This is a genomic window from Paenibacillus sp. MAH-35 (assembly GCF_058135425.1).
The window spans coordinates 1-230,686 of sequence record NZ_JBYUPU010000004.1; the positions used below are offsets into that span (position 1 = coordinate 1).

The 230,686-nt window shown below is 56.4% G+C and carries 180 protein-coding genes, 1 pseudogene, 3 riboswitches and 1 other annotated feature (1 of these 185 cut by a window edge); of the genes and pseudogenes, 115 read left to right on the top strand and 66 right to left on the bottom strand.

Features of this window, described 5'->3' with window-relative positions:
* Positions 1–390 precede the first annotated feature (390 nt).
* The gene (locus tag AC3Y2E_RS04945; protein WP_379207783.1) at positions 391–1,563 is read right to left on the bottom strand and encodes a MalY/PatB family protein; all 1,173 of its coding nucleotides are present in this window, start codon (positions 1,561–1,563) and stop codon (positions 391–393) included.
* Between the two features lie 47 nt (positions 1,564–1,610).
* Positions 1,611–2,267 (bottom strand): GntR family transcriptional regulator, encoded by a 657-nt coding sequence (locus tag AC3Y2E_RS04950; protein ID WP_379207786.1) that lies wholly within the window; start codon positions 2,265–2,267, stop codon positions 1,611–1,613.
* A 235-nt stretch (positions 2,268–2,502) separates the two neighbouring features.
* Between AC3Y2E_RS04950 and ilvD the strand changes: the two genes are divergently transcribed.
* The 7 genes from ilvD to AC3Y2E_RS04985 all read left to right on the top strand — a co-directional run bounded on the left by ilvD (position 2,503) and on the right by AC3Y2E_RS04985 (position 12,922).
* Positions 2,503–4,239: a dihydroxy-acid dehydratase gene (gene ilvD, locus AC3Y2E_RS04955; protein WP_379207788.1), complete on the top strand. Its 1,737-nt coding sequence runs from the start codon at positions 2,503–2,505 to the stop codon at positions 4,237–4,239.
* A gap of 13 nt (positions 4,240–4,252) precedes the next feature.
* Entirely contained in the window at positions 4,253–5,791 is a 1,539-nt protein-coding gene (locus AC3Y2E_RS04960; RefSeq protein WP_379207790.1) for a M81 family metallopeptidase, read from the top strand.
* Positions 5,775–6,539: an SDR family NAD(P)-dependent oxidoreductase gene (locus AC3Y2E_RS04965; protein ID WP_379207792.1), complete on the top strand. Its 765-nt coding sequence runs from the start codon at positions 5,775–5,777 to the stop codon at positions 6,537–6,539. Before AC3Y2E_RS04960 ends, AC3Y2E_RS04965 begins: the two co-directional genes overlap by 17 nt.
* Positions 6,540–6,576: 37 nt before the next feature.
* Positions 6,577–8,322, top strand: a complete 1,746-nt coding sequence (locus AC3Y2E_RS04970; protein WP_379207794.1) for a glycoside hydrolase family 20 protein — start codon at positions 6,577–6,579, stop codon at positions 8,320–8,322.
* A gap of 392 nt (positions 8,323–8,714) precedes the next feature.
* The gene (locus AC3Y2E_RS04975) at positions 8,715–10,613 is read left to right on the top strand and encodes a PAS domain S-box protein (RefSeq protein ID WP_379207796.1); all 1,899 of its coding nucleotides are present in this window, start codon (positions 8,715–8,717) and stop codon (positions 10,611–10,613) included.
* Positions 10,614–10,707: 94 nt separating this feature from the next.
* Positions 10,708–11,454, top strand: coding sequence for a type I methionyl aminopeptidase (map, locus tag AC3Y2E_RS04980; RefSeq protein ID WP_332074547.1), 747 nt, complete (start codon positions 10,708–10,710; stop codon positions 11,452–11,454).
* Positions 11,455–11,683: 229 nt separating this feature from the next.
* A complete protein-coding gene (locus tag AC3Y2E_RS04985) occupies positions 11,684–12,922 on the top strand; it encodes an ArnT family glycosyltransferase (protein WP_379207799.1) in 1,239 nt (412 codons plus the stop codon).
* An 87-nt stretch (positions 12,923–13,009) separates the two neighbouring features.
* On the opposite strand, the gene AC3Y2E_RS04990 is transcribed toward AC3Y2E_RS04985, so the two are convergent.
* The 4 genes from AC3Y2E_RS04990 to AC3Y2E_RS05005 all read right to left on the bottom strand — a co-directional run bounded on the left by AC3Y2E_RS04990 (position 13,010) and on the right by AC3Y2E_RS05005 (position 15,368).
* On the bottom strand, positions 13,010–13,540 hold the full coding sequence (locus tag AC3Y2E_RS04990) for a glutathione peroxidase (RefSeq protein ID WP_379207801.1): 531 nt from the start codon (positions 13,538–13,540) through the stop codon (positions 13,010–13,012).
* Between the two features lie 3 nt (positions 13,541–13,543).
* On the bottom strand, positions 13,544–13,993 hold the full coding sequence (locus tag AC3Y2E_RS04995) for a MarR family winged helix-turn-helix transcriptional regulator (protein WP_379207804.1): 450 nt from the start codon (positions 13,991–13,993) through the stop codon (positions 13,544–13,546).
* Positions 13,994–14,202: 209 nt separating this feature from the next.
* Positions 14,203–14,931, bottom strand: a complete 729-nt coding sequence (gene gpmA / locus AC3Y2E_RS05000) for a 2,3-diphosphoglycerate-dependent phosphoglycerate mutase (protein ID WP_379207806.1) — start codon at positions 14,929–14,931, stop codon at positions 14,203–14,205.
* A gap of 131 nt (positions 14,932–15,062) precedes the next feature.
* Positions 15,063–15,368: an antibiotic biosynthesis monooxygenase gene (locus tag AC3Y2E_RS05005; protein WP_379207808.1), complete on the bottom strand. Its 306-nt coding sequence runs from the start codon at positions 15,366–15,368 to the stop codon at positions 15,063–15,065.
* A gap of 241 nt (positions 15,369–15,609) precedes the next feature.
* Between AC3Y2E_RS05005 and AC3Y2E_RS05010 the strand changes: the two genes are divergently transcribed.
* Together AC3Y2E_RS05010 and AC3Y2E_RS05015 are read left to right on the top strand one after the other, a co-directional pair.
* On the top strand, positions 15,610–15,993 hold the full coding sequence (locus AC3Y2E_RS05010) for an NUDIX domain-containing protein (RefSeq protein WP_379207810.1): 384 nt from the start codon (positions 15,610–15,612) through the stop codon (positions 15,991–15,993).
* A 35-nt stretch (positions 15,994–16,028) separates the two neighbouring features.
* Entirely contained in the window at positions 16,029–16,766 is a 738-nt protein-coding gene (locus tag AC3Y2E_RS05015) for a spermidine synthase (RefSeq protein WP_379207812.1), read from the top strand.
* Between the two features lie 560 nt (positions 16,767–17,326).
* On the opposite strand, the gene AC3Y2E_RS05020 is transcribed toward AC3Y2E_RS05015, so the two are convergent.
* Together AC3Y2E_RS05020 and AC3Y2E_RS05025 are read right to left on the bottom strand one after the other, a co-directional pair.
* Positions 17,327–18,334 carry an LLM class flavin-dependent oxidoreductase gene (locus AC3Y2E_RS05020; protein WP_379207815.1) on the bottom strand — a complete coding sequence of 336 codons (1,008 nt, stop codon included), beginning with the start codon at positions 18,332–18,334 and terminating at the stop codon, positions 17,327–17,329.
* A 24-nt stretch (positions 18,335–18,358) separates the two neighbouring features.
* Complete coding sequence (locus AC3Y2E_RS05025) at positions 18,359–19,096, bottom strand: DsbA family oxidoreductase (protein ID WP_379207817.1); 738 nt, start codon at positions 19,094–19,096, stop codon at positions 18,359–18,361.
* Positions 19,097–19,556: 460 nt separating this feature from the next.
* Here AC3Y2E_RS05025 and AC3Y2E_RS05030 point away from each other — a divergent pair, with 460 nt between their 5' ends.
* The 3 genes from AC3Y2E_RS05030 to AC3Y2E_RS05040 all read left to right on the top strand — a co-directional run bounded on the left by AC3Y2E_RS05030 (position 19,557) and on the right by AC3Y2E_RS05040 (position 23,215).
* Positions 19,557–20,396, top strand: coding sequence for a helix-turn-helix domain-containing protein (locus AC3Y2E_RS05030; RefSeq protein ID WP_379207819.1), 840 nt, complete (start codon positions 19,557–19,559; stop codon positions 20,394–20,396).
* Positions 20,397–20,508: 112 nt separating this feature from the next.
* Positions 20,509–21,357 carry an FAD-dependent oxidoreductase gene (locus tag AC3Y2E_RS05035; RefSeq protein ID WP_379207821.1) on the top strand — a complete coding sequence of 283 codons (849 nt, stop codon included), beginning with the start codon at positions 20,509–20,511 and terminating at the stop codon, positions 21,355–21,357.
* Positions 21,335–23,215 (top strand): FAD-dependent oxidoreductase, encoded by a 1,881-nt coding sequence (locus AC3Y2E_RS05040; RefSeq protein WP_379207823.1) that lies wholly within the window; start codon positions 21,335–21,337, stop codon positions 23,213–23,215. The genes AC3Y2E_RS05035 and AC3Y2E_RS05040 overlap by 23 nt, the downstream gene beginning before the upstream one ends.
* 457 nt (positions 23,216–23,672) lie before the next feature.
* Here AC3Y2E_RS05040 and AC3Y2E_RS05045 read toward each other — a convergent pair whose 3' ends face one another.
* Complete coding sequence (locus AC3Y2E_RS05045; protein WP_379207825.1) at positions 23,673–25,016, bottom strand: ABC transporter substrate-binding protein; 1,344 nt, start codon at positions 25,014–25,016, stop codon at positions 23,673–23,675.
* A gap of 423 nt (positions 25,017–25,439) precedes the next feature.
* Positions 25,440–25,611: riboswitch (cyclic di-AMP (ydaO/yuaA leader) on the top strand.
* 325 nt (positions 25,612–25,936) lie between these two features.
* Here AC3Y2E_RS05045 and gdhA point away from each other — a divergent pair.
* Positions 25,937–27,307 (top strand): NADP-specific glutamate dehydrogenase, encoded by a 1,371-nt coding sequence (gene gdhA, locus AC3Y2E_RS05050; protein ID WP_190931186.1) that lies wholly within the window; start codon positions 25,937–25,939, stop codon positions 27,305–27,307.
* Between the two features lie 113 nt (positions 27,308–27,420).
* On the opposite strand, the gene gltC is transcribed toward gdhA, so the two are convergent.
* Positions 27,421–28,329, bottom strand: coding sequence for a glutamate biosynthesis transcriptional regulator GltC (gltC, locus tag AC3Y2E_RS05055; RefSeq protein ID WP_379207827.1), 909 nt, complete (start codon positions 28,327–28,329; stop codon positions 27,421–27,423).
* Positions 28,330–28,632: 303 nt separating this feature from the next.
* On the opposite strand from gltC, the gene AC3Y2E_RS05060 reads away from it, so the two are divergent.
* From AC3Y2E_RS05060 to AC3Y2E_RS05070, 3 genes are all read left to right on the top strand, one after another.
* A complete protein-coding gene (locus AC3Y2E_RS05060; protein WP_379207829.1) occupies positions 28,633–30,243 on the top strand; it encodes a glycoside hydrolase family 26 protein in 1,611 nt (536 codons plus the stop codon).
* A 143-nt stretch (positions 30,244–30,386) separates the two neighbouring features.
* On the top strand, positions 30,387–31,781 hold the full coding sequence (locus AC3Y2E_RS05065) for an MFS transporter (RefSeq protein ID WP_379207832.1): 1,395 nt from the start codon (positions 30,387–30,389) through the stop codon (positions 31,779–31,781).
* Positions 31,782–31,970: 189 nt separating this feature from the next.
* On the top strand, positions 31,971–32,783 hold the full coding sequence (locus AC3Y2E_RS05070; RefSeq protein ID WP_379207834.1) for an SDR family oxidoreductase: 813 nt from the start codon (positions 31,971–31,973) through the stop codon (positions 32,781–32,783).
* Positions 32,784–33,272: 489 nt separating this feature from the next.
* On the opposite strand, the gene AC3Y2E_RS05075 is transcribed toward AC3Y2E_RS05070, so the two are convergent.
* Positions 33,273–34,562, bottom strand: a complete 1,290-nt coding sequence (locus AC3Y2E_RS05075; protein ID WP_379207836.1) for an aspartate aminotransferase family protein — start codon at positions 34,560–34,562, stop codon at positions 33,273–33,275.
* 269 nt (positions 34,563–34,831) lie between these two features.
* On the opposite strand from AC3Y2E_RS05075, the gene AC3Y2E_RS05080 reads away from it, so the two are divergent.
* Genes AC3Y2E_RS05080 through AC3Y2E_RS05090 form a run of 3 tightly spaced genes read left to right on the top strand, consistent with a single transcriptional unit; the run spans position 34,832 to position 37,651 of the window.
* Positions 34,832–35,596, top strand: a complete 765-nt coding sequence (locus tag AC3Y2E_RS05080; RefSeq protein ID WP_379207838.1) for an SDR family NAD(P)-dependent oxidoreductase — start codon at positions 34,832–34,834, stop codon at positions 35,594–35,596.
* Positions 35,597–35,622: 26 nt separating this feature from the next.
* The gene (locus AC3Y2E_RS05085) at positions 35,623–36,435 is read left to right on the top strand and encodes an IclR family transcriptional regulator (RefSeq protein WP_379207841.1); all 813 of its coding nucleotides are present in this window, start codon (positions 35,623–35,625) and stop codon (positions 36,433–36,435) included.
* 55 nt (positions 36,436–36,490) lie between these two features.
* Complete coding sequence (locus AC3Y2E_RS05090; RefSeq protein ID WP_379207843.1) at positions 36,491–37,651, top strand: Gfo/Idh/MocA family protein; 1,161 nt, start codon at positions 36,491–36,493, stop codon at positions 37,649–37,651.
* Between the two features lie 143 nt (positions 37,652–37,794).
* Here AC3Y2E_RS05090 and AC3Y2E_RS05095 read toward each other — a convergent pair whose 3' ends face one another.
* Both AC3Y2E_RS05095 and AC3Y2E_RS05100 read right to left on the bottom strand, forming a co-directional pair.
* Positions 37,795–38,253, bottom strand: coding sequence for a hypothetical protein (locus tag AC3Y2E_RS05095; RefSeq protein ID WP_379207845.1), 459 nt, complete (start codon positions 38,251–38,253; stop codon positions 37,795–37,797).
* A 92-nt stretch (positions 38,254–38,345) separates the two neighbouring features.
* Positions 38,346–38,573 carry a hypothetical protein gene (locus AC3Y2E_RS05100; protein ID WP_379207847.1) on the bottom strand — a complete coding sequence of 76 codons (228 nt, stop codon included), beginning with the start codon at positions 38,571–38,573 and terminating at the stop codon, positions 38,346–38,348.
* Positions 38,574–38,736: 163 nt separating this feature from the next.
* Here AC3Y2E_RS05100 and AC3Y2E_RS05105 point away from each other — a divergent pair, with 163 nt between their 5' ends.
* From AC3Y2E_RS05105 to AC3Y2E_RS05135, 7 genes are all read left to right on the top strand, one after another.
* Positions 38,737–39,465, top strand: a complete 729-nt coding sequence (locus AC3Y2E_RS05105; protein ID WP_379207849.1) for a hypothetical protein — start codon at positions 38,737–38,739, stop codon at positions 39,463–39,465.
* A 186-nt stretch (positions 39,466–39,651) separates the two neighbouring features.
* Entirely contained in the window at positions 39,652–40,527 is an 876-nt protein-coding gene (locus tag AC3Y2E_RS05110; RefSeq protein WP_379207851.1) for a DUF4261 domain-containing protein, read from the top strand.
* Complete coding sequence (locus AC3Y2E_RS05115; protein WP_379207853.1) at positions 40,524–41,828, top strand: WD40 repeat domain-containing protein; 1,305 nt, start codon at positions 40,524–40,526, stop codon at positions 41,826–41,828. Before AC3Y2E_RS05110 ends, AC3Y2E_RS05115 begins: the two co-directional genes overlap by 4 nt.
* Positions 41,829–42,106: 278 nt before the next feature.
* Positions 42,107–42,325 (top strand): hypothetical protein, encoded by a 219-nt coding sequence (locus AC3Y2E_RS05120; RefSeq protein ID WP_379207855.1) that lies wholly within the window; start codon positions 42,107–42,109, stop codon positions 42,323–42,325.
* Between the two features lie 43 nt (positions 42,326–42,368).
* Positions 42,369–42,815 (top strand): GNAT family N-acetyltransferase, encoded by a 447-nt coding sequence (locus AC3Y2E_RS05125; protein ID WP_379207857.1) that lies wholly within the window; start codon positions 42,369–42,371, stop codon positions 42,813–42,815.
* Between the two features lie 244 nt (positions 42,816–43,059).
* The gene (locus AC3Y2E_RS05130) at positions 43,060–43,980 is read left to right on the top strand and encodes a prenyltransferase (RefSeq protein WP_379207860.1); all 921 of its coding nucleotides are present in this window, start codon (positions 43,060–43,062) and stop codon (positions 43,978–43,980) included.
* Positions 43,981–44,014: 34 nt separating this feature from the next.
* Positions 44,015–44,743 (top strand): DUF6081 family protein, encoded by a 729-nt coding sequence (locus AC3Y2E_RS05135; protein ID WP_379207862.1) that lies wholly within the window; start codon positions 44,015–44,017, stop codon positions 44,741–44,743.
* Between the two features lie 95 nt (positions 44,744–44,838).
* Here the strand turns inward: AC3Y2E_RS05135 and AC3Y2E_RS05140 are convergent, their stop codons facing one another.
* Positions 44,839–45,573: a ZIP family metal transporter gene (locus AC3Y2E_RS05140; RefSeq protein WP_379207864.1), complete on the bottom strand. Its 735-nt coding sequence runs from the start codon at positions 45,571–45,573 to the stop codon at positions 44,839–44,841.
* 143 nt (positions 45,574–45,716) lie between these two features.
* Between AC3Y2E_RS05140 and AC3Y2E_RS05145 the strand changes: the two genes are divergently transcribed.
* Positions 45,717–46,826, top strand: coding sequence for a stalk domain-containing protein (locus tag AC3Y2E_RS05145; RefSeq protein WP_379207866.1), 1,110 nt, complete (start codon positions 45,717–45,719; stop codon positions 46,824–46,826).
* 163 nt (positions 46,827–46,989) lie between these two features.
* Positions 46,990–48,399 carry an extracellular solute-binding protein gene (locus AC3Y2E_RS05150; RefSeq protein ID WP_379207868.1) on the top strand — a complete coding sequence of 470 codons (1,410 nt, stop codon included), beginning with the start codon at positions 46,990–46,992 and terminating at the stop codon, positions 48,397–48,399.
* 889 nt (positions 48,400–49,288) lie between these two features.
* Here AC3Y2E_RS05150 and AC3Y2E_RS05155 read toward each other — a convergent pair.
* Complete coding sequence (locus AC3Y2E_RS05155) at positions 49,289–49,771, bottom strand: YfbM family protein (protein WP_379208309.1); 483 nt, start codon at positions 49,769–49,771, stop codon at positions 49,289–49,291.
* Between the two features lie 913 nt (positions 49,772–50,684).
* On the opposite strand from AC3Y2E_RS05155, the gene AC3Y2E_RS05160 reads away from it, so the two are divergent.
* From AC3Y2E_RS05160 to AC3Y2E_RS05175, 4 genes are all read left to right on the top strand, one after another.
* On the top strand, positions 50,685–52,001 hold the full coding sequence (locus AC3Y2E_RS05160) for an ABC transporter substrate-binding protein (protein ID WP_379207871.1): 1,317 nt from the start codon (positions 50,685–50,687) through the stop codon (positions 51,999–52,001).
* Positions 52,002–52,197: 196 nt separating this feature from the next.
* Positions 52,198–53,211 carry a Gfo/Idh/MocA family protein gene (locus tag AC3Y2E_RS05165; RefSeq protein WP_379207873.1) on the top strand — a complete coding sequence of 338 codons (1,014 nt, stop codon included), beginning with the start codon at positions 52,198–52,200 and terminating at the stop codon, positions 53,209–53,211.
* A 58-nt stretch (positions 53,212–53,269) separates the two neighbouring features.
* Complete coding sequence (locus AC3Y2E_RS05170; protein ID WP_379207875.1) at positions 53,270–53,470, top strand: hypothetical protein; 201 nt, start codon at positions 53,270–53,272, stop codon at positions 53,468–53,470.
* A 134-nt stretch (positions 53,471–53,604) separates the two neighbouring features.
* On the top strand, positions 53,605–54,135 hold the full coding sequence (locus AC3Y2E_RS05175) for a P-loop nucleotide/nucleoside kinase family protein (protein ID WP_379207877.1): 531 nt from the start codon (positions 53,605–53,607) through the stop codon (positions 54,133–54,135).
* A gap of 10 nt (positions 54,136–54,145) precedes the next feature.
* Here the strand turns inward: AC3Y2E_RS05175 and AC3Y2E_RS05180 are convergent, their stop codons facing one another.
* Positions 54,146–54,388, bottom strand: a complete 243-nt coding sequence (locus tag AC3Y2E_RS05180) for a hypothetical protein (RefSeq protein WP_190931154.1) — start codon at positions 54,386–54,388, stop codon at positions 54,146–54,148.
* 312 nt (positions 54,389–54,700) lie between these two features.
* Here AC3Y2E_RS05180 and AC3Y2E_RS05185 point away from each other — a divergent pair, with 312 nt between their 5' ends.
* Positions 54,701–56,851, top strand: a complete 2,151-nt coding sequence (locus tag AC3Y2E_RS05185; protein ID WP_379207880.1) for a transglycosylase domain-containing protein — start codon at positions 54,701–54,703, stop codon at positions 56,849–56,851.
* A 66-nt stretch (positions 56,852–56,917) separates the two neighbouring features.
* Here the strand turns inward: AC3Y2E_RS05185 and AC3Y2E_RS05190 are convergent, their stop codons facing one another.
* From AC3Y2E_RS05190 to AC3Y2E_RS05200, 3 genes are all read right to left on the bottom strand, one after another.
* Positions 56,918–57,325: an HNH endonuclease gene (locus AC3Y2E_RS05190; protein ID WP_332074512.1), complete on the bottom strand. Its 408-nt coding sequence runs from the start codon at positions 57,323–57,325 to the stop codon at positions 56,918–56,920.
* A 359-nt stretch (positions 57,326–57,684) separates the two neighbouring features.
* Positions 57,685–58,686 carry an HD domain-containing phosphohydrolase gene (locus tag AC3Y2E_RS05195; RefSeq protein WP_379207883.1) on the bottom strand — a complete coding sequence of 334 codons (1,002 nt, stop codon included), beginning with the start codon at positions 58,684–58,686 and terminating at the stop codon, positions 57,685–57,687.
* Entirely contained in the window at positions 58,683–59,609 is a 927-nt protein-coding gene (locus AC3Y2E_RS05200; protein WP_332074510.1) for a sensor domain-containing diguanylate cyclase, read from the bottom strand. Before AC3Y2E_RS05200 ends, AC3Y2E_RS05195 begins: the two co-directional genes overlap by 4 nt.
* 225 nt (positions 59,610–59,834) lie before the next feature.
* Here AC3Y2E_RS05200 and AC3Y2E_RS05205 point away from each other — a divergent pair, with 225 nt between their 5' ends.
* Entirely contained in the window at positions 59,835–63,542 is a 3,708-nt protein-coding gene (locus AC3Y2E_RS05205; protein ID WP_379207886.1) for a heparinase II/III domain-containing protein, read from the top strand.
* Positions 63,543–63,663: 121 nt separating this feature from the next.
* Here the strand turns inward: AC3Y2E_RS05205 and AC3Y2E_RS05210 are convergent, their stop codons facing one another.
* The 4 genes from AC3Y2E_RS05210 to AC3Y2E_RS05225 all read right to left on the bottom strand — a co-directional run bounded on the left by AC3Y2E_RS05210 (position 63,664) and on the right by AC3Y2E_RS05225 (position 68,635).
* Complete coding sequence (locus AC3Y2E_RS05210; RefSeq protein ID WP_332074508.1) at positions 63,664–64,812, bottom strand: Ger(x)C family spore germination protein; 1,149 nt, start codon at positions 64,810–64,812, stop codon at positions 63,664–63,666.
* Entirely contained in the window at positions 64,809–66,296 is a 1,488-nt protein-coding gene (locus AC3Y2E_RS05215) for a spore germination protein (protein ID WP_332074507.1), read from the bottom strand. The genes AC3Y2E_RS05210 and AC3Y2E_RS05215 overlap by 4 nt, the downstream gene beginning before the upstream one ends.
* Positions 66,277–67,386, bottom strand: coding sequence for a GerAB/ArcD/ProY family transporter (locus AC3Y2E_RS05220; RefSeq protein WP_332074506.1), 1,110 nt, complete (start codon positions 67,384–67,386; stop codon positions 66,277–66,279). Before AC3Y2E_RS05220 ends, AC3Y2E_RS05215 begins: the two co-directional genes overlap by 20 nt.
* A 172-nt stretch (positions 67,387–67,558) precedes the next feature.
* On the bottom strand, positions 67,559–68,635 hold the full coding sequence (locus tag AC3Y2E_RS05225) for a YVTN family beta-propeller repeat protein (protein ID WP_332074505.1): 1,077 nt from the start codon (positions 68,633–68,635) through the stop codon (positions 67,559–67,561).
* A gap of 122 nt (positions 68,636–68,757) precedes the next feature.
* On the opposite strand from AC3Y2E_RS05225, the gene AC3Y2E_RS05230 reads away from it, so the two are divergent.
* From AC3Y2E_RS05230 to AC3Y2E_RS05260, 7 genes are all read left to right on the top strand, one after another.
* On the top strand, positions 68,758–69,723 hold the full coding sequence (locus AC3Y2E_RS05230) for a sulfurtransferase (RefSeq protein ID WP_332074504.1): 966 nt from the start codon (positions 68,758–68,760) through the stop codon (positions 69,721–69,723).
* Between the two features lie 12 nt (positions 69,724–69,735).
* On the top strand, positions 69,736–70,131 hold the full coding sequence (locus AC3Y2E_RS05235; RefSeq protein ID WP_379207888.1) for a rhodanese-like domain-containing protein: 396 nt from the start codon (positions 69,736–69,738) through the stop codon (positions 70,129–70,131).
* Entirely contained in the window at positions 70,128–70,388 is a 261-nt protein-coding gene (locus tag AC3Y2E_RS05240; protein ID WP_332074502.1) for a sulfurtransferase TusA family protein, read from the top strand. The genes AC3Y2E_RS05235 and AC3Y2E_RS05240 overlap by 4 nt, the downstream gene beginning before the upstream one ends.
* 23 nt (positions 70,389–70,411) lie before the next feature.
* Positions 70,412–71,530, top strand: a complete 1,119-nt coding sequence (locus AC3Y2E_RS05245; protein ID WP_379207889.1) for a YeeE/YedE family protein — start codon at positions 70,412–70,414, stop codon at positions 71,528–71,530.
* A gap of 219 nt (positions 71,531–71,749) precedes the next feature.
* Entirely contained in the window at positions 71,750–72,670 is a 921-nt protein-coding gene (locus AC3Y2E_RS05250) for an ArsR/SmtB family transcription factor (protein ID WP_379207890.1), read from the top strand.
* A 415-nt stretch (positions 72,671–73,085) separates the two neighbouring features.
* Positions 73,086–73,997: a glycoside hydrolase family 43 protein gene (locus tag AC3Y2E_RS05255; protein WP_379207891.1), complete on the top strand. Its 912-nt coding sequence runs from the start codon at positions 73,086–73,088 to the stop codon at positions 73,995–73,997.
* A 918-nt stretch (positions 73,998–74,915) separates the two neighbouring features.
* Positions 74,916–76,259: an ABC transporter substrate-binding protein gene (locus tag AC3Y2E_RS05260; RefSeq protein WP_379207892.1), complete on the top strand. Its 1,344-nt coding sequence runs from the start codon at positions 74,916–74,918 to the stop codon at positions 76,257–76,259.
* Positions 76,260–76,541: 282 nt separating this feature from the next.
* On the opposite strand, the gene AC3Y2E_RS05265 is transcribed toward AC3Y2E_RS05260, so the two are convergent.
* Together AC3Y2E_RS05265 and AC3Y2E_RS05270 are read right to left on the bottom strand one after the other, a co-directional pair.
* Positions 76,542–76,757: a substrate-binding domain-containing protein gene (locus AC3Y2E_RS05265; RefSeq protein ID WP_379208312.1), complete on the bottom strand. Its 216-nt coding sequence runs from the start codon at positions 76,755–76,757 to the stop codon at positions 76,542–76,544.
* A 330-nt stretch (positions 76,758–77,087) separates the two neighbouring features.
* Positions 77,088–79,397, bottom strand: a complete 2,310-nt coding sequence (locus tag AC3Y2E_RS05270) for a helix-turn-helix domain-containing protein (protein ID WP_379207893.1) — start codon at positions 79,395–79,397, stop codon at positions 77,088–77,090.
* Between the two features lie 197 nt (positions 79,398–79,594).
* On the opposite strand from AC3Y2E_RS05270, the gene AC3Y2E_RS05275 reads away from it, so the two are divergent.
* The 7 genes from AC3Y2E_RS05275 (at position 79,595) to AC3Y2E_RS05305 (ending at position 93,887) form a co-directional block, all read left to right on the top strand.
* The gene (locus AC3Y2E_RS05275) at positions 79,595–80,572 is read left to right on the top strand and encodes an ABC transporter permease (RefSeq protein WP_332074485.1); all 978 of its coding nucleotides are present in this window, start codon (positions 79,595–79,597) and stop codon (positions 80,570–80,572) included.
* A 95-nt stretch (positions 80,573–80,667) separates the two neighbouring features.
* The gene (locus tag AC3Y2E_RS05280) at positions 80,668–81,534 is read left to right on the top strand and encodes a carbohydrate ABC transporter permease (protein WP_379207895.1); all 867 of its coding nucleotides are present in this window, start codon (positions 80,668–80,670) and stop codon (positions 81,532–81,534) included.
* A gap of 82 nt (positions 81,535–81,616) precedes the next feature.
* Positions 81,617–83,143, top strand: coding sequence for an extracellular solute-binding protein (locus tag AC3Y2E_RS05285; RefSeq protein ID WP_379207897.1), 1,527 nt, complete (start codon positions 81,617–81,619; stop codon positions 83,141–83,143).
* Between the two features lie 995 nt (positions 83,144–84,138).
* Complete coding sequence (locus AC3Y2E_RS05290; RefSeq protein ID WP_379207899.1) at positions 84,139–84,696, top strand: GNAT family N-acetyltransferase; 558 nt, start codon at positions 84,139–84,141, stop codon at positions 84,694–84,696.
* 54 nt (positions 84,697–84,750) lie between these two features.
* Entirely contained in the window at positions 84,751–85,671 is a 921-nt protein-coding gene (locus tag AC3Y2E_RS05295; protein ID WP_379207901.1) for a DinB family protein, read from the top strand.
* Between the two features lie 322 nt (positions 85,672–85,993).
* Positions 85,994–87,358, top strand: coding sequence for an extracellular solute-binding protein (locus tag AC3Y2E_RS05300; protein WP_379207904.1), 1,365 nt, complete (start codon positions 85,994–85,996; stop codon positions 87,356–87,358).
* A 1,231-nt stretch (positions 87,359–88,589) separates the two neighbouring features.
* Positions 88,590–93,887: an S-layer homology domain-containing protein gene (locus AC3Y2E_RS05305; RefSeq protein WP_379207906.1), complete on the top strand. Its 5,298-nt coding sequence runs from the start codon at positions 88,590–88,592 to the stop codon at positions 93,885–93,887.
* A gap of 349 nt (positions 93,888–94,236) precedes the next feature.
* On the opposite strand, the gene AC3Y2E_RS05310 is transcribed toward AC3Y2E_RS05305, so the two are convergent.
* Together AC3Y2E_RS05310 and AC3Y2E_RS05315 are read right to left on the bottom strand one after the other, a co-directional pair.
* Positions 94,237–96,066, bottom strand: coding sequence for an ABC transporter ATP-binding protein (locus AC3Y2E_RS05310; RefSeq protein WP_379207909.1), 1,830 nt, complete (start codon positions 96,064–96,066; stop codon positions 94,237–94,239).
* Positions 96,047–97,804 carry an ABC transporter ATP-binding protein gene (locus AC3Y2E_RS05315; protein WP_379207911.1) on the bottom strand — a complete coding sequence of 586 codons (1,758 nt, stop codon included), beginning with the start codon at positions 97,802–97,804 and terminating at the stop codon, positions 96,047–96,049. The genes AC3Y2E_RS05310 and AC3Y2E_RS05315 overlap by 20 nt, the downstream gene beginning before the upstream one ends.
* 419 nt (positions 97,805–98,223) lie before the next feature.
* Between AC3Y2E_RS05315 and AC3Y2E_RS05320 the strand changes: the two genes are divergently transcribed.
* Positions 98,224–99,000 (top strand): ABC transporter ATP-binding protein, encoded by a 777-nt coding sequence (locus tag AC3Y2E_RS05320; protein WP_379207913.1) that lies wholly within the window; start codon positions 98,224–98,226, stop codon positions 98,998–99,000.
* A 268-nt stretch (positions 99,001–99,268) separates the two neighbouring features.
* Positions 99,269–100,510, top strand: a complete 1,242-nt coding sequence (locus AC3Y2E_RS05325; protein WP_379207915.1) for a Gfo/Idh/MocA family protein — start codon at positions 99,269–99,271, stop codon at positions 100,508–100,510.
* A gap of 143 nt (positions 100,511–100,653) precedes the next feature.
* Here the strand turns inward: AC3Y2E_RS05325 and AC3Y2E_RS05330 are convergent, their stop codons facing one another.
* Positions 100,654–101,736 (bottom strand): aliphatic sulfonate ABC transporter substrate-binding protein, encoded by a 1,083-nt coding sequence (locus AC3Y2E_RS05330; protein ID WP_379207917.1) that lies wholly within the window; start codon positions 101,734–101,736, stop codon positions 100,654–100,656.
* 545 nt (positions 101,737–102,281) lie between these two features.
* On the opposite strand from AC3Y2E_RS05330, the gene AC3Y2E_RS05335 reads away from it, so the two are divergent.
* The 4 genes from AC3Y2E_RS05335 (at position 102,282) to AC3Y2E_RS05350 (ending at position 106,420) form a co-directional block, all read left to right on the top strand.
* Positions 102,282–103,475 (top strand): LLM class flavin-dependent oxidoreductase, encoded by a 1,194-nt coding sequence (locus tag AC3Y2E_RS05335; RefSeq protein ID WP_379207919.1) that lies wholly within the window; start codon positions 102,282–102,284, stop codon positions 103,473–103,475.
* 28 nt (positions 103,476–103,503) lie between these two features.
* A complete protein-coding gene (locus AC3Y2E_RS05340; RefSeq protein WP_379207921.1) occupies positions 103,504–104,355 on the top strand; it encodes an ABC transporter permease in 852 nt (283 codons plus the stop codon).
* Between the two features lie 183 nt (positions 104,356–104,538).
* Positions 104,539–105,621, top strand: a complete 1,083-nt coding sequence (locus tag AC3Y2E_RS05345; RefSeq protein WP_379207923.1) for a glycoside hydrolase family 172 protein — start codon at positions 104,539–104,541, stop codon at positions 105,619–105,621.
* A gap of 220 nt (positions 105,622–105,841) precedes the next feature.
* Positions 105,842–106,420: an NUDIX domain-containing protein gene (locus AC3Y2E_RS05350; RefSeq protein ID WP_379207926.1), complete on the top strand. Its 579-nt coding sequence runs from the start codon at positions 105,842–105,844 to the stop codon at positions 106,418–106,420.
* Positions 106,421–106,483: 63 nt separating this feature from the next.
* Here AC3Y2E_RS05350 and AC3Y2E_RS05355 read toward each other — a convergent pair whose 3' ends face one another.
* Positions 106,484–107,401 carry an AraC family transcriptional regulator gene (locus AC3Y2E_RS05355; RefSeq protein ID WP_379208314.1) on the bottom strand — a complete coding sequence of 306 codons (918 nt, stop codon included), beginning with the start codon at positions 107,399–107,401 and terminating at the stop codon, positions 106,484–106,486.
* A gap of 293 nt (positions 107,402–107,694) precedes the next feature.
* Here AC3Y2E_RS05355 and AC3Y2E_RS05360 point away from each other — a divergent pair, with 293 nt between their 5' ends.
* Together AC3Y2E_RS05360 and AC3Y2E_RS05365 are read left to right on the top strand one after the other, a co-directional pair.
* Positions 107,695–108,714: a Gfo/Idh/MocA family protein gene (locus AC3Y2E_RS05360; protein ID WP_379207928.1), complete on the top strand. Its 1,020-nt coding sequence runs from the start codon at positions 107,695–107,697 to the stop codon at positions 108,712–108,714.
* A 32-nt stretch (positions 108,715–108,746) separates the two neighbouring features.
* Positions 108,747–109,718 carry a Gfo/Idh/MocA family protein gene (locus AC3Y2E_RS05365; RefSeq protein WP_379207930.1) on the top strand — a complete coding sequence of 324 codons (972 nt, stop codon included), beginning with the start codon at positions 108,747–108,749 and terminating at the stop codon, positions 109,716–109,718.
* Positions 109,719–110,312: 594 nt separating this feature from the next.
* Here AC3Y2E_RS05365 and queF read toward each other — a convergent pair.
* The 5 genes from queF to AC3Y2E_RS05390 all read right to left on the bottom strand — a co-directional run bounded on the left by queF (position 110,313) and on the right by AC3Y2E_RS05390 (position 115,283).
* Positions 110,313–110,810, bottom strand: coding sequence for a preQ(1) synthase (gene queF, locus AC3Y2E_RS05370; protein WP_379207932.1), 498 nt, complete (start codon positions 110,808–110,810; stop codon positions 110,313–110,315).
* A 12-nt stretch (positions 110,811–110,822) separates the two neighbouring features.
* The gene (gene queE, locus AC3Y2E_RS05375; RefSeq protein WP_379207934.1) at positions 110,823–111,572 is read right to left on the bottom strand and encodes a 7-carboxy-7-deazaguanine synthase QueE; all 750 of its coding nucleotides are present in this window, start codon (positions 111,570–111,572) and stop codon (positions 110,823–110,825) included.
* Positions 111,565–112,008 (bottom strand): 6-carboxytetrahydropterin synthase QueD, encoded by a 444-nt coding sequence (queD, locus tag AC3Y2E_RS05380; RefSeq protein ID WP_379207936.1) that lies wholly within the window; start codon positions 112,006–112,008, stop codon positions 111,565–111,567. Before queD ends, queE begins: the two co-directional genes overlap by 8 nt.
* Positions 112,005–112,673 (bottom strand): 7-cyano-7-deazaguanine synthase QueC, encoded by a 669-nt coding sequence (queC, locus tag AC3Y2E_RS05385; protein WP_379207938.1) that lies wholly within the window; start codon positions 112,671–112,673, stop codon positions 112,005–112,007. The genes queD and queC overlap by 4 nt, the downstream gene beginning before the upstream one ends.
* A 133-nt stretch (positions 112,674–112,806) precedes the next feature.
* A riboswitch (PreQ1 riboswitch) is annotated at positions 112,807–112,850 on the bottom strand.
* A 333-nt stretch (positions 112,851–113,183) separates the two neighbouring features.
* Positions 113,184–115,283 carry an AMP-binding protein gene (locus tag AC3Y2E_RS05390; RefSeq protein ID WP_379207940.1) on the bottom strand — a complete coding sequence of 700 codons (2,100 nt, stop codon included), beginning with the start codon at positions 115,281–115,283 and terminating at the stop codon, positions 113,184–113,186.
* A gap of 450 nt (positions 115,284–115,733) precedes the next feature.
* Between AC3Y2E_RS05390 and AC3Y2E_RS05395 the strand changes: the two genes are divergently transcribed.
* Positions 115,734–116,474 (top strand): hypothetical protein, encoded by a 741-nt coding sequence (locus AC3Y2E_RS05395; protein WP_379207942.1) that lies wholly within the window; start codon positions 115,734–115,736, stop codon positions 116,472–116,474.
* Positions 116,475–116,649: 175 nt separating this feature from the next.
* Here AC3Y2E_RS05395 and AC3Y2E_RS05400 read toward each other — a convergent pair whose 3' ends face one another.
* The 3 genes from AC3Y2E_RS05400 to tdh all read right to left on the bottom strand — a co-directional run bounded on the left by AC3Y2E_RS05400 (position 116,650) and on the right by tdh (position 120,016).
* Positions 116,650–117,462 (bottom strand): class I SAM-dependent methyltransferase, encoded by an 813-nt coding sequence (locus AC3Y2E_RS05400; protein WP_379207944.1) that lies wholly within the window; start codon positions 117,460–117,462, stop codon positions 116,650–116,652.
* Between the two features lie 291 nt (positions 117,463–117,753).
* On the bottom strand, positions 117,754–118,941 hold the full coding sequence (locus AC3Y2E_RS05405; RefSeq protein ID WP_379207946.1) for a glycine C-acetyltransferase: 1,188 nt from the start codon (positions 118,939–118,941) through the stop codon (positions 117,754–117,756).
* 31 nt (positions 118,942–118,972) lie between these two features.
* Positions 118,973–120,016: an L-threonine 3-dehydrogenase gene (gene tdh, locus AC3Y2E_RS05410; RefSeq protein WP_379207949.1), complete on the bottom strand. Its 1,044-nt coding sequence runs from the start codon at positions 120,014–120,016 to the stop codon at positions 118,973–118,975.
* 152 nt (positions 120,017–120,168) lie between these two features.
* Here tdh and AC3Y2E_RS05415 point away from each other — a divergent pair, with 152 nt between their 5' ends.
* The 4 genes from AC3Y2E_RS05415 (at position 120,169) to AC3Y2E_RS05430 (ending at position 126,816) form a co-directional block, all read left to right on the top strand.
* Positions 120,169–120,723, top strand: coding sequence for a helix-turn-helix domain-containing protein (locus AC3Y2E_RS05415; protein ID WP_332074461.1), 555 nt, complete (start codon positions 120,169–120,171; stop codon positions 120,721–120,723).
* A gap of 502 nt (positions 120,724–121,225) precedes the next feature.
* Positions 121,226–121,485: a binding site (T-box leader), on the top strand.
* Positions 121,486–121,540: 55 nt separating this feature from the next.
* On the top strand, positions 121,541–123,202 hold the full coding sequence (locus AC3Y2E_RS05420; RefSeq protein ID WP_379207952.1) for a glutamate--tRNA ligase: 1,662 nt from the start codon (positions 121,541–121,543) through the stop codon (positions 123,200–123,202).
* 161 nt (positions 123,203–123,363) lie between these two features.
* Positions 123,364–125,913 (top strand): PEP/pyruvate-binding domain-containing protein, encoded by a 2,550-nt coding sequence (locus tag AC3Y2E_RS05425; protein WP_379207954.1) that lies wholly within the window; start codon positions 123,364–123,366, stop codon positions 125,911–125,913.
* 39 nt (positions 125,914–125,952) lie between these two features.
* Entirely contained in the window at positions 125,953–126,816 is an 864-nt protein-coding gene (locus tag AC3Y2E_RS05430; RefSeq protein WP_379207957.1) for a tetratricopeptide repeat protein, read from the top strand.
* A 67-nt stretch (positions 126,817–126,883) separates the two neighbouring features.
* Here the strand turns inward: AC3Y2E_RS05430 and AC3Y2E_RS05435 are convergent, their stop codons facing one another.
* The gene (locus tag AC3Y2E_RS05435) at positions 126,884–128,395 is read right to left on the bottom strand and encodes a diguanylate cyclase domain-containing protein (RefSeq protein WP_379207959.1); all 1,512 of its coding nucleotides are present in this window, start codon (positions 128,393–128,395) and stop codon (positions 126,884–126,886) included.
* 234 nt (positions 128,396–128,629) lie between these two features.
* Positions 128,630–130,186, bottom strand: coding sequence for an ABC-F family ATP-binding cassette domain-containing protein (locus AC3Y2E_RS05440; RefSeq protein ID WP_379207961.1), 1,557 nt, complete (start codon positions 130,184–130,186; stop codon positions 128,630–128,632).
* Between the two features lie 401 nt (positions 130,187–130,587).
* Here AC3Y2E_RS05440 and AC3Y2E_RS05445 point away from each other — a divergent pair, with 401 nt between their 5' ends.
* The 4 genes from AC3Y2E_RS05445 to AC3Y2E_RS05460 all read left to right on the top strand — a co-directional run bounded on the left by AC3Y2E_RS05445 (position 130,588) and on the right by AC3Y2E_RS05460 (position 134,959).
* Positions 130,588–130,794: a hypothetical protein gene (locus AC3Y2E_RS05445; protein WP_190930651.1), complete on the top strand. Its 207-nt coding sequence runs from the start codon at positions 130,588–130,590 to the stop codon at positions 130,792–130,794.
* A gap of 136 nt (positions 130,795–130,930) precedes the next feature.
* Entirely contained in the window at positions 130,931–131,623 is a 693-nt protein-coding gene (locus tag AC3Y2E_RS05450) for a response regulator transcription factor (protein ID WP_379207964.1), read from the top strand.
* 37 nt (positions 131,624–131,660) lie between these two features.
* On the top strand, positions 131,661–132,758 hold the full coding sequence (locus tag AC3Y2E_RS05455) for a sensor histidine kinase (RefSeq protein ID WP_379207966.1): 1,098 nt from the start codon (positions 131,661–131,663) through the stop codon (positions 132,756–132,758).
* A gap of 251 nt (positions 132,759–133,009) precedes the next feature.
* Positions 133,010–134,959 carry an FAD-dependent oxidoreductase gene (locus tag AC3Y2E_RS05460; protein ID WP_379207968.1) on the top strand — a complete coding sequence of 650 codons (1,950 nt, stop codon included), beginning with the start codon at positions 133,010–133,012 and terminating at the stop codon, positions 134,957–134,959.
* A 338-nt stretch (positions 134,960–135,297) separates the two neighbouring features.
* Here the strand turns inward: AC3Y2E_RS05460 and AC3Y2E_RS05465 are convergent, their stop codons facing one another.
* The 4 genes from AC3Y2E_RS05465 to AC3Y2E_RS05480 form a co-directional block, all read right to left on the bottom strand.
* On the bottom strand, positions 135,298–136,128 hold the full coding sequence (locus AC3Y2E_RS05465) for a sugar phosphate isomerase/epimerase family protein (RefSeq protein WP_379207970.1): 831 nt from the start codon (positions 136,126–136,128) through the stop codon (positions 135,298–135,300).
* Between the two features lie 21 nt (positions 136,129–136,149).
* Positions 136,150–137,139 (bottom strand): Gfo/Idh/MocA family protein, encoded by a 990-nt coding sequence (locus tag AC3Y2E_RS05470; RefSeq protein ID WP_190930646.1) that lies wholly within the window; start codon positions 137,137–137,139, stop codon positions 136,150–136,152.
* Between the two features lie 133 nt (positions 137,140–137,272).
* On the bottom strand, positions 137,273–138,088 hold the full coding sequence (locus tag AC3Y2E_RS05475) for a helix-turn-helix domain-containing protein (RefSeq protein WP_379207973.1): 816 nt from the start codon (positions 138,086–138,088) through the stop codon (positions 137,273–137,275).
* A gap of 54 nt (positions 138,089–138,142) precedes the next feature.
* On the bottom strand, positions 138,143–140,068 hold the full coding sequence (locus tag AC3Y2E_RS05480; protein ID WP_379207975.1) for an ABC-F family ATP-binding cassette domain-containing protein: 1,926 nt from the start codon (positions 140,066–140,068) through the stop codon (positions 138,143–138,145).
* 169 nt (positions 140,069–140,237) lie between these two features.
* Between AC3Y2E_RS05480 and AC3Y2E_RS05485 the strand changes: the two genes are divergently transcribed.
* The 4 genes from AC3Y2E_RS05485 to AC3Y2E_RS05500 all read left to right on the top strand — a co-directional run bounded on the left by AC3Y2E_RS05485 (position 140,238) and on the right by AC3Y2E_RS05500 (position 143,598).
* Entirely contained in the window at positions 140,238–141,401 is a 1,164-nt protein-coding gene (locus AC3Y2E_RS05485) for an MFS transporter (protein WP_379207977.1), read from the top strand.
* Positions 141,402–141,802: 401 nt separating this feature from the next.
* A complete protein-coding gene (locus AC3Y2E_RS05490; protein ID WP_379207980.1) occupies positions 141,803–142,834 on the top strand; it encodes an aromatic acid exporter family protein in 1,032 nt (343 codons plus the stop codon).
* 100 nt (positions 142,835–142,934) lie between these two features.
* A riboswitch (cyclic di-GMP riboswitch) is annotated at positions 142,935–143,018 on the top strand.
* A 166-nt stretch (positions 143,019–143,184) separates the two neighbouring features.
* Positions 143,185–143,358 (top strand): hypothetical protein, encoded by a 174-nt coding sequence (locus tag AC3Y2E_RS05495; RefSeq protein ID WP_190930641.1) that lies wholly within the window; start codon positions 143,185–143,187, stop codon positions 143,356–143,358.
* 12 nt (positions 143,359–143,370) lie between these two features.
* Entirely contained in the window at positions 143,371–143,598 is a 228-nt protein-coding gene (locus AC3Y2E_RS05500; protein ID WP_379207982.1) for a hypothetical protein, read from the top strand.
* Between the two features lie 887 nt (positions 143,599–144,485).
* On the opposite strand, the gene nagZ is transcribed toward AC3Y2E_RS05500, so the two are convergent.
* Positions 144,486–145,724: a beta-N-acetylhexosaminidase gene (gene nagZ / locus AC3Y2E_RS05505; protein ID WP_379207984.1), complete on the bottom strand. Its 1,239-nt coding sequence runs from the start codon at positions 145,722–145,724 to the stop codon at positions 144,486–144,488.
* Between the two features lie 303 nt (positions 145,725–146,027).
* Between nagZ and AC3Y2E_RS05510 the strand changes: the two genes are divergently transcribed.
* The 20 genes from AC3Y2E_RS05510 to AC3Y2E_RS05605 all read left to right on the top strand — a co-directional run bounded on the left by AC3Y2E_RS05510 (position 146,028) and on the right by AC3Y2E_RS05605 (position 175,104).
* Positions 146,028–147,584, top strand: coding sequence for a DUF4127 family protein (locus AC3Y2E_RS05510; protein WP_379207986.1), 1,557 nt, complete (start codon positions 146,028–146,030; stop codon positions 147,582–147,584).
* Between the two features lie 807 nt (positions 147,585–148,391).
* Positions 148,392–149,102, top strand: coding sequence for a gamma-glutamyl-gamma-aminobutyrate hydrolase family protein (locus AC3Y2E_RS05515; RefSeq protein ID WP_379207988.1), 711 nt, complete (start codon positions 148,392–148,394; stop codon positions 149,100–149,102).
* 84 nt (positions 149,103–149,186) lie between these two features.
* Positions 149,187–150,530, top strand: coding sequence for an RNA polymerase factor sigma-54 (rpoN, locus tag AC3Y2E_RS05520; protein WP_379207990.1), 1,344 nt, complete (start codon positions 149,187–149,189; stop codon positions 150,528–150,530).
* Between the two features lie 39 nt (positions 150,531–150,569).
* Positions 150,570–152,798 (top strand): ATP-binding protein, encoded by a 2,229-nt coding sequence (locus tag AC3Y2E_RS05525; protein WP_379207992.1) that lies wholly within the window; start codon positions 150,570–150,572, stop codon positions 152,796–152,798.
* 276 nt (positions 152,799–153,074) lie between these two features.
* Positions 153,075–153,626 carry a Pvc16 family protein gene (locus tag AC3Y2E_RS05530; protein ID WP_379208316.1) on the top strand — a complete coding sequence of 184 codons (552 nt, stop codon included), beginning with the start codon at positions 153,075–153,077 and terminating at the stop codon, positions 153,624–153,626.
* Positions 153,627–153,637: 11 nt separating this feature from the next.
* Positions 153,638–154,438: a hypothetical protein gene (locus AC3Y2E_RS05535; RefSeq protein WP_379207994.1), complete on the top strand. Its 801-nt coding sequence runs from the start codon at positions 153,638–153,640 to the stop codon at positions 154,436–154,438.
* Positions 154,439–154,571: 133 nt separating this feature from the next.
* Positions 154,572–156,320 carry a phage tail sheath family protein gene (locus tag AC3Y2E_RS05540; protein ID WP_379207996.1) on the top strand — a complete coding sequence of 583 codons (1,749 nt, stop codon included), beginning with the start codon at positions 154,572–154,574 and terminating at the stop codon, positions 156,318–156,320.
* Positions 156,321–156,377: 57 nt separating this feature from the next.
* Positions 156,378–156,812, top strand: a complete 435-nt coding sequence (locus tag AC3Y2E_RS05545; protein ID WP_190930632.1) for a phage tail protein — start codon at positions 156,378–156,380, stop codon at positions 156,810–156,812.
* Between the two features lie 91 nt (positions 156,813–156,903).
* Positions 156,904–157,281, top strand: coding sequence for a phage tail assembly protein (locus tag AC3Y2E_RS05550; protein WP_190930631.1), 378 nt, complete (start codon positions 156,904–156,906; stop codon positions 157,279–157,281).
* 20 nt (positions 157,282–157,301) lie between these two features.
* Entirely contained in the window at positions 157,302–157,481 is a 180-nt protein-coding gene (locus tag AC3Y2E_RS05555; RefSeq protein ID WP_332075653.1) for a DUF6760 family protein, read from the top strand.
* 5 nt (positions 157,482–157,486) lie between these two features.
* A complete protein-coding gene (locus tag AC3Y2E_RS05560; RefSeq protein WP_379207999.1) occupies positions 157,487–157,933 on the top strand; it encodes a phage tail protein in 447 nt (148 codons plus the stop codon).
* Positions 157,934–157,956: 23 nt separating this feature from the next.
* Positions 157,957–162,879, top strand: a complete 4,923-nt coding sequence (locus AC3Y2E_RS05565) for a hypothetical protein (protein WP_379208001.1) — start codon at positions 157,957–157,959, stop codon at positions 162,877–162,879.
* A 60-nt stretch (positions 162,880–162,939) separates the two neighbouring features.
* Complete coding sequence (locus AC3Y2E_RS05570) at positions 162,940–163,566, top strand: CIS tube protein (RefSeq protein ID WP_223836914.1); 627 nt, start codon at positions 162,940–162,942, stop codon at positions 163,564–163,566.
* Positions 163,567–163,569: 3 nt separating this feature from the next.
* Positions 163,570–164,661, top strand: a complete 1,092-nt coding sequence (locus tag AC3Y2E_RS05575; RefSeq protein WP_379208004.1) for a phage late control D family protein — start codon at positions 163,570–163,572, stop codon at positions 164,659–164,661.
* Positions 164,658–165,374: a phage baseplate assembly protein V gene (locus AC3Y2E_RS05580; protein WP_190930627.1), complete on the top strand. Its 717-nt coding sequence runs from the start codon at positions 164,658–164,660 to the stop codon at positions 165,372–165,374. Before AC3Y2E_RS05575 ends, AC3Y2E_RS05580 begins: the two co-directional genes overlap by 4 nt.
* 52 nt (positions 165,375–165,426) lie before the next feature.
* The gene (locus AC3Y2E_RS05585) at positions 165,427–165,828 is read left to right on the top strand and encodes a GPW/gp25 family protein (protein WP_190930626.1); all 402 of its coding nucleotides are present in this window, start codon (positions 165,427–165,429) and stop codon (positions 165,826–165,828) included.
* 57 nt (positions 165,829–165,885) lie between these two features.
* Positions 165,886–168,954, top strand: coding sequence for a baseplate J/gp47 family protein (locus AC3Y2E_RS05590; RefSeq protein ID WP_379208007.1), 3,069 nt, complete (start codon positions 165,886–165,888; stop codon positions 168,952–168,954).
* Positions 168,955–169,003: 49 nt separating this feature from the next.
* Positions 169,004–171,241, top strand: a complete 2,238-nt coding sequence (locus AC3Y2E_RS05595) for a putative baseplate assembly protein (RefSeq protein WP_379208009.1) — start codon at positions 169,004–169,006, stop codon at positions 171,239–171,241.
* Positions 171,242–171,295: 54 nt separating this feature from the next.
* A complete protein-coding gene (locus tag AC3Y2E_RS05600) occupies positions 171,296–173,401 on the top strand; it encodes a phage tail protein (protein WP_379208011.1) in 2,106 nt (701 codons plus the stop codon).
* A gap of 20 nt (positions 173,402–173,421) precedes the next feature.
* Positions 173,422–175,104, top strand: coding sequence for a hypothetical protein (locus AC3Y2E_RS05605; protein ID WP_379208013.1), 1,683 nt, complete (start codon positions 173,422–173,424; stop codon positions 175,102–175,104).
* Positions 175,105–175,241: 137 nt separating this feature from the next.
* On the opposite strand, the gene AC3Y2E_RS05610 is transcribed toward AC3Y2E_RS05605, so the two are convergent.
* Together AC3Y2E_RS05610 and AC3Y2E_RS05615 are read right to left on the bottom strand one after the other, a co-directional pair.
* A complete protein-coding gene (locus AC3Y2E_RS05610) occupies positions 175,242–176,915 on the bottom strand; it encodes an MORN repeat-containing protein (RefSeq protein ID WP_379208015.1) in 1,674 nt (557 codons plus the stop codon).
* Between the two features lie 25 nt (positions 176,916–176,940).
* Positions 176,941–177,327 carry a DUF4280 domain-containing protein gene (locus tag AC3Y2E_RS05615; protein ID WP_190930620.1) on the bottom strand — a complete coding sequence of 129 codons (387 nt, stop codon included), beginning with the start codon at positions 177,325–177,327 and terminating at the stop codon, positions 176,941–176,943.
* A gap of 267 nt (positions 177,328–177,594) precedes the next feature.
* Here AC3Y2E_RS05615 and AC3Y2E_RS05620 point away from each other — a divergent pair, with 267 nt between their 5' ends.
* From AC3Y2E_RS05620 to AC3Y2E_RS05660, 9 genes are all read left to right on the top strand, one after another.
* Positions 177,595–180,768 carry a stalk domain-containing protein gene (locus AC3Y2E_RS05620; RefSeq protein WP_379208319.1) on the top strand — a complete coding sequence of 1,058 codons (3,174 nt, stop codon included), beginning with the start codon at positions 177,595–177,597 and terminating at the stop codon, positions 180,766–180,768.
* Between the two features lie 37 nt (positions 180,769–180,805).
* Positions 180,806–183,565 carry a HAMP domain-containing protein gene (locus tag AC3Y2E_RS05625; RefSeq protein ID WP_379208018.1) on the top strand — a complete coding sequence of 920 codons (2,760 nt, stop codon included), beginning with the start codon at positions 180,806–180,808 and terminating at the stop codon, positions 183,563–183,565.
* Positions 183,566–183,589: 24 nt separating this feature from the next.
* Positions 183,590–184,120, top strand: a complete 531-nt coding sequence (locus AC3Y2E_RS05630; protein ID WP_379208020.1) for a GNAT family N-acetyltransferase — start codon at positions 183,590–183,592, stop codon at positions 184,118–184,120.
* Positions 184,121–184,163: 43 nt separating this feature from the next.
* The gene (locus tag AC3Y2E_RS05635; protein ID WP_379208022.1) at positions 184,164–187,214 is read left to right on the top strand and encodes a HEAT repeat domain-containing protein; all 3,051 of its coding nucleotides are present in this window, start codon (positions 184,164–184,166) and stop codon (positions 187,212–187,214) included.
* A gap of 38 nt (positions 187,215–187,252) precedes the next feature.
* Entirely contained in the window at positions 187,253–187,708 is a 456-nt protein-coding gene (locus AC3Y2E_RS05640) for an ATP-binding protein (protein ID WP_379208025.1), read from the top strand.
* Positions 187,695–188,033, top strand: a complete 339-nt coding sequence (locus tag AC3Y2E_RS05645) for an STAS domain-containing protein (protein WP_379208027.1) — start codon at positions 187,695–187,697, stop codon at positions 188,031–188,033. Before AC3Y2E_RS05640 ends, AC3Y2E_RS05645 begins: the two co-directional genes overlap by 14 nt.
* A gap of 93 nt (positions 188,034–188,126) precedes the next feature.
* Positions 188,127–189,581 carry a PP2C family protein-serine/threonine phosphatase gene (locus AC3Y2E_RS05650; protein WP_379208029.1) on the top strand — a complete coding sequence of 485 codons (1,455 nt, stop codon included), beginning with the start codon at positions 188,127–188,129 and terminating at the stop codon, positions 189,579–189,581.
* A gap of 131 nt (positions 189,582–189,712) precedes the next feature.
* A complete protein-coding gene (locus tag AC3Y2E_RS05655) occupies positions 189,713–190,705 on the top strand; it encodes an eCIS core domain-containing protein (RefSeq protein WP_379208031.1) in 993 nt (330 codons plus the stop codon).
* 323 nt (positions 190,706–191,028) lie between these two features.
* A complete protein-coding gene (locus tag AC3Y2E_RS05660; protein ID WP_317891274.1) occupies positions 191,029–191,310 on the top strand; it encodes a DUF7667 family protein in 282 nt (93 codons plus the stop codon).
* A gap of 662 nt (positions 191,311–191,972) precedes the next feature.
* Here the strand turns inward: AC3Y2E_RS05660 and AC3Y2E_RS05665 are convergent.
* The 5 genes and pseudogenes from AC3Y2E_RS05665 to AC3Y2E_RS05685 form a co-directional block, all read right to left on the bottom strand.
* Positions 191,973–192,470 carry a cell shape determination protein CcmA gene (locus AC3Y2E_RS05665; protein ID WP_379208331.1) on the bottom strand — a complete coding sequence of 166 codons (498 nt, stop codon included), beginning with the start codon at positions 192,468–192,470 and terminating at the stop codon, positions 191,973–191,975.
* Positions 192,471–192,687: 217 nt separating this feature from the next.
* Positions 192,688–192,894, bottom strand: a pseudogene (gene cap37, locus AC3Y2E_RS05670) (transcriptional regulator Cap37); the annotation flags it as partial.
* A gap of 804 nt (positions 192,895–193,698) precedes the next feature.
* A complete protein-coding gene (locus tag AC3Y2E_RS05675; RefSeq protein WP_379208034.1) occupies positions 193,699–194,136 on the bottom strand; it encodes an NUDIX hydrolase in 438 nt (145 codons plus the stop codon).
* A gap of 22 nt (positions 194,137–194,158) precedes the next feature.
* Positions 194,159–195,136, bottom strand: coding sequence for a YpdA family putative bacillithiol disulfide reductase (locus AC3Y2E_RS05680; RefSeq protein WP_379208036.1), 978 nt, complete (start codon positions 195,134–195,136; stop codon positions 194,159–194,161).
* Positions 195,137–195,402: 266 nt separating this feature from the next.
* Positions 195,403–195,837 (bottom strand): helix-turn-helix transcriptional regulator, encoded by a 435-nt coding sequence (locus tag AC3Y2E_RS05685; protein WP_379208039.1) that lies wholly within the window; start codon positions 195,835–195,837, stop codon positions 195,403–195,405.
* Between the two features lie 27 nt (positions 195,838–195,864).
* On the opposite strand from AC3Y2E_RS05685, the gene AC3Y2E_RS05690 reads away from it, so the two are divergent.
* The 3 genes from AC3Y2E_RS05690 (at position 195,865) to AC3Y2E_RS05700 (ending at position 198,963) form a co-directional block, all read left to right on the top strand.
* Positions 195,865–196,668 carry a type 2 periplasmic-binding domain-containing protein gene (locus tag AC3Y2E_RS05690; protein ID WP_379208042.1) on the top strand — a complete coding sequence of 268 codons (804 nt, stop codon included), beginning with the start codon at positions 195,865–195,867 and terminating at the stop codon, positions 196,666–196,668.
* A gap of 127 nt (positions 196,669–196,795) precedes the next feature.
* A complete protein-coding gene (locus tag AC3Y2E_RS05695) occupies positions 196,796–197,869 on the top strand; it encodes a Gfo/Idh/MocA family protein (RefSeq protein ID WP_379208044.1) in 1,074 nt (357 codons plus the stop codon).
* Positions 197,870–198,096: 227 nt separating this feature from the next.
* Positions 198,097–198,963 (top strand): DUF695 domain-containing protein, encoded by an 867-nt coding sequence (locus tag AC3Y2E_RS05700; protein ID WP_379208046.1) that lies wholly within the window; start codon positions 198,097–198,099, stop codon positions 198,961–198,963.
* 81 nt (positions 198,964–199,044) lie between these two features.
* Here AC3Y2E_RS05700 and AC3Y2E_RS05705 read toward each other — a convergent pair whose 3' ends face one another.
* Positions 199,045–200,289, bottom strand: coding sequence for an NAD(P)/FAD-dependent oxidoreductase (locus AC3Y2E_RS05705; protein ID WP_379208048.1), 1,245 nt, complete (start codon positions 200,287–200,289; stop codon positions 199,045–199,047).
* A 172-nt stretch (positions 200,290–200,461) separates the two neighbouring features.
* Here AC3Y2E_RS05705 and AC3Y2E_RS05710 point away from each other — a divergent pair, with 172 nt between their 5' ends.
* Positions 200,462–201,049 carry a histidine phosphatase family protein gene (locus tag AC3Y2E_RS05710; protein ID WP_379208050.1) on the top strand — a complete coding sequence of 196 codons (588 nt, stop codon included), beginning with the start codon at positions 200,462–200,464 and terminating at the stop codon, positions 201,047–201,049.
* A gap of 79 nt (positions 201,050–201,128) precedes the next feature.
* Here AC3Y2E_RS05710 and AC3Y2E_RS05715 read toward each other — a convergent pair whose 3' ends face one another.
* Positions 201,129–201,638: a peptidase inhibitor family I36 protein gene (locus tag AC3Y2E_RS05715; RefSeq protein ID WP_379208052.1), complete on the bottom strand. Its 510-nt coding sequence runs from the start codon at positions 201,636–201,638 to the stop codon at positions 201,129–201,131.
* Between the two features lie 150 nt (positions 201,639–201,788).
* Between AC3Y2E_RS05715 and AC3Y2E_RS05720 the strand changes: the two genes are divergently transcribed.
* A complete protein-coding gene (locus AC3Y2E_RS05720; RefSeq protein ID WP_379208055.1) occupies positions 201,789–203,264 on the top strand; it encodes a PstS family phosphate ABC transporter substrate-binding protein in 1,476 nt (491 codons plus the stop codon).
* A gap of 435 nt (positions 203,265–203,699) precedes the next feature.
* On the opposite strand, the gene AC3Y2E_RS05725 is transcribed toward AC3Y2E_RS05720, so the two are convergent.
* Positions 203,700–204,710, bottom strand: coding sequence for a LacI family DNA-binding transcriptional regulator (locus AC3Y2E_RS05725; protein WP_379208057.1), 1,011 nt, complete (start codon positions 204,708–204,710; stop codon positions 203,700–203,702).
* A gap of 153 nt (positions 204,711–204,863) precedes the next feature.
* Here AC3Y2E_RS05725 and AC3Y2E_RS05730 point away from each other — a divergent pair, with 153 nt between their 5' ends.
* The 9 genes from AC3Y2E_RS05730 to AC3Y2E_RS05770 all read left to right on the top strand — a co-directional run bounded on the left by AC3Y2E_RS05730 (position 204,864) and on the right by AC3Y2E_RS05770 (position 210,710).
* A complete protein-coding gene (locus AC3Y2E_RS05730) occupies positions 204,864–205,190 on the top strand; it encodes a UxaA family hydrolase (protein ID WP_379208060.1) in 327 nt (108 codons plus the stop codon).
* The gene (locus AC3Y2E_RS05735) at positions 205,187–206,353 is read left to right on the top strand and encodes a UxaA family hydrolase (RefSeq protein WP_379208062.1); all 1,167 of its coding nucleotides are present in this window, start codon (positions 205,187–205,189) and stop codon (positions 206,351–206,353) included. Before AC3Y2E_RS05730 ends, AC3Y2E_RS05735 begins: the two co-directional genes overlap by 4 nt.
* A gap of 52 nt (positions 206,354–206,405) precedes the next feature.
* Positions 206,406–207,200, top strand: coding sequence for an SDR family NAD(P)-dependent oxidoreductase (locus AC3Y2E_RS05740; protein WP_379208065.1), 795 nt, complete (start codon positions 206,406–206,408; stop codon positions 207,198–207,200).
* 13 nt (positions 207,201–207,213) lie between these two features.
* Positions 207,214–207,876 (top strand): cyclase family protein, encoded by a 663-nt coding sequence (locus AC3Y2E_RS05745; protein WP_379208067.1) that lies wholly within the window; start codon positions 207,214–207,216, stop codon positions 207,874–207,876.
* 2 nt (positions 207,877–207,878) lie between these two features.
* Positions 207,879–208,094, top strand: coding sequence for a hypothetical protein (locus tag AC3Y2E_RS05750; protein ID WP_379208069.1), 216 nt, complete (start codon positions 207,879–207,881; stop codon positions 208,092–208,094).
* The gene (gene rbsD, locus AC3Y2E_RS05755) at positions 208,091–208,477 is read left to right on the top strand and encodes a D-ribose pyranase (RefSeq protein ID WP_379208072.1); all 387 of its coding nucleotides are present in this window, start codon (positions 208,091–208,093) and stop codon (positions 208,475–208,477) included. Before AC3Y2E_RS05750 ends, rbsD begins: the two co-directional genes overlap by 4 nt.
* 33 nt (positions 208,478–208,510) lie before the next feature.
* Complete coding sequence (locus AC3Y2E_RS05760) at positions 208,511–209,284, top strand: SDR family NAD(P)-dependent oxidoreductase (protein ID WP_379208074.1); 774 nt, start codon at positions 208,511–208,513, stop codon at positions 209,282–209,284.
* 215 nt (positions 209,285–209,499) lie between these two features.
* Positions 209,500–209,868 carry a hypothetical protein gene (locus AC3Y2E_RS05765; RefSeq protein WP_379208076.1) on the top strand — a complete coding sequence of 123 codons (369 nt, stop codon included), beginning with the start codon at positions 209,500–209,502 and terminating at the stop codon, positions 209,866–209,868.
* Positions 209,869–210,068: 200 nt separating this feature from the next.
* Positions 210,069–210,710 carry an SGNH/GDSL hydrolase family protein gene (locus AC3Y2E_RS05770; protein ID WP_379208079.1) on the top strand — a complete coding sequence of 214 codons (642 nt, stop codon included), beginning with the start codon at positions 210,069–210,071 and terminating at the stop codon, positions 210,708–210,710.
* 971 nt (positions 210,711–211,681) lie between these two features.
* Here the strand turns inward: AC3Y2E_RS05770 and AC3Y2E_RS05775 are convergent.
* From AC3Y2E_RS05775 to AC3Y2E_RS05800, 6 genes are all read right to left on the bottom strand, one after another.
* Positions 211,682–212,587 carry a fumarylacetoacetate hydrolase family protein gene (locus AC3Y2E_RS05775; protein WP_379208081.1) on the bottom strand — a complete coding sequence of 302 codons (906 nt, stop codon included), beginning with the start codon at positions 212,585–212,587 and terminating at the stop codon, positions 211,682–211,684.
* Between the two features lie 23 nt (positions 212,588–212,610).
* Positions 212,611–213,441: a LutC/YkgG family protein gene (locus AC3Y2E_RS05780; RefSeq protein ID WP_379208083.1), complete on the bottom strand. Its 831-nt coding sequence runs from the start codon at positions 213,439–213,441 to the stop codon at positions 212,611–212,613.
* Positions 213,438–215,000 (bottom strand): LutB/LldF family L-lactate oxidation iron-sulfur protein, encoded by a 1,563-nt coding sequence (locus AC3Y2E_RS05785; RefSeq protein ID WP_379208086.1) that lies wholly within the window; start codon positions 214,998–215,000, stop codon positions 213,438–213,440. The genes AC3Y2E_RS05780 and AC3Y2E_RS05785 overlap by 4 nt, the downstream gene beginning before the upstream one ends.
* On the bottom strand, positions 214,997–215,728 hold the full coding sequence (locus AC3Y2E_RS05790; protein WP_379208088.1) for a (Fe-S)-binding protein: 732 nt from the start codon (positions 215,726–215,728) through the stop codon (positions 214,997–214,999). Before AC3Y2E_RS05790 ends, AC3Y2E_RS05785 begins: the two co-directional genes overlap by 4 nt.
* Before the next feature lie 724 nt (positions 215,729–216,452).
* The gene (locus AC3Y2E_RS05795) at positions 216,453–217,184 is read right to left on the bottom strand and encodes a stalk domain-containing protein (RefSeq protein ID WP_379208090.1); all 732 of its coding nucleotides are present in this window, start codon (positions 217,182–217,184) and stop codon (positions 216,453–216,455) included.
* A gap of 598 nt (positions 217,185–217,782) precedes the next feature.
* Positions 217,783–218,502 (bottom strand): FadR/GntR family transcriptional regulator, encoded by a 720-nt coding sequence (locus AC3Y2E_RS05800; protein WP_379208093.1) that lies wholly within the window; start codon positions 218,500–218,502, stop codon positions 217,783–217,785.
* Positions 218,503–218,829: 327 nt separating this feature from the next.
* On the opposite strand from AC3Y2E_RS05800, the gene AC3Y2E_RS05805 reads away from it, so the two are divergent.
* Both AC3Y2E_RS05805 and AC3Y2E_RS05810 read left to right on the top strand, forming a co-directional pair.
* Positions 218,830–219,387, top strand: a complete 558-nt coding sequence (locus AC3Y2E_RS05805; RefSeq protein ID WP_379208095.1) for a helix-turn-helix domain-containing protein — start codon at positions 218,830–218,832, stop codon at positions 219,385–219,387.
* Positions 219,388–219,424: 37 nt separating this feature from the next.
* On the top strand, positions 219,425–219,904 hold the full coding sequence (locus tag AC3Y2E_RS05810) for a YbaK/EbsC family protein (RefSeq protein ID WP_379208098.1): 480 nt from the start codon (positions 219,425–219,427) through the stop codon (positions 219,902–219,904).
* Between the two features lie 220 nt (positions 219,905–220,124).
* On the opposite strand, the gene AC3Y2E_RS05815 is transcribed toward AC3Y2E_RS05810, so the two are convergent.
* Complete coding sequence (locus tag AC3Y2E_RS05815; protein WP_379208100.1) at positions 220,125–221,006, bottom strand: C40 family peptidase; 882 nt, start codon at positions 221,004–221,006, stop codon at positions 220,125–220,127.
* A 103-nt stretch (positions 221,007–221,109) separates the two neighbouring features.
* On the bottom strand, positions 221,110–224,592 hold the full coding sequence (locus AC3Y2E_RS05820) for an ATP-binding cassette domain-containing protein (protein WP_379208102.1): 3,483 nt from the start codon (positions 224,590–224,592) through the stop codon (positions 221,110–221,112).
* A gap of 413 nt (positions 224,593–225,005) precedes the next feature.
* Between AC3Y2E_RS05820 and AC3Y2E_RS05825 the strand changes: the two genes are divergently transcribed.
* Entirely contained in the window at positions 225,006–225,395 is a 390-nt protein-coding gene (locus AC3Y2E_RS05825; RefSeq protein WP_379208105.1) for a potassium channel family protein, read from the top strand.
* A gap of 294 nt (positions 225,396–225,689) precedes the next feature.
* Here the strand turns inward: AC3Y2E_RS05825 and AC3Y2E_RS05830 are convergent, their stop codons facing one another.
* The 4 genes from AC3Y2E_RS05830 to AC3Y2E_RS05845 all read right to left on the bottom strand — a co-directional run.
* The gene (locus tag AC3Y2E_RS05830) at positions 225,690–226,151 is read right to left on the bottom strand and encodes a hypothetical protein (protein ID WP_379208107.1); all 462 of its coding nucleotides are present in this window, start codon (positions 226,149–226,151) and stop codon (positions 225,690–225,692) included.
* Between the two features lie 179 nt (positions 226,152–226,330).
* The gene (locus AC3Y2E_RS05835) at positions 226,331–228,574 is read right to left on the bottom strand and encodes an MMPL family transporter (protein ID WP_379208109.1); all 2,244 of its coding nucleotides are present in this window, start codon (positions 228,572–228,574) and stop codon (positions 226,331–226,333) included.
* Between the two features lie 107 nt (positions 228,575–228,681).
* Positions 228,682–230,043 carry a sensor histidine kinase gene (locus AC3Y2E_RS05840; RefSeq protein WP_379208112.1) on the bottom strand — a complete coding sequence of 454 codons (1,362 nt, stop codon included), beginning with the start codon at positions 230,041–230,043 and terminating at the stop codon, positions 228,682–228,684.
* Positions 230,040–230,686 carry the 3' portion of a response regulator transcription factor gene (locus AC3Y2E_RS05845; RefSeq protein ID WP_379208114.1) on the bottom strand. Its footprint extends 34 nt past the window's final position, so only the last 647 of its 681 coding nucleotides appear in the window; its start codon lies off the right edge, out of view; its stop codon occupies positions 230,040–230,042. Before AC3Y2E_RS05845 ends, AC3Y2E_RS05840 begins: the two co-directional genes overlap by 4 nt.

The following is a 230,686-nucleotide window of genomic DNA, read 5'->3' on the forward strand; positions in this document are numbered from 1 at the left end:
CAGATGTTTGAGAAGCTGGAGCTGGGTCAATACCGCATGCTTTCGTAGGTAATACAAAATGGAAGCCGAAATCCCTTCTGTAGCAATGGATTTCGGCTTTTATACTACACTAACTAGGAAAGTCCCGCAAACCGCCCTTATTCGTCTCTGACTTGCCGATATGCCGAAAATAGAGGGTGCAAAAGGCTGTTATTCTTTGTCAAACCCGCAAGTAGACACGTGTTCAGCGCTCCTGCCCCTCTCCCCCTCCGATCACCAACAAGCTGCCGATCCGACGTTCCTTCAGAAAAAGGACCTCAATCCCACTTTATCGTGGAATTTGAGGTCCTTTTTTTGGATACGGGGACGTTCGCGTCGCATGCGAACCGAACAATCGGGACATCCCCCTTCTTACCGGTCGTTCGCCGCTTTGCAGAACGCCTCCAGCGCTTCCTCGACGATCGAGCGCGGGCATCCGAGGTTGATGCGCAGCCAGCCCTCGCCGTCCGTACCGAATACGGAGCCTTCGGTGAAGGCGACTTTCGCCTTGCGGAACATCAAGTCCTTCAAGCCGGCGGGATCGAGCTTCAGCGCCCGGCAGTCGACCCACAGCAGGTAGGTGCCCTCCGGCCGCATCGGCTTCACTTCCGGCAGATGCTCGGCCAAGTAACTGATCGCGAATTCGACGTTGCCGGCGACATACTCCTTCATCTGCTCGAGCCAGTCTTCCCCGTGGTTAAATGCCGCTTCGACCGCATCCTGGGCAAAATGCTGCGCCATATGCAGGCTGAGCGCCTTGAACCGCTGGTCCAGCTTGCGCCGTTTGGCCGGATCGGAGACGACGATGAACGACGTATGCAGGCCGGGCATATTAAACGTCTTGGTGGCGGCCAGGCAGGAGATCGTAATCTCCGCCAGCTCCGGCGACAGCGAAGCGAGCGGACGATGGGTATAACCCGGCAGCGCGAGATCGCCGTGAATCTCGTCGGAGACGATCGTAACGCCGTATTGCCGGCACAGCTTGCCGAGCTTCCGCAGCTCGTCCTCGCTCCATACGCGGCCGCCGGGATTGTGCGGACTGCACAGCAGCATCAGCTTCGCTCCGTCCTGGAACAGCTTCTCGAGCTGGCCGTAATCCATCTCGAACCGGCCGCCCTGGTGCAGCAGCGGATTCATGGCGACGGTACGCCCGTTGTTGCGGATGACGTCGTAGAACGGATAGTAAACCGGCGTCTGAATGACAACCGCGGCTCCCGGCTCGCTGAACAGCTCGACAGCCAGCGCCAGCGAGGTGACGACGCCCGGCGAATCGATAATCCACTCCGGCTCCACAGCCCATCCGTGATTGCGGCGGTACCAGTCCACGATCGCCTGCAAATAACCGTCATGGCGGATCGAATAACCGTACATCCCGATCGCCGCCCGTTTCTCGATCACTTCGCGTACGGCCGGAGGGCTGGCAAAATCGGTATCGGCTACCCATAACGGCAAAATGTCTTTATCTCCGAACAGCTTCTCGCTTTGATCCCATTTGTAAGAGCGTGTGTTTCTCCGGTCGATGCGGCGGTCGAAATCGTATTTCATGTCGGGTTCCTCCAAGTGATGTGGTTTCTCGTTCGATTCAGTTTAGTTTAGTTGACATCTTCGGACCGGTACGTTCCGACATGGTCGGCCCAAACTTCGGCTATCTGCTCCGGATCGCCCTTGCGGATCGCCTTGAGCAGCAGCTCGTGTTCCTTCCACAGCTTGTTCAGATCGTCGTAGGCTCGGCCCTGGATCATGAAATGAAGCCGAATCCGGTTGTAGATCGACGTCCACGTTCCGAGCAGTCCCGGCATATCGGCCAGGCTGATGACGTATTCGTGAAACATCAGATCGTTGTCCACGATCCGGGTCAAGTCCCGCTGCGCGGCGCCTTCCTTCATGGCGGCCACGAATCCGGCGAGCCTCTCGAGCTCGCGTTCCCCGATATTCGGCAGCGCCTTGCGGATGGCGAACGTCTCGATGATCAGGCGGATCGGATTCAGCACGTCGCGCACTTCTTCTCCGCTGATATCCGCCACCGTCGTTTCTTTATAAGGAAGCGAGACGAGCAGCCCTTCCTGCTCCAGCATCCGGATCGCCTCGCGGACCGGCCCTCTGCTGACGCCCATCTGCTTCGAGATTTCCACTTCGCGCAGACGGTCGCCGGACTTTAATTTGCCTTGAAAGATCGCCTTGCGAATATCGTCGGTAATTTTGTGACGCAAGGAGGTCGCTTTTTGCTCGTCAAATCGGAAATCGGACATCGGGTTCGCACTTCCTTCAATATATGGTTCACTTTATTCATAGTAAGGGAATCCGACTTGATTGTAAATATTCGGACATCGGCACGGACTAGTAGGGATGAAACCCGAGACGCGGTCTTCCACACTCAGGGATGATGATGACGCATTCAAAATATTGTTGACAATCGTACAATAATATCGAATACTGGTAATGTCAGCTATGCATTGGAGCATGCGGAGAGAGGGGAAGTCGAAATTGAGTGATACCGGTAATGAGCTGCGCAGCCAGAAAGTGCGGAGCATGAGCTTCGAAGGAGACGCTTTGCGCATGTCGATGGACTGGACAGTGGCAGACCTTGACAAGGTGCAGGTGCTGGTGGAGAGCACGGCCGGCTCGAGTCATCCGAGTTCGTATCATCTCGATGAACTGGTAGCCGAATCGGAGAAAGGTGTGTTGCAGGCGGGAGGCAAGCCTGCCCGTTATACGACGACAGATATATGCGACGGCATCGCACAAGCGCACGAAGGGATGCACTATTCGCTCGCTTCGCGCGATTTCATAGCGTCTATGGTAGAAATTCACGTGAAGGCGACGCCTTTCGACGCGATGGTGCTCAGTTCGGCGGGGGATAAAGCGGTTCCGGCCCACCTGATGGCGATCGCGCGTCTGGACATACCGGCCATTCACGTACCGGGCGGGGCGATGGGAGCAGGGCCTTGCATGAAGTCGAACGAGGAATTGTGGCATATGAGCGTGCAGGTCAAGGAGCAGACGATGACGAAGGAGCAGTTTCTCGCCTTCCAGCGGGCCTGCTGCCCGACGTGCGGCGCCTGCCAGTATATGGGGACCGCTGCGACGATGCAGGTGATGGCGGAGGCGCTCGGCCTCGCGCTCCCTTGGTCAGCGCTTATACCGGCGACGAACGCCGAGATTCGGAGGATGGCGAGAGCCGCAGGCCAGCAAGTGATGGAGCTTCACAAAGCCGGAATCCGGCCGTCGGATATTTTGACGAAGCAAGCGTTCGAGAATGCGATCATGATCCATTCCGCAATCGGCGGCTCGCTGAACGCAGTTATGCACTTGATCGCCATAGCCCGGGAGATCGGCATCGAGCTGGATGCAGAGACATTCGACGCGATTCACCGGACGATCCCGGTGCTTGTCGATACCAAGACGGCCGGGAAGTATCCGACCGAGCTGTTCTGGTATGCGGGCGGCGTGCCGATGGTCGTGAAGGAGTTGAAGTCTTACCTTCATCTCGATTGCATGACCGTTACGGGCCGGACGCTCGGAGACAACCTGGAGCTGTTCGAACGCAGCGAGATGCCGAATTATGCGGAGATGTTTCTGGCCAATTACAAGCTGAACAAGCGGGACGTCATCTACCCGATCGGGAAACCGCTGAAGGCGGAAGGCTCGCTGGCTCTGTTGAAAGGGAACTTGGCGCCGAACGGAGCGACGATCAAAAAATCCGCCGTCGTGGAAGAAATGATGGTGCATGAAGGCCCGGCCAAAGTGTTCGACAGTGAGCCGGCGGCGGTCGAAGCTTATTTGAACCGCGAATTCCGCCAGGGTGACGTTATCGTGATCCGCTATCAAGGGCCGCGGGCGACGGGGATGCCGGAAATGTTCTACATGTCCGAGCTGATCGCCTCCGATCTGGTATTGTCCAGAACGACGGCTCTAGTGACGGACGGGCGGTTCTCGGGCGCTACGCGGGGACCGTGCGTCGGTTATTTGGGACCGGAGGCGGCCGACGGCGGGCCGATCGCCTTGATCGAGACGGGCGATATTGTGCGGATCGACATTCCGGCAAGAATGCTCGACATCGTCGGGATTAACGGTGAGATGCTCGGGCAGCAGGAAATCCGGGATGTCCTGGAGAAACGAAAAGCACAGTGGAAACGTCCGGTTATCCGGCACAAGGGAGCTCTCGGGCAATATACGAGGCTGGCGAGGCCGGCTTTGGAGGGCGCTTCGATACACGAATAAAGGGGAGTCGCATATGAGAATCGTCGTGGGCGGGCTGCTTCAGGAAAGCAATACGTTTAGCGAAGCGAGCAGCACCTTGCAAGATTTCCGGAAGTATTACTTTCGACTCGGCGAGCAGCTGCTCCAGCCGCAGACCGCGGAAAACGAGCTGACCGGATTCATCCGGGCGGCTGCCGAGGAGGAACGGGAGCGGGCAGGGGAAATTACGCTGCTGCCAACGATGTTTGCGCAGGCGGTCTCGTCGGGAAGAGTTCCGCGGCGGACGCTGAACGAGCTGAAACAACTATTGACCGGCCAACTGGCGGGCCTCCCTTCCTGCGACGGCATCCTGTTCGCGCTGCACGGCGCATGGGCGGCCGAGGATCACGACGATGCGGACGTTGAAATCATCGAGGAGCTGCGCCGCTGGGCCGGGCCCGATGTGCCGATCGTCATCACCCTCGACTCGCATGCGAACGTCACCGGCCGAATGGTCCGGCTGGTCGACGGCATCGTCAGCTACCGGACGTTCCCTCACGTCGATTGCGAGGAGACCGGTTACCGTGCCGCGAAGCAGCTGTTCCGGATTATGCGCGGTGAGACGAAGCCGCATCTCAAGCTTAAGAAGGTGCCGATGATCGTGCCGGCCGAGAGCCATCAGACGTACCGCGGGCCGATGTACGAACTGTGGGAGGAAGCCCGCGCGGGCGAGCGCGAGGACCCTTCCCGGCTCACCTCGCTGTTTCTCGTCCAGCCTTGGCTGGATATCGAGGAGATGGGCTGCTCGGTAATCGTTCAAGGCGATGACCCGGACCGTACGGAGGCGGAGGCGGACCGTCTGGCCGGGCTGATGTGGAGCAAGCGCAGCGAGTTCGAGGTGGACCTGTACTCGGTGCCGGACATTATACGGAAGCTGGAAGCGGACCCGGACCGCAGCCAGCCGTATATCGTCTCCGACTCGGCGGACAGCCCCGGCGCGGGCTCTCCGGGCGACAGCAACTTCGTGCTGCGGCGTCTGCTCGAGCTCGGAGCGGACCGCCGCTGGAATTGCCTGCTCTCGATGCTCGACCCCGATGCGGCGGCAGCCGCAGTCTTGGCCGGGGAAGGCAGCGCCGTGAAGCTGCGCCTCGGCCATTCGGTCAGCCGATCCGTCGGCGAACCTCTGGATATAGAAGCCGTCGTCGCTACGGTGGGGACCGGGAAATTCCGCTTTGGCGGCGGCACGGCGAACCGGATGGAAGCCGATATGGGACGGTGCGCGGTCGTGCGGATCGGGACGATCTCGCTGCTGCTGATGGAAAACGCAACGTTCACCGGGGACCCCGCGATGTACCGGAGCGTCGGACTTCAGCCTGCGGAAGCCGACCTCGTGCTGGTGAAGTCGGCCAACCAGTTCCGGGCCGAATACGAGAAGCTGTCGGACCGCATTTTTATTCTCGATACGCCAGGAGCGAGCACCGCCAAAATCAGAAGTTTGACGTTCGAGCGCATCCCGAGGCCGATGGTTCCGTTCGACGAAAATTTCGCATGGCCGGCCAGGGAAGGGGAGAGTACCGATGCGACTGCAAAATAAAACCGCGCTCGTAACCGGAGGCTCGACCGGCATCGGCCGGGAGGTCTGCCTGGCCTTTGCAGCCGAAGGAGCGAAGGTCGCGGTTAATTATTACGGAACGGAAACGAAGGCGAGGGAACTCGTCGCCGAGATCGAATCCCGCGGCGGGCAGGCGATGGCGCTCTACGGGGACGTCAGCAGCGAAGCGGACGTGGCGGCGATGATCGATACGGTGAACCGCTCTTGGGGCGGTGTCGACATCCTGGTTAATAACGCCGGGATTTATCCGCGTAAGGAATGGTACGAGATTACAGGAGACGAGTGGGACCGTGTACAGGCGGTCAACCTGAAATCGTGTTTTTTGACGAGCAAGGCCGTATTTCCTTATATGCGCGAGCGCGGGTACGGGAAAATCATTAACGTGTCGTCGGTAACGTTTCTGAGGGGGAACAAAGGATTCGTGCATTATGTCGCCTCCAAAGGCGGCGTCGTCGGCTTCACCCGGGCGCTCAGCCGGGAAGTCGGCAAGCACGGCATCACGGTTAATGCGATCTCCCCGGGCGCGGTGATGACCGAGCAGGAGCTGCTCGATATGCCCGATCCCGCCGAGCAGGAGCGGACGCGGGTTTATTTGGAGGAAGAGCAGGCGATTCCCCGGCGGCAGCTGCCGCTTGATATGGTCGGCGCGTTTTTGTTTCTCGCTTCGGCCGAGAGCGACTTTATGACAGGCCAGACCGTCAATGTCGACGGCGGATGGGCGATGCACTAAAGAAGGTAGCCCGTGAAGGGCGGATGGGGTGGCGCAAATGCGACTTTTGGAACTGGAATGCCGTTGTCTTCTTGCAGAGGCGGAGGAAGCGGCGCGAATTGCGGCGGAACGGATCGCGGAAATAACCGGCGGTGGTGCTCCCGATAGGTTGCGGATCACATTCGGTTCGGTCCATACCGACGGATTCGTGCTGGAAATAACGGAGGATCGCGACGTTTTCATCGGTGCGGCCCGGACCAGAGACTATGTGGCGGGACTGGGCGAGCTGCTGAACCGGCTGCTTGCTGCGGCGGACCGCGCAGGGGCGCTCGGCGCGGAGGCGGACCCATCGGCGGGCGGAGCGGCGATCAAGGCGGAGCTGGCTCCCGGCAGGTGGGAGATTGCGCCTGCCCTGACAGACCGGATTCATTACATGCCCGGCCATTTCGGCAATTCGTTCGAGGTGTGCTGGAGCGGGGAGATGCAGCGTTACCTGGAGGATCTGGCGCTGGCCGGGGCTAGCGGATACGGCGATTGGTTCGATCCGAACGATATGCCGGACCCGTATCATTCCCATGTGTATCACAGCAGCTCGATGTTTTTGTGGCGGAGGAAAAAAGAATGGCTGAAAATCAGCCAGCGGCTTGGGCTGGATAACATCCTGGTCATTACGCCGAACGTAGGCTACGTCGACCAGATGCGTCCGGAATGGGTCGGGGTACGCGATCACAAGCTGCGCGTTCAAGGCCAGGTGCTGTGCCCGTCCAATCCGGCGGCGCGGGAAGTCATCCTGAACAACCATCGCCAGCTGTTCGACGATCTGAAGGAGAGCGGGATTCGCATCGAGAAGATCGTCTGCGTTCCTTATGACGACGGCGGCTGCGCCTGTCCGTCCTGTCAGCCGTATTATCCGGTGTTTCTGGAGCTGGTCCGGGATGTGTACGGGACGGTAAGCGCCTTCTATCCGGAGCTGAAGGCCGATATATGCGGCTGGTGGACGTCGGACGAGGAGCTGCTGCAGCTTCAGCAATTTATCGCCGGCCCCGCCAAAGACTGGTTTGGCGTCTACCAGTTCAGCGCCACCTATGGCGTATTCGAGCTGCCTGACGTGCGCGAGCGGATCGGGGACATGCGGCTCGGCTGCTTCCTGCATATCGGCTTCTCGCAAGACCGGAGAGACGTGTATACGAAAACGGGCGTTCACAGCGCTTCCCGGCGGATCAGCTCGGTGCTCGGGTCGTTTGCTCGTCAGCAATGCACCGGCTTTATGAGCTACAACGAATCGTTCGGGGATCATTTCAACGCTTTCACGGCGAGCAGACTCGGCTGGAATCCGGCGGGCGGCGTACGGGATATCGCCGAATTTTACGGGCGTCTGCTGTTCCGGCTCCAGGGGGATACGCTGAACCGGTTTGTTGACGTGCTGCTGGAGATGGAGATGTTGGAAGAGCCTAAGGCGGCGGGGTGGCAGCGGGAGCTGGAGGCGATCGAGCGGTACGCGTCGGTCGACGAGAACCGTTCCTGGTCGTTCGCCCAGATCCGGCTGAAGGCGGAGCTGATGGCGCTCGATTATACGATCGCGTCGCAGATGGATAGCGGTGGCATCGAGGCCGCCTACCCGCTGATGAAGCGGCGGGTGCAGCGTACCGAGCGGCTGTGGCGCAGCGTATACGGCTTCGGCGTGCTCCGGCACATCCTCATTCCCGACAACATGATGCCGCAGTGGTATAAAGTTTATACGAACTATGCGAATACGGGCGCTGCCGGTTCGATTCGCAGCGGTGTGATGAGCAGCGAGGCTTGAGCGCGGGATCGTCCGCATTCCTGTGCCTGATGATCGCCGGCCGGTCCCGAAGATCAGATACACGATGGCGCAGGCTTCGCAAGGTGTCCAAAATAATAGGTGCATGAGCGGCTTCCCGCCCCACGATCCAGTGGTGTGCGGGAAGCTCTTCTGCGTCCCTGCTCCCGAGTAAAAATAGCCGCCAAGAGGCGGCGATCCGCATGCAGTCGGCCGAATCTTCGACGCGGTCCGGACAAACAGCCGAAGAACCGCTCTCGCCGGCAGTAAGCATCGACATGGTCTGTTTTTGGCAGAAACGTTTTTATCAATTCCTTTCTTTTTCGGTTGACGGAGGAAAATCGGCAATCTCTCGCGAAGAAATTACGGACCAGCTACGAGCGGGAGGTTCAATTATGACGAAAGATCGATTCCATCTTCAAGGGGAAGGCTGGTTTGCCCAAGCGTTTGCTCACGCCCCGGTCGGCATGGCGCTCGTCTCCGCAGACGGCCGGTGGCTGACTGTCAACGAAACGGTCTGTTCCGTCATCGGGTATGCCGAGGACGAGCTGATGGAGATGACGGTCCGTTCCATCGTTCATCCCGATGAGATGGACGTGCTGTTGGCTTCGCTGACGGGTCTGCTCGACGGGACGCAAAACTCCCTGCATCTGGAGATCCGCGCTCTGCATAAGACGGGCTGCACCGTTAGGGTACAATTGTGTACCTCCCTGGTGCGGGACGAATCGGAGCAGCCGTGCTTCTTCGTACTGGTGCTCCAGGACGTGTCGTGCCGGAAGACGGGGAGTCCCTTCGAGCGATTACCGGCGATGTCCGGCGATCGGCCGGAGTACGACAGCAGGCTGCAATCCCAACTGGAGCACAGCAACCGGATGTACCGCCTATTCTCGGAAAACTCGCAGGATGTCATAACGATTACTTCGAATGACGGGACGATTCTCTTCATATCCCCGGCTTCCAGAAGCGTGATGGGTTACGAGCCCGAAGAGCTGATCGGCCGTCTTGCCACGGAGCTATGGCATCCGGAAGACAGGGCGGTCTTCGAGAGCTCCGCTCCCGATTTGATATCCGGAGGCAGCTCATTCGAGTGCCGCGTTCGCCACAAGAACGGCTGCTATTTCTGGTTTGAATCGACGGTGAAACCGTTGGACGATGCGGACGGCGGTTCCGAGCACATTCTGGGGGTTGGAAGGAACATTACCGACCGGAAACGGGCGGAGAAAAAGCTGCGTGCGGCAAAGGAGCGAATGGAGTCCTTTATCCGGAACAATGTAGACCCGATAATGATCATGGATTCGGAAAGTATAGTACTGCAAGTCAACGAAGCGTTCGAGAACCGGTTCGGCTGGAGCGGCGATGAAATCGTCGGACGCCCGCTCGGCGAGCTTGGTTTGATTCCGCCGGACAGGAGCGAAGAGATTCAGCGGAATATCCAACGGTTAACAAGCGGCGAATCACTCAAAGGATTCGAAACGGTGCGGCAATGCAAAGACGGGACGAAGCTGAACGTGCTCGTGACGGCGTTTCCGATGAATGACGAACGCGGCCGGCTGTCCGGCTGGTCCGTTTCGCTGCGCGATATGAGCGACCGCAAGCACGCCGAGGAACTGATGATCAACTCGGAGAAGCTGTCGCTGGCCGGGCAGCTGGCCGCGGGGATCGCGCACGAGATCCGCAATCCGATTACCGCGATCAAAGGTTTCGTGCAGCTGATGAGAAACGGATACGCCGAGAAGAAGGAATACTTCGATATTATCGCATCGGAGATTACCCGGATCGAGATGATCTTGAACGAGCTGCTCATTCTGGCCAAGCCGCAGACGGTCAAGCTCGAGCGGCAGGATATCCGGGTGCTGCTGGCGCAAGTAACGACGCTGCTCGATACGCAGGCGATTCTGAACAACGTGCAGATCGTCACCGAATTTTCGCCGGGCATTACCCATATCTCCTGCGACGAGAACCAGCTGAAGCAAGTGTTCATCAATTTTATTAAAAATGCGATCGAGGCGATGCCCGGAGGCGGGGAGATTGTCATCCGGCTGAAGCGGGAAGGGACGGACCGGATTCGGCTGAGCATCATCGACCAGGGCTGCGGCATTCCGGAGCATGTGCTGGGCCGGATCGGGCAGCCCTTCTACACGACGAAGGAAAACGGAACCGGTCTCGGCTTTATGGTCAGCAAGCGGATCATCGAAAATCATCACGGCACGGTTAAGGTGACGAGCTGCGAAAGTTCGGGCACGACGGTCGACGTGGTGCTGCCGCTCGCTCACGAACAGCAAACCGGAATTTGAATTATTCGCACCGGATGCCCTATAATGAACAGTAAGTATCGGAAGCCGGGAATGCAGTCCGCATTTACCGGCTTTACGTTTGCAGGAGGTACGTATGATCGTCATCAAAACGAAAGAAGAGATTGAACACATGCAGCGTGCGGGCGAGCTGCTCGCTTCCTGTCACCGGGAGCTCGCGGCCTTGATCCGGCCCGGGATCACGACACGGGAGATCGACCAGTTTGCCGAGGCGTACATTACGAGCCGCGGGGCGGCGATGGAACAAAAAGGATACCGGGGCTACCCTTACGCGACGTGCGCTTCGATAAACGACGTCATCTGCCATGGCTTTCCCGGCGAAAGGAAGCTGGAGGACGGCGACATCGTGGCCATCGATATGGTCGTGAATTTGAACGGCTGGCTCGCGGATTCCGCCTGGTCGTATGCGGTGGGCAATGTGTCTCCGGAAGCGCAGAAGCTGCTGGATATTACGAAAGAGGCGCTGTATCTCGGGATCGCCCAGGCGGTCGTAGGCAACCGGATCGGCGATATCTCCCATGCGATCCAGACGTTCGCAGAAACGAACGGGTACTCGGTGGTGCGCGATTTCGTCGGCCATGCGATCGGTCAGGCGATGCACGAGGAGCCCCAGGTACCTCATTACGGACCTCCGGGCCGGGGCACGCGCCTGAAGGAAGGGATGGTCATTACGATCGAGCCGATGATCAACATCGGTTCATACAAGTGCAAGATCGACCCGGACGGCTGGACCGCCAGGACGATCGACGGCAGCTTGTCGGCGCAGTACGAGCATACTGTGGCGATTACGGCCGACGGCCCGCTCATATTGACGAAGCAATAAGCGGGAAGTGAAGCCGGGGAGCGGACGAGTTCAGGGCTGGCCGGGAGACGGCCGCTGCCGAAGCGCCTGCCGCCCTGGGCGGTGCCCGGCGTCATATGGCCGTGGCCAACCGCATGCCCCGGCGCTTCCGCTGCCGGCTGCAGGAGGGAACGATGCCTTCTCCATGTACCCCGTACGGAGCGGAGCGTACGGCGGAGGCCGTCCCTAATTACGAATAGGTGGAGCTGTTATGATCGTGTACCGTCTGTATCACAAATACAAAGATCGTGAACTTTTTTATATCCTTCCGCTTGTTGTGCTGTCGTTGGCGGTGAATTTGGGCTATTTTTATAAAGTGATGGTTTCGCCGGAAGGGTTCCCGACTTCGGATGACAGCGAATGGTACTTGAATTACGCCTATTCGATGCTGGACAACTTTCAGATCAGCCTGCATATGAACGACATTTTATATATGGGCTACAATATGCTGCTTACGCTCCTTCTGGCTATCTTTAAAGACCCTGCTGCGGTTTTGTTTCTTCAGGCGGCTACGACCGGCTTGAGCGTGATGCTCGTATATGCGATCGCCAACCGATTGTTTAACCGGACGACCGCCGTAATCGCTTCGGTGTTTTATTCGTTTTCCTCGGGAATTATCCGCTGGACGACTTATGTGATCACAGACAGCTTTTTCATCAGCCTGCTGCTGTTATGCGTCTATCTGGTCCTGCGTTGCTTCGAATCGGACAAGAAGAGGTACAAGGCAGGATTCGCGGCCGCGGCGCTGTTTATGGTTATGTTCCGGCCTGCGGGAATTATCACGTTGGCGTTTATGATGGTATATATTCTGGTCCGGTTAGGCCGGACGACGGTGTTTGCTTTCCTCAAGCGATACCGGTTCGTGCTGGGCGGGGGAGTCGTCGCCGCAGCGGCAATCGGTGTATACTTATTGACCAGCGGCAAGCTGGACCCGCTGCTCGCTTCCATGGAGGAGAACATCCGGATGGTGCTGTACAACATTTACGCCACGGGCTGGGTCTATGACAAGTCGACTCCATACGACCATGTGTATACGCCGAATTACGAGATCAATATCACGAACAGTCTGATCGTCAGCTTCCTGATTAACAATTGGGACCACATTTTGATCCTGTACGGCAAACGGATGATTTCCTTCCTGGGCTGGTGGGTGTGGCGAGCGGATTTCGGCAGCTTGTGGGGAGTCGCATCCTTTGTCCGGCACGCCTTGCCGACTTTGCTGTTCGTGATCGGCAGCGGGGCGGCGATCATGGCCGGACGGTTTCGCCAAGCTTCGGTGTTGTGGCTGGTGATCCTCGCTGTATTCGTATTTTGCGTCATCTTTTTTATCGACGTGATGTACCGGTATAAAGCGCCGGCGTTGCCGTTTATCGCGATCGTCTCGGCCTATGGGGCGGATCGGGTATTAACAGCCGCTCTCGGCTTGTTCCGGAGATGGAAACGAGGCTGAACATCAAAGAACTGCAGGAGCATCAAGGAAACTCCTGCGGTTCTTTTGTGCAGAACGCCCGGCAGTGTGCGGGGGTGATCGCTAGTGTTACAGAAGCGCTTCGATTGCCGGCTTCATCTGGTCCGTCTCGACGGTAGATTCGAACCGCTGAGCGACGTTGCCGCTGCGGTCGATCAGAAACTTGGTGAAATTCCACTTGATGTCGTCGCCTTCCAGCAGGCCTTGCTGTTGGAGGAAGGTGGCAAGCCGGCTCTCCGGATCTTCGAATCCCTGGAACGGGGCTTGTCCGGTCAAATAACCGTACAACGGATGCTGATCGGGACCGCGAACGTCGATCTTGTCGAACAACGGGAACGTCACGCCGTAGTTCAATTGGCAGAACGTATCGATTTCCTCGTTCGTACCCGGCTCCTGTGCGCCGAACTGGTTGCACGGGAATCCGAGCACGACCAGTCCCTGGTCTTTATACTGCTCGTACAGCTTCTGCAGATCGCCGTATTGTCTCGTAAATCCGCATTTGCTGGCCGTATTAACGATAAGCAGCACTTTGCCTTCATAGTCGCTCAAGCTTTTTTGCGTTCCGCGAATCGTATTCGCCGTATAATCGTAAACTCCCATCGTTCATTCCTCCCGTGTCGGTTGATGAATGTTCCGCAGCAAGGCGTTCAGCCCGGCATGTAGCGATTGCACCTGTTCCCCGCTAAGTCCGGTGCGGGAGACAATCCGGCCGGGCAGCCCGGACGCCTGTTCCTTCAGCCGGACACCGGGGCCGGTGAGCCGGATGCGGACGTTGCGCTCGTCGCGCGGATCGCGGATTCGTTCCACGAGACCGGCAGCCTCCAGCTTCTTAAGAAGCGGCGTCAACGTCCCGGAATCCAAATACAGCCGCTCGCCCAATCGCTTCACCGTCATGTCGTCTTCCTCCCATAGGGCGAGAAGCGTTACATATTGCGTGTACGTAATGCCCATCTCGTCGAGATAGGGCCGGTACAGCTTCGTAATCTCGCGGGAGCAGGCGTATACGGCGAAACAGATCTGGTTGTCGAGCTTCAGTATATCGTCCCGGTTCATAGCGGCCTCCTGCGGTATTTGAATCGCGCTCAATTAAATTGCATGCAATGTATTGGTGACAAAATAAAATTAACAAAATACCGGATTAAAGTCAAATTACCTGCATGAAGAAGCGGATAGTAAAGCGGCAGCGTAGTTTGAATTTTTGGCAGAGGGCCCTTCCGAGGCGGAAGAGCCGGGAGAGCCGGCTTGGAAGAAGACGGAACGGCTTAATGAGAGATCCGATCCGGAACCGTCCGCTCGGCCAGCTCTCCGTCCATCCCCAAATAATAATGCCGGATCGGCTGCAGCCGGTCATCCAGTTCGTAGACGAGCGGGAGTCCGGTCGGGATGTTCAGGTCAGCCACTCCGTCGGAAGGCAGCTGATCGAGATATCTCACCAGCGCCCTGAGCGTATTGCCGTGGGCGGATATGATGATTTTCCGGCCGGCGCGGAGTGCCGGGGCGATGCTTTCGTTCCAGCAGACTAATGCGCGTTGTTCGGTGTCGGCCAAGTTTTCCGCCAGCGGAGCGGGCACGCCCGTATATCTCGGGTCGTTTCCTTCGTACCGCGGGTCGTCCCGGGCGAGCAGGGGCGGCCTTACGTCGACCGACCTTCTCCACAGATGGACTTGCTCCTCGCCGTATTGGGCCGCGGTTTCCACTTTGTTCAAGCCTTGCAGGGCGCCGTAATGTCTCTCGTTGAGCATCCACGTTTTGTGAACGGGAATCCACATCAGATCCATCTCGTCCAGCACGAGCCATAACGTCCGGATCGCTCTTTTTAATACCGACGTGTAGGCGGCGTCAAAAAGGAACCCGTTCTGCTTCAAAATTTGCCCGGCTTGCCGGGCTTCCTGAAGACCGTTCGCTGACAAGTCGACGTCGGTCCATCCGGTAAACCGGTTTTCCTGGTTCCACACGCTTTGACCGTGGCGGATCAGCACTAATTGAATCATCCAGGCACATCCTTTCCGACAAGGAACGGGTTTAGGGATTGCGGCTGTTCCTGGGTGCGGATCCTGCGGGCGTAATAAACCAAAGCGCCCGCTCCGTACTGGAGAGAAGGCGCTTCGCATACGTATTCCGATCAAGAACCGGACACGACAAGCTCGTATTTATTCAGCGTCGCTCCGAGCATCACTTCTTTGCTGTCGGACGCTCCGCGGTGCGAGGCGCGGAACGATTCGCTGGACGTCCAGTTTTTGAACGCTTCCTCGTTCTCCCAGACAGTGCACACTTTCAGCTCTTCTTCGCCTTCCTGGCCGGCTCCCAGCCATACTTCCAACCGCACGAAGCCCGGCATCTGCTGAACGCCCTTCGCTTCGGCGAATCTTCCGGCCACCTGCTTGCCGAATCCGGCCTTGATCCGGATCGTATTCGTAACGACTAACATAGGTTTCGCCTCCCGACAGTATCGTTTCTTTTCTTTTTCCATACTTATTATACCAGTTTGACTTAGCTAAGCCAAAACAGGGGCGGGCGGAGGTTTCGGCCGTAAAGCTGGTTCGGCTGCGAAGCAGGTTCGGATTTCGGGAAGGTTCGGAAGGAAAACGCAGCCGGATTGCGAATGTCTGACAAGGCAGTTTTTACACAAAAGAGGCAGGGAACTTTCTAACGAAAGGACGAGAGGACCGATGGGGACCCGCAGTTGTGTGGCGATTGTGGATAAAGGCCGGATATTGATGGTCCGGCAGCGGTATAAAGGAGAACGGTTATGGACACTTCCGGGGGGAAGCATCGAGGAGGGGGAAACGGCGGCCGAGGCGGCAAAACGGGAGGCGTTGGAAGAAACGGGGCTGACGGTGGAGCTGGGCGAGCTCGTCGCGGAGCGGTATTCGGAGCGGATCAAGGGCATGTATTACTGCTTCTTGGCCAAATCGGCCGCAGGAGAGCCGGCGTTAGGAACCGATCCCGAATTGGAGGCTGGTAGACAGGAACTGGAGAAACTGGGGTGGTTCCGGTTGGAGGAACTGCTGGAGCATCAGGAAATAAGCCCGATTATCGAACGGCTGAGATAAGTTTTCACGCACAACAGCAAAGGAGACCGAACATCTTGCATCTGTTAGTTAAAGAAACGACCGCGCTTAACGAAATATCCGTCTACGAGAGTACCGAGCTGTACGGAGAGCTGGGAAAGTTCCGGTATTTGCAGTTTTCGGACGATGCGGTGCAAGGCGCCATCGATCTGAAAGACCCGAAACGCATCGTGCTGGAATACCCGAGGGCGATCATACATTTGATGGAAAGCAACCATCCGTCGTTCGGGAGCATTTTCGTGATCGGACACGGGATCGGTACGATTGCGGGCCGTTACCCGGACAAGCGGTTACTTGTAGCAGAGATTGACGAAAAGGTCGTAGAGCTGAGCCGGATGTATTTCCATTACCGGGGCGACCATGTCCGGATCGGGGACGGACGGCTGCTCCTGGAGCAGGTGGATCTTCATTCGCTGGATTACGTGGTCGTGGACGCCTTTACCCAAAAAGGGACTCCGCGTCACCTCACGTCCTCGGAATTTTTCCGTCTGACCAAGGATAAGCTCATCTCCAGGGGAGCCGTCATTCTCAACCTGATGGGCAAGCCGGGAAACGACAAACGGATCAATGCGATCTATACGACGCTCCACGAGCATTATTTGTACGCCAAAGCGTTTTATCTCCCCGGAACCGACGGGGCGGACATCCACAATATGCTCCTGATCGCCGGCGACCAGGAGATTCAGTTCCATCCTAGGGAGATGGCCGGCTTTCAAGAGGTCGAATTGGAGCCGGGGTACGTGATTATGGACTAAGGAAGCCGCCTTCAGGTACGGCTTGTATTTTGGAGCCAATGGAGTGGTCGGATCGACTGGAGCTATTGGTGCCCGTTCCAAGTGAAAAGTTACCTTCTTCTGCTCAAACAGGTTGTCCGGAATCCCTTGATTGAATAAGGATTGTAAGGTAGGGGATTCCAGACAAAACTCGCCAGAAGGTAATCTTTTCCCTTTCCACTTGGTTGTCCACATTGAATCGACAGCCTCTCTATCATCCTCTATTTCACAAATTTTACTGGATTCGAGCAAATTAAGAGCCCCAAAAAGCTCTTATGTGATCGATCGACCGCCATCATATGGCGAAACAACGTCATTCTGCAATTTTGCGACCCATTTAGACCGATTTTCCTCGAAAAAAGGACCTCAGCCTTCACATTGTTGTGGAAGTTGAAGTCCTTTCGTTTGAAAACGGACGTTCTCCTGTCATACGAATACTTTAGGGAGAACCCCTTTCTTCATATTACATTCACATCACCCGCCGCAGCCGGCCCGCTGCGAGAACAATCCAATCCGAATCTCTACACGCGAGCCGGTTCGCGCTACAAAGTCAATCCGAACGCCTCCGCGACGAGCCGGTAGGAAGCGAGGCGCGCTTCCATACTGTGGACCGGCGTATTGATCATCAGTTCGTCCGCGCCGTACCGTTCGCGCATCTCCAGCAGTTGGCGCTTCACCTTGTCCGGCGTGCCGATAATCCGTTTCTGCCGGTACTGGTTGATCCGCATATAGTCGTATTCGGTGTACGGATAATGCAAAGCCGTTTCCACGGATGGAAGGCTCGTCTGGTTAATGCCTTTCTCCAGCCGGAGAAAGAACAGGTCGGAGCTGGTAGCGAGCAGGTTCGCTTCCTCTTCCGTATCTGCGCAGACGACAAGTGTCGCGACCATGGAATGGGGCCGGTCGTTCAGCACAGAAGGCTGGAACTGGGCTCTGTAGATCCGCATCGCATCCTCACCGCCGGGCGTGCCGAAAAATTGCGCGAAAGCGTAAGCCGCGCCTTGGCTGGCGGCGATTTTGGCGCTTTCGTCGCTGGAGCCGAGCAGCCACATCTCAGGCGTATCGGAGATGACCGGCGACACCGGCAGACCGGCGAACGGATGGTCCGGCGGCAGCGCATCGTAGAAATAACCGACCAGATCCGCGACCTGCTGCGGATATTTGCGGATATCTACGGTCTTGTCCTCCTGGAGCGCCCGGGTGGCCAGCGGATAGCCGCCGGGGGCGCGGCCAAGGCCGAGATCGATCCGCCCGGGATGCAGGGCGACGAGCAGCCGGAAATTCTCGGCGACCTTATAGGCGCTGTAGTGGGGAAGCATAACGCCGCCGGAGCCTACGCGGATATGCGACGTAGCCGACGCCAGATGAGCGATCAGCACTTCCGGGCTGGAGAAGGAAAGCATCGGCGAAGCGTGATGCTCCGACACCCAGAACCGCGAATAACCTAGCCGTTCGGTCTCCCGGGCGAGCTTCGTCGTCTCGCTTAATGCATCGTACGCGGTCCGGCCTTCGCATACGTGGGATTGGTCCAGGACGCTTAGCTTCGTCATGGGGCATCCGCCTCCCGTGTCGGTTTAGTCGTTGCTTCCAGATCTCTCAACCTTCGGCTCCGGCGATACGCCGCAAAAGCCGTCCTCGCATATCCCTTCCGCACCCTCGTTCATGAGGATGAGCGGGTTTTCTTCGCTCCACGCTTTATCCAGCGCTTCGGCGAACACCTCGGTCGGCTGGGCTCCGGATACGCCGTATTTCCGGTTAATGACATAAAAAGGGACGCCGCGTACGCCTAGAGCCTGCGCTTCCTGCTCGTCGGCACGCACTTCCTGCGAGCCGGTATGGCCCGCCAGCACCTCGGCCGTTTCGGCGGGATCGAGGCCGACCTCGGCGGCCAGCGCGACCAGCGTCTCCCGGTCACCGAGATGTTTGGACTCCGTAAAATACGCATGGAACAACCGTTCGGACATCTCATGTCCGAGTCCGCGCTCTTGGGCGTATTGCGTGAGGCGGTGGGCGTCGAACGTATTCGTCAGCACCATCGTATCGAAGCGGAAGTCGAGCCCGACGGACCGGGCTTGTTCGCCTACATTGGCATTCATCGCGATCGCCTGGTCGCGGCTCATCCCGTATTTGGAGGAAAGCATCGTATGAATATCGGTGTCGATATCGCGTTTGGCGTTGGGATCGAGCTCGAAGCTTTTATACACGACTTCGATCTCGCCGCGGTGAGGGAACGACTCCAGGGCGGCTTCAAACTTTCTTTTGCCGATATAACAGAACGGACAAGCGTAATCCGACCATATTTCCACTTTCATCCAAATCGCACCTTTCCGAATAAAGTGTACTTCCAGAGCTCCCGAACGTCCCTGTATCGACGCGACCGGATTGGGGCTCCACAGGCGGCCATTAGTTGTGCCCATTATATAAGCTTTCGTCCGCCCGGGCAAGCTCGCCGCCTTCCGTCCATTCGCTAAGCCTGAGGCTGTACGGCTGCGAGCCAGTATGCCTCTTTGCCGATGAGGCAGGAGCCGATAACGAATGATGACGCAGTTCCAGATGAGTTGGAACCGCTAACTTGCTTGCTCTACGGATTGCCGTCAACTTTCAAGGTATAAGGTGCAGACCGGGTTGGCGGTATGGAGGAAAAGTAAAAAATATGGAGAAATATTGGATAGACGATCATTCAAACATTAATCCATATATTCCGATTAATCCTCCATTTTATGTGAGTGGAGAAGCGAATATAATCAATTTACGGAACAGGGAGGAATCGTTATGGACAACACTTTCTTCTCGCGTTTTCACCCCCGGGTAATCGATGTGCTTTTGCGTGATCACCGGTTCTGGTTTCAGCTCGGGAAACCGACTCGGGCGATTGCATTTGAATCCACGAGCATACGGAATTTCATGTTCGTCGTTCGGGGATCGGGGATGTTGTCTGCGAACGGGGCGGAGTATCCGCTCACTGTCGGTTCCGTGTTTTATTTTCCATATCGCAGCAAAGTCCGGATTTCTTATACTTCCGAGGAGCCGATGCAGTTTTATTCCGTTCATTACGATTACAAGCTGATTGAGTGGGACGGGGGCTCGGTGATCTGCTCAGACCCGCAGGAAAGCCATATGCCGATTCCGATTGTGACCCAGACGACCGATATCGAGAGCTTCTCCAGATCCATGCGGCAGTTGTACGAACAGTGGCACGGGAAAGCGGCGGATTACGAATGGCAGTCGCGGCTGATGTTCTTAAGTCTCGTGAACGAAGTGCGCAGGCTGTACTTGCAAAGAAACGAAGGCGATCTGGTCCGCCGCGCCATCAACAAAAGCATGGACTACATCCGGAGCCGCTACGCGGAGCCGCTGGAAAGGGAGGAGCTGGCGGAGGTCGCTTCGCTGTCCATGAGCTATTTCTCGATTATGTTCAAAAAAGTGGCGGGCTGTACGCCGACGCAGTACATTACGAAGGTCAGACTGGACAAAGCGAAGCAGCTGCTGCAAAGCAGCGAGTTGACGGTGTCGGAAGTTGCCCGGCAGGTCGGTTTTCAGGACCCGCTATATTTTGCCAGAGTATTCGCTCAGCATGCGGGCATGCCTCCCCGGGAGTACAGAAAAGGCTGACGGGCCGGACGGCGCGGGCTTATCTCCGGCTGCCAGCCGATCACAATGAACAAGCAGGACCAACGAGCTTCAGCAACGGATTTTACCGCAGTTTTGAAAAGGAGGGTTATCGGTGGACCGCACAGACTGCTCTTTACTGATTTGCGGCGCAACGTTCGCCGGCCTCGGCGCGGCGGCAGCCGCAAGGGAAGCGGGGCGTAACGTCGTCGTCGTCGAGCGTTCGGCCTCGGTCGGGCGCGAGTTTATCGAGGCAATGAATCCGGGGAGCGGCTGGAGAGATCCGGCTACGGACTTCGGACAAAATTTGAAGAGGGATTGGCTCCGGCGCAATGTGATGGAGGAGGGCGGACCGGCCCACCTGCCGGCGCTGCATCCGCTGTTATGTCATCTCATCAAGCAATCCGGACTGCAGGTGAGGTTTCTTACCGAGATCGTCGGAGTGAAGGAACGGGACGGGCAGTACGAGGTCATGCTGCACGACGCTTCCGGATGCACTCCGTTACTCGCCCGCGAGCTTGTAGATACGACATCGGAATGTCTTACCGTTCCGGGCCGGCTCGCTGTACCGCCGCGTAAACGGCTGAACGCCTATCTTCATCATCCCGATCCGTCCGGCGCGAGCATTCCCGCTCCCTTCGACGAGAGGATGGCGGTCGTCCGGGGAAGGTTTTCATCCGAAAGGATTGTAAAAGTAGAGGTCGATCCGGGCGACAGCTGGCTGCAAGCAAGACAATATCTGCACCAGTTCTGGCGGGCAAGGCCGGAGGAGTGGGCGTTATGGACGATCGCCTCCGTAGCCGGATGCTTCGAGTCGGACGTTCCAACAGGCCTGTCCCGGCTCGGAGCGGGGTGGAGCTGGCAACCCTCGGAAGCGTTTTCAAACCCGCTCGCCGCGATCGACCGTGGCTACGATTTGTACCGGAAGGGGGAGGTGGCCCATGATGCGGCAAAAGCCAACTAACAGCGACATAAGCCACTATGCTTCGGAGGCCGGAGCGGCGCCGGAAGCCTATGATGTGATCGTCGTCGGATTGGGGACGGCCGGGGCGATTGCGGCCATTGCGGCTGCAAGGAAAGGCCTCCGCGTCCTAGGCATTGACCGGCATACGTGTATGGGCGGGGCCGGGACGGCGGGCGGCGTGCTCGGGTATTATTTCGGCAAGCGGGGCGGTTTATTCGAAGAAATTGACGCTAAAGTGCAGCAGACGGAAAAAAGCGTATACACGCCGTCCTATGGAGTCGGGGCGGAAGGAAAACAATATGTGCTCGAACAGGAAGCCGTCCTGGCCGGTGCAGTGATCCGTTACGATACGACTGTGACCGGGGTGCTGACGGAAGGACGGACCGTGACCGGACTGCGCTGTTTCTCTCCCGAACTCGGTTCCCGCACGGTGATGAGCAAGGTCGTCATCGACGGCACGGGCAATGCGGACGTATGCCGGCTGGGCGGCTGCGAACTGCAGGGCGGACGTGAGTTCGACGATCAGCCGCAGCCGTTTTCCAACGCTTTGTTCAAGCTGGACGGGAACCGCGTACGCGCTTATTATACGGATTCCGGCTATGTCTTTCCGGAAGATCCGCACAGCATGTCTGCCGCGATTATCGATTCCGCCTTGCTGTCGACTCATCTTATGGACCGTTACGATGATGGGACGACGTACATGCGGATCGCTCCGCAGCTTGGGGTCCGCGAGAGCCGGTTTATCGTCGGAGAAGAGCAGGTGACGCTGGAGCGGTTTTTGCGGGAGGATTATTCTCGGGAACCGTTGTTTATGGCTTATTCCAATCTCGATAACCATAGCAAGGACGTTGCTTTCGAGAGTGAGCTTCAGCGGGATTGGACGGTAGCCGCGAGTTTGTGGGGACTGAAATTTACGGTTCCAATTCCGCTCGGAGCGCTAATTCCGAAAGGGTATGACGGCTTGCTCGCCACGGGGCGCTGTATCGCTCTGGATCACGACATGGCGTCGCTCGTCCGGATGAAGCGGGATATGCAGAAAAGCGGAGAAGCTGCGGCATACGCCGCTTACCTGGCGATTACCGGCGGAGTTCCGCTGCGGGACGTGCCGTATCCCGAGCTTGCGCGGCTGCTGCGGGAAGCGGGCTGCCTGGAGGAAGGCGAGAAGGTGTATTTTGAGCACCGGGTCGCCCAAGCGGACGCGGCTCATGCTCCGATACGCTGGCTGGAGGACCCGGCGGACATCCGCGAAGCGCTCTCCGGCGTGAAGCCCGGCGTTGCGATCTGGTCGGCAAAGCGGCTCGGGGAGACGATCCGGGGGCACCTGCTCCAATGGATCGGCCCGGCCGAGCCGGAGCATCTGCGGAGGCATAGCGCGATGGCGCTGGCGCTCATGGGGGCGCGCGAAGCGGCGCCGATCTTGCGGGAGATGGTTCGGGAGCGGGACCCGTTCGTGCCGCAGACGAGTCTCAAATATAATCAGGCTCGCGGGTACGCTGCCGTTTATCTGCTCGGCCGGCTGGCCGACAAGGAGGCCGTTCCCTTGCTGCTGGACTTGTTGGAGTCCAGGGAAGGGTTTACGTTTATCGATGGAAATAAAGAATTTTTGTCCGATGAGGCGGACTTGCGCTTTCAATATGTGTCCTATGCGCTGATGGCGCTGGCTGCGATCGGAAGCCGCCACGAGGAGACACGTCCGGCGATCGCCGATGCGTTCGGGAGATTCGAGCGGGAGCTCGACGGAACGCTGGTCATTTCCTTCAAAGGAAGCTCGGAAATCCGCAATGTCATGGACGATAAAATCCGGAAGCTGATCGACCGGACGATTCGCGCTTGGCAAAGCCCGGCCGGAGTTTTGTAAGATCAGATATCCAGTTAGTTTCCCGCAGGTGGTTGTCCATCTGCACATAGACGCCCGATCCGCAAGGATAAGAGGGCGTCTTTGCTTTGCATCAAGGGGAGGAGGGAGTTTAGTTGTTGGCGATCATTGTTTCTTGTATAAAGATTAACGGAAGTTTCATTTCCGTTATTCCAGCAAGGAGGCGCTCCGGCTGCCATTAGCGGAAGTTTTGCTTCCGTTATTATGGATTTCTGCGCTCGATTACTCGTTTTTCCCCGAAATAACGGAACAATTATTTCCGTTATCATCGGTTTTTAGCTTGGATTGCACAAATAACGGAAACGATGCTTCCGCTGATTACTAATAAACCGGGCGAACAACCGGCTGGACAGGAAGGCCAGCTAACCGAATCAACGGTATCCCCGCCCCAAAACAAACCAACCGCCCGGGATCTCGGCTCCCGGACGGTGGATAATCGTCACTTGCTTTTCGCTTCGCTGATCGCTTTGTTGATCTTCTCCTCCGCTTGCCGCAGCATCGTGTTCACGTCTGTGCCCGAATTGATCATATCGCCGAATTCCTTGTTCAGAATCGAATTGGCGTTGACGAGCGGGGCAAGCTTCGTGTTAGCGGTTGGCATGGTAGCGAACTTGTTGTGGAACATAACCTTGAAGTTTTTCCCTTTGGATTTGCTCTCTTCCCCTAACGCGGCGCGAATCGTTTCGTTTTTCAGAATGGGAGGACGGCCTTCCTTGCTGCTCATCAGCTGGACCTCGTCGGAGAGAAGCTGGGTGACGGCGAGAAACGCCTGCTCCGCCTTCTTGTTCGCGTTGCTGATGAAATAATAGATCGTGTTCGCCTGGAACCCAACGTCCGGCTTATCGGCGAAAGTCGGGGCCGCCACCAGATCCCAGTTGAGGTCCTTGTCGTTTTCGAATCGTCCGTAGCCGGACATCGGGGCTACGACCATTGCGATGTTTTTGTTTTTGTAGAACGAGTCCAGCTCGGCGTCCCCGTTAAAGGCTCCCTCCGGCCTATTGTCCACGATGTCGTAAATCCCTTTGTACGTGCGGAAGAGCTTTTGGAATTCAGCCGTGTTGACGGACGCTGTGTCGCTTTTCGGATCGATAAAAGGCAGAGAGAGTTGATTTTCCGTGATCATATTGCCGGAAAACAGCGACATTCCGCGATAACGGATTCCGTCGACCGTACGTGTCATTTGGGCGGCCAGCTTGGTCGCTTCGTCCCAGGTCATCCCGCTTTTCGGATACGCCACCCCGAATTTATCAAAAATGTCTTTATTGTAAAACAGGACGACCGTGTTCGTATATTTCGGCAAGCCGTACAGAGCACCGTTATCCGAAGCGTTGCGTAACGAATCCAGCGTGGAAGGCTCGATGCGCGACAGGTCGTACTTATGCTTTTGGATCAGCTCCGTAAGATCGTATTGAAGCTGGAAAGGGATGACGTTGCTGTTCATTCCGCTGATCGAGGTCAGAATAATGTCCGGCGCGCTTCCGCTCGCCACGAGATCGCTGATCTTGGCCTGTGCTCCGCCGATCACATAGGTCAGTTTGACATTCGGATATTTGGCTTGCACCGGAGCCTCGATGGTCCGCTTGAACTCTTCTTGGGTGACGGAGGGAACTACGGAGTAAATGCTCAGCTCGACCGGTGCGGCCATCACGGAGGAATCGGGCTGCCCGGACGCAGCGGAAGGTTGGCCGGAATCGCCGCCTGCACACGCCGGCAGCAGTGCCAGGCACACAGCGGCTGTCATCCATGGAACGGTTCGAATCGAATGGATCATGTTTCGGATCATCGTAAACATTCCCCCTGGTTCTGGATAAGTTATTATCTAGGAAAGCCCTTACCTGCAAGCAACTTTAATTATATGTAAGCGGTACCAATAGTAAATGGAGTAAAAAAAGAATACATGGATAATTAGTTAGCCGGACTTTTCCTCGAACAGGAATCCATGTTTTTGAATGTATCTCCATAATCCGGGTTTGATCTGCGGGGGGCGAATCGTTTCATATTCGGGGTCCCGGTGTAAATATTGTCATATCGCCTCGAAGGAAGCGATCCGGAGATTGCGTCAGTGCGCGCCAGAGATCGGAAGATAACGTCGTCTGAAACCGTTGCCGACGGTACCGGAAGGTCGCTGGGCCGGCGATACCGGCGAATGCTTCGCTTTACAGTCCCGCGAACGAGGAGTATGATACCTAACAAGATAGCAATCTGTAGTCTGTTATCGCTGAATTCTGTTTCATTCAGAAGCGGGGGAACCAACGAAGCTATGGGCCGGTGTGCCGGTGCTTCACGGGGGTGAATCGTTTTGTCCGGTGGACAAAACGTAGGGCGACTCCAGCGCCCGAATCCGTCAGCTAACCTCGCAAGCGTATCGGAGAGACTGCCGTTAACGCGTTTCTGATCATGGCCGTGCCGTCATGTTAAGAGCCGCGGGAAGGGTCCTCTTTCCTGCGGCTCTTTTTGTCGTGATTGCGGAGGGGCATCACCGCATTCGGACTCTGATCGGGCGTTCGGACTTGCGTTTATCGTCCGTTTTGAAGGATACCGCTTTCCCTCATATCAATCCGGCATGAAGATGATCTAAATCACGTATTGTTTATGCCGCACCTTGCATAATAAGATACATGTAATGGAAACCGACGCCACAAGTTTAATCATATAGGGAGTCCGGATTCATATAAGCGCGAGGAGGAATTGGAAGTGGCAGTTATGGAAAAAGAGCTGGACAACGTTGCGGCAGCGCGCCAATACGTTCAAGACGTGTATGAGACGGTTATTCGCAGAAACCCGAGTGAAAGCGAATTTCATCAGGCGGTAAAAGAGATCGTGGATTCTCTTGTGCCTGTATTCGCCAAACATCCGAAATATATGAAGGCTGGCATCCTGGAGCGTATAGTCGAGCCGGAACGGGTTATTTCCTTCCGCGTGCCATGGGTGGACGATCAAGGCAAAGTGCAAGTAAACCGCGGTTTCCGCGTACAGTTCAACAGCGCGATCGGTCCTTACAAAGGCGGCTTGCGGTTCCATCCGTCCGTTAACGCCAGCATTATCAAGTTTCTCGGATTCGAGCAAATCTTCAAAAACTCGCTAACCGGGCAGCCGATCGGCGGCGGTAAAGGCGGTTCGGACTTTGATCCGAAAGGCAAATCCGACAATGAAATTATGCGCTTCACGCAAAGCTTCATGACCGAGCTGTACAAATACATCGGTCCCGACGAAGACGTGCCGGCCGGAGATATCGGCGTAGGCGCGAGAGAAATCGGATATATGTTCGGACAATACAAGCGGATTCGCGGCGGCCATGAAGCGGGCGTCCTGACCGGCAAAAGCATCGCGTACGGCGGCAGCTTGACCCGGACCGAAGCGACAGGCTTCGGCGCCGTCTACTTCGTAGACGAGATGCTGAAGTCGATCGGCGAGAGCTTCGAAGGAAGCACGGTAGTCGTATCGGGCTCCGGTAACGTATCGATTTATGCAATCCAAAAAGCGCAGCAGTTCGGCGCCAAAGTCGTAGCATGCAGCGACTCCAACGGCTATATTTACGATCCGAACGGCATCGATCTGGAGACGGTAAAACGTCTGAAAGAAGTAGAGCGCAAGCGGATCAGCGAGTATGTCATCGACCATCCGCATGCAACCTATCATGAAGGCTGCACGGGAATTTGGACGATTCCTTGCGACATCGCGCTTCCGTGTGCGACGCAAAACGAAATCAACGAGCATTCGGCGAAGATCCTCGTCGAAAACGGAGTGAAAGCAATCGGCGAAGGGGCGAATATGCCTTCTACGCTTGAAGCGATCGAAGTGTTCCTGGAGAACAAAGTATTGTTCGGTCCGGCCAAAGCGGCCAATGCCGGCGGCGTAGCCGTATCGGCGCTCGAAATGTCCCAGAACAGCATGCGTTATTCGTGGTCGTTCCATGAAGTTGACGACAAGCTGCACGGCATTATGAAAAACATTTACCGTCAAAGCGTGGCAGCCGCCGAGGAATACGGATGCTCCGGCAATCTCGTAGTAGGCTCCAATATCGCAGGCTTCCTGCGCGTAGCCGACGCTATGATGCTTCAAGGGATCGTATAAGCAATCGCAGTCCCGCTCATCCGCGCCTGCAGGCGTACTTCCGCCTGCGGATGCGGTTCAACACCAAAAAAAGGAAATGAACGCCTGAAGGCGTATCGTTTCCTTTTTTTGGTTTATCCAATATTAAATTGGCCGATCGTCGCGAAGTAGTTTTTCAGAAAATCGTAAAACAGCTTCTCCGTAGGAGGAAGCTCGCGATTGTTCGGTGTAATGACGCCGACGCTCCGCGTGACTTGCGGGTCTTCGAGCCGAACCTTGACGGTCGAACGGGGAACGTTATCGTTCAGGGCGATTTCGGGCAGCAGCGTGATGCCGAGACCGGCGGCTACGAGACCTTTGATCGCGTCGATATCGTCGCCTTCGAACGAGATTTTCGGTTCGAACCCTTGAGCGGTACAAGCCCCGATTACGAGATCCCTTAAGACGAACCCGGCGGGAAACAATACGAACATATCGTTGCGCAGCTGACTCAGCTTCAGCGACGACTGATCGGCCAGAGGGTGGCTCGCCGGCAGCAGCGCGACGAATCGCTCCAGAAACAACGTGTCGCCCTGAATCTGCTTGTCGTGCTTCGGTACCGGACCGATCAGCGACAAGTTCAGCGTCCCCTTGATGACGGAATCGATCAATTCCCGGTATGAACCGTGCTGCAGTTGAAAATGAACCTGCGGATAATGATCGCGAAATGCGGATATGACCATTGGAAGCAGATGCGAAGCCAGGCTGCTCGGGAAACCGATCCGTACAGTGCCCCGCTCGGGGTCGAGAAACTCCTGAATTTCCCGCTGCGCTTTCTCGATGACTTGAATCGCCTGCTCCATATGACCCAGAAACATTTTGCCGATCGGAGTCAATCTTACTTTACGGCCGTCCCGTACGAACAGATCGACGCCGAGCTCGGCTTCCAGCTTGAAAATTTGCCGGCTGACGGCCGACTGCGCCACGTGAAGAACATAGGACGCTTCCGTAACGTGCTCCAGCTTGGCAACTTCTATGAAATATTGGATTTGTCTTAATTCCACTCTATATAGTCACCGCCATTACTTATCACGCCGTGTGAGGTTTAGCGCTTCCCTTATTGTACAACAAACCGGCCGACAAGGAAACAGCCTATCGGTTTATGGGGGAGAGGGGGAATGCGGGAAGTTTTGTCTCAAATGGGTCTCTAATTTGTTGTGCCGACCAAATGATAGAGTTCGCATTTCGCAGGAAGTTCATTCAAATCTTTCGTTTCCATCTTGAAACCGTTTTCCTTCAGGCCCGTATCCATAGTAGAATAGAACTAGAAAACCGGGATCGACAGGTGAAATGGGGGAGCGGGCAAGATGAAGAGCAAATATGGACGGCTTTCGGTCGTGGCCGTCTTTTTGGCCGTAGTCTGCGTGTACTGGTATGTGAGTGCGGACGGCAAACGGGACAAGGATATTCCCGCTGCCAGCGGGCCGGATGCCACCGGCGGGAATGAGAAACAGCCGCTGACGGAGCCCGTACAGCTGCTGAACTGGTGGCAGCAACGCCTTGAGGCGGCGGCGTCTGCAGGCGATTACGAGGTGGCCGGCGACTATGCCACCCGCAAAGCGAGCTACTACCGGAGCATCGGGAACGAAGCCGAGGCGGCCGCATGGTACGAAACGTCGGCTTCACACTGGGCGAAAGCCAAGGCGGTAGACCGGCGGTTTTACGATGATGTGCCGCCTTCGGCCCACGAGGTGACGATCGAGCCTTACGTCAGTGTCCCCGCTGGAGCGGATAACCGGAAGCTGGCCAAGTTCGAGCCGTCATCCGGCACCTACCTGGGCCTGTTCGGCTTGTTCGACTGGCCGGCCGTTGAACCCGAGTTCGGGCAATATCATCCGATCGGGCTCACGTATTCCGGCTGGCGCAAAGACGAGAGCGATACGCGAAACTACTTTCCCGTCCGGTTTATGAACAGCATTAAATCGACTGCTTCCGGCGCGCTGCAGATCGGCTGGGAGCCGCATTACGGGCTGGACAGCGTCAAGGACGACGATTATGCCCGGTCGTTCGCCCGCCAGGCGAAGGAAGCGGGAATTCCGATCTTTATGCGGTATGCGTCCGAGATGAACGGCGCCTGGGTTCCCTGGTACGATGAACCAGCCAAGTACATCGAGAAATTCCGCCTCATGTCGAAGGTGATGAAGGAAGAAGCTCCGAATGTCGCTATGGTCTGGTCGCCCAACTTTTGGCCGAACGATAATATAGACGATTATTATCCCGGAGACGAGTATGTCGACTGGGTCGGGTTTTCGCTGTACGCGACTCCTTTTTTCGGGGAGAATGAAGATTTCAGCAAAAATCAGATCGATTATTTCGCTCCGCTGTATGAGAAATATGCCCATAAACCGATTATGATCTCGGAAGGAGGCGTCACCCACTATATCCGCAAGACCGGAAAGGATTACGCGAAATGGGGGGAAAGCCAGCTCGCCAACATGTACGCGTACTTGCCGCGCATGTTCCCTCAGGTGAAAGCGATCACGTATTTCAACATTGCCAAATCGCGAAGCGAGACGCTGAATGCCGACTACATCTACGACATTAGGGAAAATACGCTTATGTACGATCTGTACCGCCGGCAAGTGCAGAGCGACTATTATTTGACCCAGGTCGAGCAGGGCGCGGCCACGGAGGATAACGTCAAATACGTTCCGCTGCGATCCGCCCAGGCGGAAAGCCTGACGGGCAAACGAAAGCTGTTCGTCTATGTCAAAATGCCGATGGAGGTCCAGCCTTTCGCCGTAGCGGTGTTGCAGGGGGACCGCCGCCTCGCGATCTCGTATGAGGTGCCGTGGGAGGTGGAGCTTGATTTCTCGACGCTGCAAGCCGCGGAGCCGTTGACGGTGGCCGTTTATAACAGCAAGCACGAGGAGGTCGCCCGGCAACCGTTCGAATGGAGCACGGCGAACCTGAAGTGAACTTTTTCAATAATAGACAACTAATGTGCTTTTCAATCCGGGCTGGCGGATGTACAATCAGGCCAAAGAGGTTTACGTAAAGGCCTGGTCTTCAGAACGACTGCCGTTCAATCATTCCGTCAATCAGGAAAGGAATCCAGAGGATGTCCGCTTCAAGGGTAAACAAATGGGGAATACTGCAAATCGTCAATATGGGGACGCTGATCTCCACGCTGGATGTCGGGATCGTCAACGTGTCGCTGCCGATTATGGCCAGGCAGTTTGACGTCTCGCTGGCTCAGATTCAGTGGGTGGCTACAATTTATTTGCTGACGATGGTCGTGCTGCTGCCGTTTATGGGCAAGCTGTCCGACCGGCTGGAGCGGCGTACCGTGTACAGCTACGGATTTCTTATTTTTGGCATCGGCTCGTTGTGTATCGCCATTTCGACCGGCTTCGTTGCGTTATTGCTGGCCAGATGCCTGCAGGGCGTCGGGGCGACAATGATCATGGCGAACAGCCAGGCGATGGTGCGTCAGGTATTTCCGGATCATGAGCGGGGCCGCGCGCTTGGGGTGAATGCGATCGTCATCTCGGCGGGCACGTTGTCCGGTCCGGCTCTCGGCGGGCTGCTGCTTGAATTTGTAGACTGGCCTTGGCTGTTCTGGGTAAACGTGCCTATCGCATTAGCCGCCTGCCTGCTAGGCTACCGCTGGTTTCCGAGAGGCAAAAGCGATGCGGCCAAAACCCGGTTCGACTTCGTAGGGACGTTCCTGCTCGGCGCCGGAGCCTGTCTGCTGATGATGGCGGCGGAGTCGGCCAAGGAAACTTCGGCGATGTCGATAGCGGCCTGGATCGAGGGTGCGGCCGGCATCGGGCTGCTTGTCGCATTGTGGCTGCATGGCCGAAAAATCGACTACGGCATTATCGACCGGGAGCTGTTCCGTCATCGCAAAGTATGGCTGGGCAACACGAGCTCGTTTCTGGTTAATCTGGCCCAGACGGCGACGCTAATTCCGGTTACGTTCTACATGCAGAGCCAGCTCGGCTACTCGGCCTGGACGACCGGTGCGCTGCTGATGCTGCAGCCGCTGCTGATGGGCATCGTAGCGCCGTTCGCCGGCTGGTTCCGCGATAAATACGGCGGCTCCTTTCCGATCACGGCGGGAGCGCTGCTGTGCTCCGTCTCGATGCTGTTCGTCGTGCTGCTGCCTGACGTGTCTGCGGTCGCGATCGGATTGCAGCTGGCCGTATTCGGGATCGGAATCGGTCTGTTCCATGCGACGAACAACGCCGAAGTGATGAGCGCTTCCCCGTCCTCCAAAAGCAGTCTGGCGGGAAGCTTGCTCGCGCTCGTCCGTTATCTCGGCCAAATAGCCGGCATCGGACTGGCGACGCTGCTGGTCGGCTCGATGGGATCGCCCGCCGATGCCGCGGAATCGTACGGAGTACCCATCCGGATTTTGTTCGGATTTTGCTTTGTGTTTTGTATGGCTGTAGCGTTGGCCGGAAAGTTCCTCCCGAGAGAAAAGCCGGAGGCCGGCAGTTTGTCCGCTTGAAGCCGAAGCGCGGAATGATACGTATCATCCTTGTCCCTGTCGGAAGGAGTCCGGCAGGGGTTTTTACGTTTTTCGGAATAAGTAAGAAGCGGGGGGCGGAAATCGCTGGAATCCGATTGAACGGCAGGCGAATGGGTAATCTATGAAGGAAGGAACGATAACAACAGCTTTGGGAAGGAGTGACGGAGTATGCCTCAACTCGAAACCGCAATCAACCCGAATCTGGGGCGCGTCAAGGACCGGGTAGCGTTCGTGACGGGAGCCGGCTCGGGAATCGGCCGGGCTGCTGCGTTAAAGCTCGCGTCGGAAGGCGCCCGAGTATGTCTTGCGGATCTGAAGGACAACCGCACCGACGAAGTGAAGCAGCTGATCGAGGAGAAGGGCGGCGAGGCGTTCGTCGCCGACGTCGACGTATCAGATGAAGCGAGGGTCCGGGAAGCCATCGAGAAGGCGGTAGGGAAATGGGGCCGTCTCGATATCGTCTTTGCCAACGCCGGAATAAACGGAACCTGGACGCCAATCGAAAATATGACATCCGAGCAGTGGGACGATACGCTGGCAACCAATCTGAAAGGAACGTTTCTTGCGGTCAAATATGCGATCCCCTATATGAAGGAGTACGGGGGCAGCATCATCGTCACCAGCTCGATCAACGGCAGCCGCAAGTTTTCCAGCTTCGGCGCCTCCGCCTATAGCGCTTCGAAGGCGGGACAGGTCGCGTTCGCCAAAATGGCCGCACTCGAGCTGGCCCGATACCGCATCCGGGTAAATGTCATATGCCCGGGAGCGATCGACACGAATATCGGCGAGAATACGAACATCACGCCGGAGCTGAAAACCATTCAAATTCCCGTTAAATACCCGGAAGGCAGCCAGCCGCTGGAGCACCGGTCCGGCAAGCCCGAACAGGTGGCGGATCTCGTGTTGTTTCTCGCGTCGGACGAGTCCAGCCATATATCCGGCACGGAGATGTTTATCGACGGGGCGGAGTCGCTGCTGTAATGTTGTAAAGGCGGCGGCGCCCAAACCAGTTGCAGATTGAGCAAAACCGTCCGGTAAAGGTGTCCGGACGGTCCTGTCGATGTGCAGACCCACACATTAGCATGTTGTAGGAAAAGGGTACCATCGCCCCAGTCGCTCGTTGGTGAGGTTTTGCGGGCACGACCCGGCTTTCCAATCGTGTCCGTAAACCTCTTTCTTGCGAGCGGGTTATGTTCAAGCGAGTTTTCGGACAAAATAAAGCGTGCAAACCGCTCCTATTCGGTTCCCTCCCGCTTGAAACAGGGCAGAAGGTCCAAGCGGCCGCCCACGATGAGCAGACAACTTGCGACAGTTGCTGTCTTGACCTCGACGAGGAAGGGAAACCTCAACCCTTATCTGGTTTAGTACGGTGAAGAAGAAGTTTAGACGCCCTGATAATTTCAAAAAAAGGAGCCGGCATAAGCTGCCGGCTCCTTTTCATTGTCCACGATGCTTACTTGTCCACGACCCTTACTTGCGGGTCATTTCCTTCAGTACGGATTCGATCGCTTCCAGCGTGATGTCTACTTCCTTGTCGGTATGGCTGTAGCTGAGGTGATTGCGCTTCAGGTTCATCGGCATTTTGTAGATGCCTTTTTCGATCAGCTTTTTCCGGTACGTGACGTAAAACTCGGCGTCGTTATGCTGCAGGTCCGTGTAGTTTTTCGGTTCGAAGTCCATGAAGTAAGTCGTCCAGGTCGAGCCGAAGCCCGCGACTTGACCGGTGATGCCCAGACGGTCCAGGATACCGCGAATTTCCGTACGCATCCGGTCGCCGAGGCGGAAAATGTGCTCATGAACCGGCTCGTTCTCCATGACCTCGATCGTGGCGATACAAGCGGCGGTGCCAACGGCATGACCGTTGTACGTGCCCGCGAACCACACGTCGCCGCCCGGCTGCGTGTTGAAGCGCTGCATGTACTCTTTCTTGCCGGCTACGGCTGCGATCGGGAAGCCATTGGCCATCGCTTTCCCCATCGTCGTCAAGTCCGGAGTAACGCCGGCTACTTTCTGGTAGCCGCCGAGGTTGTGGCGGAAGCCGGTAATCACTTCGTCGAAAATAAGCAGCGCGCCGTTGGCGTCGCACAGCTCGCGAAGTCCTTCCAGGAAGCCCGGCTGCGGCATAATGATTCCGATGTTGTGCGGAATCGGTTCGAGAATGATGCAGGAGATCTGGTCCTTATTCTCCTTGAACGTCCGTTCGACGTCATCCAGATCGTTGAAGGTGCAGACGAGCGTATTGTCGATCGCTTCTTCGAGCATGCCCGCCGATCCGGGATCGCGCGTGCCGATTTTGTCCCAGGAGCTGAGCATGTTGCGGGCGACGTAATCGTGCCAGCCGTGGTAGCAGCCTTGGAACTTGATCAGCTTCTGACGGCCGGTTACGCCGCGTGCCAGACGGATGGCGTGGAACGTCGCTTCCGAACCGGAGTTTGCGAACAGCACTTGCTCGGCGGAAGGAACGTGCTTGTTGATTTTGCGTGCGGCTTCGATCTCGAGATCCGTCGTGCCCACGCCGTACATATCGGTTCTGCTGAGAGCCTCGATCACTTTGTTGTTGACGTAAGGAAAGTTGTGACCAAGAATATAAGGGCCGAAAGCAGCCTGGTAATCGATGAATTTATTGCCGTCGGCGTCATAGATGTAGGCGCCTTCCCCACGGGTAAATACGTGAAACGGTTCTACGTTTCTTGTGGCCGAATGAACGCCTCCCGGCGTATACAAATTAGATTCCTGACGAAGTCGAGCGCTGTTGTTCATGTCGTTCCTCCGTATGTTCAATATATTAAATTCCATTCAATAAGTTGATTATAAAGCGGACTCAAATCGGAAGTCAACAGCCGATTGACTGAAATCGCCGTGCTGGTCCGATGAGTAATATCCTTATATAGATAGCGGGCCAATGAATATGAAACGATTGCGCTTTATCAATTGACAATAAAAAAGGGATTCCACTATTATTATATTGAACATTGTTCATTATATTAAGTTATCTATCCGAATCAGATGTCGGAGGAGGAACCTACAGAATGAAGCTTGCCGGTAAAAAAGTGCTGATCACAGGCGGCGCACAGGGGATTGGGCAAGGCATTGCCGAGAAATTCGCCAAGGAAGGCGCCGACCTGTTTCTACTCGATGTCAAAAGTGAAGAGCTGAAGCAAACCGTGGAGCAGCTGCGGGCCGAAACTTCATCGCAGATCGAAAGCCTGGTGTGCGACCTGAGCGATCTGGACGCCGTACAGGCGGCGGCGGATCGTGCCTGGGAGCAATGGGGCAGGATCGACATCCTGATCAACAATGCGGGAATCGCGTTTCGCGAGCCGTTCACCGGAATATCGCTCGCCACCTGGAAGAAAATTATGGACGTCAACGTCAACTCGATGTTCGTGCTGAGCCAGGCGATCGCAAGCAAGATGCTGGAGCGCGGCCAGGGCGGATCGATCGTGAACATGGCTTCCAAAAACGGTCTGGCCGGCAGCTCGATGCTGGCGCATTACAATTCGTCCAAAGGCGCGGTTGTGCTGCTGACCCAGTCGCTCGCCGTCGAGCTTGCGCCACGCGGGATTCGCGTGAATGCGGTCGCTCCCGGCTTCATCGATACGCCGCTTGACCGCAAGCTGAAGCAGCTGGACCAGTCGCTCGATTTGACGGCACGCACACCGATGGGCCGTACCGGGACGGTGGAGGAAGTCGCGAACGCGTTCCTGTTCCTCGCTTCCGACGACGCTTCTTATATTACAGGCACGACGCTCGTCGTGGACGGCGGCCATCTGGCCAACGCAGGCGAGCTGTGAGCATAACGAAAGGGGAGGGACCGGCCTTGAAAAAACAGCCGAAAGAATATTCGGTTCCGGCTATCGACAAGACGGTGGCGATCCTGAACGCACTTACCGAGCGGCAGCTGTCGATTCAAGACATCCATTCCACCTTGAACGTACCGAAGTCAACCGCTTTTGTCATCTTGAATACCCTCGAGCAGTATTCGCTGATCCAGAAAACGCCGGAAGGCAAATACCGGCTCGGTCACGGCGTGCTTCGCTGGGGAATCGGTTATATGAAATCGATGGATCTCGTGGCGATCGCCCGTCCGCATCTGGAACGGCTGGTCGCGGATACGCCATACACCGCACATCTGGCCGTCGCTGAGAAAGACAAGCCGGTTTATGTCGATAAGGTCGAGGGCAGCGGGTTCGTCCGTTTCGCCACGAAAATCGGGCAGACGCAGCCGCTCCATCAGTCGGGCGTAGGCAAGGCGATCGCTTCCGGAATGACGCCGGAGGAGATCGAAAATGTCGTGCGAGCCGAGCTGGAAGCGGCTCCGGATAAGGTAAGCAAGGCGCTGGATAAGATGATGGAGGATGTCCGGCACGTGCAGCAGTACGGCTATTCGATCGAGGATGAAGAATTCGAGGAAGGCATACGCTGCATCGGAGCTCCGATCCGGGGCGAGAACGGGCAGGTGTTCGCTTCCATCAGCATCACCTCGCTGAACAAAGACCTGCCGGCGACGAAGTACCAGCAAATCGGCAATTTGCTGAAAAGCACGGCTGACCGGATCTCCGCGGAGCTGGGATATTTGCCGGATGAAGTCTCGCCGGGCGAAGCGCCGGGCAATCAGAGCACAAGATCGTAACTTGCAGATGCCAGGACGGCATCGTTTCCTATACGATGAAACGGAGTGGATCAGGGTGACGTTAAAGGTTGGGATAGTCGGAGCAAGGGGCCTTAGCAATCTGCTGGGCTTCCGGGCGATTCCGGATGTAGAAGTAACCGCTTTATGCGATTTGCACGAGTCGTTTCTCCAGGAGCAGGCACAGAAATTCGGAATTCCGAAAACGTACCGGATCTATGAAGACATGCTCGAATCCGACATTGACGCAGTCGTTGTCTCGACTCCGATGCAGCTGCACGTGCAGCAGACGATTCAGGCGCTGGAGGCGGGCAAGCACGTCCTGTGCGAAGTAACCGCCGGCGTGACGATGGATGAGCTGTGGTGGCTGAAGGAAGCGGTGGAGAAGCACAGTGACAAGGTGTATATGTTCGCCGAGAACTACTGCTATATTCCAACCAACCAGCAGATCGCCAACATGGTCAGACAAGGCGTATTCGGCGACATTTACTTCGGAGAAGGCGAATATTTGCACGATATCAAATATTTGACCCAAGGCTTTAACCGCCGCGTCTCCCAAGAGGATGCGTCCGCGAGCAAAACGTCCTGGCGCAATTACTGGCAGTTCGGCAAACGGGGCAATTTTTACCCGACGCACAGTCTCGGTCCGCTGATGCAATGGTTTAAAGGGGACCGGATCAAGTCCGTATCGACGTTCGCGACAGGCTGGCATACGGCGCCCGAGCTGCGGCAGGAGGACACGTCGATTACGATGTGCCAGCTGGAGAGCGGCAAGCTGATCAAGCTCCGGCTCGATTGCGTCTCGAACCGTCCGCATAACGGTGCGTATTACACGATCCAGGGGACGAAAGGCTGCTACGAAGCGCCGAGAGGGCTTGGCGACGACCACAAAATCTATATCAAGGCGGAAGGGGAGTATCCGGATGACGCCAAATGGCGTCCGCTGTCCGACTTCCAGGAATATATGCCCGAGCGGTATCAAAATGTGACTGAGGAACAAAGTGAGGCCGGACACTGGGGCGGCGACTTTTTTATCGTTAAGGATTTCGTCGACGCGATCCGCGGCAGCACGAAGCCGCCGATCGATGTGTACGACGCTTGCGAGTGGACCGCCGTCGCACTGCTCTCCGAGCTGTCGGTCATGAACGGCGGCAGAACGATGGATATGCCGGATTTCCGCAAATCCGGCTCGTACAAAGACCAGATCATCCGTCTATAGCGGCGGCTTACGGAGGCGCATGGCTGTCCATGCGCCTTTGGCCGTCTGCGTCTGCACGTTAAGTCCCCGCCCTGACTTGACCAGCGGACGAATCCCAAAGACGCCTTCATATCCACTTTCTTGGTGGATTTGGAGGCGTCTTTTTATCCGGGACCTGATATGGCCTGTTTGCGACTACCCTTAGGGGTAAACTTCCCCGGGTTGTTGTGCCCTCGGGAGTATGGGGCAAGGACAAGACGATACGCCGTCCAGATTTTCCGCAGCAGAGGCAGCGGCTTCTCCCGAAGCACGGCGCATTTGGTCCCGCCAAAAAAAATCGCTCTGGCGAAACTTTGCACAACAAGCACTCCGGCCGAGATCAGTATACTCCCCCCGATGGAGCCGATCCCGTTCGCGGGCAAAAAAGAAAGGGGCGACTTGAAATCCCGGGCCGAAGGCATCCACATCGGGATAAACATACGGAAGCCGGCCGAATCCGGGGTGTGCAAGCCGCCGCTCCAGGCTGCCGGGTATAAGGAAAAGCCGAAGTAAACCCCTAACCCGGTCATCGCGGACAGAAACAAGTCCGTCAGCAGGACAAGCACGATCAACTTGGCATACAAGGCAGCAGATTTCCTCTCCAGTGCGTTTACTACTTAAGACTCCGCCAGAGAAGGAAAGGTTGCTGCTAGGTGGAAATGAAGCGGTTGGATCTTTAAACGATCAGTGCAATCGTCAGCAAATTAAACAGGACGAGCGGGAGAATAAAGGGAGCGAAGAAAAAGCGGGTTCCGGTCTTCCCTTTTTTGCGCCGGCTTTTCTGCAAATAAACATGAGTATTCGTCACTTTGACGACTTTCCCGATATGCGTTTCCCCGGATTTCATCCGGATGCGCACACGGCGGTTCAGCAGCGAGCGGCAGGAACGATAGATGGCGGTCATGGCGGTCACCTCCCTCATATTCTAGTGTATGTCCGGCATCATAGATTGTGAGGGCGCGTCCAAGATTCATATGGTAAACTTTGTGTAGATCGGAATCATCAAATGCTGCAAGAAATGACAGTTCCGAACAGGGAACGATGCACTAGCGAAGGAGGCGATTCGTGTGTACATAGTAGCGAATCCGGCCCGGATACAGGGTGAACGATATGGGGAGACGGTCGAATCCGGGGCGCAAGTCGAGCTGCCCGCCGGATACCGGCGTTTTCTCGAGCAATACGGGCCGGGAACGTACCGGGATTGGCTTTATGTTCAACTGCCGGACCCGGAGGTGCTGAAGCCGTTCGTGGAGTATGAGTTCTGGGAGCATGACGAGGAGAGTCCGATTACGCTGGAGCAGCTCGCCGAGTGCGTGGTGACGATGTCTACCATTGACGGCGACTTTATCGCCGTTCATCCGGCTGTAGACGGGTTGATTTGGCTGCCGCGCCATTCCGAGCAGCTGCGCGTATGGACCGTGGAGGCAGGGGAGACGTGGACGGAGACGATGGACCGGATTATGCGAGAGTCCAATGTGCAGGACGTGTCCGGTGTCGCGACTTTCGATCCGGAGAGCGAGTCGCGGCAGTTTGTATTTATGCTGCTTCCGGATGGAGGCGCAGAAGCGCTAAGGCAGTTGGCTTCCGAGTGCAGCCGGCAGTTAGGCGGCTTCGACCTGGTCAAGGAAAAGGAGCACAGCTGCTATCAATACATGAAACGGATGGGCGGCTGGATTCGTTACAATTATGCGTACGGGAAAGAAGTCGCGGTTTGTTATGAGGCCGAACAGGAGCAGGTGGCGGAAACGTTCATCCGGTGGCTGGAAAGCCGGGGGTGCAGACGCCATGCTACCTAACCGGGAATCGCTCGTTGGAGGCATGCTGCGGAAAGCGGAGTAATGATGGCTGTGGCGGCAGCGACGTACATCCGGTAGGTCCCGCGGTCCCGACTTTCGGATCATTTCCGGACCTGAACTTGCGCGAGTCCGGCGTCGATCGATATAGTGAAAGGAATAACTTGCTAACAAGAGGAGAACGAGACAGTGAGCGAACAAGTGTTAAAAAAGCAAGACTTGAACGAAAAAAGCGAGTTTCAAAGGTTGTTTCAAATGTACTTGTTGTTTGAAGAGCAAGCCGAACGGCCGGATGCGGCAACGATCCGGGAGGCGCTGCAGGCCCGCTGCGGACAGGTGGATACGGTGTCCGGGAATGAGGCGTTGTCTTCTTTTGCGATAGAGGCTTACAAAGTGGCTTACCGGGATGGGGAGCTGCCTGCGCAGGTGATGATGGCGGATGTGACCCCGTTTCAGCAAGAGGCGATCACCGATCTGGAGCGCACCCAGTTCTGGACGATGCCGGATGGGGAAGACGTGCTGCAGCGCTGCCGCTACAAGCTGTTGATCAGCGACTTTATGGCGGCGGGGCTGGACTACAAATCGCGGGCGTCCTTGCTTGCCGACTGGCTAGAAATCGCAGTCAGCCTGTTCCCGACGTGCCAAGCGGTCTGGATTCCTTCAAGCGGCAAACTGCTGGTTCCGTCCGAGATTGCGGACAATCCGTACGAAGGAGCGAGCCGGTTTTTGCAGTTCGGCGTTAATATTCGGTTTTTTAACGTGCACGGGACCGAGGACAGCCTGATCGATTCGCTTGGCTTGTTTGCGCTCGGACTGCCGGACGTCCAATACCACTTTCACACGCTGGACCCTAACGATGTGTCGCGGCATGCGTTTAATGTTGCCGCTTATGTATTCGAAGCGGAGGCGCCTGTTCAGGATGGCGAGACGATCGCCGGATTGCGGGACGGGGAGATGGTGCAGGATGTGTACTGGACGTGTCAGTATGAGATGTCGTTGATCCAGCCGTCGAGAGACGTGATGGACGTCTGCCCCGGCGAATATGCGGCAGGAGGACGGGAATGACGGACGAGATCGGGCAACTGTCGAGGCAGTGGAAGGAAGAAGGGCTGCGCTACGCATCCGAAGTGAACGCCTTCGTACGACGCGGCTTGGCAAGCAATTGGCAAGCGGCCGGGCCGGAACCTTCGGAAGATACGCGAGCTGAACTGGCGTCCCGCGTGTTCCGGTACATCCAGCAAGCGAATCGATCCGGGGATACGGAAATGTTGCGGGAACGATTTCCTCCCGCCTCCTGGCCGTTCAACAAGTCGCACCAGCAGCTGATGCGGGCTGTGCAGCCGATTGCGCTGTTCACGGACGGCAGCGCGCTCCTATCTGGACGCAACAAGGACCAGACCAACGCGATCTATGTGGCCGACCTGGAACGGGTGACGCAGGTGGAGCATCTCCGGGCCGTGAGCTGCTCTGCGGATGGGCGGGATGTCGCGCTGATGGACGAGCGAGGCGTCCAGGTCGTTCGCGAACCGGATCGGACTTTGCATGGACAGTTACTCGCTTCCTATACTTGGGAGGACATCATACGTCGCTTGCAGGATCGGTACCCGGCGATCGAAACGATTCAGGAACAGAGCTACCAGACGGCGGATGTCATTCCGTTCGCGAACGGACAAAAGCTGCTTTTTGTATCGCATGACGGCATCTACCTCATCGAAGAGAACGGGGTGCTCCTGCTTCATCCGTCGGAAGAGGAATTGCAGGAACAAGCGGATGGGGAAGAGCTTAACGCGTCGCTGTCGATGCCGCACGGCACAGTGTCCAGAGACGGCAAATGGATTGCATTCGGCAGCCAAGGCAGCGAGCATTTACTGCTCGATGTGGATCGCAGGATCGTATACCCGATTGAGCCGGCATCGAGCTACCCGCACTACTGTTTGTTTTCGAGCAGCGGTCAGCAGGTCTGGTTCAATGCCTGTCACTTCTACAACGGAGACACGATCCGGGTGTCGCTTTCCTCTCTCGAAGCCGATATAGAATCAGGGGATTGGCCGTCGATGAACGGCGAGATGCGCGTGTATGCCGGCGTTGCGCTTCGTGAAGGGAATATTCTCGGAGATGCATACGGATATTTGCGAATGATCGATCACGAGGGGCAAGAGCTGTGGCGGTACCACGTCTCGGGTACCATAAGCGGAATGGCGCTGAGCCCGGACGAGAAGACGCTGCTTGTGGGAACGTACAGCGGGATGCTGCACTGGGTCGACTTGACCGCGCAGGAACCGGACCCATACTGCATCGGAACAGCGCCGATCCGGGAGATTCGCCGCTGGATTGTGTGGGAGAACAAGCAGCCGCTACTTTGGTAACGGATGGGCTTGGAAACATGACATAGACAAGCAGGGGAACGGATCACGCTCTTTGCTTGTTTTTGTTTATCTATTCAGCCTCTTAAAGGAAGTGAATCAAGCAATTAGAATGGGGAGTTTTTATGTGCAGATATGCGATGTACGGTCCTTATAAGGATGTGTACGCCTGTTTTCGGTGCCGCAAAGTATTTAAGCAAAAATCAACATCGGAGCTAAGCCCGGCCGAGGTTCAAAACAGAACCTATATATGTCCGCAATGCCGGGAGACGATGAAGGATATGGGACACGATTTTCAGGCGCCCAAACAACAAGACAAGAAGCAGTGGGAGAAAGTCGAAATTTTATATCGTAACGGGTTTACCTACCATTCTTGCGGCTGCGGAGGTCCCGGTTACAGACCGGCTAAATTAAGCGAGATTGCCGCATTTCTCGATGCTCACGGGCAGTACCGTTCGGAGGGAGAACGGCTGTTGCAGAAGCTTTCGGTAAGGGTATGATCCGCCTGAAACAAATTGACTGTGGGCAGGAGTGTGAACTTGAATGCATCGTGTGAGGCCATGTGAGCCGGATGATCTGCCCGCTGTTATCCGTTTATCCCAAGCGTGGGCCGAAGAACGTATTACGAAAGGTTATGAGAATGTGAACTGGACAGAGGAAAGATTGGCTTCCAAGGTGGGGAGTTACTTTTTGGTCGCCGAGCTCGAGGATCGGATCGCCGGGTATACGTTTGGAACAATCAAGACGAGCGGAGGAAGCTCGGTGATGATAACCGGAGAGAATTATTTAGAGATTTACGAGGTCTACATAGACAAGGAGATCCGGTCCGCCGGATTGGGAAGGAGTCTGGTCAAGGCCTTGATCGAAAAAGCGGAGTCCGAAGGGGTCACCCGCGTCACAGTCGGATCATCCAATACGAACTGGAGAGAAACGGCACAGTTTTACGAGAAGCTTGGCTTCGGCATGTGGTATTTTCAGATGATTAAGTAGGTGTTCATGGAATAAAACGGTATGTTCGAATGCAGCCTGCTAAATGACGGTATTTGTCGAAAACCAATAAATAAGTATACCCCGGTATTCGTCGAATGATCTATAATAGGGACGGGACTTAAAGATCAACCAATTACAAATTCAGAGCTATAGATTTGGCTTGAAAAGGGGAGTTGGCCGCAGGCAACCCTGTTCATCCCATAGGATAAGCTCTGAAATTGTACCAGAAGAAAGGGTCATCCACATGGACAAGCTGAAGCTATGGATGAAAGCTTCCCGGTTTCGTGTCCTCCCCGTTATGGTCATTCCGGTCGTGCTCGGCGGCTTGGGAGCTTACGCGTGGGACGGCGTGTTTCATCCCGGATTGTTTCTGATTACGCTGCTCGGTGCCGGAGCGGCTCATTTATTTTCCAACATGATTAACGATTTGTGGGATTACCGGAACGGGGTGGACGTAGCGGCCAAAGAAACCGCGGCGGCGATCTCGACCAACTCCGGCTTTCTCGCAGGGGGGATCATGGCGCAGCGAACGTTCGCAGCCGCAACCTGGTCGTTGTTCGCTCTTGCGGTCGTTTGCGGCGTAGTTGTCAGTTTGGCAAGCGGCTGGTGGGCTTTGGCATTTGGCGCGCTCGGGGGAGCGATCGCCTATTTTTATGTAGCTCCGCCGCTGAAATTCGGCTATCGGGGAAAAGGATTTAGCGAGATTGCGATTTTGCTTTCATTCGGCATTTTACCCGTTATGGGCACTTATTATGTGCAGGTGGAGCAATTCGGCTACCGCCCGCTGCTGCTCTCGCTTCCGATCGGGTTGCTGACGACGCTAGTGCTGTTCAACCATCATTTTCTGCATTGGCAAGCGGATCGGAAGTCTGGCAAACGAACGCTGGTTGTCGTATGGGGCGAGAAAAAAGCGCTTGTCTTCTCGAAAGGGCTGGCGGTGCTCGCCTACGTCTCGCTGATCGTGTGCGCCGCTGCGGGAGCCGTGCCGTGGTACGCTTTGCTGGCGCTGATCACCGCAATTCCGCTATTGCGCGTCTATGGGACGATGAAGGACGAGAACGAGTCCAGAGCGTACCTTCCGCTGATGGGGGCGTCGCTGAAAGCTTCGGTGCGCTGCGGCGGGCTGATGGGACTTGCTCTGCTCGTTCAAGGACTGCTGCATTAATTCCGATTTGAAAACCGACAGAAGAGGTGCAAACATGGAAAAACAGTTGACTTTCGGAGATTTTCATACCATCTTATCCGAGGGAGAAGTGTGGAAGATCGGCGGATTTCCGCTGCAGGACGGATCGTTCTGGTCGTACCGCGAGCCTAACGCCGTCGTGATCGTGCGCAACGGCATTTTGTATGTAAGGGCGCCGCTCAGCCGCAGTCACGATCATGTGCAAATTCTCGACAATGCCAAGCATATGTACTACTCGGTAGAACAGGTCGAGGTACCGGAGTCCGGCGAGGTCAGCTTCGAGCTGCAAATTCGCGCGCGTTCGCAAAATACGGCTCCCGGGGATCTCTACGACGGCTACGTTTCTCTCAATCTGCTCGACTTTACCACTGGCGGTGCGCTTGATTTCTTCGCAGGCAACGATAAATACGCGAGCGTTTATGCGGTACTCCCATTCCCGGGAGTTCAGGTGCCCGAGTCGGATAAGACGAGATATTTTTGCATTTTCAAGGAAGATACGAACTTTAAGCCAAGGGAATTCAATACGTACAAAATCGTCTACAACCGCGGCAGCGACGAAGTCGTGTTTTACGTGAACGGCGAAGAAGTGCGGCGGGACCGCGATGTGCCGGTCAAGTTCAACCGGTTCACGATCGCGCTCGGCATTATGACGGAGAAGGATCTGAAGCCCGAAGGCAGCGTATCCGTCCACGGCCAAACGGTCATCGGCGAATGGTCGCCTGTACAAGTGACGATTAAGGAATAATAGAATCGAGAGCCGGCCGCCGGCTTCATCCCATTGATGAAACCTGCACCTCTTTCGGGAGGTGCGGGTTTTTGGTTTGCCCGCCGCCGCGCGGATTAACCGAGCCAATGGGTCAGCGCAATCATCGTGACCGTCCCGACGATGAACGCAAACGTAGCCGGGATCTCATGACCGTCGCCGTGGCTCTCCGGAATGAGTTCTTTGTAGACGACGTACAACATCGCTCCGGCGGCGAAGGACAGCCCGTAAGGGACGAGCATCCGAAGCTCGGTTCCGAAATAATAACCGAGGCAGCTGGCCAGCCATTCGGTCAACGCGATCATGAACGTATAAGCCAGCGCCTTGGACGGTTTGGCCCGCTGGGTAACCATAAGCAAGGCAACCAGGAAGCCTTCGGGGATGTTCTGCAGGCCGATTGCCACCGATACGAGCTGACCGAGCTGGCGGTCTCCGCTTGCCAGACTGACTCCCGTAGACAGTCCTTCCGGCAAATTATGAAGCAGCATGGCGGTCATGACGAGCAGATGGGCAGACTGCCGATCCTCCTGCGGCGGAAAGGCATGGTCCGAATCGACATGGGGAATAACCAGCTCCATGACCGTCAGCAGCACGGTGCCGAGCAGGATGCCGGTGGTCAGCACATACAGGTTCGACAGCTTAAGCGCCGAAGGGATGAGGCCGTACGTGGAGGCGGCAACCATGATGCCGGCCGTATAGGCGAGCAGCATATCCTTGGCACGATGCGAGACGTTGCGAAGCAGCAAGGTCGGCAGTGCTCCGAGCAGGGTACATAAGGAAGAGAAGACGGTCCATTGCCAAAACATGCTCATGGCGACCTCCAGCGTCCGATTGCAAAGCTTATCTCATATATATGTACAAGTCCAAGCCGCATACCGTTTTCGTTGCACGATTGAACTTTTTGCCGGCCCGGACGTCTATATGGTGGAGAGATCAATTCACGGAGGGATTGGGTATGAAAACGATGAAGAAGACATGGTTGTCCCTTAGCGTTGCGGGAACGGTTATGATAGCGGGGTATGCGCTGCCGCCCGTGCCGGTGCTTGCTGCCGACGCCGCTGCGGTTCCGGTTTCCGCGAAGACGGACGGCGCCGTCCAGGCGGATTTTATTACCTCGACGGAGCTCGGCTCGAAGAGCGAATGGCTCAAGACGAACGTAAAAGTGCCGGTGCTGCAAGGGCTCCAGGATAAAAAATACCAGGAAGAGCTGAACTATATCATCCAATCCCACGCGGAGAAGGACATTGCGAACTGGGAGAAGGAAGCGGAAGAGACCGCGGCCGATATGAAGAAAAACGGATACGAGATGCGCCCGTACGAGCTGATTGTCGATTACGAACTGAAATCGGACGGCAGCGGCAAGCCGGAGGGGATCGTCTCGCTGCGAGTCGTTACATACGCCCAGACGGGCGGCACCGGTATGCCGAGAGTCGATACGTATACGATTCGGAACGAAGCGGAAGCGACCCGTGTGACGCTGGACGAGCTGTTCGGCGACAAGTATCAGGAGACGATCGACGCTTTCATCAAAGCCGAGATCGCCAAAGATCCGGATAGTTATTTTCCGGAGGAATTCACAGGCATTTCGGCCGAGCAGGCCTTTTATGTGGAAAACGGGGAAGCGGTGATCGTCTTCCCGAAATACGCGATCGCTCCGGGAGCTGCCGGCAATCCGGAATTCCGTCTGCCGATTCCCGGACTCCAGACGGATAAAGGCTCGGAAAGCGAACAGGCGAAGGAATCTTTCACGCTGTACCGAAACCAGGTTTTCGCCGACGCGAGCGGCAATACAATGATCCCGCTCCGGCTGGTCGCCGAGCGGATCGGCTTCGAGATTACGTGGATTCCCGATACGATGACCGCCGAGCTGAAGAAAGGGGCCAACTGGACGGCGGTGACGATCGGCAAAGACGCTTATTTCTTTGCCCGGATGGCTCCGATGCCGCTGGGGGCGGCTCCGGTATTGGTCGAATCGTCCACGTACGTGCCTTTGAAGTTCGTGACGGACATTTTGAAGGCGGAAGTGAAAGAGGAGAACGGTTCGATCGTAATCTCATGGTCCTGAGTGTCAGGCTGTAGCGACTTGCCTTCCTTTTGTTCCATCCTTCAATGGATAAACCTATCGGTCAGGCGGAGCGATGAAGCTCCGCCTGTTTGGGTTGATTCATAAAAATACAATCTGTTACAATAACAGCAACAATGTCTGTGGATGAAGCGGAGCGTAGAAGATGAGAAGAAGACCGACCAAAGAACAGTTTCAGCAACAATTGGAGCAGATGGTTCAGACGATCCGGGACGATATTATTAACGGCGTATATCCGGCCGGGGACTATTTACCGTCGGAGAAAACGCTCGTCTCCCAGTTCGGGATGAGCAACAACTCGATCCGCATCGGTCTTGAACAGCTCGTAGAGGAAGGCTGGATCGAAAAAGTGGCGAGGGTGGGCAACCGGATAGCTCCCGGACGTCCTCCGGTGAAGCTGAAGCTGCTGTGCAACGAAATGCCGTTGCGTAATTTGAAGCTGAGGCAGCTGCTGGACGGATTTCATAAAAAGTACCCTTGGATTACGGTAGAAACGACAGTTGCCGCGGGGCTGCTCGGTTTCGGGAGCAAGGAGGAGCCGATTTCCGGCGATGTGGTGCTGCTGACCAGCTACCAGTTCCAGCAGGCGGCCGAGGAAGGCAAAACCGTATGGCTGGAGGAGACGGCGGAGAATCCGGCTATTTATCCGCAAGTGAACGCGCTGTTCCGTCATGGGGAAGCGATGTACATGCAGCCGCTTATCTTCTCCCCGATTATGCTCTGCTACAACAAATCCCACTTCCGCGACAGCGGGCTGCTGGAGCCCGACGGCAGCTGGAGATGGGACGATCTGATCCGGCATGCAGAGCTGCTGTCGGACGGCAAAAGCCGTTACGGCTTCTGCTTCCATATCCCGGACGGGAACCGCTGGCCGGTCTTTTTGCTGCAAAGCATGGAGCGGTTCGAATGGGACGAGAACGGCAAGCTGAAGGACATACGCGGAACGAAGCTGATGGAGAGCATTCAGATTTGCAAACGGATCATCCTTAATGCGAAAGCGTTTCCCCGTTACTTGTCGGAAAGCAACGACGATATCGACAGAATGTTTATGGAAGGCAAAGTGTCGATGACCTTAACCAGCTATATGGCGCTGAACGGGCTTATCGATTCCGGACTGGAGTACGACGTCTCGCCTATGCCATTTATCCGGGAGATGCGGACGCTGGGCATCGCCTTGGGCGCCGGGGTGCTGCGCCAGTCCGGCCGCAAGGAGGAAGCGGCGCTGCTCGTCGATTACCTAACGTCCGTGGAAGGACAGACGTTTATCCGTACGAATACGATGAGCGTTCCGAGCGTGGGGAATTTGCCGGGCCCGCCGGAAACCGGCGGAATGTACCGGCCGTCCCGGGCGATGATGTACAGGGAAATACTGTCCTCGCTGCGTACCCACGGCGAACTGAACGTATCGCTGCAAATGTTGTACGGCATCGGCAATTTGCTGAAAGGCTATTGGGCCGATCTGATCGACGAGGAGGAGCTGTGCAGCCGGCTCAGCGACCAATTGTCCAAGCCGCAGACAATCCGGGAGGCGGCGCCTGCCGGTGACTGGGGATAATCGGCCGTGAAGTCCCCTAAATAAAAGGTGGACGCCCCCGAACTTTTACTAAGCTCGAGGGCGTTTTGTAACGATTCAGAGGGAGTTCGCAAAAGCACTAAAGCGAACCGAGACATTCTGAACCAAGTTATCATATCAGAAAAGCTGCCTCTTACGCAGGGGCATTCGTCGTGGCAAAGGCTTCGTTTAGAAGCTTTTCTTAATCTGCCAGAACGATTCGATTCTTGCCGTGCTAAGGGAAAGGGAGGGGGTTCCTCCCTTGGCGGTAGGGAACGTATACTCAGGTCCGATGACTAACGAATCGGATCGTGCTTATGGCTGAAAAACGACGTTATTCCAGACGTAACGAATCCGGGCATCGTTATCGAACCGAAAGTGGAAAAAAACGATTCGATTCGCGGGAATAAGCATACAAGAGTTCGTTACAAATTCAAACGTCCCCATTCGGCTCTGATAACGAATGCTGGGTTCGTTAGACATACCGGCGCATAAAGACGAAGAAGCTAGCCAAAATCACACTGGGTGTGAATTTGGCACGAACCACGCTCGAAATCACACTGGGTGTGAATTTGGCACGAACCACGCTCGAAATCACACTGGGTGTGAATTTGGCATGAAACCACGCCAAAATCACACTCGGGCGGCAATTAAAGTCGTGTTGTTACCGCCAAGTCTAGACAAGACAACACGACGGAGGGCGAGCGGCTGGAGCAAAGGTACCTATTCCCTTCCAACGTACAAACAAACGTATGGGTTTGCACGTCAAAGGACCGTCCGGACGCTTGCCGGACGGTTGTTCTTAATGTTTACCAACGAAGACAGGTGAGGAAACCTGTGAGCCTGTGGAAGGAAGTTTGGTTACCGCTTGTGACGATTCCTAGCAGCGGAATCAGAAAATATAAAAGATAAGACCTTTCCCCTCGGCCGCAGTTTGGCTGTAGAAACGGCGGATTTCGTTATAATGCTGCAGCATGTAAGCAAAGAGCTCGTCCTGATCCTCGTCTGAAACAATGTCAGGATCAAGAGGATATACTTCCTCCTTGACCATGGCCGGGAAATCATACCGCAAGCGGAGCTGCGCTTCATCCAGCTCAGACATAGCCCGCGCCGCTTCTGCAACCTGCTCGCCACGCAACATAAACGCCCCGAATGAGCCGAAATCGATGCCTTGGTCCGACGTTATCGGAACAACATACCCGAGAGGGGGCTCTCCGTCGGCAATATTCCCGCAAAGCAAGTAGTGAATCGCCTCCCAGGATCTATCGATGTCCAGTCCAGGATAATCGTCCACTCGCAAATTTTTCAGTGCAATTTCGCCTGCGGCGATTTGCTGTACCAGTTTGTCATCCAGAGCAAAGTAATATCCGCGCATTGCCAAGTTGTCATCCCTCATTCCACTGTAGTGACCTATGAGTCTGTCCGGCGAAACATTTTTACCAAATATGTATCCATTTCGACTCGATATCTCGCAGGTTCAACTGCATGAAACGGACCGTTTTGCATAAATATTCACCGATTTTGATCCGTCGGACAAACTCCTATACTGCTTGGATTAATGTAACATCCAGTAAATGTGTATTTCAAGGAGCCTTGGACATAAACGTCAAGTCTAATCTATTTATCCAACACTCCCGACACCGTCTTTAAATCGGTCTAAAGACCCGGAAAACAACCGGAAACACAAGGATGCACAAAGGTAGAGCAATTCCTGAAAACCCTTATGGAAGCAGGTTACCGGGCATCGCGAATTACTTAAAGCCATCTCCCGGGCGGCATGGTTCGAGCTTCCAACTGCGCGGCCGTCAGCAGCAGCTTTCCTTGCCAGTTCGCTATGTCAAGTGTCTAATATTCTGATTCACCGTTTAAGCAACCACGTGCTCATCAAGCGACGGTCCCGGAACCCAACCCCTAAACGGTTGTCTAGTGGGAGTTTCCGGCCTTTTCTTCATATTCAAATGTGTGTTTTGCGGCACGAGGGAAACAGTCGGCAGGTCCTGAAGACAGTGAAACAGTATTTAACTCATAAAATTTACATTAATTTATGTGTGGTTTATAAAAATATGAATTGACAACGGTTTCAATCGTGTTAAAATGAGATTTAGATTCAGGAATCGATACTAAATGTATAATTGACTCGTATATATTTATACTTTATGGGTCACGATTGTTGGGGCGTTGATTTCTGTCAACAGGTCGAGTCATCACCAAGGGAAGCGGGGCGCCGCAAGTGTTGTCGGCATCCGGTTGAACGAAGCGCAGGATACAAAACAGGGGGTAGAGGATGTATGAAGGTAAAACGGTATGGCACTTTAGTGATGGCTGCGAGTCTGGTTGTGCTGACAGCGTGCGGGGGCGGTAATACGCCGCCGGCGGCCAACGCTCCGGTTCCGGTTGAAGAGAAGAAGAAAGATCCGGTCGAGCTGGTTTTTTATTCGCAGGTCGCCGATTACGACCAGACGTTTATGGATACGTTCGGCAATATGATCCAGACCAAATTCCCGCATGTGACCGTCAAGCATCTGCCGGCAGGCAGCAACAAAATCGCCGACGTCGTGGCCAGCGGCCAGACGATCGACGTCATGTTTATGTCCATCGGCCAGGCGGACAGCCTGACTACGTACGATTATCAATACGACATCTCCGAGATGATCAAGACGAGCAAGTACGATCTGTCCAAGCTCGAGCCGTCGGCCGTCGAGCTGCAGAAAGGATTTGCGAATAACGGGATGTACGGCTTGCCGGTATTTACGAACACGCTCGGACTATTCTATAACAAAAATTTATTCGATAAATTCGGTGTGGAATATCCGAAGGACGGTCTGAACTGGGATCAGCTTAAGGACCTCGCCAAGCGGCTGTCCCGTACGGAAGGCGGAGTCAGCTATAAAGGGCTGGTCATGTCGTCGTCGGCCAACATCGTGCTGAACCAATATTCCGCGGCATATATCGACCCGGCGACCAAGAAATCGATCTTCACCACTGATTCGTTCAAGAAGGCATTCGAGTTGTTGACGAGCGTATCGAAAATTCCCGGAAATGAGCTGACCGCACAAACCTGGAGCTTGGCCGAGCAGCAAAAAATGTTTTTCCAGAACCAAAATGCCGCGATGCTGCTCCACTTCGTCGTCTTGTCGCTGTCCACGCTCAAGGATCAGTTCGACTGGGACATCGCGACATTCCCGCAGCTGGCGGATAAGCCGGGTGTCGGTCCGCAATCGTACCCTACGTATTTTTATGTAACGAAAACGAGCAAACATAAGCAGGATGCGTTTGATGTGATCGCCTATTTGACGACGGAGGAGTTCCAGAATCATCTGGCCAAAAAAGGAATGCTGCCGATCCTGAAAGACCGCGTCGCGGGCATGTCCCAGTTCGGGCAAGACGTACCGACTTTGAAAAACAAAAATGTAAAGGCGCTGCTGCCCGAGAAGTTCGCGCCGTCCGCGCTGACCAAAGTAGAGGTAGTTAAAGCGCAGAGCCCCGGACATACGGCCTTTTTCGAAGCTTACCAAAACACGGTGCTCGGACAAAAGGATACGAATACGGCGCTTCGCGAGGCGGGAGAAAAGCTGGACCAGAAGCTGGCGGACCTGTTCAAGTAACGAAAGGAGCGAGCAGTATGGCAGGCATACGCCTATAGGCCGGAGTTTGTACGGTGCGAACGGGCTTGCGTTCGGAGATCAGGAGCTGGCGGTCAACCCGCCGGCTCCGGTTCGTTAATCCGGCATTGCGGAGAAGGACCAAGGGTACGAAGCTTCATAGCAGCAGCTGTTATCGACACAGAGAGGGAGACGGAAGATGAAAACATACAGAACCGCAATTATCGGAGCAGGAGTGATCGCCAAAGTACATGCCAAAACGTTGCATGAGAATGCGAGGACGGAGCTTGTCGCCATAGCGGATATCGCGGAAGATCGGGTCCGGGAGCTGGCCGCTGCTTACGGAGCGAAGCCTTTTACAGATTACCGCGTCATGATCCGGGAGCGGGCCCCCGACATCGTCATTATTACGCTGCCGCATCATCTGCACAAAGAAGCGGCGATCGCATGCGCCTCGCTGGGCTGTCACGTGCTGCTGGAGAAGCCGATGGCGCTTAACGCGGCGGAGTGTGCGGATATTATCGAAGCGTCCATTGCCCATAACGTAATGATGGCGATCGGACATATGCAGCATTATTACCCGGCCAATCAGAAGGCGAAGGAGATCGTCCGTTCGGGACGGCTCGGCCAGTTGGTTGCCATTCATGACCGCAGACACCATCCGTACTTTTTGCCCGAACGTCCGGCGTGGTTTCTTGAGAAGTCGCTTTCCGGGGGCGGAATCGTCATCAATATCGGCAGCCATTCGATCGATAAAATCCAGTGGCTGACCGGGAGCGCGGTTCGCCAAGTGAAGGCGAACCTGACCTTTTACGGCGATCGCGGCAATGTGGAAGGCAGCGGCATCATGTTTATGCAGACATCGGCAGGCGTAACGGCAACGGTTTCTTTGTGCGGGTATCGCAACATTACTGCTAATGAGACGGAGCTGCTGTTTACGGGAGGACAACTGAAAATCGCAGGCAATAAGCTGTGGGTGTCCGGGAGCGAGCGCGAATACGAGGAGGTACATTTGGAGGAGCCGGGCGAGCCGTTTCAAGCCCAATGGAACGATGTTCTAAGCGTTGTGGACAAAGGGACCGGATATGTGGAAAGCGCCGTGTACGGGCAATCGGTGTGTGCGGTTGTAGATGCGGCATACCGCTCTCACGAGTCAGGGGCGGAGGAATTGGTCGCCCAGTTCGCGGATTCCCCGGCCGGCGCCGCCCGATGAGTGGCCGGAAAACCCGGAATAGGGTATAGTAGGGGGAAACATGAGGGAGGTTCGGCCGATGGGGAATGAATTCTACCATAAGCTGGGCGCTGCTTTTCTGTTCGCCGCCGCCATCATCTATACGGTGGAACGGCTCGGACAGAAGCTGGCGGGGCTGGCTGTCGGCGAGGCCGGTTTTTTCAGCAATCTATTTGTCCCCGTATTTGCGTTGATCGGCATCGTCATCTTTGTATTCGGTTTTCCGGGCAGCCGGAGATGACAGACCGGCGTTAGAAGGTTCCAGGGGAGAGAGAAAGAGCGGTTAGACGCTCTTTCTTTTGTTTTTTTAGTTTTTTTCAGGTAAGCTGGAAAGCAGATTATTAGGATAAAAAAGCCAATCGAAAGGGGACCCATATGACGACCGTTATTCTGTTTCGAGGACGTCCCGGCGGAGGCAAAACGTCGGTGTCGAACCGGCTAAGCGAACGGCTGCGTTACCCGATCATTCGCAAGGACGATATTTATGACGTATTGGCGGGCACCGTCGACGGCCACGATAACCGGAACCGGCTCTGCTACGGAATTTTGTATCAAATGCTGGATACTAACGCAAGTAACGGAAGCAGTGTCATACTCGATTTTCCGTTTAACCGAAAAGAAGATATGAGCGCTCTCCGGCAGTGGCTCGACAGTAAACGAATTGTTTTCAAGTCGGTGCTATGCGTCTGCAGTGACGAAACGATATGGGCGAAGCGGTTCGAGGAGCGGAAGGAGAATCCGTTGCCGAACCAGCTCATTACCGATTTCGAACAATTGAAGCGTCATTACGGTGGCGATCTGACGATTGTTCCGGTAGACGGGGAACTGGTCGTCGATACGATAGAGCCACTGGAGCGGATTGTGGAGAAGGTAATGGAGTACATCAGCGCCGTTCCGGACAGCTAATCAAGACGAATCACCGGGTTCGCTTGGAGAATCTAATCCACAGCGTGATGTAGAGAAGTAACAAAACAAGGCTGGCGACCGCAAAGAAAAGGCTGAGGAGCAAAGGCTCGATCGTCGTGTAAGAGAGTAGAGCCAGAATACCGAGCAATCCCATATTTTCTTTGTTATATTTGGCAAACCGGATCTTCACCACCCGGTATCCAATAAGGGCGAGCGAAGACAAATAAACCGCAACGGCAAGTATGGAAAGCATCTGATGCGCCTCCTCGTTCAAAATGATCGTGGGCCTGCCGGTTAATCGGTCTGATCCGGTGCGCTTAACCGCTCGTTCACATCCGAGCCGGACTGCCGGTTCTGCAAGTGCAGAAAACGCATCCCCAGCACTCAATTGCCCTCGTATACCTTCCTCCATACCCTATTGTAGTCTATTTTTTCCATCCAGGTAACCGTTCTTGAAGAACGGATTAGCGCGTCGTGTCGTCTGCTTCTCTCAAGCCCCCCCCCCATACTTCTCCCCCGGCTCCGAATATGTATGAACGTATACATAAAAGGGGGACCTCACAACATGAACAGACGGCTGCAGCCTTTGGCGAACGTGATTCGTCTCTTTCGGGGACAGCTCAAGCATAAAAGGAAGTCTCGTTCCCTGCCCCGGTTCCGCATAAGTAAAGCGGCAGCGCTTGTCGCCGTAGTCTCGGTGTGCGGGTCGGCCGCGCTTGGCGCTATCTTCTGGGTCCGCTCGCTCGATATCTCAAAACTGGCCAATCCGCTGCTGGCGCCGACCCAACTGATCGATAAAAACGGCGGGCTCGCCTCGGAAATTTCTTCTTCCAAAATCGTTCCGGTCCCGCTCGAACGCATCCCGCTTCATCTTCAGCACGCGATCGTCGCGGTGGAGGATAAACGGTTTTACGACCACGCAGGTGTCGACGCCATCGGCATCCTGCGCGCCTTGATGCAAAATCTGAGAGCGGGGGGAGTCGCGGAGGGCGGCAGCACGATCACCCAACAGCTGGCGAAAAACATGTTCCTGTCGCACGATCAGACGTTATCCCGCAAAGTGACGGAAGCGGGGTATGCGTTCAAAATCGAGCAAACGTACGATAAAGAACGAATCTTGGAGACGTATCTGAACCAGATCTATTTCGGCGAAGGCCAGTGGGGCATTCAGAAAGCCGCCAACACGTATTTCGGGAAAGACGTCGCCGATCTGACGCTGCCGGAGAGCGCGATGCTGGCCGCATTGCCGAAGGCGCCGACCCATTATTCGCCGTTCAAAAATAAAGAGAAAGCGCTCGAGCGGCGCAATCTCGTCCTGGATCTGATGCTGGCCGGAAAATATATCGGCGAAGACGATCACCGCAAGGCTATCGCCACGCCGGTCGTCCTGGCGGAACATCAGCAAGAAAACCTGCGCTCTTTGTATCCGTACTACATGGATCAAGTGATCGAGGAAGCGATTGAACTATACGGTTTCACCGAGCGCCAGCTGCTCGCCGGCGGACTGCGCATCTATACCCGACTCGATCCCGCGGTGCAAGCTGCTATGGACAAGGCGTTCGGCAACGACTCGTTATTCCCGAAGAGCGCCCCGGATCAGCTCGTGCAGAGCGGCGCCGTCATTCTCGATCCGTATACCGGCGGCGTACTGGGACTGGTCGGCGGCCGCGGTGAGCATGTATTCCGCGGCTTCAACCGGGCGACTCAGTTGAAGCGGCAGCCGGGCTCCTCGTTCAAGCCGCTCGTCGTATACGCTCCTGCGCTGGAGCAAGGATACGGACCGCATTCCAGGCTGTACGACGGTCCGCTGGACATTAACGGCTACAGACCGACCGATTGGGATAAACGGACCCGCGGCGAGGTCACGATGCGCGAGGCGATAATCCGTTCGTGGAACATCCCTCCCGTCTGGCTGCTGAACGAGATCGGTTTGCAGACCGGTCAGGCGTTCGTCCAGAGGCTGGGAATTCCGCTGGCCAAAGGGGACAACAACCTCGCGATTGCGCTCGGCGGGTTGCAGGAAGGCGTATCCCCGCTGCAGATGGCGCAGGCTTTCGGAGCGTTTCCGAATCTCGGCTCGATGATGCCTGCTCATACGATCGAGAAAATAACGACGGCCGACGGCCGGGTGTTAGCCGAAGCAAAGCCGTCCCCGGTAGCGGTCATGTCGCCGTCGACCGCCTTCGCGATGACCGGCATGCTGCTGGATGCCGTCCGCGAAGGGACCGGCTCGAACGCGGCGCTGAACCGTCCGACCGCCGGCAAGTCGGGAACGACCCAGCTGCCGTCGGGCGCGCCGTTCGAAGGGATCGAGGGCGGTACGAAGGACGCCTGGTTCGTCGGGTATACCCCGGAGCTGGTCGGAGCCGTATGGATCGGGTACGATCAGACCGACCGGAACCATTATCTGAACACATCGGGCGGCTACAGCTCCGCGATCGTCTTCCGCGAGATGATGAGCTCGGCCCTTCAGGACGTGCCGGCCAAGTCGTTCAGGCAGCCGCCGGAGCCGGGGAAACGCACCGACTCGTTTGTTCCAGGTAAAGGAAATAGCTCGAAGGACGACGAGCACAAGAAAGAGCCGCCAGGCCAGAAGAAAAAAGAAGAAAAAGAAAAGGAAAAGGAAAAAGAGAAGGAGGAGAAGAGGAAGCGCGAGGAAGAGAAGCGCAATAAGGACCGCAAGCCGGGTGAAAAAGAGGACGATGACGACGACTGAGCCGGCAGGGGAGCCGGAAACGCAGAGCAGCCGGGTTCCACATAGGGAAACCCGGCTGCTCTGCGTTTAGTCTTCGAAGCTGTTTGTAAACTCGTCCAGACTGCGGTCGGCTTTGCTTTGATTGCACAGGCTGCAGGCGCAGACGCAATTGGCCGGAGTCGTATGCCCTCCTTTGGCCCGGGGCAGCAGATGGTCGATCGTATCGCCGTATTCCCCGCAGAAATGGCATGTATAATTGTCCCGAGTCAAAATATAACGCCGGAAGTTTTTGTTGCTGTAAATCCGGCGTATCGTATGCCGGTTCACGACGACTGCGGCCAGCTCCCGGACGAGCGTCACCGCCGTCTCGAGATCGGTCTCCTGATGCCAGCGGCGTCCTTTGTCCGTCTTGCCTCTCATCCGGATAATGCCTTGACGGGTCGGGACGAGCACCGAGGCGTCGGGTCCTTCCGGCTTCGGCGGCAGGGGAGGCATAGGCCTTTTCGTTCTGCGTTTCGGCGCAGCGGTGTATGCGGTCTCGGCATTTGCCTCATCCCGTTCAAGGGTTGGCGCGGGCACCGGCTCCGGCTTCGCTTGCTTTCGGCAAGACCGGCAGGTGCCACGGCGGGAGGTTTTCCCGGAACGTTTGCCGCTCCGCCGGAGAAAATGGGACAGCGGCTTTATTTGGTTGCAGCGCGAGCAGCGTTTACCGGAAAAAAGGTCGTCGCCTGTTGTTTGATCCTGCTCGGTTGTAGGGCCATTCGGATCGATGATGTCCACCTCAAGTTCTGTTGTCCTTTCGTTTGCGAAGTAACGATCGATGAAGCCGGCTGGTATGTAGAAATGATTTGATATTAGTTCGTCAAGCTGCCCGTCTGCATCTCCTCGATCATCAGAAACGAATCGATGAGATCGGGATCGAAGGCGGTCCCTTTATTCTCTATTAAATAAGCGAGAGCTTTTTCCTTCGACCATATTTCCTTATATGGTCTTCGCGAGGTCAGTGCGTCGAATACGTCGACAACGCTTACGATTCTCGCTTCCAGCGGGATGTCGGTCCCTTTTAACTGATGGGGGTAACCGGTGCCGTCCCATCGCTCGTGATGACTGAGAATGATCTGGCGGGCGACGGAAAGCTCGTCTTTGAAAAAGCTGTCGGTCAGCTCTACGTTAATTTTCGACAAAATATCGACGCCGATTAACGGATGCATCTCTACGATCAGCCGCTCATACCCGGTCAGCGGCCCGGGTTTGTACAAAATTCCTTCGGGAACGCCGGATTTACCGATATCGTGCATAATGCTGGAATGTATGATGCTTTGCATATAGTCTCCCGACAAATTGAGGCCCATCCGTTTATTGTGCACGGTTACAAGCTGCTCCGTATACTGCTGGACCCGGATCAGATGTTCCTCGATCGCCGGATCACGAATTTCGCAAGAAATCGCCAGTACTTTGAGCAGGACGCCCTGGATGCTGTTCCTGCGCTCCTCCGCGACGTACACGCCTTCGGCCAGATGCTCCAGCTCCCGGAATATGCCGACGTAGTAGATGTCCCCACCGATATGGTAAGGTGTGATGGAGATGGAGGAGTGCCACAAGCAGCCGCTCGCTTTTTTGTTAATAAATATACCGGACCAGCTGCAGCCGCGGTTCAGCGCCTCATACATGCTGCGGTAGGTGTCCTTGCTCGTAAGCTTGCTTTTGACGATGCTGGCTTTCGCTCCCAGAATTGATTCCCGTTTGTAGCCGGTAATGTTCTGGTACGCATCGTTCACTTCCACAATGCGGTGATTGGAATCGGTTATAATAACTGCATCTGCTAAGGTTAGAAAAATGCGCAATGTGTCAATCATGATCGGTCTCCTGTGACAGGTAAACATAATATACGGTTTCTACCGTTTTGCTTTGCTTTATACAGCGCTTCGTCGGCAAGCTTCACCAAATGTTCCGGGTCCGTCGATAGCTTAGGGATTACGGTGGCCCCGCCGATGCTGACGGTAATCCGGTCCGAAATTTTCGAATAACCGTGCGGGATCGCATGCTGGAGAACGGACTCCCGAAGCAGCTCGGCAATCGAATACGTCTCCGAGGCGGACGAGCCCGGAAGCAGAACCGCAAACTCCTCTCCGCCGTACCTGCATATGCGGAAGGTGCGGGGCAGCCGCATCGCCAGCACGCCTGCCGTCTCGCGAAGGCAGACGTCCCCTTGCAGATGACCGTACATGTCGTTGTATTCTTTAAAATAATCGACGTCGATCAGCAGCAGCGACAAATAACTGCGAGTCTTGGCAAGCGACTTCCATCTCCGCTTCAAGCTGTCGTCGAAGTACCGCCGGTTGCGGATGCCGGTTAACGAGTCGATATGAATTTGACGTTTGAGCAGTTTATTGTCGGACTGCAGCTTCGTCTCGATACGTTTTCTCTCTGTAATGTCCGAGAATACGGCCGCATAATGCGTAATGTCGCCCTGTTCGTTTCGCAAAGCCATAATGTTTTGCCATTCGATAAAAATCTCACCGTTTTTCCTTTTATTCCATATTTCCCCTTGCCAATGTCCTTTAATCCGGATCGACGACCACAGTTGCTTATAAAATCTGATGTCGTGATAGCCGGATTGCAAAAAGCTCGGATTTTTGCCAATCGCTTCTTCGAACGAATAGCCTGTAGATATTGTGAATGCTTTGTTCACATAAATGATCCGCTTGTCGGCATCCGTCAGAATGATTCCATTCGTCGTTTGTTCGGCCAACATGTAGAATAGTTCGGTATTATGCATCGGCGATGAGGCTCCCATTCATGGAGGATGGAATTCACGGTACGAATGAATCAAGTGATATACCGATTGTACCACAAAAGCTTGAAATAAAGATGAATTTGCGTCCTTGTCACATGCGGCCGGTTATGATATTTTGTCGGTAAGATCGTAGGCGACGACTGCCCTGCGAAACTGAAAGCACTTACATCTCGTCCCCTGCGATCCAAAAGCTGGAGGTGGGAAAAGATGTCAAGGAGACGATCCGTCAAGGTATGGAGTATCTGTCTGTGCGTATGGTCGCTTCTGGTTGTTCAGCTCGCCTGGGCGGAACCGGATGCGCCTGCAAGCGGAGGAGGAGGGCAATCGATGGACAGCGAGGTGTTAAGCTTCACCAACCGCATAGCTGTCGTACCGCAGACCGGACACGTTCCGGCCGTAGACGGAACAATGGAGCCTTTATGGCAGTCGGCATTTCAGGCGGACGGCTTCGTCACCATGTTCGACAACCACCCGGCCGGGTCCGGCACCAAGCTGTATCTACTGTACGATGATGCCAATCTATATTTAGGTCTGGAGGGACTTTATGAACAGCCGGGGACAGCCCCGGACACGGAAATAGTGGAGGTATTGCTGGCCCCGGGAACGGCCCGTGCCGACGTATACCGGCTGATAATCCCGATCGCGAGCGGGGATAGTCCGATCCGCAGCAATTGGGGGACGGCGGTAAAGGAACTGCAGGGAGCGGCGGTTCAGATCGGCCGGGGGGCCGGTTCCTGGACGGCGGAAGTGAGAGTGCCTTTCCAATCGCTCGGGAAGACGGAGCCGGCCGAGGGAGAGATGTGGTCATTTAACGTGATGCGTTATTTTGGAATCAACTCGGAGCCGTTCAGCTCCTGGGCGCCGATCCGCAGCTCCTACATCGTGGATCAGGGAGGCAGCTCGATCAGCCTTGTCTCTCATGTGCTGAACGAGTCCCGCATGGCGCCGTTATACTTTGTGAGCACGCCTCCCTTACATGACGCGCCGGGCAGCCGTACCGAGCGGTGGCAGCCCCCGAACGGAAAGCTCACCTATGTGAACTACACGACTAAACAATTCGCCGTGAACGGCAATGCGATTCATAACGGGACAGAAGTGCGCCTGGCGTGGATATCGCCGGATGGCGTAACGACCCGCCTGGAGCCGCCTGCCGTGGAGAAACGGGGCGGGCAAACCTTTCTTACGTTTAATCATCCGAAACCGCTGGCAGCGGGACAATACCGCTTGCAGGCCGGTTTCCGGCAAGGAAACGGCATCTACCATTACTTCGAGCTGTCGTTCGACCGGAACGCGCTGATCGAAGCCGGGGATAAGCAAGCTTCGGGGATCGTTTTCCCTGCGGGGCCGATCCGGGAAGTGTTGAATGCGCCGGCTTCCAGTCATGTCGAAACGGTGATGCGGCTGATTCCGGAGAAGACCGGCTTTATCTTTACCGGACTTCCGGAAAATCCGACGCTTTCCCCGTATCAGCTGTACAGCTGGAACGTGCAGAACCCGAATCAGATCGTCTCGAAGACGACCGGGACCGTCTATCCGAACAGCACATACCCGGAGACGCATAAGCTGACCGTAACAAACCGAAAAGGCGAAACGGTCGAATACCCGTATTACGAAGACGGCGAAGGCCGCAAATATTTTCTGACCGCCCATCTATGGTACTTCCAGAAAGACTATACGCTGCGCGAGACAGCCAAAATCGCGGCGACGGATCCGCTGGGAGCGGCCCGTCTGTTGAACCGGTGGGCCGACGTTTACGCCGGATATTTGCCGACCAACGACTATTACTGGACCAACTACCCGGTCGTCAGCGGGCCTCCTTACCATTATTGGGGCGGGGTCTGGTACAGGTGGTATACCGGAGAGATGACGAATATGAGCTATCTGATCAACGCATACCGCGATGTGCGCAAGACGAACGCCTTTGCGTTATTAAGCGCGGAGCTTGGCTTCGATGTCGAGAAGAAGCTTGTGGAGACGGTGTTTGAGCCGTCGTTCGACTTCGTCCGGTCGTTCCCGGTGCTGAATCACAATATGGAGTATACGACCTGGCTCGGTCTGGTCCGGATGGCCAAAGGCTCGGGACAGCCTGCGTACATGCACGAAGCGGTGGATCTCATTCAGGACTTCGCTGCGAACAACTTCCTGTCCGACGGGTTCTGGAAAGAGGTGACACTCTCTTATCACAATCAGTCGATTAACGGTCTGGTGCATAGCATGGAGGAGGCGAAAGGGTGGAGCGACCCCGCCGGCTATTTGTCTCCCAGGGACGGCCAGCGCCTGGACAACGTCGATATGACGGGGACGTATCCCGCGCTCGGTAATGCGCTTAACATGAAAAACGTAGTAGCTTATCCGAACGGCAGTTATGTACCCATTCAGGATACGTGGGCGAACGAGAAAACCGCGTTGCCTCGCACCGATCTCGGCTCCTATCTGCTGCCTGGCTCGGGCATATCCCGTCTTGCGCTAGGAACGGGCGGCCGGCAGTTGCAAACTTATTTGCAAATCACGCCGAAATACGGCCACAACCACTACGATCCGCTAAACTTAACCCTGTTCGCGCAAGGACAGGAGCTGCTCCCGGATATCGGGTATACGCATACGTTTTACCGGAGATGGACGTCTTCGACGCTTGCGCATAACACGGTCGTCGTCGACGGGGAGGATATGAAGCTGAGCGGACAAGGGCTGCATGGCGGGCGGATCGAGTCGCTGGTAACGGGAGACAGCGGCGTACAGATCGTCCGGGCCAGCCAGCCGGATGCCTACCCGGTAACGGACGAATACAGCAGGGAGCCCTGGGTCATTCCGTTCGGAGACGGCGAGTCGGCGGAGGACGGCTATGTGGTGGATCTGTTCCGCATAGCGGGCGGCAGCCGCCACGAATATACCCTCGGAGGCGATGCGAACCGCGACGGCGTATTTACAACCGACGCGGCTATAGAGCCTTACGGCCCCTATTTGCTCCCGGAAGGGACGCAGGTGACGATGCCCGAATCCGAGAACGACACCGGTTCCGCGCAGGGGAACTATTACGGTTATATTTACGTGCAGGACGTACAGCGCGCGGAAATTCCGGACGGCCGCTATCAGGTTACGCTCGAGACGAGCGACAACGGTACGGATCAAGGGAAGCTTGCGATTACCGGTTTTACGGACGCAAGCGGGGAGAACGAACTGTTTATCGGCCGCTCGCCCTCGCTTCGGGCGACCCGTCTATCCGGCACATCCAAAGATATCAATACCGAAGCGGTCAAGTATTGGATGCCGAAGCTGGTCGTAAGAAGGAGCGGCACCAATCTGTCGAGTACCTTCGTCCATATCATCGAGCCGTACAAGGGAGCGGGTCCGAAAATCGAATCAGTTGAGAAATTGGTACCCGACCTGCCCCATGAAGGCGGGGTTGCGCTGCAAATCCGTTACGGGGCGATAACCGATACGGTGCTGAGCTCGTCGGAGTCCGGTGCGACGCTGAAGGTAGGGGACATGGAGCTGAACGGCAAATACGGCTTTATCCGAACCGAAAACGGTACGGTGACGAAGATGGTGCTCTCGGAAGGAACGCTGCTGCGCAAAGGCGGTGAAACGCTAACCGGTCCGGGGCCGGCGACCGGGACGGTGACGGACGTAATGCGAATCGTTAACGGCGATCCGGCCGATGCGATCGTTACCGAAACGGCCGTGCCCGCATCGTATACGGGCAGTACGCTTGTCGTCACTCATCCCGACGGCAAAACTCACGGCTACAAAGTGAAGGAAATCCGCCGCGAAAACGGGAAGACGTGGATCGTGCTGGATCATACGGATTCGGGCTGGGATTACAGGCCCGACGGCAGCTCGAGAATGACCTCGCATCCGTTCCTCGAATGGCAGGGCATGCATACGTTCCGCATCGGCAACGTGTCGGTCCGTTAACAGCAAAGCGCCTCCGGACGTTTGAATGAATCCGGGGGCGCTTCTGCGCGTTTCTGTGTATTTAGGGGGTCTTAAGCGGTGCAGTCGTAAAGTGCGGATCGGATCGTTGCTTCCGGCAATATTAATTGACACGCCCCTTGTATTTGCCGGTATGCAGCAGGCTGATCTTCACTTCGATCTCGCTGATCGAATCCGGCGTCAGCAGGAAGTCGCCCCTCGCGTGCCGCTCCCGCCACAATTTCGGATGGTTCCGGTACAACACCTCGTCAAGCTTGAAGATGTCGGCTTTAATCCGCAGCCCTTTCTTATAGGTGGCCATAATTTCTTCCTTGATCACTTGCGCCGCCTGGTCTTCGATTTCCTTTTCCGTAATATCGCGGATCATTTCGTCCAAGTAGGCATGCAGTTTGACGTGAATCTTATATTTGACGTCGCCGTCGATAACGGCAGTCACTTTAAACTTGGGCTTGGTCAGGACGAGTGCCACGGCAGGGTTGGAATCGTTCGGTACGTTGATGGGCGAGCGTTCCAGTTTTTGCTGCAACCAGCGGTATCCTGCCAGGTCGTTCTCGGGCAGCCAGCCGATCATATCCAGCTTTCGAAAAAAATAGGCGCCGTTAATTCGCAGCATCGACTTTTTTTTCTGATCTTCCGTCCAGTCCCCCTTGGCCACCGTGATGGAAGGCAGCATGATCGGTGATCCCGCCTCGTTGAACTGGGCGATCAGCTTAAACCCGTACACCGGCAGGATAAAAGATCGCTGCGTATATATTTGCGAGGGCGTGCTCATCACCGTATCGATCGGCGAGAAGTTAAGCAGCGATTTTTGAATGAAAATATCCCGCAAGTTATCCTTCGTTCCGTACAGCAGCACGTTATAGCGAATTTCGCGATACCGGTTCACCATATCGTAGGCTTCTTTGATGCGTTGACCGTTCTGCATAAAACTTTCGGTACAGACAATCGCTTTGATATGCCCCCAAAATATCCGGATCTGGGACGTGGAGTAGATGTCCGTGAGCGATTCGGTAACGGTAATCCCCTCTCCCTTGCCCACCCATACCGGCACCGATTTGCCGACCTGCGATGTTTCCCCCTTGGCGACGTTGGAGAAGTTGAGAACCTGCACATAGCTAACAATTTTGCCGTCCGCATAATCGAAGCCGAGCGCGGTAACGTAAGCCATCTTCTGGACGTCTTTGGAGTTCCAGCATCCGCTGACCAGCAGGGCGAGCATCACCGCCGCAAGCATAGACCCGATCGATTTCAAGGCTCCTCCTCCTTAGCGTAATGGTCCGAATCGATCGTATGCAACGTTTCCGGTCTTGTACGCCGCTTGCTCCACGGCATTCTCAAGAAGGACGACAACATATCCTTGAAGATCGGCGGAGAGAGCGGAGCGAGGAATGGAACGCCGAACGAATGCAGTCTGGACATGTAAAACGTAAGCAGGATCATCGAAAGGATGAGCCCGTACATGCCGATCATCGAGCAAAGCAAAAAGATAATCAGACGGATGACGCTGACGACCGTGCTTAACGTCTGATTAACCAGCGTCGCGCCCGCCACCGCCGTCATTGCCCCGACGACGACGACTGACGGAGAGACGAGACCTACCCGGATCGCGGCGTCCCCGATGATCAAGCCGCCGACGACGGTAAGCGTTTGTCCGATCGTGCTCGGCAGGCGTACTCCCGCTTCCCGGAAAATCTCAAGTATGATCAGCAGCAGAAACATCTCCATCTGGGCGGAGATCGGCAGCCCGAGCCGGGCTACCGCAATGGTTGCCATAAGCCGGAACGGAATCTGATCCTGATGGAAAGCCGACAACGCTACCCAAAAGCCCGGCAAGTAGACGGCAATCAGGAAGCTGATCAGACGAATGAGCCGCGAAAACGTCGTATACTGGAACGTAAAATGAATATCTTCCGGCGATTTCAGAAGCAGGGAAAAGTTGCTGGGCCCGATCAAAACGATCGGAATGCCGTCGACAATAATGACAAACCGGCCCGCCAGCAGACTGGATACCGCATAATCCGGCCGCCCGGAGTTGTCGAACGACGGGAAGAGGGAATACTTCGCATCCGCCAGCGCCTCTTCGAGCTGGCTGACGCTGTATATGCCGTCCACGTCGATCTTGCTCAGCCGGGAACGGACTTCGTTTAAGATTTTCGGCGAGATGATGTCCCGAATGTACAACAAGCCTATTTTCGTTTGGGTTCTCCGCCCCAATAGCGTCGTTTCATAACATAACGTATCGGTGCGTAGACGTTTGCGGATCAGCGCCACGTTAACCGAGACGTCTTCGATAAAGCCGTCCTTCGGACCTTTGATCGATATTTCCGTGTTGGATTCCTCCGGACTCCGCTCGGGGCGGCTGCCGATATCGATCCGGAACATCTCGCCCTGACCGGGGAAGAGGAGAACCAGATTGCCCTGGAAGACGGAAGCGGAAATCTGATCGATTTCGGTCCGGCCTTCAAAAGGGATCAGGGGCAAAAGCCCGAACAGCCGGTTCGAGCCGATATCGGCAAATTTCGTCTGCTGGTAAGCCTGATGCAGAGAAGGGAGGATCGTTCTGCCGATCGCTTCGTTGTTGCATAATCCCTCTGTATAGACCAGAACGACGTCCGACGGTTCGTTGTGCGGGCCGAAACGGTACGAATGAACCTTGACGTCGGAAGATAAAGCGAATATATTTCTCAGCTTCTGCTCCGTCCATACGGTCGACTCGTTAGGATTCGGATCGTTCATGCCGGATCTCCCCCTTTTTCCTTGACCAGAACGCTATGCTGGTAGTTACAACGCTAAGCAGCAGTGTGACTACAAGCGTTATGGGAAAATAGGATTGGTAAATGCGCAAATAGAGCGCATTTTGAGAATTCGTAAACAATATACAGCCAACATAGCTTAACGTAAGCCCCCACAAAAACAGCTGACGGACTTTCGGGCTGTGAATGGGCAGCAGGTCGGCCAGCAAAAACATGGCCACACTGATCCGTACGGTTGCTCCGGCCAGCCATTGGTAGACGGATAAAAAGTCGACATGTTCGATATAATCGCCCAATCGGACCAGACGCCACTGCTCATAAGGAGATACCATCTGCTTCGCCGCTTCTTGGGGACCGAACTCCGTAATGGCCCCTACGATCGGCCCTAACGTAATAAAGATGAGAATTAGCGCCAGAAGCATCAGTTTCCATGACTTAATTCCCGACTTCATCCGATGTTGCAAAAGGATAATTAAAAACAGCTCCGAGAAGCTGCCTCCGGCGAATACCATACCGTGGTAAACAGGCTCCCAGCCGTTCTCGAGGAAAGGCTTCAACATTCCATAGTCTTTCTCCGGCATATTCGCAATCGCAACGAAAAAGCCGAGTCCGATGACGGTCGGAAGCAAAATGCCCGAGCTGATCGCAATGGCCTTAAGTCCGTAATTGGCCGCATACAGGCATACCAGCACCAAGACGATCGTTAGTACCGATGTCGGGGTGGCAGGCAAATAGTTCGTGGCCGTCCAGGTGACCGTCTGTTCAACAGTCATTCCCCCGATCAAGTACAACTGCAAGATGATAGGGGCTAGCAGCAACCAGGAGATGACCGGAGAAGTCTGTTTGGCTAACCAAGGCTGAATTCTTTCTCCATTGGCAGAGCGCATAATGTAAACGATCAGCGCGCACCAAGGGAGGAACCAGAATGCGGTGCAGATGACTGCAATCCATGCATCGCGCCCGGATGCGTCCAGCAACAGCGGATTTACGATGACGTGATCGGTCAAGCCGTTCATCAGCATCAGAATCATGCATAATTGCAAAAAGTTGATTTTGCTATTGGACCTGCTCATGGGCATCGCACTTTCTATCCGTAATGATCGATCACTTAGTACGCTTTCCCATTTCTGCCCGAAACATGCACCGCTGCGGAAGTTCTCCGGCATGGCGGGGCCGGGAGCGGACAATAACAAACAGCCTCCTTTCACTACCGTGAAAGGAGGCTGTTTGTTCGGATTGGGCGGATCAGCAGCTGCCGCCGATGCCGGGTAATGCTTTGAGCTGAATGCCGTGCGGCATCGTTCCTACTTTAATTCGCTCGCCGATCTGACGCGTCTGCGTATCGATGACGGCGACTTCGTCCGAGCCCGCGAGCGTGACGTACGCTTTGGACTGCAGCCGGTTGTAGGCGATATGGCGGGCGCCCGGCAAATCCTGAATCGTCTGGACCGGTTTGCCGCCTGCGAGGTCGACAAACGTGACCGAATTGCCTTCCATGGACGTGACGATGCCGCTTTGTCCGTCTTCCGCGATGACGACATCGGTGGCGCCGGCTCCGACCGGAATTTTGGAGAGCAGCTTGCCGTCCTCGGTATTGTACGTTTCCAGGTTGCCGTCCCCGGCGGTCGGAACGAACAGCTTTTTGCCGTCGTCGCTTACTTTGACGGCTCGCGGCGTTTTGCCGGTTTCGATCGTAAGCACTTTTTCTTTCGTTTTCACATTAACGACGTACACCTTATGATTCTCATGATCGCTAATATAGAGCTTGTCGCCGAACAAAGCCATGTAGTTGGTCTTCGCCCCGGCTCCCAGATCGATTGTTCCGGCTTCCTTGCCCACCTTCGTATCGACGAGGTAGACGAACTGGTCCGCCACCGCCGCGACATACAGCGTCTTGTTGTCCGGCGACAGCACGAGCCCGTGAGGCATCGGGCCGACCGGGACTTCCTTCTCCACCTTTAATGTCTGCGTATTGATGAAGGAGATTGTGCTGCTGTTCATATTGGCCGCATACGCTTCCCGCATCGTACTCGAGAAGACGACCGTCGCCGGTGCTTCCGACAGCTGGACGGAGCCTACGACTTTGCCGGTCGGTACGTCGATGACCGACAGCTTGTTCTCTTTCTCGCTCGGCACATAAAACTGGACGGCCGTCAGCTTCCCGGCTTCTCCTTGCGGCGCCGCGGCGCCCGCTTCCCCCGTCTGGGGGCTTCCGCCTGCCGACAGACGCTGGCGCGCCTGTTCTTTCGTCTCCATCGCACATCCGCTCAGAATCAAGACGAGCGCTACTCCAATTGCGATAACCCGCTTCCTTTGTCTCATTGCAATTCTCCTAGTCGATTTGCTGAAATTAATCCTTGTAACACACTCGGGATAGGTGTATTATACTAGGGAAACGATCTAGGGCGCAAGATGCAGAAGGTCCGGAAGGAGAGAAAGATTCGATGAAAAAGAAAATGGCACTTCTTTCATTGGTAGTACTTGCGGGGATTGTCGGAGCCTGCAGCAGCAAGCCGGACGGCAGCGCAACGAATGCGGCGGGGGGCTCGAATACAGGCAACAAGGCGGTTCAGGAAGTCAAAGCGACGGACCCGTATCCGAATGCACAGCTGATCGCCGATGTGAAATGGGTAGAGTCGAATGCGAAGGACGCAAAGGTCAAAATTATCGACGCCCGTTCCAAAGGATACGAGCAGGGTCATATTCCGGGGGCGATCTCGATCAATTCCGGTCTGCTGAAAGATTCGAAAAACAACTCCATTATTTCGAAAGAAGCGTTCACCGAGCTGGTCCAAAAGGCCGGGATCAACAGCGACTCGACGATCGTCGTGTATGACGAAGCTTCGGGCAACGGCGCAACCCGCGTTTTTTACGCACTCGAATATTACGGTCTGAAAGATAAAGTAAAAGTGCTTAACGGCGGATATGCCGCATGGACGGCCGCCGGCAAGGAAGTGTCTACGGAAACTCCGGCTGTTGTCAAGGGTAATTTCGCTCCACAGCCTAACGACAAGCTGATCACTACGAAAGCGCAGCTACTGAGCGCCGATCTCGCCCAGTGCACAGTGCTCGACACCCGCTCGGCGAAGGAATACTCCGGCGAAGATCTGCGCGGCAACAAAAACGGCGGACACGTCAAGGGCGCGGTCAACACCGAGTGGAGCGAGGCGATCGACCAGACTCCGGCGGACGGGGTGCCGAAGTTCAAAAGCTACAAAGACCTGAACGATATTTACACGAAAGCCGGAGTGACGGATAAGGAAAAAACGATCATTCCGTACTGCCAGACGAACATTCGCGGAGCGCATTCCTACTTCACGCTGCGTCTGCTCGGGTTCCAGGATATTCGTCCTTACGAAGGCTCGATGGCCGAATGGGCCAACGCCGACGATACGACGCTGGTGAAATAAGGAGGAAACGACGTGCCGCACAAGATCGAAGAAATCTCCCACCTGGATTGGCAGGAGCTAAAAGAAATAATCGAGAATCCGAACCGTTCCGCCGTCGTAATTGACGTCCGTGAACCCGAGGAGTACGAGGCGGCCCATATTGCCGGACTTCCTCTCATCCCGATGGGCGATATTATCGACTGGACCGAGAAGCTGGATCCGGAGCAGGAATACGTGTTCGTCTGCAGAAGCGGACGAAGAAGCTTTGAGGTCGCCAAATATTTTCAAAATAACGGCTTTTCCAACGTTCATAACTTTGCCGGCGGCATGTTGAGCTGGGCGAACGAAGGCAACGGCATTGAAACCGGTGCCGCGGAGCCGATCGAAACATACGGACTCGACAAATCGAAAGGGGTTAACGGACAATGAGCCTAACCGAACAACAATTGCTGGAAATTAAGCCCGACCATATCGTAGACGCAGTAGGGGAAGTGTGCCCGCATACACTGAATCTCGCTTTGGACGGACTTCGCAAGGCAAAATCCGGAGAAATCGTCGTCGAGATTACCGATCACAGCATCGCTACGAAGACGATTCCGGCTGCCGTTAAGATGAACAAAATTGGGGAGTTTTTGGGTGTCGCCAAAAAAGGCGGACAATACCATATTTTCGTGAAAAAGTCGTAATGAACTAAGGAAGGTTGGCTCCGATGGCTTACACTTGGGATGTTTTTCTGCTGGCCGCATTTTTCGGATTCAGCTACGGATTTTTGCTGCAAAAAGCGGACTTTTGCTTCGTCGCTTCGATTCGCGACTGGATCAGCGTGCGCGATACGCGCATCTTGAACGGCGTGCTCGTGCTGATGGCTACCGCCTTGCTGGGCTGGGCGCTCGTACTGACGACCGGCGCCAAGGGGATCGCCGACTTGTGGACCGTGCCGATCGGCGGAGCGAACCTGCTGGGCGGACTGCTGTTCGGGATCGGCATGACGATCGCTGGAGGTTGCGGCTCGGGCAAGTTGTACCGGTGCGGCATGGGGTATGTGCAGTTCTGGATCGTGCTTCTGTTTGCCATCGCGGGCAACCTGCTGTTCGCTCTGATCTACGATCCGTGGGCGCGCGATGCGATCGAACCGCTGACGGTCGTCGAGTCGGGGTATACGCTGTATCATTTGCCGCTACCCGTGTATGTGATACCGGTTGCTATCGTAGTCATTATGGTGGCGATCGCAGTCGCCCGGTTCGGTGTGAAAGGTTTTGTGCAAGGGTTCAAAAGTGCCTTGACCGACTGGGAGGGCAATCCATTCAAGCAGTCGCACTGGGACATTCGTCTCGTGGCGTTTCTGATCGGGGTCGTCGCTACGGTTCAATTCGCGCTGATGTCAAACGTCGGCATCACCGGTCCGGAGACGCGGATCGGCGCGGTGGCCGTCGCTCAGATCTTCGGGGACGATTTCGTGTTTAACAACACGTATCTGAACGCGCTGTTCGCCGACTTTCCGAAAGTAGGGCTCGGACCAGAGGAGACGCTAGTGATCTTCCTCGTCATCGGATCGCTTTCCGCCGCCTTGCTGAGCGGTAGCTTCAAGCTCCGCTTCCCGCGCAGATCGCGTCTGCCGGCCGCCATCTTCGGCGGTTTGCTGATGGGGATCTCGTCGCGGATCGCGCCGGGCTGCAACATCGCCAACGTCATCACCGGTGTCGGTGGGCTGTCGATCAGCAGCGTGCTCGTACTGGTCGGCATGATTATCGGCATTTTCATCGTCGTCGCTTATGTGTTCAAAATGCCACTGATGCTGTTCAAGCGGGACGATTCGTTCGGAGCTTGAGCGAAGTTAGGATAAGAATAGAAGCGGGAGGACAACGCAGGCTTCGCCTGGGCGTTGTCCTTTTTTTTTGTGCGGCGCAGCTCGTTCGGCGTCTGCGAATCCCCGCTTTAACGGCGGCGGCTCGGAAGCTATAATGGAGGGAAGAACTGCGGACTTGCTGTCGGAAGTCTGGAACTGTTCAGGAAGCTAACAAGCCCTATACTGGCGGAGGGAATTCCTATGTTGGATTTGTCGCTCGACGAGCCGGAATTGTTGAAGCAGGTCGCCCATGCGCTGGCTTCCGACGTGCGTCTCGAGATCATCAAGCTGCTGAATGATCGTAAAATGAACATTATCGATATAGCTGAGCAGCTAAGCTTGCCGGTATCCACCGTCGCTCTTAACGTGAAAGTGCTGGAGAAAACCGGGCTGATCGTGACAGAGACGCTGCCGGCCAGACGGGGAACGATGAAAGTGTGCTCCCGCAATTTCGATTTGGTCCGGATGAAGCTGCACACGACGCTTGGCAATCATAATCCCAAAAACTGCTACACCGTCGAAATACCGATCGGTCATTATTCGGATTGTGAGGTCGCCTCCACCTGCGGGATGGCGCTCGAGTCGGGAATCGTGGAGCCGAAGGAAGATCCGTCCGTCTTTTATATGCCCGACCGGGTAGCCGCGCAGCTGATCTGGTTTCGGCAAGGCTATGTGGAATACAAATTTCCTGCGGCGTTTCCGCGCCAAGCGTCGATTCAATCCATTCAGTTTGCGATGGAGCTATGCTCGGAAGCGCCGACCTACGACCATGACTGGCCTTCGGACATTACGCTCTGGATCAACGATACCGAGATCGGCACCTGGACATGCCCCGGCGATTTCGGAGACCGCAGAGGGAAGCTGAACCCGGATTGGGTGACCGATGCGGTGACGCAGTACGGGCTGCTGAAAACATGGAAGGTCACGGGCAATGGAACTTATTTGGACGATGTGCTGCTGTCCGGTGTGTCTTTGCAGGAATTGAACATAGAGGCGCGGTCGCCGGTCAAGCTGCGGATCGGCATTAAGCCGGATGCCGTCAACATCGGGGGCATCAACTTGTTCGGCAGACGGTTCGGGGATTTCGAGCAGGATATTATCATGCGTGTAATGTACGAGTAGCGCGTTGGCGGGAAGCTGGGAAACGGATGGGTAGAAGGACAGGAGACAGGTACGGAGGCGCCAATCGGACGGGATTCGTTCGGAGGCGTCTTTTTGGTGCATATGGAGTTTAAGGAGTTGGCTGGTCTTAGGGGGGGCTGTTGCTGGGAAGGAGTGGGGCGGAAAGAGGTGGTGCGGATGAAGTAATTGTAATGTTTGATTGTCGGAGATGATGTTTTGATACATGTTTGATGAAATAAAGTACTTGATTGATTGCGTTTATGATGCTATTTTTATTTTATTACAATATATATGTAATGAATGAAGGGCATTCCGATCGTAAAGCAAGCGGCGGCACACCACGGGTCTACTTCATCGGAAGCCTCAATCAGTTTGGAATCGGACAGGAATGACGGATGGGGAGAGGATACGGACGATGAAGCTCGAATTGAAGGACATTCATTTGCGGGACCCGTTTGTTCTGGCGGATGAACGGTCGCGGAGTTATTACATGTACGGAACAACGGGGAAGACGGCCTGGAAAGGGAAGCCCGAAGGTTTCGACGTGTACCGGAGCGAAGACCTCGTTTATTGGGAAGGACCCGCTCCGGCTTTCCGCCCGGCTGCCGGTTTTTGGTCGGACCGGGATTATTGGGCGCCAGAGGTACACGAGTGGGACGGCCGGTATTACATGTTCGCCAGCTTTAAGGCGGAGGGGAGATGCAGAGGCACGCAAATTCTCGTTGCCGATCAGCCGGCGGGACCGTTCGTCGTCCACAGCCCGGAGCCGGTAACGCCGCCCGATTGGGAGTGTCTGGACGGGACGCTTCATGTGGACGAAGCGGGCGACCCGTGGATCGTATTTTGCCACGAATGGCTTCAGGTTGTCGATGGGGAGATTTGCTGCCAACGGCTGACACACCGGCTCGATGCCAGCATCGGGGAGCCGCAGCTGATGTTCCGCGCATCGGAGTCCGGCTGGAGCGTGAGCGGCAAGGCGGGCAATCGGGTGACGGACGGGCCGTTTCTGTTTCGAAACGAAGCTGGCGAGCTGCGGATGATCTGGTCCAGTTTCGATATGCGGGGCTACAATGTAGGGGAGGCCCGCTCCGTGACCGGGCGGTTGGCCGGCCCTTGGGTGCATGAGCCGAACCCCATGTTCGGGCCGGCGGGGGAGGACGGATCGCCTCGTTCGGGGATACCGGCGGAGGGTGGACATGGCATGTTGTTTCGCACGTTCGGGGGGCAGTTGCTGCTGTCGATCCACGCTCCGAACAAACACCCGGACGAACGTCCGGCCTTCGTCCCTGTTAAGGAGACGGGAGGGAAGCTGACGATCGTCGGTTGAGCGCCTGGCAGGCATCAGCTGGAGAGTCGAGGATAGGAACAGTCGGACGCTGCGGCGTACCGGCTTTTTTGTTGTTGTTCGTTGCAGGCCCGGCCAAGTCAGCCGCTACCAGCCGGTGCGAGTCCGGCCGAGGCAAGAGCGGAGTAGCTCGTTGCAAACGGGCAACGGTGGAGCGATTCTAAGGCTGGAGCCCCATGACACAGCTGCCGTGGATGTGCGAGCCGGTCAGCAGGTTGTGCCAGGATTGCGCTGCATAACCTAATGAACCCCATGCAACTGGGGATAATTCGACGGCCACAACGTCACTTTGCCGGCCGCGGCCGCGCTCGGTCCGGAATGGAATGGAGTAGAAGCGGAGTGGAGGATTGGGGAAGAAAACAAAACCGGTTGAGAGCAGCAACAGGGGCCGTGTGCTCCGCCCGCTTATGGGTTAGTGGGCACGATAGGCAATAGGAGTGGTTTGTGAGGCTGTCGATTCAATGTGGACAACCAAGTGGAAAGGGAAAAGATTACCTTCTGGCGAGTTTTGTCTGGAATCCCCTACCTTACAATCCTTATTCAATCAAGGGATTCCGGACAACCTGTTTGAGCAGAAGAAGGTAACTTTTCACTTGGAACGGCCTGCTAACACTTCTATACAATGAATCGACAGTCTCGCCAAAGACTTTTATTTTGTGATTGCGCCCGTTCGAATGGCGTTCCCATTTTAGGAATAATCGGCTACTGTGAGATGATAAGACAAAATTATTGTAACATTATAATATTGTTGACAATATTTCATTTCTCCATTATCCTTTAATTACTCGTTGGTGAAAGCGCTATTTTACGGAGTTAGTTACTTTTGTCGAAATTTACCAGGATATAAGGCGTATTCCATCCGCTTTATATAATAATTGAATGCTAAAGGGGAGCTATCACTTGAAACAAACATGGGGGAAAGCACAACAGACCGGAACGGCATTAGCGCTAGTTGGGATGATGGCGGCGATGCTTGCGGCTTGCGGGGGAAAGGCGGCCGAAGAAAACGGCGGTACGACGGCTCCAGCTCCAACGCCGGCGGAAAGCGCAAAGCCGGTGAAACTGCAGGTGCTGATACCGGGCGGCGTGAATATGGATTGGTTTATGGATCGGTATGGCAAGTCGATTCAAGCGAAATATCCGCACTATTCGTTCGAAGTCATTGAGAGTACCGGCAACATCGCTCAAACTATCGTGACCGAGAAACGCAAGATCGATCTCATGATCGGGTCTTTCGCCACGTATCGGAATCAATTTAAACCGTTTGAGCTGGTTGCCGACATGTCCGATCTGGTGCAGAAAAACAAGTTCGATCTGAACAAGATCGAGCCCGCATACTTGGAAATGATCCGCAATCTGGACGGCGGCAAGCTGAGCGGTTTGCCTTTGTACGACCTTGGACTGCTGCTCTATTACAACAAAGATATTTTCGATAAGTTCGGCGTTCCGTATCCAACTGACAATATGACGTGGGAAAGCTTGGTGGGCGTAGCGACCCGGCTGACCAGAAACGAAGGCGGCGTTCAGTACAGAGGGTTTGTGACCGATCCTTCCCATCTCGTTATCGGCAACCAGCTGTCGCTCGGATTTGTAGACGCCAAGGGGGAAAAGGCTTCACTCAACACGGATGCATGGAAGCAATATATCGATACGATGGTCCCGCTGTATAAAATGGCCGGTTATGATGTGACCAAAGAAATGATCACCGGCACTGCGATCAAAAACGCTTTCTTCAAAGAAAAGTCGTCGGCCATGTTCGTGATGTACAATTCCGATGCGCCAAAGCCGGATGAAGGGATCAACTGGGACGCCGTCTCATTGCCGGAATTAAAAGGTGCGCCGGGCATCGGTTCGCAGCCGTATCCCGTCTATATTTCCGTGTCCTCGTTGAGTGAGAATCGGGACGACGCTTTTAATGTTATCGCCCATTTGTTGAGCGACGAAGTCCAAACCAAGCTGTCGTCGGATTTCGCACAGATCAGTCCGCTCAAAAATGATCAGGTCAAAGCGGCCTTCGGCAAAAGCGTCGCCCAGTGGCAAGGAAAAAATATTGCTGCGATCAAAGCGAAGAAGCCTGCCTCTCCACCGGCATACGTAGGGGAATATAACAACTTCGGCCAGTCCGCAGCGGCGAATGCGATGCGTTCCGTAATCGTTGGCGAGAAGGACGTCAATACGGCTCTGCGGGATGCCGACGAAGAAGTGAACAAAAAGATCGAGGAAGCGAAAGCGATGAAAAAATAGCTGTTCCGGACTTCCACCCGATTGCATAACAGGAAAGGGGTTGCCCCGCAAGCGCTCGCATGACATGGAGCTGCCCATATCCAAACCGGCCATTTCCAAACGTAAGGACCTCAAATTCCACTGTAACGTGGAGACTGAGGTCCTTTTTTTCAAGGAAAATCGGTTCTTAGTCTGGCTCGCAAAATCGAATAAACTTTGGAGCCGGTCCCTCTTTGTGATTGCCCCGCCATCGTGCATCCGCCGCTTCCCCTTCTTTGAAAAAGGGGAAGGTAGGTTCCTCACTCAGCCTTCGCAAGATCTGCGCGTAATCAAGGTCGACTCGAACATTTGGGTGACGGGGCCGGTCAGTTTGTGGGACATTAGGTCGACCATCAGATTCACGCAGGCCTGGGCCATCTCCTCAACCGGCAAATGCACGGTGGACAGCGGCGGAGTGCTGAATTCGGAGACCGCATCGTCGTCATGCCCGACAATCTCCACCTGCTCCGGTACGGCCAGATTATGCGTTTACGAATGTAAGCGCTTTGACGACCAAGGAGATCGAGCTGACTGTGACGAATCCGGAGTCGCTGCAGCTGTTCGACATCGATTTGACGAATCTTTCTTTCAGTAAAATATATCGCGTAGCGATTGTAGCGGTGTAAGCGGACAACGGACACCCCCTGCATGTCCGAACGATCAAAGGCTGAGCCATAAGGGTCCGCCTGACAAGGGGACATCCTCATATTCGAGTGAAAGGACCTCAAACTCCACGGTAACGTGGGGGCTGAGGTCCGTTTTCTTGAGGGGAAATTCGTTCAGCCGCTCGGCCAGCAGCACGGAGCGCGCTCATCTTCTTCCTCCGCCGCCCCCTTCCTGCAGAGCGAGACGGCGGAACTCGCCGGGCGTAAGCCCGCATATCCGCTTGAACATCCGGATGAACGAGTTGACGTTCTGGTAGCCGACCCGGCCGGCGATATCCTGGATGAGCGTGTCGGTTTCGCTCAGCATCTCCTTGGCTCGCTGCATGCGCAGCCCGTTTACATAATCGCTGAACGTCTGGCCCGTTTTCTCATGGAAGTAGGTGGACAAGTAGCCGCGGGACAAGTTCAGCTTATCCGCCACCAGCTCCAGCGACAGGTCCTCCCCGTAATGGCTGGCTACATAGTCCAGCACGAAGTCGCGGATCGGATCGCGTTCCGCCTTGCGCTCCTGCACGAGAGCCGCCGCCTCTGACGTCAATCTCCGCACGAACGTCTCGTACTCCTCCCGGCTCCAGCACGACTTCAGATGGAGAAAAGGCGATTGCCCCCCGAACAGGCCGCTAATATCGTATTGATGCTCCAGCAGCGCCTTGAAGGTCGCCGCCACCGCTTCTTTGCCGAATTCGCCGTACTGTCTGGCGCTGGCGCCGGATGTATCCAACTGGTCCAACACCTCGAGCAGCAGCTCGGCGGGTTTGTCCTCGCGTCCGGCCAGCAGCTGTGCGGAGTACTCCTGCTCCTTGGCAAAGGTCAGCAGGCTTGCCGGCTCGCCGAGCGCCGCCTCCGTTACGATCCGGGTGTCGCGGCCCAGCGGCCGGGAGGCGATCAACGATTGCGCTTCCTCATACGCGCCGGTCAGCTCTTCCGGGCTGTATACGGCCGGCCGGAACGCGATCGTGACGATGCAATATTCGTTGTCGCGGTCGAGCACCTGCTTCAGCAGCAGCAGCGTATCCATGACCGCCTGAGGCTCCTCCCGGGCGAACAGCAGGGAGATGACCTGCTCCTTTTCCATCTGCAGCGTCACCGAATCCGGAAACCGTTCGCCGAGCTGCAGGTTTACATATTCTTTCAGGCAATACGCCGTCTTCTCCTGATCGTCCCCGGACAGCCGTTCGAACCGCTCCGTAAACGAAAGCTGGAATACGAGAAAGTAATAAGGCTTGTCGGTTTCGATCAGGTCGCGCAGATCGGTCCAGCTGCGGATGTTTTTAATTTTGCTCATATACCCGTAGCTTTTCAGCAGCTTGTTTTTCTTGGTGAGATCTTGCCGGAACCGTACGTTCGCATGCACGATATCCGCGATGCTGCGCCCGAGCCAGTCGAACTCGCGTATGCTGCTTGTGAGCTTGTGCGGCTGACCGGCCGTCTGCAGCAGGCGGATCATTCCTTGAATCGGGTTGTTGAACTTCATGCTGAGCAGAATGGAGATGAGCACGCTGAACACGACGGCGGCCGCCATAATCGCCAGCAGCATCAGATTCAGCCGCTGCACCTGGGAAGCGATGCGCACGTTCGGGATGACATTCACGTAGGTCAGGCCGGAATCCGTCCCTTTTTTGTAAAAGTAATAGTAGTCGTCCCGGGTTATATATCCTTCGGGGTCCGGGAAGGCGAGACCGTCCGGCAGCGAAGCGGCTAGCCCCGTCCCTCCTGCCTCAGGAGCGCCTTCGGCTGCGGACCGGAACAGCAGGCCGTACCCACTGTCGAGTATATAAAACGAATCTTCCCCGTTATAGTGAAGCGAACGGAACAAGCTGCGCGCGTCCAGCAGGGCGGCTACGAGATATTGGCTGTTGAACTTGTTTTTCATCACGACGGGCAGCAGCTCGCCCTTGAAGCTCTCGGACTTGTTGTATTTGTACTCCCGAAAGCCGGCGGCGGGAAAAACGCGGAACGTATAATCCGCGGAAAACTGTCTCTGCCAGAACACCGGACCGTAAGGCTCGCTTACGTAAAACTTCGTGAACATATTGACCGTGTTCGTCGTGCTTTCCTTCTCGATCACGAAGGGATGGTCGCGAAACAGCAGGAACATGTTCTCCAGATTCAGCATCGGATTCGCCAGCAGGGCGTTCATCTCGGTCTTAATTTCCGCGGCGGCGTAATAATTCGGCTGATCTCCCCCGTTCAGGCTCGAGTTGAACCGGTCGTTGAAGTAAAAGCGGAGCATCGCGCTTTCGACGAGCTGCAGCTGCTTCTCGTATCCGTTGACCGTATTTTTCATATTTAGCGTATTGTGGTCGATAATCTGCTTTTGAATATTGGTCTGAAAAAAAGTGAACGACAGCACGTTAAAGGAAAGCAGCAGCACGATGACAAGCAGAAAGCCGCCGAGCAGCTGAACGAACAAAGACTTCCGGTGTTCCGCAAATGTCCGCCGTACCTTGTTCATTCGATCGTCCCCTCCGATCTTCCATCTACAATCGGTCCGCTTATCTACATTTCGTCAGATTCGATAATAGCGCTTACATAATGACGCATTGCGGATAGGCAATAAGGCTGCGACGCTGTATCGTCGAGATAAGCTCATTGTAGCAACGAGTACAACCGCTAGGCAAGGAGCAATCCATACGCAAAGGAGGAAGGGGCGTGAACGCGAACCGGATGACGGGCAATTTGCCGCACGGTACGCCGGCATCGGCATCGGCTGCTCCGGCCAGTCGCGTGACATTGCGCAGACGGTTTAGGGAAAGCCGGTTTCTGCTGCTGCTCGTGCTGCCGTGTATCGTTTACTTTATCATTTTTCATTATGTTCCCATGTTCGGCATCGCGATTTCGTTCCAGAAGTACAACTTATTTAAAGGGATTTGGCAAAGCGAGTGGGTCGGCTTTCACTATTACGAAATGTTTTTCAGCAATCCGGACTTTTTCAAGCTGCTTCGCAATACGTTTTTGCTTGGGCTGTACCGGATCGTTTTCGGTTTCCCGGCGCCGATTCTGCTGGCGCTGCTGCTGAACGAGCTGAAAAACGCGGTATTCAAACGATTTGTCCAATCGGTCAGCTATTTGCCGCATTTTATCTCCAACGTCATTGTCGCGAGTATGATCGTCGTCTTTCTGTCGCCGTCCGGAGGGCTTGTCAACCGGCTGATCGAGCTGATCGGGTTCGAGCCGGTCAATTGGCTGATGTCCCCCGACTGGTTCCGGACGATATTCACGGCTTCCGGCATCTGGCAAGGCGTCGGCTGGGCGTCGATTATCTATTTGGCGGCGCTGACGTCGATCGATCCGCATCTGTACGAAGCGGCGGAGATGGACGGAGCCGGACGTTTCGCGAAAATGGCGCATATCTCACTGCCCGGCATGATGCAGACGGTAGCGATCCTGCTTATTCTGGAAATCGGGCATATTCTCGGGGTCGGGTTCGAGAAAGTGTTTCTGCTGTACAATCCGGCCACGTACGAGACGGCGGATATTATCAGCACGTACGTGTACCGGGTCGGGCTCGTGCAGGGCAACTACAGCTACGCGGCGGCGATCGACGTATTTACCGGCGTGGTCAATCTCGTCTTTCTGGTGAGCGCCAACTACGCAAGCCGCAAATTAGGAGAGAACAGCCTTTGGTAGGAGCGTTGGTTCGATCCGTTAAGATGTGAGTATGAACCCAACATCCGATCCAACGATGCGATCCACCCCAGGCCAAAAAAAGGAGATCAGGCGGCATGAGAAGAAAGTTAACCGTATTTGACGCCGTCAACGTGCTGCTGATGCTGCTCGTGATGATCGTCACCGTATATCCGTTCGTGTATATGATCGCCGTCTCGTTCAGCGATCAAGTATCGGTCATGAAAGGAAGCGTCTATCTATGGCCGAAAGGGTTCAATACAGACATGTACCGGATCGTCCTGACCGACCCGCGCATATGGAACGGCTACCTCAACACTGTGCTGTATACCGTTGTCGGAACGACCGTATCGCTTTCACTGACCTCGATGGCGGCTTATGCGTTATCCAAAAAGAAGATGCTGTTTCACGGACCGATCACGGTGCTGATCGTCGTCACGATGTTTTTCGGCGGCGGGATGATTCCGACGTTTCTCGTCGTGAAGGCGGTTGGTCTGGTCGATACGTTCTGGGCGATGATCGTTCCGGGCGCGGTCAGCGCGTGGTATCTGATCATGATGCGTACCTTTTTCGCCGGTCTGCCACAGGAGCTGGAGGAAGCGGGCAAAATCGACGGGCTGAACGACGTCGGCTTGTTCGTCCGCATTGCGCTTCCGCTGTCCAAGGCGGTGCTCGCCACGATCGGCCTGTTTTATGCGGTCGGCATCTGGAACAACTTCTACACGGCGCTGATCTATTTGCGCAATCCGGATCTGGTGCCGCTGCAAGTCATTTTGCGCAATATCGTACTTGCCGGGCAGACGAATCTGGACGGATCGTTTACGCTGGGGAAAGACCAGCAGATTGTCGAGGAATCGCTGAAATACGCGACAATTCTGGTCGGTACGCTGCCGATTCTGCTTACGTACCCGTTTCTGCAAAAATATTTCGTCAAAGGGGTCACGGTTGGTTCTCTGAAAGGATAATCGAGGTAACCGAGGGGAGGATAGGCGCTGATCGCCCGGAAGTTGGCGGACGGCGGCGGCGCCGCTTAGGATGAAAAAGGGGATGGCAGCTTTTACGGTGACGACGATGCTCGCAGGGCTACTGGCCGCATGTGGGGGAGATGGAGGCGGCGCGGGAGGCGCGCAGACTGGAGAGGCTGCGGGCGAAGGCGGCGGCACGAGCAAGCCGGCGGTGAAGACGTCGCTGACGATGCTGGTCGGGGCCCAGTCGAACTGGACGTATGCCAAAGACAAGCCGATCTGGAAGGCGATCGAAGAGAAGACGAACGTCGAGATTACCGGCACGGTGCCTCCGGGCGACAACTACAACGAGGCGGTCAACTTGACGATCGCGACGGGCAATATGCCAGACCTGATGTTTATGAGCAGTTTTGTAACCGCTAACAAGTACGGGCAGCAGGGAGCTTTGGCGAACATTATGGATTACGTCGACAGCATGCCGAATTTCAAAAGCTGGTTGGCGAAGTACCCGGAGCTGAAGGAGCGGTATACGTCCTCGGAAGGGAAAATGTTCATGTTCCCGAACGAAGGCTTCGGGCAGGGCGAGCGGATCAGCTGGATGTACCGCGACGATATTTTCAAAAAGCATAATCTGGCGCTTCCGAACAGCTACGACGAGTTGTACGAGACGCTGAAAAAGCTGAAGCAGCTTTACCCGGACAGCTATCCGTTCGTGACGCGGGGAGCGTTCGGCACGATTTCCCGGATGGCTCCGCAGTTTAATACGTACAACGACATCTATTACGATTTCGACAAGAAGGAGTGGAGGTACGGCCCAGTCGAGGACAACTACAAGAAGCTCGTCGTATTCCTGAACCGGCTGTACAAGGAAGGGCTGATGCCGCCTGACTGGCTGACCGTCAAAGGCAAGCAGTTCGACGATTTTATCGCCAACAACAAGTCGTTCGTCTTCCTGGACTATATGGTGATGGACTATTACAATGTGCCGCTGCGTAAAGACAATCCGCAGTTCTCGATGCTGTTCATGCCGCCACCTGCGGGCTTTGCCGGGGCAAATCGGCACAATATCAACATCAATACGGTTGATTCGGGCATGACGGTCGCCTCCACCTCGAAGAAGATCAAGGAAGCGATGAAGTATATGGATTTCTTCTACTCGGAGGCGGGACGCGAGCTGTCCAGCTGGGGGATCCAGGGCGTAACGTACGAGGAGGCAAACGGCAAGAAAAAATATCTCGACGCGTTCAAGACGATGTCCGATCTGCGCGAGAAGCCGGGGCTGCTCAACTACGGGACGTACACGTGGATAGACTATAGCGCCTTGCTCACGTTGACTTCCAAAGAAACGACCGACGCTTACGCGGCCATCGGCAAGTACGATTCGAAGCTGCAGCCGAAGCCGCCGTTCTCTGAGAAGGAGAACGACGTGCTGACAACGATCGGCCAATCGGTGCTGAAGCACCGGGAGGAGAACATCACGAAGTTTATTCTCGGGGACAAAGGGATGGACCAATGGGACGCCTACATCGGCGAGGCGAAAAAGCTCGGACTCGATCAGATGATCAAGGTGTATAAGGATGCATACGACCGGGTGTTGAAGGCGAAGTGAGCCGGGAGTAGGCGCAAGCGCGTAAAAGGCAAGTGAAGCACGGCCAAGCCCGTCCCTGTAAGGGGCGGGTTATTGGCCTTGTGCCGCGTGCTGCATGCTACGTGCTACGTACTGCGTACGGTGTGTGAGGGCCGCTGTAACGGCGGCTATTGCAGCCAAGCGCCTGCGGTGCGAAGCCGCTTGAGCCGAAGGTTCGATTGGTTACCAGAGCCGCTTGAGCTGTGGAGTTGCCTGTGCAGTAGATTCGCTTAAGTGGAGGGCGATTGGCCTCCAGAGCCGCTGGAGTTGTAGAGTTACCTGTGCTGGAGTAGATGTTGCAGTAGAGTTACCTGTGCAGTAGGGGGGGCCGCCCCATCAATAAGAGATGATTGGGGCTCTTATATGTATCGAAATGGCGGATCTGGAGTAAATAGGGGATGTTAGTGAGGCTGTCGATTCAATGTGGACAACCAAGTGGAAAGGGAAAAGATTACCTTCTGGCGAGTTTTGTCTGGAATCCCCTACCTTACAATCCTTATTCAATCAAGGGATTCCGGACAACCTGTCTGAGCAGAAGAAGGTAACTTTTCACTTGGAACGGCCTGCTATCACTTCTACACAATGAATCGACAGTCTCGTTAGTGACTCTTATATCGCCGACTTTGCTTGAAACGGGCGATTTCCGAGAAAATAAGAGCTAGTAGAAGCTCTTAATCTGTCTGGCGAAGAGGAAATTGCAAAAACAAAAATAAGATGTGCAAATAGCTTCTATTTCCTCAAGCTCTTCCAATACTTGCTCCAAAGCTACTCCAAAGCTACTCCAAGTCCACACCAAGCCCGCGCCATATACCAACTTTTCCCCTAGCTCGTTCTATCCGCACGGCCAAGTTCCCAGCGTGTGGTGCCCAGCTACCGTCCCGGGCTTCCATACAATCTCCTGCAAGCCAAGCGGCGGCAAGTGGAGACTCGTCTGCGGTTGAGGTACAATGGTGCTAGGATCAAAGGAGGATGGCACCATGATCAGACAAGCTACAGTGGAAGACGCAGCGCAAGTGATGCCGCTGCTGCACAACGCGATCGGGACGATTGCGAATACGCTCGCGGGAACGCCGGACGATGCCGAGGCGATGCAGATATTGACCGAGTTTTATAAGCAGCCGGGCAACCGGATCAGCTATGAAAATGTGATTGTAGAGGAACGGGACGGAAAGGTGGCGGGCATACTGGTCGCCTACGACGGCACCCGGGCCGAAGACCTGGACCTGCCGCTGATCGACCGGATCGTCCGCGAGTCGGGCAGGACCGGTTACACGATTACTAAGGAAGCGCAGCCGAATGAATATTATTTGGATTCGCTGTCCGTGGACGAGTCGTTTCAAGGGATGGGCATCGGAAAATCGCTCATCCGCGCCTTCGAGGACAAAGCGGCGAAAGACGGGTACCCGCGGGTTTCCTTAATCGTCGAGCAGGATAACGAGCGGGCTTATGCGCTGTACCGGAAAATCGGCTACACCGAAGACGGCCGTCTTCAAGTAAGCGGCAAACCGTTCATTCGTATGATAAAACCGGTTTAGCCGTATAACCTGCAACCCGCCGCCGGGAGTGGATACCAGGGAGGAATGAGCTGCGTGAGAGGGAATAGCGGACAGTCCGGCAATGTGAAGGTCGTCCTGGACGTCGCCGATCCGGCGGAAGCCGGGTGGTTTTATGAGGAAGTGCTCGGATGGGAGAGAGCGGGGACGAACCGGGAAGAGGGCGGGGGCGAGCTGCTGCGGATGCCGGGCGGTGAGCTTGCGCTGCTGCAGAGGCCGGACGGAGCGAAGGGCGATAGAGGCGAAACGCTCGGTGCGACGGCAGCGGTGAACCCTGGCCCGGTCCCGAATCGGCCAGCCCCCGGCGACCGCGTGTACGTGCTGGTGCCGGACGGCGCCGCAGGCGTGCTTGATGCGGTCAAACGCCGGGCGGAAGCTGCGGGAGCGCCCGTGAGGGACGAATCGGAGCCATTCTGCTGGCGGACGCTGACGGTGACGACGCCGGAAGGGTACCGGGTGGCGTTCTGGAAGGAGCTGGAGGCGTCGCCGGGCGATATTGCCGCTGCGTATGCATCAGGGCCGGATCGGCTGGAGGCGGCCTTGGCCGGGTTGGACGAGTCCGCCCTGGACTGGGCTTTGGCGGCGGGCAAGTGGAGCATCCGGCAGCAGGTGCTGCATCTCGTCGACCTGGAGCTGGTTTCCGTACATAAACTCAAATATATTGCGGGCAGCACGGAGCCGGACCGTGTCTATACGGGCAACCGGTTCACCCAGGACGAGTGGGCCCAAGCGATGCGATATGCCGACAGGCCGATCGTTGTCGAGACGGCGCTGTTCCGTCTGCTGCGAGAGCATGTGATGCTGCTCCATCGTCACATTCCCGGGTTCATGGAAAGGAGTGTGCGGGTCGGCGGGGGCAGACACGAGTCGGCGATCCGGCTGATGAAGTCGATGGCCGGTCATGCCAATACGCATATACGCCGTATTTTGGAAATACGCGAATTGCACGAGCGGTAAGCGGCCTGAATGTGAGTGACTCCGAGGGGGTTCCGAAGCGAAGCGGTGTTAGCCGCATACGTACGGGTACGGGCAATAGCCGGCTTACGAGTACGGGAAAGGTTGGAATTTTGCCTGGCTGGCAGCGTCCCGACCCTCCGTTTCAGTTTTTCGCCCTGAGCACCGTACCTTACAAGTTACAGACTAAGCTGTGCAAGTGCGATTACCGTGGCTGGCATAGGGCTGGCATAGGGCTGGCATAGGGCTGGCAAGAAACTACCCACGAACTGGCATTCGACCGGTTCCAATTGTTGTTTTCCGCTGGGCGTCTGGAGGAAGGTCCGTGAAGAGAAGCGATTTCCGATATGTTGAAATGGCGGCCGTTTTGCGCACCGAGATATTGTCCGGGTATTTGAAGCCTGGCCAATATTTGCTGCCGGAAACCGAGCTGTGCCGCAAATATTCGATCAGCCGCAATTCGCTGCGGCAGGCGCTGGAACTGCTGACGGAGGAAGGTCATCTTGTCCGGATGAGGGGCAGGGGCAACCGGGTGGCGGAGCCGATCGGCGCCAAGCCCGATGAAACGAATACGATCGTTGTGTTGAGCCCGTACCGTTCCTCTTATGCAGAGGAAGGACTTCCGATGCTCATCGCGGCTTTTAACAAGGAGCACCCGAACGTTGAAGTGAAGCTTCTGTATACTGGCTATCTGGTGGATACGATTATGCGCGATCTGACCGGGCTCGGCATGAAGCCGGATATCGTGCTCGCCTGGGACCGGCATTTCTGCGAATTCGACGCGAAGGAGTTCGTTCCGCTCGGAGGGCTTGTCACCGATTGGGCGGACATTCCGGAGAAGCTGATCGGCGCTTTCAGCAAGCAAGGCGAGCCGTATGCCGTTCCGGTTACGTATTCGCCGGTATTTCTCGCCTGCAATCCGCACCTCTTCGAGGAAGCGGGTGTCCATATGCCGGTCGTCGGGTGGACGCTGGAACAGTTCGTCGAGGCCGCCAAACGGTTAACCCGGGATACCGACGGGGACGGGATGTGTGAGACGTACGGATTCGGCTTGTCCGGCTCGTCGATCCGCTGGCCGGTGCTGGCGATGAAGTACGGTTACCGGAAACGGATCGGCGAGGATGGCCGCTTGCGGACGGACGAGCTGGAGCAGGCGTTTGCCTTTTTTCAGCGGCTGCTGTATACCGAACGGATTACGCCTGTATCCGGAGTCGGCGACTGGGTGTTTCTGAACGAGCTGTTCGAGGAAGGAAAGCTGGCGATGATCTTGACGACGACGCTGGCTATGCCGGACAAACGGCATCATTTCCCGATGAGGGTGCTTCCGCTGCCGAGGAACGAGGGCGCCCCGATAGGGAGCCTGATGATCGCCAACGGCTTCATGCTGTCGAGATCAAGTCCCAATCCGGAGCTGGCCGGCCGGTTTATTCAATTTGCGCTCGACTATGACTACCAGAAAAACATGGCGCGCCAAACCGGCTTCCTGTCCGTCTACGACAGCGTGAACCGATCGGTATGGACACCATACGAACGCAACGTGCTGGGGATCGATCCGGAACATTTCGAAGACGCGCAGTTTATTCACGAGTTGTTCCCGGCCGGGGTCAAGCCGAAAGAGCTGGAACAGCTGATGAAGAAATTCTGGGCCGGCTTGGAAAGCCCGCGGGACGTTCTGAACCGGATGTTTTGAACGCTTCCGGGAAGGGGGCGAGTCGTGTTGCGGTCGCGTTTGTAGGTTCGGCGGAAGCATCGTTTGAGCTATACGTAGTTGGATCTAGCTTCGAGCGGAATGTTTAATTCCGCTTTTTTGTTGTTTAGGGACGGATGGAGCTTCATCCGAGTATGGGCAGTGTTGCCCGGTTTAGATGGAACGCAGGTAAGCGGGTAAGCAGGCAAGCGAGTAAGTGGGTATGAGAAACAAAGCCGGTTCATGCGGAAACCGTCCACCCGCTGGCTGATTGGAGCTGCATGAAGGGGGATTCCTCCCGCTTGGCCAGGGGGAGGCTGCCAAGGGACTTCATCGGCTGCAAACAAAAGCAGGGAAGGAACCGAATAAGAGTGGTTTGTATCCTTAATTTTCTCAGAAACCTGCTTCGACGGGGAAATAAGAGCGGTTTGGGGCCGCTAATATCCGCGAAAAAGGTGCACACCGTGCCAGTTGGCTGAAATAAGGGGTACAAACGAGGCTGTCGATTCATTGTGGACAACCAAGTGGAAAGGGAAAAGATTACCTTCTGGCGAGTTTGGTCTGGAATCCCCTACCTTACAATCCTTATTCAATCAAGGGATTCCGGACAACCTGTCTGAGCAGAAGAAGGTAACTTTTCACTTGGAACGGCCTGCTAACACTTCTACACAATGAATCGACTGCCTCACAAACCGCCTCTATTTGCCTCGGTCATCCCCATATGCCGGAATATAAAGGGTGCAAAAGACTCTTATCTGCGCTGGAGCCCCCACGCATGGGTAGCGTGATCACCGAAGCCGGACACAAGCGGCTCGCAAGAAAAAGATTCACGAGCCGCGTTTCATTTTGAGCAGGTATCACTAGAACGGCTCAACGAGCAGATGGAGCGAAGCTCCCCGTTGCCTCCCGCACTACGGGATACATGGGCTTGCACGTCACAGGACCGTCCGGCGTTTTACTGGACGGTGTATCAGCATTTTCAGCGTGCCGGGAGCTTCGCGGCGTGCAAATTGAAGCGCAAATCCAAGGGAGAAGCGCGATGAGATTTAATTTTACTCCTTTTATGGACATTGACAGCCTCGATGTATACCAGTAAACTACAGGTGAAAATACCAAACTTGTACTAATAATTCAGTCATAATGTAATCGCTTACACAATTCTGATCAAAATCACGGGGGTGTCCATCTACCAAAGAGCAAGCAACGCATACCCAAATGAAGCGGAGGAATCGCTATGGCGGACTGGATTCACAGGAAACGTGCTCAACGTCTTTCGATTGTTAGCGGCTTAACCGTATTTGCATTGTTATGGCAATTGTTCTCGGGAGCTCTCATTACCTATGCGCAAAATGATACGTCCGAACGTTCCGATGCCGGTTTCTCGGACATGCAAGATCACTGGAGCGGTACGTCCGTAGCATGGGCCGTTCAAAACGGCATTGTAAGCGGATACCCGGACGGCACGTTTCGGCCGGACCGCGAGATGACCCGGGCGGAATTTGTAACCGCGGTGAATAAAACGCTTGGCTACGCGACCGAAGGGACTGCCCGCTTCACGGATGTCGGCGCGGCCGAATGGTTCGCCCCGGCGTTTCGGGTCGCGGCCGGGGAAGGGTACTTAACCGGCTATGAAGACGGGACGGTTCGTCCGCATCAGCCGGTAACCCGGCAGGAAGCCGCTGTCATACTGGCCCGTACATTCAAACTGACCATAGGCGCAGCCGGTGAAGCTGGAGCTGCCGGAGACACCGGCGAACCCGGGGAAGCCAAGGCGGCGCTCGACGCTTATGCCGATTCCCGCGAAGTGCAGGACTGGGCGAAGGCCGCCGTCGGCCGGTTGATCGGGCGCGCCTATTTGAACGGGTATCCCGACCGTACGCTGCGTCCGCAAGGCGGTGTCTCGCGCGGGGAGATCGTAGCGCTGCTCGGGCGGATCGCCGGCGACGTATACGGCAAGCCGGGTCAGGCAGGCCCGGATTCCGGCTCCGCGCATCACGCCGGCAATGTGACGGTTACAGCGGACGGCGTAACGCTAAGGAACCAAACGATCGACGGTGACTTGTACATCACATCGGGAGTCGGCAGCGGCAGCGTCGAACTGGTCAACGTGACCGTAAAAGGAACGACGATTGTCGCCGGAGGCGGCCCGAACAGCATCGTCGTCCGGGATTCGGAGCTGGCGAATATGCGTGTCGATAAAAAGGACGGCAACGTTCGTATTCTGGCTGCGGGAACGACTTCGATCCGTTCGGTGCAGCTCGTTTCCGGCGCCGTACTGGAGGAACAGATGAGCGGGAATCATCCGGGATTCGGGCAAGTAACAGCAGGCGGGACGATGCCGGAAGGCTCACGGATCGTACTGGACGGCGATTTCGAGTCGGTGACGGTCCAGGCCTCGGGAATTGCCGTCGAGCTTCGCGACGGAACGATCCATACTTTCGAGACGGGGGCCGGGGCTGGCAAGCTGAAGCTGACGGTGAACGGCCATATCGAAACGTTGACGGTCCGTTCGGCTGCGGAAGTAACGGGGACCGGCACGATCCGGCAGGCGTCCGTGCTGGCCGGAGGCGTAGCGATTGCGCAGACGCCGGTCGAGCTGAAGCTGGGCGAAGGTGTGACAGCGCAAGTGGGCGGCAAGCCGGTTAGCGGCCCCGTACCGGGAGCGGGAGGAACCGGCGGTATTGGTTCCGGCAGCTCCGGCGAATCGCCGGACACCGATCCTCCGGGAGAGGAGCCGCCCGCCAAGGCGGCAATCGAAGCCGTTTGGCCGGAGCCGTTAGGAGCGGGCCCGTATCTAACCGTGCCGGTAACGGCAACGGGATCGGACGCGACGGCCGCTGGTCCGGTGCGGATTGCGGTCGAGAAGCGTTCGGGCGAAGGGGACGTCTATTGGTCGGCGACCGACCGCAGCGGCCGGGTCGTCAATATCGCCAACACGGGCGTGTTTATGGAGCAAGGGTTTGCACTGCCGGCCCGATCGTCCGAGCGGATCGACTGGACGGTCAAGTTTACGAAAGTCGGCGATTATTCGTTATCCTTCCGCATTGAAACGATGCAGGGCGAGGTGCTCGCGGCCTCCGAGAAGACGGTGAACGTCACGCCGTCGATCATGAATCTCGGCCCGCAGGTGCTGCAGGACGGCATCAACCGCGGCGCATTCGGCACCGAGAACGGCAAGGCGGTCGGTTATGCGGTCATTACAGGCAAGCCCGATTCGCGCTTCGTCGTCGTCGACATCGAGACCGAAAAGGTCGTCAAGCAGTTTGACCTCCCGGGGGCGGAAGGGGCGTGGGGCGTATACGCGGCTTCCAACGGCGACGTATACCTCGGCACGTATACGAGCGCGAAGCTGTTCCGCTACGACCCGTCGGCCGGCGTGGTCGAAGACGTGGGCAGTCCGCTCTCGTCCGTCGGGGGCTCGCTGCTGTACGAGATGACGGAGGACCGGGATGGCAACATTTACTACGGCTCCTATCCGGACAGCAAAGTGTTCAAGTTCGACCCCGTAACGCGGCAAACGACCGATCTGGGGACGATGGTCGAAGGACAGCCGTATTCCCGGTCGATCGCTTACGATCCGAATGAGCACGCGCTGTATGTCGGGGTGGGGGGAAACAAAGCGTCGCTGATCAAGTACGATTTGGCGACAGGGGCCAAAACCGAGCTGCTGCCCGAGCCGATCCGCTCCAGGTATAAGCACACTTACGATATGAACCTGATCGGCAATAAACTGTTCCTGAAAATGGATTCGAACTTCGGCCTGATCGTAATGGATATTACGGACGGCTCGGTCGTCAAAGACTTCGGCGATCTAGCGATTCATTCCCGGGGGACTTCAAGCTTGTCACCGGACGGGAAAACGGTCTATTTAACCTTCGGCGGCATATTGAAAGCGTACGACCTGACGACCGATACGATCACCGATGTGACAACGGCGGCGGGCAAGATCGATTTCAAGGCGAATGCGATCGGCTGGGGGATGGCGGAGCTGAACGATCCGGATTACCCTGGCCATACGCTGGTCGGGTTCGTGGGCAATACGGGCGGCGGCTTTTTCAAATACAACCTGCAGCAAAAGACGCTGCGCCAGACGAATCTGGAGCTGCCGAAAATCCCGCTCAAGCTGCACGCTTTGGGCAAATCGACCGACGGAAACATCTATACCGCGGGTTTCCTGCCAGGCGGGATGGGAATCTACAATCCGTCGACCGGCATATCGTCGAGCAACTCGATCAGTCAGGTGGAAGGAATGACGGCGCTGGGCCAATATATGTATTTCGGCGTATATCCCGGCGCGAAAATCTTCCAATACGATACGACCAAACCGTGGAAATCTAGTGGCAGCGGCCTGACGGTTGTTAACAAATTCGAGCTGAAGACGGCTCACCAGCAGGATCGCCCTTATGCGATGCTGGGCGTGCCGGAGCTGAACAAAGTTTTCATCGGTACCGTGCCGGACTACGCCGTAAGCGGCGGGGCGTTAACCGTCTACGACCCGGCGGCGGCTCCGGGGCCGTCGTATCAAGTATACGAGCATGAGCAAAGCGTCGTGGCGCTCGCTTATTTGAACGGCAAAATTTACGGCGGGACGTCATACCGGGGCGGCTTGGGAACGGAATGGCCGTATGCTGACGGCAAGCTGTTCGTGTTCGATCCGGCTACGGGAGCCATGGAACGGGAGATTGTACCGGTTCCCGGCAAAGGGGCCGTCAACGAATTAATCGCCGGTCCGGACGGCAACTTGTGGGGCTTCGCCCAAGGGACGTTTTTTGTATACGATCCGGTGCTGGGTCAAGTGGTGTATACCGACGAGGCGTTTCCGGAATCGACCGGCGCCTGGCTCGACCCGCAGATGGAAATTAGCGTGAAGGACGGCCACGTATACGGCACGATTGCCGGGGACAATTTCTTCCGGATCGACAAAGATACGAAGCAGATGACGGTACTGCACAAAGGCGCGTCGCTGCTCGCGCAGGATAATGACGGCAACTTTTATTTCAAATTAAAGCAGGACGAATCGGTGCTGTGGCGGTACACGATCGAGGACCGCACCGTAGCGGCGAACGACGTGTCGATTCCTGTGCGGGAAGCCGACGTGTACTTGAACGACACGCTGACGGTGACGGCTGACGTATACCCGGTTTATGCAACGCTGAAAAACGTCGTCTGGTCGACAAGCAACGCCTCGGTGGCGACGGTCAGCGCTTCCGGCGTCATTACTCCGGTTGCGGAGGGGACGGCGGTGATCACGGCGAAAATCGCGGACGGCAGCCGCTCCGCATCGATAACGGTCCATGTGAAGGAGCGAATCCGCTCGGAGTACGAGTTGTCCACAGGGACAGTTCCGGCTGTCATCGAAGCAATTCCGGTCACAGTGCCCGTTCAGGTCAAGACAACCAAGCTGGGTGCCGGGCCGCTCGAGAACGCCTATTATACGCTGGAGAAAACGGCAGGCCCCGGCAGCATCGCCTTCGAATTCGAGGACGCCGGAGGAGTGGTGCATTCCTTCACGGACCGCGGCGAATACGGACGGCCGGGCTTGACCGTCCCGGCGCAGGTGAATGCCGCCATGAACTGGAAGATGACCTTTTCGTCGCCGGGCGACTACTCGGTTACGATCCGGTTAGTGGATGCCGCCGGCGCAACCGTAGCGGAGACAATTCGAACGATTGCCGTGCAGCCTAAGCCGGTTCTTTCCACGTATACATTCGCTTCGGCGGTAACGAATGTGACATATGGCGTATACGGAACCGTGCCGGTTACGCTGCGAACGGATGTCGCCGGCTTGAACGGGTACAGCGGGGCGAAGCTGAAGATCGAAACCGTCAGCGCCCCCGGAAGCCTTTCCTTTGAGCTGGTAGACGGCGGCCGGACGTATTCGTTCGCCGGCTCGGGCGAGATCCGGCCGGACGGGTTTGACGTTGCCGCTTTGTACAACGAGACGATGCTGTGGACGATAAAGGCGGATCAGCCGGGCGCCTATCGGACCCGGTGGACGCTGATCGGAGCGGACGGCCGCACGATCGTGCAAAACGATCTGTATCTGGTGGCGGCGATGCCATATGCGGTAACGCTCGCTAACGGGGATTTCGAGCAGCCGCAGCTGCCGGACGGAACGATACCGGGCTGGACCAACTGGTCCACGTCGCTGAGAAATGTGGAACTATCGCAGGAGAGAAAGCTTGGCGGCGGCAGCAGCCTGAAATTTATCGATGAGAAAAATAACGCGACGAATGCGATTCAGACGGTAAACGTACCGGCGATACCGGGCAAGACGTATCAAGGCTCGTTTATGGCATACAATACCGGCCCGTCCAACGGCGTTCAGCTGTACTTGCAGTTTCTGAACAGCGCCGGCACCCGGATCGGCGTAGCTTATCTGGGCTCGACCGTGATGAATCAATGGGCGCCGGTCGTCGTGACGGGAACGGCCCCGGCAGGTACGACACAGGTCAACATTATGGTGTACTCCACGTCGGGAGCCGTCATGACCGTCTACGTGGACGAAGCGGCGCTGTCTTACCGGGATTAGCGGCAGCTGCCCCTGCGGCCCCGCCGAACGGATGAGCGCGTAAACCAAAGAACCTCCGCTACCACGACTGCAAACGTGGAGACGGAGGTTCTTTTTGGATATAGGCTGGACTACCTGCTTAAGCTCCTCGCCGCCGTTCGAAACGAAATTATGCGACCAGCGGCCCCGTCTATTTACGACGCTGGCGGCCCCGCCTAGAACCGATATTCCTCGAAAAAAAGGACCTCAGCCTCCACATTACCGTGGAGTTTGAGGCCCTTCATTTGAAATGAATACCTTCCCTGTCTTACGGACTGCCCCTTCTTACATGCGACGCGGAGCCCGGTAGGGCCAACCCCACTGATAGCGGTCAGCGGCATGCAGCCGCAGGAACGCCCTGTGAATGGCTGTACAGCTCCTCGTAGTAGCCTTTACGCTCCAGCAACTGCTCGTGCGTGCCTTCCTCGACGATCGCCCCTTGCCGCATGACGATGATCCGGTCCGCCTGCATGATCGTGGACAGCCGGTGTGCGATGACAAGCGTCGTTCTGCCCTTGGATACGATATGAAGCGCCGCCTGAACCAATTGCTCGGTATGGGAATCGAGATTGGCGGTCGCCTCGTCGAGGATGAGCAGGCTCGGCTTGAACACGACGATGCGCGCAAACGAGATCAGCTGCCGCTCTCCCGCAGACAAGCCGCTCCCCCGCTCGGACAGCATCGTGTCGTAGCCGTCCTTGAGGCGGGTGATGAGCGGGTCGGCTCCTACGAACCGGCAGGCTTCCACCACCTCCTCGCGGGTAATCCGTTCATCGAACAGCCGCACGTTGTCCACGATCGATCCCGAATACAGAAACGGCTCCTGCTGCACAAGTCCGACGATCCGGTGAAGGGAAGCCTGCGGGATGTCGCGGACGTCCGCCCCGTCGATTTTAACGCTCCCCTGCTGCACGTCGTAAAACCTGCACAAAAGACTCATCAGCGAGCTTTTGCCGGCGCCGGTTGCGCCTACGATGCCGATCATCTCGCCGGGGCGGATATGCAGATTGAGGCCGGACAAGATCGGGACGCCTTCCACATAACCGAAATGGATGTTGTCGTAGTCGATTCTCCCTTGAACCGACTCCGCCGCAAGCGGCTTCGGACGTTCCGGGTCCTGCACCGCCGGCTTGATCGAGAACAGCCGCCACAGCCGGTCCATCGAGACCGTCGTCGCCTGCAGCGTATTCCACTGCTGCGTAATCGAGTTGATCGGCTGGAAAAACTGCCGGATATACGTAATAAACGCGTACAGTACCCCGAATTCCATCGTCCGCTCGAAGACGGCCATACCGCCGATCCAGACGATGAAGGCAACGGACATGTTGCCGAGAATATCGAACGAACGGTTGAAGAACACGTTTGTCTGAACTTCGCGGACGTTGGCTTTAAAGTACTTCTTATTTTGCCCGTCAAACGATTGCTGCTGTTCCTTTTGCTGATGAAACGCCTGAATGAGATTCATGCCGGCGAGATTTTCCGCGGTGAAGGCGATCAGCCTCGACAGCTGCGCGCGCGCGATCTGGTAAATTTTGCGCATATACGAACGGAACCCGATGGCGATGCCCGCGATGATCGGCAGCAAAAGCATACTGTAGCCGGCCAGCACCGGGTCGAGATGGAACATGAGCGCAATGATGAACAGCAGCGTCATGCCGTCGCGCATCAGGCTTAAGAACACCTGCGTGAAAAACTGGTTCAGCGTCTCCGTATCGCTCGACACGTGGGTGACGAGGCTTCCGTTCGGGAACCGGTCGAAAAACGACATCGACAGCTTCGATATATGCTCGAACAGTTCCTTGCGGATGCGGGCGACGATGTTTTGCCCGACATATTGCAGCATGTTGTTTTGCAAATACGTAAAGACGAGGCCCATAATGACGAAAAACAAGTAAATGCCGCAGATGACCAGTAGCATGCCGAAGTCGTTTTTGCCGGCCATCAGGTTGTCGTCGATCGCGATTTTGACCAGATATGGCTGGAGCAGGTCGGCCGCGATGGCCAGCAGCGTACAGAGGAAAATGAGCGCGAACCGCAGCCGGAACGGCTTGGCGTAGGCCAGCATGGCGCGGAAGGCGGCCCGCCGGTCTTCCTTGCTGGCGTTATAAGGGCTGGCGGCTTCTTCCGCCAGCTTGCTCGGGTCAGCCTTTTCCTTCGGCATAGCGCGTTCCCTCCTCCTGGATGGCATACAAAGAAGCGTACAGACCGTCCTGCTTCATCAATTGCTCGTGCGTTCCCCGCTGGACGATCGTTCCTTTGTCGAGGACGACGATTTCGTCGGCATGCTTGATTGCGCTGATCCGATGCGCGATGATAATCGTCGTCTTGCCGCGGCGCTGCGAGTGGAGATTGTCGATAATATTCGTCTCCGTCACGGCATCGACCGCGCTGACGCTGTCGTCGAGGATCAGAATCGGCGCGTCCTTCAGGAAGCCGCGGGCGAGGCTCGTTCTCTGCCGCTGGCCGCCAGACAGCGTAATGCCCCGTTCGCCGAGCTTCGTCTCGAACCCGTCGGGGAAATCGGCGATATTGTCGTAGATTTGCGCCTGCTTCGCCGACCGCTCGACCGTCTCCATCCCGGAGCTCCGGTCGGAGAAGGCGATATTGTCGCGGATCGAAGTGCTGAACAGGAAGCCGTCCTGAGGGACGTACGCGATAAACGTGCGCAGGCTTTCCAGCGTAGCGCCGCGGACATCAAGCCCTCCGATCGAAATCGTCCCGTGCGGAGGCTCGTATACCCGGAGGAGCAGCTTGACGAGCGTCGTTTTGCCGCTTCCGGTCTTGCCGATGATCCCGAGCGTCTTGCCATGCGGTACGGTCAGACTGATGTTATGCAGCGCTTCCTGGCCGGCTCCAGGGTACGAGAACGACAAGCCGCGAATCCGAAGTTCCGGCGAGGCGGCGTCCAGCGCTCTCGCATCGGGGCTTTCCTGAATGTCCGGCTGCACGGCGAGCATGTTGTTCAGCCTTTCCAGCGAAGCGCGCGAACGCTGCATCGTGTTGATGACGTTGCCGATCTGCTGGAGCGGGTTCACGATCATCCGCAGGTACAGCGTCAGCGAGACGAAGCTGCCGATCGTAATCGAGCCTTGAATCGTCAAATACCCGCCGTAGGCGATCGCGATGATCAGCGACAAACCGCCTAGAAACGGAAGCAGCGCCTGGAACATCGACGACAGGCGGACGAGCCGGAGCTGATTGTCGACGATCGTGTCGACCGTACGCCCAAACCGGGCGCGCATGATCGGCTCGACGGCGAACTTTTTGGTCACGCGGATGCCGCCGAACTGCTCCTCGGCCGTTTCCGTCATTTTGGCCAGCGATTCCTGCACCTTGAGCGACCGGCCGCGAACCCGGGGGCCGAACAGGACGACGACCCATGGAATGAACAGCAGCGGGATCATGCAGACGAGGATGAGATATACCGGGATCGAGCTCAGCGTCATCATCACAAGGACGGAGACGATCAGGATGACGGCGTTCGTCGTCTGGTTGACGCCCATCGAGATTGATTCCCTGACGGAGGTGACGTCGTTCATGACGTAGCTGAGCAGCTTGCCGACTCCGTGCTTCGAATAGTAGTGCTCGCTCAACGTGGTGAATCTGGTGAACAGTTTGCCGCGCGCCACGAACTCGAATTTTCTCCCGAGCCGCATAATGATGTACTGCCCGAGTCCGGCGAGGAGACCAAATGCGATCCCGATGAACAGCAGCTTCAGGCTGGCATCAACAATCGCCTCGCGGCTAATGCCTCCCGCCTGCAGCGTATCAGTGAATTGTCCGAGGACGCGCGGGTAAAAAGCTTGCACAACGTTCGCCACGGTGATGGACAAGATCGCGAAAGCGTATACATACCAGTGCGATCGTAAATAGGAATAGAGCACGCGTGGAGATTGCAACCTGGACCACTTCCCGTATCGGATTTCGTTTCAAAAGTTCATTATACTGGCGTATGCATAAACTTTCATCTGCCTCTAAGGGCGCAAGACGCGATATTACGAGTTGTGCGGCTGTATTCAACCGGTATTCGACACCCAGCCAACAATTTCTATCGAATTCGGCCCTTACCTGCATCCTCGGATGAATTCACGAACAATCCGCTCCCTGGCGCGGGATTGACGGGACCCGGGATCGCATGATAATATTTGACTAAACCAATAAGTAAAGTTGGATATTGTCGTAAGCAACAACGGCTGACTAGTCCTCTAGAGGCGCTGTACCCGGAACGTGTGTGTATTCGGGATACATGCGTCTTTTTTGCGCTCCGGAGAAGAGGTCCGTCTGAAGAACCATACAAGGAAGAGAGGAGAAAAGACCGATGAGCGAAACGCTGCTGGAAATTCACCAATTGCACAAAATATTCGAGTCGAGGAACGGAAACGTACACGCGCTGCACAACATTCATCTGAATATAAAGGAAGGCGAGCTGGTTACGGTCATCGGGCCGAGCGGCTGCGGCAAAAGCACGCTGCTGAAAATCATCGCAGGTCTCGATACCCGCTACGAGGGCGATGTCCGTCTCGGGGGGAGGCAGGTAGAGGGGCCCGGGATCGACAAAGGTTTTATTTTTCAGGAGCCGCGGCTGTTTCCCTGGCTTACGGTGGAGAAAAATATTGCCGCCGATCTGCCGCTGGGCCGGCCCGAGGTCCGTTCCGAGGTCGATCGGCTGATCGGACTCGTCCGTCTCGAAGGGTTCCAGAAGTCGTATCCGCGCGAATTATCCGGCGGGATGGCCCAGCGGGTGGCGATCGCCAGAGCGCTTGCGCGCAAGCCGCGAATTTTGCTGCTTGACGAGCCGTTCGGCGCGCTGGACGCTTTCACGAGGGCGCATATGCAGGAGGCGCTGCTCGACATCTGGCAGCAGAACCGGACGGCGATGGTGTTCGTCACCCACGATATCGACGAGGCGGTGTTTCTCGGCAACCGGGTCGTGATCCTGAAGCCGCGCCCGGGCGAGATTCGCAAGATCATTCCGATCGATCTGAGCTATCCGCGCAAAAAGTCGAGCGTATCGTTTCAAGAGATGCGTTATCTCGTCCTGAACGAATTCGAAAAGCTCGACGAGCTGGAGCTTGTGGAAAGCGCGGGAATTTGAAGCATCCGGAAGCCCCGAGCCGATGCGGCGTGGCGAAAGAAGCGGCGTCCGGTCTGAAAAACAGGAGTTGGAATAGAAGCCTTGCCGTATTTAAATAACCGGCAGGGCTTTTATTTTCGGTGGATTCGTAAGCTAGTCAAAGAGACGACCGTTTCCTTGGTGCAAAATGTTTGTTTTTGAGCATTGATCGATCATATGGTTTCGGGTAAGATTGAATGTGTGTGATTTTGTCGTTTTATAAACTAGCCCTGAAAGGAAGGGATCGCTTATGCAAACACAGTCAAAGGTGAAATTGGGAGTAATTGGACTTGGTGGAAGAGGAAGAGGTTTGCTCAAAAACCTTCTGGTTATGGACGATGTGGAAATACCGGCCGTCTGCGACCCTTACGAGGACCGTCTGCAGAAGGCTCTGGACATCGTAGCGGAAACGGGAAGACCGAAGGCGGAAGGTTATTCGGACTACAAGCAGTTGCTTGCCCGTGACGACATACAAGGCGTTATTATCGCCACAACCTGGATTACCCATGCCGAGATCGCAATCGCGGCTATGAAAGCCGGCAAATACGCGGGGATCGAGGTCGGCGGAGCCGCTTCGCTCGAAGAGTGCTGGGAGCTGGTCCGGACTTCTGAACAGACCGGGATGCCATGCATGCTGCTGGAAAACTGCTGCTACGGCCGGGAAGAGCTGGCTGTTCTTAACATGGTCAAGCAAGGACTGTTCGGCGAGCTGATTCATTGCCAGTGCGGCTACGAGCATGACCTGCGCGACGAGGTGGCGCTCGGCGAACAGAACCGCCATAACCGCTACCGCAACTACCTGCACCGTAACGGAGAGCTGTATCCGATCCACGGACTCGGCCCGGTGTCCAAAGTGTTGAATATTAACCGCGGCAACCGTCTGATGACCTTGACCTCGATGTCTTCGAAAGCGCGCGGCATCCGCCAGTGGGCGACGGACAAGTTCGGAGAAAACGATCCGCTTGCTAAAACGGAGTTCGCCCAAGGCGATATCGTCACGACGATGATCAAATGCGCCGGCGGCGAAACGATCTCGGTCATTCACGATACGACGCTGCCGCGTCCGTATTCCCGGGCGGGCCGGGTGCAAGGGACGAAAGGGCTGTGGACGGAGGACAACAACTCGATTCATATCGAGGGCAGAAGTCCGCACCACAAGTGGGAATCGTTCGATGGCTACCGCGAGGAATACGAGCATCCGATCTGGAAGCAGTTTTTGCGCGACGGGGTGAAAGGCGGCCATGGCGGCATGGACCATCTCGTGCTGCGCGCCTTCGCCGAAAGCGTCAAAAATGGAACGGACACGCCGATCGACGTCTACGACACGGCGGTGTGGATGGCAATTACCGTGCTTTCCGAAGATTCGATTGCGCTCGGCAGCGCCCCGGTTTGCATCCCCGACTTTACGAAGGGCAAATGGATCAACCGCGCGCCGGGTCCGGTGGGCAAATATAGGCTGGATCAAGTAGACGAGTCGTTGTTTAACGACTGATCGGACTTCTTTTCTCTAATAACGAAAGGCTGTACCCGAAGCCGCTGTGAGCGGCAGGAGGTGCAGCCTTTGCTTTTGGAAGCCGGGAGCTTCCGCGCTAACCGGCACATAGCCGGCGAAGGTCCGGGTAATCGGCAAGGCGATTATTTGGGCTTGTTCTGAAGCGCCTGCTCGACAAACCGGTTGTCGAGCACGAGCGATGTGTCCAGCTTTTTGCTGATCGCTCCGACCGCATACAGAAAGTCGGCCTGCTCCTGATGCGCCTTGGCAAATTCGGGGGTGACCGGTGAGGTGATCGGCTCCGAATTTTTCAGCACTTGGATAATAATGTCCCTCTCCAGCTTTTGCGACTTCACGAGATCGTCCGCCACTTCCTCCAGATGGCTGGCGTAGTAGCTTCGGATCTCTTCATATGCTTGGAGAAACCGGACGGTCAAGTCGGGATGATCTTTCGTAAATTTCGTTCGGGCGACTAAAAAACTGGGAGCGTTAATATTTAATCGCTCGCCGGTCGCAAGCACCCGGGCTCCGGTCTGGAAGACGGCGGTCGTCGCATATGGTTCCCAGATCGACCAGGCGTCCACGGCGCCGGTATCGAATGCCGGCCGGGCTTCATCGGGCTGCAGTTGAATTTCTTTAATGTCTCCGCCCTTCAGTCCGGCTTTGTCGACCGCCATATACAGGAAGTTGTAAGCGCTGCTGCCTTTGGCTACGGCGATTTTTTTACCTTTCAGATCGCTGAGCTGGTTGATCGGACTGTTTTTGGGTACGATGATCGAGTTTCCTTTTTTGCCGTCCGACGTAACCGCTATCGCTCGAAAGTCGACACCGCCAACTTGTCCGGAAATTAGCGGGGTGCCTCCTGTAGCGCCAAAGTCGAGCCGTCCGGCAGCCAGCGCCTCGAAGTGGGGAGGACCGCTGGCGAACTCGTTCCATTTCACCTCGACCCCGACCTCGGCAAAAGCTTTCTCAAAATGCTTCTTCTCCCTCGCATACGGAAAAATTCCGGTTTTGCCTTGTACGCCGATGTTGATCGTCACTTTCTCGCCGCGCGGCGCTCCGGCCGAAGCGGGGGAGGCGGAGCTGCCGTCGGCCTGCGTCTGGGAGCCGCCGCCTCCGCTGCCTGCTCCGGCGCAAGCCGCGAGCCCCACGGTCATTACGATCAGCGATAACCCTGCTGCGAACCGAAGCGGAAACGAACGGTTCTTACTGAAATGCGTAAACATACTTGTTCAAACTCCTCTCTATCGAACGGGAATGAAAAACAAAAAGGAGACGCAACGTATCGATACGTCGGTCTCCGGCTATCCGGTGGAACTAATTCATACTAAATCTATGAGATTAATTTGATTTGAATCATACCAACAACCTCGGGAGGTGTCAATGCTTTGACGGAAAAAAATAATTCAGGCGGTAACGGTTGACAGCGAGAATAGGCGGTGATAACATGACTTCAAATCACACTAAATACATGGGGATACACGAATATGGACTCGCGGAGGGAGTGATGTTTTGACAAGCAGCTGTTTCCGAATGGAGTGGTATATAGGAATTACGGTGTCAACCGGTCAGTCGGAGACGCGTTTCTATTAACAGAAGCGGCGTCTCTTTTTTGTTGTGTCGGGTATTGGACCAAACCCGCTTCCTGTAAATAACGGGGCTTCCCCGGCAGGAGCGGGGAACGGCCGCGGCGCTGAGCTGCGTAGTTGCATAGATTTGTTGCACAGGTTGTCCGTCTGATTGTATCCATCCATAAAAGGAGTGTAATCGCATGAGCAAAAGAGACGATCAAGTAGAGTTCGGCTGGTTTATTCCGACGACTGGAGACGGCAAATATATCGGCGTGGAGCCGGAGAGGGAGTCGACGTCCGAATATATGATCCAGGTGGCGCAAACGGCCGAGAAGGCCGGCTTCACGTTCGCCCTCATTCCTACGGGAGGCTCGTGCATCGACGCCTGGATCGTCGGCTCCACGATCGCTTCCCACACGTCGATCCTGAAGCCGCTCGTCGCGATGCGCCCGGGTCTGATCGCTCCCGTGCTCGCTGCCCGGATGGCCGCTTCGCTTGATGCGATATCCGGCGGCCGCGCGCTGATCAACGTCGTCACCGGCGGTTCGCCGCACGACTTGACGGCTACGGGCGATCCGCTCGCCCATGCGCATGACGAGCGGTATGACCGGACGCTCGAGTTTTTGCATATCGTGAAGAGCGTCTGGGCGAATTCCTACAAGAGCAAGCCCCGTTTTCTGGCAGGGAATCAAGTGTATAAGGGCGTTGAGCCCGTTCATTTCAAAGGCAAATATTACGAGGTCGAAGGAGCGGCCAGCTACCCGCCTCCGGTGCAGCAGCCTCACCCGCCGCTATATTTCGGCGGCAGCTCGCCGGCAGGCAAACGGACCGCGGCGGAGACGGCCGACGTCTATCTGATGTGGGCGGAGCCGCTTGATTGGATCAGACAGCAGATCGGCGAGCTTGAGCAGATCCGGGAGCAGTTGAAGCTTGAGAAGGGAATCGACCGGGAGCTGCGGTACGGCCTGCGGGCCCAAGTACTCGTTCGCGAGACGGAGGAGGAGGCGTGGAAAGAAGCGTGGGATATTATCAGCAAGATCGACCGAGAGGCGCTCGAGCAGTCGAACGTGCGGTTCAGCCAGACGGATGCGACGAATCAGAAGCGGCAAAACGAGCTTCGCGAAAGCTCCAAAGACAGCGGCTATCTGGTCGGTCCGAACTTGTGGGCGGGACTGTCGCTCGTCCGCGGCGGAGGCTCGATGCTGCTGGTGGGCAACCCGGAGCAGGTATCCGAGCGGCTGCTGGAATATGCCGATCTCGGCATCTCGTCCTTTATTTTGTCGGGATTTCCGAATCTGGAGGAGGCCGATATTACCGGACGGCTGCTGCTGCCGCTCGTCAAGCGGAAGCTGGCGGAAAGAAACGGGACGGACGTATCCGTCGAATCGGCCTGAACGGCCTACTAGATGAGGAGTGATGCTTATGAGCAACCGGGCGGAAGCGCTCCGAAGTCCGGCAGTCGCGCCGTCGAAGCCGGCCCGGGCGCGAGCGGGCAGGAGCGGATATGCGGCGGCACACGGACGAAAGGTGCTGGCCGGACTGGTGTTTCCGCTGCTTGTGCTCGCCGTCTGGCAAGCCGCCGGCTGGGCGGGGTTCGTATCCCCGACGATCCTCCCTGCCCCTTCGGCCATCTTCGTGTCGTTCTGGGAATTGCTCCGGACGGGCGAACTGTTTACGCATCTGGAAATCAGTCTTATGCGCGCCGGAATCGGCTTCGTGCTGGGCGGGACGCTCGGTCTGCTGGCCGGACTCGCCGTCGGCTTCTCCGTCAAGGCGGAGGAGACGCTGGACCCGTCGCTGCAGATGCTGCGCACGATCCCGCATCTGGCTGTCACGCCGCTGTTTATATTGTGGTTTGGCTTTGGCGAGTTTTCCAAAGTGCTGCTGATCGCCAAAGGCGCTTTTTTCCCGCTGTACGTTAATACGTTTCTCGGCATCCGCAGCGTCGACTCCAAGCTGTTCGACGTCGCGAGAGTGCTGGAGTTCAGCCGCTGGAAGCAGATTACCCGTCTCGTGCTGCCGGCCGCGCTTCCGAATATTTTGCTGGGGGTGCGATTGTCGCTCGGCGTCGCCTGGCTTGGTCTCGTGGTGGCGGAGCTGATGGGCTCTAGCGAAGGGATCGGTTATCTGATCATGGATGCAAGGCAATTTTCGCAAACCTCGATCGTGTTCGTCGGCATTCTGATCTTCGCCGTAGTCGGCAAGGCGACCGACTCGCTCGTCCGGTATTTGGAGAAAAAGCTGCTGCGCTGGAGAGACAGCTACACAGGCTGACAATCCGGCTTTCGGCCAGAACCGGAACGTTACGAGCGGCGGCGCTGAATGACACGGAACGGCCGTTTGAAAAAAAGCAATTTCGGTTAACTAATCGCCAATCCGGGCTAAATCCAAACCTCGCCAAATCCGGTACAGTGGAAGTGGACGAATACTCGCGAAATAGCGGAGGAGGAAAACCGGATGCAGCCGTTTCACGGACTGGGAATGGGACTTGGACAACTGCCCAGGTTGTCGAAGGCGAAGACAAGATCGATCAGCGCGGAGAATGGTACAGGCGAAAAAGGAAAAGCCGGCATGGCGACGGAAGGAACCGGGAAGGAGGCCGCCCGGGATCTGGGGTTAGGGTGGAAAGTGTCGCCTTCGATCCGCATCCCGGCCGGTTCGACCTTCACGCTGGCGGATATCCGGGAACCCGGCGCGATCCAGCATATATGGATGACCTGCTTCCCGGCGGCTTGGCGGTCGATGATCTTGCGCATGTATTGGGACGGGGAGGAGCAGCCTTCGGTGGAAGCGCCGGTCGGCGACTTTTTCTGCAACGGCTGGTGCGAGCGCAGCAACGTCAATTCGCTGCCAGTGGCGGTTAATCCGGCGGGAGGAATGAATTGTTACTGGGAGATGCCGTTCCGCAAGTCGGCGACGATCACGATGGAGAATCGAAGCGACAAGGAGCAGGTGCTCTATTTCCAGATTGACTATACGTTGACCGAGGTGCCGGACGATGCCGCGTATTTCCATGCCCGGTGGCGCCGCAGCAACCCGCTTCCCTATAAAGACGTTCATACGCTGCTGGACGGCGTGCGCGGGCACGGGCATTACGTCGGTACGTATCTCGCCTGGCAGTCGAACAACAACGGATGGTTCGGCGAAGGGGAGATCAAGTTTTATATGGACGGCGATACCGATTTCCCGACGATCTGCGGCACGGGGACGGAGGATTATTTCGGCGGCGCGTGGAACTGGGAACAGCCCAAGGGCGAATACGGCACGTATTCGACTCCTTTTCTCGGCATGCACCAGGTCGTCAAGCCGGACGGCTTGTACCGCAGCCAGCAGCGGTTCGGCATGTACCGCTGGCATGTGATGGACCCGATCCGGTTCGAGGAGGAGCTGCGGGTCACGATTCAGGCGCTGGGCTGGCGGTCGGAGGGCCGGTATTTGCCGCTGCAGGACGATATTGCCTCGACGGCTTACTGGTACCAGGCGGAGCCTCACGTCCCATGGGAACCGCTGCCTTCGAAGGATGAGCTGGAAGTGATATAAAGGTTAGAGCGCGGGCGGCGTGCCGTCCAGGCCATCAAGTATCGGTAAAGCGTCAGGCGTACGGGAGCCTGGCGTTTTTGCATGTTTCAATCAAACATTTTGTATCTAGGCATCCGGCGGATCGTGTAGTAGAGTAGAACATGAATACGCAGGCGGACCGCTATCGCCGACTGCACGATACCGCCCTATACAGGTGCAGGAGAAGGGGAATGGACCAGTTATGACCATGGTAAAGTATTGCGCCAGCTGCGGAAGCAATCTGGAAGTAAGAGTGATCGACGGCGAAGAACGGCAGGCTTGCCCGAATTGTTCATTTGTGCATTGGGGTTCTTATAGCGTCGGAGTCGGAGCGCTGGTCGTGCGCGACGGCAAGATGCTGCTCGTCCGCCGGGCGCAGGAACCGGGCAAAGGCTACTGGACCAATCCGGGCGGTTACATCGAACAGCACGAGCCGATCCACAGCACGATCGAGCGCGAGGTGAAGGAGGAGGCGGGCGTGGAAGCCCGGACCGTAGGCATCGTCGCCGTGCGCGACCAGCCCCGGGATATACATAACGTCTACATCGCCTTCGAGATGGAATACGTGAGCGGCGAGCCTGTGCCGGACCAGTTCGAGGTCGATGGAGCCGGATTTTTCAGTCCGGAGGAGATCGCCGGGATGAACGTCGCTCCTTTTACAAAATGGCTTGCGGATATCGCCTTTAACGGTCAGACCGGTGGGCTGGAGAAAGATGACGAGAACGAGCTGCAATTCCGTCATGCCGGGCTATTCAAGGTACCGACGCGGACAAGCCGTTAATAACGCGTGTAAAAGCGGCAGGCTGCGATTAATCGTGAAGGCACGATTGGCGCAGCCTGCTCGTCATATCAGATCCCAGCAGCCCGACTGGTCGTCCAGCGCGCGCAGCTTCACGGAGCGGGCGTATTCGGTCGGCGTCATGTTCGTCATTTTCTTAAACTGCCGCGAGAAATAATGGATGCTGCTGTACCCGAGCATCTCGGCGATTTCCGTGTAATTGTGCCGTTCGTCGCGGATGAGCACCTTCGCCCGTTCGATCTTCAACTGGTTGAACGTCTCCAGCACGCCTTGTCCCGTCTGCTGCTTCAGGGCGGTTTTCAGATTCGTCCGGCTGATCTGGAATTTCCGGCACAGCTCCTCGACCGTCAAATCCTCGGACATGTTCGCTTTCATATATTCCACGATATCCGTAGCGATCTCCAGCTCTTTATTTTCCTTCACGGCCGATACCGGCTTCAGCTTCTCCGGAGCGGGAGGCACCTGCTTGCGGCGGATCAGATGAATAAGCAGATTTTCCAGATGGTTGCGGATCAACTGCTCGCTGCCGAACGGAGCGCCTTCCCGCCGGTTCAGCTTGCGCATGCGCGGCGAGTCGATCGGCGGATCGAACGATTCCAGGCCGGCCTTCACGAGGCTGGAGAAGATGCTCCGCTCCTTCTCGTCGAGGCGGAACACCCGGCTGTCGGCGAAGTAGTCCATGGCGGGGCTGTCGCATTCGAACGTAAGAATGATGACATTCGGCGTCGATTTTAGCGCAGCGCCTCCGCGGTGGAATTCGTTCGGGCCGTAGAAGACGAGGTCGCCCTGCTCCAGATGAAAAGGAGCCCCGTCTACCGTAACGTCCCACTCCCCTTTGTCCACATACACGATTTCCCAGAAGTCGTGCCGCTCTCCTTCGAAGAAGTAGTCTTTCGGCATCTCCCTGTAAAAAAAAGTGATCAGTCTCCGTACCGCCAAATCCTCGCGCAGTTCGAACTTCACGTAACTCAAGCGGCTCTTCTCCTTTCGAGACAAATCCAAGGGACTATCGATGAATCTCTGATAATATCTTATAGCGAAATGGTAGGGTTGACAAATAAAATGGAAAAAAAATCGTGGTTCCTCGGCGAAATTCGTGTTAATATGTTAAAAAGAAACATATGAATGTTTGATATAAACATTTGTTTCACTCCAAATTCACATCTCGTTTCCTATAATAGGGAAAAGAGACGCATCTTAGACTAGCCTGACGGATCGTTCGATAGAACCGACTACCATTAATAGGAGGAGTCCGTATGGGATTGCTGCGTTTTGTTGTCGTTGGAACAGGGTGGGTAGCTGGAGAGTATTTGAAAGCGATTTCGTCGAGATCTGATGCGGAAGTGGCGACTGTGGTCAGCCGGAACACGGAACATGCGAAAGCCAAGCTTGCGTCTATGGGCATTCAGGCGCGCGTGACCGACAATTTCGAGGAAGCGGTCAAAGATTCGAGCGTCGACGCGGTCGTGCTCTGCTCCACGCCGGATTCGAGACCGGAGCAGGCGGTGATCGCCGCCCGTTACGGCAAGCACCTCGTGCTGGAGAAGCCGCTTGCGATGGACCGTGCCGGCTTATGGAGCATGGCGGATGCGATCGAGAAAAATCCGGTGCGGACGGCGGTCAGCTTCGTGCTCCGATGGAACCCGTCGTTTACGAACACGAAATCGCTTATCGACGACGATGCGATCGGCCGCGTCTACATGGCGCAGGTTGATTACTGGCATCATGTCGGTCCGAAATATGTGCAGTACAAGTGGAGCAAGACGAAGACGCAAGGCGGCAGCAGCATGCTGTCGGCGGGCTGCCATGCCGTCGACGCCGTCCGTTTCTTCGCAGGGGACATTACCGAGGTAACGGCCTACGGCTGCCGCACATGGGCGGATTCAGAGTATGAGTTCGACCCGAACGCGATTGCCATCCTCAAGCTGAAGAACGGGGGCATCGGCAAAGTATCGTCGTCGCTCGAGTGCAAGACGCCGTACAAGTTCAACGTCCATCTGCTCGGCGAGAAGGGGGCGATTATGAACAACCAGCTGTTCACGCACAAGCTGCCCGGACAAACCGATTACGCCACGATCCCTACGATTTTGCCGGACAGCGGAGACGTCTCGCACCATCCGTTCACCGATGAGATCGACGATTTCGTGCAGGCGGTTCGCAACAATACGGCTACGAAATGCGAATTTGCCGACGCCTACAAGTCGATGGAAGTCAGCTTTGCGATCGACGAGTCGATCGAGACCGGCAAAAGCGTCATATTGCCATTGGCAAGATAACTATATGCGGTAGGAAAGGCTGGAGAGAATCCATGAGTGTAAAAATCGGAATGATCGGCGCGGGCGGCATTGCCCGGAGCCACTTGACCAAGCTGCAAAAAATCGAGCAGGCCACCATCGTCAGCATCTATGACGTGAACCGGGAAAGCGCCGTACAAGCGGCCGAGTCGGTTGGGGCCCGCGCGGCGGACGATGTCGATTCGCTGCTGAATCCGAACGAGATCGATGCCGTATTTATTTGCACGCCGCAATTCGCCAGAGACGATCTGGAGGAGCGGGCGGCGAGAAAAGGGATTCACGTCTTCGTGGAAAAACCGCTCGGGCTTGATCTGGAGACGGTGCAGCGCAAGGAGAAGGCGATTGCCGAATCGGGCATCATTCATTCCGTCGGTTACTGTTTGCGATACTATGATACGGTGCTTAAGGCCAAGGAATATTTGCAGGGACGGACGATCCATCTCGTGCAGGCGCAGCGCTTCGGCACGACGCATCCGGCGCTCTGGTGGAGAACGCAGAGCATGTCCGGCGGCCATCTGGCCGACGCCGTTACGCATCAGGTCGATATGGTGCGGTTTCTGGCCGGCGATTACCGGGACGTGACCGCCCAGTTCGGCAGCAATTCGATTGCGGGCGTATTCCCCGACGCTACGATTGCGGACGCCGGCGCCGTCACGTTCTCGCTGAAGAACGGTGCGGTCGGGACGATTACCGAGTCGTGCGTATCGCCGCATCATGGCGGATCGGAGGTTAAGTTTTTCGGCCCCGACTTCTTCGTTCATTTGACCGGGAACGGGAAAACGTTAACGATCGTCGATAAGGAAGACAAGGTGACGCATACGTCGACGCAAGATCCGAGCCTCGAGCAGGATAAAGCGTTCATCGAGGCCGTTGCAACCGGCTCCCGCAAGCCGATTTTGTGCGGCTACGCGGACGGCATGCAGACGCTGGCGTTCTCGCTGGCAGCCCATCGCGCTGCGGAGTTGGGCTCGAAGGTGACGCTGTAACGCTGCCACGTTATCATGGTGAGGCTGCTGGAGACGCGCCCGCGTGCGGCTGAAGCTGAGGAGCGGGCTGTAAGGCAGGCTTAGCTCAGGCAGCGCCGCGCGTATCCGGTGCGGCGCGCCTAATAGAAGAACCATCCGGCCCGTTTGTTTGTTACGGGAGGGATGGTTCTTTGTTTTTTAATGATTCAGAGCCCCGTCCAGTCACATTTGGCGTAATAAGGGATGTTTGAGACTCGTATTACTCCAAAATCTCCGTTCATGACCGAAATAGGAGATGCTGGAGGCTCTTATTTCCTCGACTACTCGCAATTTCTGGCCAAACCGACAAAATAAGGGGTGCCAAAGACTTCTATTTCCTCAAAAGTTGCGTTTGTGACCGAAATAAGACGTGCTGGCAGCTCTTATCTCTAACGTCCCCCCGACTCCGTGCTGGGAGCTCATACTCATTACTCTACGTAATCGCTTAACGACCCTCCACTCCGTGTCGGAACGAACGCCACCTAGCGGACATCACCCAGCGGACATCACCCAGCGGACATCACCCAGCGGACATCACCCGCCGGATGTCGCCCGCCAGAGCGCCGCCGGCCACCTTTACCGATTGTCCACTTTCTCCGGGTACAGGTCATGGTTCAGCAGCCGATGCTCCGCCATATGCTCATACTTCGTGCCGGGGCGTCCCCAGTTGCAGTACGGGTCGATGGAGATGCCGCCTCTTGGCGTGAATTTGCCCCATACCTCGATATATCTCGGTTCCATCAACGCGATCAGATCGTTCATGATGATATTGATGCAATCTTCGTGGAAATCGCCGTGATTGCGGAAGCTGAACAAATACAGCTTTAACGATTTGCTCTCCACCATGCGGCGGTCCGGGATGTAGGAGATGTACAACGTCGCGAAATCCGGCTGGCCGGTCATCGGACACAGGCTCGTAAATTCGGGGCAGTTGAATTTGACGAAATAGTCGCGCCCCGGATTTTTGTTATCGAAGGCTTCCAAAATATCCGGCGAATAGCCGAACCGGTAGTCGGTTCCCTGATTGCCGAGCTGCGTGATGCCCTGAAGTTCGTCTTCCGTTCTTCCTGCCATGCGTACGCCTCCTCAAACCCCTTTTTTATTGCCCCATACCCAGGTGTGAAGCTGGGGGAGCACATGAACTTGCTTGAGCCCGGTATGTTCCATCACCCGTCCGATCAGCCAGCGGTACCGTTCCAGCAAATACGGGAGGAGCTTTTCCGGCTCGTCCTCCTTCAACCGGTCGTTGCCCGCCTGCACATAAAACGGAATATGCGGATACCGTTCATGCACACCCGCCGCATAGTGCAAGTCCTCGTCGTCGAATACAACGATTTTCAAACTAAAGAGCCGCCGCTTCTCCGTTAATTTGGCGACGATGTCATCCAGCGCCGTCCAATCGGTCTCCATGCGGGAGCTGGGCGGCTTCGGCGAAATCGTCAAATCGTCGATGTCCCCAAACCAATCCTGCCACCTGCTGCCCTGCGTCTCCAGCGCCACACGGATTCCACGTTCGCGGAGCAGCTTGATCAGCCCGGCGAGCTGAGGCAGCAGGGCGGGATTGCCGCCGGAGATCGTCACATGTCCGAACGTTTCGCCGCCGATCCGCCGAAGCTCCTCGCCAATTTCGTGAGGAGTCATCGGACGAATATCCGCCTTGCCGCTCCCGTCCCAAGTAAAGGCTGAGTCGCACCAGGCGCAGCTGTAGTCGCATCCGGCCGTGCGGACGAACATCGTCTTGCGCCCGATTACGCTGCCCTCGCCTTGGACCGTAGGTCCGAATATTTCAATAACGGGAATGCGCCGTTCATCCGTTCTATCCGGGCTTTTATTCATGGGCGGACACCGCTTTCGGCCGATAGATGCAGTAGCTGGTCGGGGTTTCCCGCAAGTACACCTGGAGGCAGCGGACGCCATTGCCCATCCCGTCCAAATAACGCTGCACGATCTCGCAAATGGTGCGCGCGACGACCTCCGTCGTCGGAAACCGGTTCGAATCGTCGCTGCTAAAGCTCTCAGCGTCCTCGTTCAGCACGGAATGATCGAACCTGTCGTGAATGAGCTGCTTCAACTTGGAGAAATTGACCAGGAAGCCGGCCGAATCAAGCGTATCTCCGGCTACTGTAATGTTCGCGAAATACGTATGGCCGTGCAGCCTCCGGCATCGTCCGGCTTCATCCGCCGGAATGTAGTGCGCCGCCGCAAACTGCATATCTTTATTCAATTCGTACATATAGGAATGATTCGCTGCGGGATACATTTGCTGCATCATCGGGAGGCACCCTCCCGTCCCTGTTTGATCAAAAATTCGTTTAACCCGTTTCTGCGCAGCGTACAAGCCGGACACTGCCCGCAGCCGTCAGCCACGATGCCGTTGTAGCACGTCAGCGTCCGCTGTCTGACATACTCCAGGACGCCGAGCCGGTCGGCCAGCTCCCAGGTCTGCGCTTTGTTCAGCCACATAAGCGGCGTTTCGATTACAAACGGATAGTCCATGGCCAGATGGAGCGTAACGCCGAGCGATTTGATAAAAACGTCCCGGCAATCCGGATAGCCGCTAAAGTCGGTTTCGCACACGCCGGTCACGATATGCCTCGCTCCGATCTGCTTGGCGAGGATGGCGGCGAACGATAGGAACAGCAAATTGCGCCCGTCCACGAACGTGGTCGGCAGCGAGCCTTCCTGCTGCTCGATGGCGATATCGTCCCGGGTCAGCGCATTCGGGGCCAACTGACCGAGCAGGCTCATGTCGAGCACATGATGTCTGACGTTTTGCTCTTTCGCGATCGCGGCGGCAACCTCTACCTCCAGCTTGTGCCGCTGGCCGTAATCGAACGTGACGGCTTCCACTTCGCCGAACCGCTTCATCGCCCAGAACAGGCAGGTCGTACTGTCTTGTCCGCCGCTGAATACGACGACGGCTTTCGATTGATTCATTCGGGCATCTCCCTCTCTGATTCGAGAAGAACGAGATCCGTGCAAATTTCCCTGAACTAAAGAAACGGCGCGAACACGGCCAAGCCGATTCGCACCGAACGCAAAAACGACGATACCTGAACGGGGCCATCGTTTCCGGATAGTTTTTTATAGAGGGAGTTCGCGAACCTCTCCCGGGGCTCCCGCCGCTTGCGGCAGAACATCCGACCGGAATTCTTCTTTAGTTTTTCTCACGTACTATAGCACAGAAGCGTGCGGAAGGGAATAGGGGGCTTTTGGATGGCGGTTCCGGTTCGCTTGCGGAACATCCTTCATGCGTGGAAGCAAGGGGTTGAGACGCCCGAAATCCCCTGCAAACAAACAGACGCCTCCATCCCCGCATACCCGCGGTTTTGGAAGCGTCTTTGCCTATCATCAGGACCGGCCCGTTCGCCGATAGTCGGTCTGGAACTGCCCTTTGCAGGTTTTTCGCGGCCGCACAGGCCGCTAGGCACGGACCTGCTTCGCGTCTTACTCCGCCTCCGCCCATTGCTTCAGCGTCATGTAGTCGGGTTTGCCGCTCCCCAGTACCGGGAGCTTGTCGACGAACCGGAGCTGGGACGGAAGCAGCAGCGGCGAGCCGCCAAGCGCCCGGGTTTTCTCCTTCAGCGCGCCGATCGTCAGATCCGGCGACGTGTGGAACAGCACGATCCGCTCGCCTTTGCGCGAATCAGGGACGCTGACGGCGGCGGCCGCCAGATCGGGGAAGCAAGAAGCGACCATCTCCTCGACGGCGCCCAGCGACACCATCTCTCCGGCGATTTTGGCGAACCGTTTGCGGCGGGACAAGACGGTCACATAACCGTCCGCATCGATATCGACGACATCGCCGCAGTCGTACCAGTCCGGACAAGGGACGAACCCTTGGTCGTGCAGCAAATATCCTTTCATCACGTTCGGGCCGCGAACGTGCAGGTTGCCGCCGTCGATGCCCGGAATTTTCTCCAGCAGGCACTCGATTCCAGGCAGCAGGCGTCCGACCGATCCCCGCTTGAACGCCATCGGCGTATTCAGCGCCAGTACCGGCGCGGTTTCGGTCGTGCCGTAGCCCTCGAGGATACGGATGCCGAATTTGTCGTACCACAGCTGGCGGACGTCGTCCTTCAGCTTCTCCGCACCGGCTACCACATACCGCAGCGAGTAGAAATCGTACGGATGCGCGGCTTTGCCGTAAGCGGCAAGAAAGGTCGAAGTGCCGAACAGGATCGTCGAATTGCTCGTATACACCAGCTCCGGGATCACTTTGTAGTGGAGCGGGCTCGGGTACAGAAACAGCTTTATTCCGCTGAGTAGCGGCAGCATCGTACCTGCGGTCAAGCCGAACGAGTGAAACATCGGCATGGCGTTAAATACTTTATCCTTCGAAGTAAAGTCGATGACCGAGCGGGCCTGCTGAATGTTGGCAAACAGATTGCGATGGCTAAGCACGACACCCTTCGGCTTGCTTTCGCTGCCCGATGTGAACAGGATGACCTCGTTCGGTCCGGGAGCGGCTTTTGCACGGAATGCGTAATCGGCCAGCCCGCGCAGCTTGTCGCCCTTCGTAACGGTACTTCTCACGTCCTCAAGGTACAAGACGGTGAACCGTTCCTCGAACAGTTCGATCAGCGGCTGGAGCTTCGCTTTCTCCACGAATTGGCGCGATGTCAGCACCGTCCGGACCGACGCGGTCTCGCACGCTTCCGCCAGCTGCTGGGGGCCGTTCGAGAAATTCAGGATGGCCGGCGTTTTGCCGATCCGGATCAGCGAGAACAATGCGACGACGTGTCCGCAAGCGTTCGGCATCAGAAGCGCTACGTTCGGTTCGTCCTTCAGCAAGGGGGCCAGCTTGCGCCCCAGCACATGCGACGCGAGCAGCAGCTTCTTGTAGCTGAGCTGCTGAGTGGCGTCCTCGCAGGCCGGAAACCCGTTGCCATGCCTTGCGGCCGCCGCTGTCAGCTCGTCGAACAGATTCACTTCCGGCTTCATCCGGCTGTCGAACAGCTCCTGCTGCAGCAGCCGGCCGATTTGCCCGGCAGCCTGCTCCTTTTGGATTTTGACCGACCGTTCGGGGTCGGAAGCGATCCGATACGCTTTGCCGACGGTGATGGCGACCGGAGGGAGCAGGCGCCGTTTGACCAACCCTTTCAGATACGACATGTTGGACTGTTCCAGTCCGTTTATTGCGACAGGGTGAATCGGGACCCCTGTTTTCAAGGCGATATACCCGACGCCTCCGTACATCTTCATCAGTCCGCCCGTAGTCGTAATCCGGCCTTCCGGAAAAACGACGAGCGGCGAGCCTTTTTGCACCACTTTGATCATATGGCGGACCGAGTACGGATTGAGCGGATCAACCGTAACGATCTTGCAAAACCGCAGCAGCGGGGCGAACCGTTTGGCGATCTGCGTATTCACGACGAACACGACATCGCGTGGCAAAGCGAGCATCAAAAATACGCCGTCCAGAAGCGAGACGTGGTTCGGCAGAAGCAGCGCGGGTTGCGAGGAATCCAGCTGCTCCAGTCCGCGGAATCGTACCCGGAACAGACGGAACAGGACGAAGCGAAGTAAAGTGAATGCCACCTTCACGGTGATCATCTCCTCCAATATAGCGGCGATTGCGCCGCTTTCCAGGTTGGGTCTTTTTATGACCTGGTCTTAATCTTATTGTACGTGAATTTAGCCAATTGGAAAGTACTAGATTCGAGTAGTACCGAGAATGTATGTTCGCAACAATGTATGGGCGTAAGCGGGAGGAGGCGTCTTCTGATATGCTTATTCAGGTCAGGGAGAGTGAGAACGAAATGCAAAAGGTTAATAGTTTATAACGAGATATAATTTCATATAATAAAATATAATTGCAAAATAGAAACGTGAAATTATAATAAAACTTATCCGCGAGTTATCTAAGCTGAACCGGGAGGGGCAGCGGCCGAGCCGCGAATCCGTAACGAAAAGACTGGAAAGAAGCGGGATTTGAGGCCGAATACACGATCAAGGGTCATAGGGCGGAACTCTACTTTTACAAGGGGGATGGATATGAACCACGTACCGGTGTACAAACAGAAGCAAGTGCTGATTGGCAACGACAGCGGGGCGGAATCACAACGTTATTACGCCTTTCCCTCGATATTCGAATCGGGTGACGGGAACATCATTATCGCCTACAAAAACGGGACCCAACATGCGCTTGAAGCGGGCGCTCCCTTGGAGGTGCTGACTTTTGACCCGGTGCAGAAGGAAGTCGTATCCGTGTATACGGTTGACGAGACTCCCGGATGGATCAACCAAAATCCGGAGCTTCTGCGGATGCCGGACGGAACCGTCTACATGTATGTGGATGTGCAGCGCGGCGGTACGAAAGAGAGGCTTGGGCTGCATGTATACCGATCGACAGATGAAGGCGCCTCTTTTCAGAGCGATCCAGTTTTTCCCCAAGTCGGAGACTTCGTGTTCGGCTACTCGTTCGACGACGCTGTAACATCGGACGGAGCAGCTGTGATGCTCGCGATGTCGTTCCCGGAACTTCCGGTTGCGGTAAGAGCCGTGCACGCCATACGATCGGCAGACGCGTCAATGTATTGGAAGTGGATCAGGTCTGGAAGGGGACCGAACAGTCCCGGACGATCGTTTTCAGCAACGGCGGCAGCTGCGGGTTCGCGTTTGAAGAAGGCAAGCGCTATATGGTATATACGTATGATAAAAACGGAGAATCTTACACCAATTTTTGCAGCCGAACCGTGGAACTATCGCAGGCAGCGGAGGATATCAAGGCGTTAGGTAAAGGACGCGAAATAGAAAAACAACCTCGCCTTGAAGCCGCCGAAGCAGAAATGGACGGAAACCCGGGACAACGATACAGGATGAAGTGTGTGGTCGATTTGCTATCTGTCGCAGCTTTTGCACTACTCTTATGGGCTGTGGAATGGAGGAGGCAAAGGCGGTGAGACAAGACTTACAGTTTTCTTGCTTTGATTACAAACGTTACAGGGAGCATCTTTGCTTTTTTGGCAAAATCGCTGTTATCGCCGCGTACTTGCATGATCTCATCATCCGATTCCTCGATCATTTGCTCAATGACAAATCCCGCTTTTGCCAACGCATTCAGATAGGTGGATAGTTTACGGTCCGATAAGGTCAGCGCACCTTCATCCAGAGAAACCGAATACCAGGATTCGTCGAAATAACACTTTTTGAAAGTAAGCCTATTATTTTCTGCAACAACGCATTTATGTATCGGGTGAGACCAGCTGAAAATAAATACGCCATCTTTTTTAAGGTAAGAAGCGATCCGGCAAAAGGTGCCTTCAAGGTCGGTCGTCCAGCCTATGGCATAAATCGAATAAACAACGTCAAAATAATCGACCGGTATGCCGCATTCTTCTTCCATGGGAGAACAGATCAGTTTGGCTGACAGACCGCATGCTTCCAAATGCTGTTTTGCCTTTTCGATTTGTTTTTCCGACAGATCCACGGCCCATAGTTCAGACGCCTTGCGTTCCCCCTGGTATTGCAAAGATTGACCGTTACCACAACCAATCTCCAACATCTTTTTCCCGGAGACATCGCCAAAGAGCCGGTATTTTTCCTCTGAGACAAATGCTCCATATAAAGGCAGCACGATTGCTCCCAAGAAGTCGTTTCCATGGGTATCCCAATAGAAGCTGTTGGTTGTATAAACCGAATTTTTGTCCATGTCGACCGAGCTGGCGCGGCCAACCTCGCCAGCGCCTATCACGTTTGTTTTATGAACGGAATTGTTGTCCATGCCGCCGCCTCCCCAATATACATTCTCCCTGCGCGATTAACCCCAAATACTATACCGTTTTTCGTTGAACAATTCCAATCTGTCTACAATCAGCCGTCCGGGGTTGTTTTGAGCTCGCAGATATGACCGCCCCTGTAAAAAAATCAACAACCAGCAGCACCGTACGGAGCAGCGGGCAAAAAAGCAGCTACCCTGACAGCGTATGTCAGGGTAGGGAAGGGAATCAGGCGCGCCTTATACGCCCGCTGCTTATGTTCATGTATGCCGTTCGAAACTTACACGGTGCGGAAACTATCCCTTCAACACGCCGGTCCGCTTGCCGACCGCGACGATCTTCTCCACCGCAAACGACAAGTCGTCCTTCGTATGGGCGGCGGTCACGATACAGCGAACGCGGCCTTTGTCCATCGCCACCGTCGGGTACACGATGCCTTGGGCGTAGATCCCTTCCTCCATCAGTTGCCGCGAGAAGTCTGCCGTCTTGTCCGGCTGGCCGATCAGGACGGGGATGATCGGCGTCTCGCTGCCGCCGGTATCGAAGCCTTCCTCCTTCAGGCGCGTCCGGAAAAAGGTCGCGTTGTCCCATAGCCGGTCGATCAGCGGCTGGCTTTTGCGCAGCAGCCGGATCGCGGCGAGACAGGCGGCGGCAACTGCCGGCGGATGCGAGGTGCTGAACAGAAACGGCCTCCCTTTATGAATGAGGTAACGTTTCAGCACATCGGCTCCGGCCACGTACCCGCCGACGACTCCGACCGCTTTGGACAAGGTGCCGACTTGAACGTGAACGCGCCCATGCAGATTGAAATGGTCGGTCGAGCCTTTGCCGTTACGGCCGAGCACGCCGCTCGCATGCGCATCGTCCACGTATACGTAGGCGCCGTAAGCTTCCGCCAGCTCCACGATAGCGGGCAGCGGGGCGATATCGCCGTCCATGCTGAATACGCCGTCGGTCACGATAAACGTGCGCTTGCGGCCTCCGTTTTCCTTCAGCAGTTGCTCGAGCCGGTCCATATCTTTGTGCGGATAAATCGCCCGGGCGGCTTTGGTCAGCCGGATGCCGTCGATGATGCTGGCATGGTTCAGCTCGTCACTGATGACGAGTTCGTCCGGACCGAGCAGGGAGGACAAAGCGCCCTGGTTCGTCGTAAAGCCCGACTGGAATACAAGCGCCGCTTCCGTTCCTTTAAAATCGGCGAGCTCGCGCTCCAACTCGTCGTGGATGTCCAGCGTTCCGGTAATCGTCCGGACCGATCCGCTTCCTGCGCCATACCGGTTAATCGCTTCGATCGCCGCCGCTTGAATGTCGGGATGCCCGGTGAAGCCTAAGTAATTGTTGGACGACAGCTGAAGCAGCTTGCGTCCGCCCGTCTCCATCCACGGCCCCGAGGCACTGGTCCATACGGTCGGCAGCCGGTACATGCCTTCCTTGCGGAGCCGCTCCAGCTCTTCGTTTAAATAATCAAATGTCGATGTCGGCATAGGTAGAATCTCCCCTCGTAATAGAAATCGGTTAGGCATGCATAAAGATGACTTTGCCGCAGTTGCCGCTGCGGACGAGCTCGAACGCTTCCTCGTACTGCTCCAGGCGGAACCGATGCGTGATAAGCGGCGACAAGTCGAGCCGGCCGCTTTCCAGCAGCCCCTTGACCTGGTACCAGGTCGTATACATCCGGCGGCCGGTGATGCCGTCCAGCCGGAGCCCTTTGAAGATGATGTTCCGGGCCAAATCCAGCTCCACGCCGGACGCCGGTATGCCGAGCAGGGAGACCCGGCCGGCATTGGCCGTACCTTCCAGCCCTTGACGGATGGCATCGGGATGGCCGGACATTTCCAGAAGCACCTCGACGCCTTCGCCCCCGGTTAACGCTTTCAACCGGTCCGCCAGCGATTCCGTGCGGCTGTTCACGACGTGATCCGCTCCCATCGTTTTCGCCATATGCAGCCGGAAGTCGTTAATATCCGCCGCGATGACTTGAGACGCCCCGCACGCTTTGGCTACGGCCACCGCCATCAAACCGATGGGCCCCGCGCCGACGACGGCTACGCTTTTGCCGGAAGTTTCACCAACCATTACCGATTGCACCGCGTTTCCTAACGGATCTTGCAGACAAGCCAGCTCAAAGGGCAGGCGCGGATCGTTAAGTACGATATTGGACGCAGGCACGACGGCATATTCCGCGAAGCAGCCCGGAATCGTAATGCCGAAGCTGCGCGTATTCGGACAGACGTGCGCATTACCGCTGCGGCAGACGCGGCATACGCCGCACACGACATGGCCTTCTGCCGATACGTGGTCGCCCGGCTTTACGCTCGACACGTTCTCGCCGACGGCCTCCACGATCCCGGCAAATTCATGGCCGATCACATTCGGCGTCGCGACAGCGCTTTCCGCCCAAGCGTCCCATTTGTAAATATGAAGGTCCGTTCCGCATATGGAAGAGGATCGGACTTTAATCAACACTTCGTCCGGACCCGCCGTCGGAATCGGAACCTGCTTCAAGCTTAACCCGGAGGCGCGATTCTCCTTCACTAATGCCTGCATAGTTGCCCCCATGTCCATTCCTCCAAAAGTAGATATAATATAACGCACTTGTGTATGTTATAGTATACATGGTTCGCGTTTGGCAAGCAATGATCTTTTCAATATATTAATTATTTTGTACAATATAATATACGATTATTCTGAAAAAAAGGAGACCGTATCCAATGGACCATATTCCGATTAAAGTAGGCAAAAACTTAAAATCGATCCGCAAGTCGCGGGATCTCAGTCTGGATAAATTGGCGGAGCTGACCGGAGTGAGCAAAGCGATGCTGGCCCAGGTGGAGCGGGGCGACTCCAACCCGACGATCTCCCTGCTGTGGAAAATCGCCAACGGCCTGCGCATCTCGGTGACGACACTGATTGCAGAAGAGACATCGCAGGTAACGCTGGTCCGTTTCGCCGAATTGGAGCCGATTACGGAGGAAGCGGAAGGGTACAAGGCGTATCCGCTGTTTCCATTTGATGCGAAAACGCATTTCGAAGTATATACCGTTACCGTCGAACCGGGCTGCAGCCATCAATCCGAGCCTCACCAAGAAGGCGTGGAGGAATTCGTCATCGTGACGCAGGGGGCGCTGGATTTGCATATCGGGGATGAAGTGTATGCGGTCGAGCAGGGAGATGCCGTCCGGTTTAATGCCGACCAGGGACATATTTACGTCAATCGGTCGGACCGTCCGGCCTGGCTTCAGGTGATTATTCGTTATCCGTTCTGATAAGGAGAAGCAGGCTCCCCGGATCAATGGCGATGGTTTCGAGCTGGAGTCGGTGCGCTCCCGATTGGACGATGTATATCTATGGTAAGGAAGTGCTCCTGCATTTGAGCAGGAACTTGCCCGTTCGATTCGAATCTCCTTCATACTCCAGCACATCCCGATCCTCCGGCTTTCCGCGGGCCGACACCCGTTTTTTTCCATCCGCTGCAACTTTACAACGACATCCATCGTCTCTATGAGTACCAGAATCATCCAAATGGAAGAGGAGAAGAGAATGGAATCGTATCTGTTGAAAAATCGCAATCGATGGCTGATGCACTTGAACGCCGCGGCATGACCGGTTATAACGAAGAAACGTATATCGGCTAAACCGGAGTGAACGGACAAAACGATCAGCGTAAGAGAAACGGTTGCTTGGATGGGGCACTCCCTTGACTAGAGATACGGGGATATGATATTTTGTACGATAATGAAATTGCAACCCGAATCCAGCCTTATATGAAGAGACGCGATGAAGAGGAACAGTAATCAGCCGACCGGATCGCAGAGAGCCTACTGGGGTGAGACGTAGGCATCCGGAATTGATGAAAGAAGCCTCCGAGTACCGGGCCGAAAGCAAGCGGAGTACGTCCGGCGGGAGTTCCCGTTACAGAATCGATGTCGGCGCCATGCAGCGATGCAGCAGGGCAGCCGTACTTTAAGCGGGTCGTTTTACGGCCAAATTAGGTGGTACCGCGGAAGCCAAAGCCTTTCGTCCTTATGAGGATGAGGGCTTTTTTTGTTTTTCATTTCAACTATTGCGAAAGGATGAACCTGGATGACGACTTTAAACGAGCTCGCCGATTTGTTGTTTCCGAACGTTACCCGAACCCCCGAGGATATGCTTGCGTTATATCCGCCGAGAAGTTTGCCGCAGGGCGCGAAAGTGACGAGGTTCGCCCCGAGCCCGACCGGTTTTCTGACGATCGGGGGGCTGTACGCCACGATGATCTCGGAGCGGCTGGCGCGAAGCAGCGGCGGCGTCTTTTACTTGCGGATCGAAGATACGGACAAGAAGCGCGAGGTCGAGGGCAGCATGGCCGATATGATCGAGTCGCTGGCCGCGTTCGGTATCGCGATCGATGAGGGGCCTGCCGCCTCCGGCGAGGAAACCGGCGCGTACGGCCCGTACCGCCAAAGCTCGAGAGTGCCGCTGTACCACGTATGGGTGAAGCAGCTGGTCCGGCAAGGACTAGCGTACCCTTGCTTCTGCACGGAGGAGGAGCTTCAGACGATCCGCGACAAGCAGCAGGAGCAGAAAGTGACGCCCGGTTATTACGGCGAATGGGCCGTTCACCGCTTCCTGACTCCGGAGCAGGCGAAGGAGGAGCTGGCGGCGGGCAAGCCGTATGTGATCCGGCTGAAATCGCCGGGATCGCCCGCGAACCGGGTCAGCTACATGGATCTGGTCAAAGGCCCGATCGAGATGCCCGAGAACGATCACGATATCGTTCTGCTGAAATCGGACGGTATCCCGACGTATCATTTCGCCCATGCGATCGATGACCGGCTGATGGGGACGACCCACGTTTTCCGCGGAGATGAATGGTTGTCCTCGGTGCCGATTCATCTGCAGCTGTTCGAGGTGCTGGGATTCCCGCGGCCGGAATACGGCCATATCGCGCCGATCATGAAGATGGACGGAATGTCGAAGCGGAAGTTCAGCAAGCGCAAAGACCGGGACGCCACGGCTAATTATTACCGGAGCCAAGGATATCCGAGTCTGGCGATTAATGAATATTTCATGACGCTGATCAATTCGCACTACGAGCAGTGGCGGATGGACCACCCGGCGGAGCCGTACACCCGGTTTGCGATCGATACGAACAAAATGAACGCCAGCGGCGCTTTGTTCGACATGGATAAGCTGAACGATATTAGCAAGGAAGTGATCGCGAAATTAAGTGCGGAGTCCGTCTACGCAGAGACGTCGGGTTGGGCGGAAGTGTACGACCCGGAACTGTACGGCTGGCTGGGCGAGAATAAGGATTATGCGCTGAATATCTTCCGCATCGGAAGAACGCTGGAGAAGCCGCGCAAAGATATGGCCAAGTGGGGAGACGTAAGAAGCTCTGTCGCGTTTTTCCATGACGGCTGGTTTGAGGACGCAACGTCCGGCGGATACCCGCTGCCGCCGTCGGTCGATGGTATGACCGCGAAAGGAATCGCAGAAGAGTTTCTGAACCGTTACGATCCGCGGGACGACCGGGACGCCTGGTTCGGCAAGGTGAAGGAGATCGCCGAAGCGTTCGGCTTCGCCCAAGATACGAAAGCGTATAAGAAACATCCGGAAGCTTACAAAGGGAGTGTCGGAGATGTCGCCGCCGTCCTGCGATCGGCCTTGTCAGGCAGGCTGAACGCCCCGGATCTGTACGATGTGATGAACGTGATGGGGGAGGAGCGGGTGCGCGGCAGACTGAGCCGGTTTGTGCAGGGATAAGGCCGGAAAAGAAAGGCGGCGAAAGGGTTAATTGCGGATGGCGCGCTTCCTCCCGCGAGTGTCGCCGGTTAGCTTTTTCGCTGTCCGGAGGCACATGTGGTATGATTTTATTAACGGATTGTGGTTAAAAAAACGCCGACCGAAGGCACGGAGGGGCGCGCATGGACATTCGCGACAAGGCAAGCACGGGGATAACGGGCTTCGATCAGGCGATCGACAAGCTACGGCTGGGCGACAACGTCGTATGGCAGGTCGATTCCGTATCTGACTACAGGAAGATGGTCGAGCCGTACGTCCGTCAGTCGAAGCTCGATAACCGGAAGCTCGTATACGTCCGTTTCGGCAGCCACGAACCGGTGCTTGAAGCCGATCCGGCCATTACGGTCTATCCGGTCGATGCGGAGAAAGGGTTCGAGAGCTTTGCGACGGCGGTTCACAGCCTGATCGAGCAGGAAGGCCGCAAAGCGTTTTACGTGTTCGACTGCTTGACCGATCTGCTGCAATACTGGCATTCCGATCTGATGATCGGCAACTTTTTTAAGGTGTCGTGCCCGTTTCTGTACGAGCTTGATACAATCGCTTATTTTGCCATCGTCCGCAACGTGCATACGTACAGCACGATCGCGAGCATCCGGGAGACGACGCAGCTGCTGCTCGATTTGTACCGGGTAGGCGACAACTACTATATTCATCCTCTGAAAGTGTGGAACCGGTATTCGCCCACGATGTTTTTCCCGCACCGCATACGGGGACAGGAAGCGGAGTGCATTACGGCGAGCGCGGAGTCGGCCGAGCTGTTCTCCAGCATCCAGCGCGGCGGGGAGCGGCTGGACTATTGGGACGTCCTGTTCCACAAGGCGAGAGAGGAGCTGTCGCAACCGCCCGAGCGTCAGGAGGCGGCCAAGCGGATGCTGATGGCGATGCTGATCGGCCACGAATCGCGGATGTTCGAGCTGTGCGACCGGTATTTTACACTGGAGGATATTTTGGCGATCGCCTCTAGGGAAGTCGGGACCGGTTTTATCGGAGGGAAAAGCGTCGGGATGCTGATCGCCAGAAAAATCTTGGAGCGCGAAGGCGGCGAGCGATTCGCTCCGTACATGGAGCCTCATGACTCGTATTATCTGGGGGCGGACGTGTACTATACGTACATCGTGCAGAACGGCTGGTGGAAGCTGCGGACGAAGCAGAAAACGAAGGAAGGTTATTTCCGCTACGCACCCGAGTTACAGGAAAAGCTTCTGTGCGGCACATTTCCGGAGAACATTCAGGAGAAATTCGTCCAACTGCTGGAATATTTCGGGCAATCGCCGATTATCGTACGGTCCAGTTCGCTGCTCGAAGATAACTTCGGCAATGCGTTCGCCGGCAAGTACGACAGCGTATTTTGCGCCAATCAAGGCACGCCGGAAGAGCGGTACGAAGCGTTCGAGCAAGCGATCCGCACCGTATACGCCAGCACGATGAACGAGGATGCGCTGCAATACCGGCTGAACCGGGGACTGTTCGAGCAGGACGAGCAGATGGCGATTCTGGTCCAGCGGGTATCCGGCGACCATTACAACGATTTGTTTTTTCCGCATCTCGCGGGCGTCGGCAATTCCTCCAATCTGTACGTGTGGGATAAAAGCATGGATATGGACGCGGGCATGCTTCGTCTGGTGTTCGGACTGGGGACGAGGGCGGTGGACCGGACGGTCGGGGACTACGCGAAAATCGTATCGCTCGATAACCCGCAGCGCAAGCCGCTCAGCCTGGCCGAAGACTACCGGAAATATTCCCAGCACTACGTAGATGTCATTGCCTTGAAACAAAACACGCTGTCGACCAAACGGCTGGAGGACGTTCTTCCTTACGATCTGAAGGTGGACAAAGCGCTGTTCGCCTCGCCGGACTACGAGACGGCGCTTCGTCTGAGCGAGCTCGGCTACACCGGGTACAAGACGCCGGATATTCTCGATTTCGACAGCCTGCTTACAGGGACCGGGTTTCCCGGCCTGATGAAGGAGCTGCTCGCTTTATTGTCGGGCGTGTACGATTATCCGGTCGATATCGAGTTTACAGCCAACTTTACGAAAGACCGCCGGTTCAAAGTGAATGTGCTGCAATGCCGTCCGCTGCAGACGAGAGGGCTGGGCAAATCGGTCCATATGCCGGAGCTGACCGACGGGGACGATTGCTTCTTCTCGTCCAAAGGAAACTTTATGGGCGGCAACGTCCGGCTGCCGATCGATTATGTCGTTTATGTCCATCCGCAGGCGTATCTGGACCGCAGCGAACAGGGAAAATACGAGGTCGCCCGGCATATCGGGTACGTTAACGCGATTCTGAAGCATCGGCATGCGATGCTGATCGGCCCGGGCCGATGGGGAACGACGACGCCGTCGCTCGGGGTGCCGGTTCATTTTTCCGAGCTGTGCCATATGTCCGTTATCGTCGAGACGTCTTCGGTCGAAGCCGGATTTATGCCCGAGCTGTCGTACGGCAGTCACTTTTTTCAGGACTTGGTCGAGTCGGGGATATTTTATGCGGCATTATTCGACGGGCAGCCGGACGTTGCGTATGATCCGCAGCACGTCCTTCGGCTGGACAATGCCCTGTCCGAGCTGTCTCCGCAAAGCGCGGCGCTGTCGGACGTCATCCATATCGCGCGGACGGCGGGAATGGAGCTATTCTCGGATATTGTGACGCAGAAGCTGCTGTGCAGATAGAGGCTGTAAGAAACAAAGAGGAGAAGGGGAGAGTATACAATGCCGCCAATTGTACAAGGGTTGATCAAGCTGGCCCTCGTTGCGGTCGTCATCATCGCCGCGTTTAAGTTTCACATCGGTGCGGGGATCGGGGTGCTTGTGCTGCTGCTCGCGTTCTGGATCTACAAGAGCCGTTCCGCGATCTATGCGCAGCAGGGTAATGTAGCGTATATGAAGGGCGATATGAAGACGGCGCTCGCCAAGCTGGAGAAAGCGTACCAGACCAAGCCGTATCATCCCCAGCATATCGCCGGCTACGGCTTCCTGCTGGCGAAGGCGGGAGAGACGGATCAAGCGGAGCGGGTGTTAAACGAGGTGTTGTCCGGCCAGCTTTCGAACGAGATCCGGCTGCAGGCTCAAGTGAATCTGGCGACCGTGTACTGGCTGCAGGGCAAGCAAGACGAAGCGCACGACCTGCTTGAGACCGTGTACGAAACATTTAAAAACACGACGGTGTACGGAAATTTGGGTTATTTCAAGCTGCTGCGCGGCGAGTTGGATGATGCGCTCCGCTTCAACCTGGAGGCGTACGAGTACAACGACGGCGATGTGACGATCCTCGATAATTTGGCGCAAACGTATTATTTGCTCAGCCGATACGAGGAAGCGGCCGAGATGTACGCCAAAGCGGTGGACAAGTCTCCGAAGCATGCGGAGTCTTACTACTATTATGCGTTGACGCTTCAGAAGCTGGGACGTCTTGAAGAGGCGGCCGAGCAGATCGGCTATGCGAAGCATAAGGAGCTTGCGTTGATTACGACGGTAACGAAGGACCAGATCGAAACTCTGGCGAAACAGTTGGAGCAAGAGGTTGAGCCGGAATCGGAGACAGAACCGGAACCTGTCCGGGACGACGACCGATAGGAGCGCCGCAGACGGCCGGCCGCTATGGAAACAGGAACGCACCACCTTGCATGGGGGGCGAGCCTTTCTATAGCGGCCTTGCCGCGTTCTGACGGCGGTCGGCCGCCTGCCAGGAATAGAAGCTGTACCGATTTTTGCCGAGCTCCTTCGATACGTAAAGCGCCGTATCGGCCCGCTTGCATAACGTCTCGACGTCGATGCCGTCATGGGGGGCCAGCGATATGCCGATACTGACCGAGATGCTCGCTTTCTCAAGCGGAGAGTGCCGCTTGAGCGGTCCTCGGACCGCTTCAATCAGCTGTACCGCCGTATGTTCCGCTTCCTCCTTGCTCGCCGAAGGCATAAGGATGACGAATTCGTCGCCGCCAAGCCGCACGGCGGCATCTCCTTTGCGAAGGACGGAGCGGATGCTGTGGGCGACCCGCTTCAGCAGCAGATCGCCGGCATCGTGACCGTAATCGTCGTTAACCGATTTGAAATTATCCAAGTCGATCATAAGCAGGGCGAGCGTATCTCTGTTATCCGCCAGCATCGATTCGAGCAGCTCCTCGAAAGCCGCGCGGTTGTGCAAGCCGGTCAAGCTGTCGTGAAAAGCGAGATGCATCGGCCTGGCCACCCATCTGGAGATAATAAGGGCCAGAACGACCGTTACGAACAGGACGGCGATCAGCTGGACGATGAACGTCCTCCGGTTTTCCTGCAGGAAAGCCTGCAAGTCTTTGTCGTTGTAAATCATTTCGAGCACTTTCGTCTGCGTGGAACCGCTGTCGTACTTGGAGTCGTAGTTCACATAACGGTAGATCGCCGGCAGCCCTTCCCAGTCGCCGCGAAATTCGCTCGTTTGTCCGGTTGTGAACGTTTTCTCGAACGCGTCCCTCCGCGAACCCGACAGCTTGCTGGCGTCGGCCAGCTCGCCCAAAGCGTGGCCGCCCATATTCAGCACGTTGATCTCGTAAAAAGAATCGTCCTGGGCTACGAGCTCGTTGATCGCCTGGAAGAAGTTGAAATGCTGGTAGATCATACTGTCCTGCAGTGTGTAGCCGAGCTGAAATATATACCTTTTGTCGGGTGTCGCCATATAGCTGTATTTTTTTAAAATGCCGGTGTTTTGCTCGATATCGATTCCGTCATGATAAAATTCGCCGGTGCTCCGCCGCTCCTTCAAAATGGCGGCCAGCTTGCCGCAGCAAGCTTTAAAGTCCAGTCCGACTTCGTCCCGCAGGCTGCTGTAGACGATTACATCGTTCTCGTCGATAATGTGGATGTCGTAGGTAAGCTCTTTCTTCAGCGCTTCCAGATCCCAACTGCTTACGGACGGAGCGTTCTCATATTGGTTCAGCAAATAAACGGTGCTTTCCCGCATCTTGGCGGCTATATTCTCGCCGAGCACGTAATACGCTTTCTCCATCGATTCCAGCGCGTACTTGACGGTTTGCTCGCTTTTCCGGACTTGCTCCGCTTTGCCCAGACGGGCTTGATCTTTCAGACGATAATGATCCATCAGGGCGATCGCGACGGACAGCGCCATCGCGAAAATGATCATCACGACCGTCAATTTCATCCTAAACCGAGATTTCACAGAAATACCTCCGTCACAAGCCCAGATGTCGCGCGTCGAATAAGGATATATATTCCACATGAGTTGACAATTACCTCTACGTCCGGACGCCGAAATCCGGGGGAACGGCCCGATAATTGCGGCGCTCGAATTAGGGTTGACTTTCTGGATTGCATCGTTCAGCGGTTCTGCCTGCGGAGCAAGCGAAAAAAAGCGTTCCGGGCCGCCATCGAGGCGGACCGGGACGCTTATCCGTTACAGCAGCTTCGTCGTCCATGATTCGCAGTTCCAAACCTCGGTCGCGACGTCGCGGTAAAATTCCGGTTCGTGAGAGATTAGCAGGATGGTTCCTTTGTAAGCTTGCAGCGCGCGCTTCAACTCATCCTTGGCATCGACATCGAGATGGTTCGTCGGCTCGTCGAGCACGAGCAGGTTCGTCTCTTTGTTGATCAGCTTGCATAGCCGGACTTTAGCTTTCTCGCCGCCGCTCAGCACGTCGATCCGGCTCTCGATATGTTTCGTCGTCAGACCGCATTTGGCGAGCGCCGCGCGGACTTCGAATTGCGAGAACGAAGGAAATTCGTTCCATACCTCGTCGATGCAGGTCGTGCTGCCCGATCCCTTCATCTCCTGCTCGAAGTAGCCGATATACAGATGCTCTCCAAGCTCCACCGATCCGCCGAGCGGATGGATCTCGCCGAGAATGCTGCGCAGCAGCGTCGTTTTCCCGATGCCGTTCGAGCCGACGAGGGCGATCTTCTGGCCGCGTTCCACGCGCAGATCCAGCGGCCGCGACAGCGGTTCGTCATAGCCGATGACTAGACCTTTCGTCTCGACGACCAGTTTGCCGGACGCTCTGGCGTCCTTGAAGCGGAATTCCGGTTTCGGCTTCTCCTTGGCGAGCTCGATGACGTCCATCTTGTCCAGCTTCTTCTGGCGCGACATCGCCATGTTGCGGGTCGATACCCGGGCTTTGTTGCGGGCTACGAAATCTTTCAGATCGGCGATCTCCTGCTGCTGCTTTTTGTAGGCCGACTCCAGCTGCAATTGCTTCGCTTCGTGCTGCTGCTGGAAGACATAGTAATCGCCGACGTAGCGGCTGAGCTCCTGATTTTCCATATGGTAAATCAGGTTGATGACGCTGTTCAGGAACGGAATGTCGTGAGAGATTAGAATAAAGGCGTTCTCGTATTCTTGCAAATACCGCTTGAGCCACTCGATATGCTGCTCGTCCAAATAGTTCGTAGGCTCGTCGAGCAGCAAGATGTCCGGCTTTTCGAGCAGCAGCTTCGCGAGCAGCACTTTGGTCCGTTGCCCGCCGCTGAGGTCGTGAACGTCTTTCTCCAGACCGATATCCTCCAGACCGAGGCCGCGAGCAATCTCTTCGACCTTCGCGTCGATCATATAAAAATCGTGATTGGTGAGCGCGTCCTGGATCGTGCCGACATCCTCAAGCATCTTCTCGAGCTCCTCGGGTGTCGCTTCGCCCATCTTTTCGTACATGCCGTTCATTTCCGCTTCCATCTCGAACAAGTAGGCGAATGCCGTCTTGAGCACATCCCGGATGGTGAGCCCTTTTTGAAGCACGGAGTGCTGGTCCAAGTAACCGACGCGGACCCGCTTGGCCCATTCGACCTTGCCTTGATCCGGTTGCAGCTTCCCGGTAATAATATTCATGAATGTCGATTTGCCCTCGCCGTTAGCGCCGATCAATCCGATATGTTCGCCCTTGAGCAGCCGGAACGACACGTCGCGGAAGATGGCGCGGTCGCCGAAGCCGTGGCTTAAATTTTTGACAGTCAGTATACTCATTGTGCACCTTTTTCATTATAGTAGTAGGGGATGGGAGTCTTACACAGGGTCATTCATCGTGGTAAATACATCGATTATAAGCTTTTCTTTTAGAGTAAGAAAGTCTTATGTTTCAGCGAAGCTTAACACTTTCTGCTCGCAAGAAAAGCTACCTCTTACGCAGGGTCATTCATCGTGGCAATACATCGATTATAAGCTTTTCTTATTATAGTCCGAGCATGAACCGAAACTCAACCGGAAACTATAACTGAAAAAGAGGTTTCGGTGTCTGAGCCCATCTTGCCGCCAAACCGGCGCTGCCGCCGCGGTTCACAAAATATTTCTTCCCCCGCGCTTTACATTCCGGGCTTACGCGATACAATAAGGGTAGTTCGAACAGGAAAAAACGGAGGCGGTACAAGGTGAATATAGGAATCGTTGTAGCGCTGATTGCGCTGATTGGGTTTGCCGCCGTCGCAACAGTGCTGATCGGTTTGTCCAAGCAAAACGTCGAAGGGAATCCCGATTACGATAAAAAGATCGGTAAAAATACGTTAAGACTGACGCTGATTTACGCAGTTGCCACGATCGCGGCTGTGCTCGCCTTTATTTGGTGGTATGTGGGGTAAGTCTGACATGGTAGCAGAGAGCGGTTTACAAGAGAGATGGGGGCTTTCTCCGAACCGGGAGAGAGCTTTTCGTTTTTTTGCGGCCGGTTACGAAGCGGAGCTTTACTTTGTGGAGATGGGTTGCGGGAGGGTGCGTATGCGGGGCGGAACGATTTTGCTTGTGGACGACGAGAAAGAGATTATGGGTCTGCTGGAACTGTATTTGAAAAATGAAGGCTTCAACCTGCTTACGGCAAGTGACGGGGTGGAGGCTCTGGAGCTGCTGAACGCGAACGACGTCGATCTGATCATTCTCGATGTAATGATGCCCCGGATGGACGGCATTGAGGCGTGCATGAAAATAAGAGAGAAACGGCAAATGCCGATTATTATGCTGTCGGCCAAAGGCCAGGAGATCGACAAAATTATGGGGCTCAGCATCGGGGCCGACGATTACGTCGTTAAGCCGTTCAGCCCGCTCGAGATGATGGCCCGGGTCAAATCGCAGCTGCGCCGGTACCGGCAGCTTACGGCCGCCTACAGGAACAACGACAACGAAATCGTTATCGACGGACTCGAGATTCAGGTGCTCACGCATAAGGTGACGGTTGATCAGCAGGAGGTTCGCTTAACGCCGCGCGAATTCGCGATCCTTCACGTTCTCGCCAAAAATCGCGGCCATGTGCTGAGCATGGAGCAAATTTACGAGACGGTGTGGAACGAACCTTTTTACGAATCGAACAATACGGTCATGGTGCATATCCGCAAAATCAGGGAAAAAATCGAACGCGACCCGAGCAGCCCTCACTATATCAAGACGGTATGGGGAATCGGATACAAGATCGAATGAACGCACGGGATTGCGGTCAGACTGGAGCGGGACGGTTATGAAAACCAAGTTTATTTATACGGTTCGCTGGAAATTTATGTTTGCCTTCATGCTCAGCGCAGCGCTTGCGGCCGCGACCGTGCTGATCGCTTACCGGCTGCTCCTGGTTCTGGTCTACGTGAAGCCGTTCGCCGCTCCGATCGGGTGGGTTGTCCGCGAGATCGGCTCCGCTCCGGTTATGGTTGTCGTGGGCGCGATCCTATTCCTGGTCTTCTTCTTTCTGTTCAGCCGCAAAAGCATCGGTTATCTCGATGAGATTACCCGCGGGCTTCAGGAAATAGCTAAAGGCAACCTTGACTATAAAATCGTCACCAAATCGTCGGACGAGATGGGGGCGGTCGCGGATCATTTCAACCAGATGACGGAAAAGCTGCGGAAATCGATCGAAGAAGAGCGAGATGCGGAACGGACGAAAAGCGAGCTGATCACCGGGGTATCTCACGACTTGCGCACACCGCTTACGTCGGTGCTCGGCTATCTGGAGACGATCGAGAACGACCGCTACAAGGACGAGGTGGAACTGCGGTATTATACGAGCATCGCCTACGAGAAAACCAAAACCTTAAAACGGCTGATCGATCACCTGTTCGAATATACGTCCCTGAGCGGCGGAGGGATGGAGCTGGAGCTGAAACGGGTGAATCTGATCGGTTTCCTGAAGCAGTTGGCGGAGGAGTTCATCCCGGCGCTGACGAAAGCGGGTATGTCCAGCCGGCTCGTTACCGAAGAGGACCACGTATATATTCAAGCGGACGGCCATCAGTTGATGCGCGCCTATGAAAATTTAATCTCGAACGCGATTCGTTACGGGAGCAAAGGGAAATTTGTCGATATCCTGATCGGCAAAACGGACGGCGAAGCGGTCGTGGAAATTGTCAATTACGGCGAGCCGATTCCCGAGCGGGATTTGCCTTATATTTTTGAACGGTTTTATCGTGCGGATGCTTCCAGATCGTCGCAAACCGGAGGGACAGGTCTTGGGCTGGCGATTACCAAAAGCATAATCGAGCTGCACGGCGGACGTTTATCCGCACGCAGCGGACGGAGAGAGACTGTGTTCGAAACGGGCTTCCCTCTGGATCGATCCGGATCATAAGCAGATTAGACGGAAGACCGCAGGACGGTCTTCTTTTTTTTGCGCCAAAAAAGGTCGTTTGGCACCGGGAAAGTCGCCTTCGGGCTATGCGAACATCTTAATTTTTATTAAGAATCCCTTAAGCGACCGATAAGCGGCCGAACAAAAACGGTTAAACTTTGTCCGCTATACTGGTCAGCATACATCGAGGAAAGGAGTAAATCGCTTTTTACGTAATTACCGAAATTCTAATGATAACGGCGAGGTGCTACATGTCACGCAAAGGGTTGATTATCGCAGCGATACTGCTGGTCGTATTCCTCGGAGGAGCCGCAGGGATCTACTACAGCAAGGGGAAAGATCCGGCACGGGCAGGAGGGGCGGACGATGCGAATGATGTAAAAAGAGAACCGGTAAAAGTGCATTCCGTGGAAAAAAGGAAAGACAGCTACGACTTGATTGTCGTCGGTACAGACCCGGAAGGGATCAGCGCAGCCGTCTCTGCGGCGCGAAGCGGACTGAATACGCTGCTTGTCGACAGCTACGGCCGCGACGTGCTGGGCGGACTGATGACGGTCGGCTGGCTGAACAGCATCGATATGAACTGGGACAACACCGCGGCTTCGATCCCGGGTAAAGGAAGAGATCATTTCAACAAAGGGATATTTACCGAATGGTATAAAAAAACGGAGGGCCATTCCTTCGATGTGACGACGGCTGCCAATGCGTTCTATGATATGGTCCGGGCCGAGAGCCGCATCGATCTGGATATGAAGGTGGCCGACGTGGAGCCGATCGTTGCCAAGGAAGGCGGAACGGTCCGGATCGAGGGCGTCACGATCACGGGAACCGATGGAACGAAGCAGGAGGTTCGCTCGAAGGCGGTTATCGACGCTACGCAAGATGCGGATATCGCCGCTGCGGCGGGAGTTCCTTTTACGATCGGACGCGAGGATCTGGGCGATCCCGATTCGCGGATGGCCGTGACCGCCGTATTCCGGCTGAACCATATCGACGACAAAGCTTGGGATCTGATCGCCAAACGGCTGAACGGGGACGGCGACAGCAATACCGGAGTCAGCGACATGTCGGCATGGGGCTACGGCAACGAGATGAAAAAGTATGTGCCCCTAAATAAAGAACAGACGAAAATGCGCGGCTTGAATATCGGCAGACAACTCGACGGTACGATTCTGATCAATGCGCTGCAAATTTTCGGAATTGACGGAATAAACCCGGAATCGAGAAAAGAAGCGCTGGAGATTGCCCGTGAGGAAGTTCCGAACGTAGTAAAATTTCTGCAGACGTTCGAAGAGTTCAAGCATGCCGAGCTCGATGCGATCGCCCCCGAGCTGTACGTCCGCGAGACGCGGCATATGAACGGTCTGTACCGGCTAAGCGTGATCGACTTGCTGGAAAACCGCGATCAATGGGACCGGATCGCGTTCGGTTCTTACCCTGCGGATATTCAAAGAACCTCGGTGTCGGACAACGGTGCGGTCGTCGTACATCCGCTCAAATACGCCGTCCCCTTCCGCAGCATCGTTCCGCCAAACGTAGACGGTCTGCTGGTCGTAGGCCGCTCGGCCAGTTACGACACGCTGGCGCACGGAAGCGCGCGCGTGATTCCTACCGGCATGGCCGCAGGCGAAGCGGCGGGTGCTGCGGTTAAACTGGCGGTCGAGCACGGAGTTACGTTCCGCGGCATGGCCGAGTCGAAACCGCTGATCGCCGAACTTCAAAAACGGCTTAACGACCAGGGGATGGACCTGAAGCCGTATACGCTTCAGCCCCAGCCCTATATGAAGCATAAAGCGTATACAGGGCTGAAAGCGGCCGTTTATACCGGGATTGCCGTCGGTTCTTACAATAACGAAGCGTTTTTGCTCGACAATCCGTCGAATATGCAGCGCATGGTGAATCAGGTTCATCACATCCGACGCATGTACCCGGACTCTTTCCAGGGCGATCCGGCCCAGGCTGTAAAAGGCGTGGAGGAGCCCGCGAAAAAACCGTTGACGCTGCAGCAGGCCAGCTACACGATTGCCAAAGGAATCGGACTCGATGCGACGATCGACACGGCTCAGGACGAACTGGCGAACCGGAAGCTGTTATCGCCATCCACCGTCGACCTGATCGGAAATCCGGAGAAATTAACGGACGGTGATGCGTATATGATGCTGAAGGATGCGATTGAAGCGCTGGCAGGCGTTACCTTTTAGATTCGAAAAAGAAAACCGTCACCGGCGTTTGGCCGGTAGACGGTTTTTGTCAATAGATCACAATAATATTCTTCACTGTATTAAAGCGAAGATGAGCCCGGAATTTAAGCTAAACGATACTCTAACGGACATGGTGGAAGCTATTTCGCTAAAATACAGTTTTTTTAAATGTAACGGTCACCACAGCACCTATTTACTCCGAACCACCTCTAAAAGTAACATTTCTCACCAAATAGTTGCATCCATGTCCCTTAGAAATCAAATGGATCGAAATTCATCACAATAACGGCCTCTGTGTCCGTTAGAGTTTGTGATGCAAATCGCCTTTATTTCATCATTCAAGCGGGACGGCCCTGGATGATCGCATCCAACTGGCGCGCCGTGTCATACACTTGCTGCAGCGGACTGGACGAGTAGATGCCGATCTCCGCCGTCAGCGTGTCCGCGTAGCCGATCTCCTTCAGCGCCGCGACCACTTCCGGCCAGTTGACGTCGCCGCCGAGCAGCGGGACGAAGCCGCCTCCGTTGCCGACCGACGTTTTGAAATCTTTAACGTGGACTTTTACGATCCGGCTGCCGAGAATGCGAATCCAATGCTGCGGGAAGCCGTACAGCAGGATGTTTCCAACGTCGAAGTAGACGCCTGCGTAAGGGGAATTCAGCGTATCGATATAGGTTCGCATCTCGAGAGGCGAGAGCAGAAACTTGTTCCAGACGTTTTCGATTCCCATCTTGACGCCGCGTTTTTCCGCTTCCGGAACGAGCTTCTGCAGCTCGCTCAAGCTTCGTTCGTAGCAATCGTCGTACGAAGTGGCCGGATTCACGACGCCGGGAACGACCAGTACCGTATCCGCTCCGATCCGCTCGGCAAGGTCGAGCTGCTTCGTCACGACGCTCCGTCCTGTCGCCCGCATGTCCGCGTCGGCCGACGAGAGCGGGCTTCTCCCCATCAGGGAAGTCGAGATGCTGCGCAGCTGGATGCCGTTCTCCCGTGCGAGCTTGGCGATCTCGTCCGCTTCGCCGGGAGTCGTTTCCATCGTCAGTCCGACTCCTCCCGGCGGGTTGATGTTCAGTTCTACGGCATCGAAGCCCGCCTCGCGGCTAACTTGGAACAATTTCGGCAGCGGGGTGCCTTCAGGAAAACACCATTGGTTGACACTTTTCAGCATAACGGGTTCCTCCTTCTCGCCTTACACTTGAGCCGTGCTGGCGGAGATTGTGACGGCGCGCCCGGTGGCGGCCGATTCGTTGGCGGCGAGCGTCGCTTCGAGCGTCGCTACAGCTTCATCGTAGCCGCCCAGCACGAGCTCCTGACGGCCGGTCCGCACCGCTTCGATAAAGGCGCGGTCCTGCTCCAGGTAAAAGTCGGTGTTATATTTCTCATCCACATTCAGCTCGTTGTCGACGATGCGGAGCGCCCCGCCTTTGATCGTGACGTAGAAATCGGAGCCGATCAGCTCGACGTCGCCGCGCCCGAACTTCTTCGACATGCACGCAGTGCTGAACGAGCCGACTGCGCCGGACTGAAGCGAGAACGAGATGATGCCGACGTCCGGAATCGTAGCGTCCGGGAATTCCTTCAGGATGCTGCGCTGCGCATAACGCGCATGTACCTCGTGGAAATCGCCGACCAGGTAACGGATCAGGTCGACCTGATGAGTGGACTGCTCGACGAGCTGTCCGCCCGATTTGTCCATTTTGCGGAACCATGGAGTTCCGGGCAAGCTGCCGAGCCGGTAAGACAACACCATGTCGACCGATTTGTCTGCGAGATATTCTTTTGCCTTCTGGACGGATTCCAGGTAACGCAGGCAATAACCGGAAGAATGAATGATCCCGGATTCCTGAATGATTTTGCTTTTGGAACGGACAACCTCCATGTTGAGACCGACCGGCTTTTCCGATAGCAGGTGAATGCCTTTGCGGGCGGCGGCTTCCTCGATTCCGTCTCTGGCGAAAGGCGGCGTGCAAATAAATACCGCGTCCACCGCACCCGATTGAAGCAACTGGTCGGCGCTGTCGAACACTTGCGCTCCGTATTGCTCCCCGACCTGGCCTGCCCGCTCGGCATTCAAGTCAAATACGGCGGTAAACTCGGCCTGCTCCAGCTTTTGCAGCGTTTTCATATGATGCTCGGCCATTCCTCCGGCTCCGATAAAACCGACTTTCACTTTGCTCATGTGGGAAATCCTCCTTAGGGACGATGGTTACACGAACAAGGATAGTGGATATGCCCGGAAAAGTATTTATTCAAATGGAACCGGAATTTACGCAAAAAAACGGGCCGCGCGTAGCGGACCCGTCTAAGGCCGGTCAGGTAAGGGGTTCTCCGCCGCCGTGATTCATTTTCTGCCGCTTGCGCCAGAGGGTGGGGGAGACGCCTTCGGCGGACTTGAACCACTGGGAGAACGAGTGGAGGCGGTAAAAGCCGACTTGACCGGCGATCTCGTTCATATCTTTGTCGGTCGCACTCAGCAGCCATTTGGCCTCCTGCATGCGGCACTGCTGCTGGTACTGTTTGGGGCTGAGCTTGTATATTTTCTCGAACGTGCGGCGGAAGCCGGCGACGGTTAACCCGGACAGCTCGGCCAGATCTGCCATCTGGACCGTTTGTCCCAGATTTTCGCGCAAGTAGTCCGCAGCCTTCGTAATGGTCATCGCCTGCAGATCCGTCTGGGAATGCTCGTACAAATAAAGCAGCAGCATCTCCGCCCATACCGCATAATTGCGCTGGCGGTCCTTCAGCGAGGCGGCGAGCACCCGCAGCCATTCGCGGAACAGCTTCTCGAACCGGTCCCGGTCGATCCGGGACAAGGCGTACAGCTTCGGCTGGGTGTAGTTGCCGGCCAACTTGTCGGCCGCTTCGCGCAAGGAGGGGGGCATGCCCTGAAGGTGAAATACCCCGTACCGCACTTTCGTGATGGCGGCGAACCGGTGCGGGATGCCCGGAGGAATGACGACGACGTGCCCCGTCTCGATATGCTGCTTGCGCTCTGGCCATTCGAAGAGGCCGCGTCCTTCGAGGACGATTTCGATTTCCAGCGTCGTATTCTGGTGAAATCCGATGTCCTGCCATGTTTCGTCGAACTTGCCGATAAAGCTGCGGATATGGAATGTCCCGTCTTCCATCTCTGCTCCTCTCCCGGCGGTCGGCCGTTTGCGGCGGATTGTCGCAGCCCGGCGCTAGCCTTTCTTCTGCTGCTCGATCCGTTCCGCCAATTCGTTTAAGTAGGTCCACCGCTCGATCAGATGCTCGAGTGCGGCTTCCGCCTCCTGCTGCCTCGCGGTCAGCTTCGCCAGCGCCTCGTAATCGGCCCCGCAGGCGGAGACCGCTTCTCCGACCTCGTGGAGCTCGCGCTCCGCTTCGGCTATTTTCCCGTCGATCTCTTCGAACTCCTTCTGTTCCTTGAAGGAGAATTTGAGCGCTTTTTCCTTCGGGCGGCCGTCTGCCGGAGAAGTTCTGGAATCTGCTGCCGGCTTGGATTCTTTGGCGGAGCTTTCCTTCGCTTCGGCGTCCTTCATCCGGTCGCGGAATTCCGAATAGTTGCCGGTATGGTGGCCGATCTCGCCGTCTCCCTCGACGACGAGCAGCGTATCGACCGTACGGTCCAGGAAGTAACGGTCGTGAGAGACGACGAGCACCGCTCCGGGAAAATACTCCAAATAATCTTCTAGCACGGTCAGCGTCTGAATATCCAGATCGTTGGTCGGCTCGTCCAGGAGCAGGACGTTCGGACCTTCCATCAGGATGCGCAGCAAGAACAGCCGGCGCTTCTCGCCGCCCGACAAGCTCGCGATCGGCGTCCATTGCGCCGCGGGAGGGAACAGGAAACGCTCAAGCATTTGCGAGGCGCTGACGATCTCGCCGTCGGACGTCCGGACCTGCTCCGACGCTTCCCGGATATATTCGATCACTCTAAGCTTTTCGTTCAATTCTTCATTCTCTTGGGAGAACAAGCCGATCTTCACGGTCGGTCCGGTATCGATCATGCCGGAATCCGGTGCCAGCCGTCCGGCAATCAGCTTCAGCAGCGTCGACTTGCCGGCGCCGTTCGGCCCGACGATGCCGACCCGGTCGTCGCGCTGTACGATATGGCTGAAGGAACGGATGACGGTACGGCCCTCATACGATTTGCCGACCTCGTTCAGCTCGATCACTTTTTTGCCGAGACGGGCTCCGGCAAGCGAGATGTCCATATCGGCGGGCGCCGCGTCGGGTACTGCGTCCTGCAGCTTCTCGAACCGCTCGATCCGCGCTTTCTGTTTGGTCGACCTGGCCTTAGCCCCGCGGCGAATCCATGCCAGCTCCCGGCGCAGCAGGTTTTGCCGCTTCTCTTCGGAAGCTTGCTCCCGGGCCATCCGCTCCGCTTTCTGCTCCAGAAAAACGCTGTAGTTGCCCGTGTACGGATACAGCTTTCCTTGGTCCAGCTCGATGATTCGTCCTGCTACCCGATCCAGAAAATACCGGTCATGGGTAATCATAAGGAGGGCGGACTTGGACTTGGCCAAATACGACTCGAGCCAGTCGACCGTCTCCGTGTCGATATGGTTGGTCGGCTCGTCCAAAATGAGCAGATCGGCCGGGCGGATCAAGGCGCCGGCCAGGGCGACCCGCTTGCGCCGGCCGCCGGATAACGTGCCCATGCGCGCGTCGAAATCGTCGATTCCGAGCTTGGTCAAGATCCGCTTCGCTTCGTTCTCAAGCTGCCAGGCGCCTTCCGCATCCATTCGTCCGGTCAGCTCCAGCAGCCGCTTCTGAAGGCCGCTGTCGGTGTCTCCGTGCTCCAGGCGGCTGACCACGGCTTCGTAGTCGCGCAGCAGCTGCATAAGCGGCGTGCGGCCGCTGAATATTTGCTCCAGCACCGTAGCGTCGTCGTCGAAGGGCGGGTTTTGCGGCAAATATTCGATTCGGACTCCGCCTCGGACGGCGATCGATCCTTCATCGGCCGGTTCCGCGCCTGCGATCACTTTCAAAAACGTCGACTTGCCCGTTCCGTTGACGCCGATCAGCCCGATCCGGTCGCCTTCATTGATGCTGAAAGACAGGTGCTCGAACAGCTTTTTCATGCCGAAGCTTTTGCTTAATCGTTCTGCGGTGAGTATATTCATCGTTTCGTAGTTCTCCGTTCCCGTTAATATAAGCACAAGCATAGCATATTTTACCCGATAACTGAACGTTTTTGGAGCTGCATTGACGCTTCGTATAGGGCGTGTTATCGTAAGCACATCGGAGAGGGACGGGCGGTATGCGAACGATTAACGAAACGGAGCTGACATCATGAACCGGTTGCAGGCTTATGCGCCTCACGTCTACTTTTTCTTTTTCTTCGCGGCCGCGGCCTCTTATTCGCCTTTTCTCGCTTTTTGGCTACGCGAGGCGGGACTGACCAGCCAGCAGATCGGCATCATCTATGCGATCGGTCCTTTCGTAGCGTTGTTCGTTCAACCGATGTGGGGACTTCTGTGCGACAAGTACGGCATCGAGAAGACGGCCTTGATGATATGCGGCCTGATGACGCCGGCGATCGCGTTCGGCTATTCGACGGGAGCGGGATTTGCCGTCTTTGCCTCTACGGCGGTCGTGCTCGCGATATTCAACTCCCCGATGGTGCCGCTGTCGGATGCCGTCGCGGTTGCCCATGCCCAGAAGCACCGGCAAACGTACGGCGGCGCACGGGTATGGGGTTCGATCGGCTTCGCTCTGATCGTGTCGCCGGTTGGGATTCTGTATACGCATATCGGCATCGATAAGATGTTTTTTCTATATATGGGGCTTATGATCGTCGTTGTGGCGATCACGAGATTGCTGGAGAAAGGCAGTGTCCGCAAAAACGCCTCGATGCGTGACGTCGTGAAGCTGTTGGGCCAAAAGGAGCTTTCCGTTTTTCTGCTGCTCGTGCTGCTTGTCGCCTGCGGCACCCAAAGCTTCAGCATCTTTTTCTCCGTCTATTTGGGCACGACGGGCGGAGAGGTGTCGGAGAAAATCGGCTGGCTGTCGACCGTGTCGGCTTTGTCCGAGCTGCCGTTTTTCTTTTTTGCGACGAGATTTACCGAGCGGTTCGGCTACCGGGCCATTTTGGCGTTGGGCGCATTCGTGGCGGCTTCCCGGATGATCATCTTGTCGCTGGACCCGCCGTTCGCGGTCCTGCTATTCAGCCAGATGCTGCAGGGGATAACGTTCGCCTTGTTTTATGCGGCGGGTGTCCAGTACGTCAGCGACCTTTGTCCGGATAGCTGGAAGTCGACGGGGCAGACACTGTTCAGCATGGTGTACGTCAACTTGGCGATTTTGATCGCGAGCAACGCGGGAGGCTGGCTGATCGATCATGCCGGGTTCGGGACGATGTTCCGGTTTGCGGCGGTATCGTGCGCGCTGGGCGGCATCGGTTTTTTGATTTTGAGCGGGCGGGGAGCGGGAAGCCGTGTGGCGGGACGTTCCTGAAAAGGTTGAAGTATACCACGATTGTCCGGATTTTTCGTCCTTGCTATTCAAAAGTTTACCGTATGCAGCACAATCGTCCCAAGCTTGGCTTGGGGCGATTTTTTGTGTTTTTTTAAAAGGATTCAATTTCAATCCTTGCGGTCATCCTTGGAAACGTTCAGCGGATCGGGGACGGAAATCTTGTGGAATGAACGCAGCAGCTGCCCGGCAACAACAAAGATCGATTCGTGATTAGCGACATAGCGCTGGATCGGCTTTATCTGCAAGCAGTAATACCGAGGGAATGAATGATTGTGTTATGTATATGTAATATAAAATGACGTTAATTAACGAAAATATACTCATTCGCAAATTTTGTGTTATAATAATTAACATAAAGAAGTGGATGGGATGGATTCAATATGCGAGTAGGACTCCGTGTAGTCAAAACCGTGATCGCGATTGCGATCAGCATCTCGATCGCCCGACTCCTGCATCTGGAGCCGGATCATTTTGCGGGCATCATCTCGATGTTAGCCGTTCAGCCGTCCGTATACCGTTCGCTCCAATCGACGCTGTCCCATCTCGCCAGCGCCTTGTTCGCCGCTCTGCTCGGGATCGGAGCCGCGCTTTTGTTCGGGGAATATTCGCTCGTTATCGCGGCTGTATCGCTGCTTGTCATGGCGATCCATGTCCGGCTAAAGCTGACCGCTTCGCTGACGCTGGCCGTTATCGTCGCCGTCAATACGATCGGAACGTCCGACGAGCTCCATGGCACCGCCGCTTATCACCAGCTGCTGCTCGTACTGATCGGAATGCTGGTCGGAACCGCCGTTAATATGATCCGCAAGCCGGTTCACCGGGAACGGGAAGAGGTGCTGCTCGTCAAATCGGAAAGCATGCTCCGCACGCTGCTGTATTATATCCAGCAGGATTTGATGTCCGCCCGTATGACGCCCTATAAGCCGCAAATGCGGCTGCAGATCGAGGAAGTGCGGAAGTACATTGAGTCGGGCAAGGAAATATCAGCCTTTATCCGCGAGGATCGCTGGATGAACCGGAGGAACGGGCCGATCGCTCCGGGGGAGCTGTTCCGGACTTACGAGACGATGGTCGAGCGGGTGCGGGATTTGTCCAAGGCGCTGCAGAAGGCGGATTTGAATTGTCCGGAACGTCAGCGGCTCATCCGCGCCATTGGAGTGACGGTTCGTCTGCAGGAACGGGTTATGCAGGGCGGCAGAATACCGGCGGGTCTCATGCTGAAGGCTTTGCGGCCGGAGCTGCTCCGAACGGAAGGGGAAGGTGCGCTGCACCGGCTGTTTCCGTATTATCAGGCGTATGAAGCGCTCTCGGAGTATGTCGCCGAATTTTCCGGAATCAAACAAACGTTCCTGTTTGTTTCCTCGCGCGCGATTGTGGAAGGAAGAGAGGCGTTTTTCAAACTGCAGGCTTGAATCGGTTTGAGCTGCTGTGGAGTGAGTAAAAAGAACTACTTTCCGTCGCGGAGTAGTTCTTTTTTAGTGCTTCTCGTGTTATACTGTACCTAACACCGGCATCGATAAACGGCAAACCTATCGAAAGGTAGGGACGCAAAGCTTCAGGCCTAAGGGGATCGCCTACGGCAGCTGGGCTACCGAAATGAGGAAGTCCGTAAAGGATATGACGGCTGCCCGCATTTCGGGCAGTTTTCTTTTTTCGGTGGACCGCCTGTCAGAAAGGGGGTTCGTTAAGGGGAGTAAACGAACGGCGCCGATACGCGATGTTGTGGGGGCGCAAACCTAATCGATAACGGAGGATGAATGCGATGAATCAACCGGAAATGGCTCAATTGACAGCGGAGCTGGAGCAGTTAATCAGCAGGGCGGGGATGGACGGATTGCTGCAGCGGTTCCAGACGATGTCCAGAGAGGAACTGGTCCATTTCATGGATGCGCTCGGCACGGTAAAACGGTACATGCTGGAAAAAAGCTGTGCTTGAGGCCGGGACGCCATGACTCTGTGCAATTGCCGCGACTGCGGCGTCCTATTCGTACAGGACCGTGTGGAAGTGACGGTGTGCCGGGATTGCGAGCGGCACTACGACCGGATGTTCGATGTGGTGAGGGAATTGGTGCGGACTAATTCGCGGATGACGATTCAACAGTTAGCCGACAAGACGAACATACCTTCTCAGCAGTTATGGGAATGGGTCCGCAATGGGCGCATTCACTTTCAATAAAAAGCAAGGGGCGCCGGCCGTGAGGGCCAACGTCCCTTTTTTGTTGTGCCAGAGTGTTTGGGTGAGTTAGCGTGACAGAGTGGAGAAATGGCTACTTGCTTGCTATGCCAGAACGTTTAAGTGCTTCATCGTGATCGAGTGGGGGTCCTCTTACTTGCTAGGCCGGAATGTTTAAATGCTTTACCGTGGCAGAGTGGACGAGGGGGTTTGTGCTTGTTAGCTGGAATGTCTAAGTGTGTCACCGTGCTAAAGCGGGCGGGAGGTCTTTACTTATCAAGTCAGCCAAGTTGTTCATCGTGGGTGGGGGCTGTTTGGACCTCCTGCCCTGCTTCCGAGCGGAGAAGGAACCTAAAATCCGCGAAAAAGGTAAACTCCCCATCAGTTGGTTCGAATAAAAGCTACAAACCGCCTCTATCCGATTTAGTTTGTCGAAAAGATCGAAAATACAAGGTAGCAAAGACTGTTATATGGTTTAGAACCCGCGTACATACGTTTTGGCGAAGGCAAACACCAACAACCTGCTAGCAAGCCAACTGTTATCGGACCGCACCTAGAGCCGGGTTGTTCCCCCGAAACCTCATAACGAGCGACTGAAGCGTAGGTACCCACTCTCCATTCTCTCCCATACACAAGCGTATGGGTTTGCACGTCTATGGACCGTCCGGAGTAACTACTTAGATACATCAAAAAAAGATGGTTTGAATAGTAGGGAATTTGTGTAGTGAAAGGGGATTTCCTCTTTTAATTACAGCCTCTTTCCTTTTCGCTTTCTTGCTGCCTGAGTAGTTACCGTCCGGACACCTTTACCGGACGGTTTTCCTTATTGTATGGCGAAACCAAAACGAGGAAGCAAAGCCATGCGACAGAGGTTTGAATAAGGGCGGCGGCTATTTGCCGACGGCTTGCCGGATCGCGGCATTTATTGTGTCAGTATCGACGGAGCCTGCGGCTTCGTCGGACAGCTCGTAGCGCTGCTTCAAAGTTAAAATCCGGGTGACACTGCGATCGATTCGCTCCGCGGCAATGGCTCCGGATACGACGGCTTGCTTCAAGGCGTCGAGCACCAGACGCGCGTTTTTGTATTCGTGGGCGACCAGCAGAATATCGCTTCCGGCATTAAACGACTGCACGGCCGCTTGCCCGAGATCGTAATGCTTCGTTATCGCGCCCATCGTCATATCGTCGGTCATGACGACGCCGTCGAAGCCGAGCTCCTCACGCAGCAACCCGGTAATAATCTTCGAAGACATGGAGGATGGGACGCCGGGATCGAGATCGGGCAATAGGATATGGGCGATCATGACGGAATCGGCTTTGGCGCGTACAGCATCGGCAAACGGGACGAGCTCCAGCTTGCGCAGCTGGTCCGCCGTCTTGTCCACAACCGGGAGATCGAGATGGGAGTCGACGGAAGTATCGCCGTGTCCGGGAAAATGCTTGACGACCGGAATCACTTTTTGGTGCTGCAGCCCCTTCATCAGTTCGATCCCATAAGAGCTGACGATTGCGGCCGAGGGGCCGAACGACCGGCTGGCGATGACCGGATTGTTCGGATTGCTGTCCACATCCAGCACCGGGGCATAATTAACGTTGAAGCCGAACGCCCGCAGTTCCTCGCCGATCGCTTCGCCGATGCTGCGAGCACGCTCCGGTTTTCCGGCTCGCGCGATATCCCGGCTGGACGGCAAGGCGGCTAAGGGCGGCGGCAGCCGGCTCACCTTTCCGCCCTCCTGATCGACGCTGAGCAGCAGCGGAATGCGGCTGTTGCGGTTGGCCTGCTTCAGCTCATTCAGAAACGATACGGTTTGTTCGACCGATTCGATATTCGGCTTGTATAAAATAAATCCTCCGACGCGATCCTTTTCGATCAGGCTCCGGGTTTCCGGGTCCAGCTTCGTGCCGTTGACGCCGGCGATGACAAGTTGTCCCAGCTTTTCGTCCAGCGACATCGACTTCAGCCGCTCCTGAATCGGATCGGGTGCGGCGGGCGGAGCGGGAGACGCGGTACCTGTTCCAGTTCCGGTTCCTGTGCCGGTTCCGGGCTCCACAGGCTCCTTTACCGTGTCTGCGCAGCCGGAGACGGCTAAAGCGAGCAGCAGCGGTATGGCGGCGAGCAGCCTTTTCATGGCGGCACCTCCTTAGGTTGTCTTATTCTGCACTATTTCCATGGATCTATAGGCGGATACATGCGGATACATAAAATGGACGAGGGAAATCGCTAAAAGTTGCATCTTATTAATCATGAGCACTCCGGAGGATTAGCGGGTTGTTGGGATTAGATGGCGATGTGCGGCTCGGGCGGCGGCAGTTGCGGGCTGTTCGTGCTTTCCCTATCGGCCGGGTCGTGTTAGAATGGAGTTATTCTCCATAACTACCCTTGTTAAAGGAAAAAATCTTTTAAACTTACTTATTCGCTAGGAGAGAAAACCATGCAAACGATCGTGTATGTTCCGTTGGACGAAAGACCTTGTAACTACCGCTACCCTCAAATTTTGGCGTCGATGACGGATATGACCTTGAAAGCGCCGGAGATCGGCATGCTTGGACGCAAAAAAACGGCTGCAAATACAGATGCGATCCGCGACTGGCTGCCCGGGGCGGTTTCCGGCGCAGACGCTTTGATCGTTTCGATCGATATGCTCGTGCACGGAGGAATCGTGCCGTCCCGTCTGCACTATACGGAAGAAGCGGTCTGCAAGGAGCGTCTGGCCGTGTTGGCCGAGCTGAAGCGGGACAATCCGCAGCTTCGCATATATGGATTCAACCTGATTACCCGGGTTCCGGCTTACTCCAGCTCGGAGGAAGAACCGGATTATTACGCCGACTACGGCAACGAAATTTTTACGTACGGCTGGCTGAAGGACAAGGCCGAGCAGGAAAGTTTGGATGAGGAAGAGACGGCTCGTCTGGAGGCGGTTACGGCTGCAATTCCGGAGGCGGTGCTGGAAGATTTCCTGACGCGCCGGAAAACGAATTCGTTTGTGAATGCGGAGACGATGAAGCTTGTCCGTGACGGAATTATCGATTATCTGATTGTCCCGCTCGACGACAATTCCCAATACGGCTTCAGCCCGCTGGAACAGCGGAAGCTGACGCTGCTTGCGGAAGAGCTCGACATCAGCGACCGCGTGATGATTTATCCGGGTGCGGACGAGATCGGTTGCACGTTGTTCGCCAGAGCGTTTTGCGAAGCGAAAGGATATATTCCGAAAGCGTTCGTCCGGTATTCCTCGGTGCATGGCCCGTTCGTCGCGCCGAAGTATGAAGACCGCTCCCTCGGGGAAAGCATCAAATATCATTTGACCGCGGCCGGAGCCGTGTCGCACGACAATTCGGCCGGAACCGATTTTGTTCTGATGACGAATTCTCCGCCGGTCGGGCAGAAGGATATGGCGGAATGCTCCACTCCGTACAGCGGGCGCAATCGTGCGTATTTTTCGGAAACGAATCCGAAGGAGTTTGTACAGGCGATCCGCCATTATATCCGGGAAGGCCATATGGTTGCATTGGCCGACGTAGCGGTAAGCAACGGCTCGGATCTGCCGTTTATGAAGCTGGTCGCGCGCAGCGGACTGCTGCACGATATTGCGGCGTATGCGGCTTGGAATACGTCGGGCAATACGCTCGGAACGGTGATCTCCCATGCGATCATCGAGTCGTATTATCGCGGCCGCGGCGACCAGTCGGCGGAACGGCTGAATCGGAGCAGAGCTTACTATTATTTCCGGTTAATCGAGGACTGGGGCTACCAGGCGCTTGTCCGCAAAGACGTTATTCATAACGAGCTGCCTAAGCTCGGAGCCAGCTACTACGAGCTGACCCATGTGCAGGCAGAAGTGTATGCCGTCATCCAGCGGAAGCTCGAGGAATTCGTGGAGCAGTATGTACAGGAAGGCTGCCCGGGACGAATCCGCATCGAGGACGTGCATTTGCCGTGGAGCCGGATGTTCGAGGTGGGCTTTGAGACGGTGTTGGAGCAAGCGTAATCGCTACACGCTCAGGGCATGACCTACTTGGTTTGAAAATCGGAGTTGGCCGCCGGCAACGCTTTTTTATCCCATACAATACGTTCTGAGATTGCAATCGGCAACTCGTGAAGTCCCCGTTTTGTCCTGACCGGACAGAATCGGGGGCTTTTTTTGTAACAGTGGGATTAAGTTTCTCGCTGGCGTTTAAGTTTCTCGTCACGCGCTTAAGTTCCTTGCTGGGCGCTTAAGTCCCTCGCTGCGTACATAATTTCCTCGTTGGGAGCGTAAATTTCTCATCACGTCTGGCGGTTCTTGCTTGTGGTGTGGACATTCATCGCGAGTAGAGTTCACTTTTGGGGGCGTCCTCAACCACCCTCCGGCCAACATGCGCCTCGGAGCGTTTTGCGAACCATGTAACGGACATAGTTGCAGCTTAGGGCGGGAAAAGAGCGGGTCGGATATTTTAACGGACACCAGAGCCGCTTACAACGGTCTAAGTCCCCCTAATTGCCGATTAACCGCCCGATAGGTGCCATGGTGACCGTTAGAATGAAAAAGTGCAACAATTTGACGGCTAAGCGGCTGTGATGTCCGTTACGGAAGTACAACGGAAGAGCCGACCCGCAACTGCTCACGCCATGGGGAGTCATAGCGTGCATCGCCCCCTTTTGCGACAAGCCGTGTTGGCCGAGAAAAGCGCCGCGCCTCCCTCCCTTGCGTCAAATCGTGTTTGTCAAAAGAAGCGCCAGTCGTTAAAAAGTGGTTTACGTAACCGCCCGCATCATGTATACCTAGGAGTAACGGAACGTATGGAGGAGTGGGTGTATGGACTTGAAGCCGATTATCGCCGTTACGGCAAGCTGTGACGAGAATACCGCCGTTTTGAAATATGCGTACTCGGACTGGATTATTCGCGCGGGAGGTATACCGGTCATCGTCCCGTTCGGGCTCGGAGAGGCGGAAGTCCGCCGGCTGTGCGGCAAGACAGACGGTCTGATGCTTACCGGCGGCGCGGATATCGATCCGAGCTATTATGGGGAGGAGCCACTGAAGGAACTGGGGCGAATTACGCCCGAGCGCGACCGGCTGGAAGTGCTGCTGATCCGCGAATATGCGTCCGCCGGCAAGCCGATCTTCGCGATATGCCGGGGCGAACAGGTGTTGAACGTGGCGCTGGGCGGCAGCTTGTATCAGGATATTTATTATTCGCAATGCAAGACGATTCAGCACAGCCAGAAGGCGCCAACCTCCCACCTGTCTCACGCGGTTACGGCCGACGAAGGCAGTCTGGTAGCGCGAATTGCCGGGACGACTTCGTTTAAGGTGAACAGCTTCCACCATCAGGCCGTCAAGCAGCCGGCTCCCGGTATGCGGATAACGGCCAGAGCCGGGGACGGGACTGTCGAGGCGATCGAAAGCGAGAGCGGCGACCGGTTCGTCCTTGGGGTGCAGTGGCACCCGGAGGAGACGGCCGGCACGGACGACATCTCGAGGAAGCTGTTCGAAGCGTTTGTCGAGGCTTGCCGGGGACAGTGACGATGGAAGGCGGCATGCGCAACTATTATTATGACCGGAAGCCGGCGATTCGCGCGGCCGGCGGATGGAAGGCGAGGGAGCAGCATGTGGGGCGGGCAGTCGCAGGTCCAAGGCCTCTATACGAAACTGAATATGACCCCGCAGTTGATTCAGGCGATGAACGTGCTGCAGATGGCAGCGGCCGATCTGGAGTTGTATGTCCGGGATCAGCTCCAGGAAAATCCGTGCATCGAGCCGATGGAAGCGGTGGAGTCGGCGGAATATTCGCGCGGCAGCGGCAGCCGGAGTCGGAGTCGGTCCGACAGCGGGGGGCGCGCACGCAATCCCGACCGCGATGAGGAACTGGGGCGAGTGTGCGCCCCGGAGGAGACGCTCGAACTGTCGCTGCTCGGTCAGCTCCGGATGAGCGGCATGGCGGACGATCTGTATCGGATCGCCCGGTATTTGGCGGGCAATCTGGATGAGAGCGGCTACTTGCGGATCGGGGCGGAGGAAGCGGCCGCTTGCTTGCGCGAACCGGTCCGCCGGGTGGAGGAGGCGATCGCGGCTTTGCAGTCGCTGGAGCCGGCCGGAGTGGCTGCGGCAACGCTGCAGCAATGCTTGCGCCTTCAGATCGAGCGGGATTCTTATGCCAACGAGCATGCGATCCCGATCGTGAACGGATACCTTCAGGAGGTGGCGTCCGGCAGCTACCGGCGCATATCCGGCGGGCTGGGCATCGGAATCGCCGAGGTGGAAGCGGCGGTAGCCTATATTCGCACGTTGAACCCGCGCCCGGGTGCAGGGTATTCCAGAGATTCGGGGACGATTATCGTTCCCGATGCGGAAGTCCGCAATATCGGAGGGGACTATGTTCTGTATCTTAACGATCGGAGCACCCCTTCTCTTCGCCTTAGCCCGTACTACAAGCAGCTGGCGTACAATAGCGGGGATATGCGGACGAAAGCGTATCTTCGCGATCATCTGCAGGCGGCCCGCTCGCTGATCCGAAGTCTGGAGCAGCGAAAGGCGACGTTGAGCCGGGTTATCGGGGCGATCGTGGAGGAGCAGCGCGCGTTTTTGGAGCGGGGCGTAGACGGTTTGAAGCCGATGAGCCTGCGCACGATCGCGGAACGGCTGCAGTTGCACGAGTCGACGGTAAGCCGGGCGGTTCAGCACAAATTCGTGCAGCTGCCGGGCGGCGTTTATGCATTGAAGTTTTTCTTTACAAACGGGTTGCCTACGAGCGGCGGCATCCCGGCCTCCGCGGAAGCCGTAAAGGCGAAAATAAGGCGGCTGATCGACGGAGAGAACAAGGCGACGCCGCTCTCCGACCAGCAGATCGCCGATCTGCTCGCTGCGGACGGCCTGCACATTTCTCGCCGGACGGTGATGAAATACAGGGAGGAGCTGCGATTGAGGTCTTCCCGGCAACGGGCGAGGCGCTAAACGAATTTCAGGGAAATGATACAGAGAGGGTGCGGACGGTTGAGCAAAACATCGATAGGGAAAACGCCGGGAGAACGGGCGGCCGCACGGCCCTATTCGCATATATGGGAACATTACGCGGACGAGCTTCGTCTGCTGGATTTGAAGCTGCTGCAGCTGTACAGCCGCCGCGGTTTTCCAGAGCAGGACCCGCAAGCGGACGCCTTTCGGGGGATGTACGTGTCCGAGGACGAATTTATGCGTTTGGTCGCGGATGCGGAGGAAGTGACGGAGGCGGAGGAAGACGGAGATCCGGAGACAGAGGAACGCGCGGGCAAAATCAACGCCTTCCGGGACGAGATTGCGGGACGCAAGGCGGCGAGCAGGGAGAGCGGCGTCTTTTTGCCGATCGTGCATGTAAGCAGCGTCTTCTCCTTAAACGCCGTGGAGCAAGGGGTCGTTATGCTGGCTCTGGCCGTCGAGCTCGACCGGAAATATGAGCGAATATTCGGATTTATGGCGGACGATTTGACGATTCGTTTGCCGAACGTCGGCCTTGCGCTTCAGCTCGTATGCCGGACGGCTGACGAGATGCGCGCGGCCCGGGTCGCTTTCTCCCCGCGCGGCAAGCTGTCGAAGTATGTGCTGGCGAAGGAGGAGAACGAACCGTTCGGCAGGCCGCTGCTGTCCAGGCCGTTTGCGCTCGACCGGAGAGTGACGGCGTTTCTTCTCGATACGGGCGCGCTGGACGAAGAGCTCCAGCCGGTCGTGACGATCCATTATCCGGACGAACCGCTGGAGCCGCTGCTGGTTCATCATGATGTGCAGGCGCAGTTGTCGGCCCGCGCTCCTGTCGGGAGCCCCGCCTCCTCCGGGCGAAGCGGCGAAGACGCGACGGGAGTCCGGCTGTGGGGTCCTGCAGGCTCCGGCAAAAAGTTTCAGCTTCGTCACGCTGCGGCCAAATGGGGCAAAAACTTGCTGATCGCCGATATGCGGGCGATTGTCGCCGAGGGAGAAGGGTTCCGCAGCCGACTGGGCAAAGTGCTGAGAGAGGCGCTTCTGCATCAAGCGTGCCTCGCCTTCGAGAATGCGGAAGTACTGGACCCGGACGAGCCGGACGCCGGCGCCAGAGAGCGGCTTCGCCTGTTTCGCGAGGAGCTGGACGATTGCCGGCTTCCCGTCTTTATGCTGTCCGAGTCCCGACTGAGGGCGGACCTGGGGACGCCGCGTCGCAGCTGGCTGGAGCGGGAGCTGACCGTGCCTTCGGAGCAGGAGAGATTGTCGGTCTGGCAGGCGTATGCAGCGGTACAGGGGCTTGAGGAGTCTGCGGACTGGCCGGGGCTTGCCGCCAAGTTCCGCTTTACTCCCGGGCAGATCCGGAGCGCGCTGCAAGAAGCGGTGCGGATGGCCGCATGGAACGGGGAGCGTGCGGCGGCCGTCATCGATCAGGCGAGCTACGGGCAGGTGCGACACAGTCTGGAACGGAAAGCCGTTCGGATTCAGCCGCGCTATGGCTGGGACGATATCGTGCTGCCGGAAGAGCAGAAGGAGCTGCTGCGCAACGCCTGCAATCAGGTGAAGTACAGAAATGTCGTATACGGCGACTGGGGCTTCGAACGCAAGCTTGCTTACGGAAAAGGGCTCTCGATGCTGTTCGCCGGTCCTCCCGGCACCGGGAAGACGATGTCCGCCCAAGTGGTGGCCAAAGATTTGCACATGGAGCTGTACAAGATCGACTTGTCGCAAGTGATCAGCAAATATATCGGGGAGACCGAGAAAAACTTACACGAGATTTTTCAGGAGGGGCGCAAAAGCGGGGCGATCCTGTTTTTTGACGAGACGGACGCCTTGTTCGGCAAACGTTCCGAGGTCAAGGACGCGCACGACAAATATGCGAATATCGAGACGGCGTACCTGCTGCAGAAAATGGAGGAGTATGACGGGATCTCCGTACTCGCCACCAACCTGCTGAACAATATCGACGAGGCGTTTCTGCGAAGAATCAATTACGTCATCAAGTTTCCGTTCCCTGACGCGGAGTACCGGGAGGAAATATGGCGGGCCACGATTCCTTCGGAAACTCCGCTTTCGGACGACGTGGATTTCAAATGGCTGGCCAAATCGTACGAAATCGCCGGAGGCAATATCAAAAACGTCGTTTTATCGGCGGCGTTTCTGGCTGCGGAGAGAGGGACAGGGATCGGCATGCGGCAACTGGTTCACGCCGTGCGCCACGAACTGCAGAAATCCGGGAAAATCGTCCCGCGAACCGATATCGAACATTACTGAGAGAGCTTAAATTGTGGTAAATCTCACCGAAATCGCTATAGCTATGTACACTATTTTACCTATATAATAGAGTAGAGTCGGAAAATGTCACGTATGGTTTTGTCTGCAATAGGCAATTCGATGGATACGAAAGTGAGCCGGACATTGCATACACGCATGCATCAGGGTGCCGCCGAATAGGCGGCGCTTGATCGTTGCGCGTGGTTTGGCGGCAGCCTTTCCGAACGACTTACCGTTTGCGGTTGGGAGTGGATACTTATAGGCGAATATTCCGTCATAGCCGATGTTAGCGCTTCCCTCATCAAGCTGCTTCGGGAGCGCATGACGCCCGATCCGATCCCGCAGCCCGAGCTGATCGGCCTCGGCAGCCCGGTGGACAAGGGGGATTTCTACTTGTCGTTGTTTCTGTACAGCGTACGGGAGAGCGGGGACAGCCGGAAAACCCAGATGGTCTCGCGGGGCACGGGCGAAATTCAGTTTCCGCCGATGACGGTGGATCTTCACTACTTGATGACGGTGCATTCTCCGGCCGAGCTGCAATCCCGAGCCTTGGACGAGCAGCGTATTCTCGGTCGTGCGATGCAAGTGCTGTACGATCATTCCGTCCTGCGCGGCCCGGCGTTAGTCGGCACGCTTGCCGAGCGGAATGAGGAAGTGCGCGTCGTGATGGAAAGCATGCCCGGCGATGCGCTGCTGAACATGTGGAATTTTGCCGACACGCCTTACCGGTTGTCCGTCAGTTACGTTGCAGGACCTGTTATGATCGACTCGACTCGAATCAAAACGACCAAGCGGGTTACCGAACGAGACGTCTCGATTCAAGGTTAGGGGGAATCCGCATGGAACAACTGCGGATCGTTCGTATGAAAAGCCGGGTGTCCCTGGTCGTGCTGCTGCGCGATAGTTTCCTCGCCGCGCCGCCGTCCGACCGGAAGCTGGAAGTCCGGCTGGCGAATTACCCGAGGAGGCCGGTCGGCAAGCCGGACGGCACGTACATATTTAGCGATTTGGAACCGGGCGAGTATGAGCTGGAAATCGATTCTACTTATTATTTTCGGGAAACTCGGCTGATTTCGGTCGGTACCGGAAATGTAATCGTTCAGCTTCCGCTGCTCCCGCTGCCTTCCTATCCGTACCGGCCGAGCGACACCCTGATCCGGGCTATGGTTACGGATGCGTCGGGGAATCCGGTGCGCGGAGCGCTCGTCACGGCTGCCCTTTCCTCCGAGGAATGCGCCGTAGGGCGTCTCGCGGAGGAGAAGACGCCGGAAGGGGCCGCGGAGATCGCGGTATCCGGTCTGTCGGTGCCGGCAGGCTGCGGCGATACGTTCGCGCTCGTCGGCCGGGGGGCGAAGGAAACCCGGGAAACGGTACGAATCCTCGATACGATCGAGTATCAGAAACGATTCCGGCTGGAAAGTCCGCTGGCGGCTGCCTATTCGCGCGGTTCGATGCTGCTGCCGGTATACCGGACCAGGACGACGGAACGCGGAGAGATCGCGGTCGCCTTCCCGGGAAGCGCTGTCGAAGCGTATCCGGCGTCGCTGAGCGTGCGCGCGCAGGACGGGGAACCGGCGGTTATGGATGTGACGGTCAGGCAGGGCGTCACGGTGAGTCTGGGGACATGGGTGTTGAAGTAGAATGGAACGATGGCCGAAAGCGTCATTCCTCCATTTTGCAACATAAAGCAAAAGCTGAAAGGAGAGAACTGGCATTCGTTTGCCGCAATGTCCCAGGCGAAACCGAGGGACAGGCAAACAGGTCCGGGAAACAATGGCTGAGTATTTATCGCCAGGCGTGTATGTGGAAGAGTTTGACAGCGGCGCTCAACCGCTTGAAGGTGCAAGCACGAGTACAGCCGGCTTTATTGGTCTGGCTCAACGCGGGGAGATAGAGGGGCTTCCGCAGCTCGTCACGAGTGTTGCCGATTTTAACCGTATCTTCGGAGGATATTTGTCCGAAAATGCTTTCGGCGATTACCGCTTTTTGGCTTACGCCGTAGAGCACTTTTTTCTGAACGGAGGGTCCCGCGCGTTCATTATGCGGGTAGCGCCATCCGACGCGAAGCCGGCAAGCAACCAAGCGGGCGGCAGCAAGGAATCGGCCGTTCTGAACATCCAGTCGAAAAATCCGGGAACTTGGGGCAACCAGGTGAGGATTGCCGTCGTACCGTCCAGCAAAGCCAAAACGCAAATCTATGAAATTTTGGGCGAAGCGGGACAAGCCAAGCAATACCGTGTGAAGAACAACGCCGGATTCAACGTAGGCGACGTCGTCGCTTTCGAAGCGGGCGGAGAGAAGCAGTACAACAAGGTCGTCTCTTCCCAGGACAACATTATCGAGCTCGAGTCGGCGCTTGAGGGCGGAGATTCCGTCGTGGATCAAAATCTGCTCCCGGCGAAAGTGTTGACGACCTGCGAATTTACGTTCCACGTCTTCTATGGCGACGAGGCGGAAACGTTCGAGAAAATGTCGCTTAACGTCTCGGCGGCGAACCATATCGAGAAAGTGATGGCGCGCTCGAATATCGTCAAAGTCCAGGACATCTCCAGCGGCGATTTCGGCGCGGTCGCACCGTTCGAGGTCGTATCCGGAAGCAGCGAGTCGCAAGGCAAGTTCCAGATCGCCCTCTCCGGAGGCAGCGACGGCTCTTTGGCTAATTTGTCCGCTTCCGACTTCATGGGCCAAGACCGCGGTCCGGGCAAGCGTACCGGTATCCAGGCGTTTATCGACAACGATTTCGTCAGCATTATGGCGGTTCCGGGCGTAACAGACCCGAACGTTCAGCTTGCGCTGGTTGCGCATTGCGAGAATTTGGGCAGCCGTTTTGCGATTCTCGACATTCCGCGCGACAAGACGAAAGTGGCGGACGTCATGACGCACCGCAACATTTTCGACAGCCAGTACGCCGCCATGTACAACCCGTGGCTGCAAGTGTTCGATCCCCTCGACAAACGCAACATCTACATACCTCCTTCAGGTTCGATGGCCGGTATTTATGCCCGTTCGGACAATACGCGCGGCGTGCACAAGGCTCCTGCGAACGAGGTCGTGCGCGGCGTAGTCGGACTCGACTGCCAATACAATAAGGGCGAGCAGGATATTCTCAATCCGCAAGGGGTCAACCTGATCCGTCAGTTTGCCGGACAAGGGATTCGCGTATGGGGCGCCCGCACTTGTTCCTCCAACGGACTGTGGAAATATATCAACGTCAGACGTTTGTTCATTTTCCTCGAAGAATCGATCCGCAACGGCACGAACTGGGTCGTCTTCGAACCGAACGACGAGCAGCTGTGGGCACGCGTACAGCGGACGATCGACGCGTTCCTGACCCGGGTATGGAGAGACGGAGCTCTTACCGGAGGAAGCCCGAGCGAAGCGTTCTACATCAATATCGGCAGAAGCACGATGACGCAGGACGATATCGACAACGGCCGCCTCATCTGCGTAATCGGCGTCGCTCCGGTGAAGCCTGCGGAGTTCGTCATTTTCCGGATTACGCAAAAAACGAGAGAAGAGTAAGCCGCTGGCGGCTTGCATGACGCTGTTCATTCTTAAAGTCTGGGGAAGGGGTATAGTATGGCAGGCGAGCGCAAAGATCCATACCGCAATTTTAGGTTCCGTATCGAAGTGGAAGGCATTCAGCAAGCCGGTTTCAGCGAAGTGTCCGGCTTTGACGCCAGTTTATCCGTAATCGAATACCGGGAGGGCAACGAGACGATCACGCCACGCAAACTTCCGGGACTCGCCAAATACGGCAACATTACGTTGAAGTGGGGCGTCACCGACTCTTTGGATATGTACAACTGGATGTCCGAATCCATACAGGGCAAAATCTCGCGTAAGACGGTGACCATCATCGCGATCGACGAGGAAGGCCAGGACGTGGCGACATGGCAAGTTATCGAAGCATGGCCGTCCAAATATTCGGCTCCCGGCTTCAACGGCTCGGGCAACGAAGTGGCGATCGAGAACTTGGAGCTCGCGCACGAAGGCATGACACGCACGAAGTAAGGAAGCGAAGAAGCGGTAGAACAGCCGGGCGGCATAGCCCGGCTGTTCCCGGGACTTCGATCGGAACGTTACGACTAGGAGGACTTGAACGATGGCTTTTCAAACCGAGTACGAATTTGTGCTTCCCCGCGGCTATGTCGACGAGAACGGAGATCTTCACAAGCGCGGCGTGATGAGGCTGGCTACGGCGGCTGACGAAATTTTGCCGATGCGCGACCAGCGCGTCCAGCAAAACCCGGGCTACCTGAGCATTATTTTGCTTGCGAGAGTCGTCACCAAGCTGGGCGATCTGCGGGCGATCGATACCCGCGTCATCGAAAGGCTGTTTACGGCGGACCTCGCTTATTTGCAAAATCTGTACCGGACGATCAACGAAGCGGAAGTGCCGAAAGTACACTGCACGTGTCCGAAGTGCGAGCATGAATTCGATGTGGACGTTTCTTTTTTGGACGAGACGGCGGAGGCATAACCGGATATCCCGTCGACAAAATTTATGAAGAGGCCAGCTTTATCGCTTATTACTTTCATTGGCCTCACGAACAGATCATGTCGATGGAGCACCGGGAGCGCCGCCGCTGGTGCGAGGAAATCTCGAAAATTAACCGCAATTTGAACGATGACGGGAAAGAAGCGCCGGACAATCCGTTCGATGTGTTTAACAAGAGGTGAGCCAGATGAAGACCGTACAACGCGTGAACGATGTGAACGGCGCGTTCCGGTTCAAGGTGGAGCTGGACGGGCTTCTGGTCGGCGGGTTCTCCGAGGTGACGGGCATCAAATCCGAAACCGAGGTGATGGAATATGCCGAAGGCGGGCTGAATACCCACGTTCACATATTCCCGAAGCAGACGAAGTTTCCCCGAATCGTGCTGAAGAGAGGCATGACCCAGTCGAGCGAGCTGTGGGATTGGTATGACGGGGTAGCCGCAGGCCAGGTGAAACGGAAAAGCGGCTCCATTATCCTGCACAACCATGCCGGCAAAGAGATTTGCCGCTGGAATTTTTTTGACGCTTATCCGGTCAAATGGAACGGGCCGGACTTGAACGCATCTACCGGCAGCGTAGCGATAGAATCGATCGAAATTGTGCATACCGGCTTGAAAACGATCTTCAGCAAATAGAGTGGCAGGCAGGGGGATTCGATATGGCTCCGCTACAACCGAATAACGCCCGATCCCGAGCCCGGCTGGCGGCCGGCTCGCGGAGAGCGTCCCTATCGCCCGGCCGCACCTCGATAACGCGGTCCGCTCTCGAAACGAACCGTTTCGCGTCCGGTATCGCCGGCAAGTACGGATTTAATCAAGACGACTATATCGGCCGGCTGTCGCTGGTCTTCAAGCATCAGCGCGAGCTGGTGCAGCATATCATGGGCGGTTCCAGACGCAGCGATCCGATGACGGTGCAATGGCTGACCCGTCTGCAGCTGCTGCAGGCAGCCATGCCGGCGGAGCCGAAGGAACGGAGCGCCTTGACGGCGACGATCATGCTGCGGGACGAACGAGTCCGCGACGTAACGACGCCCATGGCAGAGCGGCAGGATGCGCAGAATCGGGGCAAGCCCCGGCCGGACGTTTCCGGGCAGCCGTCCGAGCATGCTTATCCCGCAACCCGTGCAGCTTCCACTGTACATGAATCAACCCGCGCTCCGGCGAAAGCCGAACCCGTCCAGACGGGGGAAGACGCCCCGGCTGCAAAGGGGACCCGGAGGAAAAGCCCGGGCGGACGAAAGAAAAAAGCTCAAGACGCCGAACCTCCTATGGAATTCGCGGATTCGGCGGAACCGGCCGTACCTGCCCAAAGTGCAGCAGGAGCCGCGAAGCGCAGACGAAAAGGCGGCAAGCAAATTAAAGAGACAGACGGACCCGGTCCGGCTGCTCCCGGAAGTACGGGTAAAGGCGTAATCCGATTGAAGCCTTGGACGGTTCCTCTCCATCACCGTTTGGGAGGACAACCGCTGCCTAATGTCGGCAGCTTGGCCCGCACAACCGCTTCACCCGCCGTTTTTCCGGCAGGAAGATACGGTATAGGCTTGCAAAGCGGCGAGCCGGCATCTCTGCTTGTTCGGAGATGGCCGAATCGCAATATGACTGCCGGTCCGATCACACGGCCGGCCAAACCCAGTTTCCCAAACGAAAACGGGACGTATCCGGCAATCGCCACTGGGCGAACCGGCTACTCCGACGGGCCCGCTTCACCGCCCGTCCGCTTAAACAACGACCATAATAGAGGATTCTCCGTGAGCGGACAACGACAGACGATTCGACGCGGCGTTTCGACAGCCGCGTTCGTATCGCTTGCAGAGTCGCCCGGTCCGGAGCCGGTCCGTCTTCCATATAAACACGCTGTACCCGTATCGAATCCGGTACAAGCGCTTGTGCGCTCCGGTGCCGTTATCAGGCGGACCGCCGCTAACAAGCCCGATGTTGCGAGTAACGCAACGAACCCGCCTGTCGGCGGGAGGGGCCTCATGCTCAGCGGCCGGCCATGGCCTGATCCGGACGGCGATACCGCCGCCGCGCACAGGCACGGTCGACAGGCCGATCCGCATCGTTTCGCTTGGCGGATAAGCCGGCGAGCAGCCGTTATGGCCGGCCATTTGCGGCAGGCCCTGGCGAGAGGCGTCCCGGCGACCGCTGAGCTCCCGGATCGGCAGGGGAGGGACGGGGGCAGAAGGGCTGCACAACCTGCTCCCGGTATTTTAAGAAAAACGCCGGCCGATCCAGTAAGCCTGTTTCCCAATCCGGTCAAGGCGATGGGGAATAACAGGAGTACGGCACGTTCCTCGGTCGTGAACCGCACGGTTTCCGTTCGCTCCGATCGTCCGGGACCGCCGTACACGGCCATAAACGTACAAGTTGCTGACCACGATGGCGGGACGAAGGCCGGGAACAGGGCGCGGGACAACCGCCCGGCAGACCGGTTATTTGTTCCAATACCCGCTTCGGATTTCGCCAATGAGACCTGGAAGGCAAATCGGCATATCTTGACGGGGCAGCCATACAGCCCGGAACAGCTGCGTCCAGTTCCGATTTTTATACAGCGTATATACAAGAGCAATTCGACTCTTGCAACCGAGGGGGCACATGAGCTCTATAGCGAGAAACCGAAGGGTAGACGACAAACGGCCGATTCCGCAGCAGGCTTGAATAAAAGCGCAAAAGGTGCGGTTGCGGTTGAACGAAGCGTATCCCCTGCCGGCTCCGCCGATATCCGGCTTCCGGAATGGACGGTAACTGCAAGGGGCACGTCGATGACCGATGCGGGAACGCGGGGCCGCAGTCCGACAGAGATGTTGGGCCGCCCGGCCGGGCGGAGCGGATTCAAGCCAACCGACGTTTTGCGTCGTTCGGCAGACGCGAGGGCGCATGATTCTGCGCGGCGGCCTTTATCCGGCTTGTCGGCCGGAGGAGCGGACCTCCGCTTGGTTAAAACCAAACTAGCACCAACCGGTCGCGAATCGGACAGGGACACAGCCGTACCGGCCTATAAAGCCGGAGCAGCAGCAGGCAGCAGCCCGCGCTCCAGTGCTGCCGATCTGCCGCTTGCGGCAGATCGGCAGGCTGCAAGCCTCATTACACAGCCTCCCGGGTCGCTGGAGCGGGAGATGACTGCGATGCTCGGCCACGTGGCGGAGCGAAACGGATATAAGCTGACCCGCGCCTTGCGCCGTTCGGCAGACGAGACGGCCCCTGACCAGGGATCGCGGCCGGATATGTTGCCCGACCCGCTGGCCGGAGCGGATCTCCGCATGGCTATGTCTAAAGACGCTTCGACCGACCGCGGCCGGAGCCGGAGATCAGCCGGCACGAAAGACAAAACCGGGAAACCTGAATTATCCGGCACCCGTTCCGCTGCCGCCGATATCCGGCTCGCGTTATCACCGCCGGCCGCGCAATCTATGCCGTCGATCGCCGGAACGCCGGAACGCAGGCTGGCTGCGATGTTGGGCAGGATCGCGGAGCGGGGCGCGATCCAGCGAACCTACGCCATGCGCCATCTAGCAGACCGTTCTCCGGCATACGCGATTCCGCGAATGAGCACGGATGGCCGGCGAGCCAGTCGGACGATCGGTCCGCTGCCGACGGGTAACCCGGCGGCAGACCGGAATCAGCTGCGGACAGGCCGGATGCGGAAAGACGGCAGCCGTCCGGAATACCCTGCAGCGGGGCTCCGATCCGGCAGTCCCGCTGCAGGCAGCCCACTCAAGACTGTCCGGATGGACGAGCCGCATGATGATGCGGGAACGGGGCGCGGACCGCTTTCCGTCTCCAGCCTGTCACACGGGCTGAACCGGAAAATCGGTTCCCTGCTCGGGCCGGACCGGTCCATCAAAAATGCCGGGACAAGATCTGAAGCTCCACATATACGCCCGGATGATCTTTGGAACGATGTACATACGAACAGCATCCCGGAAGAGCGGCGATTGCAGCAGCGCACACGCAAACCGTCTCTTTCCGCTGACCCGACTATTCTCAGAACTGGTTCTGCCATGCCGCCGCTTCCGACGCTCTCCAAGTCAGAGGGCGTATCCGGAAAAGAGCCATTACACGCAGCCGGAGGGATGCGGCCTGCGGCCCGCTCGTTGTCGCTGCTGGCAGATGACAGGACGTTACTGGCCAATCGGCGAGGTTTCGCGGCGATTCGCGGCGGCCCGGCCCGCTCGCCAATAGGCGGGAACGCCGATCAGGCGAGCCGCGAGGCAAACCGGTCCGGCCGGGTGACACCGGCGGATAGGTGGACGAATCACGAAGGGCCGCGGCCGATCGGTTCCGCATCCGGCAGCGGATGGCGGCTCCAGGCGGAGACGCCGTCGATATGGCTTCACAGGAAGCCGGGTGCAAGCGGCGGAACCGCAGAGGATCCGCTGACCGCCCATCGACGGAACGGACGAAGTGCTGCGATGGCGGTCAGCCGACCGATGACGACGCTGCAGGAAGCGGGAGAGAACGCTCAACCGCTGCGGCCCAAGGGGATTCAGCCTGCACATGCGTCTTCCCTCGTTGCTGATTCACCCGGGTTGTCCGAGAGACAAACGGCAGCCGTCCGACTCGCGCACAAGGATAAAGCGGAACCGGCTGCGAGCCGATATCCCGGAGAACCGCCGAACAGGACAAGCGCGGGGAGCCCGTTATCCCGATACGCGGCCTCCGGTGCGGAGCCGTCTGCAGGCGGAGCGCGTACAAGCGAAACTGCCGGTTTCGCAGCCGCAGTTCCGATCCGTCTCGCTGCTCCGGGGAGCTTGGTCGGGCCTTTCCGGTCCGCCCTTTCGCAAGGCGGCACAAATTTGACCGTCTATCGCAGCTTTAACCAATTCAGCTCCCGAACGAATATATACCGACCCGCGCGATTGCCGGGTCTTCCGGGAATAAGTGCCGTCGCCGGGAGGCAGACGAATGCGGCTGTTGCGGCGGTTCCGGGTCGTCAACCCGCATCGCGCGGACCTGACAAGCTCACGATCATCCGCAGCGACCGGCTGACGTACCGCCCCGCCTCGGGCGCGTATCAAACGAGACCGGTTATCAACGGCCTTGGCGGACCGCTGGCGGGGGAACTAACGAAACGGACAAGTCCGGGAGCCGCGGAACAACGGTCCGGCACAGGACAGAGCCCCGCTGCGAGCGGTCCGGCAGGAACGGTCGGACTTCGCGGGATGGGATCATCCGGAGCCGCCTCGCCCTTATGGGAGCCGATCCGGTTGAATCGCCCGCTCCCGGCCGCGGCTTCGCAGCAGGTGCCGGCAGCTGCACTCCCGCCGACCGGGCGCGAGTCGGCGCTTGCGCGGGTTGCGGCTCCGCTGGAGCACAAGCTGGAAGCCGCTGCAGCGGAGCCGCCGGCCAGCTCATGGGCCGAAGATCCGGCCGAGCTGGATTACCGCCGGACGCCCCAGACAGCCGCGCCGCCGGCTGCGGAGACCGCCCGCGAAGAAGCGGCTCCGGCGCTCGACTTGGGCGAGCTTCAGGAAATGGTGAAGAAGCTGCCGCAGTTCGATATCAAAAAAATCGCCGACCGCGTCTACCGCGAGATCGAGAAAAAAATCCGCTTTGACAGGCAGACGCGCGGGTTATAGTGGACAGGGGACGAAGCACGTCTGGATTCGCCGGACTAACAGGAAAGGCAGTGAAACCGATTGGCGCTCAAAAAAGCGATGATCATCGTTGACCGGGGCAACAGCAAAGAAAATATCGAGGTGTTGTTTAACCCAAGCGAATACGCGATGGATGCGAGCAATCATTACAAATGGGAACGGGTTCCCGGGCTGTCGATGCCGGTGGGGCAGTTCGTCAGCGGCAATACGACGACGCTCACGATGGATTTATTTTTCGATACATATGAAAAAGGAACGGACGTGCGGGATTACACCAAAAAGATTACGGGCTTGCTCGATGTGGAAAGAGAGCTTCACGCTCCTCCCGTGTGCCGGTTCGTATGGGGTTCCGTCGATTTCAAAGGCGTCGTCGAAAAAGTGGCGCATTCGTTCACGATGTTTCTCGATTCGGGCATACCGGTGCGCGCGAAGCTGAAAGTTACGTTCCGTTCCTGGTATACGAAGGAGGAGCAGCTGCAGCATATCCCTCGGCATTCGTCCGACCGGACGAAACAAAAGATGCTGAGCCAGGGCGAGGAGCTGTGGATGATCGCCGCCCATGAGTACAAAGACCCCGGGATGTGGCGGGAGATCGCCAAGGCGAACCGGATCGACAATCCGGCCAGGCTGCAAACCGGAAGACGAATTACCGTTCCGAGGCTGGACTGAGCGATGGCGGAATTAAAGCTGGAAACCGACTCGTACCCGTTCGCCAGTCTGGAAAAGAAGTACGCTCAATTTTTCGCTCCGGCCGCAGTCGTCAAAGTAAACGGAAGCAAAATCGACGACAGTATTCCGCTCGCCATGGTCCGCGTCGAAACGACGACGGAAGCGACTGCGGATTCGTTCCTGATCCGCGTCACGAATGCGTATGAATGGGATTCCGGCAACTGGAAGTGGCTGAACGTATTCCAACTCGGCGCTTCCATCGACATCTCGCTCGGTTACCTGGATAAGCTCGAGCTCGTATTCAGCGGATATATTACCTCCGTCACCGTGGAATTTATGGAGAACGACGGCGGCGTTGTGAACGTCAGAGGGATGGATTTAAGCTTCTTCATGATGAAGGGGACCCGGATGCAAACCTGGAACGACAAAAAATACAGCGATGTGGTCAAAGAAATCGCTTCAAGGCATAAAGCTACGGCGCATGTTGACGATACGACGATACAGCTGCCGACGATCTCGCAAAATATGATGGACGACTTTCATTATATCCAGCATTTGGCCGGGCTGCTCAACTACGACTTTTTCGTGGTCGGCAAACATCTCTATTTTCGCAAGCCGCTCACCCAGATGACGCCGGTGACGACGCTGGCGCTGGGCAAAGAACTGCGCGCGTTATCGATCGAGCACAATTTGGCCGAACAGCTGACCGGGGTGAAGATCCGGTTCTGGGACGATAAGGAGCAGAAGGTCGTCCAGAGCGAAGCCGGATCGATCACGAAGCTGGGCAGCAATTCGAAAACCGGTAAAGACGTGCTCTCCAAGATCGGGGACTATACGGAAACGTTATATATGAACGCCAGCTCGAACGACGAGGCGAAAAACTACGCGGACGCTTACCTCAATCACCGCTCGATGAAGCTGGTGACGGGACACGCCGAGTGCATCGGCATTCCGGAGATACGGGCCGGACGGTACTTGAAGCTGAGCGGCGTGGGCGATACGTACAATCAGACGTATTACATCACTTCCGCCAGCCACGTTCTCGACGATGACGGCTATGTGACGCGATTCCAGTTGGGAGGGAACGCCGTATGATGAATTTTCCCGCAGAACTGTCGCCGAACGTTCTGAATACGCGTATCGACGGCGTCATGATCGGCATCGTAACGAACAATAACGATCCGGACAAGCTGGGCCGGGTCAAGCTCCACCTGCCGCTTCACGACGAGAAGGCCGAGACCGGCTGGGCGCGGATCGCGACGATGATGGCGGGTAAGGAGATGGGCAGCCTGTTCATCCCGGAGGTCGGAGACGAAGTGCTGGTCGCCTTTCATCTCGGCCAGATCCGCTATCCGATCGTTATCGGCACGTTGTGGAACAGCAAGCAGGCGCCGCCTTCTCCTGCGGACAAAAACGACGAGCGGAAAATCGTATCCCGCTCCGGCAACCAGATTTTATTTACCGATAAAGCCGGCGAAGAAACGATTACAATCAAAACGAAAAAAGGGCAAACCGCCGTTTTCGCAGACAAGGACGATTCGCTGACGATCGCCGACAGCAGCGGCAACAACCAAATATCGATCCAGGGCGGCTCGGCCAACGAAATTACGATATCCAGCAGTTCCACGGTAATCAAGATCGATGCCAAGGGCAGCGTGAAGATCGAAAGCGCTAAAGAGATCAACATCAAATCCACGCAGGTCAATATCGAAGCTTCCGCTACGATGACGATCAAGTCGGGGGCCGCGCTCGATATCAAGTCGGACGGAATGATCAATATTAAAGGGACGATGGTCAAAATCAACTGATCCGGCGTGCCGGTGGCGGAAAGCTGCGCAGAGGAAGGAGCGCGCGATTACGATGTCAAACGAGTTTTTGGGACGCGGCTGGAAATTCCCGATTCAGGTCGATCCGGCCACGGGGAAAATCCGGATGTCCGAATACGAGGAAGATATATACGAATCGATCCGGATCATACTCGGCACTACGCGGGGAGAGAGGGTAATGCGCCCGGACTTCGGCTGCGAAGTTGCGGAATTCGCCTTCGGACCGACCGACGATACGACGCTTGCGCTGCTGGAAGGCAATGTGCGGGAGGCGATCCGGATCTGGGAGCCGAGGGTGGACGAAGTGGAAGTAACGGCGACGCCCGACCGGGAGATGCTGGGCAAGGTCCACGTCCGGATTCAGTACACGGTCCGCACGACCAACAATTTGTTCAATCAGGTATATCCGTTCTATTTATTCGAAGGCACGCACTAAACGGAAAGAAGGAACCGGCCGCAATGTCCAACCTACATACGGCGAGGGGGTGGAATCGTGAATCCTCCGCAGCTTGATCCCCGCACGATGGCGGATTTATTCGCCCGAATGAAAGAACTGGCGCCGTTTTACACGCCCGAATGGCGGTTTACGCCGGAAGATCCGGATCCCGGTGCCGCCCTGTTCGCCCTGTTTGCGGACATGTACCACGAAAACGTCAAAAGGCTCAACCGGGTGCCTGCCAAAAACTTAGTCGCCTTTTTGAACTTGTTCGACGTATCGCTTCTGCCTGCGCGCCCGTCCGTCAGTTATGCGGCGTTCACGCTGAATGAAGGCACGAAGGAGCCGGTGCTGATCCAAGCCGGGACGCGGATTCATGCGGCCGGAGCGGACGGAGAAGTTCCGTTTGAGACGGAAAGGTCCGTCTTCTTGACGCCGGCCCGCTGGCACGCCGCCTTTTTGTCGAGTAAAAAACACGATTCGATCGTCAGGGTCCCGGAAGAGCTGCTAACCGATCCGGAGAGGGGGCAGGCTGCGTCAACCCCGCTTTTTGTGATCGGGGGCAGGGACAACTTGCAGGCGCATGCGATGTATTTGTCCCATGACGATATGTTCACGGTATTCGAGACGGCTAGAATCGAAGTGGAGATCGGCAATTCGGCCCGGAGGGACGAGGTTCAGATGTGCAGCCAGCTGACCCGGCCGGAATGGGTGCAGTGGCTGTATTCGTCCAAGGACGGCTGGCTTCCGTTCGATGCGGTGTGGGGTGCGGGCAACCGGATCGTGCTGACCAAGTCGACTCCGGGCGAAATTGCCGAGGTTGAAGTGAACGGTACGCAGGGACGCTGGATTCAGTGCCGTCTGCAGCCCCATGAGCCCGGCAAGAAGTCGCTGGCGGAGAGCGGATTGTCGCTCGACCGGATTGCGGTGAAAACGGACTACGAGGACAGCGCCGGTCATGGCGGACTGAATCCTGACATTATGTTTTTTAACGATATACAAGCGGACCCCGCCGGGTTTTATCCTTTCGGCGACCAGTTCGCCCAGTACGGCACTTTTTACTTGGCGAGCCGGGAAGCGTTCTGCAAGAGGGACGGGATGATCGACCTGTCGTTTTCATTAAAAGCGATCGAGAACCGGTTTATACCGGAGCACGTGCCGGCGATTGACTGGAAATTGGTCATGAAGAAATCGCAGTTCGAGAAGCCCGATCCGCCGAAAGTATCGATTACCGGGGTCATCTGGGAATATTGGAACGGCTCGTCCTGGGTCCGTCTGGACGCAGGCAAAGAAGCGGAGAAGCTGTTCTATCATCCCGGCAGCGAAGCGGTCCGCAAGCGGATCGGCTTCCGGTGCCCGGGCGATCTGGCTCCCGTGTACGTGAACGGGCATTTCAACTACTGGATTCGCGGACGTATTCTTCAGATGGAAAACGCGTACGCTCCGTTCCCCGTGTACCTGTCCCCGTGGGTGGAAGAGGTGAAGCTGGCCTACCGGTATGAGGAGCGGGTGTACGCGCTGGAGCGGTGCCTGACGCTGAACAATACGGTTTATGAAAACCGGACACGGCACAGCCGTTCCGAGAAGGGCGGCTTTGAGCCGTTCGTACCGCTGGAAGGCAAGCATCCTACGCTCGTCCTCGGCTTCGACCGCCCTCCGGTCCGCGGACCGGTCTCGATCTACGCCGCCGTCGTGCCGCAGCGGATGAAGGCGGAGGCGGTGCCGTATCTCGAATGGGAATATTTGCGCTCGGCCGCTCCCGGAGTCCGGTCTCAGTGGGCTCCGCTGAAGCTGATCGACGGTACGAAAGGGTTAACCGAAAGCGGGACGCTTCAATTCGTCGGGCCTGCAGATTTTGCCGATGATCTTGTTTTCGGGGAGCGGGGCTGCTGGATTCGTGCCGTGAACCGGGATGACCGCTACGATCATATCAGCGACAGCGACGATTTCCCGCGGGTCAAAGGGTTGTTTTTAAATACGGTAAGAGTCGTTCAGCAGGAAACGGTAGCCGCGGAATATCCGGAAAGCCGGGCGCTCGACGAGGGCGTGTACAAGCTGAGCCGGAAAAATATCGTCTCCGAGGAAGTATGGGTCGACGAGACGGTGCGGATTACGGAAGAAGACCTCGCTGCGTTCGCCGAAGCGGGAGAGCCCGAGTACGAAGCGATCCGCGACAGCGACAGGCAGCTTCAGCGCGTCTGGGTCCGGTGGCAAGAGGTCGCCCACTTCGCCGGCTCGACTGCCAAATCCCGCCACTATACGATCGACCGCACGTTCGGCCAGCTTCGGTTCGGCGACGGGGTTCACGGGCTGGAGCCGCCGAAGGACGGCCTGGAGAAAGTCAGGGTCACCTACCGGGTAACGGCAGGCAGGAAAGGCAATACGCCGGCAGGCACGATTACCGCTCTGCAGAACTCGATCGCCTTCGTCGGCGGCGTTACCAACGTGGAGCCGGCCGCCGGCGGCTGCGATCCGGAGACGATGGATTCGGCCGTCCGGCGCGGGCCGCAGCTGTTGAAGCATCACGGCAGGGCGGTCACAGCGGAAGACTTCGAATGGCTGGCCCGGGACGCTTATCCGAATATAGCCAAAGTGAAATGTATGGCGAACCGGAATGCGAAGATGGAGAAAGCGCCCGGGGCGATGACGCTGGTCGTGCTGCCCAAGGAAGGCCAGGCGGGATTGCCGGCATTTCCCGAGCTGAAGAAACGGGTCGAGACGTATGTGCTGCAGCGCGCTTCCTCGCTGGTGGCCTGGCCGGAAAATATCCGGGTTGTCCCCCCGGTATTTCTGGAAATTTCGATTACGGCGGTAGTCGCGGTGGAGCATTTCGACGATGTGCTTCCGGCGGAACTCGAGGCGGTTCAGAAGCTGAACCGGTTTCTCGATCCGCTTGGCGGCAACTTTGACGGACAGGGATGGGAAATCGGACAAACGGTGCATCCGTCCGTATTTTACGCTTTGTTGAAGACGATCCGTTCGATCTCGTTTGTTGAGAAGCTGTACATGTCCGTTTATATGCTGGAAGACGACCGCCGGGTTGAAATCGACGGAAACCGCCCCCTGCATATTCCTCACGGCGTTATCGTCAGCGGAACCCATAAAGTGTCGGTCCATGCTTTGTAGGATCGAGAGACCATCAAGGCCTGAAGGCCGGAGAGCGAGGAGATAGACGATGCTGCCGTTGCCCAATTTGGACGATCGCATGTTCGAGCAAATGGTTCGGGAAGCGCGCGAGGCGATACCGAAACTATTTCCCGAGTGGACGGACGAGAACGCCCACGATCCGGGGCTGACGATGCTCGAGCTGATGGCGTGGATGACGGAAATGCAGCAGTATTATTTGAACCGGATTACGGCGAGAAGCGAGCTCAAGTTTTTGAAGCTGCTTGGAGTAAAGCCGCGTCTGGCTGCCTCCGCCTCGTGCGAGGTCGCCTTTTCCGGTGCGCGTCAGCCGCTCACGATTCCCGGAGGGACGCCGCTGCAAGCGTTCGATCAGTCGTACGAGACGCTTGAGGCGCTCCGGCTGATCCCCGCCGTTCTCGAGAAAGTGATGGTGAGGACCGATACGGCGGCCGGCGATTTTACGGCGAACTTGAAGACGGGCATCGCCTTTTATGCGTTCGGGCCGGAAGCGCGCAAAGGCAGCCGGCTGTTCGTAGGCTTCGACCGCGAGCTGCCGCCGGACACCGACATCGAGCTGTCAGTACGGCTGTCGGACCGGTATCCGGTGCCGGTCGGGCGCGGCGGTACGGACCATGAACCGCCGCCGATCTCGTCCGCCGCGGTATCCTGGAAATACGCGGGCGAGGAGAACGGAGACGGCTGGGTTCCGGTGCAGACGATCGGCGACACGACGGCGAGTCTGTCGCAGTCCGGCAGACTGACGTTCCGGCTGACGTCCCGGATGAGTCCGAGAGCAATGTATCCCGCGGACGATAAGAAGCGGTACTGGCTCGTCTGTGTCCTGGAGCGGGAAGGGTACGAGCTTTCTCCGAAGCTGGAGAGCCTGTGCATCAATGCGGTTCGGGCCGAACAGGTCCGGACCTTCAGCGAGACCGTCCATTTCGACTCGGACGGAGAAGCCGGACAAAGCTGCGAGACCGCCCGGTATTTGGCTTGGACCGGGGGTGTCGTCGTGCAGGTTCGGGATGATCAAGGTGACTGGCGGGAATGGAGAACGGTGGAAGCTTTGGAAAATTGCCGTGCGGTTGACGAATGCTGCGTCCTATCGAAGGACCCTTCCGCCGGTTCGCTCCGAATCGATTTCGGAGACGGCCGCCAAGGAGCGGTCCCGCCGGCGGGCCAGAACCGGATTCGCCTGATCGCCTTCGACCCGGCTGCGGAAGACCGGCTGTGGGTCGGAGCGAGCAACGGGCTGCCCGATCAGGAGTTCGACATTTCCCGTTCGGGCACGTTCCGAAGTCCGGGCATGCAGCTGCAGGTCGCCTCCCGCGATATGGTCTCGGGACGGCTGACGTGGGAGGACTGGAGCCAGGTTGACGACTTTGACCATTCCCGGTCGACGGACCGGCACTACATATACGTTCGGGCCGAAGGGCTGATCCGCTTCGGCAACAATGAGCAAGGAGCCATCCCCGCCAAGTCGGGCGTACCGAACATCCGGTTTGCCGCCCTGCATTCAGGGGGCGGGCAGCGGGGGAACGTCAAGAAGAGCATGATCGATTCGTTCGCCGCCCGGCATCCGGAGTGGGCCGGCATCGAAGTGACGAATCCGGCAGCCGCCTCCGGCGGCACCGAGGAGGAAACGCTGGAGAACGCCAAGCTTCGGGTGATGCATGAGCTGAACAGGCCGACAAGAGCCGTGACGGTTGAAGACTACGAGGCGATCGCCAAAGAAACGCCGGGACTGCGCGTCGCCAGAGTGAAGGCGATTCCGCTGTATAAGCCGGATATGAGAGATTATCCGCGGGAGAAAGCGGCCGCGCATATGACGGTCGTCGTCGTCCCTTACAGCGAGAGCGAGAAGCCGCGGGCCGGCCCGGGGTTTTTGGAGACGGTCCGCCGCCACTTGGACCGGCACCGACTGCTGACGACGGAACTCCATGTCATTCCGGCCGAGTATATCCAGGTCACCGTACACGCGGTCGTCGTGGTCGAGCCTTCCTGCAAAGACAACCCCGCATTTATCGTAAACGAGCTGGGACGTCTTCTCCGTCCGATGGGGCATGGCGACGGCGAAGGCTGGCGGTTCGGCCGGACGGTGTATAAGGGTGACATATACGGTGCGGTAAGCAGGCTGAAAGGTGTCGTCTACGTACAGGATCTGTGGCTTGACGCCGAAGGGACTGCGGTGCGCAAGGACGGTGGGGGCGACATCCATCTTCCTCCATACGGGCTCGTTTATTCAGGAAAGCATGAGATTGAGCTGATCGGCGTGTCGGACTTGTAGAACCGGCGCGCCGAGTGCAGCGGCTTGCTTAAGCTTCAGACAGGAGGGGACCGCATGCGGCGGGCGGCACGGTTTTTCTCATTCAACAAACCGGCGGACTGGCACAACGGCCGGATGGCCAATATGAGCGTTCGCAGCTCGGGAATTTCCATCGAGCGGACGGACAAATATTCGGTGTACAAATCGGTACAGTCGTACGAGATCGACGGTGCGGACGAAGCGGCCGATTTCGCCGTAGGTCCGGGCAGCAAGCTGTATGTGCTCGACAGCCGGGCGGGACTTTGGGTGCACGACTACGAGAATCGCCACACGGAGCCGTTGTTTTCGCCGGGGCACCAGCTGTTTACGAACCGGTCCTATCTCGCGGCAGAGGGAGACTGCCTGTATATTGTCGACCCCGGCGGAGAAAACCGGATCAGCTCCGTAGCGCCGTCCAACGGCCAGCTGTTATGGACGGCCCGGCGCTGGAACGGAACCGAACTGTATCCGCTTGCGGCGGCAGCCGACAAAGGGCGCCATCTGTACACGGTCGTTCCGCTCGATCCCGCAGGCGATGCGCCTGACAGCGCGGAGGTGCCAGCCGGGAGCCGCATCGCCGTCCTGCAGTGGAATTCTTCGGGGGAAGTCGTTCGCGTATTCGAGCACGAGACGATGCGGCTGGACAGCGCCGCTTCGGTCCGCGACCTGTGCGGCCGGTTTTCTCTCGCGAGCGCAGGCGAGGGCGAGCCGGTGCTGCTCGATTCGGTCCGCAAGACGGTTACGCGGTTCGGCCGGTACGGGGAAGACCCTGCAGTCATCCGGACCGTTCAGACCGGTATGCCGGCCGGGGTGGCCGTAGATGCCGAAGGCGCCGTGTATGTAGGAGACGGAAGTCGCGACGGTACTTCGGAGGACGAGCGGTTTATTTTCCAATACGCGGCTTCCGGGGAGTGTACGGCAAAAGTATCCGGTTACCGCTCCCGGGCGGATAAGCTGCTCCATGACCGCAAAAACCGGATCTACGCGCTCGACCGGGAGAAGGGCGTTATCACTCTCCTCGAGCTGCAATCGCGGACGATGACGCTGGCGGATACGGGATTGCCGGAAGCGTGGTACGTGTCGGGAGAGCTGGACAGTGTGGAGGAAGAGACCGAGTGGCACAAAATCGAGCTGCTGGCCGATATTCCGGAAGAAACGCAAATCCGCTTTTCCTGCTTTGCCACGGACGAGCGGTACGGCGTACTGGAAGGCGAAGTCGTCGATTACAGCGAGTATTTCGGCAATCCGGACATCCCGCTGGCGCGCAAATGGAAAGCTTCGCGCCACTTATGGTCGGAGCCGATCGTCAATCCGCGGGACGCCTTGCTGATGAACGCCAAAGGCAGGTACTTGTGGTACCGTCTCGAGCTCGCCGGCAGCGAACGGACGGCCCCGGTTGTCAGCAGGCTGCGCGTTCATTTTCCGAGACAGTCTCCGATCGTCCACCTGCCGTCCATCTATCAGGAAGATCCGGGCGGTTCCAAGTTTTTGGAACGGTTTCTCGCCTTGTTCGGCACGTTTTTCGCGGAAATGGAAGAGAAGATCGACAAGATCAGCTCCACGTTCGATCCGGACGGAGTCGCCGGTCCGTACTTGACCTGGCTCAGCCGCTGGCTGGCGCTTGATATCGCCGAGAGCTGGGACGAACCGAAGCTGCGGACGCTGATGAAGCGGGCGCCCGAGCTGTATAAATTACGCGGAACAAGGCAAGGTTTGTCGCAGATGCTGCATATTTATACGGGAGTGGAGCCTTTCATCGTGGAGCAGCACCAGCTGAAGCATATGCAGGAGTCGTCCGAGCTGCGGCAGATGTTCACCCGGTTGTACGGCGACAATCCGTACTGCTTTTGCGTGATGCTGCCGCCGGAATGCGTGCGCAGCGACAAGCAGCGGATGATGGTCGAGAACATTATCGAGGATCAGCAGCCGGCATACGCGGAAGGCAGACTCGTCATCCTGCAGCCGTGGATGCATGCGGATATGCATACGTACATCGGAATCAACACGGTGCTGTCGGAGCCGACGCTGCTTACGCTCGACCGGCAATCGTCCATGCCGCACGGCACGGTGCTTATCGATGTGGACCGGGATAAGAGGATCGACATCCATACCCGCCTGGAGCTGGACTCGGGCTTGGAATAAACCGAAGGGAAGGGACCCCAATGAAAAAATCGCGGTATTACCCGTTCGAAAGGAACCGGTATTTTTACGGCAAGCTTCTGACGGTCCGGGACTTCGAATCGGAGCAAAAATATTTCAACGATAAGCGGCGCATGATGAACCGGCTATTGTTCGGCAGCGGCGTCATAACGGGGATGCAGGTGATCGCCGTGGACGACAAATCCGTATCGGTTGAGATGGGGGCGGCGATCGATGCGCTCGGACGGGAAATTGTCGTACCTGCTCCGGTTACGCTGAAGCTGTCGATGATGGACGGCTTTACGAATAACGAATACGCCAAAAACGTTTACCTGTGCATCTCTTACGACGAGAAGGGCAAGGAGCCGGTCCATTCGATCGCCAACTCGACGGTTCGTTCCGATGAAGTAAGCGAGTACAACCGGATGCTGGAAAGCTACCGGCTGTTTATCCGGGAGGAGGCTCCGGACCCGTCCGCGCTGCCGATGGCCGGCCTGACCGAACAGACGGTCGTCCTCTATCAGAGCTCCCAGGTGCGGGTGCTGCAGATTACGCCGAAGTACGTGAATCCGGGGCAGACGTTCCACGCGACGATCCGGATCGAGAAGACGCTGCAGGCCGGTAAGGTCGAGCTGGAATACGAGCTGGCTACGGAAAGGCTCGCTGCTCCCGGCGGCAGCACCGTCCGGTTTGCCGAGCCTTCGGACGCCCAGGAGACCGAATATGAATTTCAAATCGAGCTGTGTGCGGATGCTGTCGGCTCCGGGAAAGCCCAGATCGGCGTTATTCCCGGATCGGCCGTACTGCGCGTAGGTGATAAGCGGATCGACGGGATGTCCAGAGAAACGGGAGTCGTCCATATTATGCACGGCTCGGTCGAAGAGCAGCTGATGGACGATTTCCTGAAGCAGCCGCTGGAAGTGTCGCTGGAATCCTCGTCCGATCCGTGTATTTATTTGGCCAAAATCGGCTTGCTGCAAATGGGACCGACTTATGTGATCGAACGGGTGGAGCAGGTTCCGTTCGGCGAGTTCGTCTATAATCCTTCGGCGGCGTACCGTCTTGCCTTGGCGGAAGCAAGACGTAACCGGAGCGTTCCGGCGGGGCCGGACAGCATGCCTGAGCTTTCGCCGGCTCTTGTTCGCGAAGCGATGCGGAGCGCCGAGCGGGATAAGGAAACGCCGGAAGCGGCGAAGAAGACGGAGCCGGCCGCTCCGCTGTCCGGCACGGAGGAGCTGCGCAGCGGCTTCGTTGATATCCCGATTTCGCCGTTTGCCAAGTCGGCTCTGTCGTTCGGCAAGGCGGTCAAAAGCTTCGTATCCCAAGAAATCGAGCACGGTTACGGCCCTGGGGATGTGTATATCGTGACGAATATCGAGGAACGGACGTACGACGCAGTATCGGATATGCTGAACAGCGGCCAGCGCGCTTATTTCGGGGCGGCGGACGTATTTACGGGGAGCGAATTCGAAGCCGAGCTGCCGGATATCCAGACTGGTATCGTCGCTTACCCGCAGAAGGGAACGTTCCGGATCGGCATCAAGCTTCGCCAAGTAGCCGAGGCGCGGACCGTAAGAGTGCGCTGGTGGGCGTACCGCAGCACAACGGGCGAGGGCGAGGGGGCTGCCGAGGCGGAAACGAAGGGCAACCCGGGGATCGTCACGTTGTCCGAGGCGGCCGTCAGCCTGGAGAACAAGCCGGAGTAAGGCGGGGGAACGGCTAAGAAGCCGTAGGAGCAGGCTGCTCCCACGGCCCGTCCGCGGACCGGCAGGTCCGATAAGACAAGTGAAGAGGCTGTCCCCTCGCGGGAGACAGCCTCTTGCTTGCAGAAACGGGCGGCTTGTTATCGCTTCGCCCGTTCGATCGCCGAAATATCGAGCTGGAACGCAGCGCTCTCGCCTTTGTTGAAGGTGAGCTCATACAAGTAGTCGCCGCGGTAATACCGGTTGACCGTCATTCCGCCAGGAGCGGACGCGCGAAGCTCCAGCACGGTGAAGCCTTCGGCATTCGTCTTCTCCGAGCCGTTAAACGTCTCGATTCCCGGCTGGAGCACCGAGAGTGGTTTGCTGCCCCATACCGATACTTCGGTGACGACGGCTTCCTTCGGATTGGACTTGGAGGGAGCGGCAAGAAAAGACATCTGGTAATCCGGATAATGCAGCTGGAACTTGAGACTGGCGGTGTCGGCCGCTGCCGTAGAGACTGCGGCGCCTGCGCCGGCAGCCGCGCTTGCGCGATCCGTACCGGCGGTGCCAGCCGAAGCGTTCCCGGCCGCGGTCATGTCCAGCGGCTGAACCTGATCCAGCAGCGCGACTTCTCCCGGCTTGCCGAGAAGCTCTTCGATCTTTTTGCTGGGCAGGCCGATAAACGATTGGAGGCTGATCCGGCCTTGCTCGAAAAACGACTTCAGCACCGGGGTTCCAGCCGAATCCAGCAGCGTCCCGACACCGTCGTACAGCCCGTCGACAAAATCGCCTTTGTAAAGCGGTTTGCCTGCGGCGTCATACGCTTCGCCCGTTCCCGTCAACAGGCCGCCCCGGAACGTTCCTTTCAGCCGGACAACGCCGTTGTCGTCCGATAGCTCACCGGAACCGGCGTAAGCTCCGGCGGCGAACTGGCCCTTGTACTTGACCAAGCCTGTGGCCGGGTTATACTCGGCGCCTTCTCCGGAGTAGCGTCCGCCTTTAAACGCTCCTTCGTAGACGAGCCGCCCTAATTCATCGTACTGTTTGCCGGTTCCGTTGAATTCGCCGGCGGCAAATTCGCCTTCGTAGCGGATCTGGCCGTTCTGTCCGAACAGCTTGCCCGCTCCATGGTACATGTTCTCGAGGAACAGCCCTTCATAGAGCAAAGAGCCGTTATCGGCGTACAATTTGCCCGCGCCGCCGAACTTGCCGTTCTGGAATTCGCCGGTGTACCGGATCTTGCGGTCGGCTTGGAACAGCGTCCCGGGACCGTTGTACTGGTCGGCAGCGAACTGGCCTTTGTAGAGCAGCTTTCCTTGCCCGTCGTACAAGGAGCCGCCTCCTTGCTTCAGGCCTTTGTCGAACTCGCCTTCGTACAGCAGGCTTCCCGTCTCGCTGTACAGCTTGCCGCTTCCCATGTAGAGACCGCCTTCGAGGCCGCCCGTATAACGGGGCTGCTTGGCCTGGTCGACAACTTTCGCTTGGCCGGATACCGTCATCGCTTTGGGGCTGTTCTCGATAACGACCGGGACCCGGTTGAACCATTTGTTTACGAGGGCGGGCGGTTTAATAAACAGGAAGTACGAGAGAACCAGTACGATGAGGACTGCGACGACGAGAAGACGTTTTGATACGTAATAAGAACCGACGGCTACGTAGTTTTTCAGAGACGTTTCTCTCGTCCCGATTATTCCTTTGACGGCGGCCTGGAACTTCTTGATCAGGATGCCCGGAAGCTTTTTGGCCTCCCGGAGCGGCCTCAGCACTTTGTAGACCAGCGGATTCAAAATCGGTCTGAACACATTTTCAAGCGTCTTGGTATTTAAAGCCAACGAGTTCACTTCCTAACGCATAATATCATGGTACTTGAATGGTCATCTGACCGGGCTGGACGATCTGAATGACGCCTCCCCAATTGCACATGCACTTGGACGTATTATTCAGCGCCGGCATATTGCCGATCTGCACCGTTGGACAACCGGGCGCCCACGGCGCGGCGGTGACCGGGACGCACGGAACCGGAGTTAACGTTCCGAACTTGGCCGCCGTAGCGGCCGCGACCGCCGGATTCGCCATGGACTGGCACATCCCGAAAGGCAAGATGTTCAGCATCGGTTTGTTGTCCATAATGTTCGCGATCGGCATCGAAGTGATCACCCGATTCGCTGGCAGCACCATTAAAGAACTGGGGGCGGCACCGAAGCTGCACTGCAGCATGGCCCCTCCGCAAACAACGTTTCCCATTATCACATTCTTCCAATCTTGTTCACCTATATAGATGAAGAGATGATATAATTAGTTTCATAGTACTAGAAAAACCATCGGCCAGCAATATATTCCAGGTACAAGAATCGACTTCCGGAGGAACTAAATTTCCGGGAACGGCTTGAAGTACCGGGGTCAGGCCCGGATGGGGGCCAAAAAACGCAGTTGCAGCACGGCAGGGACTTTTTCACTATAGCGGTGAATCGGGATGTATCCAATCAGTAAAAGGAGAGCCTCACTGTGAACATGGCAAGCCGAATGAAGCTCGGACTGGCTCTACTGCTCGCGATCGCCGCTCCGATGGCGGTTTCTCCCGGAGTGGCGGGAGCGGAGCTGAGATCGCTGACGATGACCGAGGCGGTCGACCTGGCGCTTAAGCGCAGCCCGCAGCTCCGCGACGCGCGAAGCGAAGTCAGGCTGAAGGAAGCGGAGCTCGAGCAGGCGCATTACGCGCAAAAAAGCGAAGAGGAGAAAGCTGCCGGCTTGTTTGCGAAGCCGAAAAATATAAGCCAGCAGCTTCAAATCCGGATGAAGGTGCCGCAAGCCCGCATGCAGCTGGAAGTGTGGCGCGAGAAGCTGAGGCAGCAGGCGCTCGAGGTGCGATTCGAGACGGAGAGCGCGTATTTGCAAGTCTATCAGGACATGCAGGCGGAGCAGAAGGCGCGGCAGCGGTGGGACGAGGCCGGGAAGGCGCTCGAATCGGTCCAGCAGCGGCTGAGGTACGGGCTGGCCAAGCAGCCGGACAAAGAAACGGCGGAGGATGCACTTGCCCGGGCGGCTTCGGCATATAAGCAGGCGCAGCTTGTAGCCAAGGGCTCCCGGCTGGCGTTCGGAGAGAAGCTCGGGGAACGGACGGAACTGCCCTTTGCGATGACCTTCGAGCCGCTGTATGCGGACCTGTCGCAAAACGCCTTGCCGGGATATATTGCGGAGGCGCTGAAGACGAATATCGGCTTGATTCAGGATATGCACAATCGTCGTCTCGCAGACGAGAAGCTGAGCGCGACCCGTCATCTGTACGCTGCCAAATTCGGTGCGGCGCGCATGAAAGTGTTCGACCGGATGTATGCGGGTCAGCCGGTCGATATGGACCTGTTTACGGCCGGCTACGAGTCGCTGCTGGACCAAGTGCGCAGCGATTGGGAAGGGTATGTGTGGATCGTCCTCCCGATTCCGAAGCAGCTGTTTCAGGGCGAATTCGACGGCTTGCGTTATCTGGACGATCTCCGCAACGGCTTGCCGCTCGCGACGATGGAGCAGCAAGCGGCGGAGTTGAAGGAGAAAGAGAGCAGGAGCGCCGTCATAACGGCCGTCAGGCAGTCGTATCTGGATGCGAAAGGCGCGGAAGAATCGTATGCCGAAGCGCTCCGGGCGCGCGATGCGGCGCTGGAAGCCCAAGAGAAGACCGAGTCGATGATCCGGCTCGGACTGGCGGCTTCGGAGAAACGGACGGAAGCGAGAGAAGCATTCGAGCAGACGGAAGCGGCTCTCCTGACGTCACAGATCGCCTACCTAAACGCAGTCGGCAAGCTGAACGCCGCTGCCGGGGGAGCGCTGGTGCGGACTTACCGGCCGGGTATTCTCCCTTACGAGACGATCGACGACGGTTTAGGAGAGGCTAAGCCGCCTCCGGACAAGCCCTTCTCCGGCAAATGGACTTTAAAGCCGGCGGTCGGCGAGCTGCTGAGCGAATTTACGGCGAGCCCGGACAAAAAGCTGAAAGCTACCGATTATGCGTTGTTCGATTCCAAAGGAAAGCCGATCGCCGGCAGAACCCCGGCCGGCAAACCGGTTCGTGTTCTGAATCTGCATGTCGCCGATCCTGCCCAGGTCAAAATCGTCTTGTTCGCAGGTACGGAGACGATCGGGGAAGCGAGGCTGGAAGGCGGATCTTCACAGGGAACATTTCGGGTCGAGGCAGCCCGGCCGGCCCCGTCTGCGCCTGTCGGCGAAGCCGAATCCGAATCCGCCGCAGCGGCGGTCATTATCGGGACGGTTAAGGTGGCGCTGGACGCGCTTACGCAGGAAATTTACCAGGCGGCGTCTTCTACGGTGAAGCCGTCCGGACAAGGACTGTTTTACAGCCCCGACGGGACAGCCTGGTTCGGCATGGACCGGGTGACCGGCGCGGAATCGCTGAATGATCCGGCAGGGAAAGCGGCTTTATCGCCGGATGAGGTCGACGCCCTCCGCGTCACGATGGAGGTGCCCGGTAAGGGCGAACTGAAATCGCTCCTGACACCGGACGAGCTGGATCAGGAGATCGCCGTTCTCGCCGCGCAGATCAAGCAATTGGAGGCGGAGCAGGAAGCAGCCACAGCCGGAGGCAAGCTGGATATGCTTGCAGGACTGGCGACCCAGCTCGAAGACGCCAAAGCAAGATCCGCGATGCTGGAAGCGCTCAAGAAAGGCGAGACGGCGGAAGCTCTGCGGCATATGTCGCTGGTCAACAATCCCGAGGCGATCATGGTCAAGCTGGCGGCGCCTGGAGCGGAACCGGGAAGCGGAGGCGGCGCGGAGCCGCCAAGCCCCGAGATGCTCCAGGCGCAAGCGGGAGACGCGAAAGCCGCCATGCATGCAGCCGCCGCGGCCGGGGACAAGGACGAAGCGCTGCGAGCGATGAAGACGCTTGTGGAACTGCTTGCCGCTGCAGCCGATCAGTCCGGCGGCATATCGGAGGGGCTCGAGGTGCTTGCGAAGGCCAAGTCGGCGATCGCAGCGGATAAGAAGTCGGCGGAAGCGGCCGGCGAGACGGAGCGGCTCGAATCGGCCGTCCGCACGCTGTCTGCGGTCGAAGCTGCGGCGCGGCAATTGGAGAAAGAGCTGCTCTTTGCGAGGATCGATGGCTTGTCCGGACTGCTCGATGAATGGACTGCCGCGGAACAGGCGCCGGACGGCGCAACTGCAGATATTCAAGCGGCGATCGCCGCGGAACTGGGCGGGCTGACGGCAGAGCTGCTTGAACGGATCAAAGCGCTGCAAATCGAAACTTATACGGAAGCGGAGCTGCAAGCTCTCGGAGCCGTCGCGGAACAGATCGCAAGCGAGCCGGGAAGCCGCGTGCTGCCGCTGCCGGTGCAAAACCTGATATCGCCCACGATCCCCTTAAAGCTGGACGTGCCTCCGGTTGTGCTGGATGGCCAGGCGTTCATTCCGCTTCGCGCCGTATCCGAATCGTTAGGTGCGGCGGTCGAATGGGACGGCGATACGCAAACCGCTACCGTCAGTACGGAATACGGAACGGCCGAGCTTACGATCGGCAGCGGGACGGCTTATGTGAACGGCGTGCCGGTTGCGCTGGATACGGCCCCGCTTCTGATCGCGGAACGAACGTACGTCCCGCTTCGCCTTTTGGCCGAGGCGATCGGACTTGAGGTCGTCTGGAACGCCGCCGCGTTCACGATCGAGCTGCACGAGTAAACCGGTGGATGGAATACGAGAAAACGAGGAGAAGCCCATGAAGAAGTCCGTAGCGGTATTGGTGTTTGCCCTGCTGCTTGCCGCTGCCGCGGCCATGTTCGTGTTCCAGGAGCGGCACCTAATTAAGCAAAATCCGCTGAACCGCGAACTTCCGTTCGTCAGTCTCTCGAGGGCGATTGCCGATCAGTCGGGCAATCTGTACGTCATTGACAACTCGAAGAAGACGATTCACAAGCTGGACAAGGAAGGCACGCTGCAATACTCGATCCACAGCGAGGCGGGCAGAAACGGAGAGCTGTTCCGGTTCAACGATATGGCCGTCGACGAGTTAAACCGGCTGTACACGGTAAGGACGCTGCTCGATCCTTACGGACTTACGGTCAAATCGGAGCAGATCGTCCGGTACGACGCGGGCGGTAAGCTGGAGCGGGTATTGTTCAATCAGGACTACAACGATCCCAAAAACAAACGGTACCGGATCGGCGGATTGAAGAGCCCGCAAATCAAACAGGGCGAGTTATACTTTTTCAACGACGAAGTGAGTAAAGTGACCGAATACCGGTTCGCCGAAGGAGATGCGGAGCCTAGGGCGGTATACGCGTTTAACTTGCCCGGCAACAAATATTTGGCCGAAATCGACGGGGTCACCGCGGGGAGCATTTTTTATTCGGCCCGCAGCGGAGAAATTTATCAGGCGCTGGCGGACGGAACGTCGCGTATGGTTTATCCGCTGCCGGGGCTTGACCGGACGAGGCGCAACTTTCCGGAAAGCCTAAGGCTGGATTCGGCGGGACGGCTCGTCTTCATCGATTACAATTCGCAGGCGATCAGCCGTCTAGATCCGGCACAGCCGTACATCATCGAGGAGCTGGTCAACACCGCCAAAACCGAGGCCAGCGGCATCAGTATCCCGTATGAGAAGACGGACATCAGCCTGAGCCCGGACGGCGGCATCATCATCGTGGACGATACGCAGATGAACTTGCGGACGGCGGACGGCACGCTGAAGCCGTCCTTGCAAAACGTGCGTTATTCGGCCGGATACGTGGCGTACCGGTGGATGTTTTGGACGGTTGCGGCGCTCGGCGTGCTGCTGATTCTGTTTGCGTTCAGACTGATCTATATCGATCTGCTCGACAGACGGACATCGCTGCTGTTCAAGCAGGCGATCGTGTTCATTCCGGCGGTCGCGGCCGCAATGGTGCTGCTGTCGACGCTGATCTTCAACAATTTCGTATCCAAGATGGATGAGGAGACGTACCGCGAGCTGTCGCTGCTCGCCGCGAACGGGCAAAATCTGGTCGACGGCGACAAGCTGGAGGCGATCGACTCTCCCATCGAATATCGCGGGGAGACGTTTAATGCGTTCCGCCAGAAGATTAACACCATGTTCGACAACAACTCCGACAGCGCCAACCGCGGTTTCTACAAGGCGGTATACAAGGTGGAGAACGGGCTGATCTACCGTATCCTGGAAGATGACGACGAGATGCACATGTTCAACCCGTTCCCGATGACGGACGAAAACTCCAAGGTGGCGTCCGAAGGGAAAGTCATGACCGGAGGCTGGAAGGACGATACCGGCGTCTGGAACTACGCGATCGCACCGATCTACAACTCGGCGGGGAACATCGTCGGCGTTTTCGAAACGAGCAAAAACATGGAGTCGCTGCTGTCTCACCGGCGGGAGCTGCTGCAGACGATCGTCCGCAATATCGTAGTGATTTCGGCGGGGCTGCTGGCCGTGCTGTTGCTTATGACGTTCATTCAGCTGTCCTCGCTGCGCAAGCTGCGCCGCACGGTCGGAGACATCGCCCGGGGCAACTGGGACACGGCGGTGAACATCCGCACCCGCGACGAGATCGCCGATCTCGGAGAAAGCGTCAATACGATGGCCGAGCGCATCCGCGAATATATCGGGAAGGTCGAGGCGTTAAGCCAGGCGTATTACCGGTTCGTGCCCCAGCAGTTTTTGCGGTTTTTGAACAAGGATACGATTCTGGACGTCGAACTGGGCGATCAAGTCGAACAAAACATGAGTACGATGATATTCAATATCCGCAGCTTTTACATGCTGTCCAAACGGATGACGCCGGAACAAAACTTCAATTTCGTCAATTCGTTTTTGAAGCGGTTCGGGCCGTACGTGCGCAATAACAGCGGGATGATCAACAAATATTCCGGAGCCGGCTTTATGGCGCTGTTTCCCGGCCAGGCGGACGATGCACTGAAGGCGGCCATCGAGATGCGGCGGGAAGTCGAGCTTTACAATACGCACCGCGCCAACTCGGGCTACCGTCCGGTCGATATCGGAGTCGGCCTGCACAAAGGGCCGCTGCGTCTCGGCATTATCGGCGAGGAGCAGAGACTGGAAAGCAACGTCATCTCGGACAACGTGAACGTATCCACGATTCTGGAACGTTTGACGGAGCCGCTGGGCGCTTCGATTCTGATCACGGACAGCATCGTGCAGTCGCTGGACGGAGCCTCCGGTTTCCAGTACCGGAATCTCGGCCTGATTCAAGTGGGCGGCATGAAGGAGCCGCTGCATCTATACGATGTATATCAGGGTGATCCGGATACGAGCCGGACGCTTAAAGACAAGACGAGGGCGCGGTTCGAGGAAGCGGTCACGTATTACCAGGTAGGCCGGTTTTACGATGCGCGGGAAGCGTTTTTAATGGTCATCAAGCAAAACAGGCAGGATAAAGCAGCTCAATTGTACTTCTACATCTGCGATGAATATTTTCAGAAAGGCACGACCGAAGACTGGAACGGAACATTGTCGGTTTCCTGACAAGGGAGAAAGGGAGGAACAGGTGTGAGCGGGGGGCAGCAAGCGGCAAGGAGCAATGAACACGAGTTTCGCATTATGCTAATGGAGAATGAGCGCGACGCCGCGCGGATCAGCCAGTTTTTTTTGTCGGAATGGTCGTTTGACGATCAGCGGCACACGCCGGGAGAGATCGAGCATTTTCGCAGCGGGCCGTTCGAGAGCCTGAAGCAGATGCACCATAAGTACTGGTATGTGGAAAATGAAGATGGCGATATTGTAGGCGTTACAAGCTGCAAGGAAAACGAGCACCGGACGGACGGCTACTTATGGGACTATCTGGTCGTCCACCGGAATTACAGACGGTTCGGCATTGCAGGGATGCTGTTTGATGCTCTGGAGCGGTACATCCGCTCCATCAACGGCCGTTACATTTTGACTTATACGTGCGACCTGCCGGAGTATACCCCGATTCAGCGGATGTTCCAGAAGCGCGGCTTCGGCCTGATCGGCCGGTATCCGAATTATTATTACGACGGCGAAGACCGGATCGCATTTTATAAAAAACTGAATCTTTGAATGAAGCAACGGATTCATAGACCAACGGATAGGACTTGATTGCATGCAAGCTGCCTTAAATCGGTGGTTCGGGCTGCGTGGAGAGGATGCCCGGAAGCTGTTCACGATGCTTCCGGTTTTTTATTTCGGGGGAGTAGCGGAGTCGCTGAATTATACGGCATTCATGGCTTTGTTCAATCAACGGTTCGGCGTACAGTTTCTGCCTTACGTCTACATCGCGGAAGCGGTCATCATGCCGGTCGAAGGCTGGCTGCTTGCGAAGCTCGCCGGACGGACCGCCAAGGACCGGTTTATGCGGATCCTGTACCTGATCATGCTGTTCATCCTGATCGGAAACGGCGCCGTGCTGCTGGCTTTTATGGCCGGCGGCTTCGACTTCCGCTATTATTATCCGATTCTGTTCGTCTCCTCGAACTTCGTCGTCCGCCAGCTGACGCTGCTGCTGTGGAGCACGGCATTCGATCTGTGCCCGACCCAGCAGGCGAAGCGGCTGATGCCGGTGTTCGTCGCTTCGACGACGACGGGAGGCATTACGGCGGGGATCGGCGCTTATCTGATCGGCAAATGGTTCGGCACGGTGGCGGTATATGCGCTTGCGCCGGTGATGCTGCTGATCGGGTACGGGTTTTTCCGGAAGTCGCTCGCCCGCTATTTAACGCCGCTGATGATCAAGGAAGCGGCGCGTAAGCAGGAGGCTCCCGAAACGGTCCGGCAGGACGAGAGGACGAACCGGTATTATATGAAACAAATCGTCGCCAGCCCGTTTCTGCTCACGGCGATCGGATTAATGACGCTGATGCCTACGCTGTACTTTATGATGGAGTATCAATACTTCAACGTTGCGGAAGCGCATTTTACAAACGAAGGGGACTTGACCGCATTTTACGGGCTCATCACCGCCTTGCAGTTCACTTTATGTCTGGGCCTGCAGACCGTCTCGGGCAAGCTGATGAACAAGCTCGGCGCCAGCAATGTGCTGCTCGGCATCTCCTTGCTGTTCGCCGGAGGCTTCGGCCTCGTCTCGGTGTCGATGAACGGACCCTACGGGCTCGGCGTCATATCGTTTTCATATGCGGTGTTGTATATTTTGCTTTATTATATCGCCGAGCCGTGCTACCAGCTTTTCTTTAAGATGATGCCGATCTCGGAGCGGGACGGGTTTCGTTATTACGCGCAAGGGCTTGCTGCTTCGGGCGGGATTTTGATCGGGTCGTTTCTGTCGATGACTCATTCGATGAGCTGGCTCGGGCTCGCGCCGCTGGCGTGGATCGGTATCGCGCTCAGCCTGGTCCTCATCGTCGTAGCCTGGTACGGCCGGCATCTGTACATTCGCGAGCTGGTCGGCAGCGTACAGTCGTTATTTGCGGACTTGTCCGAAAACGCCGTCTCGTTTCTGGGGGCGATGAACAGCTCCAAATCGTTATCGGCCATTCTCGGCTACCTGAAGCACCCGAACGATTACGTCCGCGAGCTGGCTCTGGAACTGATCGGCAAGGTGAAGGATTCCACCTTCTTCCCGCATCTGATCGGCCTGACCGGCGACGGCAGCGCACGTATCCGGTTCGCCGCCTTGCGGGCAATGAATTTACAGACGGCATCGCTGCAGGAACTCGTGCAGGTCGCCGCCTTTCTCGAAGATCCCGATGAGGAAGTGAGAGCGGAATGCGTCAAGCTGCTAGGGCGGGCGAAGCATATGAAAAGCCAGGCCCACTTCTTCCTGAGAGCCAAGCTGCTGGACGCCCAGCCCCGGGTCGTGCACGAAGGGATCAAGGCGCTGTATGCGCTCGAAAGTGAAGAAAGCTATCCCGCCTGCGAGGAGACGCTCGTCTCGATGCTTGACAAGGGCGGAGAATGGGCGATTTATGGCTGCCGCACGGTGGCTGATTTGAAGCTGACCTCGTACGCGCCATGGCTGATGACGCTTCTGGAGGACCCGAAGCCCGCAGTCCGGGCTGCCGCCATCCACGGACTCGGCAAGCTGGGATATACGGAAGCGGCCCCGGCTTTGCTGGCGATGATCCCGCTTGCTGATAAAGAAATTCGCAAAGCGATTCTGGATGCGTTTATCGATATCAACCAGCCTGCCGTACCGGTGTTGCTGGAGCATGCCGCAGGCGGCAACCCGTTCATCTGGAACTTGTCCGTAACCGCGCTGGCGTACATTCTGGATGAAAAGACGATCCGTCAAGATCTGATCGATTTGTGCATTCAGCGGATTACGACATCGAGCCGCGAAGGAGCTTTGCCCGAAGCGCTCGACAGACTGGGCAAGCCGGAGCTGTCCGAGCTTGCGGCCCAGCGGGTCATCGAGATTCATCTTTCGCTTCTGGAAGGGGTGTGGGCGGTGCTCGCCCAGCTGTCGGACGAACGCGTCGTCCTGTCGCTGCAGGATACGATCCGGGACGATAACGAGGAAGTGCGCGAGAACGGCATGGAAGTGTTGGCGGAAGGCATCGGCGACCGGCGGTTGTCGGGTGCACTTCTCGATTTTTTGAAACGGATGGAACATGCGGACGACAGTGGCTCCGGTCATCCGAGAGCGCTGATCGAAGACGCCCGGACATGGCCGGACGAATGGCTGAGCCGGATTGCGGCGCATGCGGTAGAGGAAGGGGAGCGGTCCGCCGTGAAGGAAGAGCGGAAAATGCTGTCGATGCTCGACAAAGTGATTTTTTTGAAGCAAGTCTCGTTGTTTTCCGATCTGTCGGTCGACGAGCTTGGGCATCTGGCCGGCATCTCGCAGGAAGAGGTGCATCCGGAGGGAGCGATTCTGCTTCGCCGGGGAGAGCCGTCGCCGAGCTTGTATATCGTCATCGAAGGAACCGTAGAGCTGAGCAACGGCTTGGAGGGGGTTAGCGGCGGAACGATCGGCGTCATCAGCTCCAAGCAGTCGTTAGGGGAGACGTCGGCGCTGGACGGGGCGGCCTCTTCGGTTACGGCGCAGGTGATCTTCGACGACGCCCTGCTGCTGGCGATGCATGGCGCTCAATTATCCAGACTGATCCGGCTGTATCCCGAGATCGGCATCGGACTGCTGCACGCCACAAGCGCGCGCGTCCGGCTGCTCGAGAATATGCTGATGAAGATGGCATGATCGTGCGGTAAACTATATGGCGTGGAAGGGGCAGGGGGATGAAAACCACAAGCATAAGCTTGCGAAACGAACTGCCGGAGCTGGAGCGGCTACGCCTCTTTCTGAATGAAACGGCCGAAGCGCTCGGCATGGATAATCGCGCGTTGTACCGGGTGAACCTGATCTGCGACGAACTGGTCACGAACATCATCTCATACGGGTACGGAGAAGGGCAGGAAGGCAGCCGGCGGATCGAGATCGGACTTGCCTTGAACGGTGATGTTCTGGATATTTTGATCTCGGACGACGGCATCGCCTTTAATCCGCTGAACCGGCCGGAGCCGGATGTGGAAGCCGGTCTGGAGGAGCGGAAGATCGGCGGGCTGGGCATTCATTTCGCCAAATCGTTAACCGAGAGCAAGACTTATGCCCGTGTAGAGGGACGCAATGAGCTGCGCTTGACGATGCGTCTGCGTCAGCACGAGGAGGAGGAAGAGACGGATGAACATTGCTGAGCGAACAGACGACGGGATTACGGTGTTTGCCATAAGCGGAAGACTGGATGCGAACACATCGGGCCATCTGGAGGCAAGTTTTCTGCAATCGGTGGAAGCGGGGGCCAGTCGTTTTGTCTTTAATCTGGGCGGTCTGGAGTATGTCAGCAGCGCCGGGCTTCGCAGCCTGCTGCTTGCCGCCAAAAAAGTGAAGGCGATCCAGGGCCGTCTCGCCCTGGCCCATCTGAGCGAGCAAGTTAGAGAAGTGTTCGACATGTCCGGGTTCAGCAGCATCTTCAAGCTATGCGCTACCGAGGACGAAGCGCTCCAGGCAACACGCGAGTAGCGCTTGCTTCCCGTTCGATACATGCGGCGGGCGCGGTCAGGCTGCGTAGAAGCGGCTGACGTTACTTACAGGATAGACGGGGGAGATGACGCCATGGAGACGCTCCCTTTCTTGCTGCCGGCCGTCCTGGCGTTTGCGGGATGGATATGGGGGGAACGGAGACGCCGGGCTTCGGATGCGGAGCTCAGGCGGACCATGCAGCTGTTCGAAGTGAGTCTGGAAATGAATTCGACGATCCGCAAGCAGGATCTGCTCCGCAAAATTATGGAGACGAGCGCCCGTGTCCTCCATGCGGAAGCGTCCTCGGTCATTCTCGTAGATCGCGAGAAGGGGGAGCTGTACTTCGAGCTGGCCACCGGTTCGAAGGGCGAGGAAGTTCGCGAAATCCGCCTCAAGATGGGGGAGGGCGTAGCGGGCTGGGTAGCGGAGAACGGACAGCCGGTAAAAATCGACGACGCTTCGCAAGATCCGCGCTGGTCGTCCAAGGTGGCGAACCGGGTCGACTATGCGACGCGCAATCTGCTCTGTGTCCCGATTTTCAGCAAAGGCGCGGTGATCGGCGTTCTGCAGGTTCTGAACAAGCGGAACGGCAAGGCGTTCACCGAACGCGACGTCAAGCTGCTCGAATCGATCGCATCGCCGACGGCGGTCTCTTTGGAGAACGCGATGTTATACGACGCCCTTGAAAAATCGATGGCGGCGCTGAAGGAGACGGTTGCGGCCAAAGAGCGGATGGAGAGCGAGCTGCGGATCGCCCAGCGGATCCAGATGAGCTTTCTTCCGAAGGAGCTGTCGTGGAAAAAAGCGGCGTCGGCGCTCTGGCAGGAGCCTGACGTATCGGCGGCGCTTGCCGGAGATCAGGTAGGGATGGACGATCATCGGCCGGCTGACCGGTTTGCTGCCGAAGTCCATGCGCTGCTCCGTCCCGCGCGTGAGGTCGGCGGCGATTTTTACGATTATTTCCGGCTGGGGGAGCGGGAACTGTTTTTCGCGTTGGGCGACGTCTCGGATAAAGGGATTCCGGCGGCGTTGTTTATGGCTATGATTATGACGCTTATCAAAGGTCGGATGTCAGAGGGGATGTCTCCGGGGGAGCTGCTGACGGAAGTGAACCGGGAGCTGTACAAAGACGATTCAACGATGTTTGCGACCATTTTTTGCGGTGTACTGAACGTCGAAAGCGGGACGCTGACTTACAGCGAAGGGGGCCACTGCACCCCGTATGTGCTCCGGCGCGACGGCGGTCTCGCTCCGCTGGCGGCACGAAAACATTTGCCCTTGGGTGTTATGGACGACACCGTGTATTCCGATCACGAGACGATGATCGAAAGCGGAGACCGGATCGTGCTGTACACCGACGGCATTACGGAAGCGGAGGACCGCTCGGGCCGGCAGTACGGCTCGCACAAACTGCAAACGCTGCTGGAGCTGCTTCGCGGGGCGGACGGTCCCGGGGTGCTTGAGGCCATGCTTGGTGACGTTGACCGGTTTGCAGACGGAGCGAAACAATTCGACGATATTGCGATTATGACATTGGAGAAAAAATAGGACCGATATACAATTTGTCCCATCGGGGCGGCTGGAATTGTGGTATAGTTGAATTATTCGATAATCAGCTTATCATCATCGGAACGAATCCGTAACATGAATCCGATCCATCTAAATAGGAGGTCGTACAGATGTCCATGCATAGCGGCGTACATAAACGTCCGGACGGCGATCTGGCGAGACAATCGAAACAAAGCCATAAACCGGCGGGGGCGGCCGCCGATCATCCGATGATGCAGCTGCAGCGAACGATCGGCAACAAGGCGATCGGCAGCATGCTGACCGGTGCCGGTCCCAGCGCTGCCCCGCTGCCGGCGGGAGTTCAGGCCAAGCTGACCGTGGGACCTGCCGGCGATGCTTATGAGCAGGAAGCGGATCAGGTCGGCAAGCTGGTGGCGGACCGGATCTCCTCAGCGTCTGCCGATACGGCGTCCGTTCAGCGCGAATCCGAAGGTCCGGAGCTGGAGGAAGAGGAGCTCCAGATGAAACGTTCGGCGGAAGGAATTCAGCGTGAATTCGAAGGTCCGGAGCTGGAGGAAGAGGAGCTTCAGATGAAGCGCTCGGCGGAAGGCATCCAGCGCGAATCCGAAGGCCCGGAGCTGGAGGAAGAGGAGCTCCAGATGAAGCGCTCAGCGGAAGGAATTCAGCGTGAATTCGAAGGCCCGGAGCTGGAGGAAGAGGAGCTCCAGATGAAACGTTCGGCGGAAGGAATTCAGCGTGAATTCGAAGGTCCGGAGCTGGAAGAAGAGGAGCTTCAGATGAAGCGCTCGGCGGAAGCGATTCAGCGAGCAAGCTCGGGCGGAGGCTTCGATGCCGACGCGTCCTTGGAGCAAGAGATCGAGCAGAAGCGGGGCGGCGGCAGTCCGATGGATATGCAGGTTCAAGCGAAGATGGAGTCTGCCTTCGGTTCCGGCTTCTCGGATGTGAACATCCATACCGATGCGAGCGCGGACCGGATGGCCGAATCGATCGGGGCGACGGCGTTTACGACCGGAAGCGATATCTTTTTCCGTCAAGGCCAGTACAACCCGGACAGCCGCCAAGGCCAAGAGCTGCTGGGTCATGAGCTGACCCATGTCGTGCAGCAGCGCGGGGGTGCGGTCCCAACCGAACAGCAGGGCTAGAGTCAGTCAGGATAGATCGCTTTTCCGCACCGTGCGCAGCTCCCAGCGCACGGTGCTTTGGCGTCACATAGTGGTGGTCAAGCACATGGCAGTAGGCGAATGGAAGTGCCAGTGAATTTGTCTTCGGACCGGGCTGCCACAGCGGCACGGGTCCCGGATCGCTACGGCCGGCCAGATCTTGGCCGATTGACGCTGTTGCGTGCGTCCTGTGCTCTGTGCTCCGTCGTATGCTCCGTCCTTGCATCGTCCAACATGCATTTTTTCACCTCCCGGCTTTGAATCGTCTCATTCTTGGGTACAATGGCAACTATGGAGGGACGAAGATGGGAATGACCTTGCATCCGGTACATTTGCGATTGGCGGAATTGTGGACGTTTTCGGTGAAAAGGAAATTAACTCCGTCGGAACAAACGGAGCTTGAACAATGCATGCAAGTGAATGCCAAGATATGTTGGGAAATGGCTTATTTGGAAAATGCTTCGCTCATGGCCTCGATGACCCGAGATACGGATTGGCAGCACGAAATATGCAGGCAAATCGACGAGTATCCGTACCGGGCGAAGCAGCCGGGTAACGGCGACGCCGGAACAAATGAAGCGCAGTAAAGGGGCACGGGACTTCGCGCGAGGGGTCTCGTGCTCTTTTTGTGTACAATGGAGAGGATATTCAAACCCGCTGTGGCGACAGGCTAACCAGGACACGGTAAACGATGAAAAGTTGAAAAGCTGCGACTTATGTAGGGGCCTTAGAAGTGGAAAGGATTCGTTTCGAAGTTATTCCTAATGGTTCAAATGTTCAAGCCGACTGAGGCGTTAGAGAGAACCGGGACATTGCGAACGTAGAATAGACACCGCTTATATAGGGCCGTTCGTCCTCGTGGCAGCTCGGCTCGCATCCCTGCTTTGGGCAAGAGGAGGGAACTAGCGAATAAGAGCGATTTGCAGCTTTTATTTTGTCCGAAACACCCTTGAATGGAGAAATAAAAGCGCTTTGGAGCTCTTATATTCCGCGGTAAGGGCGCAGAACCCACCAATTGATTGAAATAAGGGGTGCAAAAACCGCCTTTATTTTCATCGATTTTTCGATATGGCCGAAAATAGAGGGTGCCAGAAACTGTTATTTTGTTCCTGAGCCGTTTAAGTTTGCGACTTTCAACAAAGCTGGAAAGGTTAGCTTTCTTTCAGGGGTAACTAGCTAAGTTTGATGGATTGCGATGAGTCTAAGGTCCTATTATTTCTTGGGAAATAAATCAGTTGCTTCGCAACATCTAGATCTTTCGGCGGTCTTTCACCTTGGCGTCCTGATGCTGGGCAAACTTGCCCGAATATTCGACCAGCCCGATCTCGCAGCCGGGACCGATCGATATGTGATTTCCACGGACTATGTCGGCCTTCGTATACTCCAATTGGATATCGTCACCCTCAATTGTCTCGACGGTTAATTGTTCTTTATTAAAAGTCAGCGCTTTGACCAGCTTCGCGATCGGGTTGGCTTTCCTGCTTTTACGGACGCAGATGCGATCCCCGCCGATTTCCCGAGCCCGGCATTCAGAATGCAGTTCGATATCGATGGTCCCGGCGTTGAGTAAACCTTGTATGCGGAAGCTTCCCCGGGATTCGAACGATTCGGCGCTGTAATTTCCTTTAAGCGACATAAAACCGTTTAATCCGATCCGTTCACAGGTAAATTGACTTCCGACTTTGGCGTATCCGTCGATTCGTAACACTCCGGCGCATTGGACAACTCCTGCAAATTTGCTCCACATAGATCGAATCCCCCTCGATTGACTCTACCGTCAAAGTACCTTCATAAAAGTCGGCGGGCAGAAACATCGACCCGATCAGTTGTTTCACCAGAGGCCTTCGGCCCGCCGAACGACGATCTGCTCTCCGCCGATCTCCTTCACCCTGCAGCAGCTGTGGAGCAGCAGCTCGATAGCCCCGGCATTTACAAGACCGCCGATATGAAAAATCCCTTTCAGGCGAAGCCGTTCCCTTCATATTTTTAATTTTGCCGATCCGGGCCAAAATGTCCGCTTTTGGAAAAAACGTCTTTTGACCGGTATAGGTGGATTTGCGGACGAACCATTCTTCGGGAATTAAGTTTTTGCGCTTCCACCGGTACAGCTGCCCGTACGAGATCGAAGTTAATTCGAGCAGTTCCTTTTTGGAGATTAGCTCTTGCTCCAGATCGACACCTCCTGAGGAAATGAGTGTAAGATAACATTGTTGCGTTGTAAACGAAATGACATAACAACCCTTGAGGTAACGACGTATTATAATCCTGTTTTGTTTATGGGGGATGTGATCGCAGTTAACCCAAGCAGCGATCGGAAGAATGAGAAAGCACCGGGAACTCTTGAGAGGCGAGTTGCCGGCGCTTACTAAACAATATTTCACTTTGTCTCTGCATCTAAAGTGCGAAAGGGGGAGGACATTTTCATGATCACCAATGCCTGCTGTTTACGCTGTGACATTCGACGATTTAAGCAGGGAGGAACCAAATAGGAGCGGTTTGTTGCTTTTATTAGGTCCGAAACTCGCTCGACCGGGGAAATAAGAGCGGTTTGGGGATGTTAAAATCTGCGAAAAGGGTGTGGCCCCCGTCAGATGGAAGAAATAAGGGGTACAGATGAGGCTGTCGATTCAATGTGTAGAAGTGTTAGCAGGCCGTTCCAAGTGAAAAGATACCTTCTTCTGCTCAAACAGGTTGTCCGGAATCCCTTGATTTCATAACGATTGTAAGGTAGGAGATTCCAGACAAAACTCGCCAGAAGGTCATCTTTTCCCTTTCCACTTGGTTGTCCACTATGAATCGACAGCCTCGCCAAGACGCTTATTTCGTTATTAGCCTATCGCCAGTGCCAGTCCAATACCAGCGGATTTCGCTTTCAGCGAAGCGGAGCGCATCATGCCCGCAAGAAAACCTCCTCTTCGGAAAGGCCTACCTCGCGGAATGACTGCATTTACGTTACCGTTCAGGCGTTTTTCGAACTACAAGGTGCCTTGAAAATAGTAAGGGGCCGAACCGGAAGGAGCGTCATCCATGCCGCTCAGCTTTTCCGGCAAATACGTCATCAGCTCGTTGGCCGCGGGGAGCTCCATCCAGCACACTTCCACAATATCGCCGTCAGGGTCCATAATCTCCAGTTCGCCGCCGGTGATGGTCGCATAAAAGGTAAAGATAACGACATGATGGCCGCTTGTCTCAAAAAACATCTCCCTGACCGAGTGCAGGCTGCCGATCCGCACGTCGTATCCGCATTCTTCCTTCGTCTCGCGGATGGCCGCCTGTTCGAGCGTCTCGCCCGGTTCGACGGCTCCGCCCGGCGTCGTCCAGTTATACTTGCCGTCCTTCTGACTTCGGACCATGACGATTTTTTGGCGGGTCTTGTCCAGAAGTATCGTTGAAGCTACATCAATCCTTTTCAATCAATAACGGCCCCCTTCATTTCTATTCCGAACGCTGCTGCAAAATATGCCGGGTAATGGCCACCCCGTGGTGGCGTCCGGTCTCGATGAAAATCTCGTTCGCATCGGCGCCTGCCGCAATGACGCCTGCAAGGTAAAGGCCGGGTACGTTCGTCTCCATCGTCTCCGGATCGAACAACGGCTTCTCCGGATCGCCCTCCATGCGGATGCCGGCCGATTGCAGAAACTCGCGGTCCGGCCGAAAGCCGGTCAGAGCGAGCACGAAGTCGTTCTCCAGCTCGGTCGTGTCGTCGCCGCCTTCCACGACAATATGCGTTTCTTCAATAGCGACTACCCGCGACCGGAATAACATGCGGATGCGTCCCTTGGTCACCATGCTGTCGAACAGCGGGCGGACCCAAGGCTTCACGCTTGGCGAGATCGAGTCTCTGCGGTAGACGACCGTCACTTCCGCACCGACCCGGATCAGCTCCATCGCCGCATCGACGGCCGAATTGTTGCCTCCAATAATCGCCACCTTCATACCCGTGTAAGGGTGGGCCTCCCGGAAAAAGTGGCTGACCTTGGGCAACTGCTCGCCGGGAATGCCGATCATATTGGGATGATCGAAATATCCGGTCGCCAAAATGACATGTTTCGCTTCGTAGCTGCCGGCGCGTCCCGCTTTGTCCAGGCTGGTTACGCGGAACCCGTCGTCTGTCCGGACGATCCCGGTCACCTGCTCGTAGGAGCGGATTCGGATATTCTCGCGAAGCGCCACGTTGCGGTAATAGTTCAGCGCTTCCGCCCTCGTAGGCTTCTCGTTCGGTGTCGAGAACGGGATGCCGCCGATCTCCAGCAGCTCCGGCGTACTGAAAAAATGCATATAGGTCGGATATAAATAGATCGAATGAACGACCGATTGCTTCTCGATAAGGAGCGGATCGAAGCCGGCCCGCTGCAGCTCCAGTGCTGCCGATAAGCCGCAAGGCCCCGCGCCGACGATAATAACTTGTTCCATAATGTGCTGCGCCTCCCGTTGTGTGCTGAACTCGTTGTAACAAAACAAGTTTATTGTACCATAACCGGCGGGGCGACACGACGATCGCTGAGGGGGATAGGCTGCACCGGCCGGTGGCCCGCTAACCAAGCCCGCGAAACCGGAAACACGTCGCAGACTACCGGAGCACGAGTACCAAGCAGAGCTAAAGATGCGGCTTGAAAAAGGGAAGTTAAGCGTCGGCAGCGTCGTTTCAGCCGATAAGATAAGCTCTGAACATGTATTTGCTAAAAGGGGATGGAATGCATGCTGTTTGCCGCCGTTTTTTTGTACTGGCCCGGGCTGGAACCGTGCATCGATTTGAAAAACCGGTTAAACGAATAGGGATTGTCGTAGCCGACCCGGTTGCCGATCTCCTTGATGGTCAAATCCGTCGTAGCGAGTAAATATTGCGCTTTCCTCAGTCTTTGCTGCGAGATGTACTGCATCGGAGGCAAACCGAAAGCTTCCTGAAATTCTTTGTAAAAATGAGAGTTCGATATATACATCAGCTCGGCCAGACGGGATACTTTAATATTCCCGGCAAGATGGCGTTCGATATGGGATATAACAGGACGAAACCGTTCGAACTTGCCGATTTCTTCGACAGTGGCAAAATTGACGTCAGGGAAAGACATAATCAGTTCAAGCAGGGAATAGATCCGGCGTTTGAGCTGTAACATGGCGATCAGGGAAGCGCGGCCCCCGGCATGCTGTCGCTTCCCTTGATCGATGCTAAAACGAACAAGGCGGCTTTGGATACGGGCGGATGGAAAACGTATCTTGAAAATATATTGAGGTTTTACCAAATTCCCGGAATCGCCACAAACGCCGATGATTTGAAAGCGTCTTCGGGAGCGGGCGCCTATACGAAGTTTACGAAAGAACAGTCGGTAGCCTCCATTCTGACTTATACTTCCAATTATCCGAAGAAAAGCGCCGGAATCGAGATGAACTGGGATGCCGTCCAGTATCCCCAATTTCCGCAAGCGCCGGATACCGGTTCGATGCCGCACATGGTTTTTATGGCTCTTTCTGCGACGAGCAAACATAAAGAGGAAGCTTTCAAGGCCATGACCGCGATGACAAGCGAGGAGGTTCAACTGTCTCTTGCCCGGATCGGCGTAATCCCTGTATTGAAAAATCAGCAGAAAGTGCTCGAGGTGTTCGGAACGGGAACGGAAGATTTGAAAGGCCGCAATGTAAAAGGATTAATTCCTCGGAAATATGCAGCTGCGGTGCCCTACAGCAAACATACCCAGATGGCGAACGGGGTTCTGGGCGGCAAGCTGGACAGCGTCATTCTGGGGAGCAAAGATTTAAATACGGCGCTCCGCGAAGCTGCGGAACAAGTCAATCAGGAAATCGCCAAGTTAAACACCAGTAGCCATCTGCGATCAAGCGGACGTATCGCCGACCCGTCAGGAGAGGCTGCCCGTTATCCGGTCTGCAGCATCGGCCGTGTCTCTGCACCTGGGCTCCTCCCCCCGCAAACATCCGATTCAGACCAATGAGAGTTAATTCAGAGGACGGATTGTATACTCACGATAAAGACAATTCGTCCCAACCGTGGTAGCATGAAGAGGATAATTGGAAAATGTGGAGCTTTCGCACAGAAAGCGTGGAGGAGGAGCTTTAGGCATGCAGAAAAGCGACGGCATGAACTACGCCCCGCAAGGAAAACCGAAACCGGTAGTCGAACCCGGGCAATTCGTCTTTGCCGCCGTGGCGCTCGATCATGGGCATATATACGGCATGTGCAACGGCTTGACTGAGGCGGGCGCTACACTGAAGTGGGTCTACGATCCGGACCCGGCCAAGGTTCAGGCGTTTTGCGCCAGATTTCCCAAGGTGAACGTTGCGGAATCGGAGCGTCAAGTGCTGGAAGATCCGGAGGTCAAGCTGATTGCGGCCGCTGCGGTACCTTCCGAGCGGTGTGCGCTTGGACTTCGCACGATGGAGCACGGCAAAGATTATTTCACCGACAAAACGCCGTTCACCACGCTGGAGCAGCTAGCCGCAGCCAAAGAGATGACGAGCCGCACCGGGCTTAAATATATGGTTTATTACAGCGAGCGGCTGCATGTCGAGAGCGCGATCTATGCCGGACAGCTTATTAAGGAAGGCGCGATCGGGCGCGTCGTGCAAGTAATCGGCACCGGTCCGCACCGGCTGAACGCTCCGTCCCGGCCCGACTGGTTTTTCCAGAAAGAAAAGTACGGCGGCATCTTGTGCGATATCGGCAGCCATCAGATCGAGCAGTTTTTGTTTTTCTCCGGCTGCCAGGACGCCAAGGTCGTACATAGCAAAGTGGCGAACTACAATTGCAAGCAGTATCCCGAGCTGGAAGATTTCGGGGACGCGACGCTTGTCGGAGATAACGGAGCGACGAACTATTTCCGCGTCGACTGGCTGACGCCGGACGGTCTCGGCACTTGGGGAGACGGGCGGACGATTATTATGGGAACCGAAGGATACATCGAACTGCGCAAATATATCGACATCGCACGAACGAAGGAAGGCAATCACGTGTACCTCGTAAACGGCGAAGGCGAGAAGCATTTCGCGGTCAGCGGCCAGATCGGCTATCCGTTCTTCGGCGAGCTGGTCCTGGACTGCCTGAACCGGACCGAGATCGCGATGACCCAGGCGCACGCGTTCAAGGCGGCGGAGCTTTGTCTGATCGCCCAGCGCGATGCGATCGTAGTCGAATAAATAGTGGTTTATTGAAAAACCGGTGTAGCCGACGAAAACGGCTCCCCGGTTTTTTCCTGTTGCGGCGGGATATATTTCTCCAATCCGGTTAATCCGGCGCAATTCCGGTTTAATAAATTTAAGCCGCAACTATTCGATTTGCGGTTTACAGATAGGAGACGTTGACGTAGAATGGTTTACGCAACCCTGAATATTGAATGAATTTGGCCGCAACAGGGGATGAATCCATGGCAATCAAGTCGAAACAGTGGGACTACTTTCATCGCACTACCGATCAGAAGGAACAGATGAACGTGCTCATCGATGCGTCTCATTCCGGACAAACGCCGCTTCCCGGATTTTCCCGTCTGCTCTCGATCGTCATTAATCTGTATGCGATCGCGACGGACAAGGAAGAGCGGGATACTGCGCAAGGAAAGCTGGGCATTCTGGAGAGACGTCTGGAACATATATTTTCCGACTCCCTGCAAGCTGTGTATATCGGCCGCATCAATACCGAATCCCGGCTGGAGTTTTATTATTATGCGAAGCCGGGAGGTACGCCCCACCGCCAATTGGCGGAGAAGGTGATGGCGGAATATCCGAAGTACCGGTGGATCGCTTCCGAGCGCGAAGACGCGGACTGGTCGTTCTACGAATACTTGAAACCGAATCAGGTCGAGAAACTGTATTCGAAAAATAATGTGCTGCTCCAATCGCTGGCGGAGAAGGGGGATCGGTTCGGCATCCCCCGGGAAGTGTATCACTGGCTCCGCTTCGCAAGCGGTGACGATCTGCGCAAAGCGGCGGACGAGGCGAAGCAGCTCGGCTACACAGTCGTGAATTCGGACATGGACGCGAACAAGGCGACATATCCGCATACGCTCATCCTGAGCAAGATCCATCCGATCGCCGTCAAAGCGATGAACGATTCGGTCCGCGAGCTGTACAACCTCACTCATTCGTTCTCGGGCAAATACGAGGGCTGGGGAACCGACATCCGGCAGAAGCTGTGGCGTAGGCTGACGGATAAGATCGGAGGCAGAAGGCTGCTGCTGCTGGCGGGCGCCCTGCTGCTCTTGTCGGCGGCGGCGATGCTGTTCGCCCGGCTATGATGCGATGAATAAGACGAGTCCCGTATCCGGCGTACCGGATACGGGACTCGTCTTATTCCGGGACTTTGGCGACAATCGTTGTTACACAGCCATTCTGGCTCGTCTCGGGTTCAGCAGCCGGGTAAGCGGATGGGTTTGGCCGCGAATGTGATCCTTCAGCATGTCGGCGGCGATCATGCCGTATACGGTTCCGTTTCCGCCGCAGCCGAGTGCATGGAACAGTCCGGGCTGCTCGGAGTCTTCCCCCAGGAAGGGGAGATCGTCCTCCGATTCCCCGAACGTTCCGCACCAGGCGTGCTCCGCCCCCCACGCCGTATCCGGAAACAACTGCGACAGCTTGGACAGCAGCAGGTTCGTACCTGAATCGAGGCTTGCAGGGTTTCTGCCTGGCGCGGGGCAGTCCGTGTCCATGCCGCCTGCGATGATCCGGCCGTCCGGCGTCGTCCGGAAATAAAAGTAAGGTCTCGCCGTCTCCCACATCATATAGCTGTCCGGCCAACTCGAAGGCAGGCTGTCCGGTGCGGTCGTCAGCGCATAGGTTTGCTTCAGGACCGGCTTCACGTCGGGCGAACCGGAGCTGGAGACGGAGCCGATTCCGGGTATGTAGCCGGTAGCGCGAACGAGATGGTTGGCGACAATTTCTCCATGCTCGCCATGCAGAACGAACGCTCCGCTGCGGCGTCTTACGTCTAACACCTTCGTATTCTCGAACAGCAGAGCGCCGCAACGCGAAGCTGCCGCCAGCATGCCGTGCGTGAACCGCACCGGGTTCAGCTCGGCGTCGCCGTATGTAATGAGCGCCGTCGGATATAACTCCGGAAAAGCTCCTCCCACCCGGCAAGGAAGTCCCCAGTCGACCGGAAATTCGTGCTTGCTCAGCAGATCGTACTCCCGCTTCAGCCGGCTTGCGTCCTCGTCCGATGAAGCGCAGTAGACACTGCTGCGCAACTGGAAGCCGGTATCAAGCTCCGACTCCGAGGCCAGCTCATGCAAAGCACGGACGGCAAGCCGGCATTCGTGATAAAAAGCGGCGGCGTCCACCTCTCCGATTCGCTCCGCAAGTTTGCTCAGCATGATGTCGTTCGAATATTGGATCAGACCGGTGCTGGCCGCCGTGCTGGCCGAGGCGGCCTTGCCGCCTTCAAGAAGTACGGCCGGGATGCCGGCCCGGGCCAGTACGGCGGCGCAGATCGCGCCGGTCAACCCACCGCCGACAATCGCCACGCGGGTAAATATTCGCTTTCGGAGAGCGGGGTATTCCGGAGCATGATTTAAAGTTGCAGGCCAGTATAAGGAACCGTTGTTTAAGGGTCTGGAGTCATTCATGGATCTGTCTCCTCTCTGCACGTCAGTCTCAACAGTAAAGGCTTACCCCGTATCAGGCATTTTTGAAACGTCAGCGAACAAAGGATATACAGGAATGAACGATTTTTGTTAAAATAATACTTTACAACCCAAAGCAGGCGTAAACGAAACCAGAGGAGGCGAAGAGCTGACGATGACTGTAATCGGATTGGTTAGGCACGGGATTACCGACTGGAATTTGCAGTGGAGGGCGCAAGGGCATACGGATATTCCTCTGAACGAAGAGGGAAGAAGGCAGGCGGAGCGGCTGGCTCGCCGTTTGCTCGACGAATCCTGGGACGCCGTGTACAGCAGCGATCTGATCCGCGCTCTGGAGACGGCTCGTAAAGCGATTGAGGGCAGAGGCATCGAGGTTCGGACCGATATCAGGCTGCGCGAAGTGAATTTGGGGCAGATCGAAGGGACGACCGAAGAGGATCGGGTAAGCAAGTGGGGGGCGGACTGGAAAAAGCTTGATCTCGGCGCGGAGCCGCGGGAAGCGGTTGCGGACCGCGGCGTGCAGGCGTTGGAGGAAATAGCCGTGCTTCATCCGGGCAAGCGGATACTGGTCGTCAGTCACGGCGGCTTGATCGGCCAGACGATACCTAGGCTGGTCCCGCTCGGCGAAACGATTTCTTTTATCGGGAACACGTCGGTCACGCTGGTGCGTAAAGCCGGCGACGGCACGTGGGCGTGCGAGCTGTTTAACTGCACGAAGCATTTGGAGCAGGCGGACGGCTAGGCCGAAACCCGCCAAGCCGGACACCGCGCATAGGGCGGGCCGGCTCGGGGCGGGACGGCAGCAGGCCGCGAAGCGGGGGTTACTTCACGGATTTGGAACGCCGCAGCACGCCGTTGGAGAACACTTCGGCGAAGTTTTCGGGCGCCGTGCCGCGATTTTGAATCCGGTTGATCTGCGCATCGCTTAACCGGCCGCGGGACAATACGAAGGAAGACGCCAGATCGTTGAAGTCGCCGAGATTGGCGATCGCGGTCGAGCCGCGGAACACACGGCGGGCACCCTGATAGTTGGCGTCCTGGAACAGGACGAGCGTGCTCTGATTCGTGCCGTCCACTTCAAAGCTGGACAAAACGTCATTATAGTTGAAAACGACCAGACTGCGCACTCCGATATTGCCGCGGAACCGGAGCCGTCTCCCCGAAAAGTTGATGTCGCTCCATAACGAAAGCGAAGGCAGCCGTTGGGCGATGACCGTTTTTTTGGCCGTTGCTTTTTTAGCCGCTGTTTTCTTGGCTGCTATTTTTTTGACTGCTGCTTTTTGGATTGCTACTTTTTTGATTGCCGTTTTTGATGGAATGGTTCGCTTCATGTAATCTCCTCCTTTTGCGTACAGTGTATGTCTTCGAACGGATGCAGCTTGTATGGATGACCTGAACGGCAAGAAAGAGGCTAATATAAGAGAGTTTAGTTTCATAGAGAAGAGCCTGAGCGCTTAAGGCTCAGAAATGGGGCGATGTCCATGACAACAGCGGAGGAGAAAGGTTCCGCAGCGCCGCTGCCGCCGGCTCCCCGGAAGCGGGAAGGTTTTGCGGGCAAGCTGGCGGATGCGGCGGGAATGAGTATTTTATACGGAATCTTTTACTTCGTGCTGACTGTACTTCTGGCCGCCGTCATTGAAAACGGTGCCTTTTCCCGGATCGAAACGGACCGGTTAAACGACACGGGCTTATGGTCGCTCAAGCTGATGTACGGATTTGCGGCTGCGCTGTTGTTCGGTACGGCCGGTATGATGCTGGCAGCCTTTAGCCGAAGAAGACCGCTGTTTGTATATGGCTGCACGATACCGATGACTTTGCTGGGCCCGGTCATCTGGTACGCCGCTTATCGCATCAGCCAAGGGCCGATGGACGGCATGGAGGGCTCCGAATGGTTTCTCTATTGGGTGTACGCTTATTGGGCGTCGCCTCTGATCGAACATATCCGTCATTATGTTCCTGCCTTTTCCGTCAAATATATCGGACTTGCCGCGGCAGCGGCTCCGGGTCTATTCGCCGCGTGCGGCGCTATCCTGCTTGTTTATTTGCGGCGGAACCGGGCGGGCTTATGGAAGGTGATCCTCGGGCTGCTCTCCGTCCCGGCTGTGCTTGCGGCCGTACTGGCGGTTGGTTTGCTGCTGCCGCGGACGTATCCCTTTACCGTTCAGACCTACCCGAAGGTGGACGGCGCTACTGCCGCCATTCCGCTGGGAAGGGAACTGGCCCACCGGCTGACCGGCATGAACCGGCCGCAGACCGAGCTGTTCGTTCATTTCCATACGACGCATAACGCCTATCTGAATCTGATTGACAAGAAAGCGGACCTGATCCTCGCGGCCGGTCCTTCGGAAGAGGAGCGCCGCTTGGCCGAAGCCAGAGGGGTCCGGATGAAGCTAACCCCGATCGGCAAGGATGCGTTTATTTTCCTCGTCCACCGGGACAATCCGGTCGACAGCCTGACCGCGCAGCAAATCCGCGACATCTATGCGGGCCAAGCTGCAAATTGGAGCGAGGTTGGGGGAGCGGACGATGCGATCGTCGCTTATCAGCGGGAGCCGAACTCCGGCAGCCAGACGTATATGGAGTCCAAGGTGATGCAAGGAGGCCATTTGGCGGAAGCGCCGAAAGAACGCAAAATAACCGGCATGGGCGGCCTGATCGATACGGTGGCGGCCTACTCCAACGCGAAAAATGCGCTAGGCTATTCGTTTTATTATTTTGCCAGCGAGATGCACAAGAGGGAGAGCGTCAAGTTTGTCGCGGTGAACGGCGTTGCGGCCAGCAAGGAGACAATCCGCGCGGGGACGTACCCGTATACGGCCGTCCTGTATGCGGTTACGCGCGAAGATGAGCCGCAGGACAGCCCGGCGTCCCGGATGCTGGAATGGCTCCAAAGCGAAGCGGGCGGCCACGCGATCGAGAGAGGCGGTTTTATCCCGATTCGGGAAGGAGCCGGATAAAAGAGGATAAGAGCGGTTTGCAGCCTTTATTTTGTTCAATAACCGCTTGGCTGGGGAAATAAGAGCGGTTTGAGGCTCTAAAAATCGGCGAAGAGGGCGCAATCCCACCCGTTGGATTGAAATAAGGAGTACAAACCGCCTCTATTTGCATGAATTTCTCGAAAAGGCCGGAAATAGAGGATGCCAGAGACTCTTAAATTGTGAAAGAGCCCGTACTTACGTTTTTACGTATTCGGCGCATCTGAACAGGTCAGTTCGAAGAAAGCTAATTACGGGTCTCATCTGAAGCCGGAGTGAGTGTACCCAACACCACCTCATCCACGGGCGGCTGGATCGTAGGGACCTTTCCCTTCCTTCCACACACCAACAGAAGGGTTTGCACGTTAAAGAACCGTCTTGGCAACCAATCATTACCGGACGGTTTTTCTTGCTTGCTTATTCGGCAGGCGGCGGGGCGGATGAGCTTCTGACGATGAGCTCGGAAGGCAGCACGATTTTTTTCCATTCCGGCGTAGTCGCGCCCTTGATCCGGTCGACCAGAAGCTGGATGCCCATCGCCCCGAACTGGTAAGCGGGCTGCGAGGCGACCGTAAAAAACGGATCGATGACCGACGCTCCCAGGTCGTCGAAGCAGACGACGGACATTTGCTCCGGTACCCGGACACCCAGCTCGAGCAGCTTGCGGATGAGGCCGACGGCGAGGAAGTTGTTGCCCGCGAACACGGCGGTCGGGGGATCGGGCAGCTCCAGCATTGAGCGCAGCAGCGGTCCGTCCTCGAAATGTTTGTAGTTCGACTCCAGCAGCAGCGTGTCGTCGACGGCAATATCGTTAAGCTTCAAAGCGTCGTTGTATCCGGCCAGCCGGTCTCTGGCGGTCGATACGGCCAGCGAGCCGTTCACGAGCGCGATGCGGCGGTGCCCGAGCGAGATCAGATGCTCGACGAGCTTGCGCGCGCCTTCCCGGCTGTCGCCCGTGACGGTGTCGCACTCGTGGCCGGGAACGGCCCGGTCGAGCAGGACGAACGGGATTCGGTGCAGGCGGAGCGTCTGCAGATGCGGCCCGGACAGATCGGAAGCGGCGGAGAACAGCACGCCGTCCACCCGCGTCGACAAAATCATGTCGACGTATTCTTTTTCCTTCGTCAGACTTTCGTCGCTGTTGCCGAACAGCAGCTTGTAGCCGAGCCGCATGGCGGCATCCTCTGCGCCGCGGGCCAGTGTCGTAAAGAAAGGATTCGTGATGTCCGGGATGAGCAGAGACAGCATCTTCGTTTCTTGCAGCACGAGACTGCGCGCCATCGAGTTGGGCACGTAGTTCATTTCTTCCATAATCTTTTTGATGCGGCTCCGGGTTTTCTCGCTGATTTTACCGGTATTGTTAATGACTTTGGATACGGTCATGGCGGACACATTCGCTTGCTTGGCAATATCATATATGGTGACCAACGGTTCTCTTCCTTCGCAGCATGAAGTTACCGATAAATCGGTATGATTGGATTATTCACATTGTACAGGAACAAAACGATTGACAGCAAGTGAAAACCTTGTTAGATTGGGGTTATCGATAAACTTAATTGAATGCGAAAGGATGTCGGGACGATGGCAGGACACATTCAGGCTGGAGCCGATGCGCTCGTCATGGACGCTTCGGATCATGTGGCGACCGCTATAAGGGACATAACAGCCGGAGAGACGCTTTATTATATGGTGCCGGGCGGAAAGGAAGCGCTTACCGCTTCAGAGCCGATTCCGTTTGGTCATAAGATCGCGATTACGGATATCGAAGCAGGCGCGAAAGTACGCAAATACGGCGAAGTCATCGGACAGGCGACGACAGCGATTCCGAAGGGCGCCCATGTGCATGTGCACAATCTCGAAGGCATCCGCGGACGCGGGGACAAGGCGAAGGGAGCGGAATCGATATGAGCGGAAACACATTTCTCGGATATCGCAGGCCGAACGGAGAGGCCGGTATTCGGAATCATTTGTTGATCATCCCGACTGTAATATGCGCCAACCAAGTGTGCAGCCGCATTACCCAGCTTGTGCCGGAAACGGTGGCGATTCCGCATCAGCACGGCTGCAGCCAGATCGGGGCGGATAAGCAGCGGACGTTCGACGTGCTGGCTGGCACAGGCAAAAATCCGAATGTCGGGGGCGTCATCATTATCAGCCTCGGCTGTGAAGTGATCGATCCGGCGGAGTTGGCCGAAGTGATTAAGGTTACCGGTAAACCTGTCGAAGTGTTCGACATCCAATCTGTAGGGGGCTCTGTCAAGGCGATCCAGCACGGCACCGAGCTGGCGCGGCGTATGCGGGGGCAGCTGGATGAGATGGAGAAGACGGCGATTCCGCTAAGCGAGCTGAAACTCGGCGTCAAGTGCGGCGGCTCCGACGCGACGTCGGGGCTGGCTTCCAATCCGGCGCTCGGTGCGGCTGCTGACAGCCTGATCCAGGAGGGCGGAACGGTCGTCATCGGCGAAACGACGGAGATTATCGGCGCCGAGCATGTACTCGCCGGACGCTGCCGGACATCGGACGTGTCGGAGAAGCTGTATCACATCGTCGACCGTTTCGAGAAAGAAGTGGAGCGGATGGGCGCCGATATGCGCGGCGGCAACCCGAGTCCGGGCAATATTGCCGGTGGGCTGTCGACGATCGAGGAGAAGTCGCTTGGCTGCATATCCAAATGCGGCACCGCGCCGATCGAAGGCGTTATCGAGTATGCCGAGACGATTCCGCAGGGCGGCCTGTACTTTATGGATTCCCCCGGCAACGATATCGAATGCGTATCCGGTATGGCGGCGGGCGGCGCGCACATCGTCTGCTTTACGACCGGCCGCGGAACGCCGACCGGGTCGGCTGTAATCCCGGTCATTAAAATTACCGGCAACAAAAAAATGTACGAGCGGATGACCGACAATATGGACGTCGATGTGAGCGATATGTTAAGCGGCACGCTTGCGCTCGAAGAGGCGGGAGAACGGATCTGGCAGGAAATCCGCGAGATTAGCGACGGGAAACTGACAAAGGCGGAAATTCTCGGACATACCGAGTTCAGCATTAACCGGATCGGTCCTAGCTTGTAGGCTGACGCCGGCACCGGGCAGGGTATCCAGACAACGGAGAGGAAGCGTTCAAATGAAACGATTGAGTAACAAAGTCGCGCTGGTAACGGGAGGAAGCCGCGGCATCGGCGAGGCGGTCGTCATCCGGCTGGCGGAGGAAGGCGCGAATGTCGCTGTGAATTATACATCGGAACGGTCGCGTGAACTGGCCGAGAAGGTGAAGGAGCAGGCCGAGACGCTCGGCGTCAAAGCGATGGTCGTCCGGGCGGACGTAGGCGTCAAGGAACAGGTGGAGGCAATGTTCGATCAGATCGAGAACGAGCTGGGGCCCGTCGATATTTTGGTCAACAACGCCGGGATCGCTCCGTTCGAGCCGTTTTTGAAAATCAAGGAAGAAACGTGGGACCGGACGTACAATACGAACGTCAAATCGATCTTTTTGTGCTCCCAGCGGGCCGCGGCCGGTATGACCGAGAGACGTTACGGTAAAATCGTCAACGTGCTGTCGACCGCCAGCCTGATGGTGACCAGTCCGGTCATTCCGCATTACCAGTCTTCCAAAGCGGCGGCGCATATGTTGACGAAAGGCATGGCCATCGAGCTTGGCCGGTATAATATCAACGTTAATGCGGTCGGGCCGAGCACGGTCGACACCGATATGTGCACAGATTTTTTGGCCGACCCGGAAATCCGGCGCAAAGAGGTGGAGGCGAATCCGATGAAACGGCTCGGGACGGCCAGACAGATCGGTGATGCGGTCGTTTTCCTCGCCTCGGACGAAGCGATGCAGGTGAACGGGCATTTGCTGATGGTGGACGGCGGCCTTACCGTAAAAGCTGCGCAGCCGGACGACCATATGGACCGTTAAAGGAGGCAGCGCTATGCGAATCGGTAAAATGGTGGATTTGTCGCAGGAGCTGTACCATAACAGCCCGGTTCTCCCCGAGTTCGAGCCGCCGAAGCTGGAGTACTTGCTAATCGGCGCGCGGGACGGCTGGACGCTGGAAAAACTTACGATGAACCTGCACTCGGGTACGCATATGGACGCGCCGGCGCATCTGGGCGATTTCTCCAAAACGCTGGATCGGTACCCGGTTGACGAGTTTCAAGGCCCGGCGCTGTTCATTCCGCTGAACGGAAAGCAGTCGGGAGAGCCGATTACGGCGGCGGATCTGGAGCCGTATACGGAGCGGATGAACGAGGAGACCGTTGTGCTTCTGTATACAGGTTGGGGAGAGAAAAGAAGTTGGTCGAAGGAGTGGGTATTCGGCTCTCCTTACGTCTCGAATGAGGCGGCCCGTCTACTGGTCCGGCATCAAGTCCGCGGGGTCGGCATTGATCATTTCAGCATCGGCGGCACGGGGGACGAGAACAGGGAGACGCATCGGCTGCTGCTCGGGGCGGACATCTGGGTCGCGGAAGGACTGCAATTGGACGAACCGGAGCTCGCGGCAGGTAACTGGCACGTATTCGCAATGCCGGTCAAAATCAGGGACAGCAGCGGCGCGCCCGCCCGGGTCGTCGCGTTCCGAATGGAGGAATGAAGATGGCGGGATGGCTCCGCTGGGAATATTGCGATACCGAAACAAGCGCCAAGCTGAACGAGCTGGGTTTGGACGGCTGGGAGCTTGTAGGGGTGACGGCCGTGGACGGCAAGGAGCGGTTTTATTTGAAGCGGCCGCTCCCTTCCTTACGCGAACAAATTACGCTGGATCAGCGGAAACAGGTATTGGCCGTACCGGAAGGGGAGATGAAGCGATGAAACGAGGCGGCATCTTAAACCCCGCGCTTAGCCGCATATTGGCGGAAACTGGTCATACCGACATGCTTACGGTATGCGACCGCGGCTTTCCCGTCCCTCCGGGGCCGGAGCGCCTCGACCTGGCGCTGGTCGACGATATCCCGACGGTTGTTGATGTGCTGACGGCTGTCGACAAAGAGTTCGTGATCGATCGGATCATCGTTACGGAAGAGATGATCGAGGCGAGTCCGGAACGTTACGAGCTGCTGAAGCGGCAGTTTCCGCATATTGCGATGATGGCTGTACCCCATGTTACCTTTAAACGGCTATGTCCCGAATCCCGTGCGGTGATCCGGACAGGAGATTGCACGCCGTACGCGAATATTATTCTTGTATCGGGATAACGCATTTTTATGGGAACGGAAGGAGAACTTACGATGAGACTGCATCAGAAAGTATGTGTAATTACCGGAGCGGGATCCGGCATCGGTCAGGAGACGGCGCTGCTGTTCGGCCGCGAGCAGGCGATCGTCGTCGTCGCGGATATTGATCTCGAGAAAGCCAAGGAGACGGCCGGACTCATCGAAGCGGCGGGCGGACAGGCTGTAGCGCTGCACGCGGACGTTACCGATCCGACTTCAGCGAAAGCGATGATCGACGAGACGATTCGGCTGTACGGGCGGATCGACGTGTTGTTCAACAACGCCGGCATAAGCGGCGTCGGCATGTTGCACGAAATCGAACCGGAAGCCTGGGACCGGGTCATGAACGTCAATATCAAGGGCGTCTACCTGGCTTCGAAGTATGCGCTTCCTCCTATGATGGAGCAGAAGTCCGGCTCGATCATCAACATGTCGTCCTGCATCGCCGAGATCGGCCTGGCGCGCAGAGCTTCGTACGCCGCTACCAAGGGAGCGGTGCTGTCGCTGACGAAATCGATGCAGGTCGACTATGCCCCTTACGGCATCCGGATCAACGCCCTGCTGCCCGGCACGATTATGACGCCGTTCGTCGAGAACTATTTGAAGACGTCCTACGACGACCCCGAAGCCGCGATCGAATCGCTGAAGAAGCGGCAGCTGAGCGGTGATCTCGGCAAGCCAGCCGATGTGGCGAACGCCGCGTTGTTCCTCGCCTCCGACGAATCGAAATTTATGATGGGCTCCCCGCTTTATATCGACGGTGGGGTCGTTTTCGGCAAAAACGCGTAACGGCGGCAAGGCCGGTATCGGACATAATCGTTATTTACAAAGCGTCTGCCGTGGAATAAAATGGATGGGGACATAAGGCGGAATCATCCATTATGATAGCCGGAGGACACCACATGAAAAGATGGACTTTCGTTATCTTGGCAGTTTCGTGCGCATGGGTTGCATGGTGAATCGGTGTGGAGAATGCCGGGAACTCGTCTAAGGATAAGATCCGGTTGGCTTTGTATCAAGCCGAACGAACGACGGAGGCGGGAGGCAAACGAACGCTTGTTCAGGGCGAGCGGCTGCTTCATGAAGAGGACGCCGATTCGTACGTCTGGAACGGGTCCGAGCTGAAAATCCCGGAGAAAACGTTGTTTGCCAAGCTCGACGGCCATAAGATGAGGCAAGGTTTCGTGCTGGAGCTGGACGGCAAGCAGACGTATTATTTCGAGCTGTGGAGCTTGCTCTCCTCGGCGATCCCCGATCCGGAGACGATCACGGTGTATTCGGTCCTTCATGCGGAATCCGCTGGGGAAGTTACGGTTTACAGCAAGGACATGCTGGCCCGGGCCAACAAGGAACGGAAGAGGCTGCTGGAATGATCAGGGGCGGCTGAACGTTTCAATGCCCGGATGGCGTGTCCTGCTTCTGCTCGCGCTCGGGTTCCGGTCGGGATAATCCCATCGGTCTGAATCCGGATCGCAAGTTTGTACAGCAGCTTAGACAAGACATCGAGCTCGTATTTCGCGGATTTATCGGGTATGAATACCGGAAAAAATGAGAAGGCGGAGGGGCAATCGAGATGGAGCTGCAGATCAAGCAAGGAGACACTGTACTTTTTCAGGGAGACAGCATTACCGACGCGGGGCGCAATAAAGAGGCGTCCGCCGATCTGGGGAGAGGTTATGCGCTGATGACGGCTGCGTTGTTCGCGGCCGCTTATCCGGAGTTGCAGGTCCGATTTCTGAACCGGGGGATCAGCGGCAACCGCGCGAAAGATCTCGTCGGCCGCTGGGACGCCGACTGCATCGAACTGCGTCCGGACTGGGTGTCGATCTACATCGGCATCAACGATACATGGAGACGTTACGACCGGGGCGATGAAACGTCTGCGGAGCAATTCGAGAAGGAGTACCGCCAGCTGCTCACCCGTACCAAGGAAGAGCTGGGAGCGGGCATCATCATGGTCGAGCCGTTCGTGCTGCCCGTACCGGAGGACCGTAAAAAGTGGCGCGAAGATTTGGACCCGAAAATCGACGTCGTCCGGCATCTGGCCCGCGAATTCGGCGCGAAGCTTGTTCCCCTGGACGGTTTGTTCGCTCAGGCGTCCACATCGGCCACGCCTTCGTATTGGGCGCCGGACGGTGTTCACCCGTCGCCCGCCGGCCACGCTCTGATCGCCAAAGCTTGGCTGAAGGCGGTCGGCGCAGCGGCTGCGCTGTAAGAACGGTAGTTGGTTGCTGGTTACCGGTCGTATTGCTAGTTGCTGGTTGTTAGTTGCTAGTTATTAGTTGCTGGTTACTGGTTGCTAGTTGCTGATTACAAATTGCTAGTTGCTGCCGCTCCCGGGCTTCACGAGCTTGGACAGCTGACGTGTGACGCGGCACAACGAGCCGGGGGCGTGAGGCGGAGTGGAGGAGGACGAGGAAGGAGGAGCCGCCGAATAAGAGCGGTTTGTACCTTCTATTTTGTCTGAAACCAGCGTGAGCAAGGAAATAAAAGCGGTTTATAGCTTCTATTTTCGCTAAATGGTGCTGACTTAAACCATTTGATTGGAAATAAGAGGTGCAAACCGCCTTTATTCACCTCCGCCTTCCCAATTTGCCGAAAATAGAGGCTGCAAAAGACTGTTATTTGTTTGTTGAGCCGAAGCGTATGCCTCAGATTGACAGGAATTAACTCGACGTTTATCTGCAGAAGAGCGGAAGTGTGGTTTCCACTATTGTCGCAAAGGACGCGAATTTCACACGATAGCGGAACTAGGATTTCCGCTATTTTTGCTTTTTTGGGGGATATGGGCGATGTGAGTGAAATAGAGGAGTAAAATGTACCGCTAAACGCCGAAATCCGTCTCCACACAACAGGTAGCGGAAGTAAAACTTCCGCAAAACCGTAAAACTGCAAACCCGCAAACCCGCAAACCCGTAAACCCCGTAAACCCCGTAAAACCAAAAAACCACAAGACCACAAGACCACAAGACCACAAGACCACAAGACCACAAGACCACAAACCTCACAAACCCCGCAATCCGCCAAACCACTAAACCACTAATCAACGACTAAACTACCAGTCCGCTAGCCCACTAGAAGCTTTATTAACAGCGTTGGAGGCTGAGTTGTTCCCGTATCCCCCATTGCTTGGCCGATTTAAAAGAACAAGCCCGCCCTTTATTTCAGGGGCGGGCTTGCTCTGCATCAAGCTTCGTTCACGAACCGGTTCGTCAGCTTTCCGAGCCTCTCGATCTCGACGGTTACGACGTCTCCGTCCTTGAGCCATACTTGCTGGTCTTCGGGCAGTCCGAGCACGACGCCTTCCGGCGTTCCGGTCAGGATGATGTCGCCGGGGTGCAGCGTCATATGCTGCGAGATGTAGCTGACGATTTCGTCGACGTAGAAGATCATGTCCGACGTATTGGAATGCTGACGCACCTCACCGTTAAGCGTCAGCTTGATCTCCAATTGATTCGGGTCGCCGACCTCGTCGGCCGTCACCAGATAAGGGCCGAGCGGGCTGAAGCCGTCGCAGCTTTTGCCAAGCAGCCATTGCTGGGTCCGCAGTTGCAAATCGCGGGCGGATACGTCGTTGACCGCGCAGTAGCCGAATACATGGTTCAGTGCCGCTTCTTTGGATACGTATTTGGCAGGTGAGCCGATGACGATGACCAGTTCGGCCTCGTAATCGACTTTGGACGATACTTTCGGCAATGGAACGTCGCCCAGGTGTCCGTTCAACGTATTGTTGAACTTGTTGAACAAGATCGGGTATTGCGGGATCGGGGCGTTCGTCTCTTCCGCATGCTTGCGGTAGTTCAGGCCGACGCAAATGATTTTGCCCGGATTCGGTACGCAGGGACCGAAGACGAGATCGGAAGGCGAGGCCCATACGGCCGCTTTCGTTTCGGCGGGCTGTTCAGACAGCCTGGCAGCATAGGCGGACAGCTTCCCGATCGCAGCTGTACCGCCTGCGATCGCCTCCTCCGTCGTACGAGGCACTTCCGAGTCCGGCAGCAAGCCGAGTGCTTTATCAAGCTGGAGAATGCCTTCGATTGTCGCTATTCCGAGCTGCGGGCCCGTTTCCGTTTGAATCGTTACCAATTTCATGGGTTCGTCCAGTTCCTTTCCGGTTAGGTTTCGAGAATGATGGCGTACACGCTGCCCGGGCCGTGAATGCCGATCGTAAGATCGTTCTCGATGTCGGCGCTCCGGCTCGGGCCGGTTATCAGGTTGACGGACGACGGCATGGCGGCCGCTTCCGGGTAATCGCGGCGGATCGCTTCGAACGCCTCGCCCATCCGCGTGACGATCCGGTCCGCGGGGACGACGGCGAGCAGCGTGTCCGTCAGCAGGCTGACGGAACGGCCGCGGCCGCCGCGCGCCAGCAGCACGAGCGTGCCGGTGTTCGCGATCGCGTAGTCGGCCCACACGATGCCGAGCCGGCACTGCTCGGTCGCACGCAGCAGCGGGCTGCGCGCGCTCCATGCGCCGCCGCCGGCTGCTGCGTGCTCCGGCGCCGCCGCGGCGTCAGCCGCGCCATCGGCGCGCCACGGCACGACGGCGATGCCGTCAGCGGCCAGCGCATCGTCCAGCGGTAGCGCGGCGAGATCGGGATGGTCCCAGCGGGACACCCGTTCGATGCCGCGCTCCGTGCAGACGCGCCGCGCGCATGCGGGCACGGCATCGGCCGCATCCGCCGTGCGCGCGGTCCAGACGGTGCCGGTGAGCGCCGACCAGTTCGCCGAGAACTGGTCGATCCGCTCCTGCACCGTAGTGCGCCTCGCCGCGTACGGCTCCGGCACGCCCGTGACGAGCCGCTCGGGCGGTGTTGTCATCGGCGCGGAGCGCCCGAGCTTGCGGGCGATATGGAGCATGAAATCTTCGCGGCCGGAGATCGTTCCGGCTGCTCCGGTTCGGGCTGCACCTGGGCCCGTATGCGAATGGATATCGGCTTGGCTCATGGTCGTCCCTCCTCTTTGCTGGTGCCGCTCGGCTGCGACGGATTCGACGGGACTTGCCCGTTCGATTCGGCTCCGCCCGATGCTTCCGGCCGGTTTGGCGTACGGCTCATCTCCTGCTGCAGTTGCGCCCATCGGTCGCGGAACGACTGCTTCGACTTCATGCGCAGGAAACGCGACTGCGTCCAGCCCGCCAACGGACCGGGCGCCCGGCGGATCGACCCTTCGCGAAGGAGCGGCTGCTGCATCCAATACGCGGCTTTGCCGGCCATTTTGTATAACGTGATGTTGCCAAAAGTCGTGGCGTACGTTTTGAAGGCGATTCGCTCTGCGACCGGGGTCATTTTCAGCTTCACTTTGCGGTGCCTCAGCTGGACCAGCATATCGTGGAGCGGAATTTTGACCGGGCACGCCTCGTAGCACGCTCCGCACAAGCTGGACGCGTACGACAGCTCGCCGGCTTCCTTGTAGTCCTGCTGCAGCAGCGGAGTCAGCACCGCTCCGATCGGTCCGCTGTATACGGAGCCGTACGTATGACCGCCGACGTGTTTGTAGACGGGACATACGTTCAGGCAGGCCGCGCAGCGGATGCAGTGCAGCACTTCCTGAAACTGCGGGTCGCCGAGTTGGGACGACCGCCCGTTGTCCAGCACGAGAACGTGCAGTTCCTCCGGTCCGTCCAGATCTCCTTCTCTCCTCGGGCCGGTGACGAACGAGGTGTAGGTGGTGAGTTTTTGCCCTGTGGCACTCCGGGCCAGCAGATTCAGCATCACTTCAACGTCGGCGAACGTTGGAACGAGCCGTTCCATCCCCATGACGACAACGTGGATTTTCGGGATCGTCGATACCATCCGCGCGTTGCCCTCGTTGGATACCAGCGTAACGGTACCGCTCTCGGCTATGCCGAAGTTGCAGCCGGTCAGTCCGATGTCGGCCTCCAGAAAAATATTCCGCAGCTTGTGGCGGGCATAATCGGCGAGCGGCCTCGTCTCCGCCGGGAACTTCTCCCCGGAATGATCGGAGAACAGGTCGGCGATTTGCTGCTTGTTTTTATGAATAGCCGGGATGATCAAGTGGGACGGCGTTTCTTTCGCGAGCTGCAGGATGTACTCGCCCAGATCGGTTTCGACCGCTTCGATGCCGATCTCCTCGAGCCGGTGGTTCAGATGAATTTCTTCGGACACCATCGACTTGCCTTTGGCGACCAGCTTCGCTTCCGCTTTCCGGGCGATATCGAGAAACGTCCGGACGGCATCTTCCCCGCTCCGGCAAAAATGCACATGGCCGCCGGTTTTGACGACATTGTCCGAGAATTGGGTCAAATAGTAATCCAGGTGCGACACGACATGCTCGCGGATCGCCCGGCCTCGTTCGCGCCACATCTCCCAGTCCCCGAAATCGTCCATCGCTTTCAGACGTCCTGTCTTCAGCTTATCTGTCGTAAACGCGACCGCCTTGCGCAGAAATTCGTCGCCCAGCGCGATTTCGGTCCGTTTTTTTAAACCGCTGCCGATTTTGGCCAATTCGTCCGTTTGTTCATTGTGTTGTGCCGTACCGCTCATCGGGCCGTCCCTCCTTGCTCCAGAAGCTGAGCCAGATGCATCACGCGTACCGGCTTGCCTTCCTTATTCAGCCGCCCGTCGATATTCATCAGACAGCCCATATCCGTGCCGACGAGTACTTCGGCGCCGGTCGCCAGGACGTTTTTCGCTTTCTCGCATACCATAGCTTCGGACATATCCGCCATCTTGACCGCGAACGTACCGCCGAATCCGCAGCAGTCTTCGCAGTGGGGCAGATCGACGAGCTCCATCCCGCGCACGTGCTCCATCAGTTGTCCCGGTTCGGAACGGATGCCCAGCAATCTCATCGCATGACAAGAAGGGTGATACGTCACTTTGCCGGAGAAGGACGCCCCCACATCGGTAACCCCGAGCACCTTCACGAGAAATTGCGAAAACTCGTACGTTTTGGCGATAATCGCCTCGGCCTTCACTTTCCATTCCGGCTCGTCGCGGAACAAGTCCGGGTAATAATGATGAATCATCCCGGTGCAGGAGCCGGATGGGGAGACGACGTAATCGCTGTGCTCGAAGGCGTTGATCCATTGCCGGGCGACGACGCGCGCTTCGTCCTGATAGCCGCTGTTGAACGCAGGCTGCCCGCAGCAAGTCTGAAGCTCGGGGAAATCCACCTCGCACCCGTACTTGTGGAGCAGTCTGACAACGCTTTCGCCAACTTCGGGGTACATCATGTCGGCCAGACACGTAATAAATAACGACACTTTCATAAGGCTGGTTGCCTCGCTTTCGGAATAGTCTCGTAACTGGTACCGTTCTGAAACGTTATGAACTTGTTGAAGCAGACAAACGGACGAGCTCCGATGTTTTTACTGTTCTTATTATCAGGTTATCAGACAAGTGGGATGTTGAAAAGGGGGGAAGGGCAAAAAAACAATAATTTTTAACCCATCACAAGGTTAAACGGCCGCCGATTAACCGAACGTCAGATGCTGGGAGTGGCACGTGGTGCGGAAAGACGTTTTTTTGCAGGATGGAGGAGGAGACCCGAACTGCAACATATGTCCGAATGGATCCAACATGGGTGAGGGGGGCAACTGTTAAGCTAAAAAAAACGGATTACTGCATGCTGCTGGGAGTTGAATGAGGATATCTGTAACACTTCCCTAGAATTAAGAGCTGTTACCAACTTTAATTTTCTGATACTGTGCATTCTAGGGACAAATAAGAGATGTTTGCGACTTTTAAAACTCGCTGTTTTGGCTGCAGACCCACCAAACCGAGTAATTAAGCGCTCCAAACATCTCTTATTGTGTCCAAAATAGAAGATTTCGCGGAAATAAGCGCTGCAAACATCACTTATCGTACACACGTGCACGAAGGATGTTCCCTCTGATAGCTGCTGGTTTTGATGATAGTGGAGTTTTCGTTGCTTTTATTCCCAGTTGAGTGTCTGACAATAGTTTAGGAGACACGCTGCCTACTGAACTTCAATCATTCTACATCAATCACCAGATTACTCGTTAAATCCAAAGGCTTTCCATCTATCGAGTTCCCGAACTTTACATGAATTGTGTATTGGCCTTTTTCTAAGTACCAAGGGTTTTTGAAGTTGGCTTCAAACAATGCCGGATCTTCAATACCGCTTCTGATGTAGTTTAATCCTTTTATAAGATCCCATGAAAAAGCGGAAGTGTACATCGTATTTTTTGTTATCGTTTCTTCAAACAAGTATAGATCGTTCCGGTCTGACCCCAAATTCCCTTGCGAGTCTTCAATGCCAAACGTAAGGAGCGGGGAACCGTGACCGATAACAGTATCTTCTTCTCCCGAATAAAGGAATGTCCCCCATACATCAAGTAGCTCGCCATATTTGTACCTTTTTTTGCCGGAATGGATATAAAGCGAATAGTCTCCTTGACTACTCATGGAGCTGATCTCTGATTTTTTATGTTCATACAATGGGGTGTTGATTTCGATTGTCCTATTCTTTTCGTCATAGCTGACGATTCCTCCGGCTTGTTCAAATAAATCTCTTACCGGCAAGTAGGCTTTTCCTCCATAGTTTAACATAGGACTTGTCATTGAAAATGTCAGCTGTTTGTTATTAACGGTGACATCAGCAGGAAATAAGGTAGTTTCAATAACGTTAGAAGTTTCGGCTGATTTTGGGATAAAAAGGATGGAAAGAGCTGCAAGAGAGATTACCAGGATCATTTTTCTCATAAGAGTCCTCATTTCCTAATTAATGTAAAATAATAGTAACACACTCAGGTACATTCTAGAATGGAATTCCGGTATCGGGAAAGCAGAATTGGGAGGAGGCTAAGCGATTATGATGATAGGGATCGCGATATACGGGGATCAAAGGATGCGATGCAATCTGATGCACGCTGATCTTAATAACATCGATTCGTGTAATAGCAACGTTCACAGTTAGATAACGCAACACGTTAAAAGTAAGCTTGGAATTAGATGGCTCTCGTTACTCAATCATTTCCATAATGGTCCGGTATGAGGCGCTGTCCGAATAGTGTCACATGTGATAACGTCCCGACACCCAAACGAAAGGACCTCAGCATCCACTGAAAAGCGGAGGTTGGGGTCCTTTTTCTCGAGGAAATTTAGTTTCAAGTGGGGGTCGAAAGATCGAAAAGCTACTTCAGGACAGTTTCTTTCGTGCTATAAATGTAGTGGTCCAATTGAGACTAAGAGGAAAGCTGTTATTAGGCATACAATGAGATGATTAGGCAATGAACCTCGCTCTTAATTCCGCTGCTCTGTTATACGGTTGGCCTTTTATCCAGCTCTGCTATCCGCCCGCTCAGCTCTTCCGCCGTATCGATTTCATCAGCTCGTCTTCGACGTGGTTCAGGTGGCGGCGCATCTCGGCCTGCGCCCGCTCGACGTCGCGCGCCGCTACTGCGTCGAATATCGCCTTATGCTCGTGCCACAGCTGACTTGCGATCGCTTTGTTCGCGTACAGCCTGACGCGCCGGGTCTCCCGGATCGTCAGCTCCACCTGTGCGGAGATCGTCTCCAACAGCTTGACCATAATGGAATTATGAGTCGCTTTCGCCAGCGTCAGGTGAAACCGCATGTCCTGCTTTTCCCCGACCGCTTCCGTTCCGAGCTCGCTGTCCATGTCGGACAAGACGTTTTGCAAGGCGGCCAGATCCTCGTCCGTCCGTTTCGCAGCGGCCAGGCCCGCGTTGGCAACCTCCAGCGAGATGCGCGCCTCGAGCAGCTCGGCGACCGCTTCCAGGCTCGTGAACAAAAACTCGAACCGGGGGACCTCCATCTCGATGTCCTCGATGCTGCGAACGTAGCAGCCTTCACCCTGGCGAATCTCGATCAGTCCCATCGCCTTCAGCATGCTTAGCGCTTCGCGCATCGTCGAACGGCCGACCTGGTACCGTTCCGTCAGCTCCCGGGTGGAAGGCAGCTTATGGCCGGGCGGCAGTTTCCCGCCGACGATTTGCTGCTTAATCTGCTCGGCGATTTGTTCGTATATTTTATTTGCGGCAATACGCGTCACTTCCATCCCTGAGCCTCCATCGGAAAAATATTATTCTATTGTAGCACAGGAGAATACGGTATGGGAAAAGTACGGCTTAGCGTCTTTCTTTCCATCACAGCACGCTCATGTCTTGGACAACGCCGATCCTGCGGATTCGACCGCCAAGTATTCCCTTCGGCCTGACCCGGTTCGTTTCTGCAACGACGACTGGTTTCCAAAGGTTAATCGCAGGTGCAGGTACGGTCCCGCCCCCCGGTAACATTCTCTTATAACCAACTTTCCGCTTGAAAGTGTATCGTATATATTTATAATTGTATAGTATAGTATACAAATTAGGAGGGGTGCTCTCCGATGGACTCCATTCACGTCCGGATCGGCCATAACTTGCTGCGCATCCGCAAGATGAGGGGATTAAGCCTGGACAAGACGGCGAACCTAACGAACGTAAGCAAGGGGACGCTGCACCAGATCGAGCGGGGAGAGCTGCAGCCCACCGTGACGACCGTATGGAAAATTGCGACAGGACTGAACGTCTCGTTTTCCGCCTTGCTTAAGGAAGAGGAGGCAGCCGTAAAGATCGCGACGAGGAAAGAAGTTCCGGACGTTACCGAGGATGACGGACGCTGCCGTGTGTATATGCTGTTTCCGTTCGACCCGCAAACCCGGATCGAAACGTTCACGATTACGATAAGTCCGGGCGGACGTTACACGTCGCCTCCTCATAACGACGGTGTTCAGGAGTATATTACGGTCGTCTCGGGCGTCTTCCGAATGGAAATCCAGGAGGAACCGTATACGCTGCGGGAAGGACAGGCGATCCGCTTTGCAGGGAACGTGCGGCACAGCTATATTAACGATTCCAAAGCGGACGTGGTGCTGCATGTCGTTATGCATTATTCCGATTTATAGAACAGATTGAAGGCCGAAGAAAGTGGAGGAACTGGCTATGACCATTATGCTGAAAGAGAGCGCGCAACGGGTGCAGAACCTGTTAACGGAGATGGGGTACGCCCGACAAGTCGTGGAGCTGCCGGATAGCGCGCGTACCGCCCAGGAAGCGGGGGATGCGATCGGCTGCGGCGTGGCGCAAATCGCCAAATCGATTATTTTCCGGCTCCGGAACTCGGACAAGCCCTTGCTTGTCGTCGCAAGCGGGGTGAACCGGGTGAATGAGAAGCTTCTATCCGGTTTGCTGAACGACAAGCTGCTGAAGGCGGATGCGGATTATGTGCGCGAACGTACCGGATTTGTGATTGGCGGGGTTGCCCCGATCGGACATCTGCAAGAAATCGTGACGTTGATCGATGAAGATTTATTCCGGTTCGACACGGTCTGGGCGGCGGCGGGACATCCGAAAGCGGTGTTCGAGCTGAAGCCGGATGAACTGGCCGCGATGACCGGCGGTCAAGTGACCCGGATCTGTTAAGACGGGCAGTCTGTCCAGCGGATAAGAAAAGCTTCTATACGAAGCCATTTCCAAGGGCGAATGACCCTTGTATACTTAAAGAGGCAGCTTATCCAGGTTCAGAATGTCTCGGCTCGCTTTAAGGCTATAGCGAACCCGAAACATAACAAACGCCCGATCATGGCCGTAAAGCCAAACCGGGCGTTCGTCATGTCGCTAGTATTCGAATCCTATAAGTCCGTTACAGTACGCGGCGAGCGCTTATGTAATGATTGGCCCAATACCCTGATTCCAGCGAAGAGATTCCGACGCCGTTAAACGAAGGGCTGTTGTGGATGAACTGTCCGTTACCCATATAGATGCCGACGTGGTTGATCGTTCCGGCCTTGCTTGTCCAGAAAAAGACCAGATCGCCCTTCTGCAGATTGCTCTTGGATACGGCGGCACCGTCATCTTTCTGGAACCGCGTCCCCCATTTCATCGATACGCCTTCCAGACCGAACACGTATTTCGTGAAAGACGAGCAGTCCAGCACCGTAGGGGCCCGGTTAGCACCGAACTCATACCGCACTTTGCCGATCAGCGATTTGGCATGGGCGATAATCCGGTCGGCTTTGGCCGATGAAGGTACGGTAGGCGGTTGGGTGGTCGGCGGCTTTGTCGATCCGCCATTGTATGAAACGTAGTCTGTCGATATGTATCCTTGTTGTCCGCCTACGGAAATATGTAACCAGTAATTATTGATTTTGCTTAGCACCTGAAAGGTCGTTCCGGTTTTCAGCAGCCTGTACACGGAGCTGTCTGTGGACGGCGCCGACCGGAAATTGGCCGATTTGGTAACAGTGCCGCTGCCGGTTGATGGTGCTGTAGAACCGCTTATGTAATCGGTCGATACGTATCCGACTTTTCCGTTATAGGAAACTTTCAGCCAGTACGAGTTTACCTTTTCCAAAATATCGACGGTAGAGCCTTTGCTAATCAATTGATAGACACTGCTGCCGGTGGATGGTGCCGATCGGAAGTTTACCGAACGTTCTACCGTGCCGGGTGAGGCGAAGGCGCTTGTGGAAATCGTAAGGGACAGTGCTGCGATAGAAACCATACTGATAATCTTCTTTTTCATGTCATCTCCTCCTGAAGCAATTGTAGCCTTGATAGGAATACTTTTCATTGTTGAAAATATAGCATGTAAGTAAATCTGTCCCATTCTTTCATCCGATCGGCGGTTAAGCGTCCCCCAGAAACCGGGATAATGCCGGGTCAATCCGGCCTCCGGTTAAAGCGATGATTTGATCGGCATACCTCAGCACATACGGCTTCGCACTAACCACGAGGCAGGTGATCCCGCGCGCTTGCCGGATCGCGTCGATCCGCGCCCACAGCAATTTCTCCGTCTCCGCATCCAGCGCGCTGGAACTATCGTCGAGCACCCACAGCTCCGCTTGGCGGTAAGCCATCCGGGCGATAGCGACACGCTGCCGCTGGCCTCCCGACAACGTCAAGCCGGACGCGCCGAGCAGCGTGTCCACCCCGTGCGTACAACGAGCCAAGTCGTCCTCCAGTACAGCCGTTCTTACCGCGTCGTTCAACCGCATATCCGAATCGGGATAGCCGAGCCGGATATTGTCCCTCACAGAACCGCTGAACAGCACGGGCACCTGGGGCACGTAAGCGGCTGCCTGCGGGACCATAAAGTTGGCTACATCATCGATCCGTTCCCCGTTCCAGCTCAGCTCTCCCGCCGTTTTCGGCAGAAGTCCGAGCATCGTCCGCAGCAGCGTCGTTTTGCCCGAACCCACCGGTCCCGTCACGACCGTAAACGATCCGCGGGGCAGACGGAACGTTATATCCCGGATTCCTTGATCCGTGCCGGGATAGCTGTAGCCGAGCCGGCGCACTTCAACCTGCTCAAGTCGGCGGATCGGAAGCGTCTGAGGCTGGAAAACCGGAGGTTCCCGGTCCAAATAAAGCGTGTCGTTCCGAGTTAACGTCTGTACGCCGCCGTCTCCGAGCAGGCGGCCGATCCGTCCGAGCGAAACTTCCGTTGTGCGCAGTCCGGACATAACCGTCCCATAAAGTCGGATCATTTGGGCGACATAACCCAGAAAGTAGACATACAGCGTAAATCCGCCGACCGTGAAGCCCGCTTGCTCCATCGTATACCCGATCAGCAGTAGGAATAGGGCCATGCCTACGTTCACGATGTTATCCAGCACCGATTCCAACACGACCGTAAATACCGCGTTCCGCTTGCCTGCCGCCGCGCGCTCTTCTCCCAGCTTGCCGAGTCTGTCCAATAAAGCGCCGTCGGCGTTGTTGATGCGGATCGCCTGATGGTGGCGGAAGATGTCCGTCAACTGTCCGAGATACAGGTCCGTGGCGCTCTGCTGCCGTTCGAAATAAACGGCAATTCGCGGCTTCAGCAGCCGGACCGCAAGCAGGGCGAGCAGAAGGGGAGCGAACAAGGCCAGCGCAGCCGTCCAGTCGATCAGGCTCAAAGTGACGAAACCGATTAGAGCGAAGAGCGAATAACCGAGCAGATACGGAAATTGCCACATCAGCGATTCGGGCATCGCCACGTCGGTCCGCAGCATGTTCATCAGCGTTCCGTGGCTAACGGGCAACGACGCCGCGCCCGGCTGCTCCAGCACGTGCCGGTACAGGTTTCGCCGGAAGACGGCGCGAATAATTTCCGTCCAGCCGTAGCTCAGCGCCAGATCGACCGAATAGGTGAATGCCTGAACGAGCGGGACGACAATCAGCAGCGCCACGATTCCGTACAATTGCGCCTCCGTTAGACCCGAAGCGCTTGCCGCCTGATCGAAAAAACGTTTGATCAGCAGCCCGGACAGCACCCCCAGACCGGCGAAGCCGGCTATGCGGAGAACGGTAACCGCGGAATAATGAAGCGGATAGTACCAAAAAATGTTTTTCAAAACCGTCCATACGTTACGCATCGCCGGCACCTGCTTCCCTTCGCCATTTGGCATATTCCGAAGACGGATTACGTGCGAGCAACGCGGTTTCCCCGAATTCGACCGCTTGGCCGTCCCGCAGCAGCAGCACATAGTCCGTGTTCTCGACGGCTTGCACCCGGTGGGCGATAATGATGGATGTGCGGACCGGGTCAGCGCGTTAATCGCGTTGCCGATCGCTCGCTCTGTGACGGAGTCGAGAAGGGACGTCGCTTCGTCCAGAATAACAAGCCCCGGGCTTCTCAGAAACGCTCTGGCCATAGCAAGGAGCTGCGCTTCGCCTGCGGAAAGATTGCTTCCGTCCCGTTCGATCCGCCGATCGAGACCTCCGGGAACCGTCTTCAGCCAATCGCTCAGCCGCAGCAGCGCGATCGCCTCCATAATCCGCTGATCGGATATGCCGGAATCAAACAGGGTGATATTGTCACGCAGCGTTCCTTCGAACAGCTCGACGTGTTGGGGAACGTAGGCGATCGCCGCTCGCAAGCTATCTTTGTCCAGCGTCCGTACATCCGTTCCGCCGAGCGCGACCGATCCGTGCTGCGCGTCGCACATCCGGAACAAAAGTCTCGCGATCGTCGTTTTGCCGCTTCCGCTTTTCCCGACGATCCCGAGCGACCGCCCTGCGGGAATATGGAAGCTGACTCCCCGCAAAACCGGATCGGTCCCGTCATATCCGAACGAAACGTTATCGAAGCTCACCGGGATGCCGTCATCGCCGTTCCAATGGAAAGAACGACCGCTCTCCTTCGAATCGGCCCTGTGCGCATCAGCCAGAAGCTCCCTGACGCGATCCGCCGAAGCGCCGGCCTGCTGCAAGTCCGACATTTCCCCGACGATATTGCGCAGAGGGACGAGCAGCAGCATCATGTAGTAATACACTTGAAACATCGTGCCCAGACTCAGTCCGCTACCGCGAACCAAGAGCAGCCCCATCGCCAGGAGCATGGCGGCCATGACGGAAGCCAGCGTAATGTCGCCAGTATTAAGAACGACGGCCAACGTTTTTCCCGTTTGTTTGCGTACCGGATACAGCCGCCTTAACCCCCGGTAGTAGGCGGAGAAGGCGTGGGAGGAGCCGTTTAGCGCGCGGATGTCTTCCCGCCCCGAGAGAGTTTCGTCCAAGAGCCCGAGCAGGCTGGCGGATTGGGCCATATAGCTTTTTACAGTGGCGGTTCCGTAACTTCCCAACCGGTGCAAGACGAGCAGCGCCGCCGTAGAGCAGAGTAACCCAACCCAGCCGAGAAGCGGATGGAGGAAAAAAATCGCGGCGACAATGCCGGCGATCAGGAGATGATTGCCGATCACCTTCAAGAGAAAGGCGGACAAAAAGTTGCCGAGTCTACCGACGTCGCCGTCGATCCGTTCGACCAGCTCACCGGGTGTGTGTGTATGGTAAAAGGTCAGCTCGCGCTTCAAGCATGCCCGGGTCAGATCCAGCCGCAGCCGGTTCGTCACTTTCCAGTGGAGATCGGAGGTGAGCGATTGAACGACGATTACAAGCAACTGCCGACTCATCGTCAGCGTCAGGAACAGCAAGGCGGTGACGAAAAGCAAGGACGAATCGGCGCCGGCGGCTGCCCGGTCGATAAAAAGTCCGATGTACCGGGGGCTGTACATGTGGATCACGATGCCTGTGCAGATTAAGGCGAAGAGTAGAAGAATACGTGTTCGGTAAGGGGACAACCGTTCCAGCAAAAACCGGACACGGCTTCGGTATGGCGGTGCCGTCATGGGGACCTCCTTGGGTGAATAAACTGTCACACCCAAAAAAGTAAAGGAAAAATAGGGAAAAGTATAGACTTATAAATATCTTTTCGTTATACTATTATTATGGATGTCGAGGATACCCTACTTGTTTTAAAATATGTCTAAAATGTGATAACCCACAATGGATGTGGGTTTTTTCTATGTTTGCGAGCGGATAGGGCCGGCCTGCCGAGCGTCAGCCGGTTTGGGCCTATGAGTTCTATACTAACTCGACACAGTAACTACACAACTCGATACAGTTAGATGAAACTCAATTCAGCCCTATAAATCGCTACAGTTCTACATCACTCGATTCAGCTCTAACAGCTCGCATCCACCGTTCTCGGACGGCTTCATAGATTCAGTCTCATACCGATCACGGAAAGAGGACCGCCGCCATGCTTTCGTTTCTGCTTACCGTCAAAAGACTACTGAGCGGAGTGATCCGCGCATTTAAACAGGACAATTTCCGGGTTATTTTTGTACTGATCCTGCTCATGCTGCTGTCAGGGACGATCTTTTATACCGCCGAAGAAAACCTATCCGTTTTGGACGCTTTGTATTTTTGCGTAGCTACGCTCAGTACGGTCGGCCATCCAACCTTCGTACCCCAGACGGATTTAGGTAAAATCTTTACGATGGTGTATATCGTGGTAGGGACCGGCCTGTTTCTGGCGCTTATCGCCCATCTCGCTTACGCGATTATGTTTCACAAGGAAGAGAAGCGCGACGCAACCAAAGTGCTCCTTCGTAAAGCCAGACGAAAACGGTCCGACTCGGATGATTAAGCAGCCGACCTCCGCTGGGATGGCTGAATGAAGAAGCGCGAACGGCAGCGAACCGAACCGTATCGATGCGTATACGAAACTGAAAGAACCGCCCGGCATCCTGCACATCGTCCGGACGGTTTTTTCTTAAAGAGATCGAGCCGCAGCAATAGGTTCCGCTTCCCGAAAATAGGGAGGTGCCAAAGACTTTTATATTACCTCACCTTCCACTGCACCTTACACTACAAATTACACTACAAATTACACTACAAATTACACTGCAAATTACTACAAACTACACTCCACCCTGCAACGTTATAGCCGCAGACTGACCACGAGAACCACGGACAAGATCGCCAGCATCAATACGGTAAATACCGTTACCGCCGGCAAAGCTGCGCCTGCACGCGGTGCGGCTGCCGCACCGTTCTCCGGCACGGTCAGCCGTTTGACCGCCGTGCGGCCGAACAGGGCGGTCAGCACGATCGCCGCCAGGATGATCGTTCCTCCCCCGCGTTCCATATAAGTGAGCCACAACGGTTTTGCCGTATCGCCAAAGTCCATCTCGATAATCATCAATATGCCGCTGACGAGCACCACGATGGAGCTTGGATGGGCCAGCCAGCCGAACAGCCGCACCGCTTTGCCAACAAGCGCTCTGGCTTCATGGGCTACGTCGCGCCTCCGCGCCATTGCGAGCAGGACGACGATGGCGAATAACGCGCCGAACCAGAGGATCAAACTGGTCAAATGTAAAAACAACATTGTTCCGAACATACGGATCATTCCTCTCCTTCATTTTATATTGTTACAAAAAGATTTGCTAACATGATTAAGCTTCAAAACGTTACTTCCACAAAGCGAACAGAGAGATGCTGTTCGCAAGAAAAGATACCTTACCAGAGCCGCCATTCATTATGGAAAAGACTTCGTTTAGTCGTTTAGAAGCTTCTCTTTTAACCGGCAGGCGTTCTGGAATCTCCGATCGCGGACGACGGTCCGGTCTTCCGGCTGCCGCTCTTGCCTCCGACCAGCGTCAGGATGGAAGGCAGCAAAACGCCGCGCACGAGAAACGTATCGAGCAAGATCCCGATCGCCATCGTGAATCCGAACAAAAACAGTTCCTGCATCGGCTGCGTCGTCAGCACGGCGAACGTAGCGGCCAGGATGATGCCGGCTGACGAGATGACGCTTCCCGTAAGCGATACGCCTCTTTGTACCGCAACGTTCCATGGATGTTTGGTCGCTTCTTCGCGAATCCGGGAAACGAGCATAATGTTGTAATCGACGCCCAATGCCACCAGGAAAACGAACGTATACACCGGAATCCGGTAACTGATCGCTTCGTAGCCGAGCAGCGTATGGAAGACGAACCAGCCGAGTCCCAGCGTCGCGAGATACGAGATCAGAATCGTAGCCATCATGATGACCGGGGCTAGCAGTGAGCGGGTCTGGAACATCAGCATCATCGTGATCAGCACGGCGATCAGCGCAAATGTAACGACAGTGTCCCGCCGGTTTATGATACTCACATCCAATTGCTCTGCGGTCTGGCCGGCAAAGTGCAGCTCGTGGCTGGAATCATCCAACCCGCTGCTGCGCAGCAGGTCGGCCGACGATTGCCGCAAAGCCGATACCGTGTCCAACGCCGCAGGATCGTAAGGATTATCCGCAAGTGTCATTTGCAGCTTGATCGCGTGGCGATCATCTGCAACAAAGTTTCGCGGCAGCGGGGAATCCCGTGTTCCCATTCCGGGAACAATAGCCGGAGTAACCGAGTCGATGTGCCCGACGTTTTGAATCGCGGCTCCGAGCTTTTGGATATGTTGAAGGAACGGCTCATCAACCGCCATCTCCTTCTCCGATGTGAGCAGTACGGTTACGGGAGCGAGCTTGCCTTTCGGGAAGTTTTGCTCCAGCAGCTCGAAGCCTTGGCGGGAAGACAGCTCCTCCGGGAACGACTTCAATAAATTAAACGAATACTTTACAGTTGTGACATTTAAGGATAACACCGTAAGCACGATCAGCAGCGCCGATGCGATGAGCGCCGGACGTTTGACGACCAGCGAACCGGTTTTGGCCCACAATCCGTCCTTGCGCTTAACGGGCCGCTCCGGCTCGAGCACCGGCACGAAAGGCCAGAACGCTTTGCGGCCGACCAAGGCGAATACGGCGGGAATCAGCGTCAACCCTGCCAGCAGGATAACGACCATGGCGATCGAGAATACCGGGGCGAAATTGTGATACGGCTTAAAGATTGCGGCAAACAGTGTTAACATCGCGATCAAAACGGTGCCGCCGCTGAACAAGATCGGTTCCCCCACATGCGACATCGTCACCCGCATCGCGTCGTACTGGCTGCCGAGCTTGCGCAGTTCTTCGCGATACCGCGAGAAGACGAACAGGCAGTAGTCGGTCAAGACGGCGAACAGCAGAATCAGCATGATCGAGAGCGCCTGGCTGTCGATGACGAACCAGTCCATCTTGCCGGCGAAGCCGATCGTCCGGTCTACGACCTGATAGACGAGGCCTGCAATGACGAGCGGAATTAGAGCGAGCAGCGGTGAACGGTAAATGACGATCAGCAGAACGAGAATCAGCCCGATCGTCGCGAACAGCAGCACGAGATCCGCATTTTTGAACAGGGCGAGCGTATCGGAGGCGATACCGGCAGGGCCGGTAATTTCCACTTGCAGCCCGGGGGAGCCGTTCGTATCCAGCCATTCCCGGATTTGTAGAATCGTCTCGTACGTTCCGGCGGAATCGAGTCCTTTTCGCAGACTGAGATGATATAGCAGCGTCGTCCCATTGTCGGACATCAGACTGTCCTGCACCGTCCGGGACAACTCGTGGAACGGCAGGGCGCCTCCCGCATGCTCCGGCTTCTGCGGCGAGGAGAGCCACCGGCTCATCTCCGAGATGACCGCCCGTTCCGCTTCGCCGATGCCTGCCTCGCGATGGAACACAATAAGCGCCGGCAAGCCGTCGTCGGACGGGAAATGCTTGTCCAGCAATTGCGAGGCGATTGCCGACGGCGTATCGTCGCGTATGCTTCCTTCGCCTGCGCTGACGGCTTCTTTTTTGGCGGCGGGCGCGATTCCGCTTAACAGCACGATGACGATCAGCCAGACGGCCAGGACGATTTTGGCGCCTTTGCGGCTGCCGGCCCAGCTTGTTAGGGATTGGAGTGCGTGCAGCATCGTGAAACATCCACCTCCTGATCATATTTGTTCTCTCAACCGGAATTGTAAAGACCGAATATGAACAGGAGATGAATGGAGTATTACAGATGGGGAATCTTAGAGGATTATAGATGAGGCAGCCGGACGACGAAGGTGGTGCCTTCGCCCGGCCGGCTATGCGCTTCGATCGTGCCGCCGTGAAGCTGCACGATTTTCAAGGCGATGGACAACCCGAGTCCGCTGCCGGAGCGGGTCCGGTTCCGCGCTTTGTCGGCTTTGTAGAACCGTTCGAAGATGTGACCCAGCTCCGCTTCCGGGATGCCGATGCCCTGGTCGCTGACCGTAACGGCAATCTCCGTGCCCACGGTTACCTTGATCCGGATTGTCTGGCCGGGATCGGAAAATTTGATGCCGTTCGTAAGCAGATTGAGCCAAACCTGATTAAGCAGCTGCCGGTCAGCCGTAATCATCATTTCCGGGGCGTCCAGTTCGACGAGCACTTCTTTCTCGTGACGCTGCCATTCCGTCTGCAGGACGACTTGCCGGAGCTGCTCGTCGAGCCGGTAGGCCGATTTTTTTATGATATCCGCTTCCTTGTCGAGCGAAGCGAGCGTGAGCAGCTGTTTGCCGAGCGATGACAGCCGCCTGCTTTCCTCCTCGATAATTTCCAGGTAACGGTCGCGCTCCTCGGAGGTGAGAGGTTCGTTGCGCACCGCTTGGGCGAAACCTTGAATCGAGGTGAGTGGCGACTGGATCTCGTGCGAGACGCTGGATACGAACTCCTGCCGCATATCGTCCAGCTTTTGCAGCGTCTTGGCCATGCTGGAGAAGTGTCGGGCGAGATTGCCGATTTCGTCCCGTCTCAACACGTCTAGCTCCATATCGTACTGACCTTGCACAATAGCGGTCGTAGCTTCGGTCAGTTTCTCGACCGGTTTGACGATATACCGGGTGAAGACGAAGATGAACAGCAGGCTGAGCAGAAATGTGCCGGCCAGCAGCAGTCCGGCGAGCGTCCGGACCTCTCCGAATTGCAGCTCCATATTGGGGCGCACGAATAAAGCATACGTTTGACCATACGCCTGAAACGGGATTCCTACGCTGTGCCGGATCGTATTCTCGAACAAACCTGTCACGAACTTGCTCGTCGGGATATATGTTTCCCCGGATTGAACGCGTTGGATGACGGAAGGGTCGATATCGCTGCGCTTGAAGGGAGGGCCGTAAAGCGTCCCCTTCATCCCTTCGTCTACGGCGTACAGTTGGAACCCCATGCTGGCGATCCTGGAAAAATAGGCGTGCAGGTCGATCGGGCCCGATTGGCCGTACAGCGAACGGATCTCTTTGGCGATGTTGGCGATTTTTTGCTCGTTATAGGACTTCAGGCTTTGCTGATAATACAGATTGACGCCGAACAACGCCACGACACCGCTGAACAGAGCAATCAGGACAAAGGTGACTACAATTCGCGAGTATAACGATTTCATTCGTCCTGTACCTCGAGTTTATAACCGAGCCCGCGCACTGTCGTAATCGTAAAATCGTCCGTCCGGCCGTGAAACCGCTCCCTCAGCCGTTTGATATGAACGTCGATCGTCCGGCTGTCCCCGTCGAAATCCGCCCCCCAGATCGCATCCAGCAGCTGCTCGCGGGTGAAGGTCATATTCGGAAAGGCGGCGAGCTGGGCAAGCAGTTCGAACTCCTTGAGAGGCAAAGCGATGGCTTCCCCTCCGACACGCACCTCGTAGCTGGTCCGGTCGATCACCGTATCGTGCATGCGAATCCGCTTCGAAGATACGGTCTGGTAACGCCTCAGCAGCGCTTTTATGCGAAACAACAGCTCTTTCGGCTCGAAAGGTTTGACGAGATAGTCGTCGGTTCCGGCCCGAAAGGCAATTTCCTTGTCGTTAATTTCTCCTTTGGCCGTCAGCATGATGATCGGAATGTTGGCGTATTCGCGGATATGGCGGCACAGCTCCCAGCCGTCCATCACCGGCATCATCACGTCGACGACAGCCAGCTGAACGTGCTCGGATTCCAGAATGCGAAGCGCTTCGGCTCCGTCCGCCGCCTCCAATACCGTATAAAGCTCCTTGCGCAAATAAAAACGCAGCAGCTCGCGAATGTGCG

What these genes read in the sequence shown, in the direction of transcription:
- AC3Y2E_RS05650 (WP_379208029.1), top strand. Translation starts at nt 188,127, where the DNA reads ATGGAGACGCTCCCTTTCTTGCTGCCGGCCGTCCTGGCGTTTGCGGGA.
- AC3Y2E_RS05720 (WP_379208055.1), top strand. Translation starts at nt 201,789, where the DNA reads ATGACAACAGCGGAGGAGAAAGGTTCCGCAGCGCCGCTGCCGCCGGCT.
- AC3Y2E_RS05060 (WP_379207829.1), top strand. Translation starts at nt 28,633, where the DNA reads ATGAAGAGCAAATATGGACGGCTTTCGGTCGTGGCCGTCTTTTTGGCC.
- AC3Y2E_RS05805 (WP_379208095.1), top strand. Translation starts at nt 218,830, where the DNA reads ATGGACTCCATTCACGTCCGGATCGGCCATAACTTGCTGCGCATCCGC.
- AC3Y2E_RS05600 (WP_379208011.1), top strand. Translation starts at nt 171,296, where the DNA reads ATGCGGCGGGCGGCACGGTTTTTCTCATTCAACAAACCGGCGGACTGG.
- AC3Y2E_RS05510 (WP_379207986.1), top strand. Translation starts at nt 146,028, where the DNA reads ATGCAAACGATCGTGTATGTTCCGTTGGACGAAAGACCTTGTAACTAC.
- AC3Y2E_RS05655 (WP_379208031.1), top strand. Translation starts at nt 189,713, where the DNA reads ATGTCCATGCATAGCGGCGTACATAAACGTCCGGACGGCGATCTGGCG.
- AC3Y2E_RS04995 (WP_379207804.1), bottom strand. Translation starts at nt 13,993, where the DNA reads ATGAACCGGGACGATATACTGAAGCTCGACAACCAGATCTGTTTCGCC.
- AC3Y2E_RS05150 (WP_379207868.1), top strand. Translation starts at nt 46,990, where the DNA reads ATGAGAAGAAGACCGACCAAAGAACAGTTTCAGCAACAATTGGAGCAG.
- AC3Y2E_RS05075 (WP_379207836.1), bottom strand. Translation starts at nt 34,562, where the DNA reads ATGAACAACAGCGCTCGACTTCGTCAGGAATCTAATTTGTATACGCCG.
- AC3Y2E_RS05320 (WP_379207913.1), top strand. Translation starts at nt 98,224, where the DNA reads ATGAGCGAAACGCTGCTGGAAATTCACCAATTGCACAAAATATTCGAG.
- AC3Y2E_RS05710 (WP_379208050.1), top strand. Translation starts at nt 200,462, where the DNA reads ATGACTGTAATCGGATTGGTTAGGCACGGGATTACCGACTGGAATTTG.
- AC3Y2E_RS05215 (WP_332074507.1), bottom strand. Translation starts at nt 66,296, where the DNA reads ATGAACGATCCGAATCCTAACGAGTCGACCGTATGGACGGAGCAGAAG.
- AC3Y2E_RS05465 (WP_379207970.1), bottom strand. Translation starts at nt 136,128, where the DNA reads ATGCTGAAAAGTGTCAACCAATGGTGTTTTCCTGAAGGCACCCCGCTG.
- AC3Y2E_RS05145 (WP_379207866.1), top strand. Translation starts at nt 45,717, where the DNA reads ATGAAAACGATGAAGAAGACATGGTTGTCCCTTAGCGTTGCGGGAACG.
- AC3Y2E_RS05810 (WP_379208098.1), top strand. Translation starts at nt 219,425, where the DNA reads ATGACCATTATGCTGAAAGAGAGCGCGCAACGGGTGCAGAACCTGTTA.
- AC3Y2E_RS05490 (WP_379207980.1), top strand. Translation starts at nt 141,803, where the DNA reads ATGCGAGTAGGACTCCGTGTAGTCAAAACCGTGATCGCGATTGCGATC.
- rbsD (WP_379208072.1), top strand. Translation starts at nt 208,091, where the DNA reads ATGAAACGAGGCGGCATCTTAAACCCCGCGCTTAGCCGCATATTGGCG.
- rpoN (WP_379207990.1), top strand. Translation starts at nt 149,187, where the DNA reads ATGTGGGGCGGGCAGTCGCAGGTCCAAGGCCTCTATACGAAACTGAAT.
- AC3Y2E_RS05125 (WP_379207857.1), top strand. Translation starts at nt 42,369, where the DNA reads ATGCATCGTGTGAGGCCATGTGAGCCGGATGATCTGCCCGCTGTTATC.
- AC3Y2E_RS05715 (WP_379208052.1), bottom strand. Translation starts at nt 201,638, where the DNA reads ATGAAGCGAACCATTCCATCAAAAACGGCAATCAAAAAAGTAGCAATC.
- AC3Y2E_RS05740 (WP_379208065.1), top strand. Translation starts at nt 206,406, where the DNA reads ATGAAACGATTGAGTAACAAAGTCGCGCTGGTAACGGGAGGAAGCCGC.
- AC3Y2E_RS05680 (WP_379208036.1), bottom strand. Translation starts at nt 195,136, where the DNA reads ATGGAACAAGTTATTATCGTCGGCGCGGGGCCTTGCGGCTTATCGGCA.
- AC3Y2E_RS05615 (WP_190930620.1), bottom strand. Translation starts at nt 177,327, where the DNA reads ATGGGAAACGTTGTTTGCGGAGGGGCCATGCTGCAGTGCAGCTTCGGT.
- AC3Y2E_RS05100 (WP_379207847.1), bottom strand. Translation starts at nt 38,573, where the DNA reads ATGACCGCCATCTATCGTTCCTGCCGCTCGCTGCTGAACCGCCGTGTG.
- AC3Y2E_RS05665 (WP_379208331.1), bottom strand. Translation starts at nt 192,470, where the DNA reads ATGTGGAGCAAATTTGCAGGAGTTGTCCAATGCGCCGGAGTGTTACGA.
- AC3Y2E_RS05080 (WP_379207838.1), top strand. Translation starts at nt 34,832, where the DNA reads ATGAAGCTTGCCGGTAAAAAAGTGCTGATCACAGGCGGCGCACAGGGG.
- AC3Y2E_RS05745 (WP_379208067.1), top strand. Translation starts at nt 207,214, where the DNA reads ATGCGAATCGGTAAAATGGTGGATTTGTCGCAGGAGCTGTACCATAAC.
- AC3Y2E_RS05460 (WP_379207968.1), top strand. Translation starts at nt 133,010, where the DNA reads ATGTCACGCAAAGGGTTGATTATCGCAGCGATACTGCTGGTCGTATTC.
- AC3Y2E_RS05500 (WP_379207982.1), top strand. Translation starts at nt 143,371, where the DNA reads ATGACTCTGTGCAATTGCCGCGACTGCGGCGTCCTATTCGTACAGGAC.
- AC3Y2E_RS05425 (WP_379207954.1), top strand. Translation starts at nt 123,364, where the DNA reads ATGGACATTCGCGACAAGGCAAGCACGGGGATAACGGGCTTCGATCAG.
- AC3Y2E_RS05310 (WP_379207909.1), bottom strand. Translation starts at nt 96,066, where the DNA reads ATGCCGAAGGAAAAGGCTGACCCGAGCAAGCTGGCGGAAGAAGCCGCC.
- AC3Y2E_RS05835 (WP_379208109.1), bottom strand. Translation starts at nt 228,574, where the DNA reads ATGCTGCACGCACTCCAATCCCTAACAAGCTGGGCCGGCAGCCGCAAA.
- AC3Y2E_RS05735 (WP_379208062.1), top strand. Translation starts at nt 205,187, where the DNA reads ATGAGCGGAAACACATTTCTCGGATATCGCAGGCCGAACGGAGAGGCC.
- AC3Y2E_RS04975 (WP_379207796.1), top strand. Translation starts at nt 8,715, where the DNA reads ATGACGAAAGATCGATTCCATCTTCAAGGGGAAGGCTGGTTTGCCCAA.
- AC3Y2E_RS05575 (WP_379208004.1), top strand. Translation starts at nt 163,570, where the DNA reads ATGGCGGAATTAAAGCTGGAAACCGACTCGTACCCGTTCGCCAGTCTG.
- queD (WP_379207936.1), bottom strand. Translation starts at nt 112,008, where the DNA reads ATGATGCAGCAAATGTATCCCGCAGCGAATCATTCCTATATGTACGAA.
- AC3Y2E_RS05550 (WP_190930631.1), top strand. Translation starts at nt 156,904, where the DNA reads ATGGCTTTTCAAACCGAGTACGAATTTGTGCTTCCCCGCGGCTATGTC.
- AC3Y2E_RS05660 (WP_317891274.1), top strand. Translation starts at nt 191,029, where the DNA reads ATGGGAATGACCTTGCATCCGGTACATTTGCGATTGGCGGAATTGTGG.
- AC3Y2E_RS04965 (WP_379207792.1), top strand. Translation starts at nt 5,775, where the DNA reads ATGCGACTGCAAAATAAAACCGCGCTCGTAACCGGAGGCTCGACCGGC.
- AC3Y2E_RS05130 (WP_379207860.1), top strand. Translation starts at nt 43,060, where the DNA reads ATGGACAAGCTGAAGCTATGGATGAAAGCTTCCCGGTTTCGTGTCCTC.
- AC3Y2E_RS05685 (WP_379208039.1), bottom strand. Translation starts at nt 195,837, where the DNA reads ATGTTACAGCTCAAACGCCGGATCTATTCCCTGCTTGAACTGATTATG.
- AC3Y2E_RS05245 (WP_379207889.1), top strand. Translation starts at nt 70,412, where the DNA reads ATGGCTTACACTTGGGATGTTTTTCTGCTGGCCGCATTTTTCGGATTC.
- gdhA (WP_190931186.1), top strand. Translation starts at nt 25,937, where the DNA reads ATGGAAAAAGAGCTGGACAACGTTGCGGCAGCGCGCCAATACGTTCAA.
- AC3Y2E_RS05515 (WP_379207988.1), top strand. Translation starts at nt 148,392, where the DNA reads ATGGACTTGAAGCCGATTATCGCCGTTACGGCAAGCTGTGACGAGAAT.
- AC3Y2E_RS05335 (WP_379207919.1), top strand. Translation starts at nt 102,282, where the DNA reads ATGAGCAAAAGAGACGATCAAGTAGAGTTCGGCTGGTTTATTCCGACG.
- AC3Y2E_RS05565 (WP_379208001.1), top strand. Translation starts at nt 157,957, where the DNA reads ATGGCTCCGCTACAACCGAATAACGCCCGATCCCGAGCCCGGCTGGCG.
- AC3Y2E_RS05280 (WP_379207895.1), top strand. Translation starts at nt 80,668, where the DNA reads ATGAGAAGAAAGTTAACCGTATTTGACGCCGTCAACGTGCTGCTGATG.
- AC3Y2E_RS05225 (WP_332074505.1), bottom strand. Translation starts at nt 68,635, where the DNA reads ATGAGACAAAGGAAGCGGGTTATCGCAATTGGAGTAGCGCTCGTCTTG.
- AC3Y2E_RS05230 (WP_332074504.1), top strand. Translation starts at nt 68,758, where the DNA reads ATGAAAAAGAAAATGGCACTTCTTTCATTGGTAGTACTTGCGGGGATT.
- AC3Y2E_RS04990 (WP_379207801.1), bottom strand. Translation starts at nt 13,540, where the DNA reads ATGGGAGTTTACGATTATACGGCGAATACGATTCGCGGAACGCAAAAA.
- AC3Y2E_RS05345 (WP_379207923.1), top strand. Translation starts at nt 104,539, where the DNA reads ATGCAGCCGTTTCACGGACTGGGAATGGGACTTGGACAACTGCCCAGG.
- AC3Y2E_RS05760 (WP_379208074.1), top strand. Translation starts at nt 208,511, where the DNA reads ATGAGACTGCATCAGAAAGTATGTGTAATTACCGGAGCGGGATCCGGC.
- AC3Y2E_RS05005 (WP_379207808.1), bottom strand. Translation starts at nt 15,368, where the DNA reads ATGTTAGTCGTTACGAATACGATCCGGATCAAGGCCGGATTCGGCAAG.
- AC3Y2E_RS05470 (WP_190930646.1), bottom strand. Translation starts at nt 137,139, where the DNA reads ATGAGCAAAGTGAAAGTCGGTTTTATCGGAGCCGGAGGAATGGCCGAG.
- AC3Y2E_RS05285 (WP_379207897.1), top strand. Translation starts at nt 81,617, where the DNA reads ATGGCAGCTTTTACGGTGACGACGATGCTCGCAGGGCTACTGGCCGCA.
- AC3Y2E_RS05540 (WP_379207996.1), top strand. Translation starts at nt 154,572, where the DNA reads ATGGCTGAGTATTTATCGCCAGGCGTGTATGTGGAAGAGTTTGACAGC.
- AC3Y2E_RS05730 (WP_379208060.1), top strand. Translation starts at nt 204,864, where the DNA reads ATGGCAGGACACATTCAGGCTGGAGCCGATGCGCTCGTCATGGACGCT.
- AC3Y2E_RS05180 (WP_190931154.1), bottom strand. Translation starts at nt 54,388, where the DNA reads ATGCTTTCCATACTTGCCGTTGCGGTTTATTTGTCTTCGCTCGCCCTT.
- queC (WP_379207938.1), bottom strand. Translation starts at nt 112,673, where the DNA reads ATGAATCAATCGAAAGCCGTCGTCGTATTCAGCGGCGGACAAGACAGT.
- AC3Y2E_RS05415 (WP_332074461.1), top strand. Translation starts at nt 120,169, where the DNA reads ATGGACCATATTCCGATTAAAGTAGGCAAAAACTTAAAATCGATCCGC.
- AC3Y2E_RS05065 (WP_379207832.1), top strand. Translation starts at nt 30,387, where the DNA reads ATGTCCGCTTCAAGGGTAAACAAATGGGGAATACTGCAAATCGTCAAT.
- AC3Y2E_RS05800 (WP_379208093.1), bottom strand. Translation starts at nt 218,502, where the DNA reads ATGGAAGTGACGCGTATTGCCGCAAATAAAATATACGAACAAATCGCC.
- queE (WP_379207934.1), bottom strand. Translation starts at nt 111,572, where the DNA reads ATGAATAAAAGCCCGGATAGAACGGATGAACGGCGCATTCCCGTTATT.
- AC3Y2E_RS05115 (WP_379207853.1), top strand. Translation starts at nt 40,524, where the DNA reads ATGACGGACGAGATCGGGCAACTGTCGAGGCAGTGGAAGGAAGAAGGG.
- AC3Y2E_RS05580 (WP_190930627.1), top strand. Translation starts at nt 164,658, where the DNA reads ATGATGAATTTTCCCGCAGAACTGTCGCCGAACGTTCTGAATACGCGT.
- AC3Y2E_RS05770 (WP_379208079.1), top strand. Translation starts at nt 210,069, where the DNA reads ATGGAGCTGCAGATCAAGCAAGGAGACACTGTACTTTTTCAGGGAGAC.
- AC3Y2E_RS05305 (WP_379207906.1), top strand. Translation starts at nt 88,590, where the DNA reads ATGGCGGACTGGATTCACAGGAAACGTGCTCAACGTCTTTCGATTGTT.
- AC3Y2E_RS05790 (WP_379208088.1), bottom strand. Translation starts at nt 215,728, where the DNA reads ATGAAAGTGTCGTTATTTATTACGTGTCTGGCCGACATGATGTACCCC.
- AC3Y2E_RS04960 (WP_379207790.1), top strand. Translation starts at nt 4,253, where the DNA reads ATGAGAATCGTCGTGGGCGGGCTGCTTCAGGAAAGCAATACGTTTAGC.
- AC3Y2E_RS05700 (WP_379208046.1), top strand. Translation starts at nt 198,097, where the DNA reads ATGGCAATCAAGTCGAAACAGTGGGACTACTTTCATCGCACTACCGAT.
- AC3Y2E_RS05135 (WP_379207862.1), top strand. Translation starts at nt 44,015, where the DNA reads ATGGAAAAACAGTTGACTTTCGGAGATTTTCATACCATCTTATCCGAG.
- tdh (WP_379207949.1), bottom strand. Translation starts at nt 120,016, where the DNA reads ATGGGGGCAACTATGCAGGCATTAGTGAAGGAGAATCGCGCCTCCGGG.
- AC3Y2E_RS05405 (WP_379207946.1), bottom strand. Translation starts at nt 118,941, where the DNA reads ATGCCGACATCGACATTTGATTATTTAAACGAAGAGCTGGAGCGGCTC.
- AC3Y2E_RS05535 (WP_379207994.1), top strand. Translation starts at nt 153,638, where the DNA reads ATGGAACAACTGCGGATCGTTCGTATGAAAAGCCGGGTGTCCCTGGTC.
- AC3Y2E_RS05485 (WP_379207977.1), top strand. Translation starts at nt 140,238, where the DNA reads ATGAACCGGTTGCAGGCTTATGCGCCTCACGTCTACTTTTTCTTTTTC.
- AC3Y2E_RS04945 (WP_379207783.1), bottom strand. Translation starts at nt 1,563, where the DNA reads ATGAAATACGATTTCGACCGCCGCATCGACCGGAGAAACACACGCTCT.
- AC3Y2E_RS05455 (WP_379207966.1), top strand. Translation starts at nt 131,661, where the DNA reads ATGAAAACCAAGTTTATTTATACGGTTCGCTGGAAATTTATGTTTGCC.
- AC3Y2E_RS05695 (WP_379208044.1), top strand. Translation starts at nt 196,796, where the DNA reads ATGCAGAAAAGCGACGGCATGAACTACGCCCCGCAAGGAAAACCGAAA.
- AC3Y2E_RS05270 (WP_379207893.1), bottom strand. Translation starts at nt 79,397, where the DNA reads ATGAACAAGGTACGGCGGACATTTGCGGAACACCGGAAGTCTTTGTTC.
- AC3Y2E_RS05620 (WP_379208319.1), top strand. Translation starts at nt 177,595, where the DNA reads ATGGCAAGCCGAATGAAGCTCGGACTGGCTCTACTGCTCGCGATCGCC.
- AC3Y2E_RS05120 (WP_379207855.1), top strand. Translation starts at nt 42,107, where the DNA reads ATGGGACACGATTTTCAGGCGCCCAAACAACAAGACAAGAAGCAGTGG.
- AC3Y2E_RS05330 (WP_379207917.1), bottom strand. Translation starts at nt 101,736, where the DNA reads ATGTTTACGCATTTCAGTAAGAACCGTTCGTTTCCGCTTCGGTTCGCA.
- AC3Y2E_RS05040 (WP_379207823.1), top strand. Translation starts at nt 21,335, where the DNA reads ATGATGCGGCAAAAGCCAACTAACAGCGACATAAGCCACTATGCTTCG.
- AC3Y2E_RS05340 (WP_379207921.1), top strand. Translation starts at nt 103,504, where the DNA reads ATGAGCAACCGGGCGGAAGCGCTCCGAAGTCCGGCAGTCGCGCCGTCG.
- AC3Y2E_RS05795 (WP_379208090.1), bottom strand. Translation starts at nt 217,184, where the DNA reads ATGAGAAAAATGATCCTGGTAATCTCTCTTGCAGCTCTTTCCATCCTT.
- AC3Y2E_RS05070 (WP_379207834.1), top strand. Translation starts at nt 31,971, where the DNA reads ATGCCTCAACTCGAAACCGCAATCAACCCGAATCTGGGGCGCGTCAAG.
- AC3Y2E_RS05625 (WP_379208018.1), top strand. Translation starts at nt 180,806, where the DNA reads ATGAAGAAGTCCGTAGCGGTATTGGTGTTTGCCCTGCTGCTTGCCGCT.
- AC3Y2E_RS05820 (WP_379208102.1), bottom strand. Translation starts at nt 224,592, where the DNA reads ATGACGGCACCGCCATACCGAAGCCGTGTCCGGTTTTTGCTGGAACGG.
- AC3Y2E_RS05830 (WP_379208107.1), bottom strand. Translation starts at nt 226,151, where the DNA reads ATGTTCGGAACAATGTTGTTTTTACATTTGACCAGTTTGATCCTCTGG.
- AC3Y2E_RS05190 (WP_332074512.1), bottom strand. Translation starts at nt 57,325, where the DNA reads ATGCCTCCCCTGCCGCCGAAGCCGGAAGGACCCGACGCCTCGGTGCTC.
- AC3Y2E_RS05140 (WP_379207864.1), bottom strand. Translation starts at nt 45,573, where the DNA reads ATGAGCATGTTTTGGCAATGGACCGTCTTCTCTTCCTTATGTACCCTG.
- AC3Y2E_RS05020 (WP_379207815.1), bottom strand. Translation starts at nt 18,334, where the DNA reads ATGACGAAGCTAAGCGTCCTGGACCAATCCCACGTATGCGAAGGCCGG.
- AC3Y2E_RS05025 (WP_379207817.1), bottom strand. Translation starts at nt 19,096, where the DNA reads ATGAAAGTGGAAATATGGTCGGATTACGCTTGTCCGTTCTGTTATATC.
- AC3Y2E_RS05240 (WP_332074502.1), top strand. Translation starts at nt 70,128, where the DNA reads ATGAGCCTAACCGAACAACAATTGCTGGAAATTAAGCCCGACCATATC.
- AC3Y2E_RS05350 (WP_379207926.1), top strand. Translation starts at nt 105,842, where the DNA reads ATGACCATGGTAAAGTATTGCGCCAGCTGCGGAAGCAATCTGGAAGTA.
- AC3Y2E_RS05450 (WP_379207964.1), top strand. Translation starts at nt 130,931, where the DNA reads ATGCGGGGCGGAACGATTTTGCTTGTGGACGACGAGAAAGAGATTATG.
- AC3Y2E_RS05155 (WP_379208309.1), bottom strand. Translation starts at nt 49,771, where the DNA reads ATGCGCGGATATTACTTTGCTCTGGATGACAAACTGGTACAGCAAATC.
- AC3Y2E_RS05705 (WP_379208048.1), bottom strand. Translation starts at nt 200,289, where the DNA reads ATGAATGACTCCAGACCCTTAAACAACGGTTCCTTATACTGGCCTGCA.
- AC3Y2E_RS05365 (WP_379207930.1), top strand. Translation starts at nt 108,747, where the DNA reads ATGAGTGTAAAAATCGGAATGATCGGCGCGGGCGGCATTGCCCGGAGC.
- AC3Y2E_RS04970 (WP_379207794.1), top strand. Translation starts at nt 6,577, where the DNA reads ATGCGACTTTTGGAACTGGAATGCCGTTGTCTTCTTGCAGAGGCGGAG.
- AC3Y2E_RS05605 (WP_379208013.1), top strand. Translation starts at nt 173,422, where the DNA reads ATGAAAAAATCGCGGTATTACCCGTTCGAAAGGAACCGGTATTTTTAC.
- AC3Y2E_RS05195 (WP_379207883.1), bottom strand. Translation starts at nt 58,686, where the DNA reads ATGATTGACACATTGCGCATTTTTCTAACCTTAGCAGATGCAGTTATT.
- AC3Y2E_RS05690 (WP_379208042.1), top strand. Translation starts at nt 195,865, where the DNA reads ATGCTGTCGCTTCCCTTGATCGATGCTAAAACGAACAAGGCGGCTTTG.
- AC3Y2E_RS05775 (WP_379208081.1), bottom strand. Translation starts at nt 212,587, where the DNA reads ATGAAATTGGTAACGATTCAAACGGAAACGGGCCCGCAGCTCGGAATA.
- AC3Y2E_RS05255 (WP_379207891.1), top strand. Translation starts at nt 73,086, where the DNA reads ATGAAGCTCGAATTGAAGGACATTCATTTGCGGGACCCGTTTGTTCTG.
- AC3Y2E_RS05420 (WP_379207952.1), top strand. Translation starts at nt 121,541, where the DNA reads ATGACGACTTTAAACGAGCTCGCCGATTTGTTGTTTCCGAACGTTACC.
- nagZ (WP_379207984.1), bottom strand. Translation starts at nt 145,724, where the DNA reads ATGAAAAGGCTGCTCGCCGCCATACCGCTGCTGCTCGCTTTAGCCGTC.
- AC3Y2E_RS05170 (WP_379207875.1), top strand. Translation starts at nt 53,270, where the DNA reads ATGGGGAATGAATTCTACCATAAGCTGGGCGCTGCTTTTCTGTTCGCC.
- AC3Y2E_RS05640 (WP_379208025.1), top strand. Translation starts at nt 187,253, where the DNA reads ATGAAAACCACAAGCATAAGCTTGCGAAACGAACTGCCGGAGCTGGAG.
- AC3Y2E_RS05645 (WP_379208027.1), top strand. Translation starts at nt 187,695, where the DNA reads ATGAACATTGCTGAGCGAACAGACGACGGGATTACGGTGTTTGCCATA.
- AC3Y2E_RS05585 (WP_190930626.1), top strand. Translation starts at nt 165,427, where the DNA reads ATGTCAAACGAGTTTTTGGGACGCGGCTGGAAATTCCCGATTCAGGTC.
- AC3Y2E_RS05325 (WP_379207915.1), top strand. Translation starts at nt 99,269, where the DNA reads ATGCAAACACAGTCAAAGGTGAAATTGGGAGTAATTGGACTTGGTGGA.
- AC3Y2E_RS05290 (WP_379207899.1), top strand. Translation starts at nt 84,139, where the DNA reads ATGATCAGACAAGCTACAGTGGAAGACGCAGCGCAAGTGATGCCGCTG.
- AC3Y2E_RS05475 (WP_379207973.1), bottom strand. Translation starts at nt 138,088, where the DNA reads ATGGAAGACGGGACATTCCATATCCGCAGCTTTATCGGCAAGTTCGAC.
- AC3Y2E_RS05780 (WP_379208083.1), bottom strand. Translation starts at nt 213,441, where the DNA reads ATGAGCCAAGCCGATATCCATTCGCATACGGGCCCAGGTGCAGCCCGA.
- map (WP_332074547.1), top strand. Translation starts at nt 10,708, where the DNA reads ATGATCGTCATCAAAACGAAAGAAGAGATTGAACACATGCAGCGTGCG.
- AC3Y2E_RS05010 (WP_379207810.1), top strand. Translation starts at nt 15,610, where the DNA reads ATGGGGACCCGCAGTTGTGTGGCGATTGTGGATAAAGGCCGGATATTG.
- AC3Y2E_RS05045 (WP_379207825.1), bottom strand. Translation starts at nt 25,016, where the DNA reads ATGATCCGAAACATGATCCATTCGATTCGAACCGTTCCATGGATGACA.
- AC3Y2E_RS04950 (WP_379207786.1), bottom strand. Translation starts at nt 2,267, where the DNA reads ATGTCCGATTTCCGATTTGACGAGCAAAAAGCGACCTCCTTGCGTCAC.
- AC3Y2E_RS05220 (WP_332074506.1), bottom strand. Translation starts at nt 67,386, where the DNA reads ATGAGCAGGTCCAATAGCAAAATCAACTTTTTGCAATTATGCATGATT.
- AC3Y2E_RS05395 (WP_379207942.1), top strand. Translation starts at nt 115,734, where the DNA reads ATGAACCACGTACCGGTGTACAAACAGAAGCAAGTGCTGATTGGCAAC.
- AC3Y2E_RS05750 (WP_379208069.1), top strand. Translation starts at nt 207,879, where the DNA reads ATGGCGGGATGGCTCCGCTGGGAATATTGCGATACCGAAACAAGCGCC.
- AC3Y2E_RS05635 (WP_379208022.1), top strand. Translation starts at nt 184,164, where the DNA reads ATGCAAGCTGCCTTAAATCGGTGGTTCGGGCTGCGTGGAGAGGATGCC.
- AC3Y2E_RS05250 (WP_379207890.1), top strand. Translation starts at nt 71,750, where the DNA reads ATGTTGGATTTGTCGCTCGACGAGCCGGAATTGTTGAAGCAGGTCGCC.
- AC3Y2E_RS05480 (WP_379207975.1), bottom strand. Translation starts at nt 140,068, where the DNA reads ATGAATATACTCACCGCAGAACGATTAAGCAAAAGCTTCGGCATGAAA.
- AC3Y2E_RS05785 (WP_379208086.1), bottom strand. Translation starts at nt 215,000, where the DNA reads ATGAGCGGTACGGCACAACACAATGAACAAACGGACGAATTGGCCAAA.
- AC3Y2E_RS05175 (WP_379207877.1), top strand. Translation starts at nt 53,605, where the DNA reads ATGACGACCGTTATTCTGTTTCGAGGACGTCCCGGCGGAGGCAAAACG.
- AC3Y2E_RS04985 (WP_379207799.1), top strand. Translation starts at nt 11,684, where the DNA reads ATGATCGTGTACCGTCTGTATCACAAATACAAAGATCGTGAACTTTTT.
- AC3Y2E_RS05495 (WP_190930641.1), top strand. Translation starts at nt 143,185, where the DNA reads ATGAATCAACCGGAAATGGCTCAATTGACAGCGGAGCTGGAGCAGTTA.
- AC3Y2E_RS05205 (WP_379207886.1), top strand. Translation starts at nt 59,835, where the DNA reads ATGTCAAGGAGACGATCCGTCAAGGTATGGAGTATCTGTCTGTGCGTA.
- AC3Y2E_RS05440 (WP_379207961.1), bottom strand. Translation starts at nt 130,186, where the DNA reads ATGAGTATACTGACTGTCAAAAATTTAAGCCACGGCTTCGGCGACCGC.
- AC3Y2E_RS05165 (WP_379207873.1), top strand. Translation starts at nt 52,198, where the DNA reads ATGAAAACATACAGAACCGCAATTATCGGAGCAGGAGTGATCGCCAAA.
- AC3Y2E_RS05400 (WP_379207944.1), bottom strand. Translation starts at nt 117,462, where the DNA reads ATGGACAACAATTCCGTTCATAAAACAAACGTGATAGGCGCTGGCGAG.
- AC3Y2E_RS05825 (WP_379208105.1), top strand. Translation starts at nt 225,006, where the DNA reads ATGCTTTCGTTTCTGCTTACCGTCAAAAGACTACTGAGCGGAGTGATC.
- AC3Y2E_RS05560 (WP_379207999.1), top strand. Translation starts at nt 157,487, where the DNA reads ATGAAGACCGTACAACGCGTGAACGATGTGAACGGCGCGTTCCGGTTC.
- gpmA (WP_379207806.1), bottom strand. Translation starts at nt 14,931, where the DNA reads ATGATTCAATTAGTGCTGATCCGCCACGGTCAAAGCGTGTGGAACCAG.
- AC3Y2E_RS05595 (WP_379208009.1), top strand. Translation starts at nt 169,004, where the DNA reads ATGCTGCCGTTGCCCAATTTGGACGATCGCATGTTCGAGCAAATGGTT.
- AC3Y2E_RS05200 (WP_332074510.1), bottom strand. Translation starts at nt 59,609, where the DNA reads ATGCATAATACCGAACTATTCTACATGTTGGCCGAACAAACGACGAAT.
- AC3Y2E_RS05030 (WP_379207819.1), top strand. Translation starts at nt 19,557, where the DNA reads ATGGACAACACTTTCTTCTCGCGTTTTCACCCCCGGGTAATCGATGTG.
- AC3Y2E_RS05430 (WP_379207957.1), top strand. Translation starts at nt 125,953, where the DNA reads ATGCCGCCAATTGTACAAGGGTTGATCAAGCTGGCCCTCGTTGCGGTC.
- AC3Y2E_RS05840 (WP_379208112.1), bottom strand. Translation starts at nt 230,043, where the DNA reads ATGAAATCGTTATACTCGCGAATTGTAGTCACCTTTGTCCTGATTGCT.
- AC3Y2E_RS05185 (WP_379207880.1), top strand. Translation starts at nt 54,701, where the DNA reads ATGAACAGACGGCTGCAGCCTTTGGCGAACGTGATTCGTCTCTTTCGG.
- AC3Y2E_RS05160 (WP_379207871.1), top strand. Translation starts at nt 50,685, where the DNA reads ATGAAGGTAAAACGGTATGGCACTTTAGTGATGGCTGCGAGTCTGGTT.
- AC3Y2E_RS05545 (WP_190930632.1), top strand. Translation starts at nt 156,378, where the DNA reads ATGGCAGGCGAGCGCAAAGATCCATACCGCAATTTTAGGTTCCGTATC.
- queF (WP_379207932.1), bottom strand. Translation starts at nt 110,810, where the DNA reads ATGGCAGGAAGAACGGAAGACGAACTTCAGGGCATCACGCAGCTCGGC.
- AC3Y2E_RS05815 (WP_379208100.1), bottom strand. Translation starts at nt 221,006, where the DNA reads ATGAAAAAGAAGATTATCAGTATGGTTTCTATCGCAGCACTGTCCCTT.
- AC3Y2E_RS05360 (WP_379207928.1), top strand. Translation starts at nt 107,695, where the DNA reads ATGGGATTGCTGCGTTTTGTTGTCGTTGGAACAGGGTGGGTAGCTGGA.